General features: G+C 68.1%; 209 protein-coding genes, 6 tRNA genes, 4 pseudogenes and 1 riboswitch (2 of these 220 cut by a window edge). Of the genes and pseudogenes, 75 read left to right on the top strand and 144 right to left on the bottom strand.

All coding sequences use genetic code 11. The features are described 5' to 3' along the window. From rpoB to ABIE51_RS05710, 20 genes are all read right to left on the bottom strand, one after another. Positions 1 to 2662, bottom strand: the 5' portion of a protein-coding gene (gene rpoB, locus ABIE51_RS05805) for a DNA-directed RNA polymerase subunit beta (protein WP_157029550.1). The gene continues 1508 nt to the left of window position 1, outside the view; the window shows 2662 of its 4170 coding nt (coding positions 1-2662); its start codon is at positions 2660 to 2662; the stop codon falls past the left edge of the window. A gap of 362 nt (positions 2663 to 3024) precedes the next feature. Further along, positions 3025 to 3396 (bottom strand): 50S ribosomal protein L7/L12, encoded by a 372-nt coding sequence (gene rplL / locus ABIE51_RS05800; protein ID WP_115843889.1) that lies wholly within the window; start codon positions 3394 to 3396, stop codon positions 3025 to 3027. A gap of 60 nt (positions 3397 to 3456) precedes the next feature. Next, entirely contained in the window at positions 3457 to 3987 is a 531-nt protein-coding gene (gene rplJ / locus ABIE51_RS05795) for a 50S ribosomal protein L10 (protein WP_115843891.1), read from the bottom strand. A gap of 378 nt (positions 3988 to 4365) precedes the next feature. Beyond that, positions 4366 to 5064 (bottom strand): 50S ribosomal protein L1, encoded by a 699-nt coding sequence (gene rplA / locus ABIE51_RS05790; RefSeq protein WP_115843893.1) that lies wholly within the window; start codon positions 5062 to 5064, stop codon positions 4366 to 4368. Positions 5065 to 5067: 3 nt separating this feature from the next. Then, the gene (rplK, locus tag ABIE51_RS05785) at positions 5068 to 5496 is read right to left on the bottom strand and encodes a 50S ribosomal protein L11 (protein WP_115843895.1); all 429 of its coding nucleotides are present in this window, start codon (positions 5494 to 5496) and stop codon (positions 5068 to 5070) included. A gap of 176 nt (positions 5497 to 5672) precedes the next feature. After that, positions 5673 to 6242 (bottom strand): transcription termination/antitermination protein NusG, encoded by a 570-nt coding sequence (gene nusG, locus ABIE51_RS05780; protein WP_115843897.1) that lies wholly within the window; start codon positions 6240 to 6242, stop codon positions 5673 to 5675. Positions 6243 to 6246: 4 nt separating this feature from the next. Continuing rightward, positions 6247 to 6624 carry a preprotein translocase subunit SecE gene (secE, locus tag ABIE51_RS05775; protein ID WP_115843981.1) on the bottom strand — a complete coding sequence of 126 codons (378 nt, stop codon included), beginning with the start codon at positions 6622 to 6624 and terminating at the stop codon, positions 6247 to 6249. A gap of 88 nt (positions 6625 to 6712) precedes the next feature. Next, positions 6713 to 6788, bottom strand: a tRNA-Trp gene (locus ABIE51_RS05770). A 156-nt stretch (positions 6789 to 6944) separates the two neighbouring features. Then, complete coding sequence (gene tuf, locus ABIE51_RS05765) at positions 6945 to 8135, bottom strand: elongation factor Tu (protein ID WP_115843879.1); 1191 nt, start codon at positions 8133 to 8135, stop codon at positions 6945 to 6947. 48 nt (positions 8136 to 8183) lie between these two features. Continuing rightward, positions 8184 to 8259, bottom strand: a tRNA-Thr gene (locus ABIE51_RS05760). A gap of 35 nt (positions 8260 to 8294) precedes the next feature. Continuing rightward, a tRNA-Gly gene (locus ABIE51_RS05755) sits at positions 8295 to 8368 on the bottom strand. Positions 8369 to 8453: 85 nt separating this feature from the next. Then, positions 8454 to 8539 (bottom strand) — tRNA-Tyr (locus ABIE51_RS05750). A 128-nt stretch (positions 8540 to 8667) separates the two neighbouring features. Then, positions 8668 to 9759 carry a redox-regulated ATPase YchF gene (gene ychF, locus ABIE51_RS05745; RefSeq protein WP_192632545.1) on the bottom strand — a complete coding sequence of 364 codons (1092 nt, stop codon included), beginning with the start codon at positions 9757 to 9759 and terminating at the stop codon, positions 8668 to 8670. Positions 9760 to 9834: 75 nt separating this feature from the next. Then, positions 9835 to 10413 (bottom strand): aminoacyl-tRNA hydrolase, encoded by a 579-nt coding sequence (gene pth / locus ABIE51_RS05740; RefSeq protein WP_192632544.1) that lies wholly within the window; start codon positions 10411 to 10413, stop codon positions 9835 to 9837. A 54-nt stretch (positions 10414 to 10467) separates the two neighbouring features. Next, positions 10468 to 11121, bottom strand: coding sequence for a 50S ribosomal protein L25/general stress protein Ctc (locus ABIE51_RS05735; RefSeq protein WP_115843903.1), 654 nt, complete (start codon positions 11119 to 11121; stop codon positions 10468 to 10470). 107 nt (positions 11122 to 11228) lie between these two features. Continuing rightward, positions 11229 to 12188 (bottom strand): ribose-phosphate diphosphokinase, encoded by a 960-nt coding sequence (locus tag ABIE51_RS05730; RefSeq protein WP_115843905.1) that lies wholly within the window; start codon positions 12186 to 12188, stop codon positions 11229 to 11231. 108 nt (positions 12189 to 12296) lie between these two features. After that, positions 12297 to 12373: transfer RNA gene (locus ABIE51_RS05725), tRNA-Gln, on the bottom strand. A gap of 13 nt (positions 12374 to 12386) precedes the next feature. Continuing rightward, positions 12387 to 13280, bottom strand: coding sequence for a 4-(cytidine 5'-diphospho)-2-C-methyl-D-erythritol kinase (ispE, locus tag ABIE51_RS05720; protein ID WP_192632543.1), 894 nt, complete (start codon positions 13278 to 13280; stop codon positions 12387 to 12389). Then, positions 13277 to 13912: a lipoprotein insertase outer membrane protein LolB gene (gene lolB, locus ABIE51_RS05715; protein ID WP_157029545.1), complete on the bottom strand. Its 636-nt coding sequence runs from the start codon at positions 13910 to 13912 to the stop codon at positions 13277 to 13279. Before lolB ends, ispE begins: the two co-directional genes overlap by 4 nt. Beyond that, positions 13909 to 15591, bottom strand: coding sequence for a tetratricopeptide repeat protein (locus ABIE51_RS05710; RefSeq protein ID WP_192632542.1), 1683 nt, complete (start codon positions 15589 to 15591; stop codon positions 13909 to 13911). Before ABIE51_RS05710 ends, lolB begins: the two co-directional genes overlap by 4 nt. 104 nt (positions 15592 to 15695) lie before the next feature. On the opposite strand from ABIE51_RS05710, the gene hemA reads away from it, so the two are divergent. The 4 genes from hemA to ABIE51_RS05690 all read left to right on the top strand — a co-directional run bounded on the left by hemA (position 15696) and on the right by ABIE51_RS05690 (position 20418). Next, complete coding sequence (gene hemA / locus ABIE51_RS05705; protein WP_192632541.1) at positions 15696 to 16991, top strand: glutamyl-tRNA reductase; 1296 nt, start codon at positions 15696 to 15698, stop codon at positions 16989 to 16991. A gap of 57 nt (positions 16992 to 17048) precedes the next feature. After that, positions 17049 to 18134, top strand: a complete 1086-nt coding sequence (gene prfA / locus ABIE51_RS05700; RefSeq protein ID WP_192632540.1) for a peptide chain release factor 1 — start codon at positions 17049 to 17051, stop codon at positions 18132 to 18134. Positions 18135 to 18274: 140 nt separating this feature from the next. Beyond that, positions 18275 to 18736 carry a GNAT family N-acetyltransferase gene (locus ABIE51_RS05695; protein WP_192632539.1) on the top strand — a complete coding sequence of 154 codons (462 nt, stop codon included), beginning with the start codon at positions 18275 to 18277 and terminating at the stop codon, positions 18734 to 18736. Further along, on the top strand, positions 18733 to 20418 hold the full coding sequence (locus ABIE51_RS05690) for an O-linked N-acetylglucosamine transferase, SPINDLY family protein (protein WP_192632538.1): 1686 nt from the start codon (positions 18733 to 18735) through the stop codon (positions 20416 to 20418). Before ABIE51_RS05695 ends, ABIE51_RS05690 begins: the two co-directional genes overlap by 4 nt. An 11-nt stretch (positions 20419 to 20429) precedes the next feature. Here ABIE51_RS05690 and ABIE51_RS05685 read toward each other — a convergent pair whose 3' ends face one another. Genes ABIE51_RS05685 through ABIE51_RS05670 form a run of 4 tightly spaced genes read right to left on the bottom strand, consistent with a single transcriptional unit; the run spans position 20430 to position 23566 of the window. Beyond that, complete coding sequence (locus ABIE51_RS05685; protein ID WP_192632537.1) at positions 20430 to 21206, bottom strand: YaiO family outer membrane beta-barrel protein; 777 nt, start codon at positions 21204 to 21206, stop codon at positions 20430 to 20432. Positions 21207 to 21224: 18 nt separating this feature from the next. Then, complete coding sequence (locus ABIE51_RS05680; RefSeq protein ID WP_192632536.1) at positions 21225 to 21821, bottom strand: DapH/DapD/GlmU-related protein; 597 nt, start codon at positions 21819 to 21821, stop codon at positions 21225 to 21227. Beyond that, positions 21808 to 22944, bottom strand: a complete 1137-nt coding sequence (locus ABIE51_RS05675; protein WP_192632535.1) for a glycosyltransferase family 2 protein — start codon at positions 22942 to 22944, stop codon at positions 21808 to 21810. Before ABIE51_RS05675 ends, ABIE51_RS05680 begins: the two co-directional genes overlap by 14 nt. Positions 22945 to 22948: 4 nt before the next feature. After that, positions 22949 to 23566 (bottom strand): PIG-L deacetylase family protein, encoded by a 618-nt coding sequence (locus tag ABIE51_RS05670; protein ID WP_192632534.1) that lies wholly within the window; start codon positions 23564 to 23566, stop codon positions 22949 to 22951. A 210-nt stretch (positions 23567 to 23776) separates the two neighbouring features. Between ABIE51_RS05670 and moaB the strand changes: the two genes are divergently transcribed. The 3 genes from moaB to ppk2 all read left to right on the top strand — a co-directional run bounded on the left by moaB (position 23777) and on the right by ppk2 (position 25538). Beyond that, a complete protein-coding gene (moaB, locus tag ABIE51_RS05665) occupies positions 23777 to 24298 on the top strand; it encodes a molybdenum cofactor biosynthesis protein B (protein WP_192632533.1) in 522 nt (173 codons plus the stop codon). Positions 24299 to 24363: 65 nt separating this feature from the next. Further along, positions 24364 to 24753 carry a helix-turn-helix domain-containing protein gene (locus ABIE51_RS05660; RefSeq protein ID WP_115843924.1) on the top strand — a complete coding sequence of 130 codons (390 nt, stop codon included), beginning with the start codon at positions 24364 to 24366 and terminating at the stop codon, positions 24751 to 24753. Then, entirely contained in the window at positions 24753 to 25538 is a 786-nt protein-coding gene (ppk2, locus tag ABIE51_RS05655) for a polyphosphate kinase 2 (protein WP_192632532.1), read from the top strand. The genes ABIE51_RS05660 and ppk2 overlap by 1 nt, the downstream gene beginning before the upstream one ends. 4 nt (positions 25539 to 25542) lie before the next feature. Here the strand turns inward: ppk2 and ABIE51_RS05650 are convergent, their stop codons facing one another. From ABIE51_RS05650 to ABIE51_RS05635, 4 genes are all read right to left on the bottom strand, one after another. Continuing rightward, positions 25543 to 29067: an autotransporter outer membrane beta-barrel domain-containing protein gene (locus tag ABIE51_RS05650; protein WP_192632531.1), complete on the bottom strand. Its 3525-nt coding sequence runs from the start codon at positions 29065 to 29067 to the stop codon at positions 25543 to 25545. Between the two features lie 96 nt (positions 29068 to 29163). Next, positions 29164 to 29433, bottom strand: coding sequence for an acylphosphatase (locus tag ABIE51_RS05645; protein WP_192632530.1), 270 nt, complete (start codon positions 29431 to 29433; stop codon positions 29164 to 29166). After that, positions 29430 to 30038, bottom strand: a complete 609-nt coding sequence (locus tag ABIE51_RS05640) for a TlpA disulfide reductase family protein (protein WP_192632529.1) — start codon at positions 30036 to 30038, stop codon at positions 29430 to 29432. The genes ABIE51_RS05645 and ABIE51_RS05640 overlap by 4 nt, the downstream gene beginning before the upstream one ends. A 1-nt stretch (position 30039) precedes the next feature. Continuing rightward, positions 30040 to 31305 carry a YihY family inner membrane protein gene (locus ABIE51_RS05635; protein WP_157029530.1) on the bottom strand — a complete coding sequence of 422 codons (1266 nt, stop codon included), beginning with the start codon at positions 31303 to 31305 and terminating at the stop codon, positions 30040 to 30042. Between the two features lie 184 nt (positions 31306 to 31489). Between ABIE51_RS05635 and wrbA the strand changes: the two genes are divergently transcribed. The 3 genes from wrbA to ABIE51_RS05620 are packed head-to-tail and all read left to right on the top strand — an operon-like array spanning position 31490 to position 32942. After that, positions 31490 to 32083: an NAD(P)H:quinone oxidoreductase gene (gene wrbA / locus ABIE51_RS05630; protein WP_115843937.1), complete on the top strand. Its 594-nt coding sequence runs from the start codon at positions 31490 to 31492 to the stop codon at positions 32081 to 32083. Then, positions 32080 to 32412, top strand: a complete 333-nt coding sequence (locus ABIE51_RS05625) for a DUF2069 domain-containing protein (RefSeq protein ID WP_253336461.1) — start codon at positions 32080 to 32082, stop codon at positions 32410 to 32412. The genes wrbA and ABIE51_RS05625 overlap by 4 nt, the downstream gene beginning before the upstream one ends. 41 nt (positions 32413 to 32453) lie before the next feature. Then, positions 32454 to 32942 carry an asparaginase domain-containing protein gene (locus tag ABIE51_RS05620; RefSeq protein ID WP_115843941.1) on the top strand — a complete coding sequence of 163 codons (489 nt, stop codon included), beginning with the start codon at positions 32454 to 32456 and terminating at the stop codon, positions 32940 to 32942. Positions 32943 to 33050: 108 nt separating this feature from the next. Here ABIE51_RS05620 and ABIE51_RS05615 read toward each other — a convergent pair whose 3' ends face one another. The 5 genes and pseudogenes from ABIE51_RS05615 to sufT all read right to left on the bottom strand — a co-directional run bounded on the left by ABIE51_RS05615 (position 33051) and on the right by sufT (position 38032). Beyond that, positions 33051 to 33428: a proprotein convertase P-domain-containing protein gene (locus ABIE51_RS05615; protein WP_502913325.1), complete on the bottom strand. Its 378-nt coding sequence runs from the start codon at positions 33426 to 33428 to the stop codon at positions 33051 to 33053. After that, positions 33414 to 34662, bottom strand: a pseudogene (locus ABIE51_RS05610) (M12 family metallo-peptidase); the annotation flags it as partial. The pseudogene ABIE51_RS05610 and the gene ABIE51_RS05615, both read right to left, overlap by 15 nt. A gap of 205 nt (positions 34663 to 34867) precedes the next feature. Next, positions 34868 to 35059 carry a proprotein convertase P-domain-containing protein gene (locus ABIE51_RS05605; protein ID WP_232338580.1) on the bottom strand — a complete coding sequence of 64 codons (192 nt, stop codon included), beginning with the start codon at positions 35057 to 35059 and terminating at the stop codon, positions 34868 to 34870. A 171-nt stretch (positions 35060 to 35230) separates the two neighbouring features. Further along, positions 35231 to 36967, bottom strand: a pseudogene (locus tag ABIE51_RS05600) (S8 family peptidase); the annotation flags it as partial. A gap of 507 nt (positions 36968 to 37474) precedes the next feature. Next, the gene (gene sufT, locus ABIE51_RS05595) at positions 37475 to 38032 is read right to left on the bottom strand and encodes a putative Fe-S cluster assembly protein SufT (RefSeq protein ID WP_115843945.1); all 558 of its coding nucleotides are present in this window, start codon (positions 38030 to 38032) and stop codon (positions 37475 to 37477) included. A gap of 177 nt (positions 38033 to 38209) precedes the next feature. Here sufT and ABIE51_RS05590 point away from each other — a divergent pair, with 177 nt between their 5' ends. Beyond that, positions 38210 to 38629 carry a hypothetical protein gene (locus ABIE51_RS05590; protein ID WP_192632527.1) on the top strand — a complete coding sequence of 140 codons (420 nt, stop codon included), beginning with the start codon at positions 38210 to 38212 and terminating at the stop codon, positions 38627 to 38629. Between the two features lie 124 nt (positions 38630 to 38753). Here the strand turns inward: ABIE51_RS05590 and pdxR are convergent, their stop codons facing one another. Then, complete coding sequence (gene pdxR, locus ABIE51_RS05585; protein WP_192632526.1) at positions 38754 to 40199, bottom strand: MocR-like pyridoxine biosynthesis transcription factor PdxR; 1446 nt, start codon at positions 40197 to 40199, stop codon at positions 38754 to 38756. Positions 40200 to 40321: 122 nt separating this feature from the next. On the opposite strand from pdxR, the gene ABIE51_RS05580 reads away from it, so the two are divergent. The 4 genes from ABIE51_RS05580 (at position 40322) to ABIE51_RS05565 (ending at position 43051) form a co-directional block, all read left to right on the top strand. Next, the gene (locus ABIE51_RS05580) at positions 40322 to 40837 is read left to right on the top strand and encodes a hypothetical protein (protein ID WP_147298660.1); all 516 of its coding nucleotides are present in this window, start codon (positions 40322 to 40324) and stop codon (positions 40835 to 40837) included. Between the two features lie 285 nt (positions 40838 to 41122). Then, entirely contained in the window at positions 41123 to 41962 is an 840-nt protein-coding gene (locus tag ABIE51_RS05575; protein ID WP_192632525.1) for a helix-turn-helix transcriptional regulator, read from the top strand. Continuing rightward, entirely contained in the window at positions 41950 to 42471 is a 522-nt protein-coding gene (locus ABIE51_RS05570) for a hypothetical protein (RefSeq protein ID WP_192632524.1), read from the top strand. The genes ABIE51_RS05575 and ABIE51_RS05570 overlap by 13 nt, the downstream gene beginning before the upstream one ends. A gap of 97 nt (positions 42472 to 42568) precedes the next feature. Further along, a complete protein-coding gene (locus ABIE51_RS05565) occupies positions 42569 to 43051 on the top strand; it encodes a hypothetical protein (protein ID WP_192632523.1) in 483 nt (160 codons plus the stop codon). A 254-nt stretch (positions 43052 to 43305) separates the two neighbouring features. On the opposite strand, the gene ABIE51_RS05560 is transcribed toward ABIE51_RS05565, so the two are convergent. Further along, positions 43306 to 44697 (bottom strand): NAD(P)(+) transhydrogenase (Re/Si-specific) subunit beta, encoded by a 1392-nt coding sequence (locus ABIE51_RS05560; RefSeq protein WP_192632522.1) that lies wholly within the window; start codon positions 44695 to 44697, stop codon positions 43306 to 43308. Further along, positions 44694 to 45005, bottom strand: coding sequence for an NAD(P) transhydrogenase subunit alpha part 2 (locus tag ABIE51_RS05555; RefSeq protein WP_192632521.1), 312 nt, complete (start codon positions 45003 to 45005; stop codon positions 44694 to 44696). The genes ABIE51_RS05560 and ABIE51_RS05555 overlap by 4 nt, the downstream gene beginning before the upstream one ends. A 130-nt stretch (positions 45006 to 45135) precedes the next feature. Here ABIE51_RS05555 and ABIE51_RS05550 point away from each other — a divergent pair, with 130 nt between their 5' ends. The 5 genes from ABIE51_RS05550 to ABIE51_RS05530 all read left to right on the top strand — a co-directional run bounded on the left by ABIE51_RS05550 (position 45136) and on the right by ABIE51_RS05530 (position 48301). Next, the gene (locus tag ABIE51_RS05550) at positions 45136 to 45492 is read left to right on the top strand and encodes a hypothetical protein (protein ID WP_354503612.1); all 357 of its coding nucleotides are present in this window, start codon (positions 45136 to 45138) and stop codon (positions 45490 to 45492) included. A 126-nt stretch (positions 45493 to 45618) separates the two neighbouring features. Then, the gene (locus ABIE51_RS05545; RefSeq protein WP_232338579.1) at positions 45619 to 46134 is read left to right on the top strand and encodes an RNA polymerase sigma factor; all 516 of its coding nucleotides are present in this window, start codon (positions 45619 to 45621) and stop codon (positions 46132 to 46134) included. Between the two features lie 19 nt (positions 46135 to 46153). Continuing rightward, entirely contained in the window at positions 46154 to 46546 is a 393-nt protein-coding gene (locus ABIE51_RS05540; protein ID WP_192632520.1) for a hypothetical protein, read from the top strand. Between the two features lies 1 nt (position 46547). After that, a complete protein-coding gene (locus ABIE51_RS05535; protein ID WP_192632519.1) occupies positions 46548 to 47009 on the top strand; it encodes a DUF3106 domain-containing protein in 462 nt (153 codons plus the stop codon). Positions 47010 to 47158: 149 nt separating this feature from the next. Further along, on the top strand, positions 47159 to 48301 hold the full coding sequence (locus ABIE51_RS05530) for an NAD(P) transhydrogenase subunit alpha (RefSeq protein WP_192632518.1): 1143 nt from the start codon (positions 47159 to 47161) through the stop codon (positions 48299 to 48301). An 843-nt stretch (positions 48302 to 49144) separates the two neighbouring features. On the opposite strand, the gene ABIE51_RS05525 is transcribed toward ABIE51_RS05530, so the two are convergent. Beyond that, positions 49145 to 51391 carry a DUF1631 family protein gene (locus ABIE51_RS05525; RefSeq protein ID WP_354503609.1) on the bottom strand — a complete coding sequence of 749 codons (2247 nt, stop codon included), beginning with the start codon at positions 51389 to 51391 and terminating at the stop codon, positions 49145 to 49147. A 170-nt stretch (positions 51392 to 51561) separates the two neighbouring features. Here ABIE51_RS05525 and ABIE51_RS05520 point away from each other — a divergent pair, with 170 nt between their 5' ends. The 3 genes from ABIE51_RS05520 to ABIE51_RS05510 are packed head-to-tail and all read left to right on the top strand — an operon-like array spanning position 51562 to position 53682. After that, positions 51562 to 52134 (top strand): nitroreductase family protein, encoded by a 573-nt coding sequence (locus ABIE51_RS05520; protein WP_354504813.1) that lies wholly within the window; start codon positions 51562 to 51564, stop codon positions 52132 to 52134. Then, entirely contained in the window at positions 52119 to 53078 is a 960-nt protein-coding gene (locus tag ABIE51_RS05515) for a 5'-3' exonuclease H3TH domain-containing protein (RefSeq protein WP_192632515.1), read from the top strand. Before ABIE51_RS05520 ends, ABIE51_RS05515 begins: the two co-directional genes overlap by 16 nt. A gap of 37 nt (positions 53079 to 53115) precedes the next feature. Beyond that, positions 53116 to 53682, top strand: coding sequence for an NUDIX hydrolase (locus ABIE51_RS05510; protein WP_192632514.1), 567 nt, complete (start codon positions 53116 to 53118; stop codon positions 53680 to 53682). A gap of 49 nt (positions 53683 to 53731) precedes the next feature. Here ABIE51_RS05510 and ABIE51_RS05505 read toward each other — a convergent pair whose 3' ends face one another. After that, a complete protein-coding gene (locus ABIE51_RS05505; protein ID WP_192632513.1) occupies positions 53732 to 55144 on the bottom strand; it encodes a sugar porter family MFS transporter in 1413 nt (470 codons plus the stop codon). A 130-nt stretch (positions 55145 to 55274) separates the two neighbouring features. Next, complete coding sequence (gene pip, locus ABIE51_RS05500) at positions 55275 to 56219, bottom strand: prolyl aminopeptidase (protein ID WP_192632512.1); 945 nt, start codon at positions 56217 to 56219, stop codon at positions 55275 to 55277. A 162-nt stretch (positions 56220 to 56381) separates the two neighbouring features. Between pip and ABIE51_RS05495 the strand changes: the two genes are divergently transcribed. After that, a complete protein-coding gene (locus ABIE51_RS05495; RefSeq protein ID WP_192632511.1) occupies positions 56382 to 57002 on the top strand; it encodes a hypothetical protein in 621 nt (206 codons plus the stop codon). A gap of 57 nt (positions 57003 to 57059) precedes the next feature. On the opposite strand, the gene prmC is transcribed toward ABIE51_RS05495, so the two are convergent. Continuing rightward, positions 57060 to 57890 (bottom strand): peptide chain release factor N(5)-glutamine methyltransferase, encoded by an 831-nt coding sequence (prmC, locus tag ABIE51_RS05490; RefSeq protein WP_192632510.1) that lies wholly within the window; start codon positions 57888 to 57890, stop codon positions 57060 to 57062. A gap of 255 nt (positions 57891 to 58145) precedes the next feature. Here prmC and ahpC point away from each other — a divergent pair, with 255 nt between their 5' ends. The 3 genes from ahpC to ABIE51_RS05475 all read left to right on the top strand — a co-directional run bounded on the left by ahpC (position 58146) and on the right by ABIE51_RS05475 (position 61542). Further along, positions 58146 to 58709 carry an alkyl hydroperoxide reductase subunit C gene (gene ahpC, locus ABIE51_RS05485; RefSeq protein WP_192632509.1) on the top strand — a complete coding sequence of 188 codons (564 nt, stop codon included), beginning with the start codon at positions 58146 to 58148 and terminating at the stop codon, positions 58707 to 58709. A gap of 208 nt (positions 58710 to 58917) precedes the next feature. Beyond that, positions 58918 to 60504, top strand: coding sequence for an alkyl hydroperoxide reductase subunit F (ahpF, locus tag ABIE51_RS05480; RefSeq protein ID WP_192632508.1), 1587 nt, complete (start codon positions 58918 to 58920; stop codon positions 60502 to 60504). A gap of 102 nt (positions 60505 to 60606) precedes the next feature. Continuing rightward, on the top strand, positions 60607 to 61542 hold the full coding sequence (locus ABIE51_RS05475) for a LysR substrate-binding domain-containing protein (RefSeq protein WP_115843597.1): 936 nt from the start codon (positions 60607 to 60609) through the stop codon (positions 61540 to 61542). A gap of 14 nt (positions 61543 to 61556) precedes the next feature. On the opposite strand, the gene ABIE51_RS05470 is transcribed toward ABIE51_RS05475, so the two are convergent. The 3 genes from ABIE51_RS05470 to ABIE51_RS05460 all read right to left on the bottom strand — a co-directional run bounded on the left by ABIE51_RS05470 (position 61557) and on the right by ABIE51_RS05460 (position 63040). Continuing rightward, positions 61557 to 62132: a hypothetical protein gene (locus tag ABIE51_RS05470; RefSeq protein ID WP_192632507.1), complete on the bottom strand. Its 576-nt coding sequence runs from the start codon at positions 62130 to 62132 to the stop codon at positions 61557 to 61559. 63 nt (positions 62133 to 62195) lie between these two features. Further along, positions 62196 to 62717 (bottom strand): adenine phosphoribosyltransferase, encoded by a 522-nt coding sequence (locus ABIE51_RS05465; protein WP_192632506.1) that lies wholly within the window; start codon positions 62715 to 62717, stop codon positions 62196 to 62198. A 47-nt stretch (positions 62718 to 62764) separates the two neighbouring features. Beyond that, complete coding sequence (locus ABIE51_RS05460; protein ID WP_192632505.1) at positions 62765 to 63040, bottom strand: putative signal transducing protein; 276 nt, start codon at positions 63038 to 63040, stop codon at positions 62765 to 62767. A gap of 155 nt (positions 63041 to 63195) precedes the next feature. Here ABIE51_RS05460 and ABIE51_RS05455 point away from each other — a divergent pair, with 155 nt between their 5' ends. The 5 genes from ABIE51_RS05455 (at position 63196) to ABIE51_RS05435 (ending at position 67882) form a co-directional block, all read left to right on the top strand. Next, positions 63196 to 64962: a glutamine--tRNA ligase/YqeY domain fusion protein gene (locus ABIE51_RS05455; RefSeq protein ID WP_192632504.1), complete on the top strand. Its 1767-nt coding sequence runs from the start codon at positions 63196 to 63198 to the stop codon at positions 64960 to 64962. 17 nt (positions 64963 to 64979) lie between these two features. Continuing rightward, complete coding sequence (locus ABIE51_RS05450; protein ID WP_192632503.1) at positions 64980 to 65411, top strand: hypothetical protein; 432 nt, start codon at positions 64980 to 64982, stop codon at positions 65409 to 65411. Continuing rightward, positions 65411 to 65986, top strand: coding sequence for a nucleoside deaminase (locus tag ABIE51_RS05445; protein WP_192632502.1), 576 nt, complete (start codon positions 65411 to 65413; stop codon positions 65984 to 65986). The genes ABIE51_RS05450 and ABIE51_RS05445 overlap by 1 nt, the downstream gene beginning before the upstream one ends. A gap of 13 nt (positions 65987 to 65999) precedes the next feature. Next, positions 66000 to 67079, top strand: a complete 1080-nt coding sequence (gene rlmM, locus ABIE51_RS05440) for a 23S rRNA (cytidine(2498)-2'-O)-methyltransferase RlmM (RefSeq protein WP_192632501.1) — start codon at positions 66000 to 66002, stop codon at positions 67077 to 67079. A 119-nt stretch (positions 67080 to 67198) separates the two neighbouring features. Then, positions 67199 to 67882, top strand: a complete 684-nt coding sequence (locus ABIE51_RS05435; protein WP_192632500.1) for an EF-hand domain-containing protein — start codon at positions 67199 to 67201, stop codon at positions 67880 to 67882. A 54-nt stretch (positions 67883 to 67936) separates the two neighbouring features. Here the strand turns inward: ABIE51_RS05435 and ABIE51_RS05430 are convergent, their stop codons facing one another. After that, positions 67937 to 69130 carry an FAD-dependent oxidoreductase gene (locus tag ABIE51_RS05430; protein ID WP_192632499.1) on the bottom strand — a complete coding sequence of 398 codons (1194 nt, stop codon included), beginning with the start codon at positions 69128 to 69130 and terminating at the stop codon, positions 67937 to 67939. Continuing rightward, positions 69127 to 70419, bottom strand: coding sequence for a 2-octaprenyl-6-methoxyphenyl hydroxylase (ubiH, locus tag ABIE51_RS05425; protein ID WP_192632498.1), 1293 nt, complete (start codon positions 70417 to 70419; stop codon positions 69127 to 69129). The genes ABIE51_RS05430 and ubiH overlap by 4 nt, the downstream gene beginning before the upstream one ends. 53 nt (positions 70420 to 70472) lie before the next feature. Between ubiH and ABIE51_RS05420 the strand changes: the two genes are divergently transcribed. The 3 genes from ABIE51_RS05420 to ABIE51_RS05410 are packed head-to-tail and all read left to right on the top strand — an operon-like array spanning position 70473 to position 72595. Further along, a complete protein-coding gene (locus ABIE51_RS05420; protein WP_198173813.1) occupies positions 70473 to 71099 on the top strand; it encodes a DUF6580 family putative transport protein in 627 nt (208 codons plus the stop codon). A 13-nt stretch (positions 71100 to 71112) separates the two neighbouring features. Continuing rightward, positions 71113 to 71667 (top strand): cob(I)yrinic acid a,c-diamide adenosyltransferase, encoded by a 555-nt coding sequence (locus ABIE51_RS05415; RefSeq protein ID WP_192632497.1) that lies wholly within the window; start codon positions 71113 to 71115, stop codon positions 71665 to 71667. Between the two features lie 13 nt (positions 71668 to 71680). Next, on the top strand, positions 71681 to 72595 hold the full coding sequence (locus ABIE51_RS05410) for a histone deacetylase family protein (RefSeq protein WP_192632496.1): 915 nt from the start codon (positions 71681 to 71683) through the stop codon (positions 72593 to 72595). Between the two features lie 15 nt (positions 72596 to 72610). Here ABIE51_RS05410 and msrB read toward each other — a convergent pair whose 3' ends face one another. Beyond that, on the bottom strand, positions 72611 to 73030 hold the full coding sequence (msrB, locus tag ABIE51_RS05405) for a peptide-methionine (R)-S-oxide reductase MsrB (RefSeq protein WP_192632495.1): 420 nt from the start codon (positions 73028 to 73030) through the stop codon (positions 72611 to 72613). 129 nt (positions 73031 to 73159) lie between these two features. Here msrB and lptD point away from each other — a divergent pair, with 129 nt between their 5' ends. The 6 genes from lptD to ABIE51_RS05375 all read left to right on the top strand — a co-directional run bounded on the left by lptD (position 73160) and on the right by ABIE51_RS05375 (position 80288). Further along, positions 73160 to 75622, top strand: a complete 2463-nt coding sequence (gene lptD / locus ABIE51_RS05400; RefSeq protein WP_192632494.1) for an LPS assembly protein LptD — start codon at positions 73160 to 73162, stop codon at positions 75620 to 75622. Beyond that, entirely contained in the window at positions 75619 to 76980 is a 1362-nt protein-coding gene (locus ABIE51_RS05395) for a peptidylprolyl isomerase (RefSeq protein WP_157029492.1), read from the top strand. The genes lptD and ABIE51_RS05395 overlap by 4 nt, the downstream gene beginning before the upstream one ends. A gap of 11 nt (positions 76981 to 76991) precedes the next feature. Next, entirely contained in the window at positions 76992 to 77984 is a 993-nt protein-coding gene (gene pdxA / locus ABIE51_RS05390) for a 4-hydroxythreonine-4-phosphate dehydrogenase PdxA (RefSeq protein ID WP_192632493.1), read from the top strand. A 7-nt stretch (positions 77985 to 77991) separates the two neighbouring features. Beyond that, entirely contained in the window at positions 77992 to 78816 is an 825-nt protein-coding gene (gene rsmA / locus ABIE51_RS05385; protein WP_192632492.1) for a 16S rRNA (adenine(1518)-N(6)/adenine(1519)-N(6))-dimethyltransferase RsmA, read from the top strand. A gap of 67 nt (positions 78817 to 78883) precedes the next feature. Then, a complete protein-coding gene (apaG, locus tag ABIE51_RS05380; RefSeq protein WP_115843639.1) occupies positions 78884 to 79267 on the top strand; it encodes a Co2+/Mg2+ efflux facilitator ApaG/CorD in 384 nt (127 codons plus the stop codon). Positions 79268 to 79277: 10 nt separating this feature from the next. Further along, complete coding sequence (locus tag ABIE51_RS05375) at positions 79278 to 80288, top strand: symmetrical bis(5'-nucleosyl)-tetraphosphatase (protein WP_192632491.1); 1011 nt, start codon at positions 79278 to 79280, stop codon at positions 80286 to 80288. A 269-nt stretch (positions 80289 to 80557) separates the two neighbouring features. Here ABIE51_RS05375 and ABIE51_RS05370 read toward each other — a convergent pair whose 3' ends face one another. From ABIE51_RS05370 to ABIE51_RS05335, 8 genes are all read right to left on the bottom strand, one after another. Beyond that, positions 80558 to 81052, bottom strand: coding sequence for a dihydrofolate reductase (locus ABIE51_RS05370; protein ID WP_192632490.1), 495 nt, complete (start codon positions 81050 to 81052; stop codon positions 80558 to 80560). Further along, on the bottom strand, positions 81015 to 81851 hold the full coding sequence (locus ABIE51_RS05365) for a thymidylate synthase (protein ID WP_354503596.1): 837 nt from the start codon (positions 81849 to 81851) through the stop codon (positions 81015 to 81017). The genes ABIE51_RS05370 and ABIE51_RS05365 overlap by 38 nt, the downstream gene beginning before the upstream one ends. 16 nt (positions 81852 to 81867) lie before the next feature. Next, complete coding sequence (lgt, locus tag ABIE51_RS05360) at positions 81868 to 82749, bottom strand: prolipoprotein diacylglyceryl transferase (protein WP_192632488.1); 882 nt, start codon at positions 82747 to 82749, stop codon at positions 81868 to 81870. 84 nt (positions 82750 to 82833) lie between these two features. Next, positions 82834 to 83322 (bottom strand): TPM domain-containing protein, encoded by a 489-nt coding sequence (locus ABIE51_RS05355; protein WP_192632487.1) that lies wholly within the window; start codon positions 83320 to 83322, stop codon positions 82834 to 82836. 10 nt (positions 83323 to 83332) lie between these two features. Further along, positions 83333 to 84193, bottom strand: a complete 861-nt coding sequence (locus ABIE51_RS05350) for a TPM domain-containing protein (protein WP_192632621.1) — start codon at positions 84191 to 84193, stop codon at positions 83333 to 83335. 132 nt (positions 84194 to 84325) lie between these two features. Then, positions 84326 to 84991 (bottom strand): LemA family protein, encoded by a 666-nt coding sequence (locus ABIE51_RS05345; protein ID WP_157029485.1) that lies wholly within the window; start codon positions 84989 to 84991, stop codon positions 84326 to 84328. Between the two features lie 194 nt (positions 84992 to 85185). Next, on the bottom strand, positions 85186 to 85920 hold the full coding sequence (locus ABIE51_RS05340) for a TerC family protein (protein ID WP_115843653.1): 735 nt from the start codon (positions 85918 to 85920) through the stop codon (positions 85186 to 85188). A 17-nt stretch (positions 85921 to 85937) separates the two neighbouring features. After that, positions 85938 to 86318 carry a diacylglycerol kinase gene (locus tag ABIE51_RS05335; RefSeq protein ID WP_115843655.1) on the bottom strand — a complete coding sequence of 127 codons (381 nt, stop codon included), beginning with the start codon at positions 86316 to 86318 and terminating at the stop codon, positions 85938 to 85940. A 294-nt stretch (positions 86319 to 86612) separates the two neighbouring features. Between ABIE51_RS05335 and ABIE51_RS05330 the strand changes: the two genes are divergently transcribed. Both ABIE51_RS05330 and ABIE51_RS05325 read left to right on the top strand, forming a co-directional pair. Beyond that, complete coding sequence (locus tag ABIE51_RS05330) at positions 86613 to 86915, top strand: putative quinol monooxygenase (protein ID WP_157029484.1); 303 nt, start codon at positions 86613 to 86615, stop codon at positions 86913 to 86915. 72 nt (positions 86916 to 86987) lie between these two features. Continuing rightward, complete coding sequence (locus ABIE51_RS05325; protein ID WP_192632486.1) at positions 86988 to 87464, top strand: VOC family protein; 477 nt, start codon at positions 86988 to 86990, stop codon at positions 87462 to 87464. 193 nt (positions 87465 to 87657) lie between these two features. Here ABIE51_RS05325 and ABIE51_RS05320 read toward each other — a convergent pair whose 3' ends face one another. From ABIE51_RS05320 to ABIE51_RS05295, 6 genes are all read right to left on the bottom strand, one after another. Then, positions 87658 to 88689 carry an isoaspartyl peptidase/L-asparaginase family protein gene (locus tag ABIE51_RS05320; RefSeq protein WP_192632485.1) on the bottom strand — a complete coding sequence of 344 codons (1032 nt, stop codon included), beginning with the start codon at positions 88687 to 88689 and terminating at the stop codon, positions 87658 to 87660. A gap of 106 nt (positions 88690 to 88795) precedes the next feature. Further along, complete coding sequence (locus tag ABIE51_RS05315; RefSeq protein ID WP_115843661.1) at positions 88796 to 90037, bottom strand: ABC transporter permease; 1242 nt, start codon at positions 90035 to 90037, stop codon at positions 88796 to 88798. Further along, positions 90034 to 90711, bottom strand: coding sequence for an ABC transporter ATP-binding protein (locus tag ABIE51_RS05310; protein WP_253336491.1), 678 nt, complete (start codon positions 90709 to 90711; stop codon positions 90034 to 90036). The genes ABIE51_RS05315 and ABIE51_RS05310 overlap by 4 nt, the downstream gene beginning before the upstream one ends. Before the next feature lie 47 nt (positions 90712 to 90758). Beyond that, the gene (locus ABIE51_RS05305; RefSeq protein ID WP_192632483.1) at positions 90759 to 92327 is read right to left on the bottom strand and encodes an efflux RND transporter periplasmic adaptor subunit; all 1569 of its coding nucleotides are present in this window, start codon (positions 92325 to 92327) and stop codon (positions 90759 to 90761) included. Positions 92328 to 92470: 143 nt separating this feature from the next. Beyond that, on the bottom strand, positions 92471 to 93748 hold the full coding sequence (locus ABIE51_RS05300; protein ID WP_115843667.1) for a sensor histidine kinase: 1278 nt from the start codon (positions 93746 to 93748) through the stop codon (positions 92471 to 92473). Positions 93749 to 93757: 9 nt separating this feature from the next. Next, positions 93758 to 94474 (bottom strand): response regulator transcription factor, encoded by a 717-nt coding sequence (locus tag ABIE51_RS05295; RefSeq protein WP_115843669.1) that lies wholly within the window; start codon positions 94472 to 94474, stop codon positions 93758 to 93760. A 97-nt stretch (positions 94475 to 94571) separates the two neighbouring features. Here ABIE51_RS05295 and ABIE51_RS05290 point away from each other — a divergent pair, with 97 nt between their 5' ends. Then, positions 94572 to 94922, top strand: a complete 351-nt coding sequence (locus ABIE51_RS05290; RefSeq protein ID WP_425477955.1) for a DMT family protein — start codon at positions 94572 to 94574, stop codon at positions 94920 to 94922. 21 nt (positions 94923 to 94943) lie between these two features. On the opposite strand, the gene ABIE51_RS05285 is transcribed toward ABIE51_RS05290, so the two are convergent. Genes ABIE51_RS05285 through nudE form a run of 4 tightly spaced genes read right to left on the bottom strand, consistent with a single transcriptional unit; the run spans position 94944 to position 97557 of the window. Next, positions 94944 to 95246 carry an Mpo1-like protein gene (locus ABIE51_RS05285; protein ID WP_157029478.1) on the bottom strand — a complete coding sequence of 101 codons (303 nt, stop codon included), beginning with the start codon at positions 95244 to 95246 and terminating at the stop codon, positions 94944 to 94946. Positions 95247 to 95281: 35 nt separating this feature from the next. Then, positions 95282 to 96145, bottom strand: a complete 864-nt coding sequence (gene mazG, locus ABIE51_RS05280) for a nucleoside triphosphate pyrophosphohydrolase (protein WP_192632482.1) — start codon at positions 96143 to 96145, stop codon at positions 95282 to 95284. 51 nt (positions 96146 to 96196) lie between these two features. Then, a complete protein-coding gene (gene cysQ / locus ABIE51_RS05275; RefSeq protein WP_192632481.1) occupies positions 96197 to 97009 on the bottom strand; it encodes a 3'(2'),5'-bisphosphate nucleotidase CysQ in 813 nt (270 codons plus the stop codon). Beyond that, positions 97006 to 97557 carry an ADP compounds hydrolase NudE gene (nudE, locus tag ABIE51_RS05270; protein ID WP_115843679.1) on the bottom strand — a complete coding sequence of 184 codons (552 nt, stop codon included), beginning with the start codon at positions 97555 to 97557 and terminating at the stop codon, positions 97006 to 97008. The genes cysQ and nudE overlap by 4 nt, the downstream gene beginning before the upstream one ends. 90 nt (positions 97558 to 97647) lie before the next feature. Here nudE and bioA point away from each other — a divergent pair, with 90 nt between their 5' ends. Together bioA and ABIE51_RS05260 are read left to right on the top strand one after the other, a co-directional pair. Beyond that, positions 97648 to 99057 (top strand): adenosylmethionine--8-amino-7-oxononanoate transaminase, encoded by a 1410-nt coding sequence (gene bioA / locus ABIE51_RS05265; RefSeq protein WP_192632480.1) that lies wholly within the window; start codon positions 97648 to 97650, stop codon positions 99055 to 99057. Further along, positions 99048 to 99785: a 16S rRNA (uracil(1498)-N(3))-methyltransferase gene (locus tag ABIE51_RS05260; protein ID WP_192632479.1), complete on the top strand. Its 738-nt coding sequence runs from the start codon at positions 99048 to 99050 to the stop codon at positions 99783 to 99785. The genes bioA and ABIE51_RS05260 overlap by 10 nt, the downstream gene beginning before the upstream one ends. 25 nt (positions 99786 to 99810) lie before the next feature. Here ABIE51_RS05260 and ABIE51_RS05255 read toward each other — a convergent pair whose 3' ends face one another. From ABIE51_RS05255 to pilG, 9 genes are all read right to left on the bottom strand, one after another. Further along, a complete protein-coding gene (locus ABIE51_RS05255) occupies positions 99811 to 100866 on the bottom strand; it encodes a DUF6414 family protein (RefSeq protein WP_354503585.1) in 1056 nt (351 codons plus the stop codon). Positions 100867 to 100893: 27 nt separating this feature from the next. Beyond that, positions 100894 to 101970 (bottom strand): acyltransferase family protein, encoded by a 1077-nt coding sequence (locus tag ABIE51_RS05250; RefSeq protein ID WP_354504811.1) that lies wholly within the window; start codon positions 101968 to 101970, stop codon positions 100894 to 100896. Between the two features lie 71 nt (positions 101971 to 102041). Further along, complete coding sequence (locus ABIE51_RS05245; RefSeq protein WP_192632477.1) at positions 102042 to 102557, bottom strand: chemotaxis protein CheW; 516 nt, start codon at positions 102555 to 102557, stop codon at positions 102042 to 102044. 17 nt (positions 102558 to 102574) lie between these two features. Then, the gene (locus tag ABIE51_RS05240) at positions 102575 to 104266 is read right to left on the bottom strand and encodes a chemotaxis protein CheB (RefSeq protein WP_192632476.1); all 1692 of its coding nucleotides are present in this window, start codon (positions 104264 to 104266) and stop codon (positions 102575 to 102577) included. After that, positions 104259 to 110729, bottom strand: coding sequence for an Hpt domain-containing protein (locus ABIE51_RS05235; protein WP_354503582.1), 6471 nt, complete (start codon positions 110727 to 110729; stop codon positions 104259 to 104261). Before ABIE51_RS05235 ends, ABIE51_RS05240 begins: the two co-directional genes overlap by 8 nt. Before the next feature lie 99 nt (positions 110730 to 110828). Continuing rightward, positions 110829 to 112850 (bottom strand): methyl-accepting chemotaxis protein, encoded by a 2022-nt coding sequence (locus ABIE51_RS05230; protein WP_115843692.1) that lies wholly within the window; start codon positions 112848 to 112850, stop codon positions 110829 to 110831. Further along, on the bottom strand, positions 112847 to 113446 hold the full coding sequence (locus ABIE51_RS05225; protein WP_181902855.1) for a chemotaxis protein CheW: 600 nt from the start codon (positions 113444 to 113446) through the stop codon (positions 112847 to 112849). Before ABIE51_RS05225 ends, ABIE51_RS05230 begins: the two co-directional genes overlap by 4 nt. A gap of 15 nt (positions 113447 to 113461) precedes the next feature. Then, positions 113462 to 113827: a response regulator gene (locus ABIE51_RS05220; protein ID WP_115843696.1), complete on the bottom strand. Its 366-nt coding sequence runs from the start codon at positions 113825 to 113827 to the stop codon at positions 113462 to 113464. A gap of 18 nt (positions 113828 to 113845) precedes the next feature. After that, on the bottom strand, positions 113846 to 114244 hold the full coding sequence (pilG, locus tag ABIE51_RS05215; protein ID WP_115843698.1) for a twitching motility response regulator PilG: 399 nt from the start codon (positions 114242 to 114244) through the stop codon (positions 113846 to 113848). A gap of 380 nt (positions 114245 to 114624) precedes the next feature. Here pilG and gshB point away from each other — a divergent pair, with 380 nt between their 5' ends. Together gshB and ABIE51_RS05205 are read left to right on the top strand one after the other, a co-directional pair. Then, complete coding sequence (gene gshB, locus ABIE51_RS05210) at positions 114625 to 115575, top strand: glutathione synthase (protein WP_192632475.1); 951 nt, start codon at positions 114625 to 114627, stop codon at positions 115573 to 115575. 55 nt (positions 115576 to 115630) lie between these two features. After that, positions 115631 to 116506 (top strand): energy transducer TonB, encoded by an 876-nt coding sequence (locus ABIE51_RS05205; protein ID WP_192632474.1) that lies wholly within the window; start codon positions 115631 to 115633, stop codon positions 116504 to 116506. Between the two features lie 52 nt (positions 116507 to 116558). Here the strand turns inward: ABIE51_RS05205 and tsaB are convergent, their stop codons facing one another. From tsaB to mrcB, 4 genes are all read right to left on the bottom strand, one after another. Beyond that, positions 116559 to 117272: a tRNA (adenosine(37)-N6)-threonylcarbamoyltransferase complex dimerization subunit type 1 TsaB gene (tsaB, locus tag ABIE51_RS05200; protein ID WP_192632473.1), complete on the bottom strand. Its 714-nt coding sequence runs from the start codon at positions 117270 to 117272 to the stop codon at positions 116559 to 116561. 83 nt (positions 117273 to 117355) lie between these two features. Continuing rightward, positions 117356 to 119401, bottom strand: coding sequence for a DNA repair helicase YoaA (yoaA, locus tag ABIE51_RS05195; protein ID WP_354504809.1), 2046 nt, complete (start codon positions 119399 to 119401; stop codon positions 117356 to 117358). A gap of 256 nt (positions 119402 to 119657) precedes the next feature. Continuing rightward, on the bottom strand, positions 119658 to 120194 hold the full coding sequence (locus ABIE51_RS05190; RefSeq protein WP_192632471.1) for a tetratricopeptide repeat protein: 537 nt from the start codon (positions 120192 to 120194) through the stop codon (positions 119658 to 119660). Continuing rightward, entirely contained in the window at positions 120194 to 122575 is a 2382-nt protein-coding gene (mrcB, locus tag ABIE51_RS05185) for a penicillin-binding protein 1B (protein ID WP_192632470.1), read from the bottom strand. Before mrcB ends, ABIE51_RS05190 begins: the two co-directional genes overlap by 1 nt. A 129-nt stretch (positions 122576 to 122704) precedes the next feature. Here mrcB and ABIE51_RS05180 point away from each other — a divergent pair, with 129 nt between their 5' ends. Further along, positions 122705 to 124807: a glycosyltransferase gene (locus ABIE51_RS05180; protein ID WP_192632469.1), complete on the top strand. Its 2103-nt coding sequence runs from the start codon at positions 122705 to 122707 to the stop codon at positions 124805 to 124807. A 6-nt stretch (positions 124808 to 124813) separates the two neighbouring features. On the opposite strand, the gene ABIE51_RS05175 is transcribed toward ABIE51_RS05180, so the two are convergent. Beyond that, positions 124814 to 126376 (bottom strand): tetratricopeptide repeat protein, encoded by a 1563-nt coding sequence (locus tag ABIE51_RS05175; RefSeq protein ID WP_354503578.1) that lies wholly within the window; start codon positions 126374 to 126376, stop codon positions 124814 to 124816. 150 nt (positions 126377 to 126526) lie between these two features. Further along, positions 126527 to 128701 carry a RelA/SpoT family protein gene (locus tag ABIE51_RS05170; protein ID WP_192632468.1) on the bottom strand — a complete coding sequence of 725 codons (2175 nt, stop codon included), beginning with the start codon at positions 128699 to 128701 and terminating at the stop codon, positions 126527 to 126529. 82 nt (positions 128702 to 128783) lie between these two features. On the opposite strand from ABIE51_RS05170, the gene ABIE51_RS05165 reads away from it, so the two are divergent. Beyond that, the gene (locus ABIE51_RS05165) at positions 128784 to 129272 is read left to right on the top strand and encodes a hypothetical protein (RefSeq protein WP_192632467.1); all 489 of its coding nucleotides are present in this window, start codon (positions 128784 to 128786) and stop codon (positions 129270 to 129272) included. A 62-nt stretch (positions 129273 to 129334) separates the two neighbouring features. After that, positions 129335 to 129811: a hypothetical protein gene (locus ABIE51_RS05160; protein ID WP_192632466.1), complete on the top strand. Its 477-nt coding sequence runs from the start codon at positions 129335 to 129337 to the stop codon at positions 129809 to 129811. A 6-nt stretch (positions 129812 to 129817) separates the two neighbouring features. On the opposite strand, the gene hrpA is transcribed toward ABIE51_RS05160, so the two are convergent. Continuing rightward, a complete protein-coding gene (hrpA, locus tag ABIE51_RS05155) occupies positions 129818 to 133756 on the bottom strand; it encodes an ATP-dependent RNA helicase HrpA (protein WP_354504805.1) in 3939 nt (1312 codons plus the stop codon). A 95-nt stretch (positions 133757 to 133851) separates the two neighbouring features. Between hrpA and ABIE51_RS05150 the strand changes: the two genes are divergently transcribed. The 8 genes from ABIE51_RS05150 (at position 133852) to ABIE51_RS05115 (ending at position 139530) form a co-directional block, all read left to right on the top strand. Then, positions 133852 to 134412 (top strand): Dps family protein, encoded by a 561-nt coding sequence (locus tag ABIE51_RS05150; RefSeq protein ID WP_115843721.1) that lies wholly within the window; start codon positions 133852 to 133854, stop codon positions 134410 to 134412. Between the two features lie 155 nt (positions 134413 to 134567). Beyond that, on the top strand, positions 134568 to 136382 hold the full coding sequence (gene recQ, locus ABIE51_RS05145) for a DNA helicase RecQ (protein ID WP_192632464.1): 1815 nt from the start codon (positions 134568 to 134570) through the stop codon (positions 136380 to 136382). Positions 136383 to 136487: 105 nt separating this feature from the next. After that, positions 136488 to 136892: a GFA family protein gene (locus ABIE51_RS05140; RefSeq protein ID WP_192632463.1), complete on the top strand. Its 405-nt coding sequence runs from the start codon at positions 136488 to 136490 to the stop codon at positions 136890 to 136892. 41 nt (positions 136893 to 136933) lie between these two features. After that, positions 136934 to 137371, top strand: coding sequence for a GFA family protein (locus ABIE51_RS05135; RefSeq protein ID WP_192632462.1), 438 nt, complete (start codon positions 136934 to 136936; stop codon positions 137369 to 137371). Between the two features lie 449 nt (positions 137372 to 137820). Continuing rightward, positions 137821 to 138219, top strand: a complete 399-nt coding sequence (locus ABIE51_RS05130; protein WP_157029456.1) for a hypothetical protein — start codon at positions 137821 to 137823, stop codon at positions 138217 to 138219. Between the two features lie 168 nt (positions 138220 to 138387). Further along, complete coding sequence (locus ABIE51_RS05125) at positions 138388 to 138783, top strand: hypothetical protein (protein WP_192632461.1); 396 nt, start codon at positions 138388 to 138390, stop codon at positions 138781 to 138783. Positions 138784 to 138825: 42 nt separating this feature from the next. Then, a complete protein-coding gene (locus ABIE51_RS05120) occupies positions 138826 to 139134 on the top strand; it encodes an HU family DNA-binding protein (RefSeq protein WP_267896525.1) in 309 nt (102 codons plus the stop codon). A 189-nt stretch (positions 139135 to 139323) separates the two neighbouring features. Further along, positions 139324 to 139530 (top strand): hypothetical protein, encoded by a 207-nt coding sequence (locus ABIE51_RS05115; protein ID WP_192632460.1) that lies wholly within the window; start codon positions 139324 to 139326, stop codon positions 139528 to 139530. 320 nt (positions 139531 to 139850) lie between these two features. Here ABIE51_RS05115 and ABIE51_RS05110 read toward each other — a convergent pair. The 20 genes and pseudogenes from ABIE51_RS05110 to ABIE51_RS05010 form a co-directional block, all read right to left on the bottom strand. Next, positions 139851 to 139926, bottom strand: a tRNA-Lys gene (locus ABIE51_RS05110). A 120-nt stretch (positions 139927 to 140046) separates the two neighbouring features. Next, positions 140047 to 140745, bottom strand: coding sequence for a 7-cyano-7-deazaguanine synthase QueC (gene queC / locus ABIE51_RS05105; RefSeq protein ID WP_115843737.1), 699 nt, complete (start codon positions 140743 to 140745; stop codon positions 140047 to 140049). Between the two features lie 25 nt (positions 140746 to 140770). Continuing rightward, the gene (gene queE / locus ABIE51_RS05100; protein ID WP_192632459.1) at positions 140771 to 141448 is read right to left on the bottom strand and encodes a 7-carboxy-7-deazaguanine synthase QueE; all 678 of its coding nucleotides are present in this window, start codon (positions 141446 to 141448) and stop codon (positions 140771 to 140773) included. A 17-nt stretch (positions 141449 to 141465) separates the two neighbouring features. Continuing rightward, positions 141466 to 142269 (bottom strand): tol-pal system protein YbgF, encoded by an 804-nt coding sequence (ybgF, locus tag ABIE51_RS05095; protein ID WP_181902856.1) that lies wholly within the window; start codon positions 142267 to 142269, stop codon positions 141466 to 141468. Positions 142270 to 142278: 9 nt separating this feature from the next. Continuing rightward, on the bottom strand, positions 142279 to 142788 hold the full coding sequence (gene pal / locus ABIE51_RS05090) for a peptidoglycan-associated lipoprotein Pal (protein ID WP_115843741.1): 510 nt from the start codon (positions 142786 to 142788) through the stop codon (positions 142279 to 142281). A 72-nt stretch (positions 142789 to 142860) separates the two neighbouring features. After that, positions 142861 to 144177, bottom strand: coding sequence for a Tol-Pal system beta propeller repeat protein TolB (gene tolB, locus ABIE51_RS05085; protein ID WP_115843743.1), 1317 nt, complete (start codon positions 144175 to 144177; stop codon positions 142861 to 142863). 162 nt (positions 144178 to 144339) lie between these two features. After that, positions 144340 to 145312, bottom strand: a pseudogene (tolA, locus tag ABIE51_RS05075) (cell envelope integrity protein TolA). Then, entirely contained in the window at positions 145312 to 145776 is a 465-nt protein-coding gene (gene tolR, locus ABIE51_RS05070; RefSeq protein ID WP_192632458.1) for a protein TolR, read from the bottom strand. The pseudogene tolA and the gene tolR overlap by 1 nt, the downstream one beginning before the upstream one ends. A 90-nt stretch (positions 145777 to 145866) precedes the next feature. After that, the gene (gene tolQ / locus ABIE51_RS05065; RefSeq protein ID WP_192632457.1) at positions 145867 to 146652 is read right to left on the bottom strand and encodes a protein TolQ; all 786 of its coding nucleotides are present in this window, start codon (positions 146650 to 146652) and stop codon (positions 145867 to 145869) included. Between the two features lie 90 nt (positions 146653 to 146742). After that, a complete protein-coding gene (ybgC, locus tag ABIE51_RS05060; protein WP_192632456.1) occupies positions 146743 to 147177 on the bottom strand; it encodes a tol-pal system-associated acyl-CoA thioesterase in 435 nt (144 codons plus the stop codon). 1 nt (position 147178) lies between these two features. Then, positions 147179 to 148207: a Holliday junction branch migration DNA helicase RuvB gene (gene ruvB / locus ABIE51_RS05055; protein WP_192632455.1), complete on the bottom strand. Its 1029-nt coding sequence runs from the start codon at positions 148205 to 148207 to the stop codon at positions 147179 to 147181. Between the two features lie 90 nt (positions 148208 to 148297). Beyond that, entirely contained in the window at positions 148298 to 150226 is a 1929-nt protein-coding gene (locus tag ABIE51_RS05050) for a potassium transporter Kup (RefSeq protein ID WP_115843755.1), read from the bottom strand. Positions 150227 to 150278: 52 nt separating this feature from the next. Next, positions 150279 to 150869, bottom strand: a complete 591-nt coding sequence (gene ruvA, locus ABIE51_RS05045) for a Holliday junction branch migration protein RuvA (protein WP_192632454.1) — start codon at positions 150867 to 150869, stop codon at positions 150279 to 150281. 169 nt (positions 150870 to 151038) lie between these two features. Further along, the gene (ruvC, locus tag ABIE51_RS05040) at positions 151039 to 151566 is read right to left on the bottom strand and encodes a crossover junction endodeoxyribonuclease RuvC (RefSeq protein WP_192632453.1); all 528 of its coding nucleotides are present in this window, start codon (positions 151564 to 151566) and stop codon (positions 151039 to 151041) included. A gap of 30 nt (positions 151567 to 151596) precedes the next feature. Beyond that, positions 151597 to 152325 (bottom strand): YebC/PmpR family DNA-binding transcriptional regulator, encoded by a 729-nt coding sequence (locus ABIE51_RS05035; RefSeq protein WP_192632452.1) that lies wholly within the window; start codon positions 152323 to 152325, stop codon positions 151597 to 151599. A gap of 37 nt (positions 152326 to 152362) precedes the next feature. Beyond that, entirely contained in the window at positions 152363 to 153013 is a 651-nt protein-coding gene (locus ABIE51_RS05030) for an esterase/lipase family protein (protein ID WP_192632451.1), read from the bottom strand. A gap of 53 nt (positions 153014 to 153066) precedes the next feature. After that, entirely contained in the window at positions 153067 to 153576 is a 510-nt protein-coding gene (locus ABIE51_RS05025; RefSeq protein WP_192632450.1) for a GNAT family N-acetyltransferase, read from the bottom strand. A gap of 2 nt (positions 153577 to 153578) precedes the next feature. Further along, positions 153579 to 153854: a DNA primase gene (locus ABIE51_RS05020; RefSeq protein ID WP_115843765.1), complete on the bottom strand. Its 276-nt coding sequence runs from the start codon at positions 153852 to 153854 to the stop codon at positions 153579 to 153581. A gap of 2 nt (positions 153855 to 153856) precedes the next feature. After that, positions 153857 to 155656, bottom strand: a complete 1800-nt coding sequence (gene aspS / locus ABIE51_RS05015) for an aspartate--tRNA ligase (RefSeq protein WP_192632449.1) — start codon at positions 155654 to 155656, stop codon at positions 153857 to 153859. A 106-nt stretch (positions 155657 to 155762) separates the two neighbouring features. Then, positions 155763 to 156068, bottom strand: a complete 306-nt coding sequence (locus ABIE51_RS05010) for an FmdB family zinc ribbon protein (protein WP_192632448.1) — start codon at positions 156066 to 156068, stop codon at positions 155763 to 155765. A gap of 214 nt (positions 156069 to 156282) precedes the next feature. Between ABIE51_RS05010 and ABIE51_RS05005 the strand changes: the two genes are divergently transcribed. Next, positions 156283 to 157179: a PhzF family phenazine biosynthesis isomerase gene (locus ABIE51_RS05005; RefSeq protein ID WP_192632447.1), complete on the top strand. Its 897-nt coding sequence runs from the start codon at positions 156283 to 156285 to the stop codon at positions 157177 to 157179. A gap of 376 nt (positions 157180 to 157555) precedes the next feature. Here ABIE51_RS05005 and ABIE51_RS05000 read toward each other — a convergent pair whose 3' ends face one another. Further along, positions 157556 to 159400, bottom strand: a complete 1845-nt coding sequence (locus tag ABIE51_RS05000) for an ABC-F family ATP-binding cassette domain-containing protein (RefSeq protein ID WP_157029437.1) — start codon at positions 159398 to 159400, stop codon at positions 157556 to 157558. A 201-nt stretch (positions 159401 to 159601) separates the two neighbouring features. Between ABIE51_RS05000 and ybaL the strand changes: the two genes are divergently transcribed. Then, positions 159602 to 161287, top strand: a complete 1686-nt coding sequence (gene ybaL / locus ABIE51_RS04995; protein ID WP_115841464.1) for a YbaL family putative K(+) efflux transporter — start codon at positions 159602 to 159604, stop codon at positions 161285 to 161287. 10 nt (positions 161288 to 161297) lie between these two features. After that, on the top strand, positions 161298 to 161945 hold the full coding sequence (locus ABIE51_RS04990) for a YceH family protein (protein ID WP_192632446.1): 648 nt from the start codon (positions 161298 to 161300) through the stop codon (positions 161943 to 161945). A 3-nt stretch (positions 161946 to 161948) separates the two neighbouring features. On the opposite strand, the gene ABIE51_RS04985 is transcribed toward ABIE51_RS04990, so the two are convergent. From ABIE51_RS04985 to clpB, 13 genes are all read right to left on the bottom strand, one after another. Beyond that, positions 161949 to 162710 carry an adenosylcobinamide-GDP ribazoletransferase gene (locus ABIE51_RS04985; RefSeq protein ID WP_502913255.1) on the bottom strand — a complete coding sequence of 254 codons (762 nt, stop codon included), beginning with the start codon at positions 162708 to 162710 and terminating at the stop codon, positions 161949 to 161951. After that, a complete protein-coding gene (locus ABIE51_RS04980) occupies positions 162695 to 163243 on the bottom strand; it encodes a histidine phosphatase family protein (RefSeq protein WP_192632617.1) in 549 nt (182 codons plus the stop codon). Before ABIE51_RS04980 ends, ABIE51_RS04985 begins: the two co-directional genes overlap by 16 nt. Before the next feature lie 2 nt (positions 163244 to 163245). Beyond that, positions 163246 to 164292 (bottom strand): nicotinate-nucleotide--dimethylbenzimidazole phosphoribosyltransferase, encoded by a 1047-nt coding sequence (gene cobT / locus ABIE51_RS04975; RefSeq protein ID WP_192632445.1) that lies wholly within the window; start codon positions 164290 to 164292, stop codon positions 163246 to 163248. After that, entirely contained in the window at positions 164289 to 164810 is a 522-nt protein-coding gene (cobU, locus tag ABIE51_RS04970; RefSeq protein WP_157029434.1) for a bifunctional adenosylcobinamide kinase/adenosylcobinamide-phosphate guanylyltransferase, read from the bottom strand. Before cobU ends, cobT begins: the two co-directional genes overlap by 4 nt. Then, positions 164798 to 166270 carry a cobyric acid synthase gene (locus ABIE51_RS04965; RefSeq protein ID WP_354503562.1) on the bottom strand — a complete coding sequence of 491 codons (1473 nt, stop codon included), beginning with the start codon at positions 166268 to 166270 and terminating at the stop codon, positions 164798 to 164800. Before ABIE51_RS04965 ends, cobU begins: the two co-directional genes overlap by 13 nt. Next, positions 166267 to 167262 carry a threonine-phosphate decarboxylase CobD gene (gene cobD, locus ABIE51_RS04960; RefSeq protein WP_192632444.1) on the bottom strand — a complete coding sequence of 332 codons (996 nt, stop codon included), beginning with the start codon at positions 167260 to 167262 and terminating at the stop codon, positions 166267 to 166269. The genes ABIE51_RS04965 and cobD overlap by 4 nt, the downstream gene beginning before the upstream one ends. Then, complete coding sequence (cbiB, locus tag ABIE51_RS04955) at positions 167255 to 168172, bottom strand: adenosylcobinamide-phosphate synthase CbiB (protein ID WP_192632443.1); 918 nt, start codon at positions 168170 to 168172, stop codon at positions 167255 to 167257. Before cbiB ends, cobD begins: the two co-directional genes overlap by 8 nt. Continuing rightward, positions 168169 to 169467, bottom strand: a complete 1299-nt coding sequence (locus ABIE51_RS04950) for a cobyrinic acid a,c-diamide synthase CobB (RefSeq protein WP_354503559.1) — start codon at positions 169465 to 169467, stop codon at positions 168169 to 168171. The genes cbiB and ABIE51_RS04950 overlap by 4 nt, the downstream gene beginning before the upstream one ends. Further along, positions 169464 to 170090 (bottom strand): cob(I)yrinic acid a,c-diamide adenosyltransferase, encoded by a 627-nt coding sequence (cobO, locus tag ABIE51_RS04945; protein WP_192632442.1) that lies wholly within the window; start codon positions 170088 to 170090, stop codon positions 169464 to 169466. The genes ABIE51_RS04950 and cobO overlap by 4 nt, the downstream gene beginning before the upstream one ends. Continuing rightward, complete coding sequence (locus ABIE51_RS04940; RefSeq protein ID WP_192632441.1) at positions 170087 to 170698, bottom strand: hypothetical protein; 612 nt, start codon at positions 170696 to 170698, stop codon at positions 170087 to 170089. The genes cobO and ABIE51_RS04940 overlap by 4 nt, the downstream gene beginning before the upstream one ends. 12 nt (positions 170699 to 170710) lie before the next feature. After that, positions 170711 to 171289 (bottom strand): hypothetical protein, encoded by a 579-nt coding sequence (locus ABIE51_RS04935; RefSeq protein ID WP_192632440.1) that lies wholly within the window; start codon positions 171287 to 171289, stop codon positions 170711 to 170713. 28 nt (positions 171290 to 171317) lie between these two features. Then, on the bottom strand, positions 171318 to 173267 hold the full coding sequence (btuB, locus tag ABIE51_RS04930; RefSeq protein WP_192632439.1) for a TonB-dependent vitamin B12 receptor: 1950 nt from the start codon (positions 173265 to 173267) through the stop codon (positions 171318 to 171320). A 24-nt stretch (positions 173268 to 173291) separates the two neighbouring features. Beyond that, positions 173292 to 173512: riboswitch (cobalamin riboswitch) on the bottom strand. Positions 173513 to 173616: 104 nt separating this feature from the next. Then, complete coding sequence (gene clpB, locus ABIE51_RS04925; RefSeq protein WP_192632438.1) at positions 173617 to 176202, bottom strand: ATP-dependent chaperone ClpB; 2586 nt, start codon at positions 176200 to 176202, stop codon at positions 173617 to 173619. A 159-nt stretch (positions 176203 to 176361) separates the two neighbouring features. Between clpB and otsB the strand changes: the two genes are divergently transcribed. The 3 genes from otsB to otsA are packed head-to-tail and all read left to right on the top strand — an operon-like array spanning position 176362 to position 180312. Next, positions 176362 to 177111: a trehalose-phosphatase gene (gene otsB, locus ABIE51_RS04920; RefSeq protein ID WP_115841449.1), complete on the top strand. Its 750-nt coding sequence runs from the start codon at positions 176362 to 176364 to the stop codon at positions 177109 to 177111. A gap of 40 nt (positions 177112 to 177151) precedes the next feature. Continuing rightward, complete coding sequence (locus ABIE51_RS04915; RefSeq protein WP_192632437.1) at positions 177152 to 178945, top strand: glycoside hydrolase family 15 protein; 1794 nt, start codon at positions 177152 to 177154, stop codon at positions 178943 to 178945. After that, complete coding sequence (gene otsA / locus ABIE51_RS04910) at positions 178942 to 180312, top strand: alpha,alpha-trehalose-phosphate synthase (UDP-forming) (protein ID WP_115841447.1); 1371 nt, start codon at positions 178942 to 178944, stop codon at positions 180310 to 180312. Before ABIE51_RS04915 ends, otsA begins: the two co-directional genes overlap by 4 nt. A gap of 70 nt (positions 180313 to 180382) precedes the next feature. On the opposite strand, the gene gloA is transcribed toward otsA, so the two are convergent. The 5 genes from gloA to rluD form a co-directional block, all read right to left on the bottom strand. Continuing rightward, complete coding sequence (gene gloA, locus ABIE51_RS04905) at positions 180383 to 180910, bottom strand: lactoylglutathione lyase (RefSeq protein WP_192632436.1); 528 nt, start codon at positions 180908 to 180910, stop codon at positions 180383 to 180385. A gap of 56 nt (positions 180911 to 180966) precedes the next feature. Further along, on the bottom strand, positions 180967 to 182580 hold the full coding sequence (locus ABIE51_RS04900) for a SulP family inorganic anion transporter (RefSeq protein WP_192632435.1): 1614 nt from the start codon (positions 182578 to 182580) through the stop codon (positions 180967 to 180969). A gap of 151 nt (positions 182581 to 182731) precedes the next feature. Continuing rightward, positions 182732 to 183178: a DUF3574 domain-containing protein gene (locus ABIE51_RS04895; protein WP_192632434.1), complete on the bottom strand. Its 447-nt coding sequence runs from the start codon at positions 183176 to 183178 to the stop codon at positions 182732 to 182734. Positions 183179 to 183192: 14 nt separating this feature from the next. Then, on the bottom strand, positions 183193 to 183945 hold the full coding sequence (pgeF, locus tag ABIE51_RS04890) for a peptidoglycan editing factor PgeF (RefSeq protein ID WP_192632433.1): 753 nt from the start codon (positions 183943 to 183945) through the stop codon (positions 183193 to 183195). Positions 183946 to 183949: 4 nt separating this feature from the next. Beyond that, positions 183950 to 184936: a 23S rRNA pseudouridine(1911/1915/1917) synthase RluD gene (rluD, locus tag ABIE51_RS04885; protein ID WP_157029420.1), complete on the bottom strand. Its 987-nt coding sequence runs from the start codon at positions 184934 to 184936 to the stop codon at positions 183950 to 183952. Positions 184937 to 185015: 79 nt separating this feature from the next. Between rluD and ABIE51_RS04880 the strand changes: the two genes are divergently transcribed. Beyond that, on the top strand, positions 185016 to 185861 hold the full coding sequence (locus tag ABIE51_RS04880) for an outer membrane protein assembly factor BamD (RefSeq protein WP_115841439.1): 846 nt from the start codon (positions 185016 to 185018) through the stop codon (positions 185859 to 185861). Positions 185862 to 186053: 192 nt separating this feature from the next. On the opposite strand, the gene ABIE51_RS04875 is transcribed toward ABIE51_RS04880, so the two are convergent. From ABIE51_RS04875 to sucC, 4 genes are all read right to left on the bottom strand, one after another. After that, positions 186054 to 187688, bottom strand: coding sequence for an NAD+ synthase (locus tag ABIE51_RS04875; protein ID WP_192632432.1), 1635 nt, complete (start codon positions 187686 to 187688; stop codon positions 186054 to 186056). 19 nt (positions 187689 to 187707) lie between these two features. Further along, the gene (locus tag ABIE51_RS04870) at positions 187708 to 188091 is read right to left on the bottom strand and encodes an endonuclease domain-containing protein (protein WP_192632431.1); all 384 of its coding nucleotides are present in this window, start codon (positions 188089 to 188091) and stop codon (positions 187708 to 187710) included. Positions 188092 to 188360: 269 nt separating this feature from the next. Continuing rightward, on the bottom strand, positions 188361 to 189236 hold the full coding sequence (gene sucD, locus ABIE51_RS04865) for a succinate--CoA ligase subunit alpha (RefSeq protein ID WP_115841436.1): 876 nt from the start codon (positions 189234 to 189236) through the stop codon (positions 188361 to 188363). A gap of 12 nt (positions 189237 to 189248) precedes the next feature. Next, on the bottom strand, positions 189249 to 190415 hold the full coding sequence (gene sucC, locus ABIE51_RS04860) for an ADP-forming succinate--CoA ligase subunit beta (RefSeq protein WP_115841435.1): 1167 nt from the start codon (positions 190413 to 190415) through the stop codon (positions 189249 to 189251). A 216-nt stretch (positions 190416 to 190631) separates the two neighbouring features. On the opposite strand from sucC, the gene ABIE51_RS04855 reads away from it, so the two are divergent. Both ABIE51_RS04855 and ABIE51_RS04850 read left to right on the top strand, forming a co-directional pair. Continuing rightward, positions 190632 to 192257, top strand: coding sequence for a sensor histidine kinase (locus tag ABIE51_RS04855; RefSeq protein WP_253336535.1), 1626 nt, complete (start codon positions 190632 to 190634; stop codon positions 192255 to 192257). A gap of 83 nt (positions 192258 to 192340) precedes the next feature. Beyond that, the gene (locus tag ABIE51_RS04850; RefSeq protein WP_192632430.1) at positions 192341 to 193804 is read left to right on the top strand and encodes a sigma-54-dependent transcriptional regulator; all 1464 of its coding nucleotides are present in this window, start codon (positions 192341 to 192343) and stop codon (positions 193802 to 193804) included. Between the two features lie 17 nt (positions 193805 to 193821). Here the strand turns inward: ABIE51_RS04850 and ABIE51_RS04845 are convergent, their stop codons facing one another. Genes ABIE51_RS04845 through ABIE51_RS04830 form a run of 4 tightly spaced genes read right to left on the bottom strand, consistent with a single transcriptional unit; the run spans position 193822 to position 196750 of the window. Beyond that, the gene (locus tag ABIE51_RS04845; protein WP_192632429.1) at positions 193822 to 194535 is read right to left on the bottom strand and encodes a methyltransferase domain-containing protein; all 714 of its coding nucleotides are present in this window, start codon (positions 194533 to 194535) and stop codon (positions 193822 to 193824) included. 7 nt (positions 194536 to 194542) lie between these two features. Then, positions 194543 to 195568 carry a glycosyltransferase family 2 protein gene (locus ABIE51_RS04840; protein WP_425494074.1) on the bottom strand — a complete coding sequence of 342 codons (1026 nt, stop codon included), beginning with the start codon at positions 195566 to 195568 and terminating at the stop codon, positions 194543 to 194545. Position 195569: 1 nt separating this feature from the next. Next, positions 195570 to 196436 (bottom strand): glycosyltransferase, encoded by an 867-nt coding sequence (locus tag ABIE51_RS04835; protein ID WP_192632428.1) that lies wholly within the window; start codon positions 196434 to 196436, stop codon positions 195570 to 195572. Next, positions 196367 to 196750, bottom strand: coding sequence for a DMT family transporter (locus ABIE51_RS04830; RefSeq protein ID WP_192632427.1), 384 nt, complete (start codon positions 196748 to 196750; stop codon positions 196367 to 196369). Before ABIE51_RS04830 ends, ABIE51_RS04835 begins: the two co-directional genes overlap by 70 nt. Positions 196751 to 197135: 385 nt before the next feature. Between ABIE51_RS04830 and ABIE51_RS04825 the strand changes: the two genes are divergently transcribed. The 6 genes from ABIE51_RS04825 to coaE all read left to right on the top strand — a co-directional run bounded on the left by ABIE51_RS04825 (position 197136) and on the right by coaE (position 204211). After that, entirely contained in the window at positions 197136 to 197558 is a 423-nt protein-coding gene (locus ABIE51_RS04825) for a pilin (RefSeq protein WP_192632426.1), read from the top strand. A 73-nt stretch (positions 197559 to 197631) separates the two neighbouring features. Further along, positions 197632 to 199578 carry a hypothetical protein gene (locus tag ABIE51_RS04820; RefSeq protein ID WP_192632425.1) on the top strand — a complete coding sequence of 649 codons (1947 nt, stop codon included), beginning with the start codon at positions 197632 to 197634 and terminating at the stop codon, positions 199576 to 199578. A 75-nt stretch (positions 199579 to 199653) separates the two neighbouring features. Beyond that, a complete protein-coding gene (pilB, locus tag ABIE51_RS04815; RefSeq protein ID WP_192632424.1) occupies positions 199654 to 201375 on the top strand; it encodes a type IV-A pilus assembly ATPase PilB in 1722 nt (573 codons plus the stop codon). Positions 201376 to 201378: 3 nt separating this feature from the next. Beyond that, the gene (locus ABIE51_RS04810; RefSeq protein ID WP_192632423.1) at positions 201379 to 202638 is read left to right on the top strand and encodes a type II secretion system F family protein; all 1260 of its coding nucleotides are present in this window, start codon (positions 201379 to 201381) and stop codon (positions 202636 to 202638) included. Between the two features lie 45 nt (positions 202639 to 202683). Next, a complete protein-coding gene (locus tag ABIE51_RS04805) occupies positions 202684 to 203547 on the top strand; it encodes a prepilin peptidase (RefSeq protein WP_157029412.1) in 864 nt (287 codons plus the stop codon). Positions 203548 to 203593: 46 nt separating this feature from the next. Beyond that, positions 203594 to 204211, top strand: coding sequence for a dephospho-CoA kinase (gene coaE, locus ABIE51_RS04800; protein WP_192632422.1), 618 nt, complete (start codon positions 203594 to 203596; stop codon positions 204209 to 204211). A gap of 12 nt (positions 204212 to 204223) precedes the next feature. Here the strand turns inward: coaE and ABIE51_RS04795 are convergent, their stop codons facing one another. From ABIE51_RS04795 to ABIE51_RS04785, 3 genes are all read right to left on the bottom strand, one after another. Continuing rightward, the gene (locus ABIE51_RS04795) at positions 204224 to 205165 is read right to left on the bottom strand and encodes a Nudix family hydrolase (protein WP_502913324.1); all 942 of its coding nucleotides are present in this window, start codon (positions 205163 to 205165) and stop codon (positions 204224 to 204226) included. Between the two features lie 141 nt (positions 205166 to 205306). Continuing rightward, positions 205307 to 208036: a preprotein translocase subunit SecA gene (gene secA, locus ABIE51_RS04790; RefSeq protein ID WP_192632420.1), complete on the bottom strand. Its 2730-nt coding sequence runs from the start codon at positions 208034 to 208036 to the stop codon at positions 205307 to 205309. Between the two features lie 298 nt (positions 208037 to 208334). Then, positions 208335 to 209258, bottom strand: coding sequence for a M23 family metallopeptidase (locus ABIE51_RS04785; RefSeq protein ID WP_115841425.1), 924 nt, complete (start codon positions 209256 to 209258; stop codon positions 208335 to 208337). Here ABIE51_RS04785 and ABIE51_RS04780 point away from each other — a divergent pair. Continuing rightward, a complete protein-coding gene (locus tag ABIE51_RS04780; protein WP_115841424.1) occupies positions 209257 to 209712 on the top strand; it encodes a DciA family protein in 456 nt (151 codons plus the stop codon). The genes ABIE51_RS04785 and ABIE51_RS04780 overlap by 2 nt on opposite strands. Before the next feature lie 220 nt (positions 209713 to 209932). Here the strand turns inward: ABIE51_RS04780 and lpxC are convergent, their stop codons facing one another. The 14 genes and pseudogenes from lpxC to rsmH form a co-directional block, all read right to left on the bottom strand. Continuing rightward, complete coding sequence (gene lpxC, locus ABIE51_RS04775; protein WP_192632419.1) at positions 209933 to 210847, bottom strand: UDP-3-O-acyl-N-acetylglucosamine deacetylase; 915 nt, start codon at positions 210845 to 210847, stop codon at positions 209933 to 209935. A gap of 304 nt (positions 210848 to 211151) precedes the next feature. Further along, a pseudogene (ftsZ, locus tag ABIE51_RS04770) lies at positions 211152 to 212376 on the bottom strand (cell division protein FtsZ). 181 nt (positions 212377 to 212557) lie between these two features. Continuing rightward, complete coding sequence (gene ftsA / locus ABIE51_RS04765) at positions 212558 to 213793, bottom strand: cell division protein FtsA (RefSeq protein ID WP_115841421.1); 1236 nt, start codon at positions 213791 to 213793, stop codon at positions 212558 to 212560. Continuing rightward, complete coding sequence (locus ABIE51_RS04760; protein ID WP_192632418.1) at positions 213790 to 214527, bottom strand: cell division protein FtsQ/DivIB; 738 nt, start codon at positions 214525 to 214527, stop codon at positions 213790 to 213792. The genes ftsA and ABIE51_RS04760 overlap by 4 nt, the downstream gene beginning before the upstream one ends. Continuing rightward, on the bottom strand, positions 214524 to 215510 hold the full coding sequence (locus ABIE51_RS04755; RefSeq protein WP_354503547.1) for a D-alanine--D-alanine ligase: 987 nt from the start codon (positions 215508 to 215510) through the stop codon (positions 214524 to 214526). Before ABIE51_RS04755 ends, ABIE51_RS04760 begins: the two co-directional genes overlap by 4 nt. Further along, positions 215507 to 216961, bottom strand: coding sequence for a UDP-N-acetylmuramate--L-alanine ligase (murC, locus tag ABIE51_RS04750; RefSeq protein WP_425492485.1), 1455 nt, complete (start codon positions 216959 to 216961; stop codon positions 215507 to 215509). The genes ABIE51_RS04755 and murC overlap by 4 nt, the downstream gene beginning before the upstream one ends. Beyond that, positions 216958 to 218049, bottom strand: coding sequence for an undecaprenyldiphospho-muramoylpentapeptide beta-N-acetylglucosaminyltransferase (gene murG, locus ABIE51_RS04745; RefSeq protein ID WP_192632417.1), 1092 nt, complete (start codon positions 218047 to 218049; stop codon positions 216958 to 216960). Before murG ends, murC begins: the two co-directional genes overlap by 4 nt. Further along, entirely contained in the window at positions 218049 to 219377 is a 1329-nt protein-coding gene (gene ftsW, locus ABIE51_RS04740; protein WP_192632416.1) for a putative lipid II flippase FtsW, read from the bottom strand. The genes murG and ftsW overlap by 1 nt, the downstream gene beginning before the upstream one ends. Next, positions 219377 to 220462, bottom strand: coding sequence for a phospho-N-acetylmuramoyl-pentapeptide-transferase (gene mraY, locus ABIE51_RS04735; RefSeq protein ID WP_192632415.1), 1086 nt, complete (start codon positions 220460 to 220462; stop codon positions 219377 to 219379). The genes ftsW and mraY overlap by 1 nt, the downstream gene beginning before the upstream one ends. Next, entirely contained in the window at positions 220452 to 221837 is a 1386-nt protein-coding gene (locus tag ABIE51_RS04730; RefSeq protein WP_502913254.1) for a UDP-N-acetylmuramoyl-tripeptide--D-alanyl-D-alanine ligase, read from the bottom strand. Before ABIE51_RS04730 ends, mraY begins: the two co-directional genes overlap by 11 nt. Continuing rightward, positions 221834 to 223306, bottom strand: a complete 1473-nt coding sequence (locus ABIE51_RS04725) for a UDP-N-acetylmuramoyl-L-alanyl-D-glutamate--2,6-diaminopimelate ligase (protein ID WP_192632414.1) — start codon at positions 223304 to 223306, stop codon at positions 221834 to 221836. The genes ABIE51_RS04730 and ABIE51_RS04725 overlap by 4 nt, the downstream gene beginning before the upstream one ends. Beyond that, complete coding sequence (locus ABIE51_RS04720; protein WP_192632413.1) at positions 223303 to 225246, bottom strand: peptidoglycan D,D-transpeptidase FtsI family protein; 1944 nt, start codon at positions 225244 to 225246, stop codon at positions 223303 to 223305. Before ABIE51_RS04720 ends, ABIE51_RS04725 begins: the two co-directional genes overlap by 4 nt. Beyond that, on the bottom strand, positions 225243 to 225512 hold the full coding sequence (gene ftsL / locus ABIE51_RS04715) for a cell division protein FtsL (RefSeq protein WP_232338521.1): 270 nt from the start codon (positions 225510 to 225512) through the stop codon (positions 225243 to 225245). Before ftsL ends, ABIE51_RS04720 begins: the two co-directional genes overlap by 4 nt. Then, positions 225509 to 226202: the 3' portion of a 16S rRNA (cytosine(1402)-N(4))-methyltransferase RsmH gene (gene rsmH, locus ABIE51_RS04710; protein WP_115841414.1), read on the bottom strand. Its footprint extends 416 nt past the window's final position; 694 of the gene's 1110 nt are visible here — the last part of the coding sequence; its start codon lies off the right edge, out of view; it ends in the stop codon at positions 225509 to 225511. The genes ftsL and rsmH overlap by 4 nt, the downstream gene beginning before the upstream one ends.

Raw genomic sequence — 226202 nt, 5'->3', positions numbered from 1 at the left:
TGTCAGCGGAGATTTCCTCCGGACCCAGCTTGGTGTCGCGCGCGACGCAGGTCAGCTCTTCGATGTGGATCGTGGTGTAACGATCCTGCTCGACCACGCGCTCGGAGAGCAGGATCGAGTCTTCGAAGTTGTAGCCGTTCCACGGCATGAACGCGACCAGCATGTTCTGGCCCAGCGCGAGTTCGCCGATGTCCGTCGACGGACCGTCGGCCAGCACGTCGCCGCGCGCGACCACGTCGCCCACGTTCACCAGCGGACGCTGGTTGATGCAGGTGTTCTGGTTCGAACGCGTGTACTTGATCAGCGTGTAGATGTCGACGCCGGCGTCGGTCTCACCGACGATCTCCGACTCGTTCACCTTAACCACGATGCGGCCCGCGTCGATCTGCTCGATCACGCCACCGCGACGCGCGTTCACCGTCACGCCCGAGTCGCGCGCCACGGCGCGCTCGATGCCGGTGCCGACCAGCGGCTTCTGCGCACGCAGCGTCGGCACGGCCTGGCGCTGCATGTTCGCGCCCATCAATGCGCGGTTGGCGTCGTCGTGCTCGAGGAACGGAACCAGCGCCGCCGCGACCGACACGGTCTGCATCGGCGAGACGTCCATGAAGTGGATCTCGTTCGGCGGACGCAGCATCGACTCGCCCTGGTAACGGCACGCGACGAACTGGGCGGTGATCGTGCCCTTCTCGTCCTGCGGCGCGTTGGCCTGTGCGATGACGTACTCGTTCTCTTCGATCGCCGACAGGTACTCGACGTCGTCGGTCACGCGACCGTCCACGACCTTGCGGTACGGCGTTTCGAGGAAGCCGTACTTGTTGGTGCGTGCGAACACGGCCAGCGAGTTGATCAGGCCGATGTTCGGGCCTTCCGGCGTCTCGATGGTGCAGACGCGGCCGTAATGGGTCGGGTGCACGTCGCGCACCTCGAAGCCGGCGCGCTCGCGGGTCAGGCCGCCCGGGCCGAGGGCCGACACGCGACGCTTGTGCGTGACTTCCGACAGCGGGTTGTTCTGGTCCATGAACTGCGACAGCTGCGAGGAGCCGAAGAACTCCTTGATCGCGGCGGCCACCGGCTTGGCGTTGATGAGTTCCTGCGGCGTCAGGCCTTCGGACTCGGCCATCGACAGGCGCTCCTTCACGGCGCGCTCGACGCGGACCAGGCCGACGCGGAACACGTTCTCGGCCATTTCGCCAACCGAACGCACGCGACGGTTGCCCAGGTGGTCGATGTCGTCGACGGTGCCGCGACCGTTGCGGATCTCGGTCAGCACGCGGATGACGTCGAGGATGTCCGACGTGTTGCCGCACTCGCCACGCAGGCGCACGGACTCTTCATCCTTGCGCTCGGCGAAGTACTTGGCGTCGTACAGCACCGACGCGCCCTCGGTTTCCTTGCGGCCGAGGCGACGGTTGAACTTCATGCGGCCCACGGCCGACAGGTCGTAGCGCTCGAAGGTGAAGAACAGGTTGTGGAACAGGTTCTGAGCGGCGTCCTTGGTCGGCGGCTCGCCCGGACGCATCATGCGGTAGATCTCGACCAGCGCTTCCAGCTGCGTCTTGGTCGCGTCGATGCGCAGGGTGTGCGAGAGGTACGCACCGCGATCGAGGTCGTTCACCCACAACGTGCCGACGGTTTCGATGCCCGCCTTGCGGAAGGCGACCAGATGGTCTTCGGTGATCTCGTCGTTGGCCGTGGCCAGCAGTTCGCCGGACTTCGTGTCGACGACGTCATGCGACAGGATGCGGCCGACCAGGTATTCGTCGGGCACGGCGAGCGCGGCCACGCCGGCCTGCTCAAGCTGCTTGACGTGGCGCGCGGTGATGCGGCGGCCGGCTTCGACGATGACCTTCTCGCCGTCGGCGAGGTCGAAGTTCAGCGTTTCGCCACGCAGGCGCTCCGGCACGAGCTCCAGCTGCACGCCTTCGTTCGGATCGATGTGGAACGTGTTGACCTCGAAGAACTCGCGCAGCATTTCCTCGTTGTTGTAACCGAGCGCACGCAGCAGCACGGTCACCGGCAACTTGCGGCGACGGTCGATACGGGTGAACAGCGCGTCCTTCGGGTCGAACTCGAAGTCCAGCCACGAACCGCGGTAGGGGATGATGCGGGCGCTGTACAGCAGCTTGCCCGAGCTGTGCGTCTTGCCACGGTCGTGGTCGAAGAACACGCCCGGCGAGCGGTGCAGCTGCGAGACGATGACGCGCTCGGTGCCGTTGACGATGAAGGTGCCGTTCTCGGTCATGAGCGGGATCTCGCCCATGTAGACCTCCTGCTCCTTCACGTACTTGATGGCCTTGGTCGACGACTCGCGGTCGTAGATCACCAGGCGCACGGTCACGCGCAGCGGCGCGCCGTAGGAGAGGCCGCGGTTGCGGCACTCGCGCTCGTCGAACGGGGGTTCGCCGAGCTTGTAGCCGACATATTCCAGCGCAGCGTTGCCGCTGTAGCTGACGATCGGGAACACCGACTTCAGCGCGGCATGGAGGCCGCGATCGGCACGCTTGGCCGGATCGGTGTGTTCCTGCAGGAACTCGCGGTAGGAATCGACCTGGATGGCCAGCAGGAAGGGCACTTCAAGGATCGACTTGCGCTTGCCGAAGTCCTTGCGGATGCGCTTCTTTTCGGTGAACGAATAATTCGTCGTGGAAGCCGTGGTCATGATGAGCTGCCGCCTCGGTTTTCTCTGGATCGAAGAATCGGATCGAGGGCGGATTCGCGGGGCTTGCGGGCGATGTCATTCCGGTCGGACTGACGTGCTGCGCTTGCGGCGTTTCCGTTTGGCTCGAAACTCGACCCCTCAGGGGAATGAACTGTCAGTTGGAAGCCGCGGGTATTGCCGGCACCCGCACGCCCTCTAGTGCTGCTTCCAACTACCAACTCGGTTGGGTTTTTCTTTGTTGCGGGGAGCGCGAAATTCCGCATTCCCTCTGGAACGGCCAAAGGCCGGGGACTTTCGTCCCCAGCCTTCAGGTGGTCGCCGGTACTGCGCTCTCGGTCAAGAGCTGGCGACGCGGGTACTGCTTACTTCAGCTCGACGGTCGCGCCAGCGGCCTCGAGTTCCTTCTTGAACTTGTCGGCTTCTTCCTTCGAAGCGCCTTCCTTCACGACGCCGCCGGCTTCGGTCAGGTCCTTCGCTTCCTTCAGGCCCAGGCCCGTGATGGCGCGGACGGCCTTGATGACGTCGACCTTCTTCGCACCGGCATCCTTCAGGATGACGTTGAACTCGGTCTGCTCTTCGACGGCCGGGCCGGCAGCGGCCGGGCCAGCGGCCATCATGACCGGGGCAGCGGCGGAGACGCCGAACTTGTCTTCGATCGCCTTGACCAGGTCCATGACCTGGCTGATGGTCATGCCGGCAACGGCGTCGACGATCTGTTCGTTGGTAAGGGACATGTTGTTAACCTCTGGAAATATTTGAACGTACGAATCGGTTCAGTCGCATCGACGAGCGGCTTATGCCGGCTCGGCTGCGGCCTCGGCAGTTGCTTCTTCGCCACCACCCTGCTTGTCGGCCACGGCCTTGACGGCACGGCCAAACATGGTGACCGGCTCGGCCAGGACGCGGGCCAGCATGGCCAGGGCCTGTTCGCGGGTCGGCAGGGCAGCGAGGAACTCGACGTGCTCGCCCGGAAAGAGCTTGCCGTCGATGGAAACGACCTTCGCCTGCAGCTTGTCGTTGGTCTTGGCGAATTCCTTGATCAGACGCCCGGCAGCACCGGGGTCTTCCGACGAGAACGCATACAGCAGCGGACCGACCAGTGCATCCTTCGTGCACTCGAAGTCGGTACCTTCGACGGCGCGCGCGGCCAGCGTGTTCTTAGCAACCTTCAAGAACACACCAGTTTCGCGAGCCTTCTTGCGCATCGCGGTCATCTGGCTGACCGTGGTGCCTGCGTACTCGGCAGCGACCAAGGAGTGCGCCTTCGAAGCGACTTCCGCCAGTTCGGCGACTACTTCTTGCTTCTGGGACAGATTGAGAGCCATTGCACTCCTCCAAATGAACTCCGCTCACGGCTCCAGCCGCTTGCGGTCCTGGGCGGCACCGGATCCTTGGCGCCGGGGATGTCGAAGCATCCCGGTGGTGGCCAATCCAGAAAGATTTCCAGAAGGCACCATCTACGCAGGCCGACCCGGAAAGGTCCGGATTAAGCAGCCCCGCTTCCACCGACGGCGATTCCCTGCCATGTCGAGCATCCGTGCCCGTCGCCGGTAGGCGCTGACCGCACCTGCGGTCTTTGACGGCTGCCGCGCGGACCGGAGTCCTTGCGACGCCCTCAAAAGTTTCGTCCGTCGATCCGACGCGCGGATCGGGACGTTTGATTCATTGGACGCCCTCGCGCGAGACGCGAGGACGTCGCTACATCACTTCAGCGTCAGCGAAGCCTGGTCCACGGTCACGCCGGGGCCCATGGTCGAGCTGATCGAGATCTTCTGCAGGTACTGACCCTTCGCGGTCGCCGGCTTGGCCTTGATCAGGTCGAGCAGCAGGGCGTGCAGGTTGTCCTTCAGCGAGGCGTCTTCGAACGAGGCCTTACCGATGGTGCAGTGGATGATGCCGGCCTTGTCGGTGCGGTAACGCACCTGGCCGCCCTTGGCGTTCTTGACCGCTTCGGCCGGGTTCGGCGAGACGGTACCGACCTTCGGGTTCGGCATCAGGCCGCGCGGGCCGAGCACCTGGCCCAGCTTGCCGACGACGCGCATGGCGTCCGGCGTGGCGATGACGACGTCGTAGTTCAGGTCGCCGGCCATCATCTTCTCGGCCAGGTCGTCCATACCGACGGCTTCGGCACCAGCGGCCAGGGCTTCGTCAGCCTTCGCACCGGCCGGGGCGAACACCGCCACGCGCACCGACTTGCCGGTACCGGCCGGCAGCACGGTCGAACCGCGGACCTGCTGGTCGGACTTCTTCGCGTCCACGCCCAGGCGCACGGCAACGTCGACGGACTCGACGAACTTGGCCTTGGTGGCGGACTTGATGATCTTGATCGCTTCGTCGAAGGCGTACGCCTTGCCCGGAACGACGGCGGCCTTGATGGCCTTTTCGCGCTTGGTCATTGCCATGTCTTAACCCTCCACCACCAGGCCCATGCTGCGGGCCGAACCCGCAATCGTCTTCACCGCTGCATCCAGGTCGGCCGCCGTCAGGTCGGCTTCCTTCTGCTTGGCGATGGCTTCCAGCTGGGCGCGGGTGACCTTGCCCACCTTCTCGGTGTTCGGGCGCTTGGAGCCGGAGGTGATGCCCACGGCCTTCTTCAGCAGCACCGAAGCCGGGGTCGACTTGGTGACGAAGGTGAACGTACGGTCGGAGTACGCGGTAATGATGACCGGGGTCGGAAGACCCGGCTCAAGCTTGGAGGTCGCGGCGTTGAAGGCCTTGCAGAACTCCATGATGTTCAGGCCGCGCTGGCCCAGGGCCGGGCCGACCGGCGGCGAGGGGTTGGCCTGACCGGCCTTCACCTGCAGCTTGATGTAACCAACTACTTTCTTAGCCATTGCTCTCTCTCCGGGTGCAAGCGCCTGGACGTCAGGCTCCCCATCGCGCCGGGAAAATCACGTGTCCCGACATCACGTTCGATCTGGATATGCCGCTGACACGGCAACGGCCGCCTCAAGGCGGCCGGCGTTCCGGCCCGCGCCCAAGGCAGCGAGCCGGCAAGTATAGCAGGGTTTTAGGCCTTTTCGACCTGACCGAATTCCAGCTCGACCGGCGTCGAGCGGCCGAAGATCAGCACTGCGACGCGCAGGCGGCTCTTCTCGTAATTGATTTCCTCGACGACGCCGTTGAAATCGTTGAACGGGCCGTCGATAACGCGGACCATCTCGCCCGGCTCGAACAGGACCTTCGGCTTCGGCTTCTCCACGCCTTCCTGAACACGCTGCAGGATGGCGTCGGCCTCACGGTCGGCGATCGGGAGCGGGCGATCGGCGGTGCCGCCGATGAAGCCCATCACCTTCGGGGTTTCCTTGACCAGGTGCCAGCTCTCGTTGTCCATGCGCGGGATACCCGCTTCGTCATGGGTAGCGATCTGGACCAGGACGTAGCCCGGGAAGAACTTGCGCTCGGAGCGGCGCTTCTGGCCGGAGCGCATCTCGACCACTTCCTCGGTCGGGACGAGCACTTCGCCGAACTTGTCCTGCATGCCGTCGCGGACGATGCGGTCGCGCAGCGTCTGGGCCACGGACTTCTCGAAGCCCGAATAGGCGTGGACCACGTACCAGCGCTTGTGCACTTCGGTCATTTGTTTACTGCCCCAGAATCAACTTGACCAGGAACTGGATGAACAGGTCCATGGCGGCGAGGATCAGGCTGAGCACTGCCACGGCAATGATCACCACCCACGTCGTGCGCATGGCTTCCTGGCGCGTCGGCCAGACCACCTTACGCAGCTCGAAGCGCGACTCGGAGAGGAACTCGCGGGTCTGCAGACCCTTGCCGCTGGTCAGGAACACGACGGCGGCGAGGACCAGGCCGGCAGCAACGGCCAGCGCGCGGAGCGGGCCCGCCCACTGGTCGAAATAGATGTACGCGGCAACGCCAGCGGCGACGAGCAGCACGGCGAGTGCGTACTTGACGATATCGCCGGCGGAGGCGGATCCGGGTTGTTCGACCTTGCTGTTCATCCGATCCATCGCGCGGCAGCCAGGCCGCGTCTATTGTGGGTAAAGACCGACCACGTCTGACCGGACTTCTGCGGAGGACCCGCATGGGTGGCACGCCAGGAGGGACTCGAACCCCCAACCTGCGGTTTTGGAGACCGCTGCTCTGCCAATTGAGCTACTGGCGTATGGAACTAGTGTAGGGCTTTCTCAGACGGCAAAGGCGGACCGAAGTCCGCCCTGCTGCCTTTCCGGCGTCGCCCGGCCGCAGGGCGCGTCCGGGTCGTCGGATCCCGCTGAAGCGGGAGTGCCCCGCGCGCCTGAGGCGCACGGGGCCGGTTTCATTACTTCAGGATCTTCGCCACGACGCCGGCGCCGACGGTGCGGCCACCTTCGCGGATCGCGAAGCGCAGGCCTTCGTCCATCGCGACCGGGTTGATCAGCGTGACAACCATCTTGATGTTGTCGCCCGGCATGACCATCTCGACGCCTTCCGGCAGTTCGACCGCACCGGTGATGTCGGTGGTGCGGAAGTAGAACTGCGGGCGGTAGCCCTTGAAGAACGGCGTGTGACGGCCGCCTTCGTCCTTCGACAGCACGTACACCTCGGCTTCGAACGTGGTGTGCGGCGTGATCGAACCCGGCTTGGCCAGCACCTGGCCGCGCTCGACGTCGTCACGCTTGGTGCCGCGCAGCAGCAGACCGGCGTTGTCGCCCGCCTGGCCCTGGTCGAGCAGCTTGCGGAACATCTCGACGCCGGTGACCGTGGTCTTCTGCGTCGGGCGGATGCCGACGATTTCGATTTCGTCGCCGACCTTGATGATGCCGCGCTCGATACGGCCGGTCACCACGGTGCCGCGGCCCGAGATCGAGAACACGTCTTCCACCGGCATCAGGAACGGCTTGTCGACGTCACGCTGCGGTTCCGGGATGAACGTGTCCAGCGCTTCCACCAGCTTCAGGATCGCCGGCACGCCGATCTCCGACTGGTCGCCTTCCAGCGCCAGACGGGCCGAACCGTGGATGATCGGGGTATCGTCGCCCGGGAACTCGTACTTGCTCAGCAGCTCGCGCACTTCCATCTCGACGAGCTCCAGCAGCTCGGCGTCGTCCACCATGTCGGCCTTGTTCAGGAACACGACGATGTACGGCACGCCGACCTGGCGCGACAGCAGGATGTGCTCGCGCGTCTGCGGCATCGGGCCGTCAGCGGCCGAGCACACCAGGATCGCGCCGTCCATCTGCGCCGCACCCGTGATCATGTTCTTCACGTAGTCGGCGTGGCCCGGGCAGTCCACGTGCGCGTAGTGGCGCGTCGGGCTTTCGTACTCGACGTGCGCCGTCGAGATCGTGATGCCGCGCGCCTTCTCTTCCGGCGCCGCGTCGATCGCGTCGTACGCCTTGAACTCGCCGCCGAAACGCTCCGCACCCACCTTCGTCAGTGCCGCCGTCAGCGTGGTCTTGCCGTGGTCGACGTGACCGATCGTGCCCACGTTCACGTGCGGCTTGGTGCGCTCAAACTTACCCTTGGCCATGACAGTCGACTCTCGCTTTAGGACGGTATACGGGTGGTACGGAAAAGATGGTGCTCACGAAAGGAATCGAACCTTCGACCTCCTCCTTACCAAGGAGGTGCTCTACCGACTGAGCTACGTGAGCAAGTTGTTCCAGCAGTCTGTCTGTCGCGGCATCAATGGAGCGGGAGACGGGAATCGAACCCGCACCATCAGCTTGGAAGGCTGAGGTTCTACCATTGAACTACTCCCGCGCCGGACAAACCTGCTTGGGTACTGCGCCGGTGGTGGTAAGTCACCGGGTATTGCATCCACCAGACCTTGCGACCGGGTTGGAACTGGTGGAGGGAGGTGGATTCGAACCACCGAAGGCGTAAGCCAGCAGATTTACAGTCTGCCCCCGTTGGCCGCTTGGGTATCCCTCCAAAGAGCCCGCAATTTTGGGACTGGCCGGCGAGGTTGTCAACGCGTTTCACACATCAATTTTCACGCGGGGCGTCCTGCGCCGTTTCCCACACCGCCCTCGCCCGCCGATGGAAGGCGGACAGGCGGCTTACACGTTGAAGCGGAAATGCAGCACGTCGCCTTCCTGGACGCGGTATTCCTTGCCTTCCAGGCGCAGGCGGCCAGCATCGCGCGCGCCGGATTCGCCCTTGTACTTGATGAAATCGTCGTAGGCGATGGTTTCGGCGCGGATGAAGCCCTTCTCGAAATCGGTATGGATCACCGCAGCGGCCTGCGGCGCGGTCGAACCGGCCTTCACGGTCCAGGCGCGGACTTCCTTCACACCGGCGGTGAAGTACGTCTGCAGGCCCAGCAGCTTGTAGGCGGCGCGGATCACCCGGTTCAGTCCCGGCTCGTCCAGGCCGAGGTCGGTCAGGAACGCATCGCGGTCGGCGTCGTCGAGCTGGCTCAGTTCTTCCTCGATCGCCGCGCACACCGGCACGACTTCGGCGCCCTCGGTCACCGCGCGGGCGCGCACGGCGTCCAGATGCGGGTTGTTCTCGAAGCCGTCCTCGAGCACGTTGGCGACGTACATCACCGGCTTCAGAGTGAGCAGGAAAAGATCGCGCAGGACGAGCTTGTCGTCGTCCGAGAGGCCCAGCGCGCGCGCGGGCCTGCCGTCGTCGAGGCCAGCGCGGACGCGGCCAAGCACTTCCACGCGGAGCTTCGCGTCCTTGTCGCCGGTCTTGGCCGAACGCTCGGCGCGCTGCAGCGCCTTCTCCACCGACTCCAGGTCGGCGAGCGCAAGCTCGGTGTCGATCGTGTCGATGTCGGAAATCGGATCGATACGGTTGCTGACGTGGATGACGTCGTCGTTCTCGAAGCAGCGCACGACATGCGTGATCGCATCGACTTCGCGGATGTGCGCGAGGAACTTGTTGCCCAGGCCTTCGCCGCTCGCGGCACCGGCAACGAGGCCGGCGATGTCGACGAACTCCACCGCGGTCGGAATGACCTTCTGCGGCTTGACGATCTCCGACAGCGCATTGAGGCGCGGATCCGGCACCGGCACGACGCCGACGTTCGGCTCGATCGTGCAGAACGGGAAGTTGGCCGCGGCGATGCCGGCCTTGGTCAGGGCGTTGAAGAGGGTCGACTTGCCGACGTTCGGCAGGCCGACGATGCCGCATTTGATGCCCATGGCGGTATTCCGTGATTCGGGATTCGTGATTGGCGACTCGCGGCCGGCTGCGAATCGACAATCACCAATCGCGGATCATCGGCTGGTGTGCAGCCGCTTCATCGCTTCGTTGAAGTCGCCGGAAACGGCGAGCGGAAGCACGTCGTCGGCGTCGCTGATGGCGCGCAGGATCGATGCCTCGTCGTCAGCGCCCGGCTTGCCCAGCACCCACGACGTCACGCGGTCCTTGTGGCCCGGATGACCAATGCCGATGCGCAGGCGGTGGTACTTGCCGTGTCCGAGCAGCTTGGTGATGTCGCGCAGGCCGTTCTGGCCGCCGTGGCCGCCGTCGAACTTCAGGCGCGCGGTACCGGGCGCGAGGTCCAGTTCGTCGTGGACGACCAGCATCTGCTCCGGCTCGATCTTCCAGTACCGCAGCGCGGCCGTGACCGACTTGCCGGAAAGGTTCATGAAGGTGGCCGGCTTCAGCAGCCAGACCGGGCGACCGGCGACGTCGATCTTCGCCGTCTCGCCGAACAGTTTGGATTCGAGCCCGAAGCGGACACCCTGGCGCAGCGCGAGGGCGTCCACAAACCAGAACCCGGCGTTGTGCCGGGTCCGGAGATGTTCGGCACCGGGATTTCCCAGGCCGACGATGAGGCGCAAACCGTCCATCGTGAAGTCACGCCGCAACCTGCCCGCTCGCGCGGGCAGGTCGTCGGGACGCGATTACTTCTCGTCCTTCTTGGCGGCCTTGGTCGCCGGCACTTCGGCCGACGGAGCCTCGGCGGTCTCTTCCGCCTCGACGCGACCGTGCTTGGCGATCACGACGGCGACGTCGTGTTCCTTGCCCAGCTTCAGTTCCGGCAGCTCGACACCCTTCGGCAGCTTGACGTCCGACAGGTGGACGATGTCGCCGACCTTCAGGTTCGACAGGTCGATCTCGATGAACTCCGGCAGGTCGCGCGGCAGGCAGCTGACGGTGACTTCGTTGAGCTCGTGCGTGATGACCACGTCGGCCGACTTGCCGGCCGGCGAACCTTCCTGGCCGATGAAGTGCAGCGGCACCGACGCCTTCAGCGCGGCGTTCAGATCAACGCGCTGGAAGTCCAGGTGCATGATGATCTGCTTGAACGGATGGCGCTGGATGTCGCGCAGGAGCACGGCTTCGGTGGTGCCGTCGATGTCGAGGTTCAGGATCGACGAGTAGAACCACTCGTTCTGCTGGGCCAGCCAGATCTTCTCGTGATCGAGCTGGATCGCCTTCGGCTCGGACTTGCCGCCGTAGACGATGGCCGGGATGCTGGCGGCGTGGCGAAGGCGGCGGCTCGCACCCTTCCCTTCAACCTTGCGGCCAGTGGCCTTGAGGGTATGTTCGGACATTTTCGTTTACTCACTTCTACTGCGTTATGCCGCCTCGCGGCGGCGATGTGACTCTTCCGCGACCAGAAGAGCCTTGGACCAGGGCCGGAAACCGTCCCCGGAAAACTTCAATCCACGTACAGCGAACTGACCGACTCGCCGAACGCGACGCGTCGGATCGTCTCGGCCAGCAGCTCGGCGACGCTGAGCTGGCGGATCTTGCCGCAGGCCCGCGCCGCGTCGGACAGCTTGATGGTGTCGGTGACCACCAGCTCGTCGAGCTGCGACCTGGTCACGTTGTCCATCGCCGCACCCGACAGCACCGGGTGCGTGCAGTACGCAACCACCTTCGTCGCGCCCTGCGCCTTGAGCGCGTTCGCCGCGGCGCACAGCGTGCCGGCGGTGTCGACGATGTCGTCGACGAGCACGCAGGTCTTGCCGGCGACGTCACCGATGATGTTCATCACCGTGGCGACGTTGGCGCGCGGACGGCGCTTGTCGATGATCGCCAGGTCCGCGTCGTCCAGGCGCTTGGCGATCGCTCGCGCGCGCACCACGCCGCCGACGTCGGGCGAGACCACCACCATGTTCTCCGTACCGTGCGCGCGCCAGATGTCGGCGAGCAGCAGCGGCGAGGCGTACACGTTGTCGACCGGGATGTCGAAGAAGCCCTGGATCTGGTCGGCATGCAGATCCACGGTCAGCACACGGTCGGTTCCGACCGCGCTGAACATCTTCGCCGCGACCTTGGCCGTGATCGGCACGCGCGAGGAACGCGGGCGGCGATCCTGGCGGGCGTAGCCGAAGTACGGCACCACCGCGGTCACGCTGGCGGCCGAGGCGCGCTTGAGCGCGTCCACCAGCACCAGCAGCTCCATGAAATTCTCCGCCGTCGGGGCGTTCGTCGGCTGGATGACGAACACTTCCTGGCGACGCACGTTCTCCTCGATCTCCACCTGCACTTCGCCGTCGGAGAAACGGCCGACCAGCGCCTTGCCCAGACGGATACCGAGCTCCTTGCACACCGAATCGGCGAGCGGGCGGTTGGCGTTGCCGCTGAAAATCAGCAGGTTGCGGTCGTTCTGCATGGTCTGGCCGGTCGGGGATCAAGGATTCGGGATTGGGGATTCGGCCGTGTGAAGCGAATCCCCAATCCCGAATGCCCGATCCTCAAGCTGGATGTTCTTCGATGGAGTTGGCAGGGGCGGTAGGATTCGAACCTACGAATGCCGGGATCAAAACCCGGTGCCTTGGGCCACTTGGCGACGCCCCTGCAGTGGAGCCCGTCAGGGCGCCGGTATTGCCTGCTTCGTCCAGTCCGCCAGTGCACGGTGCAGCGGCGAGGCTTGCGCCCCGTCCGCCACCCAGGCGCGAAGCCCGGTCGGCAATGCGGCCAGCGCCGCCTCGGCGGACTCGCGCGTTGCGAATTCGACGAAACACCCACTGCCGGAACCAGTCAGGCGCGGCGAACCGACCTGCGACAGCGCAGCGAAAACAGCCTCGACGGCTGGTTCGCGCGCGCGCAACACCGGCTCGAACGCATTCCCGAGCGGCACACCCGAAACGAAGTCCGACATTGTCGCGGGCGGGGCATCACGCGTCAATTCAGGGGATTTGAACAAAGTCGCCGTGGGCGCATGGACGCCTGGGTTCGCGAGCAGGTACCACGCGGGCGGCAGGTCGACCGGAGAAAGCTCCTCCCCCACCCCCTCAGCCCACGCATTCTCACCGCGCACGAAGACTGGCACGTCGGCGCCCAGCCTCAGGCCGAGCTCGGCGAGTCGATCTACATCCAAGCCCGTGCGCCAGAGCGCGTTCAGGCCCACCAGCACGGTCGCCGCGTCCGACGAGCCGCCGCCGAAGCCGCCGCCGGCCGGAATACGCTTATCGACGATGATGTCGGCTCCTTGCGCGCACTTGGACGCCGATTGCAGCATCTTCGCTGCACGGACCGTCAAATCGTCGGCCTGATCGACGCCGGGCACTGAAGGCCCATGCCGCCGGATTTGCCCGTCGTCCCGCATGCGAAGTCGAACCGAATCGCCCCACTCCAGGATGCGGAACACCGTCTGGAGCAGGTGGTAGCCGTCGTCGCGGCGGCCGGTGATCCGCAGGAACAGGTTCAGCTTGGCGGGCGCGGGCCAGGAGGTCCACGCTGCCGCCTGATCGGCGTCGCTCATGGCGAGGCGCCCGGCTTCCACTCGTCGACGATCAGCCGAACCTTGGCGTCGCCCTGCGTCGCGGTCAGGCGGGCCGGGAGGACCGGCCCCGGCGCGGCAGCCGCATCCGGCTGCCACTGCGCGTAGTCGATGACCCAGCCGGCCTGCGCCAGCCGGACCGGACGATTGCCTTCGCCGTAGACGATCCGGGCTTCGCCGAAACGGCTCGGGTCGGCGCCCACGCCGCGAACCCAGTCGGCCAGCGCACGCACGGGGATGTTCCAGCCGGTGGTCTCGCGAAGCAGCGCCTCGATGTCGGCGCCTTCGCGCGGACCACCCTCGATGCCCTCCAGTCGGCCGCCGCTGTCGTCGCCGCTCAGGCGCCAGCTCTGGCGGGTAACCGGCGCGCTGAGCGACACGGCGTAGCGATCGCCCGACTGCTGCCAGTCGATGCGCCCGCTCCCGCCCTGCTTTCCGTTCGACACCGCAATGCGCCCCGACAGCGACCACTCGGTGAGCGCCGCACGACGCTCGTCCTGCGCGCGCGCCTGAGCCTCGTCGACGGGCACGGACGGCACACGGGTCGGCTGCGAGACGCAACCGGCGAGCAGCACCGCCGCCACCAGCGGCGCGAAAAGGTTGCGAAGCCTCATGCGCCGGTCTTCTCCAGCGCGCGCTTGAGCGAGCGGTTGTCGGGATCGATCTTGCGGGCTTGTTCGAAGTACTTGCGCGCCTCGTCCTTGCGACCCAGCGACCACAGCACCTCGCCCACGTGCGAGGCGATTTCCGCATCCTTCTGCAAGGTCAGCGCGCGACGCAGTTCGACCAGCGCCTCTTCCTTGCGGCCCATGCGGTAGAGCACCCAGCCGTAGCTGTCGATGATCGCGGCGTTGTCCGGTTCGGCGGTGCGCGCGCGCTCGATCAGCTGCAGCGCTTCCTGGTAGCGCGTCGTGCGATCGGCCAGCGTGTAACCCAGCGCGTTGAGCGCGGCGACGTTGTCGGGCTCGGCGACGAGGATCTTGCGAAGGTCGGCCTCGGCGCGCGGGATGTCGTCGCGCCGCTCCCAGCTCAGGCCGCGCGCGTAGAGGATTTCCGGATCGTCCGGGAACGCCGCCAACCCGCGCGCGAAGGCTTCCATTTCGCCGGTAGCATCGTCGTCCTTGGAGCGCAGCGAGGCTTCCAGCAGATAGGCGTCGCGGCGCGCTTCGTCGTCGGCCGAAGCATCGGACTGCAGTTCGCGCAGCGACTTGTAGGCTTCGTCGCCGCGCTTGAGTTCGTGAAGCACGTTCGCCGCGCGCAAGCGTGCGGACCAGCGCTGGCCGCCGCCGGGAACTCCGCGATACCACGCCAGCGCCTCGTCGTAACGCTCGAGGAATTCGGCGATCTGGCCGAGCAACAGACGGCGCTGCGGATCCGGATCGCTTGAGCGCGCACGCAGTTCGTCGTACAGACGCGCGAGCGAGGTCTTGTCTTCGGCCTGGGCGAGCAGCGCCGCGCGCAGCGAGTAGCTCTGGTCGTCCTGCGGGCCCTTCGCCAGCACGGCCTCGGCGGCGGCGTAATCGGCCATGCGGTGGTATTCGTCGGCGATCGCACGACGCAGCTCGGCGTCGTCGCCGGCCTGTGCGGCAAGCGACTCGAGCAGCTTGCGGGCCTCGTCGGTCTTGCCGTTCTCGCGCAGCTGGCTCGCACGAAGCAGGCCCACGCGCGCCTCGCCCGGGAAGCGCTCCACGACCTCGGCCACGATGCGCTCCACGAGCTCCGGCTGCTCCAGCGCCTGCGCGAGGCCACCGAACGCCAGCCACGCCTGCAGCTTGTTCGGGATGCGGCCGCTGTCGACGAGCTTGTCGAGCAGGCGCGCCGCCTGCTTCGGATCGCGCGCACCACCGGACAGCACGCCCAGCGCCTGCCGCCAGCCGGCGTCGCCCGGGGTCTGCAGCAGTTCGGTGAGGTGCTTGCGGGCCTCGCGCTCGTTGCCGCGGCGGATGGCCAACACGGCTTCGGCGGCGGCCAGGTTCAACCCTTCCCCGCCCTGCTTGCGCCACAGGTCCAGCGCCTGCGCGGCGCGCTTGTCGTCCTTGGCGAGCAATGCGATGCGGGTCGCGCGCTCGGCCAGGGCCACATCGTCGGCCTGCCGCGCGGCGTCCAGGTAGGCCTGCGCCGCGTCGTCCAGGCGGCCGGACTGCAGCGCGAACTCGCCCGCCAGCAGGGCTTCGAGCGAGGCGCTGGTGGGATCGTCCGGAGAGGTGGGTGACGCCTTCTCGGCCGCGAGCAGCGGCGTGAAGACGAGGGCGGCGACAAGGGCGAAACAGAGCGTGCGCGAGGCAGCGGGCATTCGAACGGGCCTGATGGAAGCCGGGACGGAACGGGGCCGGTAGAATATCGGCCTCCGGGTAGCCAGCAGCTTATCGCAAGCACCTGAACGAAGGTCCGGCGTCAATGAGTTTGTTCGTACTAGGCATCAATCACCAGACCGCGCCGGTCAGCCTGCGCGAGCGCGTGGCGTTTTCGGCCGAGACGGTGCCGGCCGCGCTGGATGCCCTGAAGACGCTCCCGCAGGTGCAGGAAGTCGCCCTGCTCTCCACCTGCAACCGGACCGAGCTTTACGCTGTTTCGAACGACGACGGCCAGGCGCTGGCCGACTGGCTCGCCACGCATCCGGACGACATCGGCGATCTGCACGCCTACCTCTACCGGCATCGCGACGCCGATGCGGTGCGGCATCTGTTCCGCGTCGCGACCGGGCTCGATTCGCTGGTCCTGGGCGAGCCGCAGATCCTCGGCCAGGTGAAGGACGCCTGGGCGACCGCGCGCCACGCCGGGACACTGGGTAGCCAGCTCGACCGCCTGTTCCAGCACGCCTTCACCACCGCCAAGCGCGCGCGCACCGACACGCGCATCGGCGCCAATCCGGTGTCGGTCGCTTCCGCGGCGGTGCGCCTGGCGCAGGAATCCTTCGCCCGGCTGGAAGACTCCACGGTGCTGATGATCGGCGCCGGCGAGACCATCGAGCTGGCCGCGCGCCACCTCGTGCAGGCGCGCGCCAAGCGGCTGCTCGTCGCCAACCGCACCCTCGCCCACGCGCAGGAACTGGCCAGCCGCCACGGCGGTTTCGCGCTGCCGCTGAGCGAGATCGACAAACACCTGGGCGAGGCCGACGTGGTGATTTCCGCCACCGCCAGCCGCGACCCGATCCTGCAGCGTCCGCACGTCGCCGCCGCGCTCGCCACGCGCAAGCACCGGCCGATGCTGCTGCTCGACCTCGCCGTGCCGCGCGATATCGCGCCCGACGTGGCCGAGCTGAAAGACGTGTTCCTCTACACGGTCGACGACCTGGAACGCGCCATCGAGGACAACCGCCGCAGCCGCCGCGAAGCCGCGACGGAAGCCGAGGCGATCGTCGAGTTGCAGGTTGCGCGCTTCACCGAAACGATGGTCGCCAGCACGCGCACCGAGCCGCTCAAGCGCCTGCGCGCGCACGGCGAGGCGGCGAAGGCCGACGTGCTCTCGCGCGCACAGCAGCAGCTCGCCGCCGGCCAGGATCCGGCCGAAGTGCTGAACTACCTCGCGCACACGCTGACCAACCGCCTGCTGCACGCGCCGACGATCGCCCTGCGCGAGGCGGCGCTCACCGGCAACGCGGAACTGGCGCGCGCGGCGGAAAAGCTCTTCGCCGAGGGCGACATCGCGCGCAACGAAAGTCCGGTCGAAGGACACGACAAGCGCGAGGCCTAGCGACGCACAACCGCGTCCGCTTCGCCCGCCTCTCGTTCCTCGCACCGGTCTTCACCCATGACACCCAGCCTGCGCCGCAAACTAGAAGCCCTCGCCGAACGCCGCGACGAACTCGAACGCCTGCTGTCCGATCCCGGCGTCATCGGCGATGCGGACCGCTTCCGCCGCTTCTCGCGCGAGTTCGCCCAGCTCGAACCGGTGGCGAACGCGCTGAAGGCCGAAGCACAGGCGAAGGACGACCTGGCCGCTGCGCAGGCAATGCGCGACGACCCGGAGCTCGCCGAACTCGCGCAGGACGAAATCGCCGCGGCGCAGGAACGCCTTGAGCGCCTCGACGCCGAACTGCTTGCGCACCTGATCCCGAAGGACCCGCGAGACGAAGGCGACCTGTACCTGGAAGTGCGCGCCGGCACCGGCGGCGACGAAGCGGCGATCTTCGCCGGCGACCTGTTCCGCATGTACGCGCGCTATGCGGAACGGCAGGGCTGGAAGGTCGAGATCGAGTCGGGCAGCCCGGGCGAACACGGCGGCTTCAAGGAAGTCATCGCGCGCGTGGAAGGCCGCGGCGCGTATTCGAAGCTGAAATTCGAATCGGGCACGCATCGCGTGCAGCGCGTGCCGGAAACCGAATCGCAGGGCCGCATCCACACCTCGGCCGCCACGGTGGCGATCATCCCGCTGGAACCCGAAGGCGAGCCGATCGAGGTCAATCCCGCCGACCTCAAGGTCGACACGTTCCGCTCGAGCGGCGCGGGCGGCCAGCACGTCAACAAGACCGAATCGGCGATCCGCATCACGCACGTGCCCAGCGGTGTCGTGGTCGAAAGCCAGACCGAACGCAGCCAGCACGCCAACCGCGACAAGGCGATGAAGCGCCTGACCGCGATCCTGGCCGAAGCGCAGGCGGCGAAGGCCGCGGCGGCGCAGGCCTCGATGCGCAAGCTGCAGGTCGGCAGTGGTGACCGCAGCCAGCGCATCCGCACCTACAACTTCCCGCAGGGCCGCATCACCGACCATCGCGTCGAAGGCCTGACGCTGTACGACCTGCCCAACGTGATCCAGGGCGACCTGGACGAACTCGTCGCGCGCCTCCAGCACGAGCACCAGGCAGACGAACTGGCGCGGCTGACGCAGGAAAGCTGATCCTGCTTCAGCCTCTCTCCCGCCTGCGGGAGACGGTTGGGGTGAGGGCAAACCCGAAACCGTGCACCGATACGATCGACGCCAGGCGCACCCTCACGCGTTGACTACAATCGCGAAACCCCCGAGCACGGACCCGCCCCATGCCCCTCGCGATCACGCGCGCCACGCTGGACGACCTGGACGCCGTCGTACCGCTGTTCGACGCCTACCGTCGTTTCTACGAACAGCCGTCCGATGAAGCGCGTGGTCGCGGGTTCCTCGAAGCACGACTTCGCGCGGACGAGTCGGTGATCCTGCTCGCCACCGACGAAGGCCGCGCGGTCGGCTTCACGCAGCTCTATCCGATGTTCTCGTCCGTGCGAACTGGGCGACTGTGGATCCTCAACGATCTCTACGTCGATGCCGGCGCGCGTCGCAGCGGCGCGGGCCGCGCCCTGCTCGACACCGCGGCCTCGTTCGCCCGAAACGACGGCGCGGTCGGCATCGCGCTGGAAACCACGCGCGACAACGCCACCGCCCGTTCGCTCTACCGCGGCGCGGGCTGGGAGGAAGCGGACACGCAGTGGTACTCGCTGTCCTTCACGGCGCATTCGAACGCATGAACCACGCCGTCGATCCGCGCATCGAGCTGCGCCGCGCACTGGAGCGCAATCCGGGCGACGGCTTCGCGTGGATCGTGCTGGCCGAACACGAACTCGATCGTGGCGACGCGGCGGCCGGCGAAGCCGCGGCGCGACGCGCGCTCACGCTGCGTCCCGGGCATCCGGAAGCGCTTGCGCGCCTCGGCCGCGCGCAGTGGATGCTCGGTCGCAAGAGCGACGCTGCCGAAAGCCTACGCGCCGCCGCGGCGAATGCGCCCGACCATCCCGGCATCGCGGTGTGGCTCGGCCATGTGCTGGAGGACGTCGGCGAAGCCGAAGCCGCGTCCGACGCGTATGCCCGCGCGCATGCGCTTGCGCCGCAGGAGCCGCAGATTGCCGCGTACCTGCTGGCGTGGCGGCGCAAGCTGTGCGACTGGCGCGATCTCGACGCGCTGACCGCGCAGGTGCGTGCCGCGGTGAATGACGGCACGGCGTCGGTCGAGCCGTTCGCCTTCCTGAGCGAGGACGCCAGCGCCGCCGAACAACTGCGTTGCGCGCGCCTTCGCGCCGGCATGCTCGCCCGCCAGATACGCCCGATGCCGCCCGTGCCGCCGCGCACGCACGAGCGCCTTCGCGTGGGTTTCCTATCGAACGGATTCGGCGCGCATCCCACCGGACTGCTGACCGCCGCGCTGTTCGAGCAGCTGCGCGAACTCGACGAACTGGACGTTCACCTGTTCGCACTGAATGCCGACGATGGCAGCCCGATCCGCGCGCGCCTGCAGGCCGCAGCGCACGCGCTGCACGACGTCGCGCAGCAGGCGCATGCGCGGGTGGCTCAGCGCGTACGCGACGCCGGCATCGACGTGCTGTTCGACCTGCGCGGCTGGGGTGGCGGCGGCACGCCGGAAGTGCTCGCGATGCGTCCGGCGCGCGTGCAGGCGAACTGGCTCGCCTATCCCGGCACGTCCGGCGCGCCGTGGATCGACTTCGTGCTGGCCGATGCATTCGTGCTGCCGGACGGCATCGAGCGCGATTTCAGCGAACGCGTCGTGCGACTGCCGCGCTGCTTCCAGCCGTCGGACACGACGCGCGCCATCCTGCCGCCGCCCACGCGAGCCGAGTGCGGGCTGCCCGAGGACGCGGTCGTGTTCTGCTGCTTCAACAACAGCTACAAGCTCAATCCCCGCAGCATGTCGCGTGCGTTCGCCGTGTTGCGCGAGGTACCCGGCAGCGTGCTGTGGCTGCTGTCGGGTCCGGGAAACGCGGATGTGCGCCTGCGTGCGGCCGCCCAGTCCAGCGGCGTGGATCCGCAGCGCCTGGTGTTCATGCCGAAGCAGCCGCACGCCGCGTACATGGCGCGTCTGCAGCACGCGGACCTGTTCCTCGACACCGAACCGTACAACGCGCACACCACCGCATCCGATGCACTGTGGGCCGGCTGCCCGGTGCTGACGCGGCCGGGCGCGACGTTCGCCGCGCGCGTCGCCGGAAGCCTGAACCACCATCTCGGCCTGGACGCGATGAACGTCGACAGCGACGAGGCCTTCATCGCGCGGGCCGTCGCGCTCGGCCGCGATCCGGCGTCGTTGCAGGCCCTGCGTGCGCAGCTCGCGCAGCGTCGTCGCGAGAGCGGCCTGTTCGACATGGCTGGCTTCGCGCGGGATTTCACCGACGCCGTGCAACGCATGGCGTCGGCGTAGATGCTGCGGGCTTACCAGTTCCGCGCGAGGCCCAGCGTGACCGTCGTGCCCTGGTAGTCGTAAGTGGGCAGCTGGTGCCAGGAGCGCTCCAGCCCGAGGTTCACGTCCCACGCCTCGCCCAGCGGCTGCACGCGACGCAATGCCACCGACTGGAACTCGCCCGGCAGCGCGACTGGCGCCCAGTCGTAGTCCTGGATCGACGTGCCTTCGCCGAACCACAACTGCGTGTGGCCGCGCCCGGCTGCGTCCATGAAACGCAGCGACAGCAGGTTGGCGTGGCCGTCGCCGACGTCGGACAGATCGTAGTGCGTGTAGCGGTAGCGGATGGTCAGGCGCTTGAGGTAGTACGCGGCGCCGGCATACAGCGCGGTCGAGTGATGGCCGTCGTCGTACTCGGCGTACCGCGCGCCGCCGGTGAACGTGGCGTTCTTCAGCCCGCGCCACGTGAGGTCCTGGTCGAACAGCCGGTTCACGAAGACCGGGTCGTCGCTCGAGACGCTCGCGCTGGTTCGCGTCGAAATCTTGTCGCTCCAGTCGCGGTAGAACGTGACGCCCAGGCTGTCACCGTCGAACGAATCCCCGTTGCCGAAGCTGCGCGAGCCGCCGGCGAGGTTCACCAGCAGTGTGTTGTCGCCGAAGCGCGTGGACGACTCCACGCCCAGCAGGGCGCGGCTGCCCGCACCTTCGGTGTAATCGGCGTAACTGCCGGTCACGGTCATCTTGTGGTCGCCGGCATGGGCGACGCACGCCGTGCACAGCGACAGGGAAGCAAGGGCTTTGCGGATCATGAAACAACGACTCCTGGTCTAGAACGATTCCAATGCCTGCCGGATGCGGTAGCGCCCGCCCGGCAGGTTTCTTTCGACGATGACGCGCGGTGCGAAGAGCGAATCCGGCGCGATCACGCGGCCCGGCAGCACGATGACCTGCACGCCAAGCGACGAGCGCGCGCCGATGAGGCAGCCGAGCTTTTCCATGCCGGTGTCGAGGCTCGTATCGCCGATGCGGACGCACACCGTCCGCCCGTCGAGGCGATGGTTGCTGGTGCGGACCTGCGCGCCGAGGTAGCAACCGCGCTCGACCTTGCTGTCGGCGACGAAGCACTGCGGGCCGATCGCCACGCCGTCTTCCACGATCGCGTTCTTCAGCTCGGCGGCGAAGCCGATGCGCACGCCATCGCCGATGCTGGTGGCGCCGCGGATCATCGCGTTGTTGCCGATGAGGCAGTCGCGACCGATCTCGACCGGGCCTTTGATATACGCGCCGTGGCAGATGCGCGTGCCGGCGCCGATCGACACGTTCCCCACCAGCATCGCGGTCGGCGCGACCAGCGCATTGGCGTCGATGTAGGGACGCAGGTCGGACAGGCTCGTCGCCTGCGACGCGATCTCATTCCACCACATGGGCATACCGCGTCGGCTTGTCGCGCGTCGGCTCGCGTCCGGTGAAGAACGCGGCCAGGCCGTGCACGATCCAGATGGCGTACGCCAGGAAGACATAGAAGACGGCCAGCGACGCCATCGGAACCAGTCGGAGCTTGCGGTGGTGCCAGGCGCTGATCGCCCCCAGCACGCTCACCACGGCGACCCACGCCAGCGGAAAGACCGCCATCGCGATGCCGACGCCGCCGTGTTCGAGGTACGCACGAATCCAGGTCGCGGCGTAGACGGCGATGCCCAGCACGACCAGGCCGAACATCGGCGTCATGCTCACCAGGCCGAACCGGCTCAGCAGCAGGCGACGGTGAAGTCGCATGCACACGGCGAAACCGGCGATCCAGCGACGCCAACGACGCCATTCCTCGCGCAGCGTGTTGCACTCCTGCGGATACACGATGCAGCGGTTGGCCTGCCGCACCTTGTAGCCGTGCGCGACGAGCGTCCAGGTCAGGTCCAGGTCCTCGACCTTGGTGCGGTCGGAGAAGCCGTGCTTCAGCAGCACGTCGGTCCTGAACATCCCGCAGGCGCCGGAAATGATGAAGGGCGCGCCGCCGACGATCTGCTGGAACGTCCGCTTGATCGCGATCATCGGCAGCTTCACCGTCGCACGGATGTACGGAAGCAGGCGCGCGCCATCGAGGTTGGTCGACGGAATGCCGCCGACGGCGTCCGCACCGCGCTCGATCTCGGCCAGCATGTACCCCAGGCCGTTGCGGTCGTGCGGCACACGGGTGTCCGCGTCGGTCAGGAAGACCTGGTGGGCGGTCGCGTGGCGCAGGCCGTTCATCAGCGCCCCGCCCTTGCCCGTGTTCGCCTGGTTGATCGCGACGAGGCGGTCGGGCCACGTCCGCGCCATGCGTGCGAGCACGCCCGCGGTGTCGTCGGTGGAACCGTCGTTCACGCAGATGACACGTCGGATGTACGGATTGCGCAGCAGCTGGACGAGCGACGCTTCCAGGCACGGCGCTTCGTTGTAGGCCGGGATGATCGCGTCCACCGAAGCGAGGTTGCTGCTGGGCTTGTGGCGCAGTCCGAGGACGAAGTAGCCGAGTGCGACCACGCACATGAGGGCAAACAGGAGTTCCATGGCGTCACAGCACCAGCTTGTAGGGAATGAAGCCTTCGCTCGCGTTCAGGCCGACCTGGTGGCCGCGGAACTGCGCGTTGCAGCGGATCTGGTCCTCCTGCATGTACGCGCGATGCCGCTGGCTGGAATGCAGGCGCAGCGCTTCGACCTTGGTATCGATGTAAGGCGCCACGTCCTCGAAGATGACCGGGGCGAAATGCGGCGACGAACTCGGCGTCTCGTAACCGAAGACCTGCCGCACCGACCGGCACGCGACGATCGACGCTTCGTAGACGGCGCGATGGTCCTGGTGCCGGTCGTCGCGGAACATCGTGAACACGCGGTCCGGCAGGAGTTCGGCGCACTGCGCCTCGATCAGCGCGATGAGCGCCGGCAGCTCGCTCGACAGCGACGTATCGGGCAGCCGCGCCTGCACGACGTCGGTCACGCCCAGCAGCTGCAGCGCCGAGCGCGTCTCGGCGCAGCGATCGTGCAGATCGCCGCCGCCACGTTCGCCGTCCGTCAGAACCAGTGCGCGAACGTGTGCGCCACTGGCCACGAGCTTGGCGAGCGTGGCGCCGCACCCGAGTTCGAGGTCGTCGGGATGGGCCCCGATGGCGAGGGCGGTCTTGATGCGAGGCATGGCGTTGGTACTGCGTTGGCAGTTGCGGAGTGGGGGGAGGCGCGACAGTCCATGTCGGGGGGCGCAAATCCTAAAAGCGCAACTTTGAATAGGCCCGGACGCCGCGCCCCGAATGAGACATTTCGCCTTGACCGGCCCGTATCCGTGCGCGTGCGGCGGGCACCGCTCTGGCGGTACGCTGTCGCCTATCGCTGTCGCCACCGGATCCCCATGACCGCCACCGCCGACCTCATTCCGCTCAACCTGTGCGTGCTCACCGTGTCCGACACGAGGACGCTGGCCGAGGACAGTTCGGGCGATTACCTCGTGCAGTCGCTCGCGGAAGCCGGACATCGCCTGGCCGAACGCGCCCTGCTCAAGGACGATCGTTACCAGCTGCGCGCCGTGGTATCGCGCTGGATTGCCGACGAGAACGTCGACGGCGTGCTCGTCACCGGCGGCACCGGTTTCACCGGCCGCGATTCCACGCCCGAGGCGCTGCTTCCGCTGCTCGACAAGCAGATGGATGGCTTCGGCGAACTGTTCCGCGCGGTGAGCTTCGACGAGATCGGCACCTCGACGCTGCAGTCGCGCGCGTTCGCCGGGCTGGCGAACGGCACATTCGTGTTCGCACTGCCGGGCTCGACGTCGGCCTGCCGCACCGCGTGGGAGAAGATCATCCGCGCGCAGCTGGATTCGCGAACGAAACCCTGCAACCTGGCAACGCTGCGTCCGCGCCTGCGCGAGCGCTGACGCGCGCGTCACCGGCGCGGCGTCACCGTCGTCGTTGTTGGATTCACATCAAGCCGGAGTGAGACATGTCGCTGGACACCACCCTGCGTTTGCTCGCCAAGGCCAGCGGCATGAGCGCCGCCGACATCGCCACCGCGATCCCGCGCGCCGGCGTCGCGACGGTGAGCGCCTGGCTTCGCGGCGAGAAGCTTCCCGGCCGCGAACAGCTCGACGCGCTGGCGCGCGCGTTCGGCGTGCCGGCCGGCGCGCTGCTCTCGGAACTGGCGAGCACGCTGGATCCGGCGCGCACGCAGGGCGAACACGATCTGCTCGCCGCGTATCGCGCGCTCGACACGCGCCAGCAGGGTGCGCTGCTGGAAGTCGCACGCAGCATGGCGGGCACGCGTCGCCGCAGTACGCCGAAGTCCAACGCAGGCGGCACGTCGCGCGCCCGCACCCGCCGGAGCACGACGTGATGGCCAAGCTCAAGCGCAAGGAATACGAAGCGGCACTGGAGCCGCTGCAGATCGAACTGGTCGAGATGGCGCGCTGGCTGAGCGACACCGGCAAGCGGCTGGTGGTGCTGTTCGAAGGCCGCGACACCGCCGGCAAGGGCGGCGCGATCGAGGCCATCGCCGAACACCTCAACCCGCGCCAGTGCCGCATCGTCGCGCTGCCCAAGCCCACCGACCGCGAACAGACGCAGTGGTACTTCCAGCGCTACGTGCCGCACCTGCCGGCGGGTGGCGAGATCGCGCTGTTCGACCGCAGCTGGTACAACCGCGCCGGCGTCGAGCGCGTCATGGGCTACGCCGACGCCGAACAGGTGCGTACCTTCCTGCGCCAGACGCCGGTGTTCGAACAACTGCTCGTCGACGACGGCGTGCTGCTGTTCAAGTACTGGCTGTGCTGCGACCAGGCCAAGCAGGAGGAACGCTTCGCCGAACGGCTGCAGGATCCGCTCAAGCGCTGGAAGCTATCGCCTATCGATGCCGCCTCGCGCGAGCACTACGACGACTACACCAAGGCGCGCGAGGCGATGCTCAAGGCCACGCACACCGAGCACGCGCCGTGGACGCTGGTGGATTTCAACGACCAGCGTCGCGGCCGGCTCGCGCTGATCCGCGACCTGCTCTCGCGCGTCCCGGACAAGCGCACGCCGGAACACTGCATCGAGTTCCCGCCGCTGGAAGGCAAGCCGAAGAAGGAACGCTACTCGGTGATCAAGCCGATCGTCCCGGACGACGACGACGCCGAGTGAGCGGTCACCAGTTCCAGCGCATCCCGAGCTTGCCGTCCCACGCGTCGAAGCGGTTGCCGCCGAAACTGCGCTGGTAGCCGATGTTCGCGTAGAGCGACGTGGTGCGACCGAGCTCCCGCGTCATGCCGGCGTTCAACTGCCACCACGTGCCGGAAATGTCGGCCTGGAACGGCAGGTCGCCGTTGCCGGAGGAGAACAGCGTCAACGGCTCGCCCTTGAACTCGTGCCACACGTTCGCGCGCAGCCAGCCGCTCATCAGGCGTGGTGCGCCGTCGCTGGCCGGCTCCAGCCGCCAGTCGCGCGTCCAGCGCACGCCCAGGCGTGCGGCGAGCGATTCGGCGTCGCGGAAGCGCACCTGCGCGACGGCGTCGTCGCCTTCGAAATCGTCCACGCGCTGGTAGACGATCTGCGCCTGCGGTTCGAAGCGCGATTCCTCCTCGGCGCGTTCACACTTCAGCCGCATGCCGCCTTCGACCGACGCCGCCCAGCCGAAGCTGTCGGACTTCAGGCGCAGGCCGCGCACCGAATGCGATTCCATGTCGCTCCAGGTGCCCTGCAGGACGGTGTCGACGTAGCTGCCGCACGGCCAGAAATGCGTCCAGTAGCCGCCGAGCGACGTGCCTTCGACCTTGTCCTTGCCCACGCGCAGGCGGTTGTAGTGCGTCACTTCGCTCTTGATGCGCCCCTGTCCGACGTAGAGGCCTGCGTGGTCGCGATGGTCGTCGTCGTGCTGTTCGCGCCACACGTCGGTGCCGACCTGCAGTGCAAGCACGTCGAAGTCGTACTTCGGTCCGGTGCCGAGGATGCCGCGACGGTCGCCTTCGACGTCGCCGTCCTCGGCGATCACGCGCACCCACGCGCCGTTGAACGACGTGCGCGATTGCAGGTCGTCGCGGTCGCGTAGTTGTTCTTCCTCGCCGACGCGCTCGTGCAGGTTGCCCAGCGTCGTCCAGCCGAAGCGCAGCGCCATCGCCGGCAACGCGGCGTACAGCGACACTTCGGCGCGATAGTTCGGCACCGGCGGGAACGGCGTGGGCGGATCCGGCGGCGTCGGCGTCGGCGGCACCGGGGGATCCGGCGGCGTGGGCGGTGTCGGCGGCTCGGGTGGATCCGGGGGCGTCGGCGGCGGGTCCGGCGGGTCCGGATCCGGCGGATCGGGATCGGGCGGCGGCGGATCGGGCGGGATGTCGCAGCCCGGGGCTGAGGGATCGAGTGTGCAGTCCAGCGTGGAGCGCAGGTACCAGTTCGACGGGCTGGAACCGTCGCGACTGCCGCGCTGCAAGGTGTACTCGTACGCGCCGGCGAGCACGAGCGAGCCGAGCGTGAACGCGTTGGTACCGGTGATGCCGCCGTTGACGGCATCGATCACCAGGATGCCGTCGCCCGACGTCAGCGCGCCGGCGCCGCCGGCGTTGGCGACCATCACGCTCGCGGTCCCGGTCGTCGCCTCACCGCCGTCGATGATCAGCACGTCCGATGGCGAGCCGTCCGTGTCGAGGAACGTGTTCACCGCGAGCGTGCCGCTGCCGGCGAAGTAGTTGTGCGTGGCGAGCCGCTTGAAATTGCCGTTCACCGGCGGTGCGAACGCCACCACGCCGGTGTTGGTCAGGTCGCCGGTGAGCAGCGAATCGGCGGTGACGGTCCACTGGCTGCTCGCATCGACGGTCACGTCGGTGACGCGATACGCCGCGCCGTTCCATTGCGACCGGTCGGCCAGCGAGATATTCGTCTCTGCGCCGACATCGGCGTAGGCGTCGCCGCGCAGGCGACTGTTGCCGGTGAGTCCGAGGTTGACCAGCGTCTGCGTACCCGACGTGCGCGCCGCCGAATACAGCACGTACGTGGCGTCGGTGCTCACGCTCGCACCGTTCGACATCGCCATGTTGAAAAGCCCGTCGGCCACCATGGTCACGCCCGACTGGCTCGACAGCGTGCCGCCGCTCATCGTGACGCGATTGACGTTCGCAGCGCCCAGGCCCGTGGACGAGATGCCGCGCGTGTTCGCGCCCGTCGCGCGCACGGTGCTGTTCGTCAGGTTGATGACGCCCGGCGCGGTGAAGGTTTCCAGTCGCAGCGCCGCGCTGCCGCCGGAGGTGTTCACCGTGGTGCCGGTGGCATCGATCGTGCCGTTGGAAACCACCATCAGGCCGCGCGACTGGGAACCGGTCGTGGTGACGTTGTTGTTGTTCAGCACGATGCGGCTGTCGCCGGGGTTGTTCTGGCCCGCGTAGGCGGCGATGCCGTTGATGGTGGGCACGTTGATCGTCGTGCCATTGCTGGTGATGAGCGCCTGCGCGTCGGCGCTGCCGGCTCCGGTGGCGCTGGCGCGCAATGCCGCATGCGGGGTTCCGAAGCTGTTGCTGAAGGAAATCGCCAGTGACGGGCTCGCATTGGCCAGCGTTGGACTGATCAGCAGGCGCCACGCCGGAACATGCGTTTCCGTGTTGCTGACGTACACCTCGCCGAGCGTGATGACGCTGGCACCGTTGAGCGTGACCCTCGCGTCCGCCGTAGTCGCGACGCCGGTGGCCGCCGCACCCGACAGCGCCCACACGCCGCCGCCGACGCCCGGCCCTGCCACGGTCAGGTTCTCGAACGTGGTGTTGGCGTTGTTCGCTGCGAGGACGCCGAGACTCGAGTTGGCACCCGTGCTCACCGACGCAGGCAGCGTGTTGAAGTTCAGCCTGAGTCCGCTCGCGAGCGAAGCCGTCGTGTTGTCGACGATGACGCCGACGTTGCCCGTGCCGTAGTGGTTGATCGTCGTGCCGGTCGGCAGGTTCACCTGCCCGCCGTCGTGCAGGTAAATGCCCATCGCATTCGTGCCGCGCAGCGTGACGATCACGGGCCCGGTGACGTTGATCGCGCTGTTCGCTCCCGCGCCGAGTCCGACGGCCTGGTTGCCCGCCGTATCGAGGCTGACATTGCCGAGCAGGTTGATGGTGCCGCCGCTATCGGCGATGGCGCCCTGCCCGTTCGATGCGCTGGTGGTGTTGTTGAGGTACGCCACGCTGCCCGCGTCGATGCGGCCTCCAAGCGCGATCAGCCCGCCGCCGAGGCCGCTGCCCACCAGGTTGCCGCCCGTCAGGAAGATCGAACCGCCGCTGCTTGCGAGGACGGCATGCCCGCTGGTGGTCGTGATCGCGAAGTTGCTGCGCGCGTTGATGACACCCGTGCCACTGGCCTGGAACGCGTTACCGCTGGCGGTGATGAAACGGATCAGGCCGGGCGCGCCGCCGGCATTGGAGTCGATGTCGAGCGTGCCGCCGGTGACGTTCGCGCCGGGGTTCGATCCGCTCGATGTGACCACGGTGTCGGCCACGACCTGCACCGTGCCGCTGGTGACGTTCACCGGCCCGGTGACGGCGCCGGGTCCGACCGCCAATGCCGAGGGCGCGCACGCCAGCAGCAGCGAGCCCGGCAACCAGACGCGGCTCAGTCGGGCGGACGCGAGGACGATTCCGATTTCGCGAGCCAGACGATGGCGATGCTTCCATTGCGCGCGGCCGCGCGTCCTGTAGGCCTGTTCCATGGAGCGATCCCTCGATCCGTGGCGACCGGCGTGGTCGTCGCGCAGTCAGTGTCCGGCAGGTTCGGTGAAACCGGGCCTCACAAAACCGAACCGGGCTCAGCCGGTGACGAAGCCCTCGCCTGCTTCGTCGTCGCGCGCCGGCATGCGTTGCAGGTCGTCCACGCGCGCCATCGGCGGGCCTTCGCGCAGCCAGGCGGCGAGTTCATCGATCGCCGCGCCATCGCCGGCGGCGAGCACTTCGACGCGGCCATCGGGCAGGTTCTTCGCGAAACCGCGCAGCCCCAGCGCCTGCGCGCGATCGCGGGCGGACGCGCGGAAGAACACGCCCTGCACCTTGCCGCTCACGACGAAGCGCGCGGCGCTCATGACTGGCCGGCCGCCTGCGGGCCGCCTGCTTTCGCGATCGCCGCTTCGATGTCCTTCGCGGTGACCGGGCCGAGGAACTTGTCGGCGACGCGGCCATCGGGCGCGATCAGGTAGGTCATCGGCAAGCCGCGCGGCGTGGCGAAATCGGCCGGCGGATTGAACGTGTCGACGACCGCGATCGGATACACCACCGGGTGCAGCTTGAGGAACACCTTCATGTCGTCGGCGCTGATGTCCTCGTACGCGAGGCCGAGCACCTCGACGTGTTCGCGCATCGCATCCAGCGCCGAGAGCTCGGGCATTTCCTTGAGGCACGGCTTGCACCACGTCGCCCAGAAGTTCACCACGACCCACTTGCCGCGGCGCGTTGCGAGGTCGTACTGCTTGCCGTCGACGGTGGCGATGACGAGCTTGGGCACCTCCACGCCGCCTTCGCTGAGCGGATGATCGGCCGTCTGCGGCAGCGTCAGGGCGCCGGTATCGGACGGGGTCTGCGGCGCGGCGAGGTCGGTGTCGGCGGGTTTGTCCTTCTGGCAGCCGGCCAGCAGCGCGGCCGAGACGACGGCAGCGGCAAGAAAGGAACGCGGGTTCGCGCGGCTGTGCATGTCAGACCTCGTCGGATTGGATGGATGACGCGCGCCGCTTGAGCAGCTCGCGCAGGGGAAGGCGCAGTTCGTCGAGCGCGGCGATCGCGGAGCGTCCCAGCGCATCGTCGCGGCACGGCAGCACCGCCTCGGTCACCGGGATGCGCAGCTGGCAGGCTTCGTACAACTCGGCCAGCGAGAGTTCGTCCAGGTTGCGCGTGAGCAGCCACTCGCCGGTTTCGGCGCGGCGCACGACGTTGATGGTGTTCAGTTGCGCGAGCATCTGCTGCACCAGCGCATCGGTGAGCATCGGCTCCATTTCCTCGATCTCGTCGCTGTGCAGGCCGCGCCCCTGCTTGCGGCTGTCGTTGAAGCGCGCGAGCAGGCGCAGCAGGCCGTAGATCTCGAAGCCCAGCGGCAGGCGCATGCCGACCGGCTGGTAGCGGAACTCCGACATCGACGAGGCCAGCGACGCGCCAAGCAGGATCGCGACCCAGCTCAGGTAGATCCACAGCAGGAAGATCGGCACGAAGGCGAGCGTGCCGTAGATCTTCGAATACGAATTGAAGTTGCCCAGGTACAGGCCGATGCCCCACTTCACGATCTCGAACAACACCGCCGCCAGCGCCGCACCGGCGAACGCGTGGCGCCAGTGGATCGTGCGATGCGGCACGACGCGGTAGATCGCCGCGAACGCCAGCCACTCCAGCGTCATCGGCGACAGCCGCAGCATCAGCGTCTGCAGCGTGCGGCCGGCGTCGGTCTCGAACATCGACATCGCAAAGAACTTCGCCGACAGCGCCAGGCTCGCGGCGGCCATCAGCGCGCCCAGCGTCAGCACCGTCCAGTAGACGAGGAAGCGCCCGATGCGCGGCCGCGCGGACTCCACGCGCCAGATGCGGTTGAACGCCGACTCCACGCCGTTGAGCGTGATCAGCAGCGATACCACCAGCGCGATCACGCCGGCTGCCGTGAGCTGGCCGGCATTGGCCGAGAACTGCTTCAGATAGGCCTCGACCGACCGCGCCGCGCTCGGCACGAAGTTCGAGAAGATGTAATCGCTCAGCCGGTCGCTCCACTCGCCGAACACCGGGAACGCCGACAGCACGCCGAAGACCACCATCGACAGCGGCACCAGCGCGAACACCGTCGTGTAGGCCAGCGCGCCGGCGGCCTGGAACAGGTTGTCCTCGAGGAAGCGGCGCGCGAGGAAACGGAAGAACGTGCCCACGCGGGCGCGGTCGCGCGCGCGTTCGCTCCAGCGATACAGGGAATCCAGTGGCTCCATTCGGCGGAGGGTAACCGATGGGACTGCGCTGCGGAGTCAGCGTCCAGCCCCTCTTCCATTGGAAAGGGGGTGGGGTGAGGGGCGACGAAGAGACGGCATCGACGTCCCCATGCGCTCGCAACGCTCTGGTTTCCACACCGCTCCCCGCTCCCTCTATCCTTCCCGTCACGATTAGGAGGACGCAATGCCCGAGATCCTGGTGCTCTATTACAGCCGCGGCGGTTCGGTGGCGCGGTTGGCGCGGCAGATCGCGCGCGGCATCGGCGAGGTCGACGGCATGTCCGCGCGCATCCGCACCGTGCCCCCGGTGTCGGCGGTGACCCAGTCGGCCGCGCCGCCGGTGCCCGAAGACGGCGCGCCCTACGTCGAGCCGCGCGACCTGGTCGAATGCGCCGGCCTGGCGCTGGGCAGCCCGACGCGCTTCGGCAACATGGCCGCGCCGGTGAAGTACTGGCTCGATGGCCTGGTCGGCGAATGGACCAGCGGCACGCTGGTCGGCAAGCCCGCGGCGGTGTTCACCTCCACCGCGACGATGCATGGCGGCCAGGAATCCACGCTGCTGACGATGATGGTCCCGCTGCTGCACCACGGCTGCGTGCTGATGGGCATTCCCTACACCGAGCCGGCGCTGAGCACCACGCGCAGCGGCGGCACGCCCTATGGCGCGTCGCACGTGGCCGGCAATTCCGACGATCCGCAACCCACCGACGAGGAAGCGCAGCTCGCACGCGCGCTCGGTCGCCGGCTGGCGACGCTGGTCGCGAAGGTGTCGTCGTGAACGCCCGCCACGTGCTGGTGATCGGGCTGCTCGCGCTGGCGGCGCTGTTCATCGCCTGGTTCGGGCCACACCCCTCGCCCGTCGCCGAACTGCTGGTCTTCGCCTTCCCGCCGCTGGCGCTGGCGATGGGCGTGCTGCGCCGCAGGCGGACGGCGCCGTTCTGGGCCGGCGTGCTGGGGCTGGCGTGGTTCAGCCATGGCGTGATGGTCGCCTGGTCGCGCCCCGCCGAACGCGGCTTCGCGCTGGCCGAAGTCCTGCTGGCGCTGGTGGTCATCTTCGCCGCGAGCCTGCCCGGGCTGCGGGCGCGGTTCGCGAAGAAGAAGGCGTAGCGCCTGTACAATTGCGCGCAATCCACAGCGCGCGCACTTCGATGGACCAGCTCTGCATCGTCACCACCGGCGGCACGATCGACAAGATCTACTTCGACGACAAGTCGGACTACCAGATCGGCGAGCCGCAGATCGGCGGCATCCTGCGCGAGCTGGGCGTGGCGTTCCGCTTCAACGTGATCCCGATCCTGCGCAAGGATTCGCTGCATATCACCGCCGAGGATCGCGAGCTCATCCGCGCGACCATCGCCGCCCAGCCGGCCAAGCACGTGCTGCTGACGCACGGCACCGACACGATGGTCGAAACCGCGAAGGTGCTGTCGAGCCTCACCGACAAGACCATCGTGCTGACCGGCGCGTTGAGCCCGGCGCGCTTCCGCGGCTCGGATGCCGAGTTCAACGTCGGCTGCGCCGTCGGCGCGGTGCAGTCGCTGCCGCCGGGCGTGTACATCGCCATGAACGGCCGCATCTGGGACCCGACCAAGGTCCGCAAGAATGTCGAAGCGAACCGCTTCGAACCGAACGCCTGATCGTCCGATCGCCCGACAAGAAAAGCCCCGGCGGTTGCCGGGGCTGAATGCCGCGCGGAGATCGCGGCCGGGAGGATGGCGTGTGCAGGCGCGCTTTGAGCGTCTTCCTCAGAACGTGATCGACCAGTTGTTGATGTAGCCGGTGTCGCCGGCCGCGTTGTCGTTCACGCGCAGCTTCCACGTACCGTTGAGCGCCTCGCTCGACAGGTTCTTCGAATACGAGCCGGTGAGGTTGTCGGCGCTGCCGCCGGTGCGGTTGTGGATGTTGTAGAGCGTGCCGTCCGGCGCGACGAGGTCCACCTTCAGGTCGCCCCGATACGTGTGGACGATGTTGACGTTGATCGACGAGGTCGCCGACGCGTTGCCGGTGCGGCCGGACACGGTGATCGGGCTGTCGACGGTGGCGTTGTCGCTGATCGTGTAGTCGGCGGCATTGCTGTAGGTCTGCGTGCCGCCACCGGTGCTGCCGCCACGGAACGCGGCGATGGTCGCCTTGGTGTTCACCAGCACGCGCTGGTTGTGGCTGGTAGCCGCCGTGCCCATCGCGACGCCACCGTAGGTGACGTCGGGATTCGACCAGTAGTTCAGGCGCGGGCAGCCCGCCGGTGCAGTCGTAGGCCATGATCGTGCGCCAGGCGTTGTTCGGCGCGCGATAGCCGTGGCCGTACGCGTACGGCGACGTGCTCGGATCGGTTGCCGGATCGTGGCGGGCCGACTGCAGGTGGCCGACTTCATGCGCGAAGGAGTAATAGCCCGTCGCGCAATCCCAGTACGCGGTGGCGAACGCCGTCGTCGCGGTTGAACCAATGCCCGACGCGAGGCCGCACGCGGAACCGTCGTTGCCGATCAGCACGGCAACGTCCGCACCGGTGCTGTCGCGCAATGCGTGGATGTTGTCCATGTAGCCGTCCGACGTGCCGCGGAAACGCGACAGGTCGGTGCTCATGCCCACTTCGCTGTAGGTCACGGCGGTATAGCCGGCCAGTTCCATGTTGATGCCGACGTTGGAGTTCACGTAGCCCTGGTTCGATTCGGCCACGGCCAGCTGCGCGAGTGCCTGCATGTCGCCGCCGTAGGCGGACACCGCGGCGTTCGTCGCGACGACGAGCACGCGGATGGTCGCGGTGGCGCCGGGATCGATGGCGAGCGCGCCGACCATGCCCGACGGCGCGGCCATGTTGATCTGCGGCAGGTCGCGGAACGCGGCCGGGTGATCCGGCGGCATCGCGCGTTCGTTGACTTCGATCACCGCGTGGTTGCCGTCGGGCAGCGGGCGGATGCGGTACAGCTGGCCGTTCACGCGCACGTTGCCGGTGACGCCCTGCCCGTGGCGGACGAGGATCACCGAGTTGTTCTCGTCATGGCGCACTTCGCGCGCGGTCATGTTGCGGGCCTGGCTGGTCTCGCGCACGTGGCCGATCCAGGTGAGGCTGCCGTCGGGATTGGCCGTGGCTTTCTCGAGCACGGCGGTGACGTTCTTCAGGCCGAGGTCCAGGCCGATCTCGCTGTTCTGCGCGGCGACGGCATTCGGATCGGCACGCAGCGCGCGCACCGACGTGGACGCCGGTCGCGCGGCGAGCGCGCCGGCGGCGCGCGCCGATTCGGCCTGCACCTGCGCGGGGCCGAGGAACAGCGGTTGGGCGGCGAAGGCCGCGCCGGATACGAGGAAGGCGCCGGCGGCGATCGCCAGCCGTGCGCGAAGCGAAGCGTTGCGGTTCATGGATGCGTTCTCCTGCTGGGATGGGATGTCCTTTCCCGCGGCGCTTCCAAGGCTTCGCTCGAGTGCGGGCGTCGACGCTACGCCGACCCTCACCCCAACCCCTCTCCCGGAGGGAGAGGGGTTCAAGCAAACCAACAAGCGCTGCGGCAGAGAGACCGCTCCCGGAATTCCGGGAGCGGGTGTCGCACTGGCATCTATCGGTCGATCAGAACGTCACCGACCAGCTGTTGATGTAGCCGGTGTCGCCGGCCGCGTTGTCGTTCACGCGCAGCTTCCACGTGCCGTTGAGCGGCTCGGTGGACAGGTTGAACGTCACCGTCTTGTTGACGTTGTCCGCGCTGCCGCCGCTGCGGTTGTGCACGTTGTAGAGGCTGCCGTCCGGCGCGACGAGGTCCACCTTCAGGTCGCCCTGGTAGGTGTGCACGATGGCGACGGTCACCGACGCGTTGGTCGGCGCGTTGCCGGTGCGGCCGGAGACCGTGATCGGGCTGTCGACCGTGGCGTTGTCGCTGATCGTGTAGTCCGTGGCGTTGCTGTAGGTCTGCGTGCCGCCGCCACCGCCGGCGGTGTAGCTGCCGGTGAGGCTCAGGCCGGAGAACGTCGAGTAGCCGCGCACCAGCACGTGGTACGTGCCGGCCTGGGCCGTGGCGATGTTGCAGGTCTCGGCGTTGGTGCTGCCTTCGGACTTGCAGTCGTAGCTGGTCGTGGTCGGTGCGCTGCCGAACTTCACGAACAGGTCCGCATCGCCGCTGCCGCCGGAGGTGACGAACTTCAGCCCGGTGGCGCCGGCCGGCACGGCCAGCGTGTAGCGAAGTTCGGTACCCGCACTGCCCGACAGCCCGGTCACCGGCGTGCCGTTGGTGAGCGTGCCGGTCGGCGGCGGCGTGGTGCCGTTGGCGGCATCGACCACGGCCTTCGCGTTGAGGATGCCCGGACCGATCGACTGCGACGGCGTGGACGGGAACGGGGTGACGTTCGCCTTGATGATCGACTCCACCTGCGCCGGCGTCTTCGGCGTCGTCGCCGCGGCCTGCAGCAGCGCGACCACGCCCGCGACATGCGGCGTCGCCATCGAGGTGCCGTTGTAGGACGCGTAGGTTTCCGCGCCCGGCGTCGTCGAACCGCTGTTGAGCGTGGACAGGATGTTCGAGCCGGGCGCTGCGATGTCGATCAGCGAGCCGTAGTTGGAGAAGCTCGAACGCGCACCGGTGCTGGTGATCGACGCCACCGCGATGACGTTGTTGCAGTTCGCCGGCGAGGCATTGGACACGTTGGTGTTGTCGTTGCCGGCGGCGATCACCAGCGTGGTGCCGCGCGAGACGGCGCCGTTGATCGCGGTCTGCGTGGTGGTGCCGCAGGCACCGCTGCCGCCGAGGCTGAGGTTGATGACCTCGGCCGGGTTCGCGTTCGCCGGGACGCCGCTGACGGTGCCGCCGGAGGCCCAGATGATGGCGTCGGCGATGTCGGAGTCGTAACCGCCGCAGGTGCCCAGCACGCGCACCGGCACGATCTTCGCGCCGTATGCCACGCCGGCCACGCCCTTGGCGTTGTTGGTCACCGCGGCGATCGTGCCCGCCACGTGCGTGCCGTGCCAGCTCGACGGTTGCGCGGCGTGCGAGCCGCCGCACTGGTTCGCGCTGACCCAGTCGCCCGGATCGCTCGGGTCGCTGTCGCGGCCGTTGCCGTCGTTGGAGACGGTGGTGTCGATGATGAAGTCGTAGCCCGGCAGCACGTTCGCCGACAGGTCGCTGTGGCTGGTGATGCCGGTATCGAGCACGGCGACGACGGAGCCCGCGCCGTTGGTCACGTCCCAGGCCTGGTTGGCCTTGATGCCGTAGGTGCCCGAATAGCCCCACTGCTCGGAATAGCGCGTGTCGTTGGGCGTGAGGTACGGCTTGTTGAGCTTGTCGACCTCGACGTATTCGACGTTGGGGTCCGCGGCGATCTGGCGCATCAGGCTTTCGGCCTCGACGCGGTCCAGCTTGCGGTCGGCACGCACGACGTCGGCGCCGGTGGCGATGCGTCGGACGTGGCGCACGCCCAGCGCCTTGCCGGCACCGGCGGTGCGGGCGGCGGAGCTGAGGGCGCTCTGCAGCGTGGAGACGTTGGCGCGTTCGGCGCTGCCGTCCTTGTACTTCACGATGAAGCGGTCGCTCCCGGCCTGGGCATCCAGCCCGGACAGGTTGACGCGGGCCTGCTGCGCAAGCGCCGGCGCCGCCAGCGCGGACGACAGGGCGATGGCGGTGGCGATCGAAAGCGCGTGCGCGCGGAGACCACGGTTACGACGACGGTCATTCGAAGACATCTGGTGGAACCCCCGAAGTTGGACTGCGTGATGGAAGGCCCGCCTACCGGCGCGCGAGCGCGCCGTGCGGCCGGCCTTGTGTACGGGCGCCGCATCGAGGCGGTCGACCGTTCTTCCAGCTGACACCCCCGGTGCCGCAGAGACTGCGACAGCCCGGCATCACGCAATCCGGGGTCTCGGCGGTTTCCCGCCCCCTGTTCCGCGACCCTGCCTGCGCAGTTGCCGGGACTTCACCCTTCTCCGGCCCGGTACCGGATGGGGTCCGCCCCCGGCCGGAACCGGAGGGCGTTTCAACACAACGCGACATGTACCCGACGCCCCACCGTTCATCGAAGCAACTGTTAACGCAAAGTCGCCAACTGCGGACGGCGTCACTGTTCAGCGGTCGGGATGTGAAGATTGCGCCCGGTGGACATCACAAACGCGAACGCCCCGCGGTGCGGGGCGCTCTGCGTTGCAGCATGACGGCGGCGTGAAGGCAGGCCGTCGAACGGATCGGGAATCGGGCTAGAACATGCCGGTTTCGAGCCGCGCCGCCTCGGACATCATCGTCCGATTCCACGGCGGGTCGAACACCAGGTCGACGTCGGCTTCGGCGACGGTCGGGATCATCTCCAGCTTGTCGCGCACGTCGGCGACGAGGATGTCGCCCATGCCGCAGGCCGGCGCGGTCAGCGTCATGCGCACTTCGACGCGGCGCTGGCCGGGGTTTTCCGGATGCGGAAGGATGCGCGCCTCGTACACCAGGCCCAGGTCCACGACGTTGATCGGGATTTCCGGATCGAAGCAGGTGCGCAGCTGGCGCCACACCATCTGCTCGACGGCCTCGTCGTCGGCGCCTTCGGGCAGCTCAAGCGGTTCAGGTGGTTCCTTGCCGATGGCGTCGGCATCGCGCCCGGCCACGCGGAACAGGTTGCCTTCGACAAAGACGGTGTAGCTGCCGCCCAGGCCCTGCGTGATGTAACCAACGCTGCCGGCCGGCAGGGTCACCTGCTCGCCCTGGGGCACCATGACAACGGCGCAATCGCGCTCGAATCGGACGGGTTCGCTGCTGCGGGAATACATGCCGGGAAGATTGGGGTGCGCGGTGGCGGCACAAGAGCGCGCATTCTACCGGCAGCACCCGCGCCACGACCGCCCGCCAGCGCGACGCAGCGTGCCGGATGCGGTTTCCGTCGGTTCCTGCCGTGCGCTGCGGGCTTGCCGGCTATGCTGTGCGGCCTCCCGCCGCCAGAGCGTTCGATGACCGCAGTTGCCCCGCCCGCCCGCCGCGCCACCTGGTTCTCGTGGCTGCTGTTGCTGCTGGGCGCTTTCGGTTTCGCGGCGGTCTGGGTCCTCGCGAGCCTCTACACGGGCCGCCAGCTCGGCTGGATGGCGGTGCTCGGCGCGCTCGACATCGCCTGGATGCTGCGCCTGGGCGGCTGGCAGCGCGGGTGGGGACGCATGCTCGCCGGCGTCGGCGCGACGGCCGCCATCGTGATCGCCTCGAACTGGTTCATCACCGCCACGCAGCTGGGCGGGATGCTCGGACTGGATCCGTGGGACTCGGCAATGCGCCTGGGCTGGCACCACGCCTGGATCCTGGTGACGCTGGCGAACCACGCGATGGACGCGGTGTGGATCGCGGTGGGGCTGCTCGTCGCGGCCTGGCTGTCGCGCTGAGGCCTCCATTCTTGCGACCAGAGGATCAGCCCTTCTCCCGCGTGCGGGAGAAGGTGCCCGGTAGGGCGGATGAGGGCAGCTTCCGGCCCTCACCCCAACCCCTCTCCCGCAAGCGGGAGAGGGGCTAGTTCACGGCATCGAACTCGTCCAGGCACGTCTCGAACACGGCCACGGCCTGCTCGATCTCCGCCACCGACAGCCCGCAGTAGCCCAACAAGAGGCCGGCGCGGTCGGGCGGCGCGAGGTAGTACGGCGCGATCGGATACAGCCCCAGGCCCAGGCTGCGCGCGCGGGCGATGAAGGCTTCGCCGTCGGCCGCGGTGCGATCGGTCAGCCACACGACCAGATGCATGCCCGCATGCGAATCGTTGATCGTCAGCCGCCCTCGGCTGCAGCGATGCAGCCCGTCGAGCAGCGCGTCGCGCCGTTCCTTCAGCGTCTTCCACGCGCGGCGCAGGTGGCGTTCGAAACCGCCGTCCACGATGAATCGCGCCAGCGCTGCCTGTTCGATGCCGCAGGAACCGAAATCGTCCTGCCACTTGGCGTTGACGTAATCGCCGCGCAGGCCCGCCGGCACCACGAGGTAGGCCAGCCGCAGCGACGGAAACATCGCCTTGGAGAACGTGCCGACGTAGATGACGCGGTCGGCATCGTCCAGCGATCGCAGCGCGGCGAGCGGGCGCGCGTCGTAGCGGAACTCGCCGTCGTAATCGTCCTCGAGGATCCAGCTGCCGTTCTGTCGCGCGTAGTCGAGCAACTGCAGCCGGCGAGGCAGCGAGAGCACGGCGCCGGTCGGGAACTGGTGCGATGGCGTCACGCAGATCAGCTTGGGCGGCGTGGACGGCAGCTCGTCGACCTTCAGGCCGTGTTCGTCGACGTCGAGCGTGCTCACCTTCGCGCCGTGGATCTGCAGCGCCTCGCGCATCGCCGAGTAGTGCGGCTCCTCCAGCAACACCTCGTCGTTCTGGTCGAGCAGCACGCGCGCGGTCAGCGCGACGGCCTGCTGCGTGCCGGCGACGATTACCACGTCCTGCGGTTCGGCCTGGATGCCGCGCCGCCGGGCGAGGTAGTCGCATACGGCCTCGCGCAGAGCGGGCACGCCCTGGGAGGCGGGATAGTTCGTCGAGGTGTACGCGGCCGCATGCGCGAGTTCGCGCGCCCACGCGCTCGTGAGCGCGGGGTTGGTCAGGGGCACGCCGTACTGGAAGGCGTAGCGCACGCCGGGAATCGCGCGGCCCGGAATGCGCAGGTGGTCGTGCACGATGCGCGCGCGTCGGGCGAACTGCGACTGCGCCGGCAGCGGTGAATCCACCGCGTGGAGCGGTCGGGCATCCTGCAGCGGCGGCGTCACGTAGCTGCCGGAACCGACGCGGCCATCGACGAAGCCTTCCGCCCGCAGCTGTTCGTACGCGGCGAGCACGGTGTTGCGCGACAGGCCGAGTTCGCGCGCGAGCTGGCGCGTTGCCGGCAAACGCGCGCCCTCGCTGACGCGCCCGGCGAAGACGGCGCTCTTCAGCGCCCGCGTCAGTTGTGCGTGGAGCGGGCCGCGGCCGTCGAGCTGCAGGTGCATGGCGGACTCTCCGGATGAATGTGGCGTCGGTCGAATGGCCCCATTCAACCCCCCTGAATTGGCCCTTGCCAGTGCCACTTGCGCGCGGCCTCATAGGGCCATTCGCCCGCCGGAGTGCGTCGATGAAAGCCAGTGCCCGCCCGTTCGCCCCGTCCCGCGTCCGCGCGGCGTCCTCGCGTCCGGCCCTGTGGGCCTGGATTGCCCTGGGCGGCCTGGCTGTCGGCAGCGCGGACATGCTGTTCGCGATGGCCTGGTGGGCGCAGTCCGACACCCCGCCGGCGCGCATCCTGCAGTCGGTCTGGGCATGGATCGTCGGCCGCGAGGCGGCTTTCGGCGGCGGAGCCGCGACCGCCTTCGCCGGTGCGGCGCTCTACTTCGTGCTGATGTCGGCGATCGTTGCGATCTACCACGCCGCCGCGCGCGAGCACCGCGTGCTGCGCGAACGCCCGATCCTGCTCGGCGCCCTGTATGGCGCGGCGTGGTTCGTGCTGCTTCACCTGATCGTCGTGCCGCTGTTCTCGGCGGCACCGCCCAAGCGCTTCATCCCCGATTGGTACCTCGCCTGCCTGCTGGCGCACATGGTGCTGATCGGCATTCCCGCCGCGTGGATGTCGCGCCGCTGGTACGGGATGCGCTAAAGCGCCTCGCAACGCGATGCGTTTGTATCCCGGATAAGCGAAGCGCATCCGGGTTCGCCTGCTGCTTGCGGATACCTCTTCCCGGGTGCAGCCCTCGGCCTTACCCGAGCTAAAGAGCGCGACACGAGCTGGATCCACGCATTCACCGGCTGCGGGGCCGGCGGCTTCGTTATGCGTCGACCGCGCGAATGGCTCCTTCGCCCCGTGGTGGATTGGTTCTCCAAACGCATCGCACGCGCGACTAGCGTGGAGCCAATGGCGCGATGCGCCGACCGGAATGACGACATGACGCTGCATCGCTACGTCCCGCCGTTCTCGCTTCCGCCGCATGGCGATGCGCTCACCGCCGATAGCTGGCATGTCATCGCCGGACGCGGTGCGGCCACGCTGCAACTTCCGGCGCATTGGCCGTCGCTGTGGCTTCCGATGCGCGGTCGACTTTCGATGCAGGCGCAGGACGCGCACTGGACGCTTTTCGGCGGCGAAGGCCAGCTGTGGCGCGCGGGCGCGCTGAACGTGCAGGCCTCGCACGAATCGCGCTGGCTCGCGCTCGTCGCCGCGCCGACCGTGTGGAACGCCGCGTTCGCCAGCTCGGCCCACGACGAAGAGCCGCTGCCGTGGCGCGGCAATCCGGGCGACGGCATGCACGAGGCAACGGAAGCCCTCGCGCGCGACGACGATGCGCTCGCGCTGCTGGTCTCCGCGTTGATCGCCCGCCAGCGCGACGTCGCCGCATGCCTGCCGCGCTGTCGCGGACGCACGCTCGCGCATCGCCGCCAGGCGCTGCTGCGCTTGCTCAATCTTCGGCACCTCATGCAGTGCCATGTCGAAGCCGACGATGACGCGAGCATCGACGTGCCGTGGCTCGCCTCGCGCGCGCATTACTCGCCGGGCCACCTGATCCGGCTGCATCGCGCGGTGTTCGGCGAAACGCCGAGCGATTACTTCACGCGGCTTCGCCAAGCACGCGCGTGGGAGCTGGTGCGCGAAACCGACATGCCGGTGGCGACGATCACGCACCGGCTCGGCTTCGAAAGCCAGAGCGCGTTCTGCCGCGCGTTCAAGCACGCCTTCGGCATGACCGCGACGCAGGCGCGCCGGGAGGCCGACGCATGCGCGGCATGACGGCACGCGCGCTCGCGTGGGGCGTGCTGGGCGGGCTGCTCGCCGGGACGCTCGACATCCTCTACGCCACCAGCTTCTGGGCACTGCGCGACGTGCCGGCGCAGCGCATCTTCCAGAGCATCGCCGCGGGCGCGCTGGGACGTGCGGCCTTCACCGGCGGCTGGCCGACGGCGATGCTCGGACTGTCGCTGCATTACCTGATCGCCGCCGCGATGGGCGTGGCGTACGCGTTCGCCGCGCGCGACGTCCCACCGCTGCGCGATCGCCCGTGGCGTTACGGCGCGCTGTACGGCCTGGTGCTGTACGCCTTCATGAATTTCGTCGTCGTGCCGCTTTCGGCATCGCCGCGCGGCGGTGCGCTGCCGATGTCGTGGACGGTGTGCAGCGTGATCGCGCACGTCGTGCTCGTGGGCTGGCCATGCGCGTGGTTCGCGCGCCGCGGCTGGGATGGCCGCTGGCGATCGTCGCGAACATCGCCTTCGCCGGTATTCGCCGGGCCGGCGATCTGACGCACCCAATCGCGCTCCACCTTCGCTCGCGCGCCCGCAGGGAGCACGCGCGGCGCCGCACTGCGCGCTGCGGCCCGCACACGCATGGAGTTTCGACATGAACGTTGTGAAGCCTGCCCTGCTCGTCCTCGCCGTTTCGCTTGTGCTCGCCACCACGCCGGTTCTCGCCGGCGGCGATGGATGCAAGAAGATCCACGCCGACCTCGACGAGATCCAGTCGTCCCAAGGCTGCAATCCCGGTCTGACCAGCTGCTTCCTCGGCGAGGTCGACGGCAACCACGGCCTGCGCGGCACCACGCATTTCGCCGCCGACAGCGCGGTGTCGACGAGCCCGTCGACCTCGCCGAACTTCCTCATCTACAGCGGCCCGTTCGAATACCGCACCGGCCGCGGCAACATCACGGCTCGCGAAACCGGCGTGACCACCCGCGGCAGCGAAGGCGTGGTGACGGCGTACCAGCAGATCGTGTCGGGCACCGGCGACTTCGCCGGCGCGACGGGCCATTTCTTCGTCAGCGGGCACAAGACCGGCGGAACGGTGGAGACGTTCGTCAACGGGGAGATCTGCGGGGCGCGGTGACGCGTTGCGCTGCGGGTGCCGATACGTACATGGCGAGCGGGAGCGTTTGCTCCTGCTCGTCATTCCCGCGAAGGCGGGAATCCAGGGACGTTACATGTTTTGCCGACGGCATTCGGCTTCCGGCGCGCGCGTTCGTGCTTTCGACGCTCACCGGTGAAGCGTGAAAAGTCCATGGATGTTCGGCTTCGCCGAAGTGGAGCGCGAGCCCGCCTTCGCGGGAATGACGAGCGAAGGATCGCCGCCCGTCCTGCACCTCAGTGCCCGCCCCCATCCAGCGCCTTCAACTCGCTCACCAGCGCGCTGGCCATTTCCGCGCCGTCGCCGTAGAGCATGCGCGTGTTGTCCTGGTAGAACAGCGCGTTCTCGATGCCCGCGAAACCCGTGCCCTTGCCGCGCTTGATCACGATGGTGTTCTTCGAATTGGCGACGTCCAGGATCGGCATGCCGTAGATCGGTGAGGCCGGATCGGTCTTGGCCACCGGGTTCACCACGTCGTTCGCGCCGATCACCAGCGACACGTCGGTATTGGGGAACTCGGGGTTGATGTCGTCCATGTCGGCGATGAGGTCGTACGGCACGCCGGCTTCGGCGAGCAGCACGTTCATGTGGCCCGGCATGCGGCCGGCGACGGGATGGATGGCGAACTTCACCTTCACCCCGCGCTCCATCAGCTTCTGCGTGAGTTCCCAGATCTTGTGCTGCGCCTGCGCCACGGCCATGCCGTAGCCGGGCACGATCACCACGCGCTCGGCGTAGGCCATCATCGCGGCGACGTCGCCGGCTTCGATGGGCTTCTGCGAACCGCTGATGTCCTGTGCCTGCCCGCCACCGCCGAAGCTGCCGAACAGCACGTTGCGGATCGGACGGTTCATCGCCTTGGCCATCAGCTGCGTGAGCAGCGTACCGGCCGCGCCGACCATGGTGCCGGCGATGATGAGCGCCTCGTTGCCCAGCACGTAGCCTTCGAACGCCACCGCGAGGCCGGTGAGCGCGTTGTAGAGCGAGATCACCACCGGCATGTCGGCGCCGCCGATGGGCAACGTCATCAGCACGCCCAGCGCGAGCGCGAGGACGAAGAAACCGATGATCGCCGGCACACTCAGCGACTGCACGACGATGCCGCCGAGCACGAGCATCGCGACGAACACCGCGAGGTTGAACAGCTGCTGCCCCGGGAACACCACGCGCTTGTCGAGCCGTCCGTCGAGCTTGGCCCACGCGATGATCGAACCCGACAGCGAGATCGCGCCGATCGCCGCGCCGATGACGGCCAGCACCAGTGCCGTCCTCGACGGCGCCTGACCGAGCGCGGAAAACCGCAGCAGCTCGACCGCGCCGATCGCCGCCGCCGAGCCGCCGCCCATGCCGTTGTAGAGCGCGACCATCTGCGGCATGTCCGTGATGGCGACCTTCTTGCCGGAGATCCACGCGGCCGCCGTGCCGATCACCAGCGCGGTCACGATCAGCGGCAGGTTGTGCAGCCCCGGCAGCAGGAAGGTGGCGACGGTGGCGATCACCATGCCCAGCCCCGCCCACCGGATGCCGCTGCGCGCGGTCACCGGCGACGCCATGCGCTGCAGGCCCAGCAGGAAGAGCGTGGCGGCGACGAAGTAGCTGGCGGACGCGACCCAGGCGAGCGCGCTCATGCCTTGTCCCCGGACGTGCCGGCCGGCTTCCGGCTGGTCTTGAACATGTCGAGCATCCGCTCGGTGACGACGTAACCGCCAGCCGCGTTGCCGGCGCCCAGCAGTACCGCGACGAAGCCGATGACCTTCTCCAGCGTGGTGTCGGCGTGCCCGAGCACCACCATCGCGCCGATCAGCACGATGCCGTGGATGAAGTTGGAACCCGACATCAGCGGCGTGTGCAGGATGACCGGCACGCGCGAGATGATCACGTGGCCGGCGATGGCCGCCAGCATGAAGATGTACAAAGCCACGAACCCGTCGCCCATCGATCATCCCCATCGAGTTGTCTTCCGCATCATAACCGGCGGATGAATGCGGCGCCAGTCGTGTCAACCGGGCCGGATCCGGGGCGTTTCCCCCTCCGCAAGGCCCGACCGGGCCCACCGGAGGAAACCCATGAACCACGCATTGCGCAGTCGTGTGCTGATGGCGGTATTGGGCGTGTGCGCGCTGGGCGCCGTGTCGGCGGCTAGCGCCGGGGACTTCGGCGATCGCGCCGATCGCCGGTTCGACCGGCATGGCGATCGCATCGACGCGCGCCTGGACCGAAAGGGCGACCGCATCGACCATCGCCTCGATCTGCGCGCCGATCGCCAGGCCGCACTCGGGCACGGGAACAACGCCGTGCGCCTGGACCGCAAGGGCGACCGGATCGATCAACGCCTGGACCGCCGCGGTGACCTGGCCGACGCGCGATGGGATCGTCGCGGCGATCGCGTCGAGCGCCGCTGGGACCGTTGGCACGGCCATTGACGCCGACCCCGTATGCTCCGACGCGTGAATCGCGAGATCGAAGACGACCTGCCGCCGCTGTCGGCGGCCGACGCGCACGCCCGTGGCGCCGCCGAAGCCGTTTCGTCCGAAGACGAAGCGGCCCCGGTGCGGCTGCCCGCGTCGCTGGAGGAATTCCTCGCCGGCATCGGCACGCGGGCGTTCCGCTTCGCCGAACTCGGCCTGCGCAATCGCGATGACGCGCTCGATGCGGTGCAGGACGCGATGATGAAGATGCTCGCCTACCGCGAGCGCCCGGCGGCGGAATGGACGCCGCTGTTCTGGAGCATCCTGCGCAGCCGCATCATCGACGTGCAGCGTCGCCGCACGTTCCGCCTGCGCTGGCTGATGCCGGCGCCGGAGCGCGAGGAAAGTGCGATCGACTGGGCCGACGACGCGCCCGATCCCTCGCGTGCGCATGAGGGCCGCGAGGCCTACGGCAAGCTCGCCGATGCGTTGGCGACCTTGCCGGCCCGGCAGCGCGAGGCGTTCACGCTGCGCGTGCTGGAAGAACTCGACGTCGCCACGACCGCGCGGGCGATGGGTTGCAGCGAAGGCGCGGTGAAGACCCATCTGTCGCGTGCGCGCGAAGCGCTGCAGCGGCAATTGGAGGATTGGCGATGACATCCCGCGAGACGACACGATGAACACTTCCGACGACCGCTTCGACAACGCCATGCGCGACCTGCACGCGCAGGCGGTCTCGCAGGTGTCTTCCGCGACGCGCGCACGCCTGCGCGTGGCGCGCCACGCGGCCGCGCGCCCGACGGGCGAACGCGAGCCGCGACGCGGCTTCACCTGGGTACTGGGCAGCGGCCTGGCGGCGGTGTTCGCCGTCGCGATCGGCCTGCAGTTGCGTCCGGCGCAGGCACCCACGCCCACGGCATCGGCGCCGCCGCTGGTGGCGACGACCGGCACGCCGGCCAATGCCACGTCCTTCGACGCCGACACGGCCCTCGCCGCGCTCGACGAGAACCCCGATCTCTACCTCTGGCTGGCGTCGAACGACGACGCCGTACCTTCCCTGGAGCCGTGACATGCGCAACGCCCTGACTTCCCTCGCCTTCGCACTGCTGATCGCCAGCGCGCCGGTGCTCGCGGCCGATCCGCCGACCACTCCCGCCAAGCCGCTGCCGGCGTGGGAACAGCTGACGCCGGCGCAGCGCGAGACGTTGATGGCGCCGATCCGCGACCGCTGGAACACGCAGCCCGACGAACGCGCGCGCATGCTCGAACGCGCCCAGCGCTGGCAACAGATGACGCCCGAGCAGCGCAAGCGCGCGCGCCACGGCATGCAGCGCTGGGAAAGCATGAGCCCCGAGCAGCGTGAGCAGACGCGTGCGCTGTTCGCGAAGATGCGCACGCTCGACGACGCGCAGCGTCGGGACCTCAAGGCGAAGTGGCGCGCGATGTCCCCCGAGGAACGCAAGGCGTGGGTGCAGGCCAACCCCGCCCCGGCCGACATGCCGCCCGGCCCGCCGCCGCGCGATCGCGATTGATCCGGCCGCGCTGCCTTCCGAACCGATGTCATCCCGGCGAAAGCCGGGACCCAGGCCCGCACCGCCTGCGATCCATCTGACAGCCCAGCCTTCCCCGCCCCGCCGGGCCTTCCGCTACGATGCGGAAACAACCGGGACGGGGAGCAGCGATGGCGGGCATCACCATTGGCGTGGCAAGCGAAACCGCAAGCGGCGAGCGCCGCGTCGCGCTGACGCCCGAAACCTGCAAGAAACTTGTCGGCCGCGGCGCGAAGGTGCGCGTGCAGCGCGGCGCAGGCCGGCAGGCCGCCTTTACCGATGATGCATACGCCGATGCGGGCGCAGAACTCGTCGACGATGCCGATACCGCACTGCGGGATGTCGACCTGGTGCTGTGCGTGCAGCCGCCGTCATCGGCGACGTTGATGGGCCTGCGCGATGGCGCCGCACTCGTCGGCCTGCTCGCGCCGCAAGCCGATGCCGCGCGGGGCGAAGCGATCAACGCACGCCACCTGCTCGCCTTTCCGCTCGAACGCCTCCCGCGCACGACGCGCGCGCAGGCGATGGACGTGCTCAGTTCGCAGGCCGGCATGGCCGGTTACAAGGCGGTGCTGATCGCCGCGCAGCTCGCGCCGCGTTTCTTCCCGATGCTCACCACCGCGGCGGGCACGATCCGGCCGTCGAAGGTGCTGATCGTCGGTGCGGGCGTCGCCGGCTTGCAGGCGATCGCCACCGCCAAGCGCCTTGGCGCGCAGGTCGAAGGCTTCGACGTGCGCCCGGAAACGCGCGAGCAGATCGAATCGCTGGGTGGCCGCTTCCTGGATCTCGGCGTCAGCGCGGCGGGCGAAGGCGGCTACGCGCGCGCGCTCACCGACGAGGAGCGCGCCGAACAGCAGCGTCGCCTGGCCGAACACCTCAAGAACGTCGACGTCATCGTCTGCACCGCCGCGGTCCCGGGCCGCCCGGCGCCGAAGATCATCACCGCCGCGATGGTCGCCGGCATGCGTCCGGGGAGCGTGATCGTCGACCTCGCCGCCGAAACCGGCGGCAACTGCGAACTCACCCGTCCCGGCGAAACCGTCGACAGCGGCGGCGTCACCATCGCAGGTCCGCTCAACCTCGCCAGCATGGGCGCCGTGCACGCCAGCGAAATGTATGCACGCAACGTCCTCAATTTCGTAAGCCTGTTCGTCACCGAAGAGGCATCGCGCGAAGGACGGCTTGCCTTCGATTGGGACGACGAATTGCTGGCGAAAACGGTATGGCCGGAGCGGGTCGTAGCACCGGTGGCGGCTGCGGCTGCGGCTACGTAGGAGCGCTGCGTCGAACCGTCGCGTTCGGCGCCGAATCGAAACATCACCGATCTGGCGGCGCCGCCTAGACCGAGGTGCGTCGCTGTTCTTGCTGCTTCGCCGACTCGCTATCTCGCTGTTTCGCTGCCGTTGTTGCTGTTGCTGTTGCTGTTGCTGTTGCTGTCGAACAGCCTGTTCGTTGCGAGCCCCGAAGGGCGCCGCACAGGATGTGCGGCGGTGAGCGCTGAGCCATGGATGGCGAATCGCGAACGCGCCCTTTTTGCTTTCCGGTCGTAGGACTGGGTTGGACTTGTACGCACTTTCTTTGGGTTACTTTTCTTTGTGCGAGCAAAGAAAAGTGACCCGAGCGCCGCAGGCGATCGGAAGCTTGCTGGTGATTCTTCTTTGCTTTGCCTGACTACCGAGAAAGCGTGGTAAGCCCATGGATGGTGCCGCCATTCGGCGGCCCACAAACGGCCCGCCTTCGCGGTAATGAGCAACGGCAACGGCAAAATGGATTCCAGCTTTCGCTGGAGTGACGGTGACGTGGTTCGCCGTCCTCGGAGTGCCCATTCGCTACGGGCCTGGATCCCGGCTTTCGCCGGGATGACGGTGAAGTGGTTCACCGCCGTCGGAGTGCCCGACGTTACGGGCCTGGGTCCCGGCTTTCGCCGGGATTACGGTGATGTGGCTCACCGCTGCCGGAGTGCCCGGCCGTACGGCCTGGGTCCCGGCCTTCGCCGGGATGACGGTAGTGCGGCTCACCGCGATGGAGTGCCCATTCTCGACGGGCTTGGGTCGGCGTTCGCCGGAAGACGATGACGGCGATCGGCCGAGCAAACCGCTCGCCGGAAGCCGGCGAACTCAGCGCGTCGCCGACGCCCTGTCCAGATGGCGCTTCACCTGTCGCATCGCCTCGTCGAACGCCGTGCGCTCCGCGCCGATCGTAAGGCGACCGGCACCGGCCAGTGCGGCCAGTTCCTCGGCCGAGGCGACCAGCACGCGCAGGCCGCGGCGGTTCACCAGCAGGTAGCGTGAGGTGAGCGGGCTCAGCCAGGCGACCTTCACCGCCGTGCTCTCGCCTTCGACGTTGGTCAGGCGCAACCAGTCGCCCACTTCCAGCGTGCTCATGCGCTCGGCCAGCAACGGGTCGTGGCGCACGCCGTCGGCATCACCGACCAGCCACAGGCGACGCTCGGCTTCGCCCGCGTCGTCCTCGGGCATGGACTCCGGCGATACCGGCACGTGGCGGCGCGGCGTATCCGGCGTCGCCAGTGCGCGCACCAGGCCGGCCATGCCGTGCTGGGCGGCGCTGTCGTCGAGGCCGGAGCTGGCCAGGCAATCGATGATCGCCGGCTGCAGCGCGAGCAACTGGTCGGCCAGTTCGCGGCCGCGGCCCTCGCCGGCGAGGCGGTCGGCCATCACCAGCGCGTCGCCGAGCGCGATGGCCTCGGCGTGGCGGCGCTGGTCGGAGTTCTCGCGCAACAACGTCTGCACGACGTGGTGGCGCCACGGCATGGCAAGGAAATCCGCCACCGCCTGCGTCAGGGTCGACTCGGCCTGCGCGCGCGCAGCGCCAAGGCGCTCACGGCCGTAGGTGGCCTTGGCGGCGCGCTGTTCCTGCAGCTCGAAGCGGCGGCGCTGCTGCGCCAGCACGGCATCGAGTTCGGCGTGCGCCAGTTCGAATACCGCGAGGTCTTCGTTGTAGTCGGCGACGATACGCTGCGAAATCTCGGTGGCGCGGTCGAGCAGCTCGCGATCCTGCGGCGTTTCGCCGTCGTTGCCCTCGCAGGCCTCGGTGATCGCGTCGAGCAGCCGGCGCGCGGGGTGTTCGCGCTTCACGAACACGGCGTTGTCGGTCAGCGCGACCTTCACGTACGGCAGCACCAGGCGCGCATACAGGCGGCGCGCACGGTCCTGCAGCGCGTTGTGGCGGAACAGCGAGTCGAAGAGCATCGCGACCAGGTCGATCGCATCTTCCTCTTCCGGACTGAAGCAGGCCTGGTCGGGGTTGAGGCCGAGGCGGCGCGCGCCGTCCTGCAGATGGTCGCGGATGGTTTCGCCCAGGCGACCGGTCACGGCCAGCGCGCGTGCGAACGCGTCCGGCGGCTCGGCCTGGAGGAGCGATGCGACGTTGAGGATTTCGTCCACGCGCATCTCGCGACGCTGCATGACGGGACGCTCGGGCGCGTGGCCGCCGCCGGTGGCGACGTCGCCGCGCGAGATCGAATCGCGCCACGCGTGCAGCTGGCTGCGCAGCTGCGCGAGTTCCTGCGCCATCGCGGCAATGTCCTGCTGCGACATCGGCGGGCCGGACGAGCGGCCGGTCGGCTCGCCGACCATGCCCGGGCCGGCGCCGTAACCGCCACCGCCCGCGCCGAAACCGTCCTGCGCACCGTAACCGCCGTAGCCACCGGCGGGCGCGCCAGCATCGCCACCGCGACGCAACTCTTCCGGCGGACGCGGCGCGACCGGCGCGCCGTAACCCGAGCTGCCCAGCAGCGCGTTGACGCGCGCATACAGATCGCCGAGCAGGCGGATCAGCTCGGTCTCGTAATGGCGGAACAGGCGACCGCGCAGCGTGTCGGGCACCTGCGCGTCCTGCAGCGTCTGCGAGAACGCCGTGACCAGGCGCTCCGGACCGATCGGGTTCAGCCCGGCCGGCACGCGCAGGGATTCGGAGAGCGCCTGCAGGCGGCTCTGCAACGTATCCAGCGGACGGGCGAAACGGGCGACCAGCGATTCGTTGAGCCGGCCGCTGGCCAGTTCGTATTCCAGTTGCTGTTCGTCGAGCAGCCGCAGCGTGACGTCGCCGCCGCTGCGGATGCGCAGGGCGCGGAAATCGTCGAAGGCCTGCGCGATCTGCTGGCGGTACTTCATGACGTGCGATGCCTGGTGCTGGCGCAGCACCCACAACGCCGCCTGTTCCTCGTAATGATTGGACTTGCCGTCGCCCTTGAGCGAGGCGACCTTCAGGGCATCTTCCACCGGGCCATACAGCGTGCCCGGCAGGCCGCCGAGGACCTCCAGGGACAAACGCTTGATCTCCTCGAGCACGCGCAAGGGATCGGTACGCGTGGCTTGAGCGACGCCGTGCGGGTAGCCGGACACTTCGATGTCCCCTGTTACATGAAGCGGAACGTGGGCCGAATCTGCCGATTCCCGGCAGTTCCCCGGCGCATAGTGGCAAGATACGACACCGTCTTGCAGGCCCACATTAGATAATTGTGACTGATGTCGCTAAACACTTCTGACCCTCGGCAAAAAAAAAAAAAAAAAAAATCGACCTGGCCCTGGCCGGGCTGGATGCCCGCCGGTCGGTCCCGCCGAAGCAGCTCGGCGAGCCCGCCCCCGATCCCGACACCCTCCTGCGCATGCTCCAGTCGGCCGTCCGCGTGCCCGACCACGGCAAGCGGGTGCCCTTCCGGTTCCTGAGCTTCCGGGGCGAAGCCCGGCACGCGTTCGGCGAGCGCCTGGCCGCCCGCAGCCGCGAGCGCGACCCGGGGGCCAGCGAGGCGGTGTTCGAGAAGGACCGCAGCCGATTCTCGCACGCGCCGCTGGTCGTGGCGGTGATCGGGCAGTTCGGTCCGGACGAAAAGATTCCTGAATCCGAGCGGTTCTCGACCGCCTCGTGCGTCTGCTTCGCCCTCCTCCAGGCCGCCCAGGCGCTGGGCTTTGGCGGGATCTGGCTGACCGGCTGGCTCGCCTACGACGAGCAGGTCGACCGGTGGCTGGGCCTGGGTGAACACGAGCGCGTGGTCGGCTACATCCACATCGGCACGCCGAAGCTCGACGCGCCCGAGCGCGAGCGCCCCGATCCGCGCGACCTGCTGACCGAATGGACGCCGTCGTGAGCGCGCCCGTCGCTCCGTCCGCCACGGCGGCCAGCGGGACGCTGTACCTGGTCGATGCGAGCATGTACGTGTTCCGCGCCTGGCACTCGATGCCCAACGAGTTCCACGACACCGACGGCTGGCCGACCAACGCCGTGCACGGCTTCGCGCGCTTCCTGCTGGAACTGCTCGACCGCGCGCGGCCGCAGCACATCGCCATCGCGTTCGACGAGGCGCTGGATTCGTGTTTCCGCAACGCGATCTATCCCGCCTACAAGGCCAACCGCGAATCGGCGCCGGAAGAGCTGCGACGCCAGTTCGTCCACTGCCGCACGCTGTGCGCGGCGCTGGGCCTGGCGGTGCTCGCACACGGCGAGTACGAGGCCGACGACCTGATCGGCAGCGCCGTCGCGGCCTCGCGTGCGCACGGGTTCCGTTCTGTCATCGTCTCGGCCGACAAGGACCTCTCGCAGCTGCTGGGCGACCACGACGAGCAGTGGGATTTCGCGAAGGGCCAGCGCTGGGGTGCGGCCGGCGTGCCCGAGCGCCATGGCGTGCTCGCGCATCAGATCGCCGACTACCTGGCGCTCACCGGAGACGCGGTCGACAACATCCCCGGCGTGCCCGGCATCGGGTCGAAGACCGCGGCGGCGCTGCTGGGGCATTTCGGCTCGCTCGATGCCCTGCTGGAGCGCGTGGAGGAAGTGCCGTTCCTGCGCCTGCGCGGCGCGGCGTCCACCGCGGCGAAGCTGCGTCTGCATCGCGAACAGGCACTGTTGTGTCGTCAGCTGACGACGATCGCGCTGGATGCGCCGCTGGGCGAAACCTCGCTGCACTTCACGCGTGGCAGTGCGGACGCGGCGATCCTGGGTTCGCTGTGCGATTCGCTGCGCTTCGGCCCGATGACGCGTCGCCGCCTCTACCAGTCCGCCGGCCTCGACTTCGCCCCGTCACAGGCCTCGTAATAGGATCGGACGCAATCGCAACGAGCACCCGCACCGCATGAACGCAAAGCCCACCGGACACGACGACGCCCCCGTGGAAACCCTGTACGAAGGCCCATGGCTGCGCATGCTGCGGCGCGGTCGCTGGGAGTACGTCGAACGCACCACCGGCGAAGGCATGGCGGTGATCGTCATCGCCGTCACCCCGGACGACAAGCTGCTGTTCGTCGAACAGTTCCGCGTCCCGCTGGGCGCGCCGACGATCGAGATGCCCGCGGGCCTGGTCGGCGACAACCACGACACCGATACGCTGGAAGCCGCCGCCGGTCGCGAGCTCATCGAGGAAACCGGCTGGTCGGCGCAGCGGCTGGAAGTGCTGCTGGTCGGCCCGACCTCCGCCGGCATGAGCAGCGAGCGCATCGCCTTCGTGCGTGCGCGCGGATTGACGCGTGTCGGCGCGGGCGGCGGCGTGGACAACGAGAACATCACCGTCCATGAAGTGCCGCGCGCGCAGGCGCCGGCGTGGCTCATGCAGAAACGGCGCGAAGGCTACGAACTGGACCTCAAGCTCTGGGCCGGGCTGTGGATGCTCGAACACAACCCGGACGGCACGCCGGCCGACTGACCCGGAACCCTCCCTCTCCCGTCGGGGGAGAGGGAGCGATGCATGGCGCTCAGCCCTGCATGTCTTCCAGTTCGACGCCGCGCGTTTCGCGCACGGCCTTCAGCACGAACACCAGCGAGAGCAGCGCGAACGTCGCGTACAGACCGTAGGCGAAACTCAGGCCGATTTCCGCCAGCTTCGGGAAGCTCACCGTGATGGCGAAATTCGCCAGCCATTGCGCCGATGCCGCCACCGCGAGCGCGATCGCGCGGATGCGGTTGGGGAACATCTCGCCGAGCAGCACCCACACCATCGGTCCCCAGCTCAGGCCGAAGAACACGACGTAGGCGTTCGCCGACACCAGCGCGACCATGTTCCAGGGCTGCGGCAACGACAGCGACGCGCCGTCGCCGCTGGCCTGCGCGAAGCACAGCGCCATCAGGCCCAGCGTCACCGTCATGCCGACCGAACCGACGACCAGCAGCGGTTTGCGGCCGACCTTGTCGACCAGCGCGATGGCCAGCAGCGTCACCAGCACGTTCACGACCGAGGTCACGACGGTGATGGTGAAGGCATCGGATTCGCTGAAACCGACCGAATGCCACAGCGTGGAGCTGTAGTAGAAGATCACGTTGATGCCGACTGCCTGCTGGAACACCGACAGCGCGATGCCGACCCACACGATGGGCAGCAGGCCCAGGCGCTGGCCGCGCAGATCACGCAGACGCGGGCGCACTTCGCTGGCGAGGCTGCGCTGGATGTCGTGCAGCTTGGCCTCGAGCGCCGGGCCGTTCGGCAGCGCCAGCATCTGGCGCAGCACGTCGCGCGCTTCGTCGATGCGACCCTTCGCGACCAGGTGACGTGGGGATTCGGGAACGCCGAGCACCAGCGTGCCGTAGATCAGCGCCGGCACCGTGGCGACCAGGAACATCCAGCGCCACGCTTCCATACCCAGCCACGCGGGCTTGGACGCGCCGCCGGCCACGCCGGCGATCCAGGCATCGCTGAGCAGCGCCGCGAAGATGCCGAGCACGATCGCCAGCTGCTGCAGCGAACCCAGTCGCCCGCGCACGTGCGCCGGCGAGACTTCGGCGATGTACGCCGGCGCGATCACCGACGCCACGCCGATGCCGACGCCGCCGACGAAACGCCACGCGATGAGGTCCCACAACCCGACGACCAGCCCCGAGCCCAGCGCGCTGGCGAACAGCAACACCGCCGCCACCTGCATCGTGCGCACGCGGCCCCAGCGGTCGGCGACGGGCCCGGCGTACCACGCGCCCAGCGCCGCGCCGAGCAACGCGCACGACACCGCGAAACCGATGCGCGCCGCGTCCAGCGCGAAGCCGCCGCGGACCGCATCGACCGCGCCGTTGATCACCGCCGAATCGAAGCCGAACAAAAAGCCGCCCATCGCAGCGGCCAGGGAAACCAGCACCACGCGCGAAGTGGCGTGCTGCTGCGCTTGCATCGTCGTATCCATCGTCTCTCCGGAGCGCCCACGATGGGCGCCGTGCGCGGCCGATTGTGCGTGGCCGCGCGCGCAGCGGAAGGCTTGAATACGTATGCAGTCGCCGGGGCCGGGCGTTCCGGCCCCGGGCTTTCAGAAAAAGTCAGCGGGCGAAGCGGTCGGTGGCGCGCACCAGGGCATCGACGTTTTCCGCTTCGAACGCGGAGTGCCCGGATGCCGGAGTGATCTCCAGGTCCGCTTTCGGCCACGCTTTTTTCAGGTCCCAAGCGTTGGCGACCGGGCACACGACGTCGTAGCGGCCATGCACGATCACGCCCGGGATGTCCGCGATGCGATGCGCGTCGCGGAGCAACTGATCGTCGACTTCGAAAAATCCGCTGTTGACGAAGTAGTGGTTTTCGATACGCGCGAACGCGAGCGCGAACTGCGGATCCTCATGGCTCGCCGCGAAATCCGGATCGACGTGCAGGAAGCTCGTCGCGCCTTCCCACACGCTCCATGCCTTGGCGGCGGCCAGTCGCGTGGCTTCGTCCGGAGAGGTCAGGCGGCGATGGAACGCGCTGATGAGATCGTGGCGCTCGACGACCGGAATCGCCGACAGGTAGTGCTCCCAGGCATCGGGGAACAGGCGCGAGGCGCCTTCCTGGTAGAACCACTCCAGTTCCCAGCGACGCAGCATGAAGATGCCGCGCAGCACCAGTTCGGTCACGCGCTGCGGATGCGCCTGCGCGTAGGCGAGCGCGAGCGTGGAGCCCCACGACCCGCCGAACACCTGCCACGTGTCGATGCCGAGCTTGCCGCGCAGGCGTTCGATGTCGGCGACCAGGTCCCACGTGGTGTTGTCGACCAGGTCGGCGTGCGGCGTCGAGCGCCCGCTGCCGCGCTGGTCGAACAGCACGATGCGGTAGCGCGCCGGATCGTGGAAACGCCGCATCTTCGCGCTGCAGCCCGCGCCCGGACCGCCGTGCAGCAGCACGACGGGCTTGCCGTCGGGATTGCCGCACTGCTCGTAGTACAGCATGTGCCGGTCGTCGACCTTGAGCGTGCCGGTGTCGAAGGGTTCGATCTCGGGGTAAAGCGTGCGCATCGCGGGGTCTCGCCAAATGAGTGGCGAAATTCTAGCGCGCACGAGCCGACGACCTTTTCTCGGCGAACGAATTTTTAAGAACCGTCCGATGTGGACTGCGAAACGCCGCGGGTTTACTGCGCGCCCCGGCGACCGCCGGGAAGCCCCCACAAGGAAACACCCGTGAAGAAGTCCCTCCTCGCCGTGGCGCTCGCCGCCGCTCCCTTCCTCGCCAACGCCAGCGAATCCAACGGCATCGGCTACGACTACGCCCAGCTCGACTACACCTACCAGGATGCAAGCGGTCCGTATCTCAACGGCGGCACGCTGAGCGGCTCGTACTCGTTCAACGACAACGTGTTCGGCACGGCCAGCTACGGCAAGGTCACCGACGCATACAACGACTGGTTCTCCGACGCGCGCGTGCACGTCAAGTCGGAAGCCTGGTCGCTGGGCGTCGGCATGAACACCGCCATCGGCTCGCGCGCCGACTGGGTGTCGCAGATCGCCTACGTCGACAACGACATCAGCGCCCGCGTGCACCACGACGTGTGCCCGGACTGCAACGCAAGCGTGAACTACAAGGGTGGCAAGATCAGCACCGGCATCATGGGGCGCGTGACCGACCAGCTCACCGCAAACGCCTACCTGGGCTACGAGGACTACGATCACGGCTACGAAGGCAACTACTTCGCCGACTTCGGCGTGGTCTATGCCTTCAACTCGACCTGGGGCCTGCACAGCAGCCTGACGCTGGCCGACGGCAGCGATACGTACAACATCGGCGTTCGCGCCAGCTTCTGATCGCCTTCGCGATCGGTACGACCAAGCCCGCTCCGGCGGGCTTTCTCGTTGGCGTCGTCAGCGACGTCGCCCGAGCGTGACGCGATCGCGATGTTCCCAGTCCTGCACCGTCTCGACTGCCTCCAAGCCTGCGCGCGCGAACACCTCGCGAACGGCGTTGCCCTGATCCCACCCGTGCTCCACCAGCAACCAGCCGCCTTCCAGCAGATGCGTCGGCGCTGCCGCAGCGATGCGCCGGATGTCGTCGAGCCCGTCCGCACCCGAAGCCAACGCGCTCGCCGGTTCGAAGCGAAGATCGCCCTGCCCCAGATGCACGTCGTCGTTGGCGATGTACGGCGGGTTGCTTGCGATCAGGTCGAAGCGCTCGCCCGCCAGCGGCGCGAGCCAGTCGCCTTCGCGAAAGTCCACGCGCGACAGCCCCAGCGCCTGCGCATTGGCCCTTGCGACGACGAGCGCCTCCGCGCTGGCGTCGGTCGCCACGACCTGCGCCAGCGGACGGTCGAACGCGATCGCCAGGGCGATGGCGCCGGTACCCGTGCCGAGGTCGGCCACGCGCAGCGGCACGCCTTCCGGCAGTCGGTCGAGGGCGAGTTCGACCAGGCGCTCGGTTTCCGGCCGCGGGATCAGCGTCGCCGGGGTCACCGCCAGGTCGAAGCGCCAGAAGCCGCGGTGGCCGATCAGGTACGCGACCGGCTCACCGGCCAGCCGGCGGTCGATCAGGCGGTTGAATTCGGCGACATGGGCAGCTGAAGGGGCGTCGTCGCGATGCGTGTACAGCCACGTCGGCCCGACGCCGAGCACGTGGGCGAGCAGGCGTTCGGCTTCGGGGAGGGCTTCGTCGCCGGGCAAGCGGGCGGCGGCCTCGGCCAGCAGCCGGCCGACCGTCATCCGGGGAGGCTCGACGCCTGTTGGAGGGGATTCATGCATCTGGCCATTTTCGCGTGCCGCCGCGCCCGCCGGGGAGCCTTGCGACGGCCGGCGGCGCCCCGCATGTCGAATAGGAGCGGCTTCTATCGTTGAACCAATTCAATAGTCAATGCCTATTGAATCAATTTCATCAATCAACTTGATGGATTGGATTGGTCTGCTTACCCTGTCCGCACTGGTTTTTACCCCTCACCCACCCAGCCAAAGGAACCTCCTATGTCGCTGATCAACACCGAAGTCCTGCCGTTCAAGGCCACCGCCTATAAGGCCGGTGAGTTCATTGAAGTCACCAATGCCGACCTGAAGGGCAAGTGGTCCGTCGTGTTCTTCTACCCGGCCGACTTCACCTTCGTCTGCCCGACCGAGCTGGGCGACCTCGCCGACAACTACGCCGACTTCCAGAAGCTGGGCGTCGAGATTTACGGCGTGTCGACCGACACCCACTTCACCCACAAGGCGTGGCACGACACCTCCGACACGATCAAGAAGATCCAGTACCCGCTGGTCGGCGACCCGACGGGCGTCATCACCCGCAACTTCGGCGTGATGATCGAAGAAGCCGGCCTGGCCGATCGCGGCACGTTCGTGATCGATCCGGAAGGCAAGATCCAGCTGGTCGAGATCAACGCCGGTGGCATCGGCCGCGACGCGGGCGAGCTGCTGCGCAAGGTCAAGGCCGCCCAGTACGTCGCCGCGCATCCGGGCGAGGTCTGCCCGGCCAAGTGGAAGGAAGGCGAGCAGACCCTGAAGCCGTCGCTGGACCTGGTCGGCAAGATCTGACGACCCACGCCGCGCCCTGATCGCAGGGCGCGGCACGGACGGGGCGGGCCGCAACCGGCCCCGCCCTGCTCCACCGCCTCCCGCACGGAGGCGCGCCGGTCGCCAGGCGACCTCTCTCTTTTCGAATGTCGCGACGCCCGGGTTCTCTCCCTCCCTCCACCCGGGCGCTCGCGGCGTTCATCCCCACGAAACACATTGGAGTCATCGCATGTTGGACGCCGATCTCAAGACCCAGTTGAAGGCCTACCTCGAAAAGGTCACGCAGCCGATCGAGCTCGTCGCCTCGCTCGATGACGGCGACAAGTCGCGCGAGCTGGAAGGCCTGCTGCGGGACATCGCCGCACTCTCGGACAGGATTTCCTATTCGCGCCGCGACGACGATGCGCGCCGCCCGTCCTTCGCGATCAACCGCGCCGGCACGGACGTGGGCGTGAGCTTTGCCGGCATTCCGATGGGCCACGAGTTCACCTCGCTCGTGCTCGCCCTGCTGCAGGTCGGCGGGCATCCGTCCAAGGCCGCGCCGGAGCTGCTGGAGCAGGTGCGCGACCTGGAAGGCGAATACCACTTCGAAACCTATTTCTCGCTCTCGTGCCAGAACTGCCCGGACACCGTGCAGGCGCTGAATCTCATGAGCGTGATCAACCCCAACATCCACCACGTCGCCATCGACGGCGCGCTGTTCCAGGACGAGGTCGAGCAGCGCCAGATCATGTCGGTGCCGACGGTGCTGCTCAACGGCCAGCCGTTCGACCAGGGCCGCATGACGATCGAACAGATCATGGCCAAGCTCGACACCGGCGCATCGACGCGCGATGCCGAGAAGATCAAGGCCAAGGACGCGTTCGACGTGCTCGTGATCGGCGGCGGTCCGGCCGGCGCCGCGGCGGCGATCTACGCCGCGCGCAAGGGCATCCGCACGGGCGTGGCGGCCGAGCGCTTCGGCGGCCAGGTGCTGGACACGATGGCGATCGAGAACTTCATCTCCGTCACCTACACCGAAGGTCCCAAGCTCGCGTCCGCGCTCGAACAGCACGTGCGCGAGTACGACGTCGACATCATGAACCTGCAGCGCGCGAGCAAGCTGATTCCGGCGAGCGAGCCGGGCGGCCTGATCGAAGTGCAGCTGGAGAACGGTGCGTCGCTGAAGTCGCGCAGCGTGGTGCTGTCGACCGGTGCGCGCTGGCGCCAGATGAACGTGCCGGGCGAGCAGGAATACCGCAACAAGGGCGTGGCGTACTGCCCGCACTGCGACGGCCCGCTGTTCAAGGGCAAGCGCGTGGCGGTGATCGGCGGCGGCAACTCGGGCGTCGAGGCCGCGATCGACCTGGCGGGCATCGTTTCGCACGTCACGCTGATCGAGTTCGACGGCCAGCTGCGCGCCGACGAGGTGCTGCAGCGCAAGCTGCGTTCGCTGGCGAACGTCACGGTCATCACCAACGGGCAGACGACCGAAGTGCTCGGCGACGGCCAGAAGGTGACCGGCCTGATTTACAAGGACCGCGTTTCGGGCGACCCGATCCAGGTCGACCTGGAAGGCATCTTCGTGCAGATCGGCCTGTTGCCGAACACCGAATGGCTGAAGGGCGCCGTGGCGCTGTCGCCGCGCGGCGAAATCGAGGTCGATTCGCACGGCCGCACGTCGGTGCCGGGCGTGTTCGCCGCCGGCGACGCCACGACCACGCCGTTCAAGCAGATCGTCATCGCGATGGGTGAAGGCTCGAAGGCCGCGCTGAGCGCCTTCGACCACCTGATCCGCACCAGCGCACCGGCGCAGGCCACCGCCGCCGCGGCATAAGGAACCGGCCGCGCCGCTCCCCTGCTTGCGGGGGAGCGGCGCGAGGCCGATGCTTCGCCTACCACGCAGCATCCACGCAGTCTCCGACGCGAGGGACCCGCCTTGAACCTGCGCGATCTCAAGTACCTGGTGGCCCTGGCCGACCACAAGCATTTCGGTCGCGCCGCCGCGGCCAGCTTCGTCAGCCAGCCGACGCTGTCGACCCAGATCAAGAAGCTCGAGGACGAACTCGGCGTCGCACTCGTCGAACGCGCACCGCGTCGCGTGATGCTCACGCCGGTCGGGCGCGAAGTCGCCGAACGCGCGCGCAAGGTCATCGCCGACGTGGAGCAGATGGCGGAGATCGCGCGCCGCAGCCAGGATCCCGAAGCGGGCACTGTTCGCCTGGGCCTGTTCCCCACGCTCGGTCCCTACCTGCTGCCGCACGTCGTGCCGCGGCTGCGCCAGCGTTTCCCGCGCCTGGAACTGCTGCTGATCGAAGAGAAGACCGACCAGATCCTGCAGCGCCTGCGCGACGGGCGGCTCGACGCGGGCCTGCTCGCCTTGCCGATCCACGACGACCAGCTGCACGTGGAAGTGCTGTTCGACGAGCCCTTCGTGCTGGCGGTGCCGCAACAGCACTCGATGGCCGAACACGATTCGCTCGAACTGGGCGACCTCGACCACCAGCACCTGCTGCTGCTCGAGGAAGGCCACTGCCTGCGCGACCAGGCGCTGGACGTCTGCCACATGGCGGGCGCCGACGAACGCGACGGCTTCCGCGCGACCAGCCTGGAAACGCTGCGGCAAATGGTCGCCGCCGGCGTCGGCATCACGCTGCTGCCGGTGCTCGCGGTGCAGCCTCCGGTGCCGTCCTCCCCCGACATCCACCTGCTGCGTTTCCGCGGCCAGCCGCCGCACCGGCAGATCGCGATGGTGTGGCGCCGCAGCTCGGCCATGGGCGACTTCCTGATGCAGCTGGCCGCCGAATTCCGCAAGTTGCCCGAGCAACTGCTGCGCCCGCCTCAACCGGCGCCGTCGCAGGACAGCCGGCTCTGATCAGCCACGCCTGATCACTCCATCTGCGTCTGCCCCAGCCGGTAACGCGTGAGCAGCGTCGTGCTCACCAGCATGACGATGACCAGCAACGTGCATCCGGCGTGGACGCGCCGGTTCGTCGTCCACGCGCACCAGATCATCAGGCCGATGCCGAGCACCTGCACGAGGCGGAACGGCACGATCAGCGAGCGCAGACCCATCGCCGATTCCAGCACCAGCGCCCACGCGCCGGCTGCTGCCAGCAGGCCGAAGAAGACGGTGCGCGTGTCGTAGTAGTGGCGTTCCACGTCGATGGTGCCGTCGACGAGTTCCGGCAGCAGCACGTGGCTGGCGATCACCAGCGTGGCCGGGCCGAGCAGCACGAACGCGAAGCCGGTGTAGGTCCATTCGGCGACGCCGCGCATCATCCAGAACGACCACCACATCTGGATGTGCAGGCCGATCATCAGCACCAGCCAGATCGCGTGCAGCCAGTAGAACTTCACGCGACAGCGCACCTGCACCATGTTGCCGATGCCCGCGAACAGCTGCGTCAGGCCCAGTCCGAGCACCATGGACACCATCACCGACAGGTAATTGAAAGCGTCCATCGGCCCGACCTCGCAAGGTGGACTGGCATGTCGTGGCGCGCGATGCCGGCGCGCCGCGAAGGATCAGTAGTGCAGCAGCGACTGCAGCGGCACGCCCTGCGGCCAGCGCGAACGGCCGCCCAGCGCGTCCAGTTCGATCAACACGCTCGCGCCGACGAGGTTCGCGCCGAGCTTGCCGACCAGCTCGCGCGCGGCCGCCAGCGTGCCGCCGGTGGCGAGCACGTCGTCCACGATCAGCGTGCGCTCGCCCGGGCGCAGCGCGTCGTTGCGCGCCTGCAGCCGGTCGGTGCCGTATTCCAGCGCGTAATCCACCTCGACCAGCGGCGGCGGGAGCTTGCCCGGCTTGCGCAGCGGTACGAAGCCGGCATGCAGCTTCTGCGCAAGCGCCGCGCCGAAGATGAAACCGCGCGACTCGATCCCGCACACCGCCTGCACTTCGCTGCCCTGCCACGGCTCGGCCATCGCGTCGATGCAGCGCGCGAAACCGCCGGCGTCGGCCAGCAGCGGGGTGACGTCGCGGAAGGTCACGCCGGGCTTTGGGAAGTCGGCGACGGCGCGGATGAGCGAATCGAAATCGAAGGACATGGCGCGGGGCCCATGAAACGGCCGGTCACGATACCGGAAAGCGCCGTTCAGGCCGGAAGCCAGCCCTGTGACGCGTCCGGGGCTTCGTCGTCGTCCGGAAGCGCTTCGACCGGCTGGTTCAGCGGGAGCGTGTCGACGATGTCCTTCGCCTGCGGCCAGACGACGTCGGGCACGCAGACCAGGATGGTCCCGAACAGCGGCAGCTCGCCCATCCCGCCGGTCAGCGCCTCGCCCTGCAGGAAGACGGGGATTTCCTCGGCTTCCAGCGCGTGCCGCACCAGGTGCGCGTCGATCAGGTTCGCGGCTTGGTAGACGATTTTCATGGCGATGCTCCCGGCAGCGGCCTTCGTAGAGGCTCGCCGACAGCATACGCCCGGCCTGAACACGCCGAAGCGGTGGCCGCGCGCCACAACGGGGATGACGGCGGGGACCGGCCGCACCGGCTAAACTTGCCGGTCTTCCCCGCCTGGCTTCAAGCATGTCCGCTACGCCCCACCACGCCGCTCCCGCCAATCCGTCCGCCCCCGAGTCCGCCGCACCCGCGAAGCAGGACTTCATCCGGCAGATCGTTCGCGAGGACCTGGCCAGCGGCAAGCACCAGGCGATCCGCACGCGTTTCCCGCCCGAGCCCAACGGCTACCTGCACATCGGTCATGCCAAGGCGATCTGCCTGGACTTCGGCATCGCGGCGGAGTTCGGCGGAGACTGCAACCTGCGCCTGGACGACACGAACCCGGTGAAGGAAGACCCCGAGTACGTCCGCGCGATCCAGGACGACGTGCGCTGGCTCGGCTTCGAGTGGCACGACCTGCGCCACGCCTCGGACTACTTCGGCGTCCTCTACCTCGCCGGCGAGAAGCTGATCCGCCAGGGCGACGCGTTCGTGTGCGACCTCACGCCGGAACAGGTGCGTGAATACCGCGGCACCCTGACCGAGCCGGGGCGCGAGTCGCCGTTCCGCAACCGCAGCGTCGAGGAAAACCTTGATCTTTTCCGCCGCATGCGCGCCGGCGAGTTCCCGGACGGCACGCGCACGCTGCGGGCGAAGATCGACATGGCCAGCGGCAACATGAACCTGCGCGATCCCGCGCTGTACCGCATCAAGCACGTAGAGCACCAGAACACCGGCCGCGAGTGGCCGATCTACCCGATGTACGACTTCGCGCACTCGCTCAGCGACGCGGTCGAAGGCATCACGCATTCGCTGTGCACGCTGGAATTCGAGGACCATCGCCCGCTGTACGACTGGTGCGTGGACAAGGTGGACCTGGCGAATTCGCCGGACCTGCTCGAACCGGTGCTGTCGAAGGGCTACCCGAAGGAAGCCAGCAAGCCGCGCCAGATCGAGTTCTCGCGCCTGAACTTCAACTACCTGGTGATGAGCAAGCGCAAGCTGCTGGCGCTGGTGAACGAAGGTCTGGTCGATGGCTGGGACGATCCGCGCATGCCGACGCTGCAGGGCATCCGCCGCCGCGGCTACACGCCGAGCGCGCTGCGCCTGATGGTCGACCGCGTCGGCATCAGCAAGCAGAACTCGCTGCTCGACATCTCCATCCTGGAAGGCGCGCTGCGCGACGACCTCGACGCCGCGGCGCAGCGCCGCATGACAGTGATCGATCCGCTGAAGCTGGTCATCACCAACCTGCCGGCGACGCACGAGGAATCGCTGACGTTCCCGAACCATCCCAAGGACGAGAGCGCCGGCACGCGCAGCGTTCCGTTCTCCAACGAGTTGTGGATCGAACGCGAGGACTTCGAGGAAGTGCCGCCGAAGGGCTTCAAGCGCCTGATCCCGGGCGGCGAAGTGCGCCTGCGCGGCGCCGGCATCTTCCGCTGCGATGAAGTGATCAAGGACGGCGATACGGTCGTGGAGATCCGCGGCGAACTCGATCCCGAATCGCGCCCCGGCATGGCCGGCGCAGATCGCAAGATCAAGGGCACGATCCACTGGGTGAGCGCGAAGCACGCGGTGAAGGCCGAAGTGCGCCTGTACGACCGCCTGTTCCTCGTGCCCGATCCGGACAACGACGAAGGCGGCAAGACGTACAAGGATTACCTGAACCCCGACTCGCGTCGCACCGTCACCGGCTACGTCGAACCGGCGGCGGCGAACGCGAACCCGGAGCAGTCGTTCCAGTTCGAGCGCATCGGCTACTTCGTGGCCGACCGCTTCGATCACCGCAGCGACGCGCCGGTGTTCAACCGCAGCGTCACGCTGCGCGACACCTGGACCACGAAGGGCTGATCGACAAGGAGCACGCCATGCGCCGCCTGCTGACCGCACTGCTGGTTTCGTCCCTGCTCGCGCTCGCCGCGTGCGCGCCGCATTCGGAGAACGCGATCGCTGCCACGCCTGCAGCGGATGCGGCGCAGTCCGCCGCGCCCCAGCCAACGCGCGCACGTGCCCCCGAGCCCGCGCCGAAGAAGCGCCAGGCCGAGCCGGCCGGCACGCCCGTCAAGCTCGATTTCAGCTGCAAGACCGACGCCGATTGCGCGGTGAAGAACGTCGGCAACTGCTGCGGCGCCAAGCCCGCATGCGTCAACGCGAACAGCCCGACCGATCCGGAAGGCGTCAAGGCCGAGTGCGCGCGCAAGGGGATGATGGCGATGTGCGGCTTCAAGGCCATCGAGGGCTGCACGTGCGAGCAGGGCCAGTGCAAGGACAAGATCGCCGAAGCGGAAGCGGTGCACTGATGCTCTACGCGCAGGTTCATCTCACGCTGCCGGCATGGGTGCACGAGTCGGTCGATACGCAGCGCCTGTACGTCGGCGATGCCGCCAAGGTCGAACTCGCCATCGCGCTGTCGCGCATGAACATCGAGGCCGGAAGCGGCGGGCCGTTCGGCGCGGCGGTGTTCGGACCGGACGAGCACATCATCTCCGTCGGCGTGAACCGCGTGCTGCCGCACACGTGCTCGCTCGCGCACGCCGAAACGATGGCGTACATGCTCGCCCAGCAGCGCACGCAGCGCGCACGCCTGAACGAGGACGCGATCGGCGAGCGCCTCGGCCCCATCACGTTGGCGACCTCGTCGCAGCCGTGCTGCCAATGCTATGGCGCGACGATCTGGGCCGGCGTCGATCGCCTGGTCATCGGCGCGCGCAGCGAGGACGTCGAAACGCTCACCGAATTCGACGAAGGCCCGCTGCCGGCCGACTGGATCGGCGAACTCGAACGCCGCGGGATCGAAGTCGTGCGCGACGTGCATCGCGACCTCGCACGCGACGTGCTTCGCGCGTACGGCGAGTCCGGCGGCGAGCGCTACTGACGCACGCACCCACATGACTACGCCAGGCGACGCCCTGCTCTGCTACTGCCGCCCCGGCTTCGAGCCCGAACTCGCGGCCGAACTCAACGAGCGCGCCGCGCTCGCCGGCCATCCGGGCTATGCGCGCACCGATCGCAACAGCGGCTACGTCGAGTTCCTTGGCGCCGACGCCGGCGCGCTGAGCCAGGCGCTTCCGTTCCAGTCCCTGATCTTCGCGCGGCAGAAGCTCACGCGGATCGCCGAATTGCGCGATCTCGACCCGAAGGACCGCATCACGCCGATCCTGCGCGCGCTCGAGACCACGCTGGGCAACGCGCACACCTTCGGCGAGCTGTGGGTCGAGCATCCCGATTCCGACGAAGCCAAGCCGCTTGCGGGTCTCGCGCGCGCGTTCGGCAACGCGCTGCGTCCGGTGCTGCGGAAGAACGGCTGGCTCAAGCAGTTCGACGATTCGCGGCGCGCACGGCTGCATGTCGTCTTCCTCGCCGGCGACCACGTGCTGCTCGCGGTCGGCGAAGCCGGCGACAGCGCGCCGTGGCCGCTCGGCATCCCGCGTCTGCGTATGCACGCCGACGCGCCCAGCCGTTCTGCGCTGAAGCTGGAAGAAGCGCTGATGGTGCTGATGACCGAGAAGGAGCGCGAGCGCCTGTTTCGTGAAGGCATGCGCGGCGCGGATCTCGGCGCGGCCCCCGGCGGCTGGACCTGGGTGATGGTGCGCCAGGGTCTGAAGATGATCTCGGTCGACAACGGGCCGTTGCGCGAGCACCTGCTCGAAAGCGGCCGCGTCGAGCACCTGCGCGAGGACGGCTTCCACTGGCAGCCGCGCGCGCCGCTGGACTGGATGGTGTGCGACATGGTCGAACAGCCGCGTCGCGTCGCCGAACGCATGGGCACCTGGTTCCGCGAAGGCTGGTGCAGGCACGCGATCTTCAACCTGAAGCTGCCGATGAAGAAGCGCTGGGACGAGACGCGCCTGTGCCTATCGCTGTTCGAGGAAGGCGCCGGCAAACCGCTGCTCGTGCGCGCGCGCCAGCTGTACCACGACCGCGAAGAGATCACCGTGTTCGCGACGCCGCCTTCGACCGCGCGATGACGCTGCACTCACGTGGATGAACGTCCGGTGTCGCGCTTTCATGCGCGCGACCGGATTTGACCTGCGGTTGATCCGGGCGGGACTAGCGTCGGCCCGTCCCACCAGCGAGGTCCAATGACATGAAGTCCACGCATCACTCCAGTCCCACGCTGCTCGCGATCGCGCTCGTCGCCGTGCTCGGCGTCGCCGGTCCCGCCGCGGCACAACGCACGCAGGGCGAGCCGGCCAAGTCGAAGGTGCAGGCCGAGGCAGCCGCCGAGGTCGCTTCCGATCAGGCCGAAGCGGCGCGCGCCAGCGCAGAGACCGCACGCCAGGCGACCAGCGTCAGCGGCGGCGTCTACACCACGATCAACCAGCAGGCCGATGCGGCGAATAAGGCCGCCAATCAGGCGGTCAACGCGGCGCACGACGCGCGCAGCGCGCAGTCCGCCGCTCAGAGCTCGGCCAATCCGAAGCAGGGCGCGGCTGAAGCGCGCGAGGCGGCCAGTGCCGCCACGAGCGCGAGCCTGCAGGCGCAGGCCTCGGCCGACAGCGCGGTGCAGCAGGCCTATCCGCAGCCAGCTCCGGCGCGGGCGCCGGCCTATACCGGCGCGCAGCCGAAGCAGGAAGTCCATGCGACTTCCAGCCCGCCGAACTCGACCCTGGCCAACAAGGTGAACTTCGAAGCGCTCGATGCGAACCGCGATGGCTCGCTGAGCAAGACGGAGGTCAGCAGCGAGACGACGATCTCGACCGACTTCAACAAGATCGACGCGAACCACGACGGTCGCATCACCAAGGCGGAGCTTGCCGGCGGTAAGTGATCCATCGAAACCGCGGGCGACGGCGAACCCCTCCCGGGCCGGGAGGGGTTCGCTTTATTGGCCGGCGGCGTGGCGCCAGAACGCGTGCGTCAGCGGCGGCAACTTGCCGGCCAGACCCAGCAGCGGCCCGCGCAACAGCGTCGCGGCTACCGAATCGTTCGAGAACAGGCGATTGATGCCGTCGAACGCATGCGCCGACAGCGCATTCTCGCTGCGCTGCGCACGCGCCCAGCGCGGCAGTCGCGCCGCGAGGTCCAGCCCGCGCGAGCGTGCATCGGCGAGGATGCGCCGCAGCGTCGCGACATCGCGCAAGCCGAGGTTCACGCCCTGCCCCGCGAGCGGATGCACCGCATGCGCGGCATCGCCGATCACCGCGACGCGACCGGACGCGAGCGATTGCGCCAGCTGCAGCCGCAGCGGGAACGCCGCGCGGCGCGACACGCGCCTGGACACGCCGAGCGTTCCGGCGAACGCGTTGTCCAGCTCGCGCAGGAACGTGGCGTCGTCCACGTCGAGCAGACGCTGCGCTTCGGCATCCGGCAGCGTCCACACGATCGAACTGACATGGCCATCGTCGAACGGAAGGAAGGCGAGCGGCCCCGTCGACAGGAAGCGCTGCCAGCACGTCGACCGGTGCGGCTTCCCGCTTTCGACGAACGCCACCAACCCGCGCTGGCCATAGTCGTGGCGTGGCGCTTCGATGCCCGCGAGCGAGCGCAGATTCGACTCCGCGCCGTCGGCGGCAACCACGATCTTCGAGCGCAGCGAAATCCCGCTTTCGAACACGACCGTCGCGCCGGCGTCGTCCTGCTCCAGCGCGACGACGCTGTCGGGGCAATGCAGTTGCACGCCGGCGCCGGGCAGTGCGTGCCACAGGCGATCGACGAGCAGCGCGTGTTCGACGATCCAGCCCAGTTCGCGGCGCCCGAAGGCGTCGGCATCGAAACTGAGCTCGCCACCGCCGGCGGCGTCCCACACGCGCATCGCGCGGTACGGCTGCAGGCGCGCGTCGGCGACATCGCGCCACACGCCCAGGTTATCGAGCAGCGCCGCGTTGTCCGGTGCGAATGCATAGACGCGCAGGTCGATGCGGTCGGAATCGGTAGGCAGCTTCTGCCATGCGGGCGGCTGGCGCGTTTCGACCAGCGCGACCTGCAAGCCGTCGCGCGCGAACGCAAGCGCCGCCGCTGCGCCGACCACGCCGGCACCGACGACGATCACGTCGAGCCCGGGTCCGCGGCGGCTCATGCGCGCACCTCGCGGCACAGCGCCGGCACGTCGCCGCGATAGCCCATCGCGCCACCGACCAGGAAGGATTGCGCCGAAGCGACGCGATCCACCGCGAACAGCCCCAGGCTGCGCAACGGACGAAGCAGCGGCGCGTCGTTGGCGGTGAGTCGCGCGAGGCCATCGGAGAAGCCGATGGTGCGCTCGCGGTCTTCGCGACGACGCTCGGCGTAGCGCTGCAGCAGCGCGTCGCTTCCGCAGTCGGCGTGCGAGTCCTGCGCGCGTGCATCGGCGATGAGTTCGGCCAGCGTGAGCGCGTCACGCAGGCCGAGGTTGAAGCCCTGCGCGCCGATCGGATGGATCGTCTGGGCGGCGTTGCCGACCAGCACCGCACGGGGTGCGACGGTGCGCTGCGCGACGACGCGGATCGCCGGATGCGAGCTGCGCGGCCCGCATGAAAGAAAGCGCCCCGCGCGCCAGCCGAACACCTCCTGCGCACGCGCGAGGAAGCCCGCGTCGTCGAGTGCCGCCACGTCGCCGGCCTCTTCGCGGGCGACGGCGTGGATCAGGCCGTAATGGCGATCGCCGCGCGGCAGTAATGCCGTCGGACCGTCACGTGTGAGGCGTTCGTACGCGGTGCCGTCCGGCGCGCGCGAGCCGCGCACGCGCGTGACGAACAGCATCTGTCCGTAGTCGTGCTCGTCCACGCCGATGCCCAGCGCGTCACGCACGCCGCTGCGCGTGCCGTCGGCCGCGACGACGAGCCACGCGTGCAGCAGGCGTTCGCCGTCGGCGTCGGCCACGCGGATGGCGCGCACGTCGTCGTCGCTTTCGGCGAACCCGAGGAAACGCACCGGGCGATGCCGCACCAGGCGAGTGGCCTCTGCAAGCCGCGCTTCGAGCGCATCGCCGAAATCGCGGGCGACCACGACGCGACCGAACTCGGTGCGTCCATAGCGCGAGGCCTCGAGCAGGCCGCGGCCGAAATCGCCGCGCCGGCTGATGTGGATGCGCGAGATAGGACCCGTGGGCGCACGCAGTTTCTGCATCACGCCGAGCGCGGTCAGCGCATTGATGGTGGCTTCGGCGAAGCTGAGGTTGCGCTCGTCGAACACCGGCGGCAGCGCGCCGGGCGGCGTGGCTTCGACCAGGCCCACGTGAAGGCCGAGGCGCTCCAGCGCGATCGCCAGGCTGGCACCGACCAGGCCACCGCCGACGATGAGGACATCGTGGACGTCTCGGGTCGAACCTTGGGCGGGGGAGTCTCCGGGCGCGCCGGAGGGCGGATTTGAGGGGGCCGCGACAGGCATTGCGCTATGCTAGCGGTTCCTGAAGGCCGTGACCTTCTCAAGACCCGAACACGATGAACCGTCCCGTTTCCGCCTCGCCTGCCACCTCCGGCCCGTCCGCTTCCAGCCTGTTCGCGCCCGGCCCGCTGGTGCTCATCGGCATGATCGTGGTCGCCGCGCTCACGCGCCTGCTGCCGCATCCGCCGAATTTCTCGCCGGTCGAAGCGGTCGCGCTGTTCGGTGGCGCCTACTTCGCCTCACGCGCGATGGCCGTCGCCGTGCCGCTGGTGGCGATGCTGGTGTCGGACCTGATCCTCGGCCTCACGCTGGGCGGAACGTATTTCGAACACTTCACCAGCCCGGCCTACCTGGCGACGTGGCTGTCGGTCTACGCCTGCATCGCGCTGTCGGCCGTGCTGGGCTTCGGCCTGCGCGGCCGCGTCAACGGCGCGCGCGTGCTGGGCTACTCGCTGATGGGATCGGTGCTGTTCTTCGTGGTGACCAACTTCGCCGTGTGGGCAACCGCCACGCCGATGACCGCGCACCCGTCGTGCATGATCGGCCTGGCACCGTGCTACGCCGCGGCGCTCCCGTTCTTCCAGTGGACGCTGCTGGGCACGCTGTTCTACGCCGCGCTGCTGTTCGGCGGCTTTGCGCTGCTGCGCCGCCGCGTCCCGGCGCTGCGCGCGCAGACGGTGTAAGCGGCCTCGCCGCGTGGGCAACCGCCTCTCGAAGATCTACACCCGCACCGGCGACGACGGTACGACCGGCCTCGGCGACGGCAGCCGCGTCGCCAAGGACTCCGACCGCGTCGCCGCCTACGGCACGGTGGACGAAGCCAATTCCTGCATCGGCCTGGTGCTCGCCGCGGATGTCCCGGAGGACGTCCGCGCCCTGCTCACCACCGTGCAGCACCAGCTGTTCGACCTCGGCGGTGAACTGTGCATCCCGGGGCATGCGGCGATCTTCGATGCCGACATCGAACGCCTGGAGCAGCAGCTCGACGCCTTCAACGAACCGCTTCCGCCGCTGAAGGATTTCATCCTGCCCGGCGGCGGCGAAGCGGCGGCGCGCTGCCACGTCGCACGCACCGTCGTGCGTCGTGCGGAACGCGAGGCGGTGTCGCTCTCGCGCATCGAGGAGGTACGCCCGGAAGCGGTGCGCTACCTCAACCGCCTGTCCGACCTGCTGTTCGTGCTGGCCCGCGTGCTCGCGCGTGCCAGCGGCCACGGCGAAGTGCTGTGGAACCACGAGCGGCGCAAGGCCTGACGCGCCGCGCGCCATGCGCATCTACACCCACCCGGCGTGCACGCGCCACGATCCCGGCCCAGGCCATGCGGAGCGTCCGTTGCGGCTGGTCGCCGTAACCGAAGCACTGCGCGAGGCCTTTCCGGACGCGCTCCACTGGGAAGAAGCGCCGCGTGCGAGCCGCGGGCAACTGCTGCGCGTGCACGACGATGCGCTGCTCGCGCTGGTGCTCGACACGCCGGTCGACGGCCCGATGGCGCTGGATCCAGATACCGTGCTCGCCCCTGGTTCGGCCGAAGCGGCTTTGCGCGCGGCCGGCGCCGGCATCGCCGCGGTGGATGCGGTGATGCACGGCGAAGTACGCCGCGTGTTCTGTGCGGTGCGTCCGCCCGGCCACCACGCAACCCCGTCGGCCGCGATGGGCTTCTGCCTGTTCAACAACATCGCCGTCGCCGCGGCGCACGCCTGCGACAAGCACGGCCTGTCGCGCGTGGCGGTCGTCGATTTCGACGTGCACCACGGCAACGGCACGCAGGCGATCTTCGATACCGATGCTCGCGTGATGTACCTGTCGTCACACCAGATGCCGCTGTATCCGGACACGGGTTACGCGAACGAACGCGGCGTCGGCAACATCGTCAACGCTCCGCTGCCGCCGGGTTGCGACAGCGACGGCTTCCGCCGTATCTGGCGCGAACGCCTGCTGCCGACGCTCGATTCCTTCCGTCCGCAGTTGCTCTTCATCTCCGCCGGATTCGACGCGCACAAGCGCGACCCGCTCGCGCAGGTCGAACTGGAGAGCGGCGATTACGAGTGGATCACGCGCGAGCTCGTCGCCATCGCGAAACGGCATGGCGACGGTCGCGTCGTATCGATGCTGGAAGGGGGCTACGACCTGGCGGCGCTGCGTGAAGCCAGCGTCGCGCACGTGGGTGCGTTGCTCGACTGAGCCTGCTCCCGACGGTCACTCGTCGGGCGTGAACTCCAGCGATGCCGAGTTGATGCAGTAGCGCAGGCCGGTCGGCGGCGGGCCGTCGGGGAACACGTGGCCCAGGTGCGAATCGCAGCGCGCGCACTTGATCTCCACGCGGCGCATGCCGTGGCTTTCGTCCACGTGCTCGGTGACGGCGTCCTTCGACACCGGCTCCCAGTAGCTGGGCCAGCCGCTGCCGGAGTCGTACTTCGCCTTGGACGAGAACAGCGGCGTGCCGCACGCGACGCAGGTGTAGGTGCCGGCTTCCTTGTGGTTCCAGAAGCGACCGGTGAAGGCGCGTTCGGTCGCCGAACAGCGGCATACCGCGAACTGTTCCGGGCTGAGGCGCTCACGCCATTCGTCGTCGGTCCGGCAGACCGGCGCGGTATCGGTGGAAGGCTGCTGGGACATGGGCCACTCCTGTCTTGACGCGGAAATGAACAGTGCCGGGAGCAAGATGGTGCTCGCGTTGCCCCCTTGCAAGGGATACGGCAAGCTAGCGACCCCGTTTTCCTGAACGCCGACGATCACGGATCCCGAGTGCACCGACCCCTCCGACTGCTCCCGTTGTCGCTGTGCATCGCGCTGGCCCTGCCGGCGTACGCTGCCGACGGCGATGAGGACAACTGGGGCCTGTGCCCGATCATCGACGTGGTCCCCGTGTTCGAGGATGCACCCGCACCGGTGGGCGGCATCGAGAACCGCGGCAGCGAACCGACCGACATCGACGGCGGACAGCTCGAACGCGCGGGTACCGCCGAAGACATCGTCGTGCAGGACAACGTGCGCCTGAATCGCGGCGACCAGTTCTTGGGCACGGACAAGCTCACCTACAACGCCGAAACCGGTCGCTACAGCGCGGTGGGCAACGTGCGTTACCAGGACAGCGGGATGCGCATCCTCGCCGAGCGCGCCGAAGGCGACCAGAACGCCGACCGCCACCGCATCGAGGACGTGCAGTACCAGCTCACCCAGCGTCGCGGCAACGGCGGCGCCGAGCGCATCGAACTGGAAGGCGCGCGCGGTCGGCTCGTAGGCTCGACCTACTCCACCTGCGCGCCGAACCAGCGTGCGTGGGAACTGCGTGCAAGCCGCATCGAGATCGACACCGCCAAGGGCATGGGCGTGGCACGCAATGCCACCGTGCGCATCGGCAGCGTGCCGGTCCTCTACGTGCCGTGGTTCATGTTCCCGGTCGACGACCAGCGGCGCACCGGTCTGCTCTACCCGCAGCTCTCGTTGTCCGGCCGCAACGGCTTCGACTACAAGCAGCCGATCTATCTCAACCTCGCGCCGAATTACGACGCCACGCTCTACCCGCGCATCATGGCCGATCGCGGCGGACTGCTCGGCGCCGAGTTCCGCTGGTTGTACGAGCGCGGCAAGGGCGAGGTCTACGGAAACTGGATGCCGAGCGACAAGCTGCCTGGCGATGAGCCCGACCGCTACCTCAATCCAGAAGTCGGCTTCCCGGTGTCGAGCCTGCCGGAAAAGAACCGCGGCCAGTTCGCGTTGTCTGCAACGCACAACATCAACAGCGCCTGGTACGCCAACACCAACCTCGGCTGGGTGAGCGACACCCACTACTTCGAGGATTTCAGCAGCAGCCTGTACGGCATCTCGCAGTATTCGATCCGCAGCGATGCAGGCGTGTACGGCCGCGGCCGCTACTGGTCCGGCGGCGTCATGGCCGACCACTACCAGCTGGCTGATTACACGCTCAACGAAACCAACCTCCCGTTCGACCGCCTGCCGCGCGCCTACGTGAGCTGGGCGCAGCCATTCATGCCGTGGCTCCAGGCCGGCGTGGATGCCGAAGGCGCGCGCTTCGAGCACCAGGAATTCCTCGGCGGCACGCGCATCGACGTGAAGCCGTTCGTGACGATGCCGCTGGAAGGCGCGAGCTGGTTCATCCGACCGAAGCTCGCGTGGCGCTACACGGCGTACCAGTTGGACGGCAATGCGCAGAGCCGCGCCGAAGAGTTCGCGCAGCGCAATGGCGGCCCGGTGGACCCCACGCGGTTCCAGGACAGCAACCTAACGCGCAGCCTGCCGATCACGTCGGTCGACGCCGGTCTGTACTTCGACCGCAACACCACCTTCCGTGGCACGAGCTACCTGCACACGCTCGAACCGCGCCTGTACTACCTCAACGTCCCGTACCGGAACCAGGACAACTTCCCGGTCTTCGATACCGGCCCGATGACCTTCAGCTGGGGCCAGCTGTTCCGCGACAACCGCTATACCGGCGCGGACCGGCAGATGGACGCCAACCAGCTGACCGCTGCCCTGACCACGCGCTTCATCAGCGAGGAAGACGGTCGCGAGCGTCTGGCCGCCAGCATCGGCCAGATCCAGTACTTCGACGACAGCCGCGTCACGCTGCCGAACCAGACCACGATCGAATCGGGCAAGTCGGCGTGGGTCGCCGACGCCAGCGTCTCGCCGAACGACCGCTGGAACCTCGGCGCGACCTACATCTGGAACCCGAAGTACCGGGGCGAGGACTTCGTCTCCGCCCGCGTGCGTTACCTGTTCGAACGCGGCGGCGTCGTGAACCTCGGCTACCGCTACCGCCGCAACGCCGCCTTCCGCCAGGACATCGATCCGCCGGAGCTGCGCGACCAGCTGGAGCAGGCCGACTTCTCCTTCCTCTATCCGATCAACGAGACCTGGAGCGTCGTCGGACGCTACTACTACTCGATCCTGGACAAGAAGGAACTGGAGACCATCGCCGGTGTCCAATGGGAAAGCTGCTGCCTGGCGGCGCGCCTGGTCGGCCGCCGATACCTGCGTAATCGCGACGGTGAACTGGACACTCGCATCATGTTCGAATTCGAGCTGAAGGGCCTGGGCTCCGCGGGCCAGAACACGGAGCGGGTCCTGCGCCGTGGTATCCTCGGCTACGACCGCGACGACCTCTATCTCGTGCCGCCCACGTCCACGCAACGCCTGAACAGCGGCAGCGGCCAAGTCGAATCCACCCCCGACCCGACCCTATGAAGAAACTACTCGCGTCCGCCCTCGCCGTCGCGGTGCTCTCCGGCGCCGTCCTGCCCGGCGCGACCGCCCTGGCCCAGACCGCGGCCTCCGTCGAGCCGATCGATGGCATCGCCGCCATCGTCGACGAGGACGTGATCCTCAAGACCGAGCTGGATCGCGCGGTGAACAACATCCTGGCCCAGTACGCAGGACGCGAGAACCAGCTGCCGCCGCGCGACGTGCTCCAGCGCCAGGTGCTCGAGCGCCTGGTCCTGGTGAAGCTGCAGGTCGCCCGCGCCCAGGGCACCGGCGTGCGCGTGACCGACCAGGAAGTCGAGCAGGCCATCGCCGGCATCGCCCAGCAGAACCGCGTCTCGCCCGAGCAGCTCCGCCAGCAGTTGGCGCGCGAAGGCACCCCGTACACCGATTTCCGCAACTCGATCCGCGACGAACTGCTGATCCAGCGCCTGCGCCAGCGTTTCGCGCAGAGCCGCGTGTCGGTCAGCGAGGCCGAGGTCGATGCCGCCATGGCCGCGCAGGCGAACCAGGGCGCGCAGTACCACCTCGCGCACATCCTCGTGGCGCTGCCGGAAGGCGCGACGGCCGAGCAGATCGCGACTGCCCAGAAGAAGGTCGAAGGCGTCAAGGCGCTGATCGACAAGGGCGAGATGGACTTCTCCGCCGCGGCGGTGCGCTATTCCGACAGCCCGAACGCGCTGGAAGGCGGCGACCTGGGCTGGCGCAGCGTCGATGAAATCCCGAACGCGTTCGCCTCGCTGATGCGCAACATGTCGCCCGGCCAGGTGACCGATCCGATCCGTGGCCCGAGCGGCTTCCAGCTGCTCAAGCTCGTCGAGGTGCGCGACGCCTCGCAGGCCGGCCCGAACATGGTCACGCAGTACCAGGCGCGCCACATCCTGATCCGCACCAGCGATTCGGTCGACGACGCCAAGGCCAAGGCGCAGGCGCAAACCCTGCAGGCCCGCCTGATGGGCGGCGCCGACTTCGCCCTGCTCGCGCAGGAGAACTCGCAGGACCAGAGCTCCGCGCCGAAGGGCGGCGAACTGGGCTGGTTCACGCGCGACGAATTCGGTCCCGAATTCGGCAACGCCGTCGCCGGCCTCCAGCCGAACCAGGTGTCGCAGCCGATCCGCACCCAGGCCGGTTACCACCTGATTAAGCTGGAAGCGACGCGCGAGGCCGACGTCGGCGAGCGCAACCGCCGCGCGCAGGTCCAGGAAACGATCGGCCGCCGCAAGCTGGAAGACGAGTGGAACCGCTTCCTGCGCGAAATGCGAGGCGAAGCCTTCGTCGACGTGCGCGTCGGCAAGACCGCCGACGCCGAAGCTACCCCCGCCGCTCCGGCCAGCAACGGCTGAGCGAGCCGGACATGACCCCTGTTCGGCTCGCGCTGGTGCCGGGCGAGCCGGCGGGTGTCGGTCCCGAGCTCTGCGTCCGACTGGCGCAGCGCTCCCGCGACTACTCCCTGACGGCCTTCGCCGACGCGCGCACGCTGCACGCGGCGGCTGAGGCGCTTTCGCTCCCCTTGCGCCTGCTCGGCCCGGACGAGCCCGCGACGCAGCCAGGCGAACTGGCTCTGGTCGATGTTCCCAACGCCGTCGTTCCGGCCTTCGGCCGGCCCGACCCGCGCAACGCCGCCGCCGTGATCGGCGCGCTTCGCGACGCCGCGCAGGGTTGCCTCGACGGTCGCTTCGCCGGCGTGGTCACCGGCCCCGTGCACAAGGCGGTGATCAACGAGGGCGGCATCGCCTACACCGGCACGACCGAGCTGCTCGCCGACCAGGCCGGCCGCGAGGTCGTGATGATGCTGGCCAACGACGTCGTGCGCGTCGCGCTGGCTACCACGCACCTGCCTTTGCGCGAGGTCGCCGATGCGATCACCGCGCCCGTGCTGGAACGCACGCTGCGCATCACGCACGACGCACTTCGCCACGACTTCGGCATCGCCGATCCGGTCATCGCCGTGCTCGGCCTCAACCCGCACGCGGGGGAAGCCGGGCATCTGGGGCGCGAGGAGATCGAGGTCATCGAGCCGTTGCTTGCGACGTTGCGCGAGGGCGGCATGCGGCTGGTCGGCCCGCTGCCGGCCGATACCGCGTTCCTGCCGGCCAAACTGCGCGGCTTCGATGCCGTGGTCGCGATGTACCACGACCAGGGCCTGCCGGTGCTCAAGTTCAGCGGCTTCGAGCGCGCGGTGAACCTCACCCTGGGCCTGCCCTACCCGCGCGTCGCGGTCGACCACGGGACCGCGCTGGAACTGGCCGGACACGGCACCGCCGACCCGTCCAGCCTGTTCGCCGCGGCCGATACCTGCGCCCGCATCGCACGCACCCGAATCGACGCCCGCCAGATCCCGGCATGATGCCCGCATGAGCACGCGCAGCCCCCATTTCACCGAGCCCGCCAAGAAGCACCTCGGCCAGCACTTCCTGACCGATCGCGGGATCATCGACAGCATCGTGCTCGCCGTGGATCCCCGGCCCGGCGATCGCCTCGTCGAGATCGGCCCCGGCCAGGGCGCCATCACCTTCCCGCTGCTCGATCGCCACAAGGAACTGACGGTCATCGAGTTCGACCGTGACCTCATCTTCCCGCTGACCGAAGCCGCGCGTGCGCACGGCACGCTGGAAGTGATCCATCGCGACGTGCTCACCGTCGATTTCACCGCGCTGGCGCGCAACGCCGGCGACGAGGGCGGGCAGATCCGCCTGGTCGGCAACCTGCCCTACAACCTGTCCTCGCCGATCCTGTTCCATGCGCTCGAACATGCAACGGCGATTCGCGACATGCACTTCATGCTGCAGAAGGAAGTCGTCGATCGCATGGCCGCCGGCCCGGGCAGCAAGGTGTACGGGCGACTGGGCGTGATGCTTCAGGCGTACTGCCACGTCACGCCGCTCTTCGACGTGCCGCCGGGCGCGTTCCGTCCGCCGCCGAAGGTGGACTCGGCCGTGGTGCGACTGGTGCCGCGTGCATCCGAGTCGATCGGCATCGACGATCACGCGCTGTATTCGGCCGTGGTGCGCGACGCCTTCGGCCAGCGTCGCAAGACGCTGCGAAACGCGCTGTCGAACCAGTGCGATGCCGCCGCGATCGAGGCTGCCGGCGTGCGCCCGGACGCGCGCGCCGAACAGATCGAGGTCGCCGATTTCGTGCGGCTGGCCAATTCGCTCGCGCGCCAACGCAACGCGTGACGCCCGCGGCAACGCGTTCTCCACGGCGCGTTGACCTATCGCGCATCGCAGCCCCTACACTGTCCGCATGAACCGCAGTACCGACTATTCCTTCGACATCACCGTGGCGACCCGTTACCTCGACAGCCAGTCCGAGCCGGGCCAGGACCGTTACGTCTTCGCCTACACCATCAGCATCCGCAACAGCGGCAGCGAGGCCGCGCGCCTCACGCGCCGCCACTGGCTGATCACCGACGGCAACGGCAAGGTGCAGGAAGTCGAGGGCGAAGGCGTCGTCGGCGAACAGCCGTGGCTGCGTCCGGGCGACGATTTCGAATACACCTCCGGCGCCGTGCTCGAAACCACGCACGGCATGATGGAAGGCACCTACACGATGGTCGGAGACGACGGCACGCCGTTCGAGACGCCGATTCCCGCCTTCACGCTGTCCGTGCCCCGCACGCTGCACTGACGGGCACGCCATGAGCATCTGGGCCATCGGCGACCTGCAGGGCTGTTACGACGCGACGCAGCGATTGCTCGAACGCATCAACTTCGATCCGGCGCGCGACCGCCTCTGGTTCTGCGGCGACCTGGTCAATCGCGGCGGCCAGTCGCTGGAGACGCTGCGGCTGGTGCATTCGCTGCGCGATCACAGCACCGTCGTGCTGGGCAACCACGACCTGTCGCTGCTGGCGATCGGCGAGCGTCGCGAGGACGAGCAGCGCAAGGTCAACCCCGACCTGCAGCGCATCGTGCTCGCCGAGGACCGCGACGTGCTGCTCGACTGGCTGCGCATGCAGAAGCTGGTGCACGTGGACCGCTCGCTCGGCTGGATGATGGTGCACGCCGCGCTCGCGCCGCAGTGGACCACGCAGATGGCCGAGCGCTTCGCGCGCGAGATCGAGGAGCGCCTGCACGGCGACCAGTTCCGCCGCCTGCTGAAGAACATGTACGGCGACAAGCCGGCGTGGCACCCGAAGCTAGCCGGCATCGACCGCCACCGCGCGATCATCAACGTGTTCACGCGCATGCGTTACTGCACGCCGCGCGGACGCATCTCGTTCGAGGACAAGGGCGCGCCGGGCACGCAGCCGGTCGGCCTGTACCCGTGGTACGAGGTCCCGGGGCGCGTGGAGCGCGACCTGAAGATCGTGTGCGGCCACTGGTCGACGCTGGGCCTGTTCATCGGTCACGGCGTGCACGCCATCGACACCGGCGCGGTCTGGGGCGGAAAGCTCACCGCGCTGCAGCTGGACACCGACGAACTGCGCATCGTGCAGGCACCGGGCCGCGACGTCCCCGCGCAACCGCCACGTCCGCGTCCGCCGCATCACGGCGGCGACAATCGCCCGCAACGTCCGCGTCCGAACCACAACGGACAGCAGCGTCGCCACCACGCGCGGCCGCCGCACCCGAACGGTCAGCAGGGACCGCGCAACGAAGCGCAGGCCGCTGCGCCGAAGGCGACTGCGGAGCAGGATCGCGACTGAGCGCGTGCGCTTAACCCCTCTCCCCACGGGAGAGGGGTTGGGGTGGGGCAACGAAGCCGTACCGGTGAACGAACGTTGCAGCACAGCGCTGCGTTGTTGCTTCGCACCTCAGAAGCCGCAGAAGCAAGCTGGATTCCAGCTTTCGCCGGAATGACGATGCTGTGGATCACCGAAACGAGCGTGCCCGCGTTACTGGCCTGGGTCCCGCCCTTCGCCGGGATGATGGTGTCGGTATTACGTGCGCCGCTTGCAAGCTGAGGCGCGAACGATCAAGCCCGCACGTAATCCACGGACTCGAACGCGAACGCATGCTTCGCATCGGCCTCGTGCCGTTCGCGCGAGACCACACGCCACTGCGCCGCATCGAAGTCCGGGAAGAACGCGTGGGCGCCATCGACCTGCGTGTCGACATGCGTCAGGAGCAGATGCGTCGCAATCGGCAGCGTCAGCGCATACACCTCGCCGCCGCCGATCACGCACAGCTCGTCGGCACCGTCGGCTTGCGCGATGCGCACGACTTCGTCGATGGACGAAACCGCGGTCATCCCCTCGAACGGCACAACGCCCGACCGCGTCAGTACCAGATTGCGCCGCCCCGGCAGCGCGCGGCCCAGCGATTGCGCGGTCTTGCGGCCCATCAGCACCGGCTTGCCCAGCGTGAGCGCCTTGAAGCGCTTGAGGTCGTCCGGCAGCCGCCACGGCAGATCGTTGTCGCGGCCGATCGCGTTATGGCGATCGAGCGCGGCGATGAGGCTCACCTTCATCGTCACACACCGCCACCGGCGCCTTGATGGCCGGCAGCGGGTCGTAGTTCTCGATGGCGATGTCGTCGAAGGTGAAGCCGAAGATGTCCGTCACCTCGGGATTCAGTCGCAGCTGCGGCAGCGCGCGCGGCGAGCGCGACAGCTGCTCGCGCGCCTGGTCGAAGTGGTTCGAATACAGGTGCGCATCGCCCAGCGTGTGCACGAAGTCGCCCACGCCCAGCCCGCATACCTGCGCCACCATGTGCGTCAGCAGCGCGTAGCTGGCGATGTTGAACGGCACGCCGAGGAAGATGTCGCCGCTGCGCTGGTAGAGCTGGCAGCTGAGCTTTCCGTTGGCGACGTAGAACTGGAACATCGTGTGGCACGGCATTAGCGCCATGCGCGGCAGGTCGGCGACATTCCACGCACTGACGATCAGCCGGCGCGAATCGGGATTGCGCTTGATCTCGTCGACGACCCAGCGGATCTGGTCGATCTCCACGCCGTCGGCGCCCGCCCAGCTGCGCCACTGCTTGCCGTACACCGGGCCGAGCTCGCCATCCGCGTCGGCCCATTCGTCCCAGATCGAGACCTTGTTGTCCTTCAGGTAGGCGATGTTGGTCTCGCCCTGCAGGAACCACAGCAGCTCATGCACGATCGAGCGCAGGTGCAGCTTCTTGGTGGTGACCAGCGGGAAACCTTCGGACAGGTCGAAACGCATCTGCCAGCCGAACACGCTACGCGTCCCGGTGCCGGTGCGGTCGGACTTGTCGGCGCCGTGTTCCAGCACGTGGCGCAGCAGGTCGAGGTACTGCTTCATCGCGGATGTCCTTTCGTTACTTCGCGGGCACGAACGGCTGCGGCTCCAGCGTCGGCTGGCGGCGCGACCACACGAACAGCCAGAACAGGCCCAGCGCGATCAGCGGCAGGCTCAGCACTTGGCCCATCGTCAGCCAGCCGAAGGCGAGATAACCGATCTGCGCATCGGGCACGCGGACGAACTCGACGAGGAAGCGGAAGCAGCCGTACAGCAGCGCGAACAGGCCCGACACCGCGTAACGCGGGCGCGGCTTGCTGGAGAACCACCACAGCAGCACGAACATCGTCAGGCCTTCCAACGCAGCCTGGTAAAGCTGCGAGGGATGGCGCGCGAAACGGTCCAGTGCGCCCGTCGCGAACTGCGCCTGCAACTGCTGCAGGTTCATGCCGGCCAGTTCGGCTTCCGCCCGCGGGAATACCACGCCCCAGCCGGCCTGGGTGTACTTGCCCCAGAGTTCGCCGCCGATGTAGTTCCCCAGTCGTCCGAAGCCCAGGCCCGGCGGCACCAGCGGTGCGAGGAAATCGACGGTGTCCATCAGGTGCAGCTTGTGCTTCCACGACCACCACCACGCCGCGGCGACGACGCCGAGCAGGCCGCCGTGGAAACTCATGCCGCCTTCCCAGATGCGGAACAGCATCAGCGGGTCGCGCAGCAGGTCGGAGAAGGAATAGAAGAAGACGTAGCCAAGGCGCCCGCCGAGCACCACGCCCAGCATCGCGTAGAACAGCAGGTCGCCGTAGGACTGCTCGTTGACGCCCGGGAGGCGCCCGGCGCGCACGCGCATCCGGCCCAGCCACCACGCCGTGCCGAAGCCCAGCAGGTACATGATCCCGTACCAGTGCACCTGCAGCGGGCCGAGGTGGAAGGCGATCGGGTCGATCTGGTGCAGGACGGTCATGCGGCGGCTCGGGAAGGCGTCGTCGTATTGTGCCGCAGGCCGGTCGCATGCGGCTTGCCCGTGAAGGGGCCAGGGCCTCGCGGATCAGAGCACGTACGGCAGGTCCGGCAGCTCGTTGACGTCGTGCGTGCCTTCCTCGCGCGGGAAGTGCTCGACCAGGATGTCCGTCAGTGCCGACACGCCAGCCAGCACGCCCGCCTCGGCCTCCCCGGCACGCAGGCGTTCCTCGATCAGCTGGCAGACGCCGCGCCACTGCTCGTCGCTGACCCGGCCGAGGAAGCCGCGGTCGGCCACGATCTCGATGCGGTGATCGGCCAGCAACAGGTACAGCAGGACGCCGTTGTTGGCGTGCGTGTCCCACACGCGCAGCTGGGCGAACGCCTCGTGGGCGCGGTCGCGCGCCTGCGCACCGGAGATCACCGCGCGCGGATGCAGCGCGGGTTCGACGGCGAAGCAGATCTCGCCGGTGTGGTGACGCTCGCTCTCGGCGATCGCGTCGGTGATGCACTTGAGGCTGTCGCCCGGAAACAGGCGCTTGGCCGAGGGCGCGAACAGGTGCTTGAAGAGCCTCATCGCGTGCGCCTCACCAGCTGCCGGAGGCGCCGCCGCCTCCGCTCATGCCACCGCCACCGCCCCAGCCGCCACCGCCGCCGAAGCCCCCGCCTCCACCGAATCCACCGCCGCCCCAGCCGCCGCCACCCCAACCGCCGAACCCGCGATCGCGCGCGTACCGGCCGGTCGGCATCGAGGCCAGCCCGAAGAAGAAGCCGATGAAGGCGCCGATGCCGCCCACCACCAGCAGCGACGAAATCAGCCACGCCACGCCGCCGGCCGCGGCGCCGCCGAGCACGCCGCGCACGATCGACGGCGCGCGGCCGAAAATCCCGCGCACGACCTGCGCTACGATGAACGCCACGAACAGCGCGACCAGCCAGCCGCTACCGCCGCCCTGGCTGCGTTCGGCGCGGTGGTCGGCCATCGGCGCAGGCAAAGGTTCGCCATCGATCAGCTTGACCAGCGCGGCGGTCGCGTCGGTGATGCCGCCAGCGAAGTCGCCGTTGCGGAACTTCGGCACGAGGTATTCCTGGATCACGCGCGCCGATGTCGCATCGGGAATCGCGCCTTCCAGCCCGTAGCCCACTTCGATGCGCACGCGCCGGTCGTTCTTGGCGACCACCAGCAGCACGCCGTCGTCGACGCCCTTGCGGCCGATCTTCCACTGCTCGAACGCACGCACCGCGTATTCGGCGATGTCTTCCGGCTCCGTGGTCGGCACCATCAGCACCTGCAACTGGCTGCCCTTGCGCTGTTGCAGCGCGAGCGCCTGCGCTTCCAGGCGCTGCTTCGCCGCCGCGTCGAGCGTTCCGGTCGTGTCGACCACCGGCGAAGTGAGCGGCGGCACCGCCGCAAGGTCCTGCGCGTTTGCGATCGCGCAGCACAACATCAACACGATCAGCACGAACAGGCGCCGCCATGCGCTCGGCGTGGCGCGTGCGGACGCGTCATTCCCGCGCACGTGCGGGAATGACGACAGACGTTGCGACATCGACATCGCGACCGGTCCGTATCCGCCTTATCAACCGTTCGACGGCGCCGGCTGCTGCTGCGGCGGCTGCGGGGTCTGCGGCGTTTGCGGGGTCTGTTGCTGCGGCTGCGCGGGCGCGCCGAAATCGACCTTCGGCGCTTCCTGGATCTGCGCTTCGTTCTCGACCGTGAAGTTCGGACGCGTCTTGTGGCCGAACATCATCGCCGTGAGGTTCACCGGGAAGCGGCGAATCGTGGTGTTGTAGTCCTGCACCGCGCGGATGAAGCGCTGGCGCGCCACGGTGATGCGGTTCTCCGTGCCTTCCAGCTGCGCCTGCAGTTGCAGGAAGTTCTGGTCGGCCTTGAGCTGCGGGTAGTTCTCGCTGACCACCAGCAGTCGGCTGATGGCGCTCTGCAGTTCGCCCTGCGCCTGCTGGAACTGCGCGAGCGAGGCCGGATCGTTCGCGTTGACGTTGATGCTGCCCACGCGCGAGCGCGCTTCGGTCACCTGCGTCAGCACCTGCTGCTCGTGGCTGGCGTAGCCCTTCACCGTGGCGACCAGGTTGGGCACCAGGTCGGCGCGGCGCTTGTAGTTGTTGAGCACTTCCGACCAGGCGGCGTTGGCCGCCTCGTCCTTCTCCTGGATGGTGTTGTAGCCGCAGCCGCTGAGCGTGGCGACCATCACCAGCAGCACGAACGCTTGCACCAGACGGACCATGGGGGACTCCTGACGTGACGATTGGCCGGCATTCCAGCACCGGGGCGGTCATGAAGCAATGAGGGTCTTGGACGACCCGTTACGAAGGCGTTACGGCCAAGGCGTCCGGCTTGCATGAAGCGGCCGGCGTCGAAAACGAAAAACGGCCTTCCGCGAGGAAGGCCGTTCGAAGGCAACCGCGTTGGCCGCGACCGTTACTCGGGCTGCAGGCGACGCTGCGCGCGGCGCTTGGCCCACAGGTTCAAGCACTCCACCAGCGCCGAGAAGCCCATCGCGCCGTAGATGTAGCCCTTCGGGATGTGCATCTCGAACCCGTCGGCGACCAGGTAAACACCGACCAGCACGATGAAGGCCAGCGCCAGCATCTTGATCGTCGGGTTGTGGTCGATGAACTGGCCCAGCGGCTTGGACGCCAGCAGCATCACGGCCACGGCGAGCAGGATGGCGGCAACCATCACCGGCGTGTGGTTGGCCATGCCGACGGCGGCGATCACCGAGTCGAGCGAGAAGACGATGTCGATCACCGCGATCTGCGCGATCACGCCCATGAACGACGCCTTGGGCTTGGTGTGGATGTCCTCTTCCTCGCCCTCGCCGACGATGAGGTCGCGGATCTCCATCGTGCCCTTCACCAGCAGGAACGCGCCGCCGAGGATCAGCACCAGGTCGCGCACCGAAATGCCCTGCCCCAGCACGTTGAACAGGTCGTTGGTCAGGCCGGCGAGCCAGGCGAGCGTGAGCAGCAGCGCGATACGCGTGATGCACGCCACCGCAATGCCGAACTTGCGCGCCTTCTCGCGCTGCGCGTACGGCAGCTTGCTGACCGCGATGGAGATGAAGACGAGGTTGTCGATGCCCAGCACGATCTCGATCGCGCTCAGGGTCACCAGGGTCAGCCACACATGCGGGTCGGTCAGCAGTTCGATCACTTTCGGTTCCTACCTGATCAGAGCAGACGGGGCAGCACGATCGCCCCCCAGGTCAGCAAGACGTTCATCATCACCACGAACACCGCGGCCGAGCCCATGTCCTTGGCGCGGCCGGCCAGTTCGTGGAATTCCGGGCCGTAGCGTTCGATCACCGCTTCCACGGCCGAGTTGAGCAGCTCGACGCTGAGCACCAGCATCATCGAGCCGATGAGCAGCACGCGTTCGACCGGCGTCTGCCCGAGCCACCAGCCCAGCGGGGCCAGGATGACGAACAGGTACACCTCCAGCCGGAAGGACGATTCGTGCAGCCATGCGGCGCGCAGGCCCTGCATCGACCATTGGGTGGCTTTGGCGATCCGCGCGGGGCCGCGCGGAAGGTGTCCGAATTCGTCGGCCATGCGTTGGACTCAGGCCGCCTGCCCGGCGCGAACGAGGCCGCGCACGGCGGCCACGCGGCCGGGGATCCCGGCGGGCGCGCACACGGCGTGGAGCGGATCGGCGATCGGCATGGGAGGCGGTCGTGGACGGAAAGGTCGCGGACGGGCCGCGGCAGGGGGCCGATTTTGCCACAAACCCCTGAACCGACCCGGGCCGTTGGTTGGGGTCGCCCGTGTCATGGGGCGGTAGCAGGTTTTTCGCGTCCCGTTAGCGGCGCCGGCCGTAGCCTGACCGACCCGCCCGGAGGTGCGCCCATGTCCCGCTGCGCGTTGCTGGCCCGCCTGGAGGCCAAACCGGGCAAGGAAGAGGAAGTCGAGCGCTTCCTGCGCGGCGCCCTGCCGCTGGCCGAAGCCGAACCCGGCACGCGGACCTGGTTCGCGCTGCGCTTCGGGCCGACCTCCTTCGGCATCTACGACACCTTCGATACCGAGGCCGGCCGCCAGGCGCACCTGGACGGCCCCATCGCCGCCGCCCTCATGGAGCGCGCCGGCGACCTGCTCGCCTCGCCGCCGCAGATCGACCGCGTCGACCTGCTGGCGAGCAAGCTGCCGCATTGAGCGGCCAATCGCGTTCGCCTTCGGAGTTTCCCCACTGGCGCGCCCGCGCCGCCCACGTCCATGGAGGTCGAAATGAGTGTCCCCACCACTCCCGAGGGTTACCACAGCGTCACGCCCTACCTGATCGTCGACGACGCCGTCGCCGCGCTCGATTTCTATCGCGATGCACTCGGCGCGCAGGAGGTGTTCCGCCTGCCGATGGGCGACAAGATCGGGCATGCCGAGATCCGCATCGGCGATTCGATGCTGATGCTGTCCGACGAATGGCCCGACATGGACGCCTACGGTCCGAAGCGCCGCGGCGGCGCGACGGCGACGTTCGTGATCTACGTGCCGGACGTGGATGCGTCGTTCGATCGCGCGGTGAAGGCCGGCGCGAAGGTCGACCGCCCGCTGGAGAACCAGGCCTGGGGCGACCGCATGGGCACCGTGATCGACCCGTTCGGCCACAAGTGGAGCCTGGCGACGCACGTCGAGGACGTGGACCCGGACGAACTCAAGCGCCGCATGGACGAGTGGGCGCAGCAGCAGGCGGGATTGACGGCGTAGCACTACCTCGCGCCATCTCGCGATCGTCGCGCTGCTTTAGCCCCTCTCCCGTTCGCGGGAGAGGGGTTGGGGTGAGGGTCGTCGGAGTGCCTCGCTACCGAATCGCAACGCCATCCTACGAAGAGAGGATCAGCCTGGGACCCGGCTTTCGCCGGGATGACGAGGTCCTCGAGGGCAACCTCTGCCTGTCTCCTCACTCCCCTTCGTGAATCGCCGTCCCACGGCTGCCGTCGGGCTTGATCCAGCCGCGGAACATGCTGCCGCTGTTGAACGGCATCGCGATGTTGCCGTCGCGGTCGAGCGCGATCGCGCCGCCGTCGCCCCCGGCCTTGGTCACGATCCTGTTGACCACCTCGTTCGCCGCGTCTTCCAGCGAATCGCCGCGATAGGCCACGCGCGCGCAGATGTCGTGCGCGACGGCGTTGCGGATGTAGAACTCGCCCCAGCCCGTGCCCGAGACGCCGCAGCGGTCGTCGGCCCAGGTGCCGGCGCCGATGATCGGCGCGTCGCCGACGCGGCCCCACTTCTTGTTCGTCATGCCCCCGGTGCTGGTCGCCGCGGCGATGTGCCCCTGCGAATCCAGCGCGACCGCGCCGACCGTGCCCAGATACGTCGGCGGATCGAGCGTGCCGTCGAAGGCCTGGCGCTTGCCGTCGGCGGCTTCCTTGGCTTCCTTCGCCTGCGCGCGCTTGAGCTGCTCCAGGCGCTTGTCGGTATCGAAGTAGCTGTTGGGCACGCGCTGGATCTCGGGATGTTCGTCGGCGAACGCCTCGGCGCCTTCGCCGGCGAGCATCACGTGCGGGCTCTTTTCCATCACGGTGCGCGCGAGCTTGATCGGGTTCCTGATCGTGGTGACGCCCGCGATCGCGCCGGCGCGACGCGTGTGACCCTCCATGATCGCCGCGTCGAGTTCGTGCCCGCCCTTCGCGTTGAACACCGCCCCCTTGCCGGCGTTGAACTGCGGCGCGTCCTCGAGCACGACCACGGCGGCGGTCACCGCATCCAGCGCGGTGCCGCCGCGGCTGAGCACGGCGTTGCCGGCGTCGAGCGCGCGGTTCAGCGCTTCGTGGTACGCCTTGCGCTCGCTCGGCGTGATCGACTGCATCGGCACGAAGCCGGCGCCGCCATGGATGACCAGTGCCGTCTTGCCGGTGGCCGGCGCTTCGGCCGCAGAGAGGTTGAAGGACATGGCGAACAGGACGGCAAGCGGGAGCGAAAGGCGCATGGCAGGGCCGGATGGGAACTCCGGCCGAGCATAGCGACTTTTTCCCATGCGACAGAGTCGCAATCTGGCGAACCTCGGCCGGGATGTCTTACGACATCCCGCGTCCTCACTGCTGGCGCAGCGCCTCGATCGGGTCGAGCTGCGAGGCCTTGCGCGCCGGGTAATAGCCGAAGAACAGGCCGGTCATGATCGAGAACGTCGCCGCCAGCGCGATGACCTGTCCGTTCAGCGCTACCGGCAGGTCGCTGAAGCGGCCGACCGCCAGCGCACCGACGACGCCGATCACGATGCCCAGCACGCCGCCGCCGAGCGACAGCAGCATCGCTTCGGCGAGGAACTGCCGCCGCACGTCGGACGGCCCGGCGCCCACCGCCATGCGCAAGCCGATCTCGCGGATCCGTTCGGTCACCGACACCAGCATGATGTTCATGATTCCGATGCCGCCGACGATCAGCGAGATCGTCGCCACCGCACCCAGCAGCAGCGACATCAGCCGCGTCGTCGCCGTTCGCGTTGCGACGATCTCGGAGATGTTGCGCACGTTGAAGTCGTCTTCCTCGCCCGGCTTGATGCGATGGCGCTGGCGCAGCAGCGCTTCGACTTCGCCCTGCGTGTACGACAGGTCCTTCGCATCGGCCACGGTCAGCGCGATCTGCATCACGGCACCGGACGGCAGGCCCATCGCACCCATCAGGCGACGACGCGCGGTTTCCAGCGGCACCATCACCACGTCGTCCTGGTCCTGGCCAAAACCGCCCTGCCCCTTCGGATTGAGCGTGCCGACCACGGTAAACGGCACGCGGCCCAGGCGGATCGTCTGGCCGACGCCGGTTTCATCGCCGAACAACGTGCGCCGCACGGTCTCGCCGATGATCACGGACTTGCCCGCGCTGGTGTAATCCTGCGTGTCGAAGCCCGAACCGTTCGCAATCGTCCAGCCGTTGATGTCGAAGAAATCGGCCTGCACGCCCTGCCAGCTCGTGGACGCGTTGTTCTCCGCGTAGACGACCTGCGTGTTGCCGCGCAGGGCACCGGCGACGTACTGCACTTCGGGGATCTCGTTGCGGATCGCGTCGACGTCGCCCTCGTTGAGGGTGAAGAAACTCGACGAACTCATGCGCACGCCGCCACCGCCGGGACCCCGGCCCGCGCCCGGGCTGATGTCCAGCCGCTGCGAACCCAGGCCCGACACCATCTTGTCGATTTCCTGCTGCGTGCCCTGGCCGACGGACACCATCACGATCACCGCCGCGATGCCGATGATCACGCCCAGCGACGTCAGCGCGCTGCGCATCCAGTTGCCGCGCAGCGCGTAGATCGCGGTGCGCAGGATGTCGGAGAAGTTCATGCCGCGCCCTCCGGATGCAGTTCGCCATCGCGCATCACATACACGCGATCGGCGTGCGCGGCGACGTCCGCGTCGTGCGTGATGAGCACGACGGTGTGGTCGTCGTCGCGCAAGCGCTTGAACAGCGCGAGGATCTCTTCGCCCGTCTTGCTGTCCAGCGCGCCGGTCGGTTCGTCGGCCAGCAGGATCGGCGGCCGGTTGATCAGCGCGCGCGCGATCGCCACGCGCTGCTGCTGGCCACCGGACAGTTCGCTCGGCCGATGGCCGACGCGTTCGCCCAGGCCGACCGACACCAGCGCCTCGCGGGCGCGTTCGGTACGTTCGTGCGGCGGCACGCGCGCGTAGCCGAGCGGCATCGCGACGTTGTCCAGCGCGCTCATGCGCGGCAGCAGGTTGAAGCCCTGGAAGACGAAACCGATCTTGTCCCGGCGCAATGCGGCGAGTTCCTCCGCATCGAGCGTGGAGACGTCGACGCCGTCGCATTCGTAGACGCCGGAGGTGGGCGTGTCGAGGCAGCCGATGAGGTTCATCAGCGTCGACTTGCCCGAACCCGACGGGCCCATGATCGCGACGAATTCGCCGCGATCGATGCGCAGGTCGACACCGCGCAGCGCCTGCACCTCGGCTTCGGTATGCGCGGCGTAAGTCTTGCTCAGCGCGCGGGTGAGGATCACCGGTACGCCTGCGGCATCGCGTGCATCGCTTCCCTGTGAGGCGCCACTCATTCGCGCGCGGCCCGTTCGCCGGTGACGATGGGATCGCCGGCCTTGAGGCCGCCGCCTGAGATTTCCGTGTCGGTGCCGTCGCTCGCGCCCAGGCGCACCATCACGCCCTGCGGCGCGCCGTCGACCAGCTTGTAGATCTGCACGCGCTTGGCGTTGACGAGGTTCGAGATGGCGGCGTCCCACTGCTTCTTCTGCGCGTCGTCGAGCGTCGCGCGGAAGGTGGCGAAGTCTTCCTTGAAGCGGTCGGCCATGCGCTGGCGCATCTGCGCCTGCATGTTGCCGGCACCGGGGCCGCCGATCATCACCGGACCACCGGCACCGCCCGGGCCACCGCGGCCACCGCCGCCGAACAATCGATTGCCACCGCCGCCGCCCTGCTGCGACGCCTGCGCCTGTCGCGCGGCCTGTCGTGCGCGCACGGCTTCGGCCGCGGTGTCGAACGCCGCCTGCTGGTTCGCGTTCAAGTTCATCGACGCCGCGGTGCGCGACAGGTCGTCGAGCATGCCCGAACCGCCGCGCGGACCACCCGCGCCCGGCGCCGCGGGCGTCGCCGATTGATCGTCGGACGGCTTGAAGCGCAGCGCGGCGTTGGACACCTTGAGCACGTCCTCGCGCTTGCTGACCTCGATTTCCGCATTGACCGTGAGGCCCGGCAGCAGCGTGCCGTCGCTGTTGTCGACGGTGACGACGACCGGATACGTCACGACGTTGTTGGTGGTTGTCGCCGACAACCGCACCTGCTCGACGGTGCCGCGGAACTGGCGGTCCGGGAACGCATCGACGGTAAACGACACGTTCTGGCCGGTACGCACCTGGCCGATGTCGGCTTCATCGACGGCCAGTTCGATCTTCATCTTCGCCAGGTCCTCGGCGATGGTGAACAGCTCCGGCGCCTGCAGGCTCGCGGCCACGGTCTGGCCGGGCTCGATGCTGCGCGTGAGCACCACGCCGTCCACCGGCGAGCGGATCACGGTGCGATCCAGGTTGACCTGCGTCGTCTGCGTGGACGCCGCCTGCTGGCGGATCGACGCCTGCGCCGCGTTGACCTGCGCGCGCGCCTGATCGAGCGCGGCCTTCGCAAGATCCACGTCGCTGCGCGCGACGAGCTGGCGCGCGCCGAGATCGGCCTTGCGCTTGTAATCGAGTTCGGCGTTGAGCAGCGTCGCCTGCGCCTGGCTGAGCGACGCGCGCGCACTGGCGACCTGCGCGTTGCCTTGCGCGATCTGCGCCTCGTACGTCTTCGGGTCGATGCGCGCGATGACCTGGCCCTTGGTCACCGGATCGTTGAAGTCGACCAGCACGTCGGTCACCTGGCCGGACACCTGGCTGCCGACGGTGACGGTGGAAATCGCGCTGAGCGTGCCGGTGGAGGAAATCGCCACGCGGATGTCGCCGCGCTCGACCTGCACGGTGCGGAACGCGCCTTCGGCCGCATCGCCACCGCGCTTTTTGTAGAAGTACACGCCGCCTGCGATCAGGGCGACCACCACCGCGGCGGCGATGCCGTGGCGGATCCAGGGCGTGGGCTTGCGGGCATTGCGGGACGACGGGCGGGCTGCGCTCATGGGGCTCGATCGAAGGGTTATGCCGGCGCGAACGCACCAGCGGCCAGTGCGTTGACAGCGGGTCGGCGGAATCGTTCAGCCGAGCCCGGCGTCATCCGGCGGATGCCGGGCTGACGCCGAAGATTACCGAGCGCTGGCGCGCATTACCGCGTGAACCGGATCACCGCCGTCGTGCCCTGCCCCGGCGCGCTGGCCAGGCTCACCGGCCAGCCGAAGCGTTCGCCGAGCCGGCGCACGATCGACAGCCCCATGCCCTTGCCGTCGCTGTCGGCCGAATCGGCGCGGAAGAACGGATCGAACGCCTTGGCGAGGATTTCCGGCGACATGCCGATGCCGCTGTCGCGGATCACCACGCGGTCGGGCATCAGGCGGACCTCGATCTCGCCCGATTCCGTAAAGCGCGCGGCGTTGCCCAGCAGGTTGCCGACCATCACCCGCAGCACGTGCGGCGGCGCGACCAGGCGCGGCGCGCCTTCGTCGTGCAGGGTCACGGTGACGGGACGGTCGCCCAGCAGCGGACGAATGCGCTCGACCTCGGCGGTGACGATCTCGCGCACCTCGAACTCTTCGCTCTGCGGCGCGACGTCCGCTTCGCGCGCGAGGATCAGGAACGCCTCGATCACCGCCTCCATGTCGCGCCCGGCCTGCTGGATGCGCGACAGCGAACGCCGCGTGCGCGAGCTGTTCTCCGTATCGGCCAGCATCAGGTCGGTCGCGACGCGGATCACGGTGAGCGGCGTGCGCAGCTCGTGGCTCGCATCGCGGGTGAAGTTGCGCTCGCGCTGGACGAAATCGCCCACGCGCTGCGACAGGCCGGTCAGCGCACGCGACAACTTGCGCACTTCGTCGCCCGCTTCGGCCGGCAGATGCGCAGAGGCGATCGCGCTCGCGTCGGGATCGCGCGGATCCCAGTGCGCGACCTGGTTCGCCAGCCAACTCACCGGCGTGACCATGCGCTTGGACGTGCGGTAGGTCATCCAGATCAGCACGCCGCTGGTCACCAGCGACAGGATCAACGACACCAGTCCGGTCAGCAGCACCGACTGATCGGCGAGCCATGCGGAAAAGATGATGTACAGCGTGCCCTGCGGGCGACGATCGACGTAGACCAGGCGTCCGCTGTCGGGCAGGCGCTGCACGCCGCTGCCGGTGACGCTGCGCAGTTCGGCCGGAAGCGGCGCCTGCAGGTTGCCCGGCACCACCAGGTAGCTCGACATCGTCGAGCTGCCCGGCAGGCGGTGCGAGGGATCCTGCGCGTAGGCCTGCCAGAAGGCCTCCGCCTCCTGCTCCACGCGTTTTTCCACGACCTTCTGGCGCACGATGACGCCGGTGAGCAGGATGCCCACCGTGATCACGATGCTGCCGATCAACGCCTGCGTGATGAACGCGAGTTTGATCCTGCGCGGAAGTCCGTGCGCCATGTGGTGCGATTACTCGGGCGGCTGGGAGATGTCGGCCACGCGATAGCCCGCACTCTGCACGGTGTGCAGCAGCTGCTTGTCGAAGGGCTTGTCGATGGTCTTGCGCAGGTTGTACAGATGGCTGCGCAGCGTGTCCGAATCCGGCAAGCCGTTGCCCCAGATCTCGCGCTCGATTTCCTGCCGGCTCACCACGCGCGGCGATTCGCGCATGAGGATCGTCAGCAGGCGCAGGCCGATCGGCGAGAGCTGCAGCTCGCTGCCGCCGCGCGTGACGCGCAGGCTGGCCGGATCGAGCACGAGGTCAGCGACCTTCAGCACCTCGCCGCCCACCTGGCGACGTTCGCGGCGGATCAGCGCGCGCAGGCGCGCTTCGAGTTCCTGGATCGCGAACGGCTTGGTGAGGTAATCGTCGGCGCCGGCGCCCAGGCCGGTGAGCTTTTCGTCGAGCGTATCGCGCGCGGTGAGCATGAGCACCGGCGTCGACTTGCGCGCTTCCTCGCGCAGCTTCTTGCACAGCTCCACGCCGTCCATGCGCGGAAGCATCAGGTCCAGCACGATGACGTCGTAGTTGTTTTCCGTCGCCAGCCGATAGCCGTCGAGGCCGTCGCTCGCGTAATCGACCTCGAATCCACGGCCTTCGAGGTATTCACCGACCATCTCGGAGATGTTCCGGTTGTCCTCGACAATGAGGACCAGGCCGCCATCTCGTGTTCCGGTACCCTGCATGCAAAACCTCCCGACGCTTCAGCTTTGTGAAGGCTGCCGGGCCGCGAGTGGAGAGGCCGTGAAGGCCCCCCACACAAACTGAACGAAACCCTAGCGAATCCTTACCATGCCCCTGGAACGCATCCTTCCCATCGCCCTGCTGCTGGGCTCGAACGTCTTCATGACCTTCGCCTGGTACGGGCACCTGAAGTACAAGTCCGCGCCGCTGGCGGTGGCGATCTTCGCCAGCTGGGGCATCGCCTTCTTCGAGTACTGCCTGATGGTGCCGGCCAACCGGATGGGCAGCGCAGTCTACTCGGCGCCCCAGCTCAAGGGCATGCAGGAGGTCATCACGCTGCTGGTCTTCGCCGGCTTCTCGACGTGGTATCTCGGCCAGCCGCTGAAATGGAACCACTGGGCGGGCTTCGCGATGATCGTCGTGGCGGCCTGGTTGATCTTCCTGGATTGAGTGGAGCCCGGGCGGCGCGTCCTAGAACCGGATCTTCCCGCTCAGGATGTCCTTGAACATCACCCAGTCGCCGACGAACGAATAGAACGGGTGCTTGAACGTCGCCGGCCGGTTCTTCTCGAAGAAGAAATGCCCGACCCATGCGAAGCCGTAGCCGCACAGCAGCGCGGCCAGCAGCCACCACGCGTTGCCCCGCACGATCGCCAGCGCGACCAGCGCCAGCACGCCGCAGCTGCCGATGAAATGCAGCCGCCGGCTGGTGCGATGGCTGTGTTCGCTCAGGTAGAACGGGTAGAACTCGCGGAAGCTCGAAAAGCGCGACATGCGGTCCTCTCGTGACATTGCGCTGCGGGCGGCACTCAGGCCTTTTCGTCGGCCTTGGCGCGATTCCAGAGGCGATCCTGCGCCTGCAGCGGCAGGTCGGCAAGCGATGTTCCGTCCGCCTGCGCCAGCGCTTCCATCGCGCGGAAACGCCGCTCGAACTTGAGGTTCGCGCGACGCATCGCGGCACCCACGTCGACGTTCGCGTGCCGTGCGAGGTTCGCGCAGACGAACAGCACGTCGCCGATCTCGTCTTCCAGCCGGTCGCGTGCGGCGGCATCGTCGGGATTCGCGTCGAGTGCGGCGAATTCGGCGCGCACCTCGTCGATTTCCTCGTGAAGCTTGGCGAACACCGGCGTCACGTCGGGCCAGTCGAATCCCACGCGCGCGGCGCGCTTCTGGAGCTTCGTCGCGCGCTGCCATTCGGGCAAGCCGCGCGCGATGCCGGCGAGCGCGGAACGGTCTTCGGTACCGTTCGCCTCGCGCTCGCGACGCTTCTGTTCTTCCCAAGCGACGGTCTGCGCGTCGGCGTCTTCCACCGACGCATCGCCGAACACGTGCGGATGCCGGCGCACCATCTTGTCGCAGATCGCCGCGACGACGTCGCCGAACGAGAACGCGCCCTGCTCCGACGCCATCTGCGCATGGAAGACCACCTGCAGCAGCAGGTCGCCGAGTTCGTCCTTCAGGTCCGCCAGGTCGCCACGATCGATCGCGTCGGCGACCTCATACGCTTCCTCGATCGTGTACGGCGCGATCGTGGCGAAGTCCTGTTCCAGATCCCACGGGCAACCGCCTACCGGATCGCGAAGGCGGGACATGATGTGGAGCAGGGATTGGATGTCGTCGGGGTTGTGCACGTGTTCGCTCCGCTGAGCGTTGCTGCGTGTTTCGGCTGTCATTCCCGCGAAGGCGGGAATCCATGCATCCCGGGGGATCATGCCGTCCGGGAACTACGGCGCCATCCATTCCCGCCATGGCAGCGCCACATCGCCCAGCCCGATGAAGTCGCCGTTGAGGATCCGCTCGCGCTGGTTGTAGCGGAACGGGCGTCCCTGCGGATCGAGCACCGCGCCGCCCGCGCCTTCGAGCACGCACTGGCCGGCGGCCGTGTCCCATTCGCTGGTCGGGCCGAAACGCGGATACACGTCGAGCGTGCCTTCGGCGAGCTTGCAGAACTTCAGCGACGAGCCGAGCCCGACCGGCTCGGTCTCGCCCATGCGGTCGATGAACGCCTGCGTGCGGCTGTCGCGATGCGAACGGCTCGCCGCCACACGCAGCGGCGCGGTGGCCGGCGCGCGCACGCGGATCGCGGTTTCGCCCGAACCCAGCCGACGGAACGCGCCAATGTTCGCACCGCCATGCCACAGCTCGCCCGTCACCGGCGCCTGCACGACGCCCCACACGGCCACGCCATCGACGATCAACGCGATGTTCACCGTGAACTCGCCGTTGCGCTTGACGAACTCGCGCGTGCCGTCGAGCGGGTCGACCAGCCACAAGCGCTGCCATTGCCGCCGCGTCGCGGTCGGAACCTCGTGCGCGGATTCCTCCGACAGCACGGGAATCTCGGGCGTGATCCGCGCCAACCCGTCGACGATGCAGCGATGCGCGGCGAGATCGGCGGCGGTGAGCGGCGAATCGTCGTCCTTGTGCTGCACGGCGAATTCGCTGTCGTAGATGCCCAGGATCGCGGACGCGGCATCGTGCGCCAGTGCGATCACATCCTCGCGGATCGCGGCATCGAGGTGTACAGGTGACGTCATCGGGATTGCATCCTCAGCCACTCGCGGGCGATGAACAGGGCGGCGATGCTGCGGCCTTCGGAGAAGTCCTCGCGCAGGATCAGTTCGTGCAGCGCGTCGAGCTTCCACGGCACGACTTCGAGTTCTTCCGGCTCGTCGCCGGGCAGGCGCTCGGGATACAGGTCGCGCGCGATCACCAGGTGCGCCTGATGGCTCATGTACGTCGGCGCGAGCGTCAGCGCGCGCAGCACGCGCACGTCGCGCGCGCCGTAGCCGGCTTCTTCCTTCAGTTCGCGGTCGGCCGCCTGCTCGGGCGTCTCGCCGGCGTCGATGCGGCCCTTCACCAGTCCCAGCTCGTAGCGATGCACGCCGGCCGCGTACTCGCGCACGAGCAGCACGGTGTCCTCGTCGATCATCGGCACCACGACCACCGCGCCGTGCCCGCGCCCGTGCAGGCGTTCGTAGTGGCGGCGCTCGCCGTTGGCGAATTCCAGGTCGAGGCGTTCGAGCCGGTACGGGCCGGCGTCGTGTTCGGTGATGCGGTGGATGGTGGGCAGACGACGCGACATGCGGGCTCCGGAATGCCATCCGAGCGGGCGCGTGCGTCGGGCGTGGAAGGTCCCGGCCGGTCGCGCGGCTAGAATGGCGGGATGCAGCGAATGGACCACATCATAGCGCGCGACGACACAGCGGCCGCCTGGCGCGAGCGCGACCTGGCGGTGCTATGGCACCCGTGCACGCAGATGCGCGAACACCTCGATCCCGCCGGCACCCTGCCCCTGTTGCCCGTCGAACGCGGCGAAGGCGCGTGGCTGATCGGCCGCGACGGGCGGCGTTACCTCGACGCGATCAGCAGCTGGTGGACCAACCTCTTCGGCCACGCCGAGCCGCGCATCGCCGCGGCGATCGCGCGCCAGGCGACGACGCTGGAGCACGTGATCCTCGCCGGCGTCTCGCACGCGCCGGCGGTCGAACTCGCCGAGAAGCTGCTGTCCATCGCGCCGCGCGAGGTCGGCCGCGACCCGCTGGCGAAGGTGTTCTATGCCGACAACGGCTCGGCCGGGGTCGAAGTCGCGCTGAAGATGGCCTTCCACTGGTTCCGCAATCGCGGCATCGACGGGCGCACGAAGTTCATCGCGCTGGACAACGGCTACCACGGCGAAACGCTGGGCGCACTGGCGGTCGGCGACATCCCGCTGTATCGCCGCGTCTACGCGCCGCTGCTGGCCGAGGCGATGTTCGCTCCCTCGCCGGACGCATATCTGTGCGAGGAAGGCGAAACGCCGGCGCAGCGCGCGCATCGCGCGGCGGACGCGCTGGCGGAGCTGCTCGAACGCCACGCGGGCGAAGTCTGCGCGCTGATCCTCGAACCGCGCGTGCAATGCGCCGGCGGCATGCGCATGCACGATCCGGCGTACCTCAAGCGTGCGCGCGAACTGTGCGACGCGCACGGCGTGTTCCTGATCTGCGACGAGATCGCCGTCGGTTTCGGCCGCACCGGCACGCTGTTCGCGTCCGAACAATCCGGCGTGCAGCCCGACCTGCTGTGCCTGTCGAAAGGCCTGACTGGCGGCGCGTTGCCGCTGGCGGCGGTGCTGGCGACGCAGTCGATCTACGACGGCTTCCTCGACGAATCGCGCGAGAAGGCCTTTCTGCATTCGCACAGCTACACCGGCAATCCGCTCGCGTGCGCAGCGGCGCTGGCGTCGATGGCGATCCTCGAGCAGGACGACGTGATCCTGCGCAATCGCGATACGTCGCAACGTTTGGCGACGCTCGCTGCGCCGTTCGCGGACCATCCGCATGTCGCCGACGTACGCCAGGCCGGCATGATCGTCGCCTTCGAACTCACGCGCGGTGGCGACAAGCGCACGCCGTTCGATGCAGGCGCGCGCATCGGTCTTCGCGCGTATCGCGCCGCGCTCGAACGTGGCGTGCTGCTGCGCCCGCTCGGCGACGTCCTGTACTGGATGCCGCCGTATTGCGTCGACGACGACGCGCTGCAACTGCTTGCCGACACAACGCGTGCGGCGATCGACCACGCCACCGAGGAGGCCGCATGCGCCTGACCCGCGTCCACGTCGACGAATCGCTCAGCGTCGGCCGCGAAGTCGCTCTGCCGGAAAGCGCGGCGGCGCATCTCGTGCGCGTGTTGCGTCTGGGCGTCGGCGATGCCTGCGTACTGTTCAACGGCGACGGCCACGATTACGCCGCGCGCATCGTGTCCTCGACCAAGCGCGAACTGCGCGTGGCGATCGAATCGTCCGAGGCGGTGTCGCGCGAATCGCCGCTGAAGCTCGTGCTGCTGCAGGGCGTGGCGCGCGGCGAGAAGATGGACCTGATCCTGCAGAAGGCCACCGAACTGGGCGCGACCGCGTTTCATCCGCTGTGGTCGCAGCGCAGCGAGGTGAAGCTCGACGAGGCGCGCGCGGAGAAGCGGCTGGCGCATTGGCGCAGCGTCGTATCGTCGGCGTGCGAGCAGAGCGGCCGTGCGTTCGTGCCGGAGGTCGTCGCGCCGGTGTCGCTTTCGGCCGCGCTGGCCGCGCTTCCGGCGGGTGGACTGCGCCTGATCCTCGATCCCGATGGCGAATTCTCGTTCGGCACGCTCGACCTGGATGTCGCGCAACCGGTGTACGTGGCGATCGGCCCGGAAGGCGGCTGGTCCGATCTCGACCGAACGCAACTGCGCGCCGCAGGGTTCCGCGGCCTGAAGCTGGGGCCGCGCATCCTTCGCACCGAAACCGCCGGGCTGGCGGCGATTGCGGCGTTGCAGGCGAAGTTCGGGGATCTTAGCTAGCGCGACCAGGAAGCGACTCGGAGGATCACCTCTGCTTACGCAGAGATGCATTCGCGGACACGCTGCGATAGACGATCAGTGGTTGCACAAGCACACGAGGAAAGCGGCATGTGCGTATCATCTGCTCGAATCCATCGAATCCCCTGAATAGCCCTCTAAATCCGTTCTCAACAGTTTCGGCGCTGCCACTCTCGCCATCTGCAAACTCCGCAAGGGGATTGAACGTATCGACGAGTTCAGTGGGAACCGACGTAATCACACCGATCATCGAGAGCGGCTCTGTCGGGACGGACCCATAAGTGAAGTGAAAGGAACCGGCGTCGGTATCTTCAAAGCATTCTCGCTTGAGGTGCCCAAAAACGTGCTCGTCTGCCCGCTCAAGCGATGGATAGACGCGAAGATTGATGATCCCCGGGAGGAAGGTATCAATCCATGTTCTCAACCCATCGAGGATCCATTGATCGACTCCGTCGATGGTTTTCACTTCTGCGAGCGCGTCAGTAATCTCCGCACGGAGCTTCCGTACCTCTGCTTCCGCGGCCGCTCGCCGGTTTCGATCCTTCTCCTGTTTCGCGCTGTGAGCAATGGACTCAATGCGGGATTCAAGATCCATGAAGGCCGGCGCACGTCGAACACCGGCTTGAATGCTAGTGTTGACCACCTTGGTGATCGCCGGAAAATCAGCAGCAACACTTTTGATTCGCTCGTAATCCTCGACCACGGCCCGGCCGGTCACTTTCACGCAAAGCGCTGTTTTCAATAGCTCACGCACTTCTGGATTGCGCAAAGATGATGGCGGCCGCAGCGAGTCCAGATCGAGAAGGTGGCCCTGAGAACTCAGCCCTTCCTCGAGTTCGCGCAGAATTGAGTGATGTGGCTTGATGACTTCCTTGATTCCGCTTCTCTCATCAGCGGTGCCACCCGCATCGTGCCGAAACACTCGAAAATCATACGAGCGCTTGTTGTCGGAGCTTTGAGCTCGCTCGTTCGTAGTTTCCCTCGATTCGATAACTCCACCCGTGAGTTGACTGTAGAGGGAGATCACTTTCGGGAGATCGACGTATAGATAGTCGTATAGCAAGCCTTCTCTCCAATCTGATGCGTGCATCTATATCTTGAAGTAGACCTTCCGCGCATCCAGCACCCGCACGACGATCCACCACACCAGCACGAAGGCGACGGCGTACGCCAACGACGCCACGTGTGGGCCGAAGCGCGGCGTGATCCAGCCGGCGAACGCATGCTGGTATAGCGGATCGAGCCAGCCGAAGGCGACCAGCGCGTAGAGCATGAACGCCGAGCCGGCGTAGGCGGCGATCGCATTCACGCCGAAGGCGCGGCCGAGCGGCGGCCAGCCGCGCAGGTCGATGAGCGAGTGGAACAGCGCGAGGATCCAGCACGCGAGGCCACCGGTCCACAGCACGTACGACGGCGTCCACAGGTTCTTGTTGAGCGGCTGCCATAGCGACCACGCGAGGCCCGCTGCGATCGCGAGTGCACCTGCCATCACCAGCGTGCGGCGGTCGCCGCGACGCAGCCAGTCGCCTGCGCGCAGGCCGAACAGCGTCGTCGCCAATGCCCCGAGCGTGCTGACGAGCCCTTCGGGATCGTGGCCGCGACCGGTCGCCGGATCGAGCTGGTAGACGTGAACGCCGAGCAGTGCGTGGTCGATGCGGCTGGCGATGTTCACGAACGGCTCCAGCGTGCCGCCTGCCGCGAGCAGCGCGCCGTACGCCAGCAGAAGCGCGGCGAAGGCCACCCATTGCGTGCGTGGCCGCGTGTGCAGCGCAAGCACGCCGACGGCTGCGAAACACAGGCCGATGCGCTGCAGTACGCCCGGCACGCGGTAGTGCGCCAGGTCGAACGCCCACAGCGCGCACAGGTGCAGCAGCAACCCGAGGCCGAGGATGCGTGCGCCGCGGACGAGCACGGTCTTCGTGAGCGCGCGGCGGTCATCGCCGCGCTCGACGCGCGGCATCAGCGCGAGCGCGATCGACACGCCGACGATGAAGAGGAACATCGGGAAGATCAGATCGGTCGGCGTGAAGCCGTGCCAAGCGGCGTGCTCGAGCGGCGCGTAGACATGTCCCCAGTCGCCGGGGTTATTCACCAGCAGCATCGCCGCGACGGTCAGGCCGCGCAGCGCATCGACAGAGGCGTAACGCGCAGCACTTCGACGCTGCACGCCGACGGCGTTCGCGTCGGCGCGCGGTGCAGGTTCGAGCTTCGTGTCGAGCCCCGGCACCGGGGTTCGGCTCAAGCGGCCTGCGCCTGCGCGAGCGCGATTCCGATCTGGTCTTCGATCGTGCCGAGATCGGGCAGGAACGCCGCGTCTTCGTTCAGCAGCACGCGCGCCTGCACGCCGTTGGGCAGTGCATTGTGGTCGTCGACGACCATCAGCGTGTCGCGGGCCACGGTGACCAGGCGCGGGAAGCCCTGCGTCAGCAGTGCGAAGTACGGAGTGCGGCGGCCTTCGATCGGCGTGTTTCCGCCCAGCGCGCGCAGCACCAGCACCTTGCTGCCCAGGCCACCGCGCTCGTTCGCCAGGCCCGAAAAGCGGCCGAAGGCGATCAGCGGCAGCTGCCAGCCGCGCCAGCGGATGCGGCCCAGCAGCCAGTCCGGTGCGCCGGCGACGGCGTCCGGTTCGGCGTAGGACAGCACCTCGGCGATGGTCGCGTTGGGAAGCAGCAGGCGCCCGCCGGCGACCTGGATGAGGACGCCCCGGATGTCGTTTTCGGTAGCGCCGGAAGCTTGGACGTGTTCGGTGGCCATGTCGTGTTCCTTGTCGCTCAGCGCCAGCGTTCGGCCAAGCGTGCCGACAGGTCGGCAGGCTGGCCCGATTGCGCGCCGCGCGCGATGAGTGCCGATGCCGCGGCCGCGTCGTAGCAGCCGTCCGCCGCCTGGCCAGCGACGAGCGCGCCGCTGCCGGACAGCTTCATTGCCGCATCGACCTGCGCCGGATCGGCGCCGCTGAGCATCAGCACCGCGGAGTCGCCCGGCGGCAGCATGGCGAGCACGTCGCCACCGCCTTCGACGAAGCGCATGCCCGACTCGCTCACCGTGATGCCGATGTCGGCCGGGAGGATGTAGATCGTGCCGGCCATGGCGATGAGGCCCGGCTCGGCCAGGCGCACCTGCAACGGCGTGGCGCGCTGCATCTGCGCGACGAGTCGGTCGTAACGGCCGCCATCGAGGCGCTGCTGCACGAGCACCGGGCGCGGGAATTCTTCTGGCAGGCCGCCAAGCAGCTGGCGCACCGCATCCGGACCGCCGATGCCGGCGAGCACCAGGATCGCGCCGCCCAACTGCGCCACCACGCGGTCCTCGACCAGTTCGAGCGAGGAAATGCGGCGCTCGATGTCGCCCAGGTCGCGCTGGAATTTGTGGTTCGGGTCGGCGTCGCGCGCGACGGACGCGGCGGCGTCGGTGGTGTCGTCGGTGAACGACCAGTCGGGCGCGGCCGGCGTTTCCGGCTTTGGCGCAGCCGGCGCGGACGCACCATCGCGACTGGCCTCGAACATCAGCACCGGAGCGGCGGCCGCAGCCGGCGCGTCGAACACGGGCGTTTCGATGACCTCGGGAAGCGAGGCTTCCAGCGTCGGGGCGTCGAAGACGGGCGATTCGAACACGGGCGTCGTGGTTTCAGCCACTTCGTAGTCGAAGCTCGATTCGAACGGCTGCACCACCAGTTCGGCGGATACGTCGATGGCGTCGGCCGCAACCATCGGCGCGTCGGACGCGAACGTCAGTTCGATGTCGGTCAGCACCGGTGCCAGTTCGACCGGCTCGGCGTCGAAGCCCGCTTCGGCGGCGACGGGGTCGAAGGGGCTGTAGCTGGCTTCGTGCGTGTACTGGACCTGCGGTTCGTCCGCGGCCAGTTCCAGTGTGGATTCGGCGACTGCCACGTGCTCCACGGCATCGAGCGCCATGGCGGCCTGCACCACGGGCGTCTCTTCGACCGGAGCAAGCGAGAGCGCCGCAAACGGAGCGGCCTCGACGGGCGCCGGCGCGATGGCAGGCGCTTGAACCGGCGCGACGGCGCGCGGCGCTTCGACGGGCGGGACCGGAGCGACGGCCTCGGCCGGACGCTGCACGATCGGCTCCGGCGGTTCCATGCCTTCGGGTTCATGGCCCGGCGGCAGGACGTCGCCATGGCCGTGCAGTTTCGCGCCGAGATGACGCGCCCAACGCGCCAGGTCCCAGCCCTCGCGCGTGGCCGCCAGCGCGGCTTCCTCGTAGATCACTTCGACCGACGGATCGGCGAGCACCGGATCGAACTTCTCGATCACGTCTTCGGTGACCGGATCCAGCGCGACGACGATCACCTGCGGCGCAACCTGCCCCAGCGCTTCGAGTTGCAGCGTGGTCGGATCGGCTTCCAGGACGACGTGCGCGCCTGCGTCGGACAAGGCCGAACGCAGTCGTTCGCAGGCTGCGCCCGGTCGCGCCAGAAGGACCGCGCGACGGGAGGACTCACTCATTCCGCGTCGCCCCCGCATCGATGCCCAGCAGGTCGTACACGTTGCGCATCAGTTCCGGCTCCTGGTACGGCTTGCCCAGGTAGCGCTCCACGCCGATCTCGAACGCGCGCTGGCGATGCTTGTCGCCGGTACGCGAAGTGATCATCACGATCGGCACGCCGCGCAGGCGCGCGTCGCCCTTCATCGCGGTGGCGAGCTCGTAGCCGTCCATGCGCGGCATTTCGATGTCCAGCAGCATCAGGTCGGGAACGCGCTCGACCATGCGCTCCAGCGCGTCGATGCCGTCCTTCGCGGTGAGGACCTCGAGGTTGTGGCGTTCGAGCACGCGGCCGGTGACCTTGCGCATCGTGACCGAGTCGTCGACCACCATGACCAGCGGAACGCGGCGCGTTTCGACCGTCGCGACCGGCGCGACGACATGGTCGCGCGGCAGCAGCGCCTGGCGGCGCACCAGCGGTGCGACGTCGAGGATCACCACCACGCGGCCGTCGCCCATGATGGTCGCGCCGAAGATGCCCGGCACCGACGCCACCTGCGGACCGACCGGCTTCACCACGATTTCGCGGTTGCCGACGACCTGGTCGACGCACACCGCGGCGCGCAGGTCGCCCGAACGGATCAGCAGCAGCGGCATCTGCAGCGCGCCTTCGGCCTTGGCGGTGCCATGGCCGACCAGCGTGCCGAGGTCGTGCACCGCGTAGTCCTCGCCGCCGTAGCGGTAGGTCGCGTCGACCATGTCCAGGCGATCGCGGGCTATGCGGCCCACGCCGCGGACCGACGCGATCGGCACGGCGAAGGTGGTCTCGCCGATGCGCACGAACACCGCCTGCGTGACAGCCAGCGTCTGCGGCAGGCGCAGCGTGAAGGTAACGCCCTTGCCGGGGACGGACGCGATGTCCAGCGTGCCGCCGAGCTGGCGGACTTCGCTGGCGACGACGTCCATGCCCACGCCGCGGCCGGCTAGGCGGCTGACCGATTCGGCGGTGGAGAAGCCCGGTTCCAGGATCAGCGCGTCGATCGCGGCGTCGGACAGCGTGGCGCCTTCCGGCACCAGGCCACGCTCGTGGCCGCGGCGCAGGATCGCCTCGCGATTGAGGCCGGCGCCATCGTCGCCGACTTCAAGCACGACTTCCGAACCTTCGCGGCGCACCGCGATGCGGATCGTGCCTTCGTCCGGCTTGCCGGCCTTTTTGCGCTTGTCCGGCGTTTCCAGGCCATGCGCGACGGCGTTGCGGAGCATGTGCTCCAGCGGCGCGGTCATGCGCTCGAGCACGTTGCGGTCGAGTTCGCCCTGGGTGCCGTCGAGCTTGAGCGCGACATGCTTGCCCAGTTCGCCCGACGCCTGGCGCACGACGCGGCGCAGGCGCGGCAGCAGCCCGTCGAACGGCACCATGCGCGTGCGCATGAGGCCTTCCTGCAGGTCCGAGCTCACGCGCGACTGCTGCAGCAGCAGCGTTTCGTACTGGCGCGTCAGGTCGTCGAGCGTGGTCTGCAGGCTGACCTGGTCGGCCGCCGATTCGGCGAGCGCGCGGGACAGCTGCTGCAGCGTCGAGAAGCGGTCGAGTTCAAGCGGATCGAATGCCTGCTCGCCGTCGTCGCCCTCGCGCTGGTAGCGCGCGACGATCTGCGCTTCGGTTTCGATTTCCAGGCGACGCAGCTGGTCGCGCATACGCGTGTTCGTCGCCGCCATTTCGGCGATGGCGCCACGGAATGCACCGAGCTGCTGCTCCAGGCGGGCGCGGTAGATCGCGACCTCACCGGCGTAGTTGACGAGGCGGTCCAGCAGGTCGGCGCGGATACGCACCTGTTCCTGCGGGGCGCGCACGCCGATGTCGTCGTCGTCGGTCAGCGGCTGGTCGCTGATCGGCGCCGACAGCGGCTTGAGGTCGACGTGATGCGGCTCGTCGTGCGCGGCCTCGACGACCGGCGCGGCGGGCTTCGCCGTCGCGACGACCGGAGCGGCGGCCTGCGCGGCAGCGGCCAGGTCGCCCAGCGTCGTCTCGCCGCGCGAACGCGCGTCGAACTCGGCGATGAGCGCTTCGGGCATCGCAATCGCGCGGCGGTCGCCGACGCGGGTGACCATCGCATGCAGGCGGTCGAATCCGCGCTCGAGCAGCGGCACGCCGTCGCGGCCGAGTTCGCAGCGGTTTTCCACCACGCCTTCGAGCAGCGATTCCATGGCGTGGCCGAGTTCGCCCACGGCCATGATGCCGGCCATGCGCGCGCCACCCTTGATGGTGTGCAGGTCGCGCTGCAGGCCGACCAGCGATTCGCGCTCGGTCGGCGCCTCGCGCAGCTGCGCGAGCAGGCCGTCGGAGTGGTCCAGCAGGTCGCTGGCTTCCTCGACGAAGATGTCGACCAGTTCCGGGTCGAGCTCGCTCAGGTCCAGCGCTTCGTCCGGATCGTCGGCACCGGCCAGCGCCTGCGCGATGAGCGCGGCCACGGCCGGCTCCTGCGCCTCGATGGACGGAATGGATGCGAAGTCGTGCGCCGGTGCGTCGGAAGGCAGCTCGGCCAGCGCGTCCTGCGTGAGTTCCTGCGCCTCGGGCAGCTCGTCGCGCATGTCGCCGATCGCGGGCGCGTCGACGAAGGCGTGGCCGACGGCTGCCGCTTCCAGCGAAGCGGCTTCGATCGCCGCATGCTGTTCGCTCGCGACGCGATCGGCTTCGGCGTATTCGGCCTCCAGGCGCGCGTACTCGGCTTCCTCGTCGGCGATGCGCGCCGCTTCCAGGCGCTCGGCTTCGAGGCGCTCGGTGGCGATGCGTTCGGCTTCCAGCAGCTGCGCTTCGATACGCTGCTGTTCGGCAAGCGCGGCGGCGGCCTGGCGCTCGGCCATGGCGGCCTCGACGGCCGCCTGATGCGCGGCTTCGGCGGCGAGGCGCTCGGCGCGTTCTTCGGCTGCGCGCTCTTCGGCGAGACGTTCGGCTTCGGCCTGCTCGGCGGCAAGACGTTCGGCCTGGATGCGCTCGGACTCGACGCGCTCCGCTTCGGCGCGTGCTGCTTCTTCGGCAGCGGCGTGTTCGGCGGCGAGACGCTCGGCTTCGATGCGCGCGGCTTCTTCCGCCGCGGCACGCTCGGCGTCCGCACGTGCGGCTTCGGCCAGCTCCGCGGCGATGCGCTCGGCTTCGGCGGCCTCGGCAGCGAGCAGTTCGGCTTCGCGACGCTCCGCTTCGGCGCGCGCATCTTCCTCGCGCTTGAGCAGTGCCAGGCGTTCGGCTTCGCGCTGCTGTTCTTCCAGCGCAAAACGCTCCGCTTCCAGGCGTTCGACTTCGATGCGCTCGGCGTTGGCGCGCTCGATCGCCTCGCGCTCGGCCTCGATGCGGCGGGCTTCGGCCAGCTCGGTCTCGATGCGCTCGGCGTGCGCCGGATCGGACAGGTAGTCCGGGCCGACATCGGCGGCCAGGTCGGTGAACTCGCTCAGGTCGATCGCGGTGAACGCGTGCTCGGCCTCGACCGCTTCCTGCGGCATCGGCTGGCGCGCGTCCGGCAGGCTGTCGCGCAGGGCGCGCATGCGATCGGCAAGGCCGGCGAACACCGGAATGCGCGGCGCCGGCGTCTTCAGCGTCGCCAGCGTGCGGCGGATCGCGTCGGCGACCTCGCCCATCGCGGCCACACCCTCGGCGCTGGCGGGCTGGCCGGAGGCCAGCAGGCGCTTCACGTACACCTCGGTCGGACCGGTGATCTCGGTGATCACCGGCACTTCGGTCATCGCGAAGGCACCGTTGAGCGTGTGGAACGCGCGCTGCAGGCCATCGTCGGCCGGCTGCGGCTGCGGCTGCGAGGCCGCCAGCCACTGCTCGATCGTGGCGAGGTGGCCGCTGACTTCGGCGTCCAGGATCTCCAGCAGCACCGAGTCGACCGACGCCGGCACGCCTGGTTCGGGCTCCAGCACCGGTGCGATGTCTTCGGCCGCCAGCTCCGGCGCGGGCACGTCGTCGAAGCTGATTTCCTCGACTTCGATGGCGCTGTCCAGGCCGTCGAAGCTGACCGCTTCGAGCGTGATTTCTTCCGCCAGCGGCTCGAAGACCGGCTCGACGACAGGCTCGATCGGCTCGACCACCGGTTCCACGACCGCTTCGGCCTTGGGCGGCGCGGGCGTGTACGGCGTTTCGTCACCTTCGGCCAGACGGTCGGCGTGGGCTTCCATCGCAGGCAGGTCGGCGGTGATGGCGCCTTCGTTGCGCAGTGCGGCGTGCAGCTGCGGCAGCGTGGCGTAGGCATGGCCGACCAGGCCGATGACCGCCGGGCTCGCCGGACGCGTGCCGTCGAGCACGCGGTTGAGCAGGTTCTCGATCTTCCAGCTGAATTCGCCAAGCGTCTTGGCGCCGACCAGGCGGCCGGACCCCTTCAGCGTGTGGAACACGCGGCGGATCGGGCGCAGGCGCTCGCTGTCTTCCGGCAGCGCGTGCCATTCGGGCAGCAGGTCGCCGAGATGGCGGATTTCCTCGTCGAGTTCCTCGAGGAAGACTTCGCGGATTTCGTCGTCGATGTCGTCGCTGTGTTCGAAGCCGCCGGCGGCGATCTGCTGCGGCGTGCTCGCGACCGGCGCGGGAGCCGGCACCGGAGTCGGCGCGGTCGGCGCCGCGGCGGCCACCTGCGCGACCGGCACTTCGGCGGCTAGCGTCGGCGACGGCGCCAGCGCATTGGCGTCGAACGCCGGTGCGGTCGGGGTGCCGAGCGTGATTTCGTCGGTCAGTTCGAAGTCCGGAACGCGCGCCAGCTCCTCGCGGCTGATCGGCGAGCTCGGCGCCATCGTGGCGGCGATGTCGAATTCCGGCAGCGGCCAGTAGCGCAGCGTTTCCAGGCTCTGGCGCGTGATGTCGAGGATGTGGTTGCGGTTCGGGCGCTGCTCGCGCAGCGCTTCGAGGTAGTACTCCAGGCTCGCTAGCGCGTCGGCGAGCGTATCCAGCTGCTGGCCGTTGGGCACGCGCTTGCGGCCGATCAGCTCGACCTCGGTGTAGCGCTTCACGCCGCTGAGGTAGTCGGCCGGCTGCGGCAGCTCGAGCATGCGCAGCGCGCCGGCGACTTCGTCCAGCACGCGCGGGACTTCGGCCAGTTCCGCGTGATCCCAGTTGGTTTCGACGAACGCGACGAAGGCCTGGCGCGCATCGCCGAAGTTGGCGATGGCTTCGCGCACGAGCACGTCGAGCACCTTGCGCGCCTCGCCGGCGAGGAGGTCGTCCTCGGCGCCGGCGTCGGGCAGGCCCAGGCGCGAGACCTGGTCGTCCAGCGAGGCGTCGACGTAAAGCAGTGCACCGGCGACGTCGAGCAGCGCGCCTTCGTCGGCCGGACGCTTGCCCGAGACGATGTCGTGCATCGCATCTCGCTGCTGCAGCACGACGGTGCGGGCGACGCCCAGTCCCATCATGCCGAGCGTGTCGCTCACGCGGCCGAGCGCTTCCACCTGCGGCTTGAGTTCGGCGACGTCGGTCTGGCCGGTGCGCAGGTGCAGGTCGAGCGCGTCCTTGACGCGCAGCAGGTCTTCCTTGATCGCCGCGGCGACGGTGTCCAGCAGCGCGCGGTTGCGGCCGGACAGCGAACCGCGGGCGTGTTCGAGTTCGGACTCGCTGGGCAGGTGCGCGGCGAGTTCGAAGGTGTGGCGCAGATCGTCCAGCGCCGGATGGCGACCGTCGCTGTGGGCGACGTGGTACAGCAGCTGGCGGGTCGGTTCGGCGGCGGGTTCCGAGCGATGTGCACCGAAGCCGTCGTCGGCGAGCATCAGGCGTGCTTCGCGCTCCACGCCACCGAAGGCCTGGCGCAGCGCGCGCGTGGCCGGCAGCGCGCCGTCGCGCAGGGCGCCGGCGACGCTGGAAGCGACCCACAGCATGCGGCGCACGGGTTCGAGCACGACTTCGCCGAGCAGGCCGTCGATCGCGGTCGACAGCTTTTCGGGCTGCGACGGGTTGCCGTCTTCCGGCCAGTTCGCCAGCGCATCGCGCAGGGCGGCCAGGTGCGGTGAGGTCGCACCGCGAACGGGTGCGGCCGCCGGCAGCGCGCTCGGCAGGTTCGCCGGCAGCGGACGGTCGAGGTCCGGCGCGAACAGGACGCTTTCGTTGAGGCCCGCCTCGCCGCGCGTGGCGCGCAGTTCGTTGAGCAGCGGCAGCAGCACGATCGGAATGTCGCGATGGCCGCCTTGCAGGCGTTCCAGGTAGTCGGGCAGCAGGACCACGCCGCGCATCAGCGCCGCGCAGGCGTCGTCGCGGTCGGCGACCTTGCCCTGCTGCAGCGCGAGCGCCAGGCGCTCCATTTCCTCGGCCACCATCGCCGGGGCGTACAGCTCGACCATGCGCAGCGTGCCGTGCACCTGGTGCAGCTGTTCGGCGCACTGGCGCATGCGGCTGGCGTCGGCCGGGTTCTCGGCGTACGCCTCGATTTCCTGCTGGGCCTGGCGCAGGGTTTCGTCCAGCTCGGGCTTGATCCAGCCGAGCGTGGTGGTGTCGATGGCTTCGCGCATCACGGTCATCGCTCACCTCGCATGGATGCAAGGTGGCGCGACCTGCGGCCGAGGCGCCATCCGGGGCTGAAGCTGTTCATCGTGACCGACCTTGTTCCGATCCGCCCGTCAGGCCGGCAGCTTGAAGTCGGCGACCGAGCGGCGCAGGTCGGCGGCCAGTTGCGCCAGGTTTCCAATCGACGCGGCGGTCTGGTTCGCACCCTGCGACGTCTGCGCGGTAATCGACTGGATGGTGTTCATCGTGGCGGTGATGTTCGATGCCGCGCTGGACTGCTGCTGCGCCGCGCTCGAGATGCCCTGAATGAGGTTGGACAGGTCGCTCGAGACCTTTTCGATCTCGCCCAGCGCCGTACCCGCGTCTTCGGCCAGTCGCGCACCGGCGACCACTTCGGACGTCGTCTGTTCCATCGAGGACACCGCTTCGTTGGTGTCGGACTGAATCGTCTGGACCAGCGTTTCGATTCGCTTGGTCGCGTTCGATGCGCGTTCTGCGAGTCGCTGCACTTCGTCGGCCACCACCGCGAAGCCGCGGCCCGCTTCACCCGCCGAGGCCGCCTGGATTGCGGCGTTCAGCGCGAGGATGTTCGTCTGTTCCGAGATGTCGTTGATCAGTTCCACGATCGAGCCGATTTCCTGCGACGACTCACCCAGTCGCTTGATTCGCTTCGAGGTTTCCTGGATCTGGTCGCGAATGCTGTCCATGCCCGCGATCGTCTGGCGCACCACGCCCGCGCCCTTGGTCGCGATCTGCACCGAGCGCTGCGCCACGTCCGCCGATTCGGCCGAGTTGCGCGACACCTGGTTGATCGACGCCGCGATTTCGCTGATACGGCTGGAGGCGGAGTTGATTTCCTGCGCCTGGTGTTCGGCGGCCTCGGCCAGGTGCATGGCGGTGGCCTGCGTTTCCTGCGCGCTGGCGGCGACCTGCACCGAGGTGTCGGTAATCGTCTGCACCAGGCTGCGCAGCTGTTCGACGGCGAAGTTGATCGAGTCCGCGATCGCGCCGGTCATGTCCTCGGTCACGGTCGCCTTTACGGTCAGGTCGCCTTCTGCGAGCGAACCCATTTCGTCCAGCAGGCGCATGATCGCCTCCTGGTTGCGGTCGTTGAGTTCCTTCGTGGTCAGGTAGCGCTTCTTCTGCTGGCTGTTCAGCGAGACGACCAGGAACACGATCGCGAACAGCGCGATGAGGCCGGAAACGATCGACACCAGGATGTGGCCGATCGGGTTGGTGCTGCGCACCGAGCCGAAGGAGGTGAAGGCGCGGAACAGCGCCTGGCTGTCGGTCAGCAGCTTGTTGGAGCCGCCGGTGATCGACTCGGCCGCGGCCTGCGCGGCGAACAGGTTCTGCGAGGAGGACAGGATCGCGTCCAGGTCCTTCTTCATTTCCAGCCACAGCGTCTCGGCCTGGCCGAGGGCGGCGATGGCGTTGGCGTTGCCCAGCGGGGTAACGCCGAACGCGGCGTCGCCCTTGCGCAGGCCGGTCAGCACGTTGCCGAACACCGCGGCGTCACGACCCAGCGCTTCACCGGCGAGGGCGGCGCCGCTGCCGCCGGCGCGGATCTGCGTGATGCGTTCGGCCATCTTGCCCGACAGCACGACCTGGCGAAGGGCGATGTAGACCTGCGAGGACGGCGAGCCGGACGCCGACATCGCGCGGACCAGCTCGTCCAGTCTCGCCTGCAGCTGCGGCACGCGGCTGGAGAAGCTGTCGGCGTTGCCGGCCAGCGCCAGCACGGCCTTTTCGGACGCGACCACCTGGTCGGCGCTCTTGCCCAGCGGCGCCCAGGTGCTGGTGACGGTCTGGATCGGGCCGGACACGCCGGCGGTGCCGCCGAAGTTGGCGTTGAGCTGCTCGACGTCCTGCACGATCGCCGAACGCGTTTCCTTGAACGCGGCGAACGCGGCGGCGTCACCGCTCACCGCTTCCTGGCCCTGCACGGCGAGCTTCTGCGAGTTCACCTGCAAGTCGGAAGCCGAGGAGCTCGCACCACCCAGGCGCGCGGCCTTCCAGGTGGCGTAGCCGGTATTCAAACCGAAGATGAGCACCGAGACGCCCAGCACGATCAGCCAGGTGTTGACGCCAAGATTGCGGCCCTTGCCGGCAGCGCTATCCATAACAGTGCTCATGGTTGAACCTCAACGTTGCTGATGCGGTGCGGCATGTCGGACGCCGCCTGGCGGAATTCGGGAGTGCGGGCAAGCCTGTCCAGGCTGAAGATGCCCCACGTGTGTGCGTCGAGGCGGTAACCGCGCTCGACGAAGTTCGCGTAACGGCCCTGCGTCAGCGCGACGACGGCTTCGTCGTCGGCCTGCTCGGGCGAAAGTTCGATGCGGTGCTGCTCGTGGAAGCTGCGCTGGCCGTAGAGCTCGTCGATCAGCACCGCCACGTCGCCGCCGGGCTGGCGGACGAGCAGGATGCGCTGGCTCTCGTGCAGGACGGTGCGCTCGCCTTCAAGGAACTGCTTGAGGTCGACGATGGGGAGCAGGTTGCCGCGCACGTTGGCCAGACCCAGCAGCCAGGGCTGCGCGCCCGGCACCTGGGTGACCTGCGGAAGCGGCAGGATTTCCAGCACCTCGCCGAACCCCGACGCGAGGCGGCGGGCGCCGATGCGATAGCCCACGCCGCGCCAGAGGCCGGGGGCGTCGAGCTGTTCGGGCAGGCCGACCACGTGCGCCAGGCTGCGGCGCTCGTAGTCCACCAGCACGTCGAAGGGCGACTGCAGCATCGCGGTCCCGCCTCAGGCGCCCAGCAGGGCGTTGATGCGGGCGATCAGTTCGTCCTCGCGCGGCGGCTTGACGATGTAGTCGCGCGCGCCCTGGCGCATGCCCCAGGCCTTGTCGGTGTCCATGCCCTTGGTGCTGACGATCAGCACCGGGATGGTGCTGGTGTCGGCGTCGCGCGACAGCGCGCGGGTCGCCTGGAAGCCGTTCATGCCCGGAAGCACGACGTCCATCATCACCAGGTCCGGCTTCTCGCGCTTGCAGGTCTCGATGCCGTCCTCGGCATTGCCCGAGGCCAGGACCTGATGTCCGTTGCGCTCCAGGAGCTGGGTCAGGACCGCCGTGTCGGTCGGCGAGTCCTCGATCAGAAGAATACGTGCCATTTGTGCCCTACCCCCCGGTCAGGCGTTTACGTGCGTGCGGATCGCGTCGAGCAGTTCTTCGCGTGTGAATGGTTTGGTGAGGTACTGCTCGGAGCCGACGATGCGACCGCGTGCCTTGTCGAACAGGCCGTCCTTGGACGACAGCATGATGACCGGAGTGCCTTTGAACAGGTGGTTGTTCTTGATCAACGCGCAGGTTTGGTAACCATCCAGCCGCGGCATCATGATGTCCACGAAGATGATCTGCGGCTGTTGATCGGCGATCTTCGCCAGCGCCTCGAAGCCGTCGGTGGCGGTCACCACCTCGCAGCCCTCGCGCTTGAGCAACGTCTCGGCGGTTCGGCGGATCGTCTTCGAGTCATCGATGACCATGACCTTCAGACCGCCGAGGCTGCCGTTGCGGACCTCGTCTAGCATTTTCGAATTCCCCCATGCGAATGCCGCCGTGTGCGTGCACTTCGCCAGTCGCCTTTATTCCAAGCCGCGCGGAAGCTGTCAAGCAGCGTTTTCTGCGGGCAAGCTGAATGCGCCGCGGAGCCGGCCGGGCCGGTCCGCATCCGGATCGTGCTGGTGGGACCGCCGGGGGCGGTCACGCGACGATGTTGGGCACGCGCATTGCATATACCGGAAAGAAGTGACGTTTCCGAGCACCCGGGCTTCAAGCCGGGACACGGGTCTCAGTAGTCGGGCGCGCGGTCGACGACGCCGGACGAACCGTTTTTTGCACGGGAAGGCCAGCGCACCGCCGTGCTCCCGCCCCCTGCTACCATCGCCCGACCCTCGCCCCCGCCAACGCCATGCCGCTCGACATCGTCGTCGTGATGGACCCCATCGGGTCGATCAAGATCGCCAAGGACTCCACCTTCGCCATGCTCCTGGAAGCCCAGCGCCGCGGGCACCGGCTGCATTACGTCCGCCCCGGCGGGCTGTCCGTCCGCGACGGCAAGGCGCAGGCGATCGTCGCCCCGCTGCAGGTGCGCGACGACAAGAACGGCTGGTACGAACTGGGCGACTTCGCGCCGCTGCACTTCGGCCGCGGCCAGGTCGTGCTGATGCGCAAGGACCCGCCGGTCGACAGCGAATACATCCACGACACGCAGATCCTCGGCCTCGCCCAGGATGCCGGCGCGCTGATCGTCAACGACCCGCAGGGCCTGCGCGACTACAACGAGAAGCTCGCCGCGCTGCTGTTCCCGCAGTGCTGCCCGCCGACGCTGGTGAGCCGCGATCCCGCGGCGCTGAAGGCTTTCGTCAACGAACACACCGACGCGGTGCTCAAGCCGCTGGACGGCATGGGCGGGCGTTCGATCTTCCGCGCGCATGCCGGCGAGCCGAACCTCAACGTGATCCTGGAAACCCTGACGCAGGGCGGCTACAGCCTCGCCATGGCGCAGCGCTACCTGCCGGAGATCACCGACGGCGACAAGCGCATCCTGCTGGTCGATGGCGAGCCGGTGGATTACTGCCTGGCGCGCATTCCACAGGGCGACGAATTCCGCGGCAATCTCGCTGCCGGCGGCCGCGGCGAAGGCCGTCCGCTGAGCGAGCGCGACCGCTGGATCGCCGCGCAGGTCGGCCCGGAAATGAAGCGTCGCGGCATGCTGTTCGTCGGCCTGGACGCGATCGGCGACTACCTCACCGAGGTCAACGTCACCAGCCCGACGTGCATCCGCGAGCTCGACGCGCAGTTCGGCATCAACATCGCCGGACTGCTGTTCGACGCGATCGAACGCAGGGCGGGCGCGTGAAATCCCGACGCCGATCCGATCCGGCCATCGCACAGAACGCGTACGCTTCGAAGGCATGAACGCCGCAGTCGCCACTCCCTACGAATCCACCGGAAACGGGCGCGTCAGTGCGACGTTCGTGCTGTCGCTGCTGGTGCACGGCATCGTGCTGCTGGGCGTGGGCTGGACGCTGGAGACGGCGGCACCGGTGATGCCCACGCTGGACGTGATCCTCACGCAGACCACGAGCGCGCTCACGCCCAAGCAGGCCGATTTCCTCGCGCAGGCGAACAACCAGGGCGGCGGCGAACACGACAAGAGCACGCGTCCGCGCGAAGCGCAGTCCGGTCCGTTGCCGCAGGCGACGACGGGCATCGCGCCGCGCACGTTGCGCGCGCAGTCGCCCGCGCCGCAGCCGGCGCCGCAGGCGCGCGTGGTCGCCAGCACGCGCGGCGAAACCGCGACGCCACCGCCGCGCAGCACGCCGTCGCCGAGCGAACGCCCGCTGCCGCGTGGCGAGGAAAAGATCGAGCGCGACATGCAGATGGCGCGCCTGGCGGCCGAAATCCACATGCGTTCGGAGCGCTACGCGAAGCGGCCGTCGCGCAAGTTCGTGTCGGCCAGCACGCAGGAATACGCGTGGGCCGGCTACCTGCGCGACTGGGTCGATCGCGTCGAACGCGTGGGCAACCTCAACTATCCCGATGAAGCGCGGCGCCGCCGGCTTGCCGGGCAGGTGGTGATCAGCGTCGCGGTCCGTCGCGATGGCTCGGTCGAACGCGCCGACATCGTGCGCACCAGCGGCATTCCGCTGCTGGATGCCTCGGCGCTGCGCATCGCGAAGCTCGCCGAACCCTATCCGCCGCTGCCGCGCACCGACGAAAACCCGGACATCCTGCACGTCACGCGTACGTGGAACTTCCTGCCGGGCGGCACGCTGGTCGACGAGTGATCCCGGCCGCGCCGGGATGATGGGATCGAAACCCCGCTACTTGACGCGCCGATCAGCGCTTCGATTCCCGCAGCGCCTGCTGTTCGCGCAGCGTCAGCGCGACGTTGTTTCGGAGATAGGCAGGCTCGATGCGTTCGGCGGCGACCGCTTCGCCACGGGCGAACGCCTTCGCCGCAAGACGCGCGACGTCCGCGGCATGCGGCAGCTGCGACGCATCGACCGATAGGAAACGCGCCGCGAGCCGCTGCGACAAGGCGTTTTCGGCAGCGTCGAATCCGGTGCCAACGCCGAGCCACCCCCCCTCCTCGCCCGGCACCACGACATCGGCGGGCGCGCTGACGCGCTCCTCACTCAACGCACGTGCGTCGCCGCCCTGCACTTCAAAGGCCGCCGAATACACCTCGCCCATGCGTGCGTCGATCGCGGCGAACACATGCGATGCGCCCTCGCTCGCGGTGTCTGCACGCATCGCCAGCGCAGCGAGCGTCGACACCGGAACGACAGGCCGATCGAGCGCGAGCGCGATCCCCTGCGCCAACGCGATGCCCAACCGCACACCCGTAAAGGCGCCCGGACCACGGCCGACGGCGATCGCATCGAGCTGCGATCGCTTAACGCCTGCCTCGGCGAGCAGTTCCTCGGCCCAGGGCAACGAAAGTTCCGCGTGCCGGCGAGGCGCCAGTTCGAACCGCTCACGCACGTCGCCGTCGATGGACAGCGCGACGGAAAGGGCTTCGGTGGAGGTTTCGAAGGCGAGGAGCTTCATGGGGTTCGGATGGGATTCGCGATTGGAGGAGCGTACCGCTTTTGGCCCGGATGCCCGCGAAAGCCGAGGCCGGGACTACGGCGTCATGTGCCCGTGGGCTGCGTGCCGTCTTCGAAAAACGCCGCCACATCCTCCACGCGCCGCGTCTTCGGCAGCGGCGGCAGCGAGTTGAGGAAGACGCTGCCGTAGGTCTTGCTGGTCAAACGCGGATCGCACAGAACCAGCACGCCGCGATCATTCTCGTTGCGGATCAGGCGGCCTGCGCCCTGTTTCAGCGCGATCACCGCCTGCGGCAGCTGTTCGTCGCGGAACGGATTGCCGCCGTTGCGGCGGATCGCATCCAGGCGCGCCTCGAACACCGGGTCGTCCGGCGCGGCGAAAGGCAGCTTGTCGATCACCACCACGCTGAGCGCATCGCCGGCGACGTCCACGCCTTCGCGGAAACTCGCCGCGCCCAGCAGCACGCCGTTGCCCGACGCGCGGAAGCGTTCGAGCAGCACCGCACGCGGCGCTTCGCCCTGCACGAACAGCGGCCACGGGCCATCCTTCAGCAACTCGGCCGCCTCGCGCAGCGCGCGATGCGAGGCGAACAGCACGAACGCGCGGCCGTTCGATGCTTCGAGCACCGGCCGGACCTTGTCGATCATGCTCTCGTTGTAGTGCCGCACGATCGGCTCGGGCAGTCCGCGCGGCAGGTAGCACAGCGCCTGCGTTTCCCAATCGAACGGACTGGGCACCAGCAGTGTGTGCGGCGGATCCTCGCCCTTGAGATACAGGCCCAGTTTGATCGCGAAGTGTTCGAAGCGCCCGCCAACGGCGAGCGTGGCGGAGGTGAAGATCCACGCCGCCTGCGAACGCGCGCGATGTTGCGCCAGCGGGCCGGCGACATCCAGCGGCGTGCGGCTCAGGCGGAAGCCGCGCGCGGTGAGCTCGTACCAGAGCACGCTTTCGTCGGCGTGCTTGCGCGACGGCTTGGCATCGCTGTCAGCCGCCTCCGTCGTTTCGACCGAATCAGCGTTTTCCTCGTCCTCGTCGACCGGGACGTCCTCGCCATCGCGCCAACGCTTCAGGCGACCTTCGAATTCCACCGCACGCGCCGCGCACGCATCGAAACCCGGCGATGCAGACGCATACGGCACGACGGCCGCATGGAACGCGCGCAACGCGGCATCGAGCGCATCGAACGCGGCTTCGACATTGGCGTCCTCGGCCGCGCGACGTCGCGTGCCACGCACGGGCAACTCGTCCATCGCAGCACGCACCGCACGCACGCCCTGCTCCAGCGCGCGCGCCGGTTCCTGCACGGCGGCCAGCGCGGACGGCACCTGCTTGCATTCGGTCAGCGCATCGCGCGCGAGTTCCACCAGCGGCCGTGCGCTGAGCGCTTCGCCGAAGAACTGCGCGGCGAGTTCCGGCAGCTGGTGTGCCTCGTCGACGACGAACGTCTGCGCGCCCGGCAGGATCTCGCCGAACCCTTCCTGCTTCAGCGCGAGATCGGCCAGCAGGAGGTGGTGGTTGACGACGACCAGGTCGGCGGCCTGCGCACGCTGGCGCGCCTGCACGACGAAGCAGTCGTTGAAGAAGGGGCACTCGCTGCCGAGGCAGTTCTCCGCGGTGCTGGTGACCATCGGCAGCAGCGGGGAGTCTTCCGGCAGCGCGTCGAGTTCGGCCATGTCGCCCATGCGCGTGCGGCCGGACCACGCGACGATGCGCTGGAACTGCGCGGCCATGTCGCGCGACGTGAAGCGCGGCTCGCCCTGCGCCTGTCGCATGCGGTAGTGGCACAGGTAATTCGCGCGACCTTTGAGCAGCGCCGTCTTCAGGCCGACGCCAAGCGCGTCGCGAACGCGCGGCAGGTCGCGATGGTAGAGCTGGTCCTGCAACGCGCGCGTGCCGGTGGAGACGATGGTCTTCTTGCCCGACAGCAGCGCCGGCACGAGGTACGCGAACGTCTTGCCGGTGCCGGTGCCCGCTTCGGCGAGCAGCGTGCCGCGTCGATCCATGGCGTCGGCGACGGCCGCGGCCAGGTCCAGCTGCGCCGGGCGCGAGGAAAACGACGGGATGTTCTTCGCCAGTTCGCCGCCTTCCGACAACGCCTCGCGGCTCGCCTGCGCCAGCCGGCTCGGCACGCGCGCGTCGACGGAGCGCGCCTCGACGGAGCCTGCGTCGGAAGACACGTCGTCGAGGCGGGGTTCGGTTGGCGATGGCGCCGGGGCTTGCATGATCTCGACGGGTTCCTGTGGTGGCGCGCGCGAGGTCCGCGCATCCGGCCATCCCACGTGGCCGCCCCACTCACGACACCTGCCGATCACGGGAATCCGCGGCGACGCCGCGGCACGGACCTATTCTAGCCGGCGGCGGGTGGACTCGCCGGGAGGGCGAGGCTCAGAAGCGCGCCGGCGCCGCGACGGTGCAGGCGTCGCGCTCGCGACGCGCGTCGGCGACGGTTTCGCCGGGGACTTCCACCGGAACCGGACGCACCTGCCGCACCTGCGCGATGGTCTCCCAGTGGCGACGGCACAGCGGGCCGACCTTCGAACCGCGCTCGATGCCGAGTTTCGCGTAGCGCTCGGCGCCCGCGAGATCCTTCACCAGCAGCGCGGCTTCGGCGCGTTCCTGCAGCAGCGCCGGATCGTCCGGGTTGAGTTGCAGCGCCTGGTCGAGCGCCTCGATGGCCTGCGCGTACTGGCCGGCCTTTTCCAGGCGTTCCGCGTCCTCGCGCAGGTCGTCGACCTGCGGATCGCGGATCGGCTGCACGTCGAGCTCGGTGCTGGCCGCGCCGCCGGCGGCGCGGACCGCGGTGACGGCCGCGACGCCATCGATGCTCGGCGCCGGCGGGGCCGGCGGCGTGCTCGTGCAGGCGGCCAGGACGGCCAGCGCCAGCGTGGTGAAAGCGATGCGGGGGAGGTACGAATACGTCATTACGGGGTCTCTTGCGGCGGCGCCTGCTCGCGCGGGGCCTCCTCTTCCTTCTTGCCGATGCCGAACCAGTCGCGCCAGCCGCCGCTTTCCTCTTCCACCGGCTCCGGCTGCGGACACGGCGCGTACGCCGGCGCGAAACCGGACACATACGCGAAACGACGCGCGCCGGGGCAATCGGGGTCGGTCGTGTTGGAGCCGATCGTCCACTGCCAGTCGATGCCCTTGTTGCCCACCTCCAGCGGCGCGGTGGGCAGGCGCGAGAAGATCGCCGACCACACGCGCATCGCGCCGGTCGCGCCGTACAGGCCGGTTTCCTTGTTCTGGTCGTTGCCGACCCAGATCACCGCAAGGTGGTCACCCGTCCAGCCCGCGAACCAGCTGTCGCGGCCGTCGTTCGACGTACCGGTCTTGCCTGCCGGCGACAGACGACCCAGGCCGTCGCGCAAGAGCTGCGTGCCGGTGCCGTTCGACACGGCCTGCTGCAGCGCGATGGTGATCAGCCGCGCCGCGATAGCGTCGCCTTCCTGCGCGGGCGCGGGTTCCTTGTCGTAGCGATTGAGCGCCTTGCCGTTCGCGTCGAGGACGCCGCGCACGGCATGCAGCGGCTGGATTTCGCCACCCGACGCGAGGAACTGGTACAGCTGCGCCATCGCGTACGGGCTCTGGTCGACCGCGCCGAGGATCAGCGCCGGATTCGGCGCGGCCTCGATGCCGGCGAGGGTGCGGATCAGGCCGGCGATGCGCTCCGGATCGACCTGCATGCCGACGCGGACCGTCGCCTGGTTGTAGGACATCGCCAGCGCATCGATGAGGCGTACCGTGCCGTGGCTGCGGCCGTCGGAGTTGCCCGGATTCCAGTTCTTGTTCTTGCCCAGCGCGACGGTCACCGGCGAATCGTCGACCCAGCTGGCCAGCGAATACTTGCCCGGCTGCGCAAGCGCCAGCAGGTACACGAACGGCTTGAGCAGCGAACCGACGGGACGCTGCGCTTCGACCGCGCGATTGAAGCCGTGCTCGGCGACGCTGCGGCTGCCGACGACGGCGACGACGTTGCCGTTATGCACGTCGGTCACCACCAGCCCGGCCTGCAGCTGCGGACGGCGCTTGTTGTCCAGGCCCTTGAGCGTGCGCGCGACCGCGCCTTCTGCCATCGCTTGCGCCGACGGCGACATGCCGCTCATCACGCTCAGGCCGGCGCCGGCGAGCGCATCGGCGGGGTAATCGCGCGCCAGCTGGCGTCGGATCAGGTCGATGTACGCGGGGAAGCGATTCGCCGCGATGCTGCCCGGATCGGTGGTGACCCCCAGCGGCGCCTTCAGCGCGCGCTCGTATTCGGCATCGCTGATCAGTTTCGTTTCGTGCATCTCGCCGAGCACGAAATTGCGGCGTTCCAGCGCGCGTTCGGGATTGCGGCGCGGGTCGTAGTACGACGGGCCGCGCACGATGCCGATCAGCAGCGCGATCTGTTCGGTGCTGAGGTCCGACAGGTCGCGTCCGAACCAGAACTCCGAACCGGCCGCGACGCCGTGGATGGCCTGCGCGCCGCGCTGGCCGAGGTAGACCTGGTTGAAGTAGGCCTCGAGAATCGTGCCCTTGTCGTAGCGCGCTTCGATCAGCAGGGCGTACAGGATCTCCTTGCCCTTTCGACTGATCGTGCGCTCGCGGCCGATGCCGAGCAGGCCGCTGCGCGCGAGCTGCTGGGTCAGCGTGCTGGCGCCCTGCGTGCTGCCTGTCGCGGTCTTGAACGCGGCGCGGACCATGCCGCTGACGTCGATGCCGTGGTGGCTGTTGAAGTCGCGGTCTTCCACGGCCTGCAGGCCGGTGACCAGCAGTTCCGGCACCTCGCGCAGGCGCACGAGGCGGCGTTCCTCGTTCTTCTGGCCGTAGAGCGTGGCGATGCGCGCCGGGTCGAGGCGGACGGACTTCAGCGCGCGTTTGGCCGAGGCGTCGCGCACCGAGGCGACCTTGCTGCCGGACAGCGCGACCTCGATGCGCCGCGCGGGCACCTGGCCGTCGACATCCTGGAAGCCCCGACTGGAGATCGTCCAGCGTCCGCCGTTGCGCGCGTAAGTGCCCGGACGCGTCCCGTCTCCCTCGTGATAGGCGGCCGCATCCAGTTCGGTCTTCAGCGTGGCCGCGTCGAGCGTGCGCCCCGGCGCCAGTTCCAGCGGACGTGCGTAGACGCGCGTCGGGATCTGCCATTTCAGCTGGCCGAAGCGCTCGCCGACTTCATGGTTCAGGTAGAGGGTGTACGGAATCAGGAAACCCAGCCCGAGGCCGACCGCCGCCAGCACCCAGATGACCAGACGCCGACGCCACTGCGGGGTCTCGGGCTGGTCGATGTCGTCGTTGTCGTCTTCGTCGTACTGGATTCGGGCCACGGCATGGGACAATGGCGGGGCTGCGCCCTCGTGCCCGCGAGTCTAGCGCAGCCCGCCCGCCGGCCCGCGAAGACGGGAAGCAGGGCGCAGTTCGCGTTAGGGAGTTCCTTCAGCAATGACGATGATCCGATGGGCCTGAGCTGGACCGAGGTGCGGTTCTTCTACGACCGGGGAACCGGCCTTCTTCGCCGGGGGCTCGCGAGCCTGCGTACCCGCGGGATCCGTGCCTCGTGGGAACGCGTCGTCAGGCAGTTCCATACCGTGCCCATGGAGCACCGTCCGTCGCTGTACCTGCCGCAGTCCGAGCCGTTCGCCCCGTTCGACGTGCCGCATTCCGACCTGCCGGTTGCGAGCATCATCATCCCCGTCTACAACCAGTTCGCGCACACGCTGGCCTGCCTGCGCGCGATTGCGGCGCATCCGCCGTCGGCGGGCATCGAGATCATCGTGTCCGACGATGGCTCCTCGGACGAAACCGAATCCGCGCTCGCGCAGGTCGATGGCGTGCGCTACTACCGTCGGGCGCAGAACGGCGGCTTCATCGCCGCCTGCAACGATGGCGCGGCTCAGGCGCGCGGCGAGTTCCTCGTCTTCCTCAACAACGACACCATCCCGCAACCGGGCTGGCTCGATGCACTGCTGGCGACGTTCGACGACGAGCCCGGCGCTGGCCTCGTCAGCGCGCAGCTGGTCTATCCGGACGGCCGGCTCCAGGAAGCCGGCGGCATCGTGTTTTCCGATGGTTCGGCGCACAACTACGGCCGCTTCGAAAGCCCGAACGATCCGCGCTACGGATACGTTCGCGATGCCGACTACTGCTCCGGCGCCGCCCTTGCGATCCGGCGCCCGCTGTTCGAGCGCGTGGGCGGTTTCGATCGCCGATACGCGCCGGCGTACTTCGAGGACACCGACCTGGGTTTCGCGGTTCGCGCCGCCGGCGAACGTGTCGTGTACCAGCCGCAGTCGCGCGTGGTGCACATGGAAGGCGTCACCGCGGGCGTGGACGTAAGCAAGGGCGTGAAGGCGTACCAGGTGCGCAATCGCCACGTGTTCGCGGAAAAGTGGCAGCAAATGCTGGAACAGCAGCCATCGCCGCAGACGACGCCGCACCTTGCGGCCAGCGCGCGTTCGCAGCGACGCGTCCTGATCGTCGACAGCGCGACGCCGCTGCCCGATCGCGATTCGGCCTCGCTGCGCCTGGTGAACCTGATGCGGCTGCTGCGACAGGAGCGGACGCACGTTGCGTTCTATCCCGCCGACGGCAACCACGCAGGCAGCGCGACGCAACGCCTGCAGCAACTCGGCGTCGAGACCTGGTACGCGCCGTTCGCGGCGACGCCGGCGCAGTGGATGGCCCGTCATGGCGCCTCGTTCGACACCGTTGTGGTCTGCCGCCACTACGTCCTGCGCGAATGGCTGCCGCTGGTGCGGCGTTTCGCGCCGCAGGCGAAGCTGGTGTTCGATACCGTCGACCTGCACTACCTGCGCGAACGTCGCGGCGCCGAACTGGCCAACGACGCCGCGCTGAAGCGCGCGTCCGAGCGCACGAAGGCGCTGGAGCTGGAGATGATCGCGCGCAGCGACGCCACGCTGGTGGTGAGCGATGTCGAGCGCACGCTGTTGGCGCAGGACGCACCCGGCGCGCACGTCGACATCGTGTCGAACCTGCACCACGTGCACGGTCGCGGCCTGCCGTTCGACGAGCGACACGACCTGGTGTTCGTCGGCGGTTTCCGCCATCCGCCCAACGTCGATGCGGTGCAATGGTTCGTCGGCGAGGTGTTTCCGCTGATCCGCGCGCGACTGCCGGACGTCCAGTTCCACTGCATAGGCAGCGATGCACCGCCTGAGATCGCAGCGCTCGCCGCACAGCCCGGCGTGATCGTGCATGGACATGTTCCCGACATCGACCCGTACATGGACGGCGCGCGCATCGCGATCGCGCCGCTGCGCTACGGCGCGGGCGTGAAGGGCAAGGTCAACCTGAGCATGGCGCACGGCCAGCCCGTGGTCGCGACGGGGACCGCGGTCGAAGGCATGCACCTGCGCGACGGCGAGGACGTGCTGGTCGGCGACACGCCGCAATCCTTCGCCGATGCCGTCGTGCGCGTTTATACGGACGAGGCGCTCTGGGAAAGGCTGTCGCACAATGGCATCGCCAACGTCGAGCGGCATTTCTCGCTGGACGCGGCACGCGAGGTCGTGCGGCGCGTGTTGCTCGAACGCAGGTAGCGCGTTTCAGTTCGCCGCCGACGCCGCGCGCAGGCGGTCGGCGAATTCGCCCAGTCCGATCGCCTGCGGATCGAGTTCCCGAGCGGCGATGAGTGCGGCCTGCGCCGCGCCGAGTTCGCCTGCGCCGAGGCGCTCGTCGCCCACCGCGATCCAGCGCTGCGCCAGTCGCCTGCGTGCATCGCGAAGCACGGCGCTCTCGCCTTCCAGCGCGGCGCGCGCATCCAGGCATTCGCGCGCACGACGCAGGCGATTGCCGCGCAATTCGTCTTCGAAACACTGACGTGCGGCGGGAAGCAGCCGCGCCATCGCGCCGCGCACGCGCGGATCCTGCGGTGCGAGCGCCTGTGCCGCGCGCAGTTTGTCGTAGGCGCTTTCGCCCGGCGGCGTGAGCAGGTCCCCGCGCGCTTCGGCCTGAGAGGCATCGGCGAGCAACTGGTCGATGCGGCGCGTACGCTGTGCGGTCGGCTCGCGTTGGCCGTAACGCTGCTGCGTCTGTCGCGCCTGCAGGAGGCGCTGCTCGGCCTGCGCGATGCCCGGCGCGGCCATCGCGATCGCGCGCGCGTCGCGCAACGCGGCTTCGGCGTCGTCGAACCGGAAGTCGGCCGCGTAGCGCTCGCTGCGCTCCGCGTAGGTGTTCGCCACGTGCATGAGGCCGCGCTCGGCCGCCGTGTCTTCGGGCATGGCCGCCAGCGCGGCGAGATAGCCGTGCAACGCGTCGTCAAGGCGCCCGCGCCGGAGCGCCTGGTCGGCGCGGTTGCGCTGTTCTTCGCCGGCGCGTGCCAGTTGCGCGAGCGCGTCGGGCAAATCGACGTGGCCGGGATCGGCCGCCTGCACGCGGCGAATGCGCGACGACGCCTCCGCCAGTTCGCCGCGCGAAAGCGACGTTCGCGCCAGCTGGAGCAGGTCGGCCAATGTGTCCTCGCGCCCTTCCAGCGCTTCCACGCGCGAGGGCTGCAGTGCGAGCACTTGCTGGTACAGCGGCAGCGCCGCGTGTTCGTTTCCGTCGAGCTGCCCGGCCAGGCGCGCGGCTGCGGCCTGCGCGAGCAACGTGTCGACGCCGGCTTCCGCGGCTTCGCGTGCACGCAGGCGTTTTTCGAGGGCGTCGACCTTCGCGCGCGGCACGGCCATGTCGCGCGCAAGCGCGACGAACGAATGCGCCTGCTTGTACTGCCGCGCCGCCATCGCCTTGTCGGCGCGGACAAGCGCGGCTTCGCCGACTTTCGCCAGGCCCTCGCGCGCTTCGGCGCGATCGGGATCACGCGCAAGTGCCGCAGCGTACAACTCGCGGGCGCCGCGACCGTCCGCTGACGTCAGGCGCCCTTCCGCCAATGCGCGTGCGGCGTCGGCCTGGAGCTGCTGCACGCGCGTTTCGGGCCAGAGCATGTCCGACAGCGGCTGGCGCAGCACGAACAGGCCCGCGCCCAACGCCGCGAGCGCGAGCATCGCGACGACCCAGGACCATGGGCGCGACGGCTTCGGCGGTTCGGTGATCGGACGACGACGACCGGGACCCGCGCGGAAATCGTCGACTTCCCAGCCGCCCATTTCCTCGCGCGGTTCGGCGCCCATCGTCGGCTCGATGCGCCCACGCGCCGGCGCCGCATCGTCGCCGAGCGGGCCGTGCCAGGGGTCCGGGTTGGGGTCACGGGGCGTATTGGAACTCACGGCGCAAGGATAACGCCCGTGCGGTCGTCGGCCCGTCGCGTCCTGTACGCGCGTTCAGCGGCGCTGCGCGTGCTCCACGCCCGGAAGCGCAGACAGCTTGCCCAGCAGCGTCGACAGCTGCCCGTAGTCACCTACGCGAAGGCGAAGCCGCAGGCGGACACGTGCACCGTTGCGCTCGCTGTCGCTGCGGATGCTGACCACGTGCGCGTTGCCCTGCGCGATGAGGTTGGTCACTTCCTTCAGCAGCCACTTGCGGTCCAGCGCGAGCACTTCGACGTCGACCTCGTATCCGCTGCCGGCGCGGCCCCATTCCACCGGCAACACGCGCTGCGGCTGGGCGGCAGCCAGGCGCTCGAAGGCGGTGCAATCGGGGCGATGCACGCTCACGCCGCGGCCGCGGGTGAGATAGCCGACGATCGGCTCGCCCGGCAGCGGCTGGCAGCAACGCGCCAGCTGAACCAGCAGGTTGCCCACGCCTTCGACCGTGAAATCGGTGCTCCGTCGCGGCGTGTGCCGCGGCGGCGGCGGCGTGGTGATGTGTGTGGTCGTCGGAGGCGCGGTAGCGGCGGCCTGTGCGGCTTCGCGGGCGCGTTCGTGCTCCAGCAGCGCGCGACCGACCTGGTGCGGACCGATATCGCCCAGCGCGACCTGCACGTACACCTCGCCGTCGGTGGCGAGGTTGAACTTCTCCCGCGCAGGCGCGAGGTCCGCACCCAGCAGACCGAGGCGCCGCAGTTCCTTGTCGAGCAGCTCCTTGCCGGCGGTTTCGTTGCGCGCGCGGTCGAGCTTGTGGAACCACGCGCGCACCTTGTCGCGCGACCGTCCGCTCGCGAGGAACCCGTTCGCAGCGACGAGCCAGTCGCGGCGCGGCTCGCCCGTCTTGGCGGTGAGGATTTCCACGCGGTCGCCGGTGCGCAACTTGTGGTCCAGCGGCACGATGCGCCCGTCCACCTTCGCGCCGCGGCAGCGATGCCCGACTTCGGTGTGCACGTGGTACGCGAAATCCAGCGGCGTGGCGCCGGTGGGCAGGTCGATCACCTCGCCCTTCGGCGTGAGCACGTAGATGCGGTCCTCGACCAGTTCGGTGTCGAATTCGCCCGAGAGCGACGCTTCATCGCGTCCCGCTTCGCCGCCGCTTTCCAGCAGGCGGCGCATCCACGCGATCTTGCGATCGAACGCCGCATCGGCGCTGTGGCTGCCGACTTCCTTGTACTTCCAGTGTGCCGCGACGCCGAGTTCGGCCTGCCGGTGCATTTCGTGCGTGCGGATCTGCACTTCCAGCGTCTTGCCTTCCGGGCCGATCACCGCCGTGTGCAGCGAACGGTAGTCGTTGCGCTTGGGACGCGCGATGTAGTCGTCGAACTCGCTCGGGATCGGCGTCCACGTCGCGTGCACGACGCCGAGCGCGGCGTAGCAGTCAGCCAAGCTGTCGACCAATACGCGCACGGCGCGAAGGTCGTACAGCTCGCCGATCGGCGCGTTCTTGCGCTGCATCTTCTTCCAGATGCTGTAGATGTGCTTCGGGCGCCCGGCGATGTCCGCCGCCAGCCCCTGCGCGGCCATCGCCTCGCGCAGCGTGCGCTTGACCTGCTCGATGTAGCGCTCGCGATCGGCACGCTTCTCGTCGAGCAGCCGCGCGATCTGCTGGTAGGTCGCCGGCTCCAGGTAGCGGAATGCCAGGTCTTCCAGCTCCCACTTCAACTGCCAGATGCCCAGCCGGTTGGCGAGCGGCGCGTGGATGTCGCGCGTGAGCATCGCCAGTTCACGGCGTTCCTCTTCGGGCAGGCGCTCGGCGTGGCGCATGCGTGCCAGCTGGCGCGCCAGCAAGATGGGCACCACGCGCAGGTCGCGCACGATCGCCAGCAGCAGCCGGCGCAGGCCTTCGTTGCCCGCCTGCCCGTGGCGCTGGGCGTGCAGCTCCCACACCTGCCCGGCGGCGCGCTGGCCTTCCAGCAGCGGCGCGATGCCGGGGAAATCGCGCTCGATGCGCGGCCGCAGTGCATGTTCCCAGGCCGGATAGGCGTGAAGGATTGCCGCCGCCGCGGAGTCGCCATCGGCGCCGAGCAGCGCCAGCGCGTCGAGCATGCTCTCGACGACATCCGGCGGATCGCCGCCGTCCGTGCCCGCCGTCGCCGCAGCCTGCTGCATCGCGCGGTGCAGCGGCGCGGGAATGCCCGCGCTGGCGGGATGCGCCAGCGCCGGATGTGGCGTGGGAGACGGTGTTGCCATGGCGCGGGGAACGGGGGGGCGTGGGGGTTCGATGTCGCAGGGACGGTCTACACTAGCCCGCAACCGACTGGAGGAACAGCGCATGACCCGCATCGCCCCCGCCCGCCTTCTCGCGCTCGCCGCGTTGCTGCCGCTGGCCACCTCGGCCCTGGCGCAGCAGAAGATCGAACAGCAGATGTCCTACGAGCAGTTCAAGGCATCCGGGCTCGACAAGCTGTCCGCGGGCGAACTGGCGAACCTCAATGCGTGGCTGGAAGGCAAGCTCGAAGTCGAGACCGCCAAGGCCGTCGAGGGTGCACGACAGGAATCGGGCGACGATCGCCGCGGCCTCACGGAACGCGAGTCGCGCGATCCGGTCGCCGCCGCCATCACCGGTGGGTTCACCGGCTTCGGCAAGGGCCGCCAGTTCACGCTCGACAACGGGCAGGTGTGGCAGCAGATCGACGAGGCCTCGCTGAGCGCGAAGCTCGACAACCCGAAGGTCCGCATCACCCCGAGCCTGATCGGCGGCGCGTGGTACCTCGCGGTCGACGGCTACAACACCCGCGCGAAGGTGCAGCGCGTCAAGTAAACCGCAACGTCCTCGCGCGCCGGACTGGCGCGCTGCCTGCCCACCCGCCATGAGATGAACCGATGCGTCGTTGCCTGCTCCTCGCCATCGTGGTGCTGCTTGCCCTGCCGGCATCGGCCGGCGAACGCACGTGGGTTCCCATCGAAAAGCGCCTGAGCGCGGAGCAGCTGCGCGCGACGGGCCTCGACTCGCTTTCGGCCGAACAGCTGGCGCTGCTGAACACGCTGCTCAGCGAGGACCGCGCGGCGGATCTTCGCGCCGCCGACGTGCAGCGCACGCAGGATGAGGCCGGCATGCGTCCCAAGCGGACGCCGGCGCAGACGGTCGTTGCCGTCGTGCCCGGATCCTCGCGCGCGTGGACGCAGGGCCAGACGCTGCTGCTCGACAACGGCCAGCGCTGGCGCGTGGTCGATTCGGGCGTGAATTTCCCGCGTCCGATCACCGATGCGAAGGTGACCATCGCGCCCGGCATGCTCGGTGCGTGGTACCTGCGCATGGACGACGGCACGCCGCCGATCAAGGTGCAGCGCGTCGACTGACGCGCCTCAGCGGCGCAGCTGCGCGAGCCGCTGCGCCAGTTTCTTCGGCGATACGCCGCCACGCGTGCCCAGCTCCTGCGCGAACAGCGACACGCGCAGTTCTTCCAGATCCCAGCGTAGCGCCTGCCAGTCGGGCGCATCGGCCTCGCCGCTTCGCACGGCTTCGGCCAGCGCATCGGCGAACGGCTTGAGTTCGAGCATGCGCGCCTGGTCGCGTACCGGATCGCGCAGCGCGCGTTCGCCGCGCAAGGCCAGCGCCTTCAGGTAACGCGGGTACTCGCGCAACGCGTCGGCCGGCACGCTTCGCAGGAACCCCGGCGGCGTCAGCGTTGCAAGATGCGCGCGCATGTCGTCGAGGTTGCCGCTCGCCCAGCCCATCAGCGGCGATTCGAGCTTGGCACGCGCTTCGGCAACGGCCGCGAGGATCGTCTCCGCCTGCCGGAGCCGCTCCATCGCATCGCCAAAGACCTGCTTGCCGATGGCGTCGCGGCGCGCGGCGAAGGTCGCGGCATCGCGAACATCGCCGACGGCAGCGTCGTCCGTCATCGATGCGAATGCACCATCGACCAGGTCCGCGCGCAGGCGATCGCCTTCCTTCAACCCGTCCACGCGCGGCGCGGCGGCTTCGATCGAGGCGTAGAGCAACCCCATCTTCGGCGTCACGGGCAGTTGTTTGCGCGCCTGCTTGAGCTTGTCGGCCAACGCGATCGCCAGCAGGTGGCGGACGCCGCGCGGGTGCTCGCGCAGCGCGACGTCGCGTTCGGCGTGCACGCGCAGCGATGCGCTATCGCCATCGTCGTGCAATGCAGGGTACGCAGGCACTCCGCCGGCGCCAGGCACCGACGCGGGGATCGGTGCGTCGGGAAACGTCGTCAGTCCACGCTGCGCCAGGCCGTCGGCCGCCTTCGCCGCGAACGCCGCTGCCGCGCGCTCGCCGAAGCGCGCACGCAGGTCGTCCAGGTCGCGCGATTCGGCCAGCACGGTCTTGCCGTCGCGATCGAACAACCGCAGGTTCATGCGCAGGTGCGGTTCCAGCGCGGATTCGTCGAAGTCGGTCGCGGCCACCGCCACGCCGCCGAGCCGGTGCAGGAAACGCGCAAGCTCGCCGGTGATCCTGTCCGCGGACGGCTGCTGGTGCGCTTCATGGAACGCGCGCGCGAAGTCCGGCGCCGGCACGAAGTTGCGGCGGAGCGTCTTGGGCAGCGTCTTGATCAGGGCTGCCGCCTTGTCCTGCACGAAGCCCGGCGCAAGCCACGTCAGGCGCACCGCATCCAGCGCGATGAGCAGGTGCAGCGGAACGGCGAGCGTCATGCCGTCGTCGGTCGCGCCCGGCTCGAAGCGGTACTTCACTTCGAGACGTACATTGCCCAGCGCGAGATACGGCGGGAAGCGCACCGCGTCGCTTTCGTCGCCGATCATCAGGTCGGCCAGCGACCATTCCAGCGCGGCCTTCTCGGGCTGCGGCAGCTTGGCGTACCACGCGTCCAGCGCCTGCGCGTTGTGCACGTGCGCAGGCAGGCGATCGAGGTACCACTGCGCCATCCATTCCTCGTCGACGACCAGGCCGCTGCGACGCTGTTTGGCTTCCTCGTCGCGCGCCTTCGCGAGCGTGGCGAGGTTGCGCGGCAGGAACTGGCTGCGCGTGTTGATCTCGCCCGTCACCAGCGCATCGCGCGCGAAGATCGCCCGGCTTTCCTCGGGAAACAGCGCGCCGTAATGCACGGGGCGCTTGGGCGCGAGCACCAGCCCGAACAGGCTGATCTGCTCGCTGCCGATCACGCGGCCCTGCGAACGCGACCAGCGCGGATCGTGCTGGCGGCGCGACAGCAGATGCGACAGTTCGGCGATCGCCCAGTCCGGTTCGATCGCGGCGTTGGTCAGCGCCCAGACGCGTTCGGTGTCGAGCAGCGTCGCCGACAGCACCCACGGCGGTGGTTTCTTCGCCAGCGATGAGCCGGGGAACAGCTGGAATTTGCGGCCGCGCGGTCCGTCGAAGCCCTTGTCGCTGCGCGTGCCGATCTGCGTCGGCAAGCCGGCGAGCAGCGCCTTGTGCAGCGTGGCGTATGCGGACTGATCCAGCGTGCCATGCTCGTTGAGCGCCGCGCGCGATTCCTTCCACTGGAGTTCTTCGGCCATCAGCTTGAGCTGGCGATGCAGCTCGCGCCACTCGCGCATGCGCAGGAAGCCGAGGAAGTTCTTCTCGCACCAGCCGCGCAGCTTCGACTGTGTCAGTTCCTCGTGCGCGGTGTTGTAGGCGTTCCACAACTTGATGATGCCCACGAACTCCGACTTCGGATCGGCGAACTGCGCGTGCGCGTTGTCGGCCGCGGCGCGCTGGTCGGCGGGGCGTTCGCGTGGATCCTGGATACCGAGGAACGACGCGATGACCAGCATTTCGCGCAGGACGCCATGTTCGTTCGCGGCCACGAGCATGCGCGCGAGCTTCACGTCCACCGGCAGGCGCGACATGAGCTTGCCGATCGGCGTCAGGCGACGCTGTTCGTCCACCGCGCCGAGTTCGGCGAGCTGCTGCCAGCCGTCGGCGATCGCGCGCGGATCGGGCGGTTCGAGGAACGGGAACTCCTCGATGCGTCCCAGCCCGAGCGACAGCATGCGCAGGATCACGCCGGCCAGCGCGGCGCGACGGATTTCCGGATCGGTGTAGCGCGGCCGCGATTCGAAATCGGCTTCGGAATACAGGCGATAGCACGTGCCTTCGCTGATGCGTCCGCAACGACCCTTGCGCTGGTCGGCGCTGGCCTGACTGACCGGCTCGATGTGCAGGCGATCGAGCTTGCCGCGCGGGCTGTAACGCTTCACGCGCGCCAGGCCCGGATCGACGACGTAGCGGATGCGCGGCACCGTCAGCGAGGTTTCGGCGACGTTCGTCGCCAGCACGATGCGGCGCTTCGGACCGGGATTGAACACGCGGTCCTGGTCGCGCACCGACAGGCGCGCGTACAGCGGCAGCACTTCGGTTTCGCGGTATTTTCGACGTTCCAGCGACAGGTGCGCGTCGCGGATCTCGCGCTCGCCGGGCAGGAAGATCAGCACGTCGCCGCGCGGATCCTCGCGCGTGATCTCGTCGCACGCGGCCACGATGCCGTCGTTGGTGGTGCGATCGCCGTCGTCCTCGCCCTCGCCTTCCAGCGGGCGATAGCGCACCGACACCGGATAGCTGCGGCCTTCCACGTTCACCACCGGCGCATCTCCGAAATGCGCCGCGAAGCGTTCGGTGTCGATCGTCGCCGAGGTCACGATGACCTTCAGGTCCTTTCGCTTCTGCAACAGCTGCTTGAGGTAGCCGAGCAGGAAGTCGATGTTGAGGCTGCGTTCGTGCGCCTCGTCGATGAGGATGGTGTCGTACTGCGACAGCCAGCGGTCGGACTGGATCTCGGCCAGCAGGATGCCGTCGGTCATGAACTTCACCGCGGTCTGCTCGCCGACGTTCTCGGTGAAGCGCACCTGGTAGCCGACCGCGCCGCCGAGCTGCGTCTGCAGTTCCTCCGCCACGCGGCGCGCCACGGCGCGCGCGGCGATGCGGCGCGGCTGCGTGCAGCCGATCATGCCCGCGGCGCCCCGGCCCGCGGCCAGGCACAGTTTCGGCAGCTGCGTGGTCTTGCCCGAACCGGTTTCGCCGGCGATGACCACGACCGGATGGGCGCGGATCAGTTCGACGATCTCGTCGGCCTTGGCGGCGATGGGCAGGCTGGGGTCGACGGGTGCCGCGGGCAGCGCGGCGGTTCGGGCTTCGCGCTGGGCCACGGACGCCGCCAGCGCCGTCGCGAAGGCATCGCGTGCGCGTTCGTCGCCGGGCTTTCCGCTCCATCGCGACCACAATCCATGCAGCCGGCCACGGTCGCGACTCAGCGCACCATCGATGGCGCGCCGGGCCTGGCGTAACGCATTGCTGACACTGGCGTGACTAGACTCCGCCGGATCCATAGACTTCATCGTGCTGCCTGAAAAGTAACCACCCCCACATCGCGGACGGCATGGCCCATTGTCGCCGCAATGCCATGATCGAAGGGAGAACCGCAATGGCCAAAGCCAAGAACGACAAGCCCGCCAAGCCCCAGAAGTCCGACAAGTCGCAGACCCAGCTGACGCCTACGGCGAGCAGCCAGGCCATCGACATCGGCATCAGCGGCGGCGACCGCCAGAAGATCGCCGAGGGACTGTCGCGCTTCCTGTCCGACAGCTTCACGCTGTACCTGAAGACCCACAACTTCCACTGGAACATCACCGGGCCGATGTTCAACAGCCTGCACGTGATGTTCGAAACCCAGTACACCGAGCAGTGGACCGCGCTGGACGAAACCGCCGAACGCATCCGTGCGCTGGGTTTCAACGCACCGGGTTCGTACGCCGAATTCATCCGCCTGAGCTCGATTCCCGAGGAACCCGGCCTGACCGAAGCGCCGGACTGGAAGGAAATGGTCCGCCAGCTGGTGGCCGGCAACGAGGCCGTGGCCCGCACCGCGCGCAAGGTCCTCAAGACCGCCGACGATGCCGGCGACGATCCGACCGTCGACCTGATGACCCAGCGACTGCAGACCCACGAGAAGTACGCGTGGATGCTGCGCTCCCTGCTGGAGTGATGGCGGCGCAGGCCCGCTGATTCAAGGTTCGCCGAACCCCTCTCCCGCGCAGGGAGAGGGGTTTCTGCTTTCTGGCGCTGCTGCGGACGGATCCGACCCGGTTTTCCGCCGTTTTCCGAAGGCCCGCCATCGCCGGGCTTCGTTAAACTAGGCCGATGTCAGACCCTGCACTCGATCTGCTCCGCCGCGTGTTCGGCCATCCCGGCTTCCGCGGCGAACAACGGCAGATCGTCGACCACGTCGCCGGCGGTGGCGACGCCCTCGTCCTCATGCCCACCGGCGGCGGCAAGTCGCTGTGCTACCAGCTGCCCGCGCTGCTGCGTGATGGGTGCGCGCTGGTGGTATCGCCGCTGATCGCGCTGATGCAGGATCAGGTCGAGGCGCTGCGCCAGCTCGGCGTGCGTGCGGCCTTCCTGAACTCCACGCTCGATGCGAACGCCGCGGCCGACGTCGAACGCCAGCTGCTGGCGGGCGAACTGGACCTGCTCTACGTCGCGCCCGAGCGGCTGCTGACAAACCGGTTCCTCTCGCTGCTCGATCGCGCGCGCATCGCGCTGTTCGCCATCGACGAGGCGCACTGTGTCTCGCAGTGGGGCCACGATTTCCGACCGGAGTACCGCCAGCTGACGGTGCTGCACGAGCGCTGGCCGGACGTTCCGCGCATCGCGCTGACCGCGACCGCCGACGCGCCGACGCGGCGCGAGATCGCAGAGCGGCTCGCACTGGAGGATGCGCGTCAGTTCGTCAGCTCGTTCGACCGCCCGAACCTGCGTTACCGCATCGTCCACAAGGACGGCGGCGGCGTGCGGCAGCTGCTGGACTTCCTCGACGCCCATCGCGGCGAAAGCGGCATCGTCTACGCCTTCTCCCGCAAGCGCGTGGAAACCGTCGCCGACCAGCTTCAGGCCGCCGGCATCAACGCCCTGCCCTACCACGCCGGCATGGACGCGTCGCTGCGTGCACAGAACCAGCGGCGTTTCCTGCAGCAGGACGGCATCGTGATGGTGGCGACGATCGCGTTCGGCATGGGCATCGACAAACCGGACGTGCGATTCGTCGCGCATGTCGACCTGCCCAAGTCGATCGAAGGCTACTACCAGGAAACCGGCCGCGCCGGCCGCGATGGTGAAGCGGCCGAGGTCTGGCTCAGCTACGGGCTGGGCGACGTGGTGAACCTGCGGCAGCTGATCCAGCAGGGCGAGGCCGGCGAGGAACGCAAGCGCCTGGAACTGCGCAAGCTCGACGCGCTGCTGGGGTATTGCGAGTCCACGCAATGCCGGAGGCAATCGCTGCTGGGCTGGTTCGGCGAAGCGCATGGCGGCGCGTGCGGCAACTGCGACAACTGCCTGGATCCGCCGCGCAGTTGGGACGGCACGCAGGCCGCGCGCAAGGCGCTGTCGTGCGTGTACCGCACCGGCCAGCGCTTCGGCGCGGGTCACGTCATCGACGTGCTCCGTGGCGTGGCGACCGACAAGGTCAAGCAGTGGAACCACGAAACCCTGAGCACGTGGGCGATCGGCAGCGACCTGGACGAGCGCCAGTGGCGTGGCGTGTTCCGCCAGCTCGTCGCCGGCGGCCTGCTGGAAGCCGACATCGAGCACCACGGCGCGTTGCGCCTCACCGCGCTCAGCGGGCCGGTGCTGAAGGGCGAAGTCGAACTGCGTTTCCGCCACGAACCCGAGAAGCCGGCGCGCGGACGCCGTACCCGCGGCGGAGCCGCTACGGCGGTCGCCATCGACCTGGATCCCGAATCGCAGCTGCGTTTCGATGCACTGCGGGAATGGCGCAGCAACATGGCGCGCGAGCAGAACGTGCCGGCGTACGTGATCTTCCACGACAGCACGCTGCGCGCGATCGCCCAGGCGGCTCCGGACGACCTGGACGAGCTCTCCCGCGTGCCGGGCATCGGCGCGAGCAAGCTCGATCGCTACGGCGAGGCGGTGCTGCAGCAGCTGTTCGACGCGGCCTGACGCGCCGGGCGTCGCCCGCGCGCCCTACGGCCGGCTTCCTCGCGCTCCCCACACATCGCCCCGGATAGCCTGACTTTCCGCCACGTCAGGGTCGTGGAGGCCAACATGGGCATGACCATCGAAGGCGGCTGCCTGTGCGGGGCCGTCCGCTACAGCGCCACGGCGCCGCCGGTGTCGCGCAGCATCTGCCACTGTCGGAGTTGTCGGCGAGCCAGCGGCGCCCCGTCGGTCGCGTGGTCGACCTTCCACGTCAACAGCCTCGTCTTCAGCCACGGCATGCCGGTGCGATACCGCTCCTCGCCGGACGTGACGCGCACCTTCTGCGGCGTGTGCGGTACGCAACTGAGCTACCGGCACGACGACGACGTGGACAGCATTGACATCACCACGGCCACGCTCGACGCGCCCGAGCAGTTCCCGCCGACGAAGGAAATCTGGATCGAACACAAACTGCCGTGGGAGCGCGCCAACGAGGCGATGCGGCATTACCCGCGGACCAGCACGGGCTGATTGCTCGCGTCATCGCCGCGGGCGTGATCGGGAGCAATGGAATGTCGGATGAAACGATCTTTGAAGGCGGCTGCCTGTGCGGCGCGATCCGCTACCGCGCGACGGCCGAACCGCTGCGCGGTGTGATCTGCCATTGCGGGATGTGCCGGCGTCATTCGGGCGCACCGGCGCTGGCGTTCGTGCATTTCCCGGCGACTGCCTTCACGTGGTCGGGGATGGAGCCGACGTGGTTCCGCTCTTCGGCGAACGCCGAGCGCGGCTTCTGCGCCCGCTGCGGAAGCACGCTCGGGATGCGCGAAGCTGTGCTCGCCGACCGCGTGCAGGTCTGCGTGGGAAGCCTCGATGAGCCGGATCGAGTGCGTATCGACGACCACGTCTGGACACGTTCGCGCATCGCGTGGTTCGACACCCGCGACACGTTGCCGCGCTTTTCGCGGAGCAGTACGGCGGTGGCAAGTCAGGCCACAGGGGACGACTGAATCGATTCGCCTTCGGGTCAAGGCGAAAAGATCTGTGGCGTTTGCTCGCCCAACTTGAGACTTATCTGAAGACGCCACGGTACGGTTGAGCGAAAGCTTCGACTGTTTGCCGCTCGTGCCATTGCTCTTTGCCGCACGGGTGATGCGGCAATTTTCTGAATCCTGTGTAAAGCCGGCAGTCGTTTGAACCGCATTCGATCGTGTCGCATCCGGATCCGCGGATGCCGCACTTTCTTCCGGGATTCAGCGCTTTGCGCGCTAGAAACGCAGGCCCGTGTGCGCCGGCATTCTCGACTCAAAGAAAACTTCGCATTGATGGTTTGCACGGCGGCGAAAAATGCTTAGCCCCTGATCGAAACGACATGGGGTCAAGAAATGAGAAGCCGCAACTGTTCCTGCCCATGCCGTGCGCTACGCGGCTCGCGTCGCGCTTGGCAGGTGCTTTGATCATGCCAACGACCATCAATCGCGGAGCCGGCTGGGTCGTGTATGAGGACGACGCGTCGTTCGGGTCGCCATGCCGGTTGCTGTCGTTGCTGCCGGCCCATCGCAGCGTCGCGTCAATCGCGCGCTACGCCGAGCAGGTGTATGTCGATCGCTACGCATCGCTGGACGAGCGCTTCGCCTACAAGCGCCGGCCGCAGGATTCCCGCTTCGCCGCCAAGACCGATCCGCGCCACGGCGGCATTTACGTCGGCCAGTCGCCGCGATTCGTCGGCGTCTATGCGCAGCGGATCATTTCGCACGCCGGCGTACTGGAGTTCTGGTACCGCATCGCCACCGATCGCGGAACGCCCGGCCCCATCTTCGAGTGCCGCATGTTGCGCCTCCCCGTACCGGGTGTCTGATGCGATGACACCGGAGGCAATGGCATGAGGCACGCGCTTCGTCGGCAAACGCGCCCTTCCGCGCCCGCGCATTCGCCCGTGGATGAAGAATCGCCCTTACGAAGCGACACCGTGCGCGCCCCGTCGGACGGACGCGCGACCTGCCGGGACGTACGGGGAGTCGACGCAATGGACCAGAGCGCGGGCTGGGTGATCTACGAGGACTACGGCAATCGGGAGGAGCCAAGACGGCTGCTCTCCCTGTTGCCGGCCCACAACAGCTACGCCACGGTCGCGCGGATCATGGAGCGGATGTACGCCGAGCGCTTCGCATCGATGGAAGAACCGGTTCCGTCAGGGCGACGTCCGCGCCGGCCGCGTTTCATGGCGCAGAAGGACGTCGTCGACGGTGCGATTTACGTCGGCCACCTGCCCGTCTACATCGGCGCCTACGCCCATCGCCTGCGCGTGACCGAGTCCACGCTGGAGTTCTGGTACCGGATCGCCACCCAAGCCCAATCAACCCGACCCGTCTTCGAGGACCGCCACCAGGTGCTCGCCATTGGCTGGAAATTCCCGCCCTGAGCCGGTCCGGCGGGCTCCGGACATGAGACATCGGCGGCTAGCCTGTATGCTACGCGGCCCTTCCAATCAGGAATCCGCATGAACAAGGCACAGCTGGTCGAGTCCATCGCCGAGCGTTCGCAGCTCACCAAGTCCCAGGCCGAGGCGGCGCTCAATGCGCTGGTCGAGTCCGTCACCGCCACGCTGAAGAACGGCGAAGCCGTGACCCTGGTGGGCTTTGGCACCTTCGAGGCGCGCAACCGCGCCGGCCGCACCGGCCGCAACCCGAAGACCGGCGAGGACATCGTGATCCCGGCCACCATCGTGCCGGCGTTCAAGCCGGGCAAGGCCCTCAAGGACGCGCTGAAGTAAGCGCCCTTCGCGATGCATGCGGCGGCTGCCGCCGCATGCATCGTCCATTCATGGTTCGCCGATGTGGTCGCTCCATCGCGCATGAACCCATGTAAAACCGCTGCGCCGGCGTCTTAACGCCTGGGACGCGCCGGGTCCAACGTATGCGCTCCGATGCTCTCGCATCGACTTCGCAGTACGAGGCCCCCAATGAACCGCATCGATGACCATGCCGCGCTTCGCGCAGCTTTCGCCGTGGGCGCACGCATCCAGGCGTGGCACCTGGACGAGAGCGCCCGCAATTCCGCGCAGGGACGCTGGGACACGCTGCCGACCGATCGCGAACCGGCTTTCTCCTGCCCGGCCCATCTGTATCGCGTGCACCCGGACGACGTACGTTTGCTTTCGGCAGACTGAGCGTCGGCGACTTCGCTTCGTTGCCGGTGGATGACGCACGTGGCGAACACGCGCGTTGTTTGCTGGAGTTTCGCGGTTGGATCGCGTGTCGTGTTTTGCGCGGTATTGGTGATTCCGGCGCGTCGAGATTGCTCCGACCTGCGCATTCGGCACCATCGGCAGCCATCCCGACTCGTCGCGATATTCACCGCGCGCACGCCGCATAACGCGCGTGGTTGGCCGGGTGCTACGACGGCAAACGAGCGGAGTCGAGTGACAGGTCCAGGTCGCCGCACCGAACTATGACCAAGCGGTGCGGTGTTCGTCGCGTCTGTCGAAATTGGTGGGCCGTGATGGATTCGAACCATCGACCAGCGGATTAAAAGTCCGATGCTCTACCGACTGAGCTAACGGCCCACTTGAAGATCAGCGTCCGCGGTGCGGAGCGCATTCCCGACGTTGCGCCGGGGCGTGCATTCTAGCGCAGGGCGCCGTGACGGTGCAGGTGACGCGTGCCCGTCGCGTGCGAGGCCTCGTTCAGACGTAACGCGTGGGATCGGCGACACCGGCCGCGGCGAAACCTTCGGCACGCAGGCGGCACGCGTCGCAATGCCCGCAGGCGCGGCCCTCGTCGTCGGCCTGGTAGCACGACACGGTCTGCGCGAAATCCACGCCCAGGCGCACGCCTTCGCGCACGATGTCGGCCTTGCTCATGAACTGCAGCGGCGCATGCACGCGGATGCCCGCGCCTTCCACGCCCGCCTTGGTGGCGAGATTGGCGAGCTTCTCGAACGCCTCGACGAATTCAGGTCGGCAATCGGGATAGCCCGAGTAGTCCACGGCGTTGACGCCGCAGAAGAGGTCGTTCGCGCCCAGCACTTCGGCCCAGCCCAGCGCGACCGACAGCATGATCGTGTTGCGTGCCGGCACGTAGGTCACCGGAATCGCGTCCTTCGGCGCGTCCTGTCCGACGGCGTGACCATCGGCGTCGGTCGGCACGGTGATGGTTTCGTCGGTCAGCGCGGACCCGCCGATGCTGCGCAGGTCGACGTTGACCGTCTTGTGCGCGACGGCGCCGAGCGAATCGGCGACGCGCTGCGCGGCATCGAGTTCGGACGTGTGGCGCTGTCCATAGCGGACACTGAGCGCGTGCACGTCGAAGCCCTGCGCGCGGGCGATGGCGACGACGACGGCGGAGTCCATCCCGCCCGAAACCAGGACGACGGCTTTCTTCATGGCGTTTCCTCGAAAACGAACCGGCTCAGCGGCCGGGCTCGTCGTTCCACAGAATCTTGTGCAGTTGCAGCTGGAATCGCACCGGCAGGCGCTCGGCGACGATCCAGTCGGCCAGGTCGCTCGGCTTGATCTGGGCGAAACTCGGCGAGAACAGAACGTCGCAGACGTCCGTCAGGCGATGCTGCGCGACGACGTCCTTCGCCCAGTCGAAGTCCTCGCGCGAGCAGATCACGAACTTCACCTGGTCATGCGGCGTCAGCAGCGGCAGGTTCGACCAGAGGTTGCGGTGCACCTCCATCGAACCCGGCGTCTTGATGTCGAGCACGCGCGACACGCGTGGGTCGACGTCGGCGATGTCGATCGCGCCGGAGGTTTCCAGCGAGACATCGTAGCCCTCGTCGCAAAGGCGCTTGAGCAGGCTGATGCAGCGCTTCTGCGACAGCGGCTCGCCGCCGGTCACGCAGACGTGCCGCGCGCCGTGGCGGGCGACCTCGGCCAGGATGTCGTCGATCTGCCACCACTCGCCTCCATGGAAGGCATAGGCGGTGTCGCAGTATTGGCAGCGCAGCGGACAGCCGGTCAGGCGGACGAAGACGGTCGGCCAGCCGATCGCGCGTGCTTCGCCCTGCAGGGACAGGAAGATTTCGGTGATGCGCAGCCGGTCGGACGATGCGACGGCCGCATCGGGGGGGACGGCGTTCATCCCGCCATTTTAGCGGATCAGCGCAGCCGGCCGAGCTGGATCGCGTTGAGGCGGTCGCTGGCGGTGCGGGCGGCGTCGGTGCCGGGGTATTTGGTCGACACGTCGGCGAGCGTGCGCTCGGCGGCCTCGACCTGCTTCTGGTTGAACTGCGACAGGCCGATCTTGAGCATCGCGCCGGGGGCCTTGTCGTGGGTCGGGTAGCGGTCCAGCAGCGACTGGAACTGCAGCTGGGCCATCTGGTAGTTCTGGGTGACGTAGTAGCTTTCGCCCAGCCAATAGAGCGCGTTGGGCGTGTAGGCGCCTTCCGGGTGGGTTTCGATGAAGGCCTGGAACAGACGGGCCGACTCGACGTAGTCGCCGCCCTTGAGCGCGTTGAACGCGGCGTCGTAGGCAACTCGTTCATCGCCGCTCTTGGCGATCGCGCCCTTGTCGCCGTAGACCGCCGGAGGGCGGTCCTTGGCCGATGCCGACGGCGCGGCGGGCTTGCTGCCCGCCGGCGCCGGCGTCGCACCGGGAGCGGGCGGGACGACCGCGCCACTCTCCAGGCGATTGATACGACCGTCCAGGTCCAGGTACTGGGCCTTGGAGCTCTGCATCAGCTGCTGGTTCTGCTGTTGCAGTTCCTCGACCTGGGAACGCAGGGCCTGGATCTCGTTGCGCAGCTGGGTGACCTGGTTGAGCAGGTCGACGTTGCCCTGGTTGTTGGCCGCCTGCTGTTCGAGAACAGTCACGCGGTCGGCCAGGCTGGCGCGCTGCGCAACGGCAGGCGCAGCGGCCACGAGGGCCGCTGCGAATGCCATGGCGAGTACGGTCTTGCGGATCATCAACGCTTACTTGGCGGTGTAGACGATCTCGACGCGACGATTCTTGGCCCAGCAATCCTCGTTCGAGTCGGTGCAGACCGGACGCTCTTCGCCGTAGCTGGTCACGGTGATCTGGCTGCCCGAGCCACCGTTGGCCTGGATGGCCGACGACACGGCATTGCCGCGGCGCTCGCCCAGACCCAGGTTGTACTCGCGGCTGCCGCGCTCGTCGGCGTGGCCTTCCAGCGTCATGCGCGAGGACGGACGGTCACGCAGGTACTTGGCATGGCAACCGACGATGGCCTGGAACTCCGGACGCAGGGTGTCCTGGTCGAAATCGAAGTACACGACGCGCTGGCGCAGGCAGGCGTCCGTGTCGAGGTCGGCCGGGCCGTACACGCCCGAGGTGGCGGGCTGCTCGGTCTGGGCCGGCGGCGGGGTGGTTTCGGCAACCGGGGTTTCCTTGACCTTCTTGGAGCAGGCCACGGCCGCGGTGCAGAGCACGGCGGCGAGCAGGACGCGAGTGGTGTTATTCATGGTTATTCCTCGTCAAAACGGGCGTGGGTCAGATCGGGGCAAATTGCTAAGTAAATACACCGCTTTCGTATATCAACGCGGCAAACGGAACGGCCCCCAGGCCGGCTCACGCACGTCCCCATCCGCCAGCACCAGGCGCTGGCGCACCCGGCCGTCGGACGATACGGCGTAGAGCACGCCCCGGCGGCCCTCGCGCGCAGCATAAAGGATCATCGCGCCATTGGGGGCAAAGCTCGGCGACTCGTCCAGCGAGCCGGGCGAAAGTGTGCTCCAACGCGCAGCGCCAAGGCTGCTGTCCATCAGCGCGATGCGGTAGTTGTTGCCATTGCCCTGCGCGGTGGCGATCTTCTTGCCGTCGAACGACACGCTGGCACTGGCGTTGTAGCTGCCCTGGAAGGTCACGCGCGTGGCGCTGCCGCCACTGGACGGGACCGAATAGATCTGCGGACGGCCGCCGCGGTCGGAGGTGAAGTAGATCGTGCCGCCGTCGGCGCTCCAGGTCGGTTCGGTGTCGATGGCGAAGTGGTTGGTCAGCTGGGTCAGGTTCTTGCTGCCCAGGTCCATCACGTAGATCTCGGGATTACCCGTACGCGACAGCGTCAGCGCGAGGCGACGGCCATCGGGCGAGAACGACGGCGCACCGTTGATGCCGCGGTACTTGGCGACCAGTTCGCGCGCCCCGGTGGAGATGTTCTGGATGTAGATCGACGAGTTCCCGCCTTCGAAGCTGACGTAGGCGAGGCGGTTGCCGTCCGGGCTCCACGACGGCGACAGCAGCGGCTCGGGCGAACGCACGACGGTCTGCGGATTGAAGCCGTCCGAGTCGGCGACCATCAGCGCGTACTGCGCGGCGCGACCGGTGCCGGTGGCCGTGACGTAGGCGATGCGGGTGAAGAACGCGCCGCGCACGCCGGTGATCTTCTCGTACACGGCGTCGGCGATCTGGTGCGCGACATCGCGCATCGCATTGGCGCGTGCGGTCAGCGCGAAGCCGAGCAGGCGCTGCTGCTTGGCCACGTCGAACAGTTCGTACTCGACGCGGAAACTGCCGGCACCGGCATCGAGCACGCGGCCGACGACGATGTAGTCCTGGTTGAGCGCGCGCCAGGTCGGGTAGTTGATCTCCCCGCCGCGCGTGGGCTTTTCGGTGATGTCGGCTGCCGGCAAGGGACGGAACTGGCCCGAGCGCGCCAGGTCCGCGGCCACCACTTCGGAGACGTCCGTCTGCGGTGCGGTCGCGCTGCCCTGGTAGGGCATCGGCACGACGGCGATCGGCATGGCCGCGGCGTTGCCGCCGACGATGTCGATCTCGAGCCCTTGCTGGGCCATGGCGGACAGGGGCAGCAACAGGGCGAGCAAGGAAGCCAGCCAGGCGAGGGATCGTTTCATCGGCACTCCAGTCTTCAATCCGTTCCGGTCGGCGGACCGCGCGAGGCAATCCGTTCAGCTTTGTAATTGTTAACGCCGGCAGGTGAACGCCGCCTCAAAGCTGAACCCCGCGACGGCGCGCCGAGCGCCCCGCCCTGCCGCCGCGAGGCCGCCCGAGCGGCCTCAGCGGTCCTGCGCGGTGAAGTTCAGCGTCAGGTTGCGGGAGAACACCGATTCGAAGCCGGCGTACGGCAGCGGCTGGGCCTTTAGGACGGCGGCCTCGATCGAGCGCCGGCCCTGCTCATCGTAGGCGCAGGGCGATGACACTTCCGCGCTCATCACCTGCCCGCCCGGGAGCTGGCGGATCAGCAGCGTGCAACGCGCGCCGACCGGCACCGTTTCCCGGGCGAGTCCATTTGGCGAGGATCGCTTCCTGCAGCGCCGCGGCGTAGCGCGCCTTCAATCCGGTATCGACGCCGTTGTTGCCCGGCGGCGGGCTGGCGGCATCGCTGCCGCTGCTCGGCGAGGTTTCGGACGACTGGCGCGCGCGTACATCGGCGATCTGACGCAGGCGCTGTTCGGCGAGGTTCGCCTCGCGTGCGGCCTGCTCGCGCTTCTTGCGGATCTCGGCGAGCTTCTGCTGGCGTTCCTGTTCCTGCTGTGCGGCCAGGCGACGCTGCTGCTCGACTTCCTGCTGGCGCTTCTGCTCGGTCAGGTCCACTTGCTCCTGCTTGCGCTTGAGCTCCTGCGCCTTCTTTTCTTCGGCCGGCGTCGGCGTGGGCGTTTCGACGACCGCTTCCTGGTTCTCGGTGTCGGGCACCGGAATGAAATCCTGCGGCGCCTGCTGCGGCGGCGCGACGGCGTCCTGCGGCACCGGCTCGGGCAGCGGCTGCGGCAACGGCGCGACGTCCTCGGGCTCCGGCGGCGGCGGAATTTCTTCTTCCACCGGCTTGGGACGATCACGCAGCGTGCGCTGCATCGCCGGCGACAGCGCATTGGCGTCGATCAGTTCGGCCGCGACCGGCGAGCCGGCCACGGACACCGGTGCACTGGAACGCGTCCAGAACAGGCCGATGAACATCAGCCCGAACAGCAGCACGTGCAGCAGCAGCGCCGCGACGATCGCCTGCGTGGTGTCGGCGCGCGTTTCCCGCATCAGCGACGGCCCTGGTTGGCCTGGCCTTGCGTGGCCTGATCGGGCTGGCTCATCAGGCCGACCTTCTTGACGTTGGCACCTTGCAGCAGCACCAGCGCGTCCATCACCTTCTGGTAGTTGGCCTTGGCGTCGCCGGCGACGAAGACCGCCACGTCCGGATTCTGCGACACGATGCCGCGCACCTTCGCCGTGAGCGTATCGGCGGTTACGGCTTCATTGCTGCCGGCCTTGACGGTCAGGAAGTAGTTGCCCGACGCGTCGACGCTGACGATCACCGGGTCCTTCTTTTCCTGGATCGACTTGGCGTTGGATTGCGGCAGGTCGATGTCCACGCCCAGGTTCAGCAAGGGCGCGGTGACCATGAAGATGATGAGCAGCACGAGCATGACGTCGATGTACGGCACGACGTTGATCTCGGCCTTGAGCTTGCGCTTGCGATGGCGGCGCGCGTTGATTCCGGCCATGGCTTCCTCAGGTGGCCCGGCGCGTCAGCGACCAGGGCGGCAGTTGAAGAGTCCGCACGACGGCGTGCGGGCTTTTGCGAGGGACTCGCATCAAACCTCGTCGACCTGGCGCTGCAGGATCGAGGAGAACTCTTCGGAGAACGCGTCGTAGCGAACAGCGATGCGCTCGACCTTGGTCGCGAAGCGGTTGTAGGCCCACACCGCCGGGATTGCGGCGAACAGGCCCATCGCGGTGGCGACCAGCGCTTCGGAGATGCCCGGCGCGACGGTGGCGATCGTCGCCTCCTTCATGTTCGCCAGGCCCTGGAACGAAATCATGATGCCCCACACCGTGCCGAACAGGCCGACGTACGGGCTGATCGAACCGACGTTGGCGAGGAACTCGAGGTTGTGTTCGAGGCCGTCGATCTCGCGCGAACCCGTGGCCCGCATGGCGCGCTGCGCGCCTTCCAGCTGCATGCGGCTGTCGGCCCCGCGGCGCTGGCGCAGGCGGCTGAACTCGCGGAAGCCGGCTTCGAAGATCGCTTCCAGGCCGGAGATGTCGCGATTGCGCTCGGTCGAACCGGCGTAAAGCTTCGACAGTTCGGCGCCGGACCAGAAGCGCTCCTCGAACTGGTCGGCCTCGCGCGCGGCGCGGTCGAGCACGCGCTTCTTGCGGAAAATGATCACCCACGAGGCGATCGAACCGAACAGCAGCAGCAACATCACCAGCTGCACCGGGATACTGGCGTGCAGCACCAGGGTGAGCAGGTTGAGGCTGTTGTCGCCGGCGGCACCGGCGGTCACGGCCTGCGCGGCACCGGCAGCGGTGTTGGCGGCGTCTTCCGGAAGGGCCTCGACCGTCGTGGCCTGCAGCGCGGTCAGCAGTGGCGTCATGCTTGGTTCTCCGTGCCCGTCGTGCGGGACTGATTGCAACGAATGTCTTTAACGGACGACTGTCGTTTCGGGGTGAATGCCCGGAGCCGCTCAACGCGGCCGTTCGAGCGACTTGAGCTCGTCCAGCAGCGGCGAGGGAATCCCGCGCGGGCGGAAACCGGCGGCATCGAGCGCCGCCACGCGCACCTGCGCGGTCAGCAGCACCTCGTCGCCGCGGCGGATCGTCTGCGCGAATACCGCGCTCGCGCGCCGGCATTCGATGAGCTCGACCTCTACGTCCAGCGCATCGTCCAGTCGCGCCGGCTTCAGGAAATCGATCTGCATCGCACGCACCGCGAACACCAGGTCGTGTTCGCGCCGCAGCAGTTCCTGGCCGTAGCCGTGGGCGCGCATCCACTCGGTGCGGGCGCGCTCCATGAAGGCCAGGTACTGCGCGTGATAGACCACCCCACCCGCGTCGGTATCTTCCCAATAGACGCGTGTCGGCCAACTGAACGTCGCCCCAATCGCCGCTTCTTCCGACACGTCAGGCCTCCTCGAAGAGTCCGCCCGTGCCGGGCTTGGGCTTGAGGCCGATGTGCCGGTACGCCTTCGGCGTAGCCATGCGGCCGCGGGCGGTACGGATCAGGAAACCCTGCTGGATCAGGTACGGCTCGATGACGTCCTCGATCGTCCCGCGCTCCTCGCTCAGCGCCGCGGCCAGCGATTCCACGCCGACCGGTCCGCCGTCGAAGGAATCGACGATGGTGTGCAGCAGGCGGCGGTCGATGTCGTCGAAGCCTTCCGGATCGACCTTGAGCATCGCCATGGCCGCGTCGGCCACTTCGCGCGTGATCGCCCCGCCCGCGCGCACCTGCGCGTAATCGCGGACGCGGCGCAGCAGGCGGTTGGCGATGCGCGGCGTGCCGCGCGAACGGCGGGCGATTTCCGCCGCGCCTTCGGGCTCGCACGAAATCCCGAGGATGTGCGCCGAGCGCCGCACGATGCGCGTGAGTTCCTCGGCGTTGTAGAACTCCAGCCGCTGCACGATGCCGAAGCGGTCGCGCAGCGGCGCGGTCAGCAGGCCCGCGCGCGTGGTCGCGCCGATCAGGGTGAACGGCGGCAGGTCGAGCTTGATCGAACGGGCGGCCGGGCCCTCGCCGATCATGATGTCGATCTGGTAGTCCTCCATCGCTGGATAGAGCACTTCCTCGATCGCCGGCGAGAGGCGGTGGATCTCGTCCACGAACAGCACGTCGTGCGGCTGCAGGTTGGTCAGCAGCGCCGCCAGATCGCCCGCCTTTTCGATCACCGGGCCCGAGGTCTGGCGCAGGTTGACGCCGAGTTCGTTGGCGATGACGTGGCTCAGCGTGGTCTTGCCCAGGCCCGGCGGCCCGAAGATCAGCACGTGGTCCAGCGCCTCGCCGCGCGCCTTGGCCGCCTCGATGTAGATCTTCATCTGCTCGCGCACCGGCTGCTGGCCGAGGTACTCGTCCAGGCGCTTGGGGCGGATCGAGGCCTCGATGGCCTCGTCCTCGCGCGTGGCGCCGGCGGCGATGATGCGGGAATCGTTCATCCGGTTATGTTCGCACGCGTGGCGCATGCGGCACAGGGACATGCCTCACAACGGCAGGCCTCACGAGGCCGCTGGCACGCTCCCTGCCGGTCAGATCTCGACCTGCGCGCCCAGCTCCACCAGCCGGTTGCCCGGAATCCGGAAGAAACCCGTCGCCGGCGCCGCGTTGCGGTGCATGAAGGCGAACAGGCGGTCGCGCCAGATTGGCATGCCGCGGTGGCGGCTGGCGACCACGGTTTCGCGGCTGGCGAAATACGTCGTGTCCATCGGATCGAAATAGGTGCCGCCGGCGTCGCAGGAGCGCATCAGTGCGAGCGGCACGTCGGGCACTTCCATGAAGCCGAACCGGATCAGCACGCGGTAGAAGTCCTCGCCGGCGATCGACTCTATCTTCAGGCGCTTTTCCTTCGGCGCGTACGGAATGTTCAGCGTTTCCACCGTCAGGAACACGTTGCGCTCGTGCAGCACCTTGTTGTGCTTGAGGTTGTGCAGCAGCGCGTGCGGCACCACGCCCTTGTCGGCGGTCATGAAGATCGCCGTGCCCGGCACGCGCACGGGCGGCGCGAGCATCAGGCCGGGAAGGAAGGTGTCCAGCCCGATGCCTTCCTTGCGGACTTCGTCGTGCAGGAGCTCGCGACCGCGACGCCAGGTGCGCAGCAGCGTGAACACGACCACGCCCAGCAGCAGCGGGAACCACGCGCCGTCGAAGAACTTCGCGCCGTTGGCGAAGACGAAGCCCACGTCGACGACGAAGAACACCAGGCACAACGGCAGCACCCAGGTGCGCCAGCGCGGCCACAGCGCGCGCGCGACCAGCGCCAGCAGCAGCGTGTCGATCAGCATCGTCGCCGACACCGAGATGCCGTACGCCGTCGCCAGCGCGGTGGAGCTGCGGAACGCCAGCACCACCGCCAGCACCGCGATCATCAGCAGCCAGTTGATGCCCGGCACGTAGATCTGGCCGATGGTTTCGCGCGAGGTGTGCTTGATCTGCATGCGCGGCAGGAAGCCCAGCTGCATCGCCTGCCTGGCCACCGAATACGCGCCGGTGATCACGGCCTGCGAGGCGATGACCGCCGCCATCGTCGCCAGGATGATCATCGGATACAGCGCCCACGGTGGCACCGCTTCGAAGAACGGGTTCTTCACCGCTTCGGGGTGCGCGAGCACGAACGCGCCCTGCCCCAGGTAGTTCAGCGTCAGGCACGGCAGCACCATGAAATACCAGCCGTGCCGGATCGGACGCGCGCCGAAGTGGCCCATGTCGGCGTAGAGCGCCTCGCCACCGGTGACGGCCAGCACCACCACGCCCAGGATCATCACCGACAGGCTGCCGTGCTCCATGAAGAAGCGCATGCCCCACATCGGATTGAGCGCGGCCACCACGGCCGGCGCCTTGGCGATGTTGTAGATGCCGATCGCCGCGAGCGACAGGAACCACACCAGCATCACCGGGCCGAACACGCGACCGACCTTCTCGGTGCCGAAGCGCTGTGCCAGGAACACCAGCACCAGGATCACCACCGACAGCGGCACGATGAAGCGGTGCAGCCCGGGCGCGGCGATTTCCAGGCCTTCCACGGCGCCCAGCACGGTGATCGCCGGCGTGATCACGCTGTCGCCGAAGAACAGCGACGCGCCGAAGATGCCGAGGATGCCGACCACGTATGCCGATCGCGAACCTTTCGGCAGCGTGCGCTGGGCCAGCGCCATCAGCGCCATGATGCCGCCCTCGCCTTGGTTGTCGGCGCGCATGATGATGGTGACGTACTTGGCCGTCACCACGATCATCAGCGCCCAGAACACCAGCGACAGCATGCCCAGCACCGTCGCCTCGTTCACCACCATGCCCAGACGCTCGGCGAAGTGCGGCGAGAAGGCTTCCTTCAGCGTGTACAGCGGGCTGGTGCCGATGTCGCCGAAGACGACACCGATCGCGCCAACGATGAGGCCGGCCAGCCCCTTGCCCTGGCCGTGATCGTGGCCATGGCTGCGCGAATCGGATGCGGGAAGGGACATGGGATGGGATCGACAGGGGCGACGCCGGAACGCCGCAGATCTGGTGTGGGTGTCAGCGAAGCGCGGACTTTAGCGCTTTGCGGATGATGGCGGCAGCGTCGTCGCCGGCCTCGGTGGCCTCGCGCGCCATGCGCACGGCCTCGGCGGGCTTGTAGCCCAGCTGCTGCAGGGCGATCACCGCCTCGCTCTGCGCGTCGCCGGCAGCGCCCGGCACGTTCAGCGTCGCGCCGACGCCGGCAAGATCGGCCGCGCGATCGCGCAGTTCCACGACCATGCGTTCGGCGGTCTTCTTGCCGATGCCCGGGATGCGCGTCAGCGCGGTGATGTCGCCGGCCTGCACCAGGCGGGCGAATTCGTCGACCGACACGCCCGACAGCACCGCCAGCGCGATCTTCGCGCCGATGCCGGAGACCTTCTGCACGTCGCGGAACAGCCGCCTCTCGCCTTCGCGCAGGAAGCCGTACAGCGACACGCTGTCTTCCTTCTGCGCGTAATGCGTGAACAGCGAGACTTCGCGGCCCAGGTCCGGCAGGTCGTAGAACGTGCTCATCGGTGCTTCCAGCTCGTAGCCGACGCCGTTGACGTCGACAACCAGCCAAGGCGGCTGTTTCATGACGAGAACGCCTTTGAGGCGACCGATCATGGTGAAGCCTCCGACGGCTGCCATCCTTGGCGATGCGCGACAGGCTTCGGCAAGCCCTGCCCGACCATCCATGGCCGGGCGCTCAGCGACGCGCGAGCCAGTGGCTCGCAAGCGCGTCGCTTCGCCCACGGCGGCTGCTTCATCACGAGCGTGCCTTTCAACCTTCCGATCATGCCCCGCGTCTCCGCAACAGATGGGTCGCCACGCCCGTGCGCGCCGCGGTGGCGCTCATGTGGGCGTGGGTGAGCGCGATCGCCAGCGCGTCGGCGGCGTCGGCCTGCAGTTTCATGCCGGGCAGGTTCAGCAGGAGGCGCACCATGTGCTGGACCTGCTCCTTGTCGGCGGCGCCGCGGCCGACCAGGGACTGCTTGATCACGCGCGGCGCGTATTCGTTGACCGGAAGCCGGCGGCGAACGACCGTCGCCAGCGCGGCGCCGCGCGCGTGGCCGAGTTTCAATGCCGAAGTCGCCGACTTCGCCATGAAGACGGTCTCGATCGCGACCTGCTGTGGCTGCCACTCATCCAGCAGCGCTTCGAGCCCGTCACACAGCAGGCCCAGGCGCGACGGGAAATCCTCGGCCTCCAGCAGCACCAGCGCCTGCGCGTGCACGTAGGTGCAGCGGCCGTCGGGCGCGACGTCGATGACGCCGACGCCCGTGCGCTGCGAGCCGGGATCGATGCCCAGGATGCGGGTCATCACGTGGTTTGCCTGCGTCCGACCCTCAGGTCAGGCGTAGGCGCCCTCGTCGAGATCGGCGTTGGAATAGACGTTCTGCACGTCGTCCATGTCTTCCAGCCAGCGCAGCAGCTTCACGACCTGCTGTGCGGTTTCGCCGGCCACGGCGACGTCGTTGTCGGCGCGCATCGTCACTTCGGCGAAATCCGCCGTCAGGCCGGCCGCTTCCATGGCCGACTTCACGCCGGCGAAGGCGTCGGGCGCGGTCACCACGTCGATGGCACCGTCGTCGTAGACGACCACGTCGTCGGCACCGGCCTCGATGGCCAGCTCGGTGATCTTCTCTTCGTTCGCGCCCGCGGCGAAGGACAGCACGCCGAGCTTCTTGAACATGAAGGACACCGAGCCGTCGGTGCCGAGGTTGCCGCCGAACTTGCCGAACGCATGGCGCACGTCGGCCACGGTGCGGACCTTGTTGTCGGTCAGGCAGTCCACGATCACGGCCACGCCGCCCGGGGCGTAGCCCTCGTAGCGGATTTCCTCGTAGACCACGCCTTCCAGCTCGCCGGTGGCCTTCTTGATGGCGCGCTCGATCACGTCCTTGGACATGTTGACCGACAGGCCCTTGTCGATCGCCGCGCGAAGGCGCGGATTGCCCGCCGGATCGCCGCCGCCGCTGCGCGCGGCCACGCCGATCTCGCGGATCACTTTGGTGAAGATCTTGCCGCGCTGCGCGTCGACCGCATTCTTGCGCGCCTCGATGGAGGGACCTCTGCCCATGGAACCGTCCAGCTTCAATCGTTCGAAGCGGGGAATTTTACTCGATACCGCCGTCGCTGCCGCGCGCCGGGAAGCGGCCGTCGCGGAAGAAACCGACCGCCAGCTGCAGCGCATCCGGCGAGAACAGCAGGCCGGTGTGGCTGGTGGGGATCACCACGTGGTCGGCGAGCCCCTCCAGGCGGGTTTCCTCGACCGCGACGGTGCCGTCGTTGTCGCCGTCGAAGCGGCCGAAGTAGCGGCCCAGGCCCAGCGGCGTGCGGCCCGCGACCATCCCGACCGCGGCCTGCCCGTGCCACGGCCGGCAGCCGCTGCGCAGCAGGCGGGCGCTGCGCCCCAGGTACGGCTTGCTCCACGCCTGCCCCGCCAGCGTCTGCGCCGCCGCGCTGCCGCGCAGGGGCGAGCCGAGGCAGACGACGCGCCGCACCGGCAGATCCGGCTCGGATTCCAGCGCGGTGAGCGTCACCAACCCGCCGAGGCTGTGCGCCAGCACGTGCGCCGGCCGCTTGCGAAGGCGCTGGGCCAGCATCGGCAGCGCCGCCTCCGGCCCGCCGGCGATGGTCGGGTAGCCGAACAGTTCGGTCGCGAAACCCGCCTCCCGCAGCCGCCGCGACAGCCAGTGCATGGACAGCCGCGGCATCCAGAGGCCGTGGATCAGCAGGACCCGGCGGGGTTCGGCGTGGTCGGTCATGAAAGTCGGGGTGTGGGCGCCGGGGCCGGAATCAACGGCCCGTCTGGCGAGCGTCAGGCCCCGCGCCGCAGGATGAACTCATGGTCGCGCGTATTGCCGACGACGAAGTCGTAATCGCCCACGCGCTCGAAGCCGTGCCGCGCATAGAACCGCTGCGCACCGTGGTTCTCGCTCCAGACACCGATCCACAGCGTGCGCGGGCCGTCGCGCAGCAACCACGCGATGGCGGCATCGAACAGGCGCGAACCGCGGCCGCCACCCTGGTGTTCCTGCAGCACGTAGAGGCGTTTCAGCTCGCCGTCGCCAGGCGCGACGTCCGCATGCGGCAGCGAACAAGCGCCCGCCGTGGCGTAGCCGATCGCGACACCGTCGCTTTCCAGCAGCCACGTCGCGTACGCGGGATCGGAAAGCAACGAGGCCCACGCCGCGGGGGCGTAGGCCTCGTCGAGGAAATGCGACAGGTCCTGCGGCGGGTACAGATGGCCGAAGGTCTGGGTGAAGCACGTCGACGAAAGCGCCGACAGCGCCTGCGCATCCGGAACCGTCGCGCGACGCAGCTCCATCCTTACTGGTCGTCCTCTTCCTCGTCCTCGTCGGACTCTTCGTCTTCCTCGTCCTCTTCGGCGTCTTCGTCCTCTTCTTCGTACTCGTCGCCGAAATCCTCACCGTCCCAGCGGAACTGGTCGTCCGGCACGAACGCCAGCGACACCACGCCGGCGACGCGCGTGCGCACCAGCCAGCCGCCGAACACCTGCGCGCGCTCGGTCACCAGGCCCGCGCCAGCGGCCGAACCGGCTTCGCCGAGGGCTTCCCACTCCAGGTCAAACGGAACTTCGCTCATCGTTACTTCCCTTCCTGCTTTTCACGGATCTGGATGTGCACTTCCGCCAGCTGCTTGTCCGGCACCGGCGACGGAGCGCCGGTCATCAGGCATTGCGCGGTGGTGGTCTTGGGGAACGCGATCACGTCGCGGATCGACTCGGTGCCCGCCATCAGCGCGGCGATGCGGTCGATGCCGAACGCGATGCCGCCGTGCGGCGGCGCGCCGAACTTCAGCGCGTCGAGCAGGAAGCCGAACTTGCCCTCGGCTTCTTCCGCGCCGATGCCCAGCAGGTCGAACACCGCGCTCTGCATCTGCGAGTTGTGGATGCGGATCGAACCACCGCCAATCTCGTTGCCGTTGAGCACCATGTCGTAGCCACGCGACACCGCCGTCTTCGCATTGGCGCGCAGGTCGTCGATCGAATCCACGGCCGGTGCGGTGAACGGGTGATGCAGGGCGACGTAGCGGTTCTCCTCGTCGTCCCACTCGAACATCGGGAAATCGGTGACCCACAGCGGCGCCCAGCCTTCCGCCACGAGGCCGAGGTCTTTCGCGACCTTCAGACGCAGCGCGCCCATGAAGTCCGACGCCGACTTGTACGTGGCCGCGCCGAAGAAGATCGCATCGCCGGTGGTCGCGCCGGTGGCCTGCACGATCGCGGCGAGCGTCGCGTCGTCGAGGAACTTCGCGATCGGCGAGTTGATGCCTTCGCGGCCCTTCGACGCGTCTTCGACCTTCATCCACGCCAGGCCCTTCGCGCCGAACTTGCCGGCGTAGGCGGCGTAATCGTCGATCTGCTTGCGGCTCAGCGTCGAGGCGCCCGGCACGCGCAGCGCGACGACGCGGCCGTCCTCATGGTTAGCCCAGTCGGTGAAGACCTTGAACTCGCACGACTTCACCAGCTGCGCGATGTCGGTGAATTCCAGCGCGATGCGCAGGTCCGGCTTGTCCGAACCGTAGCGGCGCATCGCCTCGGCGTAGGTCATGCGCGGGAATTGCGCCGCGAGCTCGACGCCCATCACGTCGCGGAACACGACGCGGATCATCTCCTCGACCGTGTCCTGCACATCGCGCTCGGAGACCCACGCGAACTCCATGTCGAGCTGCGTGAATTCGAGCTGGCGATCGGCGCGCAGCGCCTCGTCGCGGAAGCAGCGCGCGATCTGGTAGTAACGGTCGAAGCCCGCCATCATCAGGATCTGCTTGAACAGCTGCGGCGACTGCGGCAGCGCGTAGAACTCGCCCGGATGCATGCGCGCCGGCACGAGGAAGTCGCGCGCGCCTTCCGGCGTGGCCTTGGTCAGGATCGGCGTCTCGATGTCCTGGAAACCGCGCTCGTCGAGGTAGCGGCGCAGCGCCTGCACCAGCTTGATGCGCGTGCGCATCATCTTCTGCATCTCGGGGCGGCGCATGTCGAGATAGCGGTACTTCAGGCGGATGTCCTCGCCCGGGTTCTCGTGCGCGTGGAACGGCAGCGGCTCGGCCTTGTTGAGGACTTCGATCTTGGTCGCGACGACTTCGACCTGGCCGGTGCGGATCTTCGCGTTCACCGATTCGCGCTTGCGCACGACGCCGGTCACGCGCAGGCAGTCCTCGTAACCGACGTTCGCGGCGGTGGCGATCACGGCCGCATTTGCCTCGCCTGCGCCCAGCGCCGCATCCGTCGTCGGCTCGGCCACGATCTGCACGATGCCCTCGTGGTCGCGCAGGTCGATGAAGCAAAGGCCGCCGAGGTTGCGGGCGACGTCGGCCCAGCCGCACAGAGTGACGGTCTGGCCGATCAGGGCCTCATCGACGAGGCCGCAGAAATGGGTACGCATGGGGGCTCCAGGTTTCGCGATCCGGCCGCGTGGCCGGAGAACTGCGCATTTTAGCGGCAGCCGCGGGCACCGGAGCGAGCTTCGCGCCGGTGCTCGCCCCGGAGCCTCAGGTGGAGGGCTTGGAGGCCGGCGTGTCCGCCTTCTTCTCCGCCGGTTTGCTCTCGGCGGGCCTGGACTCGGACTTCGGCGCCGAACCGCCGTCGCCGGCCAGGTTGCGCTTCCTGTCGCCGTCCTTCTTGAAGTCGGTCTCGTACCAGCCGCCGCCGGCAAGGCGGAACTGCGGGGCGGTCAGCTGCCGGCGCACCTGCGGTGCTCCGCAGGACGGGCAGTCGACCGGGTCGGCGTCGGACATCTTCTGCAGGCGGTCGAAGGAGTGGCCGCAGGCGGCGCATTCGAAGGCATAGATCGGCATGGCACGACGGGCGTTGCGAAGTCAGGCGGGCATTCTGGCGGCGAATGCGGGGTTTTCAAGCTCCCGGGCGTTTCCCGGGGCCGCGAGCCCGCCCGCGGGCGGTCCCGCGAGCCTGATCGGCGACCGCGACAATCCCGCAACCCAGCGTCCCACGCCGCCTGCGCGCCGGACGGGCACCCTAGACTGCGCCCTCCCCCAAGTGCAGGAACATGGAATGGCCCCGCTGCGCATCTACCGGATCGACGCCTTCACCACCGCACGCGGCGAAGGCAACCCCGCCGGCGTGGTCGCCGACGCCCGCGGCCTCGACGACGCGCAGATGCAGGCGATCGCCGCCGAACTGGGCCACTCCGAGACCGCCTTCGTCCTGCCTCCGCAAGGCGACGACCATGAAGTCCACGTGCGTTTCTTTTCGCCGACCACCGAAGTGCCGGTGTGCGGACACGCCACGGTCGGCGCGCACTTCGCGCTCGCACTGGAAGGCGGCACGCGCGGCGTGCGCCGGCAACTCACCGGCGCCGGCGTCCAGCAGGTGGAAACGCGCGAGGACGCCGACGGCATCGCCATCCGCATCCGCCAGAACCCGCCGACCTTCGACGAGCCCTTGTCGGATGCGCTGGTGCGCGAACTCGCCGACGCGCTGGGCCTGTCCTTCGACGAACTCGGTCCACGCGGCCCGGTGCAGTTCGTGAGCACCGGCCACGGCAAGCTGATGGTGCCGATCCGCAGTCGCGAGCGGCTGCGCACGCTGCGCCCCGACCTCGCAAGGCTGGCGGCACTGGACGAGCGCACCGGCACGCGCGGCTATTTCGTTTTCACGCTCGATGTCGCGCCCGACGACGACGCGCTGACGCACGGGCGCATGTTCGCGCCGGGCATCGGCATCGAGGAAGACCCGGTGACAGGCAACGCGAACGGCCCGATGGGCGCATGGCTGGTGAAGCACGGGCTGCTGCCGACGCACGATGGCGAGGCGCGTTTCCGCGCCCGTCAGCGCAATGGCGCGGGGCGCGGTGGTTTCATGGACGTCGCCGTGACCGTCCGGGACGGCGAGCCGATCGCGGTGGCGATCGAGGGCCGTGCGGTGTTGGGGGAGATGATCGAACGCTGAGCACGGAGTAGTCGCCGTTCCGTCGACGCCTTTCCACCGTCATCCCGGCGAACGCCGGGACCCAAGGCGTCATGCCATCTCCCGTCCGCGTCCGCACTTGTAGGTCCAGCGAACGCTGGAACCCATCCTGATCTCGCGCTGCACGATCCATTAGACGTGATGCGCCGTATGGATGGATTCCCGCCTTCGCGGGAATGACAGCTACAAACAGACTGGCCCCATCAGCATGACGCGTGGGATGGATGGATTCCCGCCTTCGCGGGAATGACAGCTACAAACAGACTGGCCCCATCAGCGTGACGCGTCGGACGGATGGATTCCCGCCTTCGCGGGAATGACAGCAAAGAGTTTCAGCTGATCGCACGCGTGACAGCGATTACGCGTCGTACAACCCCAGCAACGCTTCTTCCGCCTTCGCCAGTTCGGCGGCGACCTGGTCGCGCTGCTTCGATAACGCCGCCGCGTCGGTGCCGCCGCCGGTGTACTTGTCCGGGTCGGCGAGGTCGAGGTCCAGCGTGTGCAGCTTCGATTCCAGCTCCGCCACACGCGCCTCGGCCTGCGCGAGCTTGTGCGCGTTGACCTTGGGGCCCTTCGATGCGGTCTTCGGCGCGGGCGCGGCGGCGACCGGCGCCTTCGGCTTTTCCGCGGCGGAATCGCGCGTGCGCAGCCACACCGCGTACGCATCAAGGTCGCCGTCGAACGGCTGCGCGACGCCGTCAGCCACGCGCCAGAACGTCTCGCACACCAGGCCGATGAGATGGCGATCGTGCGACACCATCACGATGGCGCCGTCGAAACTCGCCAGCGCTTCGGCCAATGCTTCGCGCATGTCGAGGTCGAGGTGGTTGGTCGGCTCGTCGAGCAGCAGCACGTTCGGCTTGCGCCACGCGATCAGCGCCAGCGCCAGTCGCGCGCGCTCGCCGCCGGAGAATCCGTCGACCGATTCGAACGCGCGATCGCCCGGGAAATTCCACTTGCCCAGGAAGTCGCGCAGCTGCTGCGTCGCCACGCCCGGCGCGATTTCGCCAAGGTGATCGATCGGGCTGGTGCCTTCCTTCAGCGATTCCACCGTGTGCTGCGCGAAGTAGCCGATGCGCAGGTCCGGATGGCCGCCGCGCTCGCCCGACAGCAGCGGGATCTCGCCCACCAGCGACTTCACCAGCGTCGACTTGCCGGCGCCGTTCGGGCCCAGCAGCGCGACACGATCGCCGGCTTCGAGCACGAAGCGGATGTTGTCGAGCACGACGTGGTTGCCGTAACCGCAATCGGCATCGGAGATGCGCAACAGCGCGTGCGGCAGTTTCGCCGGCGCGGGGAATTCGATGCGCAGCGCGCGCTCCACGCGCACCGCTTCGGTGTTCTGCATCTTGGCCAGGCGCTTGACGCGCGACTGCGCCTGCTTGGCCTTCGCGGCGCTGGCGCTGAAGCGGTCGATGAAGCTCTGCAGGTGCGCGCGCTCGGCCTGCACCTTTTCGTGCGTGATCTGCTGCAGGCGCAGGTGCTCGGCGCGCTGGCGTTCGAACGCGGTGTAGTCGCCCGTGTAGAGCTTGCCCTTGCCGTCGTGCAGATGGAGCGTGTGCGTGGTGACCTCGTCGAGGAACTCGCGATCGTGCGAGATCAGCAGCAGCGTGCCCGGATATTTCAGCAGCCACTGCTCCAGCCACAGCACCGCGTCCAGATCGAGGTGGTTGGTCGGTTCGTCGAGCAGCAGCAGGTCCGACGGCGTCATCAGCGCACGCGCGAGGTTCAGGCGGACGCGCCAGCCGCCGGAGAATTCCTTCACCGCGCGTTCGTGCGTATCGGGCGTGAAGCCCAGGCCGTGCAGCAGCTTGCCGGCGCGCGCGGTGGCGTCGTAACCGCCCAGTTCTTCCAGCTTGTGGTGCGCCTCGGCGACCGCTTCCCAGTCCTCGCGCGCCATCGCGTCGCGCTCCATGGCGATGGCCGCGTACACGGCGGCGTCGCCGGAGAGCACGAAATCCAGCGCCGGATCGTCCAGTGCCGGCGTTTCCTGCGCGACGCTGGCGATGCGCACGCGCGCGGGGATGTCGATGTCGCCCTGGTCGGCTTCGACCTCGCCCTGCAGCGCGGCGAACAACGACGACTTGCCGGTGCCGTTGCGGCCGATCACGCCCACGCGCCAGCCCGCATGCAGGGACAGGTCGACGTTGGACAACAGCAGGCGCTCGCCCCGGCGAAGGGCGAAATTGCGGAAGGAAATCACGGGACGGGTCGCGCAGATCGGATGCAATCCGGGCCGCGTAGTCTAAAGGCTCGGCCCGCTGCACGGGCGCCGCGGTCGCCACTGACCCGCGATTGACGCGCCTTGACGCAATCTGCTGCCTCGGCAGCGGCGTGCGGACTTGCGGGTTGCATGGATCCGGTCCGGCCCACATCCTGAACAGGATCCCTCATCGGAGAGCCGATGCACCACACGTCCCTCATCGCGATCCTCGTGGCCGGCTTCGTGCTGGCGTTCGTCTTCGGCGCGATGGCGCAGAAACTGCGCCTGTCGCCCCTGGTGGGTTACCTGCTCGCCGGCGTGGTCGCCGGCCCGTTCACGCCCGGCTTCGTGGGCGACCAGACCCTCGCGCCGCAGCTGGCGGAGATCGGCGTGATCCTGCTGATGTTCGGCGTGGGACTGCATTTCTCGCTGCGCGACCTGCTCGACGTGAAGGCGATCGCCCTGCCCGGCGCGCTGGCGCAGATCGCGCTTGCCACCGCGCTCGGCTGGGGCATGGCGTTGCTGCTGGGCTGGTCGCACGGCGCGGGACTGGTGTTCGGCCTGTCGCTTTCGGTCGCCAGCACCGTCGTGCTGCTGCGCGCGCTGGAGGAGCGACGTCTGGTGGAAACCGGCCGCGGCCGCATCGCGGTGGGCTGGCTGATCGTCGAGGACCTCGCGATGGTGCTCGCGCTGGTGCTGCTGCCGGCGCTGGCCGGCCTGCTCAAGGGCGGCGACACCAGTGCCGTGGCCGTGTGGGAAGCGCTGTTCAAGACGCTGGCGAAGGTCGGCGGTTTCGTCGCGGTGATGCTCATCGTCGGGCGCCGCGTGATCCCCTGGATCCTGGAGCGCGTGGCCGGTACCGGTTCGCGCGAGCTGTTCACGCTGTGCGTGCTCGCCATCGCGCTGGGCGTCGCGTTCGGTTCGGCCGGGCTGTTCGGCGTGTCGTTCGCGCTGGGCGCATTCTTCGCCGGCATGGTGCTCAACGAATCCGAATTCAGCCATCAGGCGGCGAACGAAACGCTGCCGCTGCGCGATGCGTTCGCGGTGCTGTTCTTCGTCTCGGTCGGCATGCTGTTCGATCCGATGATCCTGATCGAACGCCCGCTGCAGGTGCTGGCGACGTTCCTGATCATCGTGGTGGGCAAGTCGATCGCGGCGTACGCGATCGTCCGTGCGTTCGGCAAGCCGCGCAACACGGCGTTGCTGATCTCCACCAGCCTGGCGCAGATCGGCGAGTTCTCCTTCATCCTCGCCGGCCTCGGCCTGCAGCTGGAAGTGCTGCCCAAGGAAGGCCAGGACCTGATCCTCGCCGGCGCGCTGCTGTCGATCATCGTCAACCCGATCCTGTTCGCGTGGCTCGACCGCCGCGAGGCGCGCGAGGAAGCGCTGCGCGAAGACGTCGTCGAAGAGCACATGTACCCGCCGATCGCGCCGGACCTGCGCGACCACGTGATCCAGATCGGCTACGGCCGCGTCGGCAGCGAACTGGGCCGACTCCTTACCGAACGTGGCGTCGGGCTGGTCGTGATCGACGGGGAGGAAGACCTCGTCGCGCGCGCACGTGCCGCGGGCATTCCCGCGATCCGCGGCAATGCGGCCAACGAACGCGTGCTGCGCGAGGCCGCGCCGGAGCGCGCGAACACCGTGATGGTCGCCATTCCCAATGCACTGGAGGCCGGCGAGATCATCGCGCGGCTCCGCGAAATCAATCCGGCGCTGACCATCGTCGCGCGCGCGCACAGCGATGCGGAAGTGAAGCACCTGCTGCAGCACGGCGCCGACGGTGCGGTGATGGCCGAACGCGAACTCGCGCACAGCCTCGCTGAGATGGTGATGGCCACGCCGCACTACCGCGGATCAAGGCACCTGCCGCCGGCAACCGCCTGAGGAAACACGCATGACTGACGAAGCCGCACCGCAGTTGTCGCCGATCGACGCGCGCATCCTCGCGTCGTTGTTCGAGAAGGAGGCGACGACGCCCGACGCCTATCCGCTCACGCTCAACGCGATCGTGCTCGCGTGCAACCAGAAGACCGCTCGCGAGCCGGTGATGGAGCTCGAACCGGGCGAAGTCGGCAACGCACTGCGCCGACTGGAAACGCGCGGCTGGGTGAAATCGCAACACACGGCGCGTGCGGAACGCTATTCGCATCGCCTCGAAGCCGTGCTCAGCCTGACGCGTCCGCAGACGGCGCTGCTCGCCCTGCTCATGCTGCGCGGCCCGCAGACCGCGTACGAGTTGATGTCGCGCACCGATCGCCTCGCGCGTTTCGAGAACATCGAGGACGTGCAGCACGCGCTCGAACGCCTGTCGCGCCGCTCGCCCGCGCTCGTCGTTGCGCTGCCGCGGCAGTCGGGCCAGCGTGGCGAGCGCTTCGCGCACCTGCTCAGCGGCGAGCCGGATCCGGGCGTGATGTCGTCTGCGCCGAGCGGCGCAGGCGTGCCGTCTTCGCCGATGGCTGAACGCGTGGCGGAACTGGAGCAACGCGTGGCGGAACTGGAAGCACGGTTGAGCGCGCTCGAATCCGCACGCGACGCGGGCTGAGCGTCACACGTCCGGCATCAGCGCGATGCCGAGCAGCACGAGTGCTTCGATCATCTCCACCAGCGCGCCCGTCGTATCGCCGGTAATGCCACCGAGCCGACGCACGCACGCGCGTCGCCACAGCAGGAAAACGATGGTCGCGAGGGCGAGCGCAAGCGCGCCCCGCATGCCCGCGCTCGCGCATGCCGCGGCGCCCAGCAACAGCGCGACCGCGCATCCGGCGCGCGGCGCATTCGTGAGACCGCTCCCCAGGCCGCCGCTTCGCACGTAAGGCGTGGTCACGAATGCGATCGTCGCGGCCATCCGCGCGAGCAACGGCGCGAGCCACAGCCATGTCCACGCATCGGCCGGCAGGCTCGCCAGTGCCGCGAACTTCATCAGCAGCACGAGAACGAGCGCGGTCACGCCCGCCGGTCCGCAGCGCGGATCCTTCATGATGTCGAGCGTGCGGGTGCGCCGCTGGTCCCACGTGCCGCCCATGCCGCCGATCCACGCGTCGGCGCTGTCGGCCAGCCCGTCCAGGTGCAAGGCGCCGGTGATCGCGACCCACGCAAGCAGCACGATGGCCGCAACGAGCAGCGGCTTCGCGTCAGGCAAGGCCCAAACGAGCGCGCACAACAACGTGCCGATGAGCACGCCGACCAGCGGGTACCACGCGAGGGATTGCGACCTCGCCGAAGCATCGTCGAACACGCGTGCCGGAACCGGGATGCGCGTGAGGAAACCGATCGCGACCAGCAGACCGCGCATCACGCCGGCGGCCATACGATCGGATGCAGCGACGCATGCGGCACGTCGATGCCGGCCATGTCGCCGAAGTCGCGTCGCTCGGCTACGCAGCGCAGCAGACGGATCGCCCCGCCGTGCGTGATCACGAGCACGCGACCGTGCGGGGCCATCGCAGCGATGTCGTCCATCGCCGCCGAAAGGCGCGCACGGAACTGCGCGAACGTCTCGCCGCCCGGCGGCGGGTTCGCCACGGGATCGGCCCAGAAGCGTCCAAGTGCGTCGCCCTGCTCCTGCGCAAGCGTCTCGATCGGAACGCCTTGCCACTGGCCGAAATGGTATTCCGCCAGCCGCGCATCCAGATGCAGGGGCAAACCGCGCGCGTCCCCCAGTTCGCGCGCGAATCGCGCGCAGCGCTGCAGCGTCGAGGACACGATGTGCGTCCACTCGCGCCCGATCACTGCCTCCCGCAATTGCGACCAACCCAGTTCGATCAGCGCGTCATCCAGCTGGCCGCGATAGCTGCGCTGGCCCGTGTCGCCGTGGCGCAGCAGTTCGATGTTTCCTGGCAAATTCATGCGCGTGAGACACCCGCCTGTTCGAATGTCGCCATCTCGCGATGCAGCGCACATGCCATGCGCAACAACGGGACAGCCACGGCCGCGCCGCTGGCTTCGCCCAGACGCATGTCCAGGTCGAGCAGCGGCTGCGCGTGAAGCGCGTCCAGCAGGCGTTGATGGCCGCGTTCGTGCGAGCGATGCGAGAAGCAGAGCCACTCGCGCACGCCTTCGTTCAGGCGCACGGCCGTGAGCGCTGCCGCCGTCGTGATGAAACCATCGACCAGCACCGGCAGTCGCGCTTGCGCTGCCGCGATGTAGGCTCCGGCGAGCGCGGCGATCTCGAAGCCGCCCAGGCGCTGCAGGCAGTCCAGTGCGCCGTCTGCATCGGCGTGACGCGCGAGCGCACGCCGCACCACGCCGCACTTGCGTGCGATGCCGGCGTCATCGAGCCCCGTTCCGCTGCCGGCCAGTGCTTCGGGGGCGTCGCCGAGCAGCGCGCATGACAGCGCAGTCGCGGCCGTCGTATTGCCGATGCCCATTTCGCCACCGACGAACAGATCGGCGTCGTTGTCGAGCGCGAGCGCGACGCGATCGGCGCCGACCTGCATCGCCTCGCGCAGCTGCTCGCGCGTCATCGCCGGCGCGTCGCAGAAGTTCGCCGTGCTGGGGGCGATTAGCGCGCGATGCACGTCGGGCAGTTCGCCCGGATCGTTGACGGTGCCGAGGTTCACCACGTCCAGCCGCGCCCCTAGATGACGCGCAAGCACCGCGATAGCCGCGCCGCCGGTCGCGAAGTTCCGGAGCATTTCGCCCGTCACGGCTTGCGGAAACGCGGACACGCCCTCCGCCGCGACGCCATGATCCGCGGCGAACACGCTGATCCAGACGCGTTCCACGCCGGGGCGCTCCGTGCCCTGCCGCGCCGCCCACCACACCGCGATGTCTTCGAGCCTGCCGAGCGACCCCGGCGGCTTCGTCAACCTGCCCTGTCGCGCGAGCGCGGCGCACGCGGCGTCGGCGTCCGCCGCGGCGCACGGGCGCGACCACCATGCATCGTTCATTCGTATGTTCCCTTCAATGCGAGCGGCAATCCCGCCGCGACGAACAGCACGCGATCGCAGCGGCGTGCGAGCGCCTGGTGCAGGCGACCGGCCTCGTCGACGAAGCGCCGCGTCAGCGCGCCCATCGGCACGACGCCGAGGCCGACCTCGTTGCTCACCAGCACGATGTCGCCGCGCAGGTCCGGCAGCACGTCGAGCAGCGCGACGCGCTCATGCTCGAAGCGCGCGTCATCCGGATCCGCGAGCAGGTTGGTGAGCCACAGCGTGAGGCAGTCGACCAGCACGCAACGCCCGTCGTCCGCGTGCTCGCGCAATGTCGTCGCCAGCGCCACCGGTTCCTCGACGCATCGCCAGTGCGAGGGCCGCTGCGAACGGTGATGCGCGATGCGCTCGCGCATCTCGCCGTCGCCGCCCTGCGCGGTTGCGATGTAGACCACCTCGCGGCCGGACTCGGTCGCGATTCGTTCGGCCAGCGCGCTCTTTCCCGAGCGTGCGCCGCCGAGGATCAGGCTTCGCATGCGTCCTCCCGGTCGAGGATCCTGAGCAGCGCACCGCAGTCCAGGTGCGCGTCGACCGCATCGGCGATGCGCTCGATCGACGCCTCGCGCAATGCGTGGATGTCGATGCGCTGCGCGTCACGCAGCCCCGCCCATCGCAGCAGCGCCGCCAGCGCATCGGGGTGATCGAAGATGCCGTGGACATAGGTGCCGATGATCTGTCGATCATCGGACATCGCACCATCGACGCGCCCGTCGTCGAGCCGACTCGAGGGAGCCGACAATGCGGCGCCGACGCTCGTGCCGCAGTGGATCTCATACCCACGCAGGGGCGCGTCGTCGAGCAACAGGTGGCCCGTCACGTTGCGCAGCTGCTTCTCCGGTTCGAGCGTCGTTTCCAGATCGAGCAACGCGAAACCCGCGCTACTGCCCGACTCGCCCTCGATGCCGTGCGGATCGTGCACGGCGCGCCCGAGCATCTGCAGGCCGCCGCAGATGCCCAACAGCTTTCCGCCGTAACGCAGGTGGCGCGAGATCGCCTCCTCCCAGCCGTTCGCGCGCAACCATGCGAGGTCGGCGCGGGTTGCCTTGCTGCCTGGCAACACGATCAGGTCGCAAGGCGACGGTGTTTCGTTCGGCCCGACGAAGATCACCTCGGCCTGCGGATGCGCGCGCAGCGCGTCAAGATCGGTGTGGTTGCTGATACGCGGGAGCACCGGTACGACGACGCGCAGTGATGCGCCATGTTTGTCGCTGGACTTCGGCAATGCATCCTCCGCTTCCAGGTGCAGGCCCGGCAGGTGCGGCAGCACGCCGAGCACGGGCTTGCCTGTCTCACGCTCCAGCCATTCAAGGCCGGGCTGCAGGAGCGCGATGTCGCCGCGGAAGCGGTTGATGACGAAGCCCCGTACGCGCGCACGCTCGCTGGCGGTGAGCAGCGCCAGCGTGCCGACCAGATGCGCGAATACGCCGCCGCGGTCGATGTCGGCGACCAGGATCACCGGGCAATCCACCGCTTCGGCGTAGCCCATGTTGGCGATGTCGTTCGCGCGCAGGTTGATCTCCGCGGGACTGCCGGCGCCTTCGACGATGACGGCTTCGAACCGCTCGCACAGGCGTGCATGCGAGGCGAGCACCGCGTCGCGCGCGATGCGTTTGTAGTCGTGGTACGCGCGCGCATCCAGCTGCGCGACCGCGCGGCCGTGCACGATGACCTGCGCGCCGGTGTCGCTACTCGGTTTGAGCAGGACGGGATTGAAGTCGGTGTGCGGTGCAAGGCCGCACGCCTGCGCCTGCACGGCCTGCGCCCGGCCGATCTCGCCGCCGTCCTCGGTCACGGCCGAATTCAGCGCCATGTTCTGCGGTTTGAACGGCGCCACGGCGACACCACGGCGACGCAGCCACCGGCACAACGCGGCGACGAGCGTGCTCTTGCCTGCATCCGACGTGCAACCCTGCACCATCAGCACGCGCGCGCTCACGGTCCGACCTCCTGCAACGCCGAGCGCAGGCCCTCGTCGAGCCGGCGGAATCCCGCATCGTCCGGCGGCAGGCCGAACCGCAGGCTCGACGGTGTATCGAACAGCCGCGTCAGGATGCCGCGTCGCGCCAGCGCGTCGTGCAACGCAGCGGCGCGCGGATCGCGCTTCCATTGGAAGAAGGCGCAGCCGGCGTCCGGCAGGAAGCCGGTGCTTTCAAGCGTCGTGCGCAATCGCGAGCCGTACGCGGAGAGTCGTTCGCGCTGCATTGCATGCCATGCCGTGTCTGCCAGCGCCACGCGCAGCACGTGGCGGCTCGGGCCCGGGATCGTCCACGGCCCCAGGACTTCGTTCAAGGCAGCGAGTATCGACGGTGCCGCGCACACGAAGCCTGCGCGCGCCCCCGCAAGGCCGAAGAACTTCCCGACCGAACGCAGCACGATCAATCCGTCGCGATCGCTAACGTCGCAGAGGCTGTCCTGCGGCGTCGCATCCATGAACGCCTCGTCGACGACGAGCCACCCTCCGCGTCGTGCCAGCGTCGAATGCAGCGCGAGCAGCTGCGCGCGTTCAAAACGTTCGCCACCGGGATTGTTCGGATGGATCAGCACGATCACATCGAAGCGCGCGTGTTCCGCCAGCAACGCGGCCGCCGGAAGGCATTCGACGTCATGGCCGGCGGCGCGCCACGCGTGCGCGTGCTCTGCGTAGCCGGGCGCGATCACGCCAACGCGCGATCGCGCGCGCAAGCGCGGAAGCGTCTGAATCGCGGCCTGCGATCCCGCGACGGGAAGCAACGCCAAAGCGCGGTAGTAGTCCTTTGCGACCGCCAGCAGTCCGTCGTCGTCTTCCGGCAGGCGGTGCCACGCGGCCGCAGGAATCGGCGGCACCGGCCACGCGAACGGGCTGATGCCAGTGGACAGGTCCAGCCAGTGTTCCGGCGGGATCCCGTACGTGCGCGCGGCGCGCAGCAGGCGGCCTCCATGTTCAAGCATCGAAACCTCCCACGAGCACCGATGCAGCGACGATCAGCGCCAGCCAGAGCCAGACACCGCGCCGCACCAGTCGCAGCGCCGCCGCGATCGAATCCGCATCGGGTGCCGAACCTTCGCCGAGCGCGGGGCGCGCTTCCCACCGGCCGTGATAGGGCGCGGCCCCGCCCAGGCGCACGCGCAACGCGCCAGCGCCGGCAGCCATCACGGGGCCCGCATTCGGGCTGTCCCATGACGGCGCCTGCGCGCGCCAGCTGCGCCACGCGCTCGCGCGGTCACCGAGCAAGGCGTACGTCAATGCCGTGAGCCGCGCGGGCAGGAAGTTCATCACGTCGTCGATGCGCGCCGATGCCCAGCCGAACCGCTCAAAGCGCGGCGTCCGATAGCCCCACATCGCGTCGAGCGTGTTCGCCAGCCGATACAGCAGCGCGCCCGGTGCGCCGAGCAGCGCAAACCAGAACAACGCGCCGAACACCGCATCGCTGCCGTTCTCGAGCACCGATTCGGTGGCCGCTGCGGCGACCTGCGACGCATCCAGCGCGTCGGTGTCGCGACTGACCATGCGCGCGACCGCCGTACGCGCCGTCTCCAGGTCTCCCGCACGCAATGCGGATTCCACCGCTCGCGCGTGTTCGGCGAGACTGCGATGGCCGATGGCGAGATACAGCACGAAGGCCGCGATGATCCAGGACATCCACGACGCCAACGCGTGCGTCAGCCATGCCACCGCGAGCACCGGCGGCGCGACGGCCAACCACCATGCCAGCGCGCCGACGACGCGGCTGTCGGCGTGGAGCCTGTGTTCGATCAGCGATGCGATCCGCCCGAACATCACGAGGGGATGCGCACGCCGCGGCTCGCCGAGCAGTGCGTCGAGCGCGACGGCGGCGAGCATGGCGAACGCGATGCTCATGGCGCGAACAACCTCGTCGCCGCAAGCGGATCGGACGGGAAGTAGAAGTGCACGAAGCTCGCCGTCATCCGCCCTTCGCGGTACACGGCTTCCGCACTCGGCCCCTTGTTCGGATTCGTCGCGAACGCGATGGGTGCGGCATCGACCGTCGCCTTCGCGTAATGGAACGTGTGGCCGCGCAGCGTGCCCCCAGGCAAGACGACCGACTGCAGGCCGAGCGCCGCGAGCCGTGGCTGCATCGCGGCCGTACCGCGCAGCAACCCCGCCATGGGTGCGCGATTCCCGTCGCGATCGGCCAGCGAATCCAGCGCGAACAGCAAGCCGCCGCATTCTGCGAGCAACGGCTTTGCCGCCGCGCGGTGGGCACGCAACGCGACGTGCAGATCGATGCGCTGCGACAACGCATGCAGGTGCAGTTCGGGGTAACCGCCCGGCAACCAGACGGCATCGCATTCGGGCAGCGCATCGCCCGCCAGCGGCGAGAAGAAGCGCAGGTCGGCGCCGGCTTCGCGCAACAGATCGAGATTGGCCGGATAGAGGAAGCAGAACGCCGCATCGCGCGCGATGGCGATGCGCACGCCGCGCAGGCTCTCCGGCGCGCGCAACCCTTCGTTCGAATCGAACGCCACGCGTGGCGGCAATGCGGTCGTCGCGTGTTGCTCCCAGGCGTCGGCCAGCGCATCCAGCCGCGCGTCGATGTCGTGCAACTCGCCGGCCGACACGAGGCCGAGATGGCGTTCGGGCAGTGCCAGAACGGGATCGCGCGGCAACGCACCCAGCCAATGAAGGTCGGCGGGAAGGCTTTCGCGCAGCAGGCGTGCATGGTGCGCGCTGCCCACGCGGTTCGCCGCGATGCCGTGCACGACGAGACCGTCGCGATATCGCGCCAGGCCCGTCGCCAGCGCGCCGAAGGTCTGCGCCATCGCCGAGCCGTCGATCACCGCGAGCACGGGCAAGCCGAAGGCCTGCGCGAGGTCCGCGCTCGATGGCGCGCCGTCGAACAGGCCCATCACGCCTTCGACGAGGATGAGGTCGGCCCCGCCGGCCGCAGCATGGAGACGCGCGCGCACGTCCGCTTCGCCGTTCATCCACAGGTCGAGCTGGTAGGCCGGAGCGCCGCTGGCACGTTCGAGGATCATCGGGTCGAGGAAATCCGGCCCGGTCTTGAACACGCGAACGCGACGCCCCTGGCGCGTGTGCCAGCGCGCGAGGGCCGCGGTCACGCTCGTCTTGCCCTGCCCGGACGCAGGCGCCGAGACCAGCAACGCCGGGCAGTGGCGAAGGTGCGCACTCACAGCTCGATGCCGTGCTGCGCCTTGATGCCGGCCTTGAACGCGTGCTTGACGACGCGCATCTCGGTCACGGTGTCGGCGGCATCGACCAGCGCATCCGGCGCGCCGCGACCGGTGATCACGACATGCTGTCGCGACGGCCGCGATGCGAGCGCGGCAAGCACGGCGTCGAGGTCGACGTACTGCTTGGTCAGCGCGATGTTCAACTCGTCCAGCAGCACGAAGTCGTACGCCGGATCGGCGAGCATGCGCGCCGCGACGTCCCACGCCGCGCCTGCGGCAGCGACATCGCGCGTGCGGTCCTGCGTCTCCCAGGTGTAGCCCTCGCCCATCACGTGGTAGTCGACCAGATCGTCGAATCGCCGGAAGAACGCCTCTTCGCCCGTCGAAAAGCTGCCCTTGATGAACTGCACCACGCCGCAGCGGAAACCGTGACCGAGCGACCTCGCGAGCATGCCGAAGCCGGACGAACTCTTGCCCTTGCCATTGCCGGTATTCACCACGACGACGCCGCGATCGATCGTGGCGCGCGCGATGCGGCGGTCCACCAGTTCCTTCTTGCGCTGCGCGCGTTCGCGATGGTGTTCGTCGGGCGTGAGACCGCGACGGTCGGCGCCCGCGCTCATGCGGGCGCGCCCCTCGCCGCGCGCAGCGAGATCGACCTGACGATCACCGCGCGCACGGCGAAGGCGACGCCCACATACCCGGCGAGCGTGCCGAGCGCGCGCGGGTAGTACTGCGGGATGCGCGCCAGGAAGCCGCTGAGCGTGGGCTCCGGATAGCGGCCCGAGAAGAACCAGAATCCACCCTTCGAGATCAGGTACGCGATGCTCGCCGTCACGACGAGCGCCAGCGCCAGCCGCGGGATCGTGCTCCAGCGATCGCGGTGCAGGTGTGCGTAGAACGTGCCGCCGAACCACAGCGACGCGTACGCCAGCGCCACGGCCCAGTACGCGGGCGACAGGCACCAGTCGGTGATCGTGCCGGTCGCGAGGCTGGCGAAATCCAGAACCGACGACAACACGAAGAACGTCGGCAGCGCCCACATCGGCCGCAACAACGCGCCGGCAAGGAAGAACACGGCCCACGATGCACTCGGCAGCGCATCCACGCTGGCGAAGTGCTGGCCGCGCGTGGCGATCATCAGCGCGGCGAGCGCACCACCGACGAGGATCTGCGTCCGTGTCGAGGCAATCGGAAGTGGGCTCGCGGAAGCAGTAGGAAGCTCGGACATGATCGTCTCCGTTCAGCGGTCGGCCGTGCGTTCGGCACGGAAGGCGAGCGCGGACGCCGCGATCGCATGCACTGCCAAGGCAACGACGACGTAGGTCATCGTCGTGCGCACGAACAGCGGGCCCCATTGCCACGCGCGGGCCACGTACTCGGCGAAATGCGGATCCGCGTAGCGTCCGCCCAGCCAGTAGAACGCGCCGTTGGAGATCGCGAACGACAGCGACGACGCGACGAGCGCCACGGCCGTCGTTCCCAGCAGCGAACGCCATCGCGTGTCGAAGCGGCTTGCGTAGAGCCGCCCGGCGTACCAGAGCACGCCGTACGCCGGGAGCAGGAACGAGTACGCCGGCGTCACGCAGAAATCGCTGACGCCGGCGTGTTCGATCGCGATCCAGTCGATGACCACCGCCAGTGCGATGAACGCCGCGAACCGCCAGTGCTTTCGCAGGTACAGCCCGCCGAGGAAGAACAGCGCCATCGACGCATCCGGCAGGTGCAGCACGTCGCCGAAGTGATGGAAGCGCGTGGCGACCATGAACGTCGCGAACGCGGCGAACAGTGTCAGGTTGACGTTGCGTGGCAGGGGTTTCATCGACGACCTCGCAGGTGATGTCGTCCGATCAGCGGACGACGGGTTGATAGCGGACGGTCAGCAGCCAGGTGCGACCGGGCTGGTTGTAGAGCGCGGCGGTTTCGTAGCGCTTGTCGAACGCGTTTCGCAGCGTGGCCTGCACGCTCCACTCATCGGTGATCGCGAACCCGGCGCGGAAGTCGGCCAGCCCATAACCGGCCAGGCGCGTGGTGTTGGTCAGGTTGTCGTAGCGCTCGCCCGCGCCGGTGACGCTCGCGCCCGCACTGAACCGCCCGAAACGCCGGTCGGCATCGATGCGGCCGGACTGCTTCGCGCGACGCGGCAGCACGTTGCCGTGGCTGGCGTTGTCGCCGTCGTTGACCGGATCCAGCCACGTCAGGCTCGTGCGCAGGTTCCAGTCCCACCACGTGACGCCTGCCACCGCTTCGACGCCGCGGATGCGCGCGCGATCGATGTTGTTCGGCCCGCCCATGTCGCCCAGCGAGGCATCGAAGGCGATCAGGTCGTCGATCTTCGTCTCGAACGCATTGAGCGACCACGTGCCCCAGCCGTGCTCGCCGCGCAGGCTGAGTTCGACGCTGCGCGAGTTCTCGGGACCGAGCTCTGGATTGCCGTAGCCGGGGAAGTACAGTTCGTTGAACGTCGGCGCCTTGAACGCGGTGCCGTAGCTCGCGCCCAGGCGCAGTTCGTCGGTGAAGTCCCAGCCCCACAGCACGCTGCCGGTGGTCTTTCCGCCGAACTGGCTGTCGTCGTCGCGGCGCACGCTGGCCTGCAGCGACTGCGTGCCGAAGGCCTGCTGCCATTGGCCGAACACGCCGCGGTTGATCCGGCGATCGCGATCGTAGTCGGTGTTGCTGTCCACTTCATCGCCAAGCCAGTCGAAGCCGAGCGTGAGCAGCCCGGACGCAACGTCGACATCGGACTGCAACGAACCCAGTTCACGTCGCGTGTCGAACGTCGACGAATACACGCCGTCGAGGAAGTTCTCGCTCAGGTCCGCACTGGTGCCGACGCTCGCGGTGAACTTCGCGCGTTCGCTCGGCACGTAGCGGACGCGACCGCCGACGACCTGCTGCACCGTGTCGGCTTCGTTGTTGACGCTGCCGTCGTACTCGTTGTGGCCTTCCGCGCGGAAGGCGCGCAGGTCGGCGTCCCAGCGTTCGGAGAACCGCATGCCGCCCTGCAGCGTCAGCGAACTGTTGCGATAGCCGTCCTTGTCGGGATCGAAGTTGCGCGTGCCGCGATACGCGTTGATGCCGTCGGTGTTTTCATGCGCGGCATTGACGACGTACCAGCCGCCGCGTGCTTCATCCTGCGACGTTCCGCTCAGGCCGGCAGTGAATCGCTGCGTGTTTTCGCTGCCCACGGCCGCGCTGGCACTCGGCGTGAACGCGCCTTGCGGGCGACGGGTGAAGATCTGGATCACGCCGCCGATCGCTTCGGACCCATAGAGACTGGAGAAGGGCCCGCGGACGATCTCCACCCGTTCGATCTGTTCGACCGGAATGTCCTGCAGCGATGCGCCGCCGCTGGTGGCCGACCCGATCTTCACGCCATCGACGAGCACCAGCACGTGGTCGGATTCGGTACCGCGCAGGAACACCGACGTCGATTTGCCCGGGCCGCCGTTGTTGGCCATCGAAATGCCCGCGCGACCGGTCAGCAGGTCGGGCAGCGAGGCCGGCTGCAGGCGTTCGATCTCCTCGCGCGCGATGACGGTGACCGCGGCGAGGGCCTGGTCCTGCGTCTGCGCGGTGCGGGTGGCGGTGACGACGACCTGGTCCAGGTCGGTGGCGGCGTCGGCCCATGCGGGCGATGCGGAAAAAACACACGACAACAGCGAAACCGCCAGCGCGCGGCGGCGGAACAACCGGTGATGCGGATGCACGAGCACACTCCTTGACCGCGCCTGCCCGCGCGGGAACGTTGGAAAGGACAGGCGGAAGGACGGCGTGATGACGGCACACGGAGAGACCATGGCCGCATGACATTCGCCCACCGCATGTCACGTCGCACCAGGGCCGGTCTCCGGGCTCGCGAGCGAAGGCAGGAATTCCTGCGCTTCCGGTCCGCGCCTTCCCATGCGTGAGCACAGTGGCTGTGTGCGGAACCTTGTCTCGCCTACCGTTGCGGGGGCAGCTCCGGAATTGCCACGAAGGGCGCACCGGATTCCCGTTTCAACCACCGGACAAGCCGGCGGTCACCTTGGGCGCGGGCATGGTAACAGCATCGGGCCCTCCGGCAACCCGCGTGGCCGCCCGCAAAAAGAAAAGCCCCGCAGAGGCTGCGGGGCTTTCGTTGGCGGCGCTCGTCGATGCCGGCGCGTGTCAGTCCTTGCGGAATACCAGCTGCCCGCCCTGCGCTTCGACATGCACGGTGTCGCCGCTGGTGAACTCGCCGGCGAGGATCTTCGATGCGAGCGGATTCTCCAGTTGCTGCTGGATCGCCCGCTTCAACGGACGCGCGCCATACACCGGATCGAAGCCGACGTTGCCCAGCAGGTTGAGCGCATCGTCCGACAGCACCAGCTTCAGGCCGCGCTCGGCGAGGCGCTTTTCCAGTCCGTTGAGCTGGATGCGCGCGATCTGGCGGATCTGCTGCTTGTCCAGCGGATGGAAGACGACGATGTCGTCGAGGCGATTGATGAACTCCGGGCGGAAGTGCGACTGCACCACGCCCATCACCGCGCTCTTCATCTGCAGGTAGGCCTGCGGCGTGTCGTCGCCAGACATCTCCTGGATCATCTGGCTGCCGAGGTTGCTCGTCATCACGATGACCGTGTTGCGGAAATCCACGGTGCGACCCTGGCCGTCGGTAAGGCGGCCATCGTCCAGCACCTGCAGCAGGATGTTGAACACGTCCGGATGCGCCTTCTCGACTTCGTCGAGCAGGATCACGCTGTACGGACGACGACGCACCGCTTCGGTGAGGTAACCGCCCTCTTCATAGCCGACGTAGCCCGGGGGCGCGCCGACGAGGCGGCTCACCGAATGCTTCTCCATGAACTCGCTCATGTCGATGCGCACCATCGCATCGGAGGAGTCGAACAGGAATTCGGCCAGCGCCTTGCACAGTTCCGTCTTGCCCACGCCGGTCGGGCCGAGGAACAGGAACGAGCCCGACGGCCGGTTCGGATCCGACAACCCCGCGCGCGAACGACGCACCGCGTCGGACACGACCTTGATCGCCTCTTCCTGACCGACCACGCGCGTGTGCAGCTGCTCTTCCATGCGTAGCAGTTTCTCGCGCTCGCCTTCGAGCATCTTGCTGACCGGAATGCCGGTCCAGCGCGCGACGACCTCGGCGATTTCCTCCGCGGTCACTTTGTCCTGCAGCAGCGTGAAGCCCTTGGTTTCGGCTTCCTGCGCGGCACGCAGCTGCTTCTCGAGTTCGGGCAGCGTGCCGTACTGGATCTCGCTCATCTTCGCGAAGTCCTGCCGGCGCTGCGCCGCTTCGAGTTCGAGCTTGGCCTGCTCGATCTGTTCCTTGATCTTCGTGGCGCCCTGCAGCGTGGCCTTCTCGGCCTTCCACACTTCTTCCAGATCGTTGAACTCGCGCTCCAGGCGCGCGATCTCGTCTTCCAGGTCGGCCAGGCGCTGACGGGATTCGGCGTCCTTCTCCTTCTTCAGCGCCTCGCGCTGGATCTTGAGCTGGATGAGGCGACGTTCCTTGCGATCGAGCTCCTCCGGCTTGGAGTCGATCTCCATGCGGATGCGCGATGCCGCCTCGTCCATCAGGTCGATGGCCTTGTCGGGCAGCTGGCGATCGCTGATGTAGCGGTTGGAGAGCGTGGCCGCGGCGACGATCGCCGGATCGGTGATCTCCACGCCGTGGTGCACGGCGTACTTCTCCTTCAGGCCGCGCAGGATCGCGATGGTGTCTTCCACGCTCGGCTCGCCGACGAACACCTTCTGGAAGCGGCGTTCGAGTGCGGCGTCCTTCTCGATGTACTGGCGGTATTCGTCCAGCGTCGTGGCACCGATGCAGTGCAGCTCGCCACGCGCGAGCGCGGGCTTGAGCATGTTGCCGGCGTCCATCGCGCCTTCGGCCTTGCCGGCGCCGACCATCGTGTGCAGTTCGTCGATGAACAGGATGATCTGGCCTTCGTTCTTCGCCAGGTCGTTGAGCACGGCCTTCAGGCGCTCCTCGAACTCGCCGCGGAACTTCGCGCCTGCGATCAGCGCGCCCATGTCCAGCGAGAGCACGCGCTTTCCGCGCAGGCCTTCGGGCACTTCGCCATTGATGATGCGCTGCGCGAGGCCTTCGACGATCGCCGTCTTGCCCACGCCGGGTTCGCCGATCAGCACCGGATTGTTCTTGGTGCGACGCTGCAGCACCTGGATGGTGCGACGGATCTCCTCATCGCGACCGATGACCGGATCGAGCTTTCCGTTCTCCGCGCGCGCGGTGAGGTCGATGGTGTACTTCTCCAGCGCCTGGCGCTGGTCTTCGGCATTTTCGGACTGCACGCTTTCGCCTCCGCGGACCTTGGCGATGGCCGCTTCGAGTTTGTCCTTGCTGGCGCCGGCGGCCTTCAATGCGCGGCCGACGTCGCCGTTGTCGTCCAGCGCGGCCAGCACGAACAGCTCGCTGGCGATGAACGCATCGCCGCGCTGCTGCGCGAGCTTGTCGGTGACATTGAGCAGGCGCGACAGGTCGTTGCCGACGCTGATCTGCCCGGCTTGTCCCGTCACTTTCGGCAGCTTTTCCAGCGCTTCGCCCAGGCGTTCGCGCAGCAGCGGCACGTTGACGCCGGCCTGCGCAAGCAGGGGGCGCGTGCTGCCGCCGTTCTGGTCGAGCAGCGCCGTCATCAGGTGCACGGGTTCGATGATGGTGTGGTCGCGGCCGAGCGCCAGCGACTGCGCGTCCTGCAGTGCCTGCTGGAAGCGCGAGGTGAGTTTGTCCATTCGCATGGAGGATTCCCTTGTCACTTGGTGGCGGCCGGCAATACGCGACCGCGAATGTGCACCAGATGCGGGCTCGCCTTGCCCGATTCAACGCCCGGGCCCGCGGATTGCCGTCATTACGACGCGTCCACTTCATGCTGACATGCCCGTGTTCACAATGCGTGCATGTCCACGCCGACCCTCTCCCTGCCCGCCCCGCCCGCGGTGTCCTCCGAATGGGCGCTGTTCCTCGATGTCGACGGCACGCTGCTGGATTTCGCCGATGTTCCGGGCGACGTGGCGGTGGACCCGGGCCTCATCGATGTGCTCGCCGTGCTGCACGGGCGCCTGGACGGCGCACTCGCGCTGGTGAGCGGCCGGCGACTGGCGCAGCTGGACGAGCTGTTCGCCCCGCTGAAACTGCCCGCCGTGGGCCTGCACGGGCTGGAGCGGCGCGAGGACGGGCACCAGGAACGCCATCCGCGCCCGGTGGCACTCGACCAGGCCGTGGCCTGGGGCCGGGCGCTTGCGCAGCGGTATCCGGGCGCGCGCGTCGAGGACAAGGGCACCACGATCGCGCTGCACTGGCGTGCCGCGCCCGACGCGGAAGACCTGCTGCGCCAGTACGCCGACTCGATCCTGATCGAGCTGCCCGGCTATCACCTGCAGCACGGGAACATGGTCGTGGAACTGCGTCCCGATGGCGCGCACAAGGGCAGCGCGGTGGTCGACCTGCTCGCGCATCCGCCGTTCCACGGCCGACGTCCGGTGTTCGTGGGCGACGACCTGACCGACGAACACGCGTTCCAGGCGGTCTGCAGCCATGCGGGCTTCGGCGTGCTCGTGGGATCGCGCCAACCGAGCGCGGCGCGCTACGCGCTGCACGATCCGGCCGCGGTGCGCGCGTGGCTGGAGGAAGGCCTCGACCTCGCATGACCGCCGCATCACGCAACGCGATTACAGACCTGGAGAACGGATGAGCCCGACCGCCCTTCCCTCGAGCCTCGAGCTTGGCCTGATCGGCAACTGCAGCATCGCCGCGCTCGTCGACCAGCACGCGCGCATCGTGTGGGGCTGCGTGCCGGCGTTCGACGGCGACCCGGTCTTCTGCGGCCTGCTCTCGCCGCGCGAACACGAAGGCGGCGACTGGTCGATCGAACTGGAAGGCTTCGTGTCGGCCGAGCAGTCCTACATCCCCAACACCGCGATGCTGCGCACCGTGTTGCGCGACGCGAACGGCGGCGCCGTGGAAATCGTCGACTTCGCCCCGCGCTGGCACCAGAACGACCGCTTCTACCGGCCGGTCATGCTGATGCGCCGCCTGCGTCCGCTGTCGGGCACGCCGCGCATCCGCGTGCACCTGCGCCCGCTCGCCGAGTACGGCTCGGTGAAGCCGGAAACGACGTGGGGCAGCAACCACATCCGCTACCTCATTCCCGAATTCACGCTGCGCATGACCAGCGACGTTCCCGTACGCCTGGTACGCGATTCGCTGCCGTTCGTGCTCGATCGCGATGCGCATTTCGTGCTCGGCCCGGACGAAACGCTGACGCAGTCGGTGTCGGGCTTCGTGCGCATGGCCGAAGAGCAGACGCTCAATTACTGGCGCAGCTGGGTGCGCAATCTGTCCATTCCACTGGAATGGCAGGAGGCGGTGATCCGCAGCGCGATCACGCTCAAGCTGTGCCAGTACGACGAGACCGGCGCCATCGTCGCCGCGATGACGACCTCGATCCCCGAAGCGGCGAACACCGTGCGCAACTGGGACTACCGCTTCTGCTGGCTGCGCGATTCGGCCTTCGTCGTGCGTGCGCTCAACCGCCTCGGTGCGACGCGCACGATGGAGGAGTACCTGCGTTACCTCGCCAACATCGCCTCCGACGATGGCGAGCTTCAACCGCTCTACGGCATCGGCTACGAACGGCAGCTGGCCGAATCGGAAGTCGAATCGCTCGCCGGTTATCGCGGCATGGGCCCGGTGCGGCGCGGCAACCTGGCGTGGCTGCAGAAGCAGCACGACGTGTACGGCAGCGTGGTGCTTGCCTCCACGCAGTTGTTCTTCGATACGCGACTGGCGCGCGTGGGCGACGCCTCGATCTTCGTCCGACTCGAGCCCGTGGGCGAAGCCGCCTACGCGCTGCACGACAAGCCCGACGCGGGGCTGTGGGAGTTCCGCGGCCGCGAGGAAGTGCATACGTATTCCAGCGTGATGTGCTGGGCCGCGTGCGACCGGCTCGCGCGCATTGCCGTGCACCTGAAGCTCGCACCGCAAGTTCAGTTGTGGCGCCAGCGCGCGGACGAGATGCACGCGCGCATCGTCGCGCATGCGTACAACGAGGAACTCGGGTATTTCGTCGAATCGCTCGACGGCAATCGCCTCGATGCCTCGTTGCTGCTGCTCGCCGATCTCGGCTTCGTCAAACCGGACGACCCGCGTTTCGTCCGCACCGTCGAGGCGATCGGCAAGGGCCTCAAGCGCGGCGACGCGCTGTTCCGCTACGTCATGCCCGACGATTTCGGCGCGCCGGAAACGAGCTTCACCATCTGCACCTTCTGGTACATCGACGCGCTCGCGTCGATCGGCAGGCACGAGGAAGCGAGGTCGCTGTTCGAGCGGATCCTCGCGCGGCGCAACCACCTCGGCCTGCTGTCGGAAGACCTGGAATTCGACGGCGGCGAAGCGTGGGGCAATTTCCCGCAGACGTATTCGCACGTCGGTCTCATCAACGCCGCCATGCGCCTGTCGCGGCCCTGGCAGGATGCGGCATGAGTCGTCTGGTCGTCGTTTCGAATCGCGTTGCGGTCCCTGGAGTCAGCAGTGCCGGCGGATTGGCGGTGGCCTTGCAGGCCGCGCTGGAGGAAACCGGCGGCATGTGGTTCGGCTGGAGCGGCCGCATCGACCCGAGCGATTCCGGGCAGGTGCACGAACACGACGCCGGCAACATCCGTTACGTCACCGTCGATCTGTCCAAGCGCGACCACGACGACTACTACAACGGCTTCGCCAACCGCACGCTGTGGCCGCTGCTGCATTTCCGCGTGGACCTGGTCGACTACAGCCGCATCACCTACGCCGCGTATCGCCGCGTCAACGCGCTGTTCGCCGAGAAGCTCGCGCCCTTGCTGCGCGACGACGACATCGTCTGGATTCATGACTACCACCTGATCCCGATGGCGAAGCTGCTGCGAGAGCTCGGCGTGAAGTGCCGGCTCGGCTTCTTCCTGCACGTGCCGATGCCTTCGTCGGACCTGCTCGCCGCGTTGCCGCAGCACGAGCGGCTGTTCGAAGGCCTGTCGTCGTACGACCTCATCGGCTTCCAGACCGAGCGCGATCTGGAGCGCTTCCAGGACTACGTGCGCCTGTTCGGACGCGGTCGCGTGATCTCGCACGGCGTGCTCGAAACGCACAAGGGCAAGCGCCTGCGCGCGGGCGCGTTCCCGATCAGCATCGACACCGCGCAGATCGAGGAACAGGCGCGCGCGGCCGCAAGCAAGGTCGGCGTGAAGCGGCTGGCGACGAGCCTGTCGGGGCGCGAGCTCGCGATCGGCGTGGACCGGCTGGATTATTCGAAGGGACTGCCGGAACGCTTCCGTTCCTTCGGGCGATTCCTGAAGCGCCATCCCGAACACCGCGGCAAGCTGACGTTCCTGCAGATCGCGCCGGTCTCGCGCGGCGAGGTGCTCGAATACCAGAAGCTGCGCAGCGAACTGGAGCAGTTGTCGGGCCACATCAACGGCGCGCATGCCGAGCCCGACTGGACGCCGGTGCGTTACGTCAACCGCAACTACCCGCATCCGACGTTGACCGGCTTCTACCGGCTTTCGCGCGTGGGGCTGGTGACGCCGCTGCGCGACGGCATGAACCTGGTGGCGAAGGAGTATGTGGCCGCGCAGGACCCGAAGGATCCCGGCGTGCTCGTGCTGTCGACCTTCGCAGGCGCCGCGCGCGAGCTCGGCGCGGCGCTGCTGGTCAATCCCTACGACATGGACGGCGTTGCCGACGCGCTCGCCACCGCGATGGAAATGCCGCTGGAAGAACGCCGCGAGCGCTACGAAACGATGATGGCCGTGCTGCGCGAGAACGACATCACGGCCTGGCGCCGGAAGTACCTGGCGGCGTTGCGGGAGCCGATCTGACGCCCCTCGGCTGCGCCGTCTTTCTCCCTCCCCTTCAAGGGGAGGGCCGGGGTGGGGATGGTGCCGCCCTTTACACGCGCGCCGTCGGCTGCAGTATCTCGACCCAGTAACCGTCCGGATCCTTGATGAAGGCGATGTCCTTCATGCGGCCGTCGGTCAGGCGCTTCTGGAACGCGACGCCAAGCTGTTCGAAGCGCGCGCATGCCGCTTCCACGTCCGGCACCGACACGCAGATATGACCGAAGCCGCGCGGCTCGGCGTTGCCGTCGTGGTAGCGGAATTCCGCATCGGACTCGGTGCCGTGGTTGTGCGTGAGTTCGAGCACGCCGCGCTGGCTCAACAGCCACTGGCCGCGCGCGGGTTCTTCGGCGGGAATCTGCGACGGATCGTCGACCAGCACCAGGAAGTAGAGGCTGAACTTCGCCTCATCGAAATCGCGCCGGCGCACCAGCGTGAAACCGAGCACGCGCGTGTAGAAGTCCAGCGACTTCGCGATGTCCTTCACGCGCAGCATCGTGTGGTTGAAGACGAAACCGTGCGTGGCCGCATCGCGCGCGGCGACGCCCGGGGTGGCGTTGAGTTGTTCCTGCAGGGACATGGATCGGTTCTTCGTGGGGGATCGGGATAACGAGATAAGGCCGGAAGGCCGCGCGATCAATGTGCGCGGTCGGCCGATTCCAGGTGCTCCGGCGGCGACTGCCGCTGCAACGACAGCAGCCCCAGCAGCACCGCCAGCGCGACGTACGCGCCGGCGAACTGCCACGCGATGGCGCGACGCAGGCCGTCGAGCATCCACGGCCAGTAGATGCTGCCGCGCGGATCCACCGAGTGGATGAAGCCGAACAGCGTCAGCACGGCGCCGATCAGCAGCACCACGGCGGCGCGGCGGAAGCGGTGGTCGATCATCGCCACCAGCGCGGTGGACCAGATCATCGCGGTGATGATGAAGCCGTTGCCGAGCGTCACGATGGTCGCGAGGTCCGGCAGGCCGTGACCGTCGACGCCTTCGTACAGCGCGGCGAAACGATCCGGCGCGATCCAGGCCGGATTGCCCAGCTTGATCACCAGCAGGTAGGCGACCGACGGCAGGAATGCCAGCGCGACCGCGAGCGCGTGCCGACGCGGGCTGTCGTGGAATGCCTGTACGGTGATGTCCATGCCGACGTAGACGATGATCGGCGCAAGCACGGCGATCGGCAGCCACTGCACCAGCCCGGACACGTAACCGAAAATGCCGCCGAGGCCGATGAAAAGACCCGTCAGCAGCGTGTAGCCCATGCGCGCGCCCATGTGCTTGTACGCGGGCTGGCCGATGTAGGGCGTGGTCTGCGCTACGCCGCCGCAGAAGCCCGCGACCAGCGTCGCCACGGCTTCGGCGAGCAGCACATCGCGCGTGCGGTAATCGTCGCCGGCAGCGCGCGCGCTTTCGCTCACGTTGATCCCGCCGACCACCATCAGCAGGCCGAACGGGAGCAGCAGCGGAAGGTACGGCACGGTGTACGGCAAACCGTCGAGGAACTGCAGCGTCGGCAGCGGCAGCGTGAAGCGCAGCGGCGCGGCGTCGGGCAGCTTGAAGCCCGGCGTGCCAAGGCCGGCGATGCCGAGCCCGTAATACAGCACCGTGCCGACGATGAAGGCGAACAGCACCCCGGGCATGCGGATCGGCAGCTTGCCCTTCGCCACCAGCACGTACATCAGCAGGCCGAAAGTGACGAGGCCCACGACCGGCGAGCGCAGCGTTTCGATCAGCGGCAGGAAGCCCAGCAGCGCAAGCGCCGCGCCGCCGATGGAGCCCAGCAACGCCGCGCGCGGCACCGCCCGCGTGATGGCATCGCCGAAGAACGACAGCACGAGCTTGAGCAGCCCCATCACGACCAGCGACGCCATGCCGAGCTGCCAGGTGGCGTTGGCCGCCGCCGCTTCGTCCATGCCCTGCTGCTTGAACGCGACGAACGCCGGGCCGAGTACCAGCAACGCCATGCCGATGCTGGTCGGCGCATCGAGGCCGAGCGGCATCGCGGTAACGTCGCTGCGTCCGCTCTCGCGCGCGAGGCGATGCGCCATCCACGTGTATATCAGGTTGCCGATCAGCACGCCGAATGCCGTGCCGGGGAACATGCGCGTGAACACGACGTCGGCCGGGAAGCCGAAGATGCCGATCAACGCGGCGGAGATGAAGCCCAGGATCGACAGGTTGTCGACGACCAGTCCGAAGAATCCGTTGAGGTCGCCGGGGACGAACCAGCGGCGTTGGGTGATGGGCGGCATGGAGGGCTCGCGGCGTGGGATGGGCGGATCGTACTGGTTCAAGCCCCTCTCCCGCCGGCGGGAGAGGGGTTGGGGTGAGGGCGAAGGGGCTGCGTGGGCCATCTGCCCTCACCCCAGCCCTCTCCCGCAAGCGGGAGAGGGGAGAGAAGCGCTAGAACGACACCTCGACCGCCGAGCGGGCCCACAGCACCGACTCGTGCCCGGTCATGCGCTTCCACGCGAGCCGGATGGCCTCGATGTCCTCCCGCCGCCTGGCGCCGTCCTCGTGCAGCACGACGAGCACCTTGGCGCGTTGCCGCACCAGGCGTCCGTCCTGCTCGAAGCGCCACTGGCCGTACCCATCCAGGACCGTCAGCCCGTCGGGAAAGCGCGGCGTCACTTCGGCATCGAGGAACGCGCGCCACCGCGCATCGTCGATCACACCGGTGCCGTCCTCGTTGCCGACGGCGAAGTACAGCTCGCTGCGGATCCAGCCCGACGATTGCGCGGGCCGGGACGCATCGCCGTGCATCGACGCGGTTGTGGGTGCGGTGCTCGCGCAGCCCGCCGAAGTGGAGGCGAGCAACATCGTGGCAACGAGGAGGCCGACGTGCTTCATGGCACCGGAACTCCTCATCCGCGCGGTTCGATCCAGACCAGCGAGGCCATGCGTCCGCCGCGCTGGTCGCGCCGGTGCGAGAAGAAGCACTGCGGATCAGAAATCGTGCACAGGCCGCCGCCGTGGATGCGATCGGCGCGCATGCCGGCGGCCTGCAGGCGACGTCGCGCGAGTACGTAGAGATCCACGCGCCAGTGATCCGGCCGCGTGGCGACGAAGGCGCTTTCCGCCCCGGCATCGTTCGCGACGAACGCGTCGAAGACTTCGCGCCCGATTTCATATGCCTGCGGCCCGGCGGCAGGGCCGAGCCACGCCTGCACGCGATCCGGTTCGGTGCGCATCGCAGCCAGCGTGTTTTCGAGCACGCCGCCCGCGAGACCGCGCCAACCCGCGTGTGCGCCGCCGACCTCGCTGCCATCGTCGGCGCAGAACAGCACTGGCAGGCAGTCGGCGGTGAGGATCGCGAGCACGATGCCAGCTTCGGATGTCACCGAGGCATCGGCTTCGACTTCTTCCGTCGAAGGCGCATCGAACCGGTGCACCTGCGTACCGTGGACCTGACGCAGCCAGCACGGTGCGGACGGCAAATGCGCGTGTTCGACCAGCAACGCGCGGTTGGCCTGAACCGCGTCGGCTTCGTCACCGGCGCGCAGGCCGAGGTTGAAGTCGTCGAACGGCGGCCTGGATACACCCAGGCCGTGCCGCAGCGTGGTCAGGCCGCGCACGTTCGCCGGCGCGGGCCACTGCGCGTCGATCCAGGCGGCCATCGCGTCAGCGTTCCTTCTCGGCCGCAGCGGCCGTGTCGTCGCGCAGCACGCGGACCAGGTGAGTCAGGTCCTCCGGCACCGGCGCGGTGCAGCGCACGGGCTCGCCGGTCACCGGATGTGCAAACTCCAGCGTCTCGGCATGCAGCGCCTGCCGCTTGAAACCGCGCAGCGTCGCGACGAGGTCTTCCGTCGCACCGCGCGGCAGTTTCAGCGGGCCGCCGTACAGCGGGTCGCCGACGATCGGATGCTTCAGGTGCGCCATGTGCACGCGGATCTGGTGCGTGCGGCCGGTTTCGAGGCGGCATTCCAGCAGCGTGTGCGCGCGGAAGCGCTCGCGCAGGCGGAAGTGCGTGACGGCGTCGCGGCCGTCCTCGCGCACCGCCATGCGGATGCGGTCGCGCGGATGGCGGTCGATCGGCGCGTTCGCCGTGCCACCCGATACCAGTGAACCGACCACGACGGCGAGGTACTGGCGGTGGACTTCGCGCGAGGACAGCTGCTCGATCAGCGCCGTGTGCGCCGGCAGCGTACGCGCGACGACCATGACGCCGGAGGTGTCCTTGTCCAGCCGGTGCACGATGCCCGCGCGCGGCAGGACATTGAGCGACGGGTCGCGATGCAGCAGCGCGTTGACCAGCGTGCCGGCCGGATTGCCCGCGCCCGGATGCACGACCAGCCCGGCGGGCTTGTTGATCACGATGACGTGCTCGTCCTCGTGGAGGACGTCGAGCGCGATGTCCTCGGGCTCCGAATGCGTCTGGACGTCGAGCTGCGCGTGCAGCGTGACCGTCTCGCCGCCGCGCACCGGATCGCGCGGGCGCACTTCGCGGCCGTCGAGGCGGGCGTCGCCGGACTTGATCCAGGCGGCCAGGCGGGAACGGGAGAAATCCGGGAACAGCTCGGCCAGGACCGCGTCGAATCGACGGCCGGCGGCGGCGTCCGGAACGGTCGCCTGCATGGGGGCGGCGGGCGCGGGGGATGGGTCGGTCATCGGACGGGCAGGATTCAGGGCGGGCAGGTGTGGACTGCTATTATCCGGTCTTCGTACCTTCGGCGCCCGTCGAGATCCCATGAGCCTACGTTCCGCCCCTTCGCGCCTGCTGGCCCTGCTGCTGATCGTTGCCTTCGCCGGCGTGGGCTGCAGCAAATTCAAAGACAAGGATGCGGACGAGGGCGTCCCGGTCGAGACGCTGTACGAAAAGGCCCACAAGTCGATGACCAACGGCAACTGGGCGGCCGCCGAGACCACCTTCAAGCGCCTGGTCGCGCAGTACCCGTACGGTCCGTACACCGAGCAGGCGCTGGTCGAGACCGCCTACGCGCAGTACAAGGCCGGCAAGCACGACGACGCGATCAGCAGCATCGACCGCTTCATCCGCACCTACCCGACGCACAAGAACATCGCGTACATGTACTACCTGCGCGGCCTGTCGAACTCCAGCCGCGACACGGTGTTCCTGCAGAAGGTGTGGACGCTGGACGCCAGCCGCCGCGACCTGGCGACGCCGCTGCAGGCGTTCAACGATTTCTCGATCGTCGCCGACCGCTACCCGAACAGCCGCTACGCCCCCGATGCCCGCATCCGCATGGCCGGCCTGCGCGACATGTTCGCCCGCCACGAGCTCGACACGGCGCTCTATTACCTGCGCCGCACCGCGTACGTCGCCGCGGCCGAGCGCGCCAAGTTCCTGCTGGAAACCTACCCGCAGAGCTCGTACCAGAACGACGCCGTGGCCACGCTGGCCGCCGCCTACGAGGGCCTGGGCAATGAAGTGCTCGCCGCCGACGCCCGCCGCGTGCTGCAGCTCAACGACCCGAGCCACCCGTTCCTCGCCGGCAAGTGGCCGGATTACCCGAGCAACTGGCGCAAGCTCAACCCGTTCGCGGGCGAGAAGTCGGCGCTCGACAACGACTGATCCCGGCTCGATCGACACGCAAATGAAAACGCCGCCCTCGGGCGGCGTTTTTGTTTGGCCAATGCGACGCGCCGAGCTTCTAACCTTTCATTCCCGCGGAGGCGGGGACCCATCCACGCGATCCATCAAGTTCACCCTACGGTGATGTGCCTTCACGATGGATTCCCGCCTTCGCGGGAATGACAGCATCGATCAGTGTCCGTACCCGTTGGTGATCGGATACCGCCGCTCGCGCCCGAACGCGCGCCGCGACACCTTTGGCCCCGGCGCGGCTTGGTGGCGCTTCCATTCGCTGATGCGCACCAGCCGCAGCACGCGGTCCACGGTGGCCTGATCAAACCCGGCGGAGATGATGTCCTCGCGCGACTGCTCCTGGTCGACGTAGCGAAGCAGGATCGCGTCGAGCACGTCGTACGGCGGCAGCGAATCCTGGTCCTTCTGGTTTTCGCGCAGCTCGGCCGACGGCGGCCGGTCGATCACCGCCTGCGGGATCACGCGGTCGCCGACGGTGTTGCGCCAGCGCGCGAGCGCGAAGACCTCGGTCTTGTAGATGTCCTTCAGCGGCGCGTAACCGCCGGCCATGTCGCCGTAGATCGTCGCGTAGCCGACCGCGTACTCGCTCTTGTTGCCGGTGGTAAGCAGCAGGCCGCCGAACTTGTTGCTCATCGCCATCAGCAGCGCGCCGCGGATGCGCGACTGCAGGTTCTCCTCCGTGGTGTCGACCGGCCGGCCGGCGAAGGTCTCCGAGAGCGCATCGAGGAAGCCCTGGAACGGCTTTTCGATCGGCACCGTCATCAATCGCACGCCCTGCATGCGGCACTGCTCCTCGGCGAGGTCGTTCGACATGCCCGCCGTGTAGCGCGAGGGCATGCGCACGGCGGTGACGTTCTCGGCACCGAGCGCATCGACGGCGATCGCCAGCACGAGCGAGGAATCGATGCCGCCGGACAATCCCAGCCACGCATGCTTGAAGCCGTTCTTCGCGAAGTAGTCGCGCGTGCCGCGCACGACCGCGCGCCATGCGAGCGCATCGCGACTTTCGTCGCCGTCTTCCATCCATTGCACCGGCGAGAAGCGGCGCGAGTCGGAATCGAAGTCCACCACGAGCCACTGGTCGGTGAATGCCGCAGCGGCCGGATGCACGGTGCCGTCGCCGTCGGCTACGACCGAGCCACCATCGAACACCACCGCGTCCTGGCCGCCGACGGTGTTGACGTAGACCAGCCCGACGCCGGTTTCCTGCACGCGCTGGGCCAGCAGTGCATCGCGATCGGCATGCTTGTCGCGCTCGAACGGCGAGGCGTTCGGAACGAGCACGAGCTCGGCGCCCTTCGCCACCGTGCTGGCGAGCGGCTCGGGAAACCACAGGTCCTCGCAGACCAGCAGGCCGACCTGCACGCCGTCGACGTCGAAGACGCAGTCGTCGCGATCGGGATCGACGTCGAAATAGCGGCGTTCGTCGAAGACGGCGTAGTTGGGCAGCTCGCGCTTGCGATAGGTGTGCGAGACGTGGCCGTCGCGCAGCACGCTCGCCGCGTTGTAGACGACGCTGCCCGCCGCCTGCGGCCAGCCGACCACGGCGACGATGTCGCGCACGTTCGTGGCGATGCGTTCGAGTTCGGCCTGGCAGTCGGCCAGGAAGGACGGCCGCAGCAGCAGGTCTTCGGGCGGATAACCGCTGAGCGCGAGTTCGGGGAACAGCACGATGTCGGCGCCGTATTCGTCGCGCGCCTGTTCGATCATCGCGGCGATGCGCTCGGCGTTGCGCTGGACGGCACCGACGGGAAAGTCGAACTGCGCGAGGGCGATGCGGAGGGGGTTCGGCATGTGAGGGGTTCGATTCGCACTAAGCCCCTCTCCCGCCTGCGGGAGAGGGGTTGGGGTGAGGGCCGTCGGCGAGGGCTGAATGGATCGCCATCATCACCGCGTCGGTCCGCGTCAGAACGTCATTGTTCCAGAATCTGAGGACACGGTAGCCCCGGCTTTGTAAATGGGCCGTCCTCGTCGCGTCGGCGACACCTGCACTGACGTGCTGGCCGCCGTCCAGTTCGACGATCAGCCTTGCCTGGATGCACGCGAAGTCGACGATGTAGTGCCCGATCGGAAGCTGGCGACGAAACTTGTGGCCCACGAGTGTTCGATTGCGCAGGAAGAACCAGAGATGGCGCTCGGCGTCGGTCATTTCCCTTCGCAGATGGCGCGCGAAGTTGCATTTTTGACCTGGGCGCATGTGCTTCCCCGAAAGGAAACAACATGCCGACCTTGCTTTCGACGTCGTATCGGGCGATGCCTCGCTTGCCCTCACCCCAACCCCTCTCCCGCATGCGGGAGAGGGGCTACAGCCTGTCAGAGGCGTCCGACGCCCGGAGGTGCAAAGCCCCTCTCCCGTTTACGGGAGAGGGTTGGGGTGAGGGCAAGCGGCTGCGACATTCCGACCCGAAGTCCTGAAAGAAAAAGGCCGCCCGAAGGCGGCCTCTTTCTGCATCGTCTGCGAAACGCTTACTTCGCCAGACGCTTGGCGATCGCCGCGCCGAGGTCGCCGGGCGACTTCACCGTGGTCACGCCCGCCTTTTCCATCGCGGCGAACTTGCCTTCTGCCGTGCCCGAGCCGCCCGAGGCGATCGCGCCCGCGTGGCCCATGCGCTTGCCCTTCGGGGCCGAGGCGCCGGCGATGAAGCCCACGACAGGCTTGGTCACGTGCTTGGCGATGAACTCGGCCGCTTCTTCCTCGGCCGAACCGCCGATCTCGCCGACCATGATGATGCCTTCGGTCTGCGGGTCTTCCTGGAACAGCTTCAGCGCGTCGATGAAGTTGGTGCCGTTGATCGGGTCGCCGCCGATGCCGATGCAGGTCGACTGGCCGAGGCCGACGTCGGTGGTCTGCTTCACGGCTTCGTAAGTAAGCGTGCCCGAGCGCGACACGATGCCGATCTTGCCCGGCATGTGGATGTGGCCCGGCATGATGCCGATCTTGCACTCGCCCGGCGTGATCACGCCCGGGCAGTTCGGGCCGACCAGCACGGTGTCCGGGTAGCCCTTCAGCGCGTTCTTCGCACGCAGCATGTCCAGCACCGGGATGCCCTCGGTGATGCACACGATGACCTTGATGCCGGCCGCGGCCGCTTCCATGATCGCGTCGGCCGCGAACGGCGGCGGGACGTAGATGACGGACGCGTCGGCGCCGGTGGTCTTCACGGCTTCGGCGACGGTGTTGAAGACCGGCAGGCCGAGGTGCTGCGTGCCGCCCTTGCCCGGCGTGACGCCGCCGACAACCTGGGTGCCGTATTCCAGCATCTGCTGCGCGTGGAAGGTGCCCTGCGAGCCGGTGAAGCCCTGGACGATGACCTTCGTGTTCTTGTTGATCAAAACGGACATGTCATCAGCCCCTTACTTGCCAGCGACGGCCGCAACGGCCTTCTTCGCGCCATCGTTGATGTCGTCGGCCGGGGTAATGGCCAGACCCGAGTTCTTCAGCAGTTCCTTGCCGGCTTCGACGTTCGTGCCTTCGAGGCGGACGATCACCGGGACCTTGACGTCGACTTCCTTCACCGCGGCGATGATGCCCTCGGCGATCATGTCGCAGCGGACGATGCCGCCGAAGATGTTCACGAAGATCGCCTTCACCTTGTCGGACGACAGGATCAGCTTGAAGGCCTCGGTCACGCGCTCCTTGGTGGCGCCGCCGCCGACGTCCAGGAAGTTCGCCGGCTCGCCGCCGTTGAGCTTGATGACGTCCATCGTCGCCATGGCCAGGCCTGCGCCGTTGACCATGCAGCCGATGTTGCCGTCCATCGTGACGTAGTTGAGGTCGTGCTGGCTGGCCAGCACTTCGGTCTCGTCTTCCTGGCGGATGTCGCGCATGGCGACCAGTTCCGGATGACGGAACGAGGCGTTGTCGTCGGAGTCGACCTTGCCGTCGAGCACGGCGAGGTCGCCGTTGGTGAGGATGGCCAGCGGGTTCAGTTCGACCAGCGCCAGGTCCTTCTCGTTGAACAGCTTGTACAGGCCCAGCATGATCTTGGTCAGCTGGTTGACCTGCTTGGCGTTCAGGCCCATCGCGAAGCCGAGGTCGCGGCACTCGTAGGGCTGCAGGCCCTGCACGTAGTTCACGTGCAGCGCGTGGATGGCTTCCGGCTTCTCGGCGGCCACCTGTTCGATGTCCATGCCGCCCTCGGCCGAGGCGATGAAGGTGACCGACTTGGTCGAGCGGTCGACCAGCACCGACAGGTACAGCTCCTTGGCGATGTCGGTGCCTTCGGAGATCAGGACCGCATCGATCGGCAGCTCGACACCCGCCGTCTGGTAGGTCGCCATCTTCGTGCCGAGCATCGCGGCGGCGTACTGCTTCACCTCGTCGTACGACTTGGCCAGCTTGACGCCGCCGGCCTTGCCGCGGCCGCCCGCGTGGATCTGCGCCTTGACGACCCACAGGTCGCCCGGGATGGCCTTGGCGGCCGCGACGGCTTCGTCCGGAGTGCGCGCGACGCGCCCGGTCGGCACCGCGATGCCGTAGTCGGCAAACAGCTGCTTTGCCTGATATTCGTGAAAATTCATGCGTCACCGAGGGGAGTGAAAAGAATCCCCGCGGCCGGCTTCGCTCCGAGGTCCGGGAAACCCGGGACCGCCGTGACGTCGAGCGCGAGGGGGCGGTATTGTCGCCCATCCACGCGGCCCGGGCAAAACCGCCCGGCGGCCCCGCGCCGGCGGTAGCGGTTCGCCGGCGCCGCCAGCCATACTCGGCACATCGTTTTCGCACGGAAGGAACGCCGCTTGTCGATCGCCTCCGCCCGGCCGCCCATCGCCGCCGACGCCGACAGCGCGCTTCGCCGCGAGCTGTACTTCTTCACGCTCTACCGCCTGTTCGAGGCGGCGCTGCTGGTGTTCTTCCTGTTCGGACCCGCCACCGGGCTGGTCGAACCGCTGCGCAACGCGCTGGGCGCGCGCTCGATCGCCCTGTCCTACCTCTTCATCGCCGCGCTGCTGTTCGTGTTCGGCCGACGTGGCGAGCTGCGCGCGCAGACGCTGACGGGCATCGCCGCCGACCTGTTCTTCGGTTTGCTGGCGATGCATGCGATGCCCGCCGCCGGCACCGGCATCGCGCTGATGCTGCTGTTCAACGTGGGCGCGGCCTCGCTGCTGCTGCCGGCGCGGTACGGCCTGGGCGCGGCAGTGGTGGCGGTGCTGGGCCTGTTCGGTGAGTTCATCTGGAGCCGGTTCGACACGGAGACCGGCACCCGCACCATCGCCGAGCCGATGATGTTCGCGGTCGGTTACATGGCGATCGCCACGCTGACCAGCATCCTCGGCCGGCAGATGCGCGAGAGCTACGACCTGGCCGAACGCCGCGGCGCCGAGGCCGCGCACCTGGGCGAGATCAACGAGCTGATCATCCGCCGCCTGCGCACGGGCGTGCTGCTCGTCGACCGTGGCGACCGCATCCGCCTGGCGAACGAGGCGGCCATGCTGCTGCTCGGCGATGCCGGCGAAAGCACCGACCTGCACGGCCAGCGCAGCCTGGCGGTCGCCGCGCCGGAACTGGCGCGCCGGCTCGAACGCTGGCGCCAGGACGGCACACACAACGACAGCCCGCTGCAGCTGGCGCCGGATCTTCCGGAAGTGGTGCCGCGCTTCACCCGGCTGCTCGCCGGCAGCGAGCAGGTACTGATCTTCCTCGACGACACCTCGCTGCTCTCACGCCACGCCGAATCGATGACGCTGGCGACGCTCGGCCGTTTTTCGGCGAGCCTCGCGCACGAGATCCGCAACCCGCTCGCTGCGATCAACTACGCCGTGCAGCTGCTGGAAGAATCCGACGACATCCCCACCGCCGAGCGGCGTCTGCTGGAGATCATCCGCCAACAGGGCATCCGCATGAACGGCATCGTCGAGAACGTGCTGGGCATGGCGCGGCGCGAACCGGCCAAACCCGAGCACGTGGAACTGGTCGCCTTCGCGAAGCTTTTCGTCGACGAGTACCTCGCGAGCCACCCGCTGGACCTCGACACGTTGCGCAGCACCTCGCAGATCCCGCGCCTGCCGGTGCTGATCGATCCGCGCCACCTGCACCAGGTGCTCACGGTGCTCGTGTCGAATGCACTGAGCTATGGCCGCATGCCGGGCGAGCCGGCGCGGGTGACGGTGAGCGTGTATCCGGACGATGCGGGACTTCCGTGCATCGACGTGCTCGATCGCGGACCGGGCATTCCCGAATCGGTGGCGTCGCGGCTGTTCCGCCCGTTCTTCACGACCTCCAGCCACGGCACCGGGCTTGGGCTCTACATCGCGCGCGAGTTGTGTCGAGCCAACCAGGCCACGCTCGACTACGTCGCCATGCCGGGCGGCGGCGGATGCTTCCGGGTGCGCCTGATCGGCAGCCACACGCTGCTCTCGTCCTGAAGCGGAACCTGAACAGGGCAGAATGCTCTGCGCGTGCTTGGCGCCCCACACGACCTTAAGTTATCGTGAAGGCCGGAGGGAAAATGGCTGAAACACGTAGTGCATTGGTGGTCGACGACGAACGCGACATCCGCGAACTGCTCGTCATGACCCTGGGCCGCATGGGCCTTCGATGCGACACCGCCTCCACGCTCGGCGAAGCCCGCGGCCAGCTCGCGCGCAATCGCTATGACCTGTGCCTGACGGACATGCGCCTGCCGGACGGCTCGGGCATGGACCTGGTCGCCGAGATCAGCCAGAAGCATCCCGAAACGCCGGTCGCGATGATCACCGCCTTCGGCAACGTCGAAGCCGCGGTCGAGGCCTTGAAGGCCGGCGCGTTCGACTTCGTCGCCAAGCCCGTGGACCTGGCCGTGCTGCGCGACCTGGTCCGCCACGCGCTGGACCTCAACGAACGCCGCAAGAGCGCGCCGCCGGCCGACATCGTCGCCGCGCGCCTGTACGGCCAATCGCCGGCGATGGCTACCCTGCGGGGCACGATCGCCAAGGTCGCCCGCAGCCAGGCGCCGGTGTACATCGTCGGCGAGTCGGGCGTGGGCAAGGAACTGGTCGCCCGCACGATCCACGCCGAAGGCGCGCGTTCGACCGGACCGTTCGTGCCGGTGAACTGCGGCGCGATCCCGGCCGAACTGATGGAAAGCGAGTTCTTCGGCCACAAGAAGGGCAGCTTCACCGGCGCGCATGCCGACAAGCCGGGCCTATTCCAGAGCGCCGACGGCGGCACGCTGTTCCTGGACGAAATCGCCGAGCTTCCGCTGGCGATGCAGGTCAAGCTGCTGCGCGCGATCCAGGAAAAATCGATCCGCCCGGTGGGCGCGAACGCCGAAGTGCCGGTGGACGTGCGCATCCTGTCGGCCACGCACAAGGATCTGGCGGCGCTCGTCGCCGACGGCCGCTTCCGCCAGGACCTGTACTACCGCATCAACGTGATCGAACTGCGCGTGCCGCCGCTGCGCGAACGCCAGGACGACCTGCCCGGTCTCGCCGAGAAGGTGCTGCAGCGCCTTTCGCTCGCGCAGGGCCGCGTGTTCCCGCCAACGCTGTCGGCCGACGCGCTCGACACGCTGCGCGCCTATGCTTTCCCGGGCAACGTGCGCGAACTGGAGAACATCCTCGAACGCGCGCTTGCACTCGCCGAGGGCGACAGCCTGACGGCCGAGGACTTGCGTTTGCCGAAGGCCGCGAACACGGTGCCCACCGCGACGCCGATTGCGGCTACGGGTGCGACGTCGGCGACTGCGCCCGCGAATTCCGCAGCACCGCCGCTGATGGTGCCAGGCCAGCCGGCGCAGGCGATCGATCCGCGTACGCTCAACCCGCGCGATACGGCCAGCAGCCCCCTGCCCTCGTACATCGAGGAAATCGAACGCGCCGCGATCCAGCAGGCGCTGCAGGAGAACCGCTACAACAAGACGCGGACCGCGGCAGCGCTGGGCATTACCTTCCGCGCGCTGCGCTACAAGCTGAAGAAGCTCGGCATCGATTGACGGTGCCGGGTCGGCCGTTACAGACGCGCCACGCCCACCCAGCCGCCGCTCAACATCGGCGCGACCAATTCCAGCATGTTGACCACACGCTGGAAGCCGCCCACCGCCGCGCGTGCGAGGCCAGTGGACTGCTCACGCATCTCGTCGAAGCGCACGTGGTATGGCTCGAGCGAATGCAGCGTTGTCCCTGCCCGTTCGAACATCGTGCGCAGGGTCTTGTACGAGTAGACCTGCAGGTGATCGCGATGCATCGATTCCCGGCCGCCCATCCCTACCAGGACGTTATGCCAGCTGCACGCATTGGGCGTGGAGAAAACGAATTCGACGCCAGCCAGTTCCGGGCACGATTTCATGCTTCGAAGGAAGTGCATCGTGTCTGGCAAGTGCTCGATGAGCTCGCCGGCGACCACGACGTCGGGGCGCCCGTAGGCGCTGACCAGAGCGCCCAGGTCGAAGATGTCCGCATTGACGATGCGTCCGTTGTGGCGCGTCGAAAGCCCACCGGCTGGTACCAGCGGGGAATTGTCCACGCCGATCACCTCGCTGGCGACCTCGCACAGGCGCGCATGCAACCATCGACCGTTGTCGCGCTTGGACTCGAACGCTGTTTCATCCAGCGCCCCGAGGTCGAAAACCTTGCGACCGCGGGCATGGGCCAGGATGAGTTCCATGCGATCGCCCGGGCGCGGTACACGCACCGGCTCGAGCGCGGTGTATGCCAGTTCCTGCATCGTCACCTCAACCATCGCGCAACAGGGGATGGACCGTGCGGCGCGGCACCGACGCGATGTCATACGCCAGGAAACCCAGGAGCAGCTGGATGCCGATGATGATCGGCAATGCCACCAGCATCACGCTGCCGGCGCCGGTCATGACGCCCGTGCGGAACGAATTGAACCAGAACCCGAGACCCAGCAGCGCGCCGCCGGATACGAACAGCAACCCCAGGGCGAGCTCGACGGAGGCCAGGGACAGGTCGCGAAGGAAGTAGTTGTAGAAGATGCGCTTGCCGGTGTTGCGCACATGCTTGGCCAGGAAGTCCACCACCACGCTGGCGATCCGTAGGTTGCTGGTCTCGTCGCCATAACGCGCGTCCATCGGCACGTCGATGACGACGGCGCGGATCGTGTTCAGCCGGAACAGCATGTCGGTCTCGAAGAAGAAACGCCTGCTGATCTTCCTCAATGGCAGCCGCGCGATCACCTTGGCGTGGATCGCGGTGTATCCGTTGGTTGGATCGAAGATGTCCCAGTACCCCGAGGACAGCTTGGTCATGAACGACAGCACTGCATTGCCGAAGATGCGCAGCGGGGGCATCCGTCCAACCTGGGTCAGGTCGTAGAAGCGGTTGCCCTTGGTGTAGTCGGCCTCGCCGCGGACAATCGGCCCGATCAGCTGCGCCATGGCACCGCTATCCATCTGATCGTCGCCGTCCATCTTGACCACGATGTCCATTCCGTCGGCAACCGCGCGTGCATATCCCGCCATGACCGCCCCGCCGACCCCGAGGTTGCGCTCGTTGCGCACGACCGCCACACGGGGGTCCCGGCACTCCTCCTCGACGAAACGGCCGGACGCTTCCGGGCAGCAGTCGTCGACGACGTAGATCCGCTCCACGAAACCGGGAATTCCGGCCAGCACTTTCAATATGTGCGCACGGACGCGATGGCTGGGCACGACCACGGCGACCCGGCACCTCGCCGGAGCGGGAGCGGCCACTCCATCCGCGGCCGGGGCGATGTCGGTCGGCATCGTCTGGCTCATCTCAGGTGCCATTGGAGTAGGACAGCGAGTAAAGACGCGCCAGGACGCTCGCGATCGGGGCAGGCCAGACGCGGCCGAACATCATGCGGTCTTCCGCGGCACGCACGCCGTCGCGTATGCCCGATTCGGTTTCGCTGCCCTCGTGAAGGCGATGCAGCATCAGCGCCTGGCGTACGTACACGAATGCCCCTTCCTGCTGCGCGATGCGCATCCATGCGTCCCAATCGAGGTTGACCTTCAGGTCCTCGCGGAAGCGGAAGGGTGTCGCTCCGGGCAAGGTGACGGATGGACACGGGACGGGGCATCCGAACGCCAGTGCCCGCCGCTTTGCCGCTTTCCCGTATATCGCGCCACGGCCGAGAAAACCCAGTTCGAGCAATACGCGCTTGATTCGCAGCATGAGCGAGACCGGCCGACGCCCATTGCCGGACATCTCCCGGTAACCGGTGAAGACCAGCGATGCATTCGGATGTCGTCGCACGGCCTCGAGCGTGGACTGCACGAATGTGGGCAGGTACACATCGTCCTGGTGCGCCAGCGTCACCCACTGCGCGTTCGCCGCGGCGAGTGCAGCGTTCCAGTCGCGACCGATCGAGCCACCTCGATCGTGCACGTGCAACGTACCGCCGTGCGCTTCGACAAGCGCGCGCATCCCCTCGAACGGCGAGGAAGTCGCGACCACGATGCTCGAGTGCCGCGTCTGGTCGGCGAGCGAGCGAAGGCACTGTTCAAGGTGGGGCGATCGTCCATACGCGGGCACGACGAACGCATGCGGTTGCAGCCGGGACGCTTCCATCGTCAACCTGCCGTCCGTTCGAACAGCGTCAACAGGAGGACGCCGCACGAAATCATGGCCAGCCCGCACCATTGCATCGTCGTCAACCTCTCGCCGTAGAAGCACCAGCCGACGATCGACATCAGCACGTAAAGGAACGCGCCGGAAATGCCGAAGGCGACACCGAGCTTGACGCGACTTATCACCACCACCCACACGAGGAAGCCGATGCCCTGGATCGCGACGGCGGCCATGACCGCCGGCGAGGTGATCGCCGCGAACAGCCAGGGCAGTCCGGACACACCCGGCGACTGCTCGGCGATGCGGGTGACACCGTGCTTGATCAGGAATTGCCCGCCCAGCGTGGAACACGTGACAAAAAGGATCAGCAGGATTTCGCGGAACATCCGGAACGGTCTCAGTGCAGGCGCGCCCGCGGAGAGTAGTACGAAAAAGCCTCGTGTACGCGCAGCTTCGCCAGATTGCGCAGGACACCTCATTTCGTCGGTTGCCGCCGAACGGGCATCCGGACCCGGAAGGATCGCGCCGCCAAAAGTGACGCAACTGGTCACAGGCGCGGCAGGAGTGACAAAGAGCGTCACTTTCACTGGCTCCAGTTGGCGCCGATTCAGTGACCCCACTTCCAATTTGAAGATTCGCCCCCCGGGAAACTGGAGTTGGCACGCGATGTGCGTATTCTCCACTGCACGTGCAGCTCGCACGGCAAGCCCAAGGACCCGGTACGCCGGACCTGCGGCACGTGAAAGTAAATATCACTCCTAGGGGAAATGTATGAAGAAGCAGCAGGGCTTTACGCTGATCGAACTGATGATCGTCGTCGCGATCATCGCCATCCTGGCCGCCATCGCGCTGCCGGCTTACCAGGACTACACCACCCGCGCCAAGATCTCCGAAGCGCTGGTGATGGCCGCTCCGGCCAAGCTCGCCGTGGCCGAGACGTCCTCCTCGCTGGGCTCGCTGGGTCTGGTGACCGCCAGCAACGCTGGCTACACGTTCCCGGGCTCGACCAAGTACGTCAGCGGCATCCAGATCACCGGCACCACCGGTGTCGTGACCGTCACCTCGACCGTGCCGAATGCCTCGGGCGCCATCACGCTGACCCCCACGGCCGTGGGCTCCTCCGCGCAGCTGACGTGGGTGTGCCGCTCGACCGCCATCGACGCGAAGTACCTGCCGGCCGAGTGCCGCCCGTAAGCGCCGCGTAACAGCCCAACAGACCCCGGCGCTGCCGGGGTTTGTTTTTTTGGGGCCAAGACTCGAGAACCCGATGTCCGTCAACACGTCACGTTTGTTCCTGTTCGCAGCGATGCTGGCGACATTCGGCATTTACTGGACTGGCCTCAACGGCCCGTTCATCTTCGACGATGCGCAGGGGCTGGACATCGTTCGCGCCTGGCACGAGGGGACCGCCTCCTGGCGTGAGGCCGTGTTCGGCGACGCCTCCCTGCTGTTCGCGCGCCCGATTCCCATGGCGAGTTTCCTGCTCACCACGTGGCTCGGCGACAGCGTCACCAGTTTCCCGTTCAAGCTCGGGAACCTCGTCCTGCACGTCGCATGTGGCTACCTCGTGTGGTGCATCGCGCGACGGGCCATCTCGCACGACCGTGAGCTGAGGACCGTTGCACCCACGCTCGCAGCCCTGGCGGCAACCCTGTGGCTCCTGCATCCGCTCCACGTCAGCACCGTGTTGTATGCCGTGCAGCGCATGGCGCAGCTCAGCACGCTGTTCGCTTTACTCGCCGTATTGACCTACCTGATCGCGCGCGAGCAACTGGAAGCGGGCCGAATCCGCCGCGCATGCGCTCACCTGTTTGTCACCTTGCCGTTGATGGTGGTCGCCGGCCTGCTGAGCAAACAGAATGCGGCTGTCGCGCCCCTCTTGTGCCTGGTGCTGGAACTGGCCTACTTCGCCCGCGGGCGCATGCCTCGTCCGGTCACGGGGTTCTTCGCGCTGTTCCTCGGGCTTCCTGCTCTGGGCGCCGCTGCCCTGCTGACGTTCGCGCCCATGCGACTGCTGGGTGGTTACGACGATTGGGACTTCACGCTGGGCCAGCGACTGCTCACCCAGGCCCGCGCCCTGATGGACTACGTGGGCATGCTGCTGATCCCTCGCGGTCCGCGCATGGGTCTCTACACCGACGACTTTGCGGTGTCGACGGGCCTGTTTTCGCCGGCGACGACGGCGGTTTGTATCGCAGCGCTGCTGGCCATCAGCATCACGGCCTGCCTCGTGCGCCGGCGTGCTCCCACCTTTTTCGCGGGCTGGTTCTTCTTCCTCGCAGCACACGCCGTGGAGTCCACGTTCCTGCCGATCGAGATGTACTACGAACACCGGAACTACTTGCCGTCGGTAGGCCTGCTGATGGCACTGGTGGGCCTATGGGCGCTGGTTCCTCGCGACCTGCCCACCAACGTGCTCGGGCGTACGCAGCTCGGTGCCCTGGCTGGCGGCGGGTTCGCGTTGGTGCTCTGCGTGGCAACGTTCGGGCGCGTCCTGATCTGGAAGGACGAGAACACGATCATCGAACAGGGGCTGCGCTTCCATCCCCAATCCTTGCGTGTGAACTTCCACGCCGGTGATCGCGCGATCAAACACGGTCAGTTTGATGTGCACCGGCAACTGATGACTCGCCTGGTGGCCGGGCCCGATCCGCGCAACCGCGAAATGGCTCGATTGGACCTGATCTACGCCAACTGCCTCAGCGGCACCGGCGGCAACCAGGAGTTGTTGCGATTGGCCGCGGCCGAACGGCTCCCTCGAATTACCGTGTTGGAGACGTATGCGTTTCACCGCTTGTCCACTGCCATCCGCGACAAGGGGTGTGGCGATCTGACCCAAGTGGGACTGGCGGACGGCCTGCGAGAGATCATCGACGCAGCGACGCTACAGCCTGAACAATCGCAACCAAAGGGGGTCACGCGCTACGTCGTGTCGCAGATCTACGCGAGTGCCGGTTTGTGGCCGCAGGCCCGGGAGCAGGTGGATCTCGCCTGGCGCGGTGGCGGCGACAAGCGTGCCGGCGCTTTCCTGGTCCAGACCCTGATTGAGACGGGAAGACAGTCGGAGGCGAGCCGCCTGCTGGCCGAACTGGATTCCCGCATCGACAAAGATGAACTGGCGGCCCAGAAGGCGCTGGCGGCACTGCGAGCGCAACTCGTGACGACGCGCCGGGAAGCCGCGCCGGCATTGCCCGCAGCGCGCGTCGAACAGTGACCGCCGCCCACGCGCACCCGGCAGGATTGCGTTACATTTGAGGCGGGGAAGCAGAAGTTCGATCTAGGGGAAAGCATGAATACCGTGGCTACCGCCAATCTGGTGGGAATCACTGGCATCGCCCGCCGCCTGGTGCTCGACGGGGCACTCGAGGACGGCGTGGCGCGCCAAGCGCAGACGGCCGCTACCGCCGCCAAGCAGCCTCTTGGCGCGTACCTGGCCGAGAAGCGGCTGGTTTCATCGACGCAGTTGGCGGCGGCGAACTCGGTTGAGTTCGGCGTTCCGCTGTTCGATGTGGGCGCGTTCGATCCCGGCCAGTCCGCGATCAAACTCGTCAACGAAACCCTGGTCCGCAAGCACCAGATCCTGCCGCTGTACCGACGCGGCAACCGACTTTTCATCGGCATCAGCGACCCGACCAACACGCAGGCACTGGACGAGGTCAAGTTCCAGACGAACCTGGCGATCGAACCGATCCTGCTCGATGCCGAGCGTCTGCAGCGCACCATCGACCTGTGGCTGGAGGCCAGCGATTCGCTCGCCGATACCGTTGGTGGCGATGAAGGCCTGGAGACGCTGGATGTCTCCGGCGGGGAAGATGCCGCCAACGAGAGCGGTGTCGACGTCAAGACCGACGACACCCCGGTCGTGAAGTTCGTCAACAAGGTACTGGTCGATGCCATCCGTCGCGGCGCCTCGGACATCCACTTCGAGCCTTACGAAACGGACTATCGGGTGCGCCTGCGCATCGACGGCCTGCTCAAGCAGGTCAGCAAGGTGCCTCCGAACCTCTCGGCCCGCATCGCCGCGCGCCTGAAGGTGATGGCGCAGCTGGATATCGCCGAAAAGCGCGTGCCGCAGGACGGCCGCATCAAGCTCAACATCTCCAAGACCAAGCAGGTCGACTTCCGCGTGAGCACGTTGCCGACGCTGTTCGGCGAAAAGGTCGTGCTGCGTATCCTCGACGGCAGTGCCGCCAAGCTCGGCATCGACAAGCTCGGTTACGAAGACGACCAGCGTGCGCTGTACGAAGCCGCGTTGGCCAAGCCGTACGGAATGGTGCTGGTCACCGGTCCAACGGGCTCGGGCAAGACGGTGTCGCTCTACACCGGCCTGAACATCCTCAACGAAGAGGAACGCAACATCTCCACGGTTGAGGATCCGGTCGAAATCCGCGTGCCGGGCATCAACCAGGTGCAGATGAACGTCAAGCGCGGCATGACCTTCGCCGCCGCGCTGCGCAGCTTCCTGCGACAGGACCCGGACGTCGTGATGGTCGGCGAAATCCGCGACCTGGAGACCGCGGAGATCGCAGTGAAGGCGGCGCAGACGGGCCACCTGGTGCTTTCCACGCTGCACACCAACGACGCGCCGCAAACCGTGTCGCGACTGATGAACATGGGCATCGCGCCCTACAACATCACCTCGTCGGTGACGCTGATCATCGCGCAGCGACTTGCCCGTCGCCTGCACGACTGCAAGCGCGAAGTGGCGCTGCCCGAGCATGCGTTGCTCGCCGAGGGGTTCACCCACCAGGAAGTGGCGGCCGGATTGAAGATCTACGAAGCGGTCGGCTGCCCCGATTGCACCGAAGGCTACAAGGGTCGAACCGGCATCTATCAGGTGATGCCGATGAGCGAGAAGATCCAGGCGATCGTCCTGCAGGGCGGCAACGCCCTGGATATCGCCGAAGCCTCCAAGCAATCCGGCGTGCGTGACCTGCGTCAGTCGGCATTGCTGAAAGTAAAGAACGGCGTGACAAGCCTCGCCGAAATCAACCGCGTAACCAAGGACTAACCCATGTCCGCGACCCGTAGTGCAGTCAAGCCGGCCGCTGCCGCCCGCCGCCCCAACCCGATGAGCACGTTCGTCTGGAACGGCACGGACAAGCGCGGCAAGGTGATGAAGGGCGAGCAGGAAGCGAAGAACGCCAATGCGCTTCGCGCCGAGCTGCGACGCCAGGGCATCACGCCGCGCGTGGTGAAAGCCAAGGGCAAACCCCTGTTCGGCGGGGCAGGCAAGACGATCACGCCGCTCGAGATCGCGGTGTTCAGTCGCCAGCTCGCTACGATGATGAAGTCGGGCGTGCCCATCGTCAGCTCGCTGGAAATCGTGGCGAACGGCCACAAGAACCAGCGCATGGCGAAGATGCTCAACACGATCCGCTCCGACATCGAGAGCGGTTCTTCGCTTTACGAGGCGCTGAGCAAGCACCCCGTCCAGTTCGACGAGTTGTACCGCAACCTGGTCAAGGCGGGCGAGACGGCCGGTGTGCTCGAGACCGTGCTCGATACGATCGCGACGTACAAGGAAAACATCGAAGCCCTGAAGGGCAAGATCAAGAAGGCGATGTTCTATCCCGCGATGGTCGTCGCGGTGGCGCTCATCGTCAGCGCGATCCTGCTGGTGTTCGTGGTGCCGCAGTTCGAGACCGTCTTCCAGAGCTTCGGCGCCGACCTACCGGCGTTCACCAAGCTGATCATCCGCATGAGCGATTTCATGGTCGCCTACTGGTGGATGGTGCTGTTCGCCGTCGTCGGCGCCGGCGTAGCCTTCATCATGGCGAAGAAGCGCTCGCTCGCGTTCTCGCGCTTCCTGGACCGCGCCATCCTCAAGCTGCCGGTGATCGGGCAGATCATGCACAACTCGGCGATCGCGCGGTTCTCGCGCACGCTGGGCGTCACCTTCCGCGCAGGCGTGCCGCTGGTGGAAGCGCTGGACATCGTCGCCGGCGCCACGGGCAACAGTCTGTACGAAGATGCCGTGCGCAACATCCGCGACGACGTGTCGGTCGGCTACTCGGTCAACATGGCGATGAAGCAGGTCAACATCTTCCCGCACATGGTGGTGCAGATGACCGCCATCGGCGAAGAGGCGGGCGCGCTCGACACCATGCTCTTCAAGGTCGCCGAGTTCTACGAACAGGAAGTCAACAACGCCGTCGACGCGCTTTCCAGCCTGCTGGAACCGCTGATCATGGTGTTCCTGGGCGTGATCGTCGGCGGCATGGTCATCGCGATGTACCTGCCCATCTTCAAGCTCGGCGCGGTCGTGGGCTAAGCGGCCCCGATCACCCCGTTCTGAACTTCGGGCACAATCCCGCGCATGGCATTCCTCGATCAAAACCCCGCCATCGGATTTCCGCTGGCGGCCGGACTCGGCCTGCTGGTCGGCAGCTTTCTCAACGTGGTGATCCTGCGCCTGCCCAAGCGGCTGGAGTGGCAGTGGCGCCGCGACAGCCGCGAGGTGCTCGGCGAGCCCGACACCTACGATCCGCCGCCACCTGGCATCGTGGTCGAGCGCTCGCACTGCCCGCACTGCAAGCACCAGCTGTCGTGGTACGAGAACATTCCGGTGTTCAGCTACGTGGTGCTGGGCGGGAAGTGCCGCAACTGCAAGGCGCCGATCTCACCGCAGTACCCTCTGGTCGAGCTGCTGACGATGCTTCTGGTGGTCGCAAGCGTGTGGCGCTTCGGCTTCGGCTGGCAGGGCTTCGGCGCGATCGTCTTCACGTGCTTCCTGATCGTGCTGTCGGGCATCGACCTGCGCACGCAGTTGCTGCCCGACCAGCTGACGTTGCCGCTGATGTGGCTGGGTCTGATCGCCGCCTCCGACAATCTCTACTTCCCCGCCAAACCGGCACTGCTGGGCGCGGTGGCGGGCTACCTGAGCCTCTGGATCGTGTGGTGGCTGTTCAAGCAGCTCACCGGGAAGGAAGGCATGGGGCACGGCGACTTCAAGTTGCTGGCGGCCATCGGCGCCTGGACGGGCCTGAAGGGCATCCTGCCGACGATCCTGCTGTCCTCCGTGGTCGGCGCAGTGGTTGGCTCGATCTGGCTCGCCATGAAGGGCCGTGATCGGGCGACGCCCATTCCGTTCGGCCCGTACCTCGCCATCGCCGGCTGGATCACCTTCTTCTGGGGCGAGCAGATGGTCGGCGCCTACATGCAGTTCGCCGGCCTGAAGTAAGGTCCCGCCGGTTTACCCTACCCGCTCTGAAGCGGCGTACAGGCCCATGAGCGAGTTCATCGTCGGCGTCACCGGAGGCGTGGCCTCCGGCAAGAGCGAAGTCACGCGTCGCTTCGAGGCGCTGGGCGTTCCCGTCGCGGACGCCGACGTCGCGGCCCGCACCGCGGTCGAGCCGGGCTCGGACGGACTGGCCGAGGTCGTCGCAAGCTTCGGCGCGGATGTCCTCGCGCCGGACGGAAGCCTCGATCGCGCCGCGATGCGTCGCCACGTGTTCGGCGACGACGCCGCACGCCGGCGACTTGAAGCCATCATCCATCCCCGCGTGCGGGCGAACCTTCGTGCTGCGTGCGAGGCCGCGTCCTGGCCCTACGCCATCGCGGCCATTCCGCTGCTCGCCGAAGGCGGCGGACGCGAGGCCTACCCGTGGCTGTCTCGCATCCTCGTGGTCGACGTGCCGGTCGACGTGCAGCGCGCGCGCGTGATGGAGCGCGACCGCGTGGACGCCGAGCTGGCGCAGCGGATGATCGCCGCGCAGGCCACGCGCGACCAGCGGCTGGCGATCGCGGACGATGTCATCGTCAACGACGGCCCCGTCGAGCTGCTTGTTTCCCACGTCGCGGCGCTGGATCGCCGCTACCGCGCCCTGGCTGGCGCGCACGCGTAAGCGCCGGACCTGTCAGGCCGACGGCCAGAGGCCGCGGATCGCGGCGATGCCTTGGGCGCCGTGCGACCGCGCCTCATCCACATCCGCCGGAGCGAGGCCGCCGATGGCGTAGATCGGCAGCGACACGCGTTCGCGCATCGCCGCGAAGCCGTCCCAACCGATGCCTTCGACGCCTGGGTGGCTCGGCGTCGGTTTCAGCGTGCCGAGGACGGCGAAATCGCACCCGAGTGATTCTGCCGCGAGCAGGTCGTCCACCTCGTGGCAGGAGGCCGCCAATGGAAGGCCAGACGGGATCGGACGCTCCGACAGGCCATGCAACAGGCGCGAAGGCAGATGCAGGCCGAGCCCGAACTCGATCGCCAGCGCGACATCGCCATTCACCAGCGTTTCCGCGCCGGCCTGGCGGCACAGGCGCGCGGCCTGGGCGACCAGCGCGCGCCATCGTCCCGCGTCCAGCTCCGGCGCGCGCAGCTGCACGCGCCTGACGCCGTTGGCCAACGCATGTTCGAGACGCGCGAGCCAGACGGCGTCCTCCCCCGCAGGCGACGGCGTCACGAGGTAGTGCGCTGGCTGCAGCAAGGCCGCGACAACGGGCCGATCGGCCGGCGGCATCGCGTAGCTGGCGAGCTTCTGCGGCGGTACCCAGACGAGCGCCTGCCCTTCCAGGCCGCGCGCATGGCCGCGCCACGCGGCGATGCTGCGCACATCGAGGCGCAAGCGTTTGTCGGGATAGCGCTGGGGAACGTTGATCAGCGGCGCGCCGATGTCGACCTCGATGCCTAGCTCCTCGTGCAGCTCGCGCGCCAGCGCCGCTTCGGCGGATTCGCCGGGTTCGTGCTTGCCGCCCGGGAATTCCCACAGTCCGGCGAGGTCGCGCCCTTCGGTGCGACGCGCGAGCAGCACGCGGCCGCGCGCATCGCGGATGACGCCCGCGACCACTTCGACATGGCGCAGTGCACCCTCAACCGCGCCCGGATCGACCGCGCGCGAGACATCGGGAGTGGAAGTGGTGCTCACCTGCTTACCGGAACGTGGAAGGCGTCCCGGGCACCGCCCTCCCCCGTTTGCGGGAGAGGGCGTCTGGAGCCGCTGCCGTCAGGCGATCTGCCCATGGCAGTGCTTGTACTTCTTGCCGCTGCCGCAGGGGCAGGGATCGTTGCGGCCGACATTGGCGAACACGTCGCCACCGGCGGCGGCCTGCGCCTGCGCGGCTTCCTCGTCGGCACCGAAACCGCCGGCCGAGGCGTGCTGGAACTGCATCTGGCGTGCCTGCGCTTCGGCGGCGGCACGCTCCTGCGCTTCGAGCGCGGCGACTTCGTCCTCGCTGCGGATGCGCACGCGCGCCAGCAGCGTGACGACTTCGCGCTTCACCTTCTCCAGCATCTCGGAGAACAGCTCGAACGCTTCCTTCTTGTATTCCTGCTTCGGCTGCTTCTGCGCGTAGCCGCGCAGATGGATGCCCTGGCGCAGGTAATCCATGCGCGCGAGGTGCTCCTTCCAGTTCTGGTCGAGCACGTTGAGCATGATGTGCTTCTCGAGCAGGCGCATCGTCTCGCTGCCGAGCTGCTCCTCGCGCTGGGCGAAGTGGCCTTCGACGGCCTCCTGCACCAGGCGCTCGATCGTCTCGGCGTCGACTTCCTCGCTCTTGCCGACGAACTCGCGCAACGACATCTGCACTCCGAACTCGGACGCGAGCGTCGCTTCCAGGCCCGGCAGGTCCCACTGGTCGTCGACCGAATTCGGCGGCACGAAGCGCGCCACGATGTCGGCCACGACGTCGCCACGGATGCCTTCGACGTTCTCGTTGACGCTCTCGGCTTCCAGCAGCTCGTCGCGCTGGCTGTAGATCACCTTGCGCTGGTCGTTGTTGACGTCGTCGAAGTCCAGCAGGTTCTTGCGGATGTCGAAATTGTGGGCCTCGACCTTGCGCTGCGCGTTGGCGATCTGCTTGGTCACCAGCGCGCTTTCGATGATGTCGTCTTCCTTCAGGCCCATGCGCGCCATCACGCGCTGCACCCAGTCGGCCGCGAAGATGCGCATCAGGTTGTCTTCGAGCGACAGGTAGAAGCGCGAGGAACCCGGGTCGCCCTGGCGACCGGCGCGGCCGCGCAGCTGGTTGTCGATGCGGCGGCTTTCGTGGCGCTCGGTGCCCACGATGTGCAGGCCGCCGGCGGCCTTCACCGCTTCATGGCGCGCCAGCCATTCGGACTTCAGGCGGGCCTTGGTGACCTCGTCGATCGGCGCGCCGGTCTTGGCTTCCAGCTCGGCGATTTCGTTCTCGAGCGATCCGCCCAGCACGATGTCGGTACCGCGGCCGGCCATGTTGGTGGCGATGGTGATCGCGCCCGGGCGGCCCGCCTGCGCGACGATCTGCGCTTCGCGCTCGTGCTGCTTGGCATTGAGGACTTCGTGGTGGATGCCGGCGTCGCGCAGCTGCTGGCTCAGCATTTCCGACACTTCGATCGAGGTCGTGCCGACCAGTACCGGCTGCTTGCGGGCGTTGGCGTCCTTGATCTCGTTGAGCACCGCGCGGTACTTGCCGTTCCGGTTGAGGAACACCGCGTCGGGGTGGTCCTTTCGCTGCACCGGCTTGTGGGTCGGGATGACGATGACTTCCAGGCCGTAGATGCTCTGGAATTCGTACGCCTCGGTGTCGGCCGTGCCGGTCATGCCGGACAGCTTCTTGTACATGCGGAACAGGTTCTGGAAGGTGATGCTCGCCAGCGTCTGGTTCTCGCGCTGGACCGGCACGCCTTCCTTCGCCTCGACCGCCTGGTGCAGGCCGTCCGACCAGCGACGGCCAGCCAGCGTGCGGCCGGTGAACTCGTCGACGATCACCACTTCGCCATCGCGCACGATGTAGTCCACGTCGCGCTGGTAGATGGCGTGCGCGCGCATGGCGGCGTTGAGGTGGTGCACGACGCTGAGGTTCTGCGCGCCGTAGAGCGTGTCGTCCTCGCCCTGCAGGATGCCGGCCTGGCGCAGCAGGTGTTCGGCGCGTTCCTGGCCGGCTTCGGACAGGTGCACCTGCTTGCCCTTCTCGTCGACCCAGTAGTCGCCTTCGCTTTCTTCCGTCGCCTGGCGCGACAGCTGCGGGACGATGCGGTTGACCTTGATGTACAGCTCCGGCGACTCGTCGGCCGGGCCGGAGATGATGAGCGGCGTGCGCGCCTCGTCGATCAGGATCGAGTCGACCTCGTCGACGATCGCGTAATGCAGGCTGCGCTGGAAACGGTCTTCCTTCGACAGCGCCATGTTGTCGCGCAGGTAGTCGAAGCCGAACTCGTTGTTGGTGCCGTAGGTGATGTCGGCGGCGTACGCGGCGTGCTTGTCGCTGTGCGGCATGCCCGGGTAGACCACGCCGACCGACAGGCCCAGCCAGTTGTACAGGCGGCCCATCCAGGCCGAGTCGCGGCGGGCCAGGTAGTCGTTCACGGTGACGACGTGGACGCCCTTGCCTTCCAGCGCGTTGAGGTAGACCGGCAGCGTCGCGACCAGGGTCTTGCCCTCGCCGGTGCGCATCTCGGCGATCTTGCCCAGGTGCAGGACCATGCCGCCGATCAGCTGGACGTCGTAATGGCGCATGCCGAGCACGCGCTTGGACGCCTCGCGACAGACGGCGAATGCCTCGGGCAGGATCTTGTCGAGCGACTCGCCATCGGCGATGCGCTTCTGGAACTCCGCCGTCTTGGCCTGCAGTTGCTCATCGGAGAGCTTCTGCATCTCCGGCTCAAGCGCGTTGATCTTGGCGACGGAGCGTTGCAGTTGGCGCAGCAGGCGATCGTTACGGCTGCCGAAAACGCGGGTAAGCAGGCTGTTGAGCATGGAGTGCGACTGGGTCCGTTGTAGCGGAACAGGGATACCGGCGGGCCGGACGCATTCAGAGTCCGTGTCCACCGGCGAGTTCCCCGAAGGAAGGCTCTGGCCGGCTCAAATGAAATCGGGGCGCCGCGCGCCCCGAAAGTATCGAGCCTGAACTGTGGCCGCGCCGATTGTAGCGTGTGGGCGAGGACCGATGCTTGCAAGGCACCGCCTTGCATCGGGCGAGCGCCCGGAGCGTGCCGCGGAGGCCAGGGATCCCTGGAGGCGGCCTATGCCACCCGCAGGAGCCCCGCTCCCTGCCTCAGCCCTTGATCTCCATCTTCAGCGGCGACTGCTGGCTGAGGAACTTGCGCGGGTTCACGACGCGGTTGTTCTCCCACACCTCGAAGTGCACGTGGGCACCGGTCGAGCGGCCCGTCGAGCCGGCCTTCGCGATTTCCTGCCCGGCGCGCACCAGCTCGCCGACCTTGCGGGTCAGGCGTGAGTTGTGGGCGTAGCGGGTGACGTAGCCGTTGCCGTGGTCGACCTCGATGACGTTGCCGTAGCCCGAGCGCACGCCCGAGTAGCTGACGACGCCGTCGGCCACGGCCAGCACCGGATCGCCGACATTGGCCTTGAAGTCGATGCCCTTGTGGTTGGCATGGCCACCGCTGAACGGATCGGCGCGGCCGCCGAAGCCGGAGGTGATGTAACTGTTGGCGATCGGCTCGCGGCCCGGCACGGAGTTCATGTCGAGCTGGCGGTTGAACAGCAGCGACTCAAGCACCGAGAGCTGCTCACCGGACGCCTTGAACTGCGCACCGAGCGTGGCCATGCCCTCGTCCAGCTCGGGCTTGGTCATGTCGCGCACCGGGCCGACACCACCGACGCCGACCGGCTTGTCGAAGTCGAACTCGCCGTCCTGCAGCTGGCCGATCCGGGTCAGGCGTTCGCCGAGAGCGTTGAGGCGGTTGGCCTCGGCCTGCAGCTCGCCCATGCGGGCGGCCAGGGCATTGATTTCGCGTTGGGCGTCGCGGCGGGTCGCTGCGATCAGCGCCTCCTGCCGGTCGGCCTTGCTGCGCAGCATGGCGTTGTCGGCGAGGGTGACGCCCGCGCCGAGCGCGGTGCCGGTACCCAGCAGCAGCGCCATCGCCAGCGCCGGGCGCTGTGCGCCCCAGTAGCCCGCACGCTGCAGCATCGACGAAAGCTGCACGCGGGTTTTGTTTACGATGGTTGAATAAGTCATGTCCAGTTCTGATTCCAAGCCCAGGTCGCGCAAAGGCGGCCCATCGACTCCACGCGCCGCGCTGGATGCGCTGCTCGCCGAGCCCGCTGGCGGTCCGGTGCGTCGTGCCTTGTGGCTCGACGAGCTGGACCAACGGTTTCGCCCGCTCCTGCCGCCGTCGCTGGCCGCGCATGCGCGACTGGCCAACTACGAACGCGGCAGGCTCGTGTTTGTCGTCGATGCCCCGGTGTGGCGAGCCAAGATGCGGCTCGCTGCCCCTGAACTGCTCGACGCGGCCCGTTCCATCGGGCTGGATGCGGCTGAACTCATCGTCAAAACGACAACGCCGGTGATCGCCTCCCCGCAATCGGACCGGAAAGCCAAACCCATCTCCGCTACCGCACTACAAGCCTTGCAGGCAGCGCTGGAGTCGCTGAAGGAGCCCGGTTCCACCGGCTCCAGTGACTCCACCTGAAGTTTTCGTCGTGTTGGCAGGTTTGTTGCCGCCACGTCGATACGCCAGGGTTCGGGGCATGCTAAAGGCCTAACCCCTTGAATTTGTTAAGAGGTTAGAAACCTTTCGGAAGAATATCGTTAAATAAAAGTTAAGGCGTCACGCAGAGTTCACGTCTGTGACGTCCGCCCAATTCATGAAAACGCTTGCGGCGTGTGCCCAGCCGCGTTGCGCGAACCGCTCAGGCGGTTGCCGGAATCCCGTATGTCACGGGCGCTTCGTGCACGTCCGACTCGGTGAAACTCACCTCGTCCCAGGCCGAACGCTCGGCCAGGAGGGCGCGCACCAGCTTGTTGTTTAGCGCGTGGCCGGACTTGAAGCCGACGTAGGCGCCGATGATCGGACGACCCGCGAGATACAGGTCGCCGACGGCATCCAGGATTTTGTGCCGCACGAACTCGTCGGCGTAACGCAGGCCGTCGTCGTTGAGGACGCGGAACTCGTCCAGCACGATCGCGTTGTCCATCGAGCCGCCGAGGCCGAGGTTGCGTTCGCGCATGTATTCCAGGTCGCGCATGAAGCCGAACGTGCGCGCACGGCTGACTTCCTGGATGTAGTTGGCCGTGGAGAACTCGACAACGGCGCGCGACTGCGACGCCGGGATGGCCGGGTGGTCGAACTGCACGGTGAAGTCGAGGCGGAAGCCGTCGTACGGCTCGAACCGCGCGATCTTGTCGCCCTCGCGCACTTCCACCGGCTGGCGGATGCGGATGAAACGCTTCGGCGCGTCCTGCTCGTAGATGCCTGCCGACTGCAGCAGGAACACGAACGGACCGGAGGAGCCGTCCATGATCGGCACTTCGGCCGCGGACAGTTCCACATATAGATTGTCGACGCCCAGCCCCGCGAGCGCGGACAGCAGGTGTTCGACGGTCTGGATCTTGGCCGGACCACAGGTCAGGCCGGTGCACAGCGTCGTCTCGGTCACCAGCTCGGCGCTGGCCGGCACTTCCACCACCGGGTCCAGGTCGACGCGACGGAACACGATGCCGGTATCGACCGGCGCCGGGCGCAGCGTGAGAAAGACCTTTTCTCCACTGTGCAGGCCCACGCCGGTGGCGCGGATCACGTTCTTGAGGGTGCGCTGACGCAGCATGGGGGCGACCTTGGGGGGCGGCGTGCTTCTTCGTTACGTGTGTGCGACCGCAGGCAGGTGCAAATGGTTCTCGCCTGAACGGCCGGCAAGAATAGCACCGCGCACGCTGAACCATGACGGAAACAAGTCACGATCCCGTGAAGGGAAGACGGCCGGCCGGACCCGCCGTAGCGGACCGGCCGACCCCTGCCCCATCGGGGGCCAGAAGGACGACGACACCCCGGTCCTCCCCGTGGCGAGGGAGGACCGGTTGGAACCCGGGCCTGCCGTCAGCCCGGACCGGGCCGACGGCGGGCCGACTGCATCAGTCGGCCTGGCGGCGGAGGAACGCCGGGATGTCCAGATAGCTGCTGTCGCTGCCGAAATCGGCGACGGCCGGAGCCGACGACGGTTCCACGCTGCGGCTGCCGGCGCTGCCGCGCAGACTGTTGCCGAAGCTCGGACGCGCGGTCGGCATTTCGTCCATCGCCGAGAACTCCGGCTGGCCGGTCGTGGCGTTGCGGACCAGCGAGATCGGGGCGCGCTGCGCCTCGCGCTCGTTGCCGCGAACCGACTGGCGGGCGACGGCGCGGTTCAGGCCCGTGGCGACCACGGTGACCTTCACCTCGTCCTGCATGTCCGGATCCAGCACGGTGCCGATGACGACGGTCGCGTCCTCGGAGGCGAAGTTCTCGATGGTGCGGCCCACTTCGTCGAACTCGGCCATCGTGAAGTCCGGACCGGCGGTGATGTTGACCAGGATGCCGTTGGCGCCGGACAGGTTCACGTCGTCCAGCAGCGGGTTCTGGATCGCCGCTTCCGCCGCGGCCTGTGCACGATCGTCGCCGCGGGCGGCGCCCGTGCCCATCATCGCCAGGCCCATCTCGCTCATCACGGTGCGCACGTCGGCGAAGTCGACGTTGATCAGGCCCGGACGCACGATCAGGTCGGCGATGCCCTGCACGGCGCCGAGCAGCACGTCGTTGGCGGCGCGGAACGCCTGAATCATCGTCGCGTTGCGACCCAGCACGGTGATCAGCTTCTCGTTCGGGATGGTGATCAGCGAGTCGCAGTGGTGGCTCAGCTCCTCGATGCCCTTCAGCGCGACCTGCATGCGGCGACGGCCTTCGAACGGGAACGGCTTGGTGACCACGGCCACCGTCAGGATGCCCATCTCCTTGGCCAGCTGCGCCACGACCGGCGCGGCGCCGGTGCCCGTGCCGCCGCCCATTGCCGGCGGTGATGAACACCATGTCGGCGCCGGTCAGCGCGTCCATGATGCGTTCGCGGTCTTCCAGCGCAGCCTGGCGGCCGACTTCCGGATTCGCGCCTGCGCCCAGGCCCTTGGTGACGTTGCTGCCCAGCTGCAGCTGCAGCTTCGCGCCGCAGTTCTTGATGGCCTGCGCGTCGGTGTTGGCGGTGATGAACTCCACGCCATCGACGTTGCCGCTGACCATGTGCGCCACGGCGTTGCCGCCGCCGCCGCCCACGCCGACCACCTTGATGACCGCGTTCGGGGCCATTTTTTCAACCAGTTCGAAATGTGCCATGTCGTCGTCCTCGTTATGTAGTGCTAGTTATTTGCTGTGCTTTCGAATCGTCGTAGTGCCGGAACCGCAAGTACTGCCGTCATCGCCTCGCCTGCCCGCTCGATCCAGGCCCTGCCCGGATCGGGAACCGGCGTCGGCCCATGCCGCGTCGATTCCTTGAAAACCCCTGGTCGCCGCGTCGTCAGAACTCGCCGCGATACCAGTTCTTGATCTTGTTGAAGAAGCTTCCCGCGCGGCCGGTCGGAATCACCGGGCGGCGCGGGTTCTCGATCTGGCTTCCCATCAGCAGCAGGCCCACGCCGGTGGCGTGCACCGGGTTGCCCACCACTTCGCCAAGACCGGTCACGTGCTGCGGAATGCCCACGCGCACCGGCATCTGCAGCATTTCCTCGGCGAGTTCGACCACGCCTTCCATCTTCGCGGCGCCGCCGGTGAGCACCATGCCGGCGCGCACGTGCTGCTCGAAGCCGCTGCGGCGAAGCTCCGCCTGGATCATTTCGAAGATCTCCTCGTAACGCGCCTGCACGGCCTGCGCGAGCGACGCGCGCGGCATGCGGCGCGGCGGGCGATCGCCGACGCTCGGAACCTGGATGGACTCTTCCGCCGTCGCCATCTGCGCCAGCGCGCACGCGTAACGCACCTTGATCTGCTCGGCTTCCGGCGTGGGCGTGCGCAGCATGTGCGCGATGTCCTCGGTCACCTTGTCGCCGGCGATCGGCAGGCTTGCGCTGTGCGCGATCGCGCCGCCGACGAACACCGCGATGTCGGTCGTGCCTGCGCCGATGTCGACCAGCACCACGCCGAGTTCGCGCTCATCGCTGGTGAGCACGGCCTGGCTGGAGGCGAGCACGCTGAGGATCAGGTCGTCCACCTGCAGGCCGCAGCGCTGCACGCACTTGCTGATGTTTGCTGCCGCCGACTGCGCGCACACGACCAGGTGCGCATGCACTTCCAGGCGCACGCCGGTCATGCCGACGGGATTGCGGATGCCTTCCTGCGAATCGTCGAGCACGTAGTCGCGCGGGATCGCGTGCAGGATCTTCTGGTCGGCCGGGATCGCCACGGCCTTGGCCGCTTCGAGCACGCGGTCCAGGTCGCCGTAGGTCACTTCGCCGTCGCGGATCGGTGCGATGCCCTGCGAGTTGCGGCACTGCACGTGGTTGCCGGAGATCGACGCGTACACCGAACGGATCTCGCAGCCGGCCATCAGCTCGGCTTCCTCGATGGCGCGCTGGATCGACTGCACGGTGGACTCGATGTCCACCACGACGCCGCGCTTGAGGCCGCGAGATTCGTGCGAGCCGATACCGATCACCTCGATCGGGTTGCCCGGCGAGTATTCACCCACCAGCGCCACCACCTTCGAGGTGCCGATGTCGAGGCCGACGATCAGCGACTTGTCACCCTTGCGATTCATGATTGTCCCTGCTGCTGCGGTTCTGCCGCCGGCGCCGGCACGGGCGCCCACGTCAATGCAAAACCATTGGTGTAACGAAGGTCGGCGAGCTTGAGCACCTGCGCCTGCTGCGTGAGCAGCTGCGGCAGCAGGCGCACGAAACGCGACAGGCGTGCACGCGCTTCGCTGCGGCCGACGACGATGCGCGCACCGTTGTCCAGGCCGAGCGTCCAGCTGCCGCGCGGATCGAGGCCGACTTCGCGCACTTCAAGACCGATCGGCGCGAACATCGCGCGCGACTCGTTGTAGAGCTCGACGACTTCGCTGACGCGCGCTTCCGGACCGCCGAGCAGCGGCAGGCCCTTCGGCACGTCGATGCCCTTCGCCGGGAACAGCCTGCCCTGCTCGGACAGCAGCAGGTCGCCACTCCAGCGCGCGAACGGGCGATGTTCGAACACCGTCACTTCCAGCACGTCGGGCCAGCGCTTGCGCACTTCGGCGCGCTCGACCCACGGCAGCTTCGACACCGCGTCCTGCGCGCCCGCCAGATCCACCGCGAAGAAGCCGCGCTGCGCATACGGCAGCAGCGTCTTCTGCAGCAGCACGCCATCGACGCGCTCGAACTGGCCCGTCGCACGCAGCTTCGTCAGCGGCCAGTGCGCGGCACCGATCCAGCCGTTGAGCACGGCGACGACCGGCAGCGCGACCAGCGCCAGCGCGAGGATCCATCCGACGAGGCGAAGCATGGCGTTCACGCCGCCGCACCTCCCGCGTTCGCGAGGCTCGACTCGAGCACGCGCCAGCACAGTTCATCGAACTCGATGCCGATCTGGCGCGCGGCCTTGGGCACCAGCGAATGGCTGGTCATGCCCGGCGCGGTGTTCACTTCGAGCAGATACAGCTGGCCGGTCGCGCGATCGCGCATGAAGTCCACGCGACCCCAGCCGCGGCAACCGGCGGCGACGAAGGCCTCCGCCGCGATGCGGCCGATCTCCGCTTCCGCCGCGCCTTCCAGGCCGGGGCACAGGTACTGCGTGTCGTCGGAAATGTACTTGGCGTGGTAGTCGTACCACTCGCCCTTCGGGACGATGCGGATCGACGGCAGCGCGATGTCGTTGAGCACCGGCACCGTGAGTTCCTCGCCGACGATCAGCTGCTCCATCAGCATCTCGCCCGGATAGTTCGCGGCGAGTTCGACGGCGGCATCGAGATCGGCATCGCTGAGCACGCGCGACACGCCGACGCTGGAGCCTTCACTCGACGGCTTGATGAACACCGGCAGACCCAGTTCGCGCGCGGCGGCGTGCACGTCACCACCCTTCGCCAGGCGCACGTAGCGCGGCGTCGGCAGGCCAATGCTGAGCCACACCTGCTTGGTGCGGATCTTGTCCATCGTCAGCGCCGAACCCAGCACGTCCGAACCGGTGTACGGAACGCCAAGCGCTTCGCACAGGCCCTGCAGCACGCCGTCTTCGCCGCCGCCCTTGTTGCCGTGGAGGATGTTGAAGACGCGATCGACGCTGCCGGCGCGGATCGCGTCGATCAGTGCCGGGATGCCATCGACCGCGAACGCATCGACGCCGCGCGAGCGCAGCGCTTCGAGCACGTTGCGGCCCGAGTCCAGCGAGACCTCGCGTTCGGCGCTGGTGCCGCCCATCAGCACGGCGACGCGACCGAACGCGGCCGGATCGGTGATGCGGGTCGGACCGAGTTTCGCCGCTGCGGACTGCGCGCTCACTTCTTCTCTCCGTTGGATGCGTTGAAGCCGTTCGCAGCGATCTGCTGCGCGGCGTAGCCGATGTCGCCCGCGCCCATCATCAGCAGCAGGTCGCCATCGTTGAGGACGTCAGGCAGCACGCTCGACAGATCTGCCGCGCCGCTCACGACCACGGGATCGATGCGGCCGCGCGCGCGGATCGCGCGTGCCAGCGACTTCGCGTCCGCACCGGCGATCGGCGCTTCGCCGGCCGGATACACCTCGGTCAGCACGAGCACGTCGACGGTCGACAGCACCGCGGCGAACTCGTCGAACAGATCGCGCGTGCGGCTGTAGCGATGCGGCTGGAACGCGACGACCAGCCGCTTGTCTGGCCAGCCACCGCGTGCAGCGGCGAACACCGCGTCCAGTTCCTTGGGGTGATGGCCGTAGTCGTCGACCAGCTGCACCGTCGCGCCCTTCGACGTGGTCGGGCTCGCAAGCAGGTTGAAGCGGCGCCCGACGCCGGCGAAGTTCTGCAACGCACGCGCGATCGCATCGGCCGCGACGCCCAGCTGCCACGCCACCGAAGCGGCGGCCAGCGCGTTGAGCACGTTGTGGCGGCCCGGCAGCGCGAGCGTGATCGGCGTGCGTGTCGCATCGGGCAGGCACAGCGTGAAGCGCATGTTCGGGCCGTCCTGCTGCACGTCTTCGGCGCGCACGTCGGCTTCGATGCTGAAGCCGTACGTCATCACGTGGCGCGGCGTCTTCTTCGCGAGCGCGGCGACTTCCGCATCGTCGATGCACAGCACCGCCAGCCCGTAGAACGGCAGGCGATGCATGAACTCCTCGAACGCCGCCTGCACGCGGGCGAAATCGCCGCCGTAGTTCTCCAGGTGATCGGCGTCGATGTTGGTGACGATGGCGATCTGCGGATTCAGGCGCAGGAAGCTGCCGTCGCTTTCGTCGGCTTCGGCCACGAGCCATTCGCCCGTGCCCAGGCGCGCGTTCGCGCCGGCTGCGAGCAGCTGGCCGCCGATCACGAACGTGGGATCGATGCCGCCTTCGGCGAGCACGCTGGCCGCGAGCGACGTCGTCGTGGTCTTGCCGTGCGTGCCGGCCACCGCGATGCCGCGCTTGAAGCGCATCAGCTCGGCAAGCATTTCCGCGCGCGGCACGACCGGGATGCGCTGCGCGCGCGCTTCCATCAGCTCCGGGTTGTCGGGCTTGATCGCGCTGGACACCACGACGCAATCGGTGCCGAGCACGTTCGCGGCAGCGTGACCCTTGTTCACGGTGACGCCCAGCGAGGCGAGACGACGCGTCACCGCATTGTCGGCGTTGTCCGAACCCGACACCTGGTAGCCGAGCGTGCACATCACTTCGGCCAGGCCGCTCATGCCCACGCCGCCGACGCCCACGAAGTGGACGCGCGGGAAGGCTTTGGCGAGGTCGCCGGTGTGCTGCAGGCGGCGACGCAGGGCCGTACTCATTCGACTTGCTCCAGAACCAGTTGTGCGACGCGTTCGGCTGCGTCGGGTTTGGCGATCGCGCGCGCAGCCTGCGCCATCTGCAGCAGGGCGCCGCGTTCGCCGAGGATTTCGAGGGTGGCCGACAGACGCTGCGCCAGGTCGCCCGCCGTGCCCTGCGGCACGAGGTGCGCGGCGCCGCGGTCGACGAGGTATTGCGCGTTCTTGGTCTGGTGGTCGTCCACCGCCTGCGGGAACGGCACCAGCACGCTGCCAACGCCGACCGCGCACAGCTCCGCGAGCGTCAGCGCGCCGGCGCGGCATACGACGATGTCGGCCCACGCGTAGGCGGACGCCATGTCGGCGATGAAAGGTTCCACCGACGCCTGCACGCCCGCCTCGGCGTACGCGCGCTCGGCTTCCTCGCGCAGCTTCTCGCCGCACTGGTGGCGCACTTCGCACTGGATGCGGCCACGCAGGCCGGCGACGGCCTTCGGCACGGCGGTGTTCAACGCACGCGCGCCCTGGCTGCCGCCGAGCACGAGTACGCGCAGCGCGCCGGTGCGTCCGGCAAAACGCTGCGCCGGCGGCGCGACCTCGGCGATCTCGGCGCGTACGGGATTGCCGACGACTTCCTCGTTCGGGAACGTGTCCGGGAAGCCGGTCAGCACGTGGCGCGCGAAACGCGCGAGCACGCGGTTGGTCAGGCCCGGCGCGCGGTTCTGTTCGTGCACGATCAGCGGAATGCCGGCGAGCTTCGCCGCCAGGCCACCCGGGCCGGCCGCATAACCGCCGAAGCTGATCACCGCGCGCGGCTGGCGCTCGCGCAGCGTCTGCATCGCGGCGCGCACGGCGCCGATGAGGCGGAACGGCGTGGCCAGCAGCGTCGCGACGCCCTTGCCGCGCATGCCGCGCACGGCGATGGTGTCGATGGCGATGCCGTGCTGCGGGACCAGGCGTGTCTCCATGCCGCCTTCCGCGCCGAGCCACAGCACCGGGACGTTGCGCTCGTTCAGCGCCTTGGCCACGGCGAGGCCCGGGAAGATATGCCCGCCGGTGCCGCCGGCGAGGATCATCACCGGATGCAGGTCGGAATCGGTCGCGGCGTGCATCACGCGATCCTCCCCAGCGTCGGCTCGACGCGCTGCTGCAGGCGGCTGGTGCCGCGCGACGTCGTCGCCGACGCAACCGGCGCGGGCTTGCGCGAAGGCATCGGCGCGGCCGTCGGCGACGGCGCGGCCGGATCGTTCGCGGCCGACGGCGGCGCGGTCTCGTTGCGCACCCGCGCCACCTGGCGCTGCGCGCGATCGAGTTCGTACGACACGCGCAGCAGCAGACCGAGCGCGGCGCAGGTCATGATCACGCTCGAACCACCATAGGAAATCATCGGCAGCGTCAGGCCCTTGGTGGGCAGCAGGCCGAGGTTCACGCCGATCGAGACGAAGCTCTGCAGGCTCATCCACAGCGCGATGCCGAACGCGCAGTAGCCGGCGAAATGACGGCGCATCTCCACGCACTTCAGGCCGAGCCAGAACGCGCGGCCGGCGAGGCCCGCGTACAGACCGACGACAAGGCACACGCCGAGGAATCCGAACTCCTCCGCGATCACCGCCATGATGAAGTCGGTGTGCGCTTCGGGCAGGTACGAGAGCTTCTGCACCGATGCGCCGAGCCCCACGCCGAGCCATTCGCCGCGACCCACCGCCATCAGCGCGTTGGTCAGCTGGTAACCGGTCTTGAACGGGTCCTGCCACGGGTCGAGGAACGAGGTCAGGCGCACGACGCGATACGGTTCGGCGATCGCCACCACCGCCAGCACCGGCAGGCCGATCAGCACCGGGCCGAACATGCGCGGCATGTTCACGCCGCCGAGCACCAGCATGCCGGCGGTGATCGCCAGCAGAAGCGAGGACGAACCGAAGTCCGGCTGCAGCAGCAGCATCATCACCAGCGCGACGGCGACGCCGATCGGCTTGAGCATCGCGCCCCAGGTCGCCGTCACTTCCTCGCTGTAGCGCTTGAGGTAGCTGGCGAGCCAGACGATGTAGAGCAGCTTGACCGCTTCGACGGCCTGGAAATTCGAGAACCCGAGGTTCAGCCAGCGACGCGCGCCGTTGACGCTGCGGCCGATGCCGGGCACGAACACCGCGATGAGCAGCACGAAGCACACCAGCAGCAGCCACTGGTTGTGCTGCTCGATGGTCTTCAGTTCCGTGCGCATGACCCACACCGCGCCGACCAGACCGATGGCGAGGAACACGACGTGGCGCGTGAGAAAGTAGAACGCGCCGACGTCGTGGCCATCGGCGACGCCAATAGAAGCCGAGCCGACCATCACCACGCCCAGGCACGCGAGCGCGCACGAGATCCCGAGCAGCCACGGGTCGAAGTGGCCGCCGATCGCGTCGAGTCGTGTTGCCTGGCGCGCGGAGTCGCTCATCAACGTACCTTCAGCGTGGCCAGGCCGACGAGGACGAGCACGACGGAGATGATCCAGAAGCGCACGATCACGCGCGGCTCCGGCCAGCCCTTCAGCTCGAAGTGATGGTGGATCGGCGCCATGCGGAACACGCGCTTGCCGGTGAGCTTGAACGAGGCGACCTGGATCATCACCGACAGCGTTTCGATGACGAAGATGCCGCCCATGATCACCAGCACCAGTTCCTGGCGCACGATCACCGCGATGGTGCCGAGCACGGCGCCGAGCGCGAGCGCACCGATGTCGCCCATGAACACCATCGCCGGATAGGTGTTGAACCACAGGAAGCCCAGGCCCGCGCCGGCGATCGCCGCGCAGATGATCACCAGCTCACCCGCTCCGGGTACGGCGGGAATCTGCAGGTACTTCGAGAATTCCGCGTGGCCCGACGCGTACGCGAAGATGCCCAGCGCGCACGCGACCAGCACCGTCGGCATGATCGCGAGGCCGTCCAGGCCGTCGGTGAGGTTCACCGCGTTGGAGAAACCGACGATCCAGAAGTATGCGATCGCCACGAAGCCCACGCCCGCCAGCGGCAGCGCGATCGACTTGAAGAACGGCACGTAGAAGTTCGTCGCCGCCGGAACGTCGGCGAAGTACCACAGGTACAGGCCGGCACCGAGGCCGAACACCGACTGCGCAAGGTACTTCCAGCGCGACTTCAGGCCATTGGGGTCGCGCCTGACGATCTTGATCCAGTCGTCGTACCAGCCGATCGCGCCGAAGGCGAGCATCACCAGCAGCACGACCCACACGTACTTGTTGCGCAGGTCGCCCCACAGCAGCACCGAGGCCATTACCGTGAACAGGATCAGCGCGCCGCCCATCGTCGGCGTACCGGCCTTGGAGAAGTGCGACTGCGGGCCGTCCTTGCGGATCGGCTGGCCGCCCTTGAGCTGGCCGAGCTTGCGAATCACCGCCGGGCCCCACCAGAGCGACAGCGCGAGCGCGGTGAGCGCGCTCAGGATGCCGCGGAAGGTGAGGTAGCCGAACAGGCCGAACAGGCTCTGCAGTTGTTCGAGCCAACGCGTGAGTTCAAGCAGCATGGGTGTCCCCTTCTTGCGGGCCCACGAGCGCGGCCACGATCCTGTCCATCGCGCTTCCGCGCGAGCCTTTCACCAGTACCCGGACGCCTTCGCGCAATTCGTTCTTCAGCACATCGGCCAGCGCGTCATGCGTTTCGAAGTGCGTCGCGCCTTCGCCGAACGTGCGCGAGGCCGCCGCGCTGTACGGCCCCAACGTGAGCAGGCGGCGGATGCCGGCGCTTTTCGCGCGACGTCCGGCTTCGGCGTGCATCGCTTCGGCGTCGGCGCCCAGTTCGCGCATGTCGCCCAGCACGAGCCACGCTTCGCCGCCGCCGGCCGCGAGCGTGTCGATGGCCGCAGCGAGCGATCCGGGGTTTGCGTTATAGCTGTCGTCGATCAGCACCGCGCCGTTGGCGAGGCGATGCGTGATCAGCCGTCCAGCGACCGGACGCGCGGCGTTGAGGCCTTCGGCGACCTGCTGCAGCGTCGCGCCGACGCTGAGCGAAAGCGCCGCAGCGGCGAGTGCGTTGCTCACGTTGTGACGACCCGGCAACGCGAGCGACACCGCGGCCTCGCCCTGCGGCGCGACAAGCGTGAAGCGCGAGCCGTCCGGCAGCGCCTCGATATTCTTTGCGGTGAGATCCGCACTGGATTCGAGGCCGAAGCGCAGCAGGCGACGGCCGTGCGCGCGTTCGGCGAAGTACGGCGCGAACGCGTCGTCGGCGTTGATCACTGCCACGCCCTCGCCCGGCAGCGCGTCGTAGATCGCCGCCTTCGTGTCGGCCACGCCGAGCAGGCTGCCCATGCGCTCCAGGTGACCGGGCGCGATGTTGTTCACGATCGACACGTCGGGACGCACGATGTCGGTGAGGTACGCGATGTCGCCTGGCTTTCCGGCGCCCATTTCGTAGATGGCGAAGACGGCGTCGTCCGGACCGTCGATCACCGCCAGCGGCAGGCCGATCTCGTTGTTGCGGTTGCCCGGCGTTGCGAAGGTCTTGCCGACGCGCTCGAGGATCGCCAGCGTCAGCGCCTTCACGCTGGTCTTGCCATTGCTGCCGGTGATCGCGACGACCTTCTGCGCATTGGCTTCGATGCGTTCGCGATGCACGGCGGCGGCGAAGTCGGCCAGCGCGCGTTCGGTGTCGGCGACGACGATCTGGGCCACGGAAGCATCGACTTCGCGCGACACGAGCGCGGCGGCAACACCCGCCTGCGCGGCCTTCGCGACGTGGTCGTGGCCGTCGAAACGCTCGCCCTTCAGCGCGACGAACAGCGCAGCGCCGCCGTGCGGCAGCGCGCGCGTGTCGGTGGCGATCGCGTCGACCATGCGGTCCTCGCCGATGAGGCGGCCGCGGGTCATGCGGGCGATGTCGGAGAGCTTGCGCGCTTTCACTGGCGAGCCTCCAGCGCGGAACGCGCCACCTGCGTGTCGTCGAAGGGATGCTGCACGCCCTGCACGTCCTGGTAGGGCTCGTGGCCCTTGCCTGCGATCAGCACGATGTCGTTCGGACCGGCCGTGCCCACCGCGTGCGCGATCGCCGCGGCGCGGTCGCGCTGCACGGTGACGCGCTCGGGATGCGCGAAGCCGGCCATGATGTCGGCCACGATGACGTCGCCGTTCTCGAAACGCGGGTTGTCGTCGGTCACGATGACGACGTCGGCGTGCTGTTCCGCGATCGCCGCCATCTGCGGGCGCTTGCCGCGGTCGCGATCGCCGCCGCAGCCGAACACGCAGATCAGCTTCGCCTGCACATGCGCGCGCAACGACGACAACGCCTGCTCCAGCGCATCGGGCGTGTGTGCGTAATCGACGACCACCAGCGGCACGCGGCCATCGCCACCGAGGCGATTCATGCGGCCGTGGATCGGCTGCAGCGTCGCGAGCGTTCCCGCGACCTGGGCCGGGGCGTCGCCCAGCGCGATGAGCACGCCGGCGACCGCGAGCAGGTTGTCGACGTTGAAGCGGCCGAGCAGCGGCGACTGCACCGCATGCGACTGCCCATCCACGACCAGGTCGAAGCCGATGCCTGCGTTGTCGAAGCGCAGGTTGCGCGCCTGCAGCGTGGCCGACGCATCGCCGCGCGAACTCACCCCGATCGCGCGCACGTCGTGCGGCAGCGTGGCGATGAGCTCGCGACCGAACGCGTCGTCGAGGTTGATGACGGCCGCCTTCAGGCCCTTCCACGCGAACAGGCGCGCCTTGGCGGCCCCGTAGGTCGCCATGTCGCCGTGGTAATCGAGGTGGTCGCGCGTGAGGTTGGTGAACACCGCAACGTCGAAGTGCACGCCATCGACGCGGCCCTGGTCGAGCGCGTGCGAGCTCGCTTCCATCGCGATGGCCTGCGCGCCGTCGTCGTGCATCGTCGCGAGCAGTTCGTGCGTCTGCAGCACCAGCGGCGTGGTGAACCCGGTCGGCACGACATGCCCGTACAGGCCCGCGCCGAGCGTGCCGACGCTGCCGCTGACGATCCCGCGCGCGTGCCACGCCTGCGTGAGCAGCTGCACGGTCGAGGTCTTGCCGTTGGTTCCGGTGACGCCGACGACGGTCATCGCCTCGGTGGCGCGGCCGTGGAAACGATCGCCCATTTCGCCCAGGCGCGAGCGCAGGCCCGGCACGGCGATCGCGTCGTGCGGCGCTGGCAGGTCGTCGGGCGCGGGCGGCTCGAACAGGATGGCCGAGGCGCCGGCCGCGCGCGCCTGGTCGACGAAGCGCAGCCCGTGCGCACCGAAGCCGGCGATCGCGACGAACGCGTTGCCCGGGCGGACGGCGCGGCTGTCGAGCACCAGGCCGGTGATCGTGAGTTCCGGCGGAATGCCGGCGACGTCCGGCAGCAGTTCGGCCAGCGGCATGAGGCGGCTCATCGCGCACCTCCAGGCGGCGTCACCAGCCCGACCGGCGCGGGCAGCGCGGCCGAGGCATGCGTCGGTGCCGGCAGCACGGTGCCGGTCGGCTTGCCGCCGTTGGCCTTCGCGCGCTTGGCTTCGGCGGCGGCCTGCGCGGCCATCCAGGTGTCGATGTCGTCCGGCGCCACGTCCATCAGTCGCAGCGAACCTTCCATCACGCTCTTGAACACCGGGCCGGAAACGAAACCGCCGAAGTAGCCCTTCGCCGGATCCGGATCGTTGATCACCACCACCATCGAGAAGCGCGGATTGTTCACCGGCACGACGCCGGCGAAGAACGAGACGTAGCGGCGCGAGTAGCCGCCGAACTCGTTGAACTTGCGCGCCGTGCCGGTCTTGCCGGCGACGTGGTAACCCAGGATCGCCGCCTGCGTGGCGGTGCCGCCGGGCTCGGTCACGGTCTGCATCATGCGCATGATCGTTCCGGCGATGGCGGGGTCGAGCACCTGCACCGGTTCGTGGCGCTCGCCCTTCACGAACGTCGGCGCGATCAGCTTTCCGCCGTTGCCCAGCGCGGCGTACGCCTGCGCGATCTGTAGCGGCGTGGCCGACAGGCCGTAGCCATACGACATCGTCTGCTTGGTCGTGCCGCTCCAGCGCGACGGCGGCGCGAGCACGCCCGACGACTCACCGGGGAAGCCGCTGTTGGTCTTGTGGCCGTAACCGAAGCGCTTGAGGAACTCGTAGTACTCCTGGTTCGGCACCTTGGCGACGATCTTCGCCGCGCCGACGTTGGAGCTCTTGGTGATCACGCCCGTGGTGTCGAGCACGCCGTAATTGTGGTGGTCGGTCGTGCGGTACTTGCCGTTCGGCATCCAGCCCGGATTCGTGTCGAACTTCGTGTGTGGCGTGATGACGCCCGCTTCCAGCGCGGAGGCGACGGTCAGCGGCTTCATCGTCGAGCCGGGCTCGATCACGTCGGTCACGGCGCGGTTGCGGTGCGTGTCCGGATTGCCAACGGAGAGCGCATTGGGGTTGTAGGTCGGCAGGTTCGCCATCGCGAGCACTTCGCCGGTGGCGATGTCGAGCACGACGGTCGAGCCGCTGCTGGCGCCAGTGCGCTCCAGCGCGCTGCGCAGTTCGCGCATCGCCAGGAATTGGATGCGGCGGTCGATGGTGAGCGTGAGGTCGCGGCCCGGTTCGGCGGCCTTCACCAGGTCCACGCTTTCGACGATGCGGCCGGCGCCGTCGCGGATCACGCGCTTGGCGCCCGGCTTGCCGCGAAGCCAGTCGTCGAACGCGAGCTCCAGGCCTTCCTGGCCCAGGTCGTCGATGTTGGTGAAGCCCAGGATGTGCGCCATCGCTTCACCCTGCGGGTAGAAGCGGCGGAATTCGCGCTGCGAGAACACGCCGGGGATCTTCGCGGCGAGGATGCGCCTGGCTTCGTCCGGATTGATGCGGCGCTTGAGGTAGACGAATTCCTTGCCGGCGCGCTGGCTGAGCTTGCGCGTCAGCGCGTCGGGCGACACGCCCAGCGCCTTGGCCAGCTGCGGAATGCGCGCCGGATTCTTGAGCAGTTCCTGCGGGTTCGCCCACACCGATTCCACCGGCGTGGACACCGCCAGCGGCTCGCCATTGCGGTCGGTGATCATGCCGCGCGAGGTCGGGATCGGGATCTCGCGCAGCGAGCGCGCATCGCCCTGCTGGCGGTAGAAATCGTTGCTGATGACCTGCAGGTCCAGCGCGCGGCCGACCAGCGCGATCGAGCACAGGCCGAGCGCACCGCCCACCAGGAGCAGCCGGTTGCGCAGGTTGAACGAGGCGCGGCCGCGGCCCTTGCCGGCGACGCGATCGTTGCCACCGCCGAACTTGTCGCGCAGCGCGAGCACGGCGTCGAGCGGCCCGCTTCGGCCGCTGCGCTGGCTTGCGTTTCGAGGATTGCGCGATGCGCCGTTCATGGGCGGATCACCACGGTCTCGGCGCCTTCGGGGAACTTCATGCCCAGCCGGTCGCGCGCGACCTGGTCGATGCGATTGCTTTCCGACCACGTCGCCTGTTCGAGCTGCAGGCGACCGAATTCGATGTTGAGCTCGTCGCGCGCGCGCTCCAGGCGGCTGAGCTGGACGAACAACTGGCGGTGTTCATGGCGCGCCTGCACGACGGCCAGCGCCGAGACGACGTTGGCCACCACGAGCACGCTCAGCAGCAGGCGAAGGACGCTCACGCGCGCACCTCCGCATGCAGTTCCACAGCACCAGCCGGGAATCGGGTACGGGAAAGACGCGGTCGCTGGAGTGCCGGCTCGCCGGGCGCCATCGCGTTCCGCCGGTCTCCACGGCCCGTTGCCGGCTGTGCCGTGTCGGAGACGCCGTCCGATGCGCTCTCGCCTTCCTCGTTCCCGATTCCCAGCTTCTCCGCCACGCGCAGCACCGCACTGCGGGCACGCGGATTCGCCGAGGTTTCTTCGTCCGTCGCCTTCTGCGCGCCGCCGATGGCGCGCAGCACGGGCGTGAAGGCCACTTCCACCGGCATGCGGCGGTTGGCCGGCGGCGCCTTGCTGTGGCGCGCAATGAACTGCTTGACGATGCGGTCTTCCAGCGAGTGGAAGCTGATCACGGCCAGGCGCCCACCGGGCTTCAGGCGCGCCAGCGCGGCGTCGAGGCCCGTTTCCAGGTCGACCAGTTCGCGGTTGATGAAGATGCGGATGGCCTGGAAGCTGCGCGTGGCCGGATGGATCTTCTGGTCGCCGCGCGGCACGACCGACGCGATGAGGTCGGCCAGCTGTGCGGTGCGCTCCAGCGGCTGCGCATCGCGTCGGGCGACGATGGCGCGCGCGATCTTGCGGCTCATGCGCTCCTCGCCGTAGGTCCACAGGACGTCGGCGATCTCGCGGTCATCGGCACGCGCGAGCCAC

This window comes from Lysobacter sp. OAE881, from assembly GCF_040546665.1.
In the GTDB taxonomy this organism is placed as follows: Bacteria; Pseudomonadota; Gammaproteobacteria; order Xanthomonadales; family Xanthomonadaceae; genus Lysobacter_J; species Lysobacter_J soli.
This window is presented reverse-complemented; position numbering and strand designations above follow the sequence as displayed.

Excerpts from the sequence above, each read along its gene's own strand:
- ABIE51_RS05180 (WP_192632469.1), top strand. The coding sequence starts at position 122,705 with ATGGGCCTGAGCTGGACCGAGGTGCGGTTCTTCTACGACCGGGGAACC.
- secE (WP_115843981.1), bottom strand. The coding sequence starts at position 6,624 with ATGAACAGCAAGGTCGAACAACCCGGATCCGCCTCCGCCGGCGATATC.
- gshB (WP_192632475.1), top strand. The coding sequence starts at position 114,625 with ATGCCGCTCGACATCGTCGTCGTGATGGACCCCATCGGGTCGATCAAG.
- ABIE51_RS04985 (WP_502913255.1), bottom strand. The coding sequence starts at position 162,710 with ATGGCCGCCGGCGTGATGCGCGGTCTGCTGGTCGCGATCGGTTTCCTC.
- ABIE51_RS04785 (WP_115841425.1), bottom strand. The coding sequence starts at position 209,258 with ATGACTTATTCAACCATCGTAAACAAAACCCGCGTGCAGCTTTCGTCG.
- sufT (WP_115843945.1), bottom strand. The coding sequence starts at position 38,032 with ATGTATTCCCGCAGCAGCGAACCCGTCCGATTCGAGCGCGATTGCGCC.
- cobT (WP_192632445.1), bottom strand. The coding sequence starts at position 164,292 with ATGAACGATGCATGGTGGTCGCGCCCGTGCGCCGCGGCGGACGCCGAC.
- ispE (WP_192632543.1), bottom strand. The coding sequence starts at position 13,280 with ATGAGCGACGCCGATCAGGCGGCAGCGTGGACCTCCTGGCCCGCGCCC.
- ABIE51_RS05445 (WP_192632502.1), top strand. The coding sequence starts at position 65,411 with ATGCTCTACGCGCAGGTTCATCTCACGCTGCCGGCATGGGTGCACGAG.
- btuB (WP_192632439.1), bottom strand. The coding sequence starts at position 173,267 with ATGGTCTCTCCGTGTGCCGTCATCACGCCGTCCTTCCGCCTGTCCTTT.
- gloA (WP_192632436.1), bottom strand. The coding sequence starts at position 180,910 with ATGTCCCTGCAGGAACAACTCAACGCCACCCCGGGCGTCGCCGCGCGC.
- ABIE51_RS05570 (WP_192632524.1), top strand. The coding sequence starts at position 41,950 with ATGCGCGGCATGACGGCACGCGCGCTCGCGTGGGGCGTGCTGGGCGGG.
- ABIE51_RS04840 (WP_425494074.1), bottom strand. The coding sequence starts at position 195,568 with ATGAGCCAGACGATGCCGACCGACATCGCCCCGGCCGCGGATGGAGTG.
- ABIE51_RS04810 (WP_192632423.1), top strand. The coding sequence starts at position 201,379 with ATGTCCGCGACCCGTAGTGCAGTCAAGCCGGCCGCTGCCGCCCGCCGC.
- ahpC (WP_192632509.1), top strand. The coding sequence starts at position 58,146 with ATGTCGCTGATCAACACCGAAGTCCTGCCGTTCAAGGCCACCGCCTAT.
- ABIE51_RS05305 (WP_192632483.1), bottom strand. The coding sequence starts at position 92,327 with ATGAGCGCAGCCCGCCCGTCGTCCCGCAATGCCCGCAAGCCCACGCCC.
- clpB (WP_192632438.1), bottom strand. The coding sequence starts at position 176,202 with ATGCGAATGGACAAACTCACCTCGCGCTTCCAGCAGGCACTGCAGGAC.
- ABIE51_RS05135 (WP_192632462.1), top strand. The coding sequence starts at position 136,934 with ATGTCGGATGAAACGATCTTTGAAGGCGGCTGCCTGTGCGGCGCGATC.
- ABIE51_RS05620 (WP_115843941.1), top strand. The coding sequence starts at position 32,454 with ATGGACCAGCTCTGCATCGTCACCACCGGCGGCACGATCGACAAGATC.
- tsaB (WP_192632473.1), bottom strand. The coding sequence starts at position 117,272 with ATGAAGCTCCTCGCCTTCGAAACCTCCACCGAAGCCCTTTCCGTCGCG.
- queE (WP_192632459.1), bottom strand. The coding sequence starts at position 141,448 with ATGAACGCCGTCCCCCCCGATGCGGCCGTCGCATCGTCCGACCGGCTG.
- ruvC (WP_192632453.1), bottom strand. The coding sequence starts at position 151,566 with ATGACCCGCATCCTGGGCATCGATCCCGGCTCGCAGCGCACGGGCGTC.
- ABIE51_RS05455 (WP_192632504.1), top strand. The coding sequence starts at position 63,196 with ATGTCCGCTACGCCCCACCACGCCGCTCCCGCCAATCCGTCCGCCCCC.
- ABIE51_RS05345 (WP_157029485.1), bottom strand. The coding sequence starts at position 84,991 with ATGGTCCGTCTGGTGCAAGCGTTCGTGCTGCTGGTGATGGTCGCCACG.
- ABIE51_RS05010 (WP_192632448.1), bottom strand. The coding sequence starts at position 156,068 with ATGCCGATCTATGCCTTCGAATGCGCCGCCTGCGGCCACTCCTTCGAC.
- ABIE51_RS04875 (WP_192632432.1), bottom strand. The coding sequence starts at position 187,688 with ATGCCGAACCCCCTCCGCATCGCCCTCGCGCAGTTCGACTTTCCCGTC.
- ftsW (WP_192632416.1), bottom strand. The coding sequence starts at position 219,377 with ATGAGCGACTCCGCGCGCCAGGCAACACGACTCGACGCGATCGGCGGC.
- ABIE51_RS04850 (WP_192632430.1), top strand. The coding sequence starts at position 192,341 with ATGGCTGAAACACGTAGTGCATTGGTGGTCGACGACGAACGCGACATC.
- sucD (WP_115841436.1), bottom strand. The coding sequence starts at position 189,236 with ATGTCCGTTTTGATCAACAAGAACACGAAGGTCATCGTCCAGGGCTTC.
- ABIE51_RS05165 (WP_192632467.1), top strand. The coding sequence starts at position 128,784 with ATGACCCGCATCGCCCCCGCCCGCCTTCTCGCGCTCGCCGCGTTGCTG.
- ABIE51_RS05420 (WP_198173813.1), top strand. The coding sequence starts at position 70,473 with ATGAACCGTCCCGTTTCCGCCTCGCCTGCCACCTCCGGCCCGTCCGCT.
- rplJ (WP_115843891.1), bottom strand. The coding sequence starts at position 3,987 with ATGGCTCTCAATCTGTCCCAGAAGCAAGAAGTAGTCGCCGAACTGGCG.
- ABIE51_RS05435 (WP_192632500.1), top strand. The coding sequence starts at position 67,199 with ATGAAGTCCACGCATCACTCCAGTCCCACGCTGCTCGCGATCGCGCTC.
- ABIE51_RS05030 (WP_192632451.1), bottom strand. The coding sequence starts at position 153,013 with ATGACCGACCACGCCGAACCCCGCCGGGTCCTGCTGATCCACGGCCTC.
- wrbA (WP_115843937.1), top strand. The coding sequence starts at position 31,490 with ATGCCCGAGATCCTGGTGCTCTATTACAGCCGCGGCGGTTCGGTGGCG.
- ABIE51_RS05005 (WP_192632447.1), top strand. The coding sequence starts at position 156,283 with ATGGCCCCGCTGCGCATCTACCGGATCGACGCCTTCACCACCGCACGC.
- sucC (WP_115841435.1), bottom strand. The coding sequence starts at position 190,415 with ATGAATTTTCACGAATATCAGGCAAAGCAGCTGTTTGCCGACTACGGC.
- hemA (WP_192632541.1), top strand. The coding sequence starts at position 15,696 with ATGAGTTTGTTCGTACTAGGCATCAATCACCAGACCGCGCCGGTCAGC.
- msrB (WP_192632495.1), bottom strand. The coding sequence starts at position 73,030 with ATGTCCCAGCAGCCTTCCACCGATACCGCGCCGGTCTGCCGGACCGAC.
- ABIE51_RS05350 (WP_192632621.1), bottom strand. The coding sequence starts at position 84,193 with ATGTTGTGCTGCGCGATCGCAAACGCGCAGGACCTTGCGGCGGTGCCG.
- ABIE51_RS04845 (WP_192632429.1), bottom strand. The coding sequence starts at position 194,535 with ATGCAGGAACTGGCATACACCGCGCTCGAGCCGGTGCGTGTACCGCGC.
- rplK (WP_115843895.1), bottom strand. The coding sequence starts at position 5,496 with ATGGCTAAGAAAGTAGTTGGTTACATCAAGCTGCAGGTGAAGGCCGGT.
- ftsA (WP_115841421.1), bottom strand. The coding sequence starts at position 213,793 with ATGAATCGCAAGGGTGACAAGTCGCTGATCGTCGGCCTCGACATCGGC.
- pilB (WP_192632424.1), top strand. The coding sequence starts at position 199,654 with ATGAATACCGTGGCTACCGCCAATCTGGTGGGAATCACTGGCATCGCC.
- ABIE51_RS05660 (WP_115843924.1), top strand. The coding sequence starts at position 24,364 with ATGTCGCTGGACACCACCCTGCGTTTGCTCGCCAAGGCCAGCGGCATG.
- ABIE51_RS05690 (WP_192632538.1), top strand. The coding sequence starts at position 18,733 with ATGAACCACGCCGTCGATCCGCGCATCGAGCTGCGCCGCGCACTGGAG.
- pal (WP_115843741.1), bottom strand. The coding sequence starts at position 142,788 with ATGAATAACACCACTCGCGTCCTGCTCGCCGCCGTGCTCTGCACCGCG.
- ABIE51_RS05300 (WP_115843667.1), bottom strand. The coding sequence starts at position 93,748 with ATGGCGCACGGACTTCCGCGCAGGATCAAACTCGCGTTCATCACGCAG.
- ABIE51_RS05205 (WP_192632474.1), top strand. The coding sequence starts at position 115,631 with ATGAACGCCGCAGTCGCCACTCCCTACGAATCCACCGGAAACGGGCGC.
- hrpA (WP_354504805.1), bottom strand. The coding sequence starts at position 133,756 with ATGGATCCGGCGGAGTCTAGTCACGCCAGTGTCAGCAATGCGTTACGC.
- moaB (WP_192632533.1), top strand. The coding sequence starts at position 23,777 with ATGACCGCCACCGCCGACCTCATTCCGCTCAACCTGTGCGTGCTCACC.
- cobO (WP_192632442.1), bottom strand. The coding sequence starts at position 170,090 with ATGAGCGCGGGCGCCGACCGTCGCGGTCTCACGCCCGACGAACACCAT.
- ABIE51_RS05245 (WP_192632477.1), bottom strand. The coding sequence starts at position 102,557 with ATGGCCACCGAACACGTCCAAGCTTCCGGCGCTACCGAAAACGACATC.
- prmC (WP_192632510.1), bottom strand. The coding sequence starts at position 57,890 with ATGACGGTCGGCCGGCTGCTGGCCGAGGCCGCCGCCCGCTTGCCCGGC.
- prfA (WP_192632540.1), top strand. The coding sequence starts at position 17,049 with ATGACACCCAGCCTGCGCCGCAAACTAGAAGCCCTCGCCGAACGCCGC.
- ABIE51_RS05130 (WP_157029456.1), top strand. The coding sequence starts at position 137,821 with ATGCCAACGACCATCAATCGCGGAGCCGGCTGGGTCGTGTATGAGGAC.
- ruvA (WP_192632454.1), bottom strand. The coding sequence starts at position 150,869 with ATGATCGGTCGCCTCAAAGGCGTTCTCGTCATGAAACAGCCGCCTTGG.
- tolB (WP_115843743.1), bottom strand. The coding sequence starts at position 144,177 with ATGAAACGATCCCTCGCCTGGCTGGCTTCCTTGCTCGCCCTGTTGCTG.
- ABIE51_RS04725 (WP_192632414.1), bottom strand. The coding sequence starts at position 223,306 with ATGAGCCGCCTCATGCCGCTGGCCGAACTGCTGCCGGACGTCGCCGGC.
- queC (WP_115843737.1), bottom strand. The coding sequence starts at position 140,745 with ATGAAGAAAGCCGTCGTCCTGGTTTCGGGCGGGATGGACTCCGCCGTC.
- ABIE51_RS04915 (WP_192632437.1), top strand. The coding sequence starts at position 177,152 with ATGAGCCCGACCGCCCTTCCCTCGAGCCTCGAGCTTGGCCTGATCGGC.
- ABIE51_RS04830 (WP_192632427.1), bottom strand. The coding sequence starts at position 196,750 with ATGTTCCGCGAAATCCTGCTGATCCTTTTTGTCACGTGTTCCACGCTG.
- ABIE51_RS05295 (WP_115843669.1), bottom strand. The coding sequence starts at position 94,474 with ATGCAGGGTACCGGAACACGAGATGGCGGCCTGGTCCTCATTGTCGAG.
- ABIE51_RS05370 (WP_192632490.1), bottom strand. The coding sequence starts at position 81,052 with ATGAAGGTGAGCCTCATCGCCGCGCTCGATCGCCATAACGCGATCGGC.
- rsmA (WP_192632492.1), top strand. The coding sequence starts at position 77,992 with ATGAGCACGCGCAGCCCCCATTTCACCGAGCCCGCCAAGAAGCACCTC.
- ABIE51_RS05540 (WP_192632520.1), top strand. The coding sequence starts at position 46,154 with ATGAACACTTCCGACGACCGCTTCGACAACGCCATGCGCGACCTGCAC.
- ABIE51_RS05375 (WP_192632491.1), top strand. The coding sequence starts at position 79,278 with ATGAGCATCTGGGCCATCGGCGACCTGCAGGGCTGTTACGACGCGACG.
- ABIE51_RS05675 (WP_192632535.1), bottom strand. The coding sequence starts at position 22,944 with ATGGAACTCCTGTTTGCCCTCATGTGCGTGGTCGCACTCGGCTACTTC.
- ahpF (WP_192632508.1), top strand. The coding sequence starts at position 58,918 with ATGTTGGACGCCGATCTCAAGACCCAGTTGAAGGCCTACCTCGAAAAG.
- ABIE51_RS05175 (WP_354503578.1), bottom strand. The coding sequence starts at position 126,376 with ATGGGCGCCGAACCGCGCGAGGAAATGGGCGGCTGGGAAGTCGACGAT.
- ppk2 (WP_192632532.1), top strand. The coding sequence starts at position 24,753 with ATGGCCAAGCTCAAGCGCAAGGAATACGAAGCGGCACTGGAGCCGCTG.
- ABIE51_RS05580 (WP_147298660.1), top strand. The coding sequence starts at position 40,322 with ATGAAAGCCAGTGCCCGCCCGTTCGCCCCGTCCCGCGTCCGCGCGGCG.
- ABIE51_RS05430 (WP_192632499.1), bottom strand. The coding sequence starts at position 69,130 with ATGAGCCGCCGCGGACCCGGGCTCGACGTGATCGTCGTCGGTGCCGGC.
- cobU (WP_157029434.1), bottom strand. The coding sequence starts at position 164,810 with ATGCGAAGCCTGATCCTCGGCGGCGCACGCTCGGGAAAGAGCGCGCTG.
- ABIE51_RS05730 (WP_115843905.1), bottom strand. The coding sequence starts at position 12,188 with ATGCAGAACGACCGCAACCTGCTGATTTTCAGCGGCAACGCCAACCGC.
- bioA (WP_192632480.1), top strand. The coding sequence starts at position 97,648 with ATGGACCACATCATAGCGCGCGACGACACAGCGGCCGCCTGGCGCGAG.
- ABIE51_RS04935 (WP_192632440.1), bottom strand. The coding sequence starts at position 171,289 with ATGAAACCCCTGCCACGCAACGTCAACCTGACACTGTTCGCCGCGTTC.
- ABIE51_RS04835 (WP_192632428.1), bottom strand. The coding sequence starts at position 196,436 with ATGGTGCGGGCTGGCCATGATTTCGTGCGGCGTCCTCCTGTTGACGCT.
- ABIE51_RS05460 (WP_192632505.1), bottom strand. The coding sequence starts at position 63,040 with ATGAAAATCGTCTACCAAGCCGCGAACCTGATCGACGCGCACCTGGTG.
- lpxC (WP_192632419.1), bottom strand. The coding sequence starts at position 210,847 with ATGCTGCGTCAGCGCACCCTCAAGAACGTGATCCGCGCCACCGGCGTG.
- ABIE51_RS05125 (WP_192632461.1), top strand. The coding sequence starts at position 138,388 with ATGGACCAGAGCGCGGGCTGGGTGATCTACGAGGACTACGGCAATCGG.
- ABIE51_RS05285 (WP_157029478.1), bottom strand. The coding sequence starts at position 95,246 with ATGTCGCGCTTTTCGAGCTTCCGCGAGTTCTACCCGTTCTACCTGAGC.
- ABIE51_RS05190 (WP_192632471.1), bottom strand. The coding sequence starts at position 120,194 with ATGACGTATTCGTACCTCCCCCGCATCGCTTTCACCACGCTGGCGCTG.
- ABIE51_RS05020 (WP_115843765.1), bottom strand. The coding sequence starts at position 153,854 with ATGAGCGAAGTTCCGTTTGACCTGGAGTGGGAAGCCCTCGGCGAAGCC.
- mazG (WP_192632482.1), bottom strand. The coding sequence starts at position 96,145 with ATGACAGCCGAAACACGCAGCAACGCTCAGCGGAGCGAACACGTGCAC.
- ABIE51_RS05560 (WP_192632522.1), bottom strand. The coding sequence starts at position 44,697 with ATGAGCGCGCTCGCCTGGGTCGCGTCCGCCAGCTACTTCGTCGCCGCC.
- tuf (WP_115843879.1), bottom strand. The coding sequence starts at position 8,135 with ATGGCCAAGGGTAAGTTTGAGCGCACCAAGCCGCACGTGAACGTGGGC.
- lgt (WP_192632488.1), bottom strand. The coding sequence starts at position 82,749 with ATGACCGTCCTGCACCAGATCGACCCGATCGCCTTCCACCTCGGCCCG.
- nudE (WP_115843679.1), bottom strand. The coding sequence starts at position 97,557 with ATGTCGCGTCGTCTGCCCACCATCCACCGCATCACCGAACACGACGCC.
- ABIE51_RS05220 (WP_115843696.1), bottom strand. The coding sequence starts at position 113,827 with ATGGCACGTATTCTTCTGATCGAGGACTCGCCGACCGACACGGCGGTC.
- rlmM (WP_192632501.1), top strand. The coding sequence starts at position 66,000 with ATGACTACGCCAGGCGACGCCCTGCTCTGCTACTGCCGCCCCGGCTTC.
- pilG (WP_115843698.1), bottom strand. The coding sequence starts at position 114,244 with ATGCTAGACGAGGTCCGCAACGGCAGCCTCGGCGGTCTGAAGGTCATG.
- ABIE51_RS05695 (WP_192632539.1), top strand. The coding sequence starts at position 18,275 with ATGCCCCTCGCGATCACGCGCGCCACGCTGGACGACCTGGACGCCGTC.
- rluD (WP_157029420.1), bottom strand. The coding sequence starts at position 184,936 with ATGACCGACCCATCCCCCGCGCCCGCCGCCCCCATGCAGGCGACCGTT.
- ABIE51_RS05640 (WP_192632529.1), bottom strand. The coding sequence starts at position 30,038 with ATGCACAGCCGCGCGAACCCGCGTTCCTTTCTTGCCGCTGCCGTCGTC.
- ABIE51_RS05330 (WP_157029484.1), top strand. The coding sequence starts at position 86,613 with ATGTCCCGCTGCGCGTTGCTGGCCCGCCTGGAGGCCAAACCGGGCAAG.
- ybaL (WP_115841464.1), top strand. The coding sequence starts at position 159,602 with ATGCACCACACGTCCCTCATCGCGATCCTCGTGGCCGGCTTCGTGCTG.
- otsB (WP_115841449.1), top strand. The coding sequence starts at position 176,362 with ATGTCCACGCCGACCCTCTCCCTGCCCGCCCCGCCCGCGGTGTCCTCC.
- ABIE51_RS05230 (WP_115843692.1), bottom strand. The coding sequence starts at position 112,850 with ATGAGCACTGTTATGGATAGCGCTGCCGGCAAGGGCCGCAATCTTGGC.
- ABIE51_RS05410 (WP_192632496.1), top strand. The coding sequence starts at position 71,681 with ATGCGCATCTACACCCACCCGGCGTGCACGCGCCACGATCCCGGCCCA.
- ABIE51_RS05685 (WP_192632537.1), bottom strand. The coding sequence starts at position 21,206 with ATGATCCGCAAAGCCCTTGCTTCCCTGTCGCTGTGCACGGCGTGCGTC.
- mraY (WP_192632415.1), bottom strand. The coding sequence starts at position 220,462 with ATGCTGCTTGAACTCACGCGTTGGCTCGAACAACTGCAGAGCCTGTTC.
- ABIE51_RS04940 (WP_192632441.1), bottom strand. The coding sequence starts at position 170,698 with ATGTCCGAGCTTCCTACTGCTTCCGCGAGCCCACTTCCGATTGCCTCG.
- ABIE51_RS05355 (WP_192632487.1), bottom strand. The coding sequence starts at position 83,322 with ATGAGGCTCTTCAAGCACCTGTTCGCGCCCTCGGCCAAGCGCCTGTTT.
- ABIE51_RS05140 (WP_192632463.1), top strand. The coding sequence starts at position 136,488 with ATGGGCATGACCATCGAAGGCGGCTGCCTGTGCGGGGCCGTCCGCTAC.
- tolR (WP_192632458.1), bottom strand. The coding sequence starts at position 145,776 with ATGGCCGGAATCAACGCGCGCCGCCATCGCAAGCGCAAGCTCAAGGCC.
- ABIE51_RS05510 (WP_192632514.1), top strand. The coding sequence starts at position 53,116 with ATGAACGCAAAGCCCACCGGACACGACGACGCCCCCGTGGAAACCCTG.
- cobD (WP_192632444.1), bottom strand. The coding sequence starts at position 167,262 with ATGCTTGAACATGGAGGCCGCCTGCTGCGCGCCGCGCGCACGTACGGG.
- ABIE51_RS05450 (WP_192632503.1), top strand. The coding sequence starts at position 64,980 with ATGCGCCGCCTGCTGACCGCACTGCTGGTTTCGTCCCTGCTCGCGCTC.
- rplA (WP_115843893.1), bottom strand. The coding sequence starts at position 5,064 with ATGGCAATGACCAAGCGCGAAAAGGCCATCAAGGCCGCCGTCGTTCCG.
- ABIE51_RS05035 (WP_192632452.1), bottom strand. The coding sequence starts at position 152,325 with ATGGGCAGAGGTCCCTCCATCGAGGCGCGCAAGAATGCGGTCGACGCG.
- murC (WP_425492485.1), bottom strand. The coding sequence starts at position 216,961 with ATGAGTACGGCCCTGCGTCGCCGCCTGCAGCACACCGGCGACCTCGCC.
- ABIE51_RS05025 (WP_192632450.1), bottom strand. The coding sequence starts at position 153,576 with ATGGAGCTGCGTCGCGCGACGGTTCCGGATGCGCAGGCGCTGTCGGCG.
- ABIE51_RS05365 (WP_354503596.1), bottom strand. The coding sequence starts at position 81,851 with ATGAAGCAGTACCTCGACCTGCTGCGCCACGTGCTGGAACACGGCGCC.
- ABIE51_RS05710 (WP_192632542.1), bottom strand. The coding sequence starts at position 15,591 with ATGCCCGCTGCCTCGCGCACGCTCTGTTTCGCCCTTGTCGCCGCCCTC.
- ABIE51_RS05535 (WP_192632519.1), top strand. The coding sequence starts at position 46,548 with ATGCGCAACGCCCTGACTTCCCTCGCCTTCGCACTGCTGATCGCCAGC.
- ABIE51_RS05590 (WP_192632527.1), top strand. The coding sequence starts at position 38,210 with ATGACCGCAGTTGCCCCGCCCGCCCGCCGCGCCACCTGGTTCTCGTGG.
- ABIE51_RS05050 (WP_115843755.1), bottom strand. The coding sequence starts at position 150,226 with ATGTCCCTTCCCGCATCCGATTCGCGCAGCCATGGCCACGATCACGGC.
- pth (WP_192632544.1), bottom strand. The coding sequence starts at position 10,413 with ATGGACGGTTTGCGCCTCATCGTCGGCCTGGGAAATCCCGGTGCCGAA.
- otsA (WP_115841447.1), top strand. The coding sequence starts at position 178,942 with ATGAGTCGTCTGGTCGTCGTTTCGAATCGCGTTGCGGTCCCTGGAGTC.
- ychF (WP_192632545.1), bottom strand. The coding sequence starts at position 9,759 with ATGGGCATCAAATGCGGCATCGTCGGCCTGCCGAACGTCGGCAAGTCG.
- ABIE51_RS05240 (WP_192632476.1), bottom strand. The coding sequence starts at position 104,266 with ATGAGTGAGTCCTCCCGTCGCGCGGTCCTTCTGGCGCGACCGGGCGCA.
- ABIE51_RS05160 (WP_192632466.1), top strand. The coding sequence starts at position 129,335 with ATGCGTCGTTGCCTGCTCCTCGCCATCGTGGTGCTGCTTGCCCTGCCG.
- ABIE51_RS04805 (WP_157029412.1), top strand. The coding sequence starts at position 202,684 with ATGGCATTCCTCGATCAAAACCCCGCCATCGGATTTCCGCTGGCGGCC.
- rplL (WP_115843889.1), bottom strand. The coding sequence starts at position 3,396 with ATGTCCCTTACCAACGAACAGATCGTCGACGCCGTTGCCGGCATGACC.
- ABIE51_RS04780 (WP_115841424.1), top strand. The coding sequence starts at position 209,257 with ATGTCCAGTTCTGATTCCAAGCCCAGGTCGCGCAAAGGCGGCCCATCG.
- ABIE51_RS05150 (WP_115843721.1), top strand. The coding sequence starts at position 133,852 with ATGGCCAAAGCCAAGAACGACAAGCCCGCCAAGCCCCAGAAGTCCGAC.
- ABIE51_RS04720 (WP_192632413.1), bottom strand. The coding sequence starts at position 225,246 with ATGAACGGCGCATCGCGCAATCCTCGAAACGCAAGCCAGCGCAGCGGC.
- ABIE51_RS05260 (WP_192632479.1), top strand. The coding sequence starts at position 99,048 with ATGCGCCTGACCCGCGTCCACGTCGACGAATCGCTCAGCGTCGGCCGC.
- murG (WP_192632417.1), bottom strand. The coding sequence starts at position 218,049 with ATGCACGCCGCGACCGATTCCGACCTGCATCCGGTGATGATCCTCGCC.
- ABIE51_RS05515 (WP_192632515.1), top strand. The coding sequence starts at position 52,119 with ATGGACGCCGTCGTGAGCGCGCCCGTCGCTCCGTCCGCCACGGCGGCC.
- ABIE51_RS04870 (WP_192632431.1), bottom strand. The coding sequence starts at position 188,091 with ATGCGCCCAGGTCAAAAATGCAACTTCGCGCGCCATCTGCGAAGGGAA.
- ABIE51_RS04880 (WP_115841439.1), top strand. The coding sequence starts at position 185,016 with ATGAGCCTACGTTCCGCCCCTTCGCGCCTGCTGGCCCTGCTGCTGATC.
- ABIE51_RS04990 (WP_192632446.1), top strand. The coding sequence starts at position 161,298 with ATGACTGACGAAGCCGCACCGCAGTTGTCGCCGATCGACGCGCGCATC.
- cbiB (WP_192632443.1), bottom strand. The coding sequence starts at position 168,172 with ATGAGCATCGCGTTCGCCATGCTCGCCGCCGTCGCGCTCGACGCACTG.
- ABIE51_RS05235 (WP_354503582.1), bottom strand. The coding sequence starts at position 110,729 with ATGACCGTGATGCGCGAAGCCATCGACACCACCACGCTCGGCTGGATC.
- nusG (WP_115843897.1), bottom strand. The coding sequence starts at position 6,242 with ATGACCGAAGTGCACAAGCGCTGGTACGTGGTCCACGCCTATTCGGGC.
- ABIE51_RS05320 (WP_192632485.1), bottom strand. The coding sequence starts at position 88,689 with ATGCGCCTTTCGCTCCCGCTTGCCGTCCTGTTCGCCATGTCCTTCAAC.
- pdxR (WP_192632526.1), bottom strand. The coding sequence starts at position 40,199 with ATGCACCTGCAGCTCGACGGCCGCGGCCCGCTCCACGCACAACTGACG.
- ABIE51_RS04895 (WP_192632434.1), bottom strand. The coding sequence starts at position 183,178 with ATGAAGCACGTCGGCCTCCTCGTTGCCACGATGTTGCTCGCCTCCACT.
- ABIE51_RS05170 (WP_192632468.1), bottom strand. The coding sequence starts at position 128,701 with ATGGCAACACCGTCTCCCACGCCACATCCGGCGCTGGCGCATCCCGCC.
- ABIE51_RS04825 (WP_192632426.1), top strand. The coding sequence starts at position 197,136 with ATGAAGAAGCAGCAGGGCTTTACGCTGATCGAACTGATGATCGTCGTC.
- coaE (WP_192632422.1), top strand. The coding sequence starts at position 203,594 with ATGAGCGAGTTCATCGTCGGCGTCACCGGAGGCGTGGCCTCCGGCAAG.
- recQ (WP_192632464.1), top strand. The coding sequence starts at position 134,568 with ATGTCAGACCCTGCACTCGATCTGCTCCGCCGCGTGTTCGGCCATCCC.
- ubiH (WP_192632498.1), bottom strand. The coding sequence starts at position 70,419 with ATGCCTGTCGCGGCCCCCTCAAATCCGCCCTCCGGCGCGCCCGGAGAC.
- ABIE51_RS05735 (WP_115843903.1), bottom strand. The coding sequence starts at position 11,121 with ATGTCCGAACATACCCTCAAGGCCACTGGCCGCAAGGTTGAAGGGAAG.
- ABIE51_RS05550 (WP_354503612.1), top strand. The coding sequence starts at position 45,136 with ATGAACCACGCATTGCGCAGTCGTGTGCTGATGGCGGTATTGGGCGTG.
- ABIE51_RS05565 (WP_192632523.1), top strand. The coding sequence starts at position 42,569 with ATGAACGTTGTGAAGCCTGCCCTGCTCGTCCTCGCCGTTTCGCTTGTG.
- ABIE51_RS05650 (WP_192632531.1), bottom strand. The coding sequence starts at position 29,067 with ATGGAACAGGCCTACAGGACGCGCGGCCGCGCGCAATGGAAGCATCGC.
- ruvB (WP_192632455.1), bottom strand. The coding sequence starts at position 148,207 with ATGAACGATTCCCGCATCATCGCCGCCGGCGCCACGCGCGAGGACGAG.
- ABIE51_RS05575 (WP_192632525.1), top strand. The coding sequence starts at position 41,123 with ATGACGCTGCATCGCTACGTCCCGCCGTTCTCGCTTCCGCCGCATGGC.
- secA (WP_192632420.1), bottom strand. The coding sequence starts at position 208,036 with ATGCTCAACAGCCTGCTTACCCGCGTTTTCGGCAGCCGTAACGATCGC.
- ABIE51_RS05505 (WP_192632513.1), bottom strand. The coding sequence starts at position 55,144 with ATGGATACGACGATGCAAGCGCAGCAGCACGCCACTTCGCGCGTGGTG.
- ABIE51_RS05680 (WP_192632536.1), bottom strand. The coding sequence starts at position 21,821 with ATGTGGTGGAATGAGATCGCGTCGCAGGCGACGAGCCTGTCCGACCTG.
- ABIE51_RS05645 (WP_192632530.1), bottom strand. The coding sequence starts at position 29,433 with ATGAGCGCCGCGCGCTTCGTCGTGAGCGGCAAGGTGCAGGGCGTGTTC.
- pdxA (WP_192632493.1), top strand. The coding sequence starts at position 76,992 with ATGACCCCTGTTCGGCTCGCGCTGGTGCCGGGCGAGCCGGCGGGTGTC.
- lolB (WP_157029545.1), bottom strand. The coding sequence starts at position 13,912 with ATGAGGCTTCGCAACCTTTTCGCGCCGCTGGTGGCGGCGGTGCTGCTC.
- ABIE51_RS05635 (WP_157029530.1), bottom strand. The coding sequence starts at position 31,305 with ATGGAGCCACTGGATTCCCTGTATCGCTGGAGCGAACGCGCGCGCGAC.
- cysQ (WP_192632481.1), bottom strand. The coding sequence starts at position 97,009 with ATGACGTCACCTGTACACCTCGATGCCGCGATCCGCGAGGATGTGATC.
- pgeF (WP_192632433.1), bottom strand. The coding sequence starts at position 183,945 with ATGGCCGCCTGGATCGACGCGCAGTGGCCCGCGCCGGCGAACGTGCGC.
- aspS (WP_192632449.1), bottom strand. The coding sequence starts at position 155,656 with ATGCGTACCCATTTCTGCGGCCTCGTCGATGAGGCCCTGATCGGCCAG.
- ABIE51_RS05115 (WP_192632460.1), top strand. The coding sequence starts at position 139,324 with ATGAACCGCATCGATGACCATGCCGCGCTTCGCGCAGCTTTCGCCGTG.
- ABIE51_RS05465 (WP_192632506.1), bottom strand. The coding sequence starts at position 62,717 with ATGTCCTTCGATTTCGATTCGCTCATCCGCGCCGTCGCCGACTTCCCA.
- ABIE51_RS05530 (WP_192632518.1), top strand. The coding sequence starts at position 47,159 with ATGGCGGGCATCACCATTGGCGTGGCAAGCGAAACCGCAAGCGGCGAG.
- ABIE51_RS05335 (WP_115843655.1), bottom strand. The coding sequence starts at position 86,318 with ATGGCCGACGAATTCGGACACCTTCCGCGCGGCCCCGCGCGGATCGCC.
- pip (WP_192632512.1), bottom strand. The coding sequence starts at position 56,219 with ATGCGCACGCTTTACCCCGAGATCGAACCCTTCGACACCGGCACGCTC.
- ABIE51_RS05315 (WP_115843661.1), bottom strand. The coding sequence starts at position 90,037 with ATGAACTTCTCCGACATCCTGCGCACCGCGATCTACGCGCTGCGCGGC.
- ABIE51_RS05325 (WP_192632486.1), top strand. The coding sequence starts at position 86,988 with ATGAGTGTCCCCACCACTCCCGAGGGTTACCACAGCGTCACGCCCTAC.
- ABIE51_RS04820 (WP_192632425.1), top strand. The coding sequence starts at position 197,632 with ATGTCCGTCAACACGTCACGTTTGTTCCTGTTCGCAGCGATGCTGGCG.
- ABIE51_RS05470 (WP_192632507.1), bottom strand. The coding sequence starts at position 62,132 with ATGGACGCTTTCAATTACCTGTCGGTGATGGTGTCCATGGTGCTCGGA.
- ABIE51_RS05395 (WP_157029492.1), top strand. The coding sequence starts at position 75,619 with ATGAAGAAACTACTCGCGTCCGCCCTCGCCGTCGCGGTGCTCTCCGGC.
- ABIE51_RS04900 (WP_192632435.1), bottom strand. The coding sequence starts at position 182,580 with ATGCCGCCCATCACCCAACGCCGCTGGTTCGTCCCCGGCGACCTCAAC.
- ABIE51_RS05670 (WP_192632534.1), bottom strand. The coding sequence starts at position 23,566 with ATGCCTCGCATCAAGACCGCCCTCGCCATCGGGGCCCATCCCGACGAC.
- tolQ (WP_192632457.1), bottom strand. The coding sequence starts at position 146,652 with ATGACGCCACTGCTGACCGCGCTGCAGGCCACGACGGTCGAGGCCCTT.
- apaG (WP_115843639.1), top strand. The coding sequence starts at position 78,884 with ATGAACCGCAGTACCGACTATTCCTTCGACATCACCGTGGCGACCCGT.
- ABIE51_RS05555 (WP_192632521.1), bottom strand. The coding sequence starts at position 45,005 with ATGGGCGACGGGTTCGTGGCTTTGTACATCTTCATGCTGGCGGCCATC.